This window comes from Brevibacterium sp. ACRRH, from assembly GCF_022346365.1.
GTDB lineage: Bacteria > Actinomycetota > Actinomycetes > Actinomycetales > Brevibacteriaceae > Brevibacterium > Brevibacterium paucivorans.
Window position 1 is genome coordinate 57672 of record NZ_JAKRMN010000001.1, and the last position, 230686, is coordinate 288357.

Genomic DNA, 230686 nt, shown 5'->3' on the forward strand with positions numbered 1-230686 from the left:
CAAAGCGCCGAAAAGACCAGCAAACAATCAATGACCTGATCAAAGAGCAAACAGACGACCAAGCCATCTTGGGCAAGTCCGAGCACCTCACGGAACCACTGCGCACCTCGGCGCAATTAAATTACTCCCTGGGTGCGCTCCCCATGACGCACGGGAACTCTTTTAGCTTGTTGCCTGATAACCACAAAGCTATCCGCTTGATGGCCAAAGAGGTGGAGCGCGCTAAGAAGTTCGTACACGTGGAGTTTTATATTGCGGCCTATGACTCGACTACTGCCCCGTTCTTTGATTCGTTGAAGGAAGCTGCGGAGCGGGGGGTGCAGGTGCGTGTGCTGGTGGACCACATTGGATGCGTGGGATACCCGGGGTACAAAGAGCTGGTGAAGCTCATGGATAACTCACCTATTGACTGGCGTCGCAGCTTACCCGTGCGACCGTGGCGGTTAGAGTATCAGCGTCCCGATTTGCGGAATCACCGCAAGATCGTGGTGATCGACGGTGAAGTTGGATTTACGGGATCGCTCAACGCGATTGACAAGACGTACAACAAACGAGCGAATGTGCGAAAGGGCTTTGAGTGGAAAGACCTGGCCATCAGGTGTACGGGGCCTGTGGTCAACGAGTTGGATGCAGTGTTCGCGACTGACTGGTATTCGGAGACCGGCGACATCATTTCTGACGAGTTGCAGCTGACCATGGATCCACCTCACGAGGGCGGGATTATGGCTCAAGCGGTGCCGTCAGGGCCGGGTTTTCCGTTGGAAAACAACCTCAGGTTGTTTAACCACTTGGTGTATAACGCGAACAAGCGCATTGTGATCGTGACTCCGTACTTTGTGCCTAATGAGTCGCTGAAGCAGGCTTTGACTACGGAGGCGCACTCTGGGGTTGATGTTCGGATCTATGTGTCTGAGCAGGGAAACCACGCAATATTGCAGTACGCGCAAGAGTCGTTTTACGAGGAGCTAATGGAGAACGGGGTAAAGATTTTCCTTTACCCTAAGCCCACGATTCTGCACTCGAAGTTCATTCTGGTCGATGACGATGTCACGGTGATTGGGTCATCGAACATGGACGAGCGGTCGTTTGCTATGAACATGGAGATTAGCCTGCTCATCGTGGATGATGAGGTTACGTCGTCTCTGTATGACTTGGAAGAAGAAGCATACGTGCCGGTGGTGAAAGAGCTCAACATTGAGCAGTGGCGCAAACGCTCGCTGAAGCAGAAGTATCTAGAAAACGTGTGCCGTTTAACGTCGTCACTACTGTAAATGCAGAAGGGGCGGGTGGTCAAAAACCACCCGCCCCTTCACGAAGCACTTACTTCGTAGGTGCTGGACCTTCTTCGTCCATAGGAGTAGCTGGGTCTGACACGACGTCGTCAGGAACTTCGGACTTAGGGTCGTTTTCGACCTTCGCCTTCACGTCGCTGGTAGCTTCTTTAGCTTTAGCAACACCAGCGTCGGTTGCTTCCTTCACCTTGTCTACAACAACAGGCGCCTTGTCTTTGACAGCCTGTGCAACAGCAGGAGCCTTTTCTTCGATCTGCTCGCGAGCAGTTTCAATGCCGTCCTGGACCTTAGGGTCATTCCACAGGTTGGTTGCTTGGCGCTTGAGGTTTTCATAGCTCTGGCGTCCGGCACGCGAACCCAGTACAAATCCGATACCAATTCCGGCAAGAAGGACGAGTCGTTTCTTCATGTGAAGCTCCTAAAACTTTTGCTTGGGCGACCAGTTTCATTATGTCAGGTGACGCATGCTCGTGAACGGTTTACGACAAATTCGCACAAAAAAGTGGTGTGGCCACCAGCCGGTGACCACACCACTTTTGATCAAGCATTACTTACGCGCGTTAATCGCTTCAGTTGCCTGTGGCAGTACGTTGAACAAGTCGCCAACCACGCCGTAGTCTGCGAGCTCAAAAATAGGAGCTTCTGCATCCTTGTTGACTGCAACAATGTTCTTCGAGGTCTGCATACCAGCGCGGTGCTGGATTGCCCCGGAGATGCCAGCAGCAACGTACAGCTGAGGCGAAACGACCTTACCGGTCTGACCGACCTGGTTCGCGTGTGGATACCAGCCAGCGTCCACCGCTGCACGTGAGGCACCAACGGCAGCGCCGAGCGAGTCTGCCAGAGCTTCGACTGGGTCAAAGTCTCCACCGGTACCGCGTCCACCGGAAACAACAATCGGAGCTTCCGTGAGGTTGGGGCGACCCGAGGTGGGCTTTTCCTCAACCGAGACAATACGCGCGGTCTTTGCTACATCACTAGCAGCGAAGTTCACAGCTTCAACTGCTGCCTGCGCACCAGCTTCAACCGGTGACACTGAGTTTGGTTTCACGGCAACAATCGGGGTGCCCTTGGTGACCTTACCGGTGACCGTGTACGCACCAGCGAACACCGACTGGGTAGCAGTGAAGTCAGCTTCCACCTCAACAGCGTCAGTGATGACACCGGAGCCGGACTTAATTGCGGCACGACCAGCGATTTCCTTGCCTTCGGCGGTCGAGGACACCAGAACACCAGCTGGCTGACGCTCGGAAATGAGCTGCGCGAGCAGTTCAGCCTTAGGAGCAACCAGATAGTCGTTCAGAGCTGGGTCGTTAGCGACAAGAACCTTGGTTGCACCGTACTGGCCCAGCGACGCTACAGCGTTCTGCGCCTGGTCGTCAGACCCTACGAACACTGCTACTGGTTCGCCGGCCTGCTGAGCAACGGCGAGGAGTTCAAATGTGGACTTTTGTACGTTGCCGTCCACGTGGTCTACAAGAACGAGAACTTCAGACATGTTTCGATTCCCTTTGTGTTAGTTGGACGGATTGATTAGACGAGCTTCTTGGAAGCGAGCCACTCAACGAGCTGGTTTCCACCTTCACCTTCATCGGTGACGATTTCACCGGCGGTGCGTGGAGGACGTTCGGCGACGTTGACCACCTGGGTGGTCGCACCGTCAAACCCAACTTCAGCTTCATCGAGCTCAAGGTCTTCAAGGTCGTAGTAGTCAATGGGCTTCTTCTTAGCCGCCATGATGCCCTTGAACGATGGGTAGCGAGGTTCGTTGATCTGGTCAGTCACGCTCACAACTGCAGGCAGGTTCACTTCGATGAACTGGCTGGAAGTGTCACCATCGCGGCGGACGCGAACGGTGCTACCTTCAACAGTCACTTCCGAAGCCTGAGTTGCCGCAGGGCGTCCCAGCAGTTCAGCAACCATGGCTGGCATGACGCTCATGCCACCGTCGGTGGAGGCAAGGCCCGTGAGGATGAGGTCAACCTGTTCCTCTTCTTCCTCTTCGTATGCCTTGATCGCAGCGGCGAGAACCTTTGCGGTTCCCACTGCACATGTACCTTCGAGGTCTTCGTCGTCGACGTGAACACCGGCGTCGGCACCCATCTGGAGTGCCTTGCGAACAGCGTCTTCTGCATCTTCGGGTCCAACTGTCAGCGCGATAACTTCAGCATCGCCTACAGCTTCCTTAATTTTCAGGGCTTCTTCTACCGCGTATTCGTCAAGCTCGGAAAGAATTCCGTCGCTTTCGCGGTCTACCGTGTTGTCGTCGTCGAAAGTCCGGTCGCCAGCTGCGTCCGGAACGTACTTAACAAAAGTGACAATCCGCATATCAGCAGTCATCCTTCCTGGCCCAGTGGCCGTGTGGTCGTATCCTCACTGTAACAACAGTTCAGTTAGTCAGTGCTAACTGAACGTTTTACTGGGTGAACTGACAGTTTCCGGGCGGAAAGAAAGCGTCTTACACGATGCGTTCGAAGATAGCTGCAAGCCCCTGGCCACCACCGACGCACATAGTTTCCAAGCCATAGCGAGCTTCCCTTCGATGCATTTCGTACGCCAAGGTGGTGAGGATGCGCGCCCCGGTCGCTCCGATCGGATGGCCTAAGGAAATGCCAGAACCGTTGACGTTGAGGCGGTCAAACGCCGAGGTCGTTTCTGAGAACGCGGGATAGCCCCACTCGCGAGTAACAGCCAAAACTTGAGCTGCGAACGCTTCGTTGAGTTCGATGAGATCCATGTCTGGCAGTGCAAGGTTTGCGCGGTTGAGCGCATACTCGGTTGCCGGAATTGGACCAAGCCCCATGGTTTCTGGTGCCACTCCACTCACACCCCAACTCACCAGACGCATAAGAGGTGTGAGCCCGTTGCGTTCAGCTTCTCGCATGGTTGTCACAATGCACATGGCGGCGCCGTCATTCTGGCCGGAAGCATTGCCCGCCGTCACGGTGGACTCCGGATCGGTGCTCTTTAAAATAGGGGAGAGTTTCGCAAGCTTTTCTAGCGTGGAATCGGGGCGAATATGTTCGTCAGTGTGTATCTGATGTTCAGCGACCTTGCGGGTGCCAGGTACTGTAACGGGCGCGATCTCTTCCATGAAATGCCCAGCCTTTTGCGCCCGCGTCGCGCGCCTGTGCGACTCAACCGCTAGTTGATCTTGTTCCTCGCGAGAAATCGCGTATTCGCGACGAAGATTCTCAGCAGTTTCGATCATTCCACCTGGAATGACATGATTCTTGCCACCTGCCGTGACCCGGCCAAGTTGAAGGGAATCTTTCATGTCGACGGTTCCGTTGACCGAACCCCACCTGATGCCGTCCACAAAGAATCCGGCACCAGACATCGACTCAACTCCACCCGCAACCACCAGCGAAGCACCTCCCGTTGCGATTTGCCCGGCAGCGTCCAGGATTGCTTGCAGGCCAGAAGCGCACCGTCGATCGACCTGTCTTCCGGCTACGCGAATCGGCAAGCCAGCGTCGAGTGCGACAACGCGTCCAATAGCTGGAGCTTCCATGGTGGGATAACCGTGCCCAAGAATCACATCGTCGATGCGTTCAGGGTCCAAGGCGCTTTTTGCCAACAGTGCTTCGAGCAACTGGGTTGCTAGCTGAGGTGCCGTGAGCGAAGCAAACTGGCCACCGAACCCGCCCACTGGCGTGCGTAGAGGAGAGCAAATAACAACGTCGTTAATCATAAGGACAGTCTAATTTCATGGGAGATTCCTCGAACGCGGCCTCGCATTCTGGAATGACCGTATGAACCTCGTACAATATTCGTTAGGTCTTTTTACGACAGTGCGGAGCTTCAGTGTCACACTCAGATATTTTCGATGACAGTCCCGAGACCAGCGAGGAGTCTCAGCTGCGACGACCTCGGGCAAAAAAGAAGAAAATGACCGCTGGGAAGTGGGTCATTTCTGGTCTAGTTGTTTTGGTTCTCCTTGGGATTGCGGCTATTGGCGGGTACTTTCTGTACGTCAAATCACTGTGGGACAAGGGGTCACAGAAGATTGAGGCAAGCAAGATTTTCGGTGACAACCCGCCACCAGACGCCAGCAAAGATGGAAAAGGCACAAACATCTTGTTGCTGGGATCCGACGCAAGGAAAAAAGACGTTGACTACACGAGCGCTCGTGGATTCCGGTCAGACACGATCTTGATCGCGCACATCCCAGCTGATAACTCAGGTATTTACGTGATGTCGGTTCCACGTGACTCGTGGGTGGACGTCGAAGGTCATGGAAAGGCAAAGATTAACGCCGCGATGTCGTACGGTGGATTGCCATTGGCTACTAAGACTTTCAGCGAGTTCATTGGTGCGCCTATCCACCACGTCGCAATTATCGACTTTGAAGGTTTCCAAGGACTGAGCACTGCGCTCGGTGGCGTTGACGTGAAGTCTGAAGAAGCGTTTTCGTCGAACGGGTCGAACTTTGAAGCTGGTGTAAACAACGTCGAGGGCAAGCGCGCACTGGACTTTGTGCGTGCGCGTAAGAACTTCGCGGACGGTGACTACACGCGTATGCGTCACCAGCAGGAATTCCTGAAGGGTGTTATGCGTAAAACTTTGTCAGGGAACACGCTTTCAGACCCCGGGAAGATCTCCAACATCGTCAAGGAGTTTTCGCCGTACGTGACGGTCGACGACGGTCTTTCGTCCGACAAGATGGTGAAGATGGGGCTTGGAATGCGTGGGCTTAGGGCCAGCGATATGCACTTCTTTACGGCACCTAATAAGGGGCCGGGCCGTGCTGGTAAAGCTTCGATCATTGTGGTTGATGAGAAGGAACAGAAACGGATGCAAGAGGCGTACGCCAACGGCGAAGTCGCACAGTTTGCTGAAACCGCTAAGAACGGTGCTTGGTAGTTAAACAAAAATGCCGGGGCTAGTTCATGTTGAACTAGCCCCGGCATTCTGTTTAAAAGCGGTTACTTGGTGCGCCACGCTCCGCGGGTGTCGTAGACGAACCCAGCGTTGACCGTTGATGGGTCAACTGCCTTGATCTCATCGTGATCAACAAGCAAGAGCACGATGTCGGCGTCGCGGATTGCATCGTTGAGCTCGGTCAGCTGCACATTTTCGAACTCTGCAAGCTTGGCAGGGAGTTCCTTGATGTTCGGTTCGACAGCCAGAATCTGACCCTGCGGAAGACGCTGGGCAAGCTGTTCAGTAATGAGCATTGCCGGGCTTTCGCGCAGGTCGTCAATGTTGGGCTTAAACGCAAGACCCAAGACAGCGACCTTGGGGGCGGTGAACTTTTCTGCCTGCGGAATGATCTGGTTGAGAACGAACTCTGGTTTCGCGTCGTTGATCTCACGTGCGGCGCGAACAATGCGGGCAGTTTCAGGTGCAGACGACACGATAAACCATGGGTCAACAGCAATGCAGTGGCCGCCAACACCTGGGCCAGGCTGCAGAATGTTGACGCGAGGGTGGTGGTTGGCCAGTTCGATGAGCTCCCAGACGTCGATTCCGAGGTCTGAAGAAATGACCGACAATTCGTTTGCGAATGCGATGTTTACGTCGCGGAATGAGTTCTCCACGAGCTTGGACAATTCTGCGGTTTTGGCGTCAGTCATCAGGAATTCGCCGTCGCAGAAAAGCTTGTAGAGGTCGCGTGCGCGTTCACCAGCGTCGCCGTTGAGTGAACCGACAATGCGGTCGTTCGTGCGCAGTTCTTCTACGATTCGGCCGGGAAGGACGCGTTCTGGGCAGTGAGCGAAATAGACTGAGTTGTCCTGGCCCGGTTCCATGGTCAGGTCAGGGCGAGCGTCCAGGATGACCTGAGCCATGCGCTCAGTGGCACCGGGAGGAGAGGTTGATTCAAGGATGACCAGTTCATCGCCCTTGAGCTGAGGCGCGATTTTAGTCGCGGCGTCCTCAATGTAGGCCAGGTTAGGTTCGTGGTCACCCTTAAAAGGGGTGGGTACAGCCACGATGTAGTTTTGTGCAACTGGTGTTTCGAGGCTGGCGGTGAGGTTTCCGCTCGTGACTGCCTTTGTCAAAACCTCCTGCATTCCTTCTTCCACGAAAGGAAGCTCAGCGCGATTCACCGCGTCAACGGTAGACTCTTTTACATCGACGCCGATTACTTTTGCGCCACCGTTAGCAAGAGCAGCGGCGGTCGGTAGGCCAATGTAACCTAGGCCAATCACTGCAACGGTTGGCTGGGATGTCTCCACACCCTGTGTCATGGCTTTTCCTCACTCATCTAGTTTGGTTCTAGAAAAAACAATGGTTGCTAGGTAAACCGTAGCTGTGAATGACTCCGTTTCCTAGGAGCTCGGCTGAAGTGACGCTCCATGTGTGAGCGTGAGATTCCTTACGCATTTGGACGAAATTGAATCGGTCCATCGAATAGATCTTTCCACCCTCGTCTAAAACCCGAGCCTGAAAATCAGTATCTTCCCCTGTGCTACGAGTTGCAAATCGTACGGTTTCAAAAGTTTCTCGAGGTCCCACCATCGTTGGTCCCATGACCAGGTTGGTGAACTTGTGCTCGCGTTCCGGGAACCGGAGCACGGTAACGTTTTCTGCTTCTAAATGCATGTAATGCGCGTTCTTTCCAACGAGGTCAGCGCCGGAATACGTGAGCGCGTGCAAGGCATCCTCGAGGTAGCGTTCGCCGTACAAATCATCGTCGTCCATTTTGGCGAGGACAGTGCCTGAGGCCAGACCAACAGCCATATTCAAACATTCGCCCAGGGTGAGGTCTGTGTCTGCAACCCGGTGGACAACCTCGGCGATTCCGTTGGACTGTCCTAATTCGTCGATTTTTTCTGGGGATGGTGTGAAGCCGTGCGTAATTAGAACTAGCTCAGGGTTCACGCTCTGTTTTCCGACCTGCGAGAAAAGGTGCGCCAACTGCTGAGGACGATTTGTTGAAGCCAATACAGACACCTTGTGTCGCGCTGTATCGGAGATTGAGAGTCCCGCAGCATGGGCTACCTTCTCGGCTCGGTGAGCATATGTGTGGTTTTCCCACACGCGCCGCTGAGCAAGGTGGACGGAACGGTCACGAAGCTCGTGGGATCGCAAAAGAGCCCGAGTGGTGTGAAAGGCTTCGTCTTCACTAACAGGTTGGAAGATCTCGTTCGGGGGAAACGCCTGTCGTGTCGCTTCGCTTGGAGCTGTGACCACGGACGTTCCACAAGCGGTGAGTTCAAAGATTCTCCTGGCGCACATGCTGGGCGAATCCACAACAGAGTTGACGTTTAGGAACACCTTGAAGTCTTTATATGCTGTGAGCATCTCGTCATAGGGCAGTGAACCCACCACCGAAGTATCGAGTGGCGGTGGAAACTGGTACCTGGGGTCTTTACCCAGTTGGCGTGAGAAAATTGCGAATCGCTCACGAGTTTTCTCTGCAGCAGACTTAGCCGCAGGGAGGAGCCACTCCATCTGTTCGCGCCGCTCAGGAAACTTATGCGCAAAGTACATTCCTCCGAACGCCACTCCGTCTGCTATTCGTTCTCCAACCGCGCGAACAGGGTTGTGGACGGAGGGCTGAGCAGCAAACATGAGCGCGCTGACTCGCTCGTGGCCCAGGCGTTTCGTGTATTCAGGAATGAGACGGGAATCACTTGTGAAAACGTAGTCGAAAAGCGAGGCAGCTTCGATGAAATCCTCAAAATGCGGGGGGTCTTCCTTATTCCAGAAAACGGTAGGGATTCCTTGGTTTCGACAATCTGCGAGCAGGTTTTTGAAGTCATCCTTGACGCCATTTTCGCCCGTGAGTTGGTACTGCCATTTCCCGTGGTTTCCGTTCCACGCAGATTCGATGAAAACGAGGTCGAGGTTGTCTAACTGGCCATTCCAGTTTCGCGCAAGCTCAATCTGATTCCATTCTGGGGCGAAGGCTTGGAGCGAAAAGTCGTCAAGAATAACGCCAACGTTGAGATCGGGGAATCGTTTTGGTCGCTCAAGCGGTTCAGCTGGGTAATACTCGAATTTATCTCTGTTACGGAATCCAGCTCGATTTAACTGCTCAGTCTTAGACCGTCTAGACCATTCTTTGAGTTGGCCGACTCCGCCCATGCGCAGGTGCCACAGTGCTTTTCGAAGCATGTGGATCTTGGACACGACTTCCTCCTAACGGCCTACTTTCCCCTATTTTCACACATCGATGTGCCATAAGAGGCTATTGTGTGACCAAGTGAAGAACGATGACTGTGCGAGATGGTGGTATGAGTTCAAACGAGGAGAATCACGTAGCTGTGGGGATCTTCGGATCGTGCGTTTCTCGGGATACGTGTGAATACTGGGCGGAATGCGATCCCCGCGTCTACGTAGCACGACAGTCCTCAATAACTCGGTTGAACCCAATGCGTGACCACGCCCCAGCGAGTACCGCGCTCGAATCTGAGTTCCAGCGAAAGTCGTATCTAGGAGATGCACGCGCAGATGCTGTGAAGAGATTGAAAGGGGACGACCTCAATCTTATTTTGATCGATTTAGTTGACGAACGCCGCGGTGTGTGGGCTGACCAGGAGGGACGTTACCTCACAAACTCGATCGAAGCCTTCAAACTTGGAATCGACGCGATAGCCCGTCAAAAGAACTACCGCTTCATCGAATTTGGGTCGGATGAACATTTCGATCTATGGAAGAAGGGGTTCGCCTTAAACATGGCCGAGCTTAAGGCCGTCGACGCACCAACGGTGCTCATGGATGTCGCCTGGGCGGATACGTTCGATGATGAACGTTGGTCATCGCACAATCGAAGAAAAGCGGGCCGACTCGCTCGGACATTCAAGCGAAACTGGTCGAATGCACGAACCGGCATAGTTTCAGGCCGTGCGATTTGGAGTGTAACCAATGATCTATTCGACTCGACACTGCCTGATGCTGACGCCCGTCACCAGCGTGTAGCCGAAGCCAACGACACTTTTGCGCGCTACTTCGAGTTTGCGAGCACGCTTACGGACTCTGTAATTCGCAGGGGGGCCCAAGACGTGAGAAGTGCGCGCGACCATAAGTGGGGGGTTGCTCCCTACCACTACGATGCGCAGACCTACGAGTCTCTCGTGGACGAGCTTCGACGAATAGCTAGGGATTGAGAACTATACTGGTTTCGCAAGTTTCATTTTTGTGTGAGTAAGGACCAAGCCATAGCTTCCCCTAGTCAGCCAAAGCCAACTGCGACAAATTTCCCTGCGAGGTCTCTTCGTACGACCAAGCAGGCATTTGTCCGAGCGCTTCGTGACGGCTTCGTGTATGCGGTGGCGGTGTGGGTTGCCGCGATGGTCCGCTATGACTTCAGCGTTACCACCCCCAACTACACGCACATTCTTATTGCGGCGTTGTGCGGGTTCCTCTTTTTCGTCGTGCTTGGCCCGCTGACCGTTTACCGGGGGCGCTTTTGGAAGGCTTCTGGCGATGAATTGATGGCGATCGGTTCGCTAACCGCGATCGCAACAGGTCTGCTCTATTTAGCCTTCTTGTTGCCGTGGTTAACCCTTGAAATTCCGATCAGCGTTCCGCTGACAGCAGGGGCGCTCACGATCGTTGCAATCGGTACGCTGTCATGGCTCGATACGGCGTGGACTCAGCGACGACGCATCCAGAATAACCGCGCAAAAAAGGCGCTTATTATCGGTGCGGGTGTACACGGTCGCACTGCTTATCGGATGATTGCCGAGGACCCTCGCGAAGAGTTTGTCGTTGTGGGTTTCCTTGACGACGACAAGGCAAAACGCCACTTGCGTATTGAAGGTGTGCGCGTCCTAGGGGCCCTTACTGCGCTACCCGAATTGCTCGACGAAATGAAACCCGATCTGGTTGTTTTAGCGTCGAACTCTTTGCCCTCGGACAAAGTCGACAGCATTGTTAAAGAGACAAGTGCTCGGGAACTTGATCTTCGTGTGTTACCGCATTTGCGAGCAGAAGATCAACGGCGACAGACCATGAACCAGATCGCCCCAATCATGTCGCGTCCTGGCTTTTTCCGCAGTATTGAGTTCGATGACCTGGTAGGACGTCAGCCGATCAACACCAACGTCGACGAAATCGCCGACTATCTGACCGGAAAGACCATCCTCGTCACAGGAGCTGGCGGATCAATCGGATCAGTTTTGTGCAAACAGTTGGTCAAGTACGCGCCAAAACGAGTGGTAATGACCGACCGTGACGAAAGTGGTCTTCATTCGACACAACTCATTCTTGAGGGATCGGCACTTTTGACGAGTGATGACCTGATACTTGGCGATCTACGCGACGGGCGATTTGTCCGATCAATGGTGGCAGACGTCAAACCAGACATTATCTTCCACGCGGCGGCTTTGAAACACTTGACGTTTCTTGAACGCTTTCCCGACGAGGCTGTTAAGACGAACGTCGGCGCAAGTTTGTCGCTACTCGATGCCGCTGTCGAAAACGACGTCGAAAGTTTCGTTCATATTTCTACTGACAAGGCTGCCGACCCGTCCTCAGTGCTTGGTGCTTCGAAATACCTAACTGAAAGAGCTGTCGCCGAGGTGGCCCGTCAGACCGGTCGTAGGTACATGTCGGTGCGGTTTGGAAATGTTCTTGGGTCACGTGGGTCGGTCCTGGGCACATTTGTTGCTCAAGTGCAAGCAGGTGGGCCAGTCACGGTGACAGCTCCTGGCGTCAAACGCTACTTCATGGCAGCCACCGAAGCGTGTGATTTGGTGTTGCAAGCCGGCGCCCTGGGTAACCCCGGCGAAACCCTCGTTCTGGATATGGGCGAACCTGTGCTCATTGAAGACCTAGCTAAACGTGTCATCGCGTTATCTGGACGTGATGACATCGAAATCGTCTACACAGGCTTGCGCGACGGGGAGAAGCCCGAGGAAGTGAGGCTGGCGGCAGGAGAGTCGGATAACCGACCTGGTCACCCGTTAATTTCACAGGTATCGATTTCTCCAATCTCGCTAGAGCACGTGCGGTCTATTGTCGCTGCTGGACGGTTGGCAGGTCACCGGCGCGATGCCGAGTTGCGCACTCAACTCTTGTCGCTGATACATCAAAGCGACTGCATGACTGACGCACAAGAAAACGCCCTGAACCCAGCGCAACCTTCAACATCACCACTGTCTCTAGTGGAACTGATTGCTCAACAGAGTGGAGAAGAACAGTGACACTCATACTGGGATTTGGGGTCGCGTTAGTTCTGGGCTATGCGGTCAATCGGTTTCTTGTAATTCCTGGTTTGCAACGCCACGCAGTTCTTGATCACCCCACTGCACGGTCGTCTCACGACACCCCTGTGGTCCGCGGTGGCGGAATTGGAGTGATAGCTGGGTACTTGGTTGGCGGTGTTACTTCTGTTGTGGTGCATACCTTTTTCGACGAACCGCTTGGGCACGGATGGGTAGTTGCAAGCATGGCACTTGCGGCTGCTGTTGTATGTGGTGCGGTTGGGCTAGCTGATGATTTGGATTCATTTTCGGCAACGACGCGTTTGTTCTTTCAAATCGTATTGGGCCTAGTTTTTGGTTTCCTGGTGTTCCTCCTTTCACCATGGGGATGGTCTGTTGTATTCGCAATAGCCGCGTCCGTCGTGCTTTCCGTCAATGCAATTAACTTCATGGACGGCGTGAATACGCTCATCACGGGATGGGCGGCGCTGATTGGGCTGTGGTATGCAGTCATTGCGGTTAGTGCAGGTCAAACTTTGCTTGCGGGGGTCGCAACATCACTAGCTGGAGCTGCCGTAGCTTTCCTCCCTATCAATAAGTCCCCTGCGCGCGCGTTTCTAGGCGATGTAGGCAGTTACGCAATTGGTGGCATAGCAATCGCGCTGTTTTGGCTTTTATGGATCAGTGGTGCCTCTCGCATGATGATTGCTGCTCCATTTGTCATACCGTTGTTTGATGTTCTGGTCACGATTGTGAAAAGGGTCTACGCCGGCGAGAATATTTTTCAACCCCACCGTAAGCATTACTACCAGCGACTCAACCAAGCTGGCGTGAGCCACGAAGCGGTAGGCGCAATTTTTGCCGTTTCGGTCATAGCTTGTTGTGTGGTGACATTCACTGCCAGTAGGTTGCTTGTAGTTATGGTCTGGGGATTGGTATCAGTCGGGTACGCAGCGCTCCCGCACATTGTGAACACCGCGCGACAGAAGCGAGTGCAGCCTTGAGAGTGCTATTGATGACGCACTACTACCAGCCCGAGGTAGGAGCCCCACAAAAACGCTGGAACTACCTGGTCGACTTCCTAATCAAACGTGGACATGAAGTCGCGGTGTGTGCTCCTGTTCCTCACTATCCCTTGGGACGTCGGTTTACCCAGGACAAGGTGTGGGTGTGGGAACCAGGCAAGCATGGTGAACGAGTTTTGCGCGTACCATACGTCCCGTACTCTGGCTCGATGGCAGTGCAGATGCTGGACCAAGCAATCTCTAGCCTAGTAGAGGTATTCGCGACAACGTATATGTGCAGACGCAAACCCGATGTTGTCATATCGACGACCCCCGGGTTGCCTATGCTCTTTGCAGGGGAGCTGGCATCACGAATTCTAGGCGTGCCACACATCGCGGAAGTGCGTGACGCATGGCCAGATCTCATATGGCAAACCCAGTTGGTCGAGGGCGCGACCAAGAGTTTGTTGCCCAAACGAATATCGAGTGCTTTGGAACGAAAATTTATCCCCGAGCTTTTGATCCGCGCGCAAAAACAAGCGGATGCAGTAATCGTTACCACAAAGGCATTCAAACGGGTATCCGAGGAACGTGGAATGAGCAACGTTCACCTCATTCGTAACGTGGCTGAACCACACCCTTCACCTTCACGTCCAAAAAAGAAAGGCACTCTGAACCTTTTGTACGTGGGGACGGTGGGGAGGTCGCAAGGGCTTGAACACGTCGTCGACGCGGTGCGAGACACTCCGCATGTGACGTTGCGTGTCGTGGGTGACGGGGCTGCGAAGGAGCAGTTGAAGCTACAAGCTGCAGGAATCAACAACGTTCATTTTTACCCGCAAACAGTGGAGGAGCAGTTAGAAGAACATTGGAACTGGGCCGACTCGGGTCTCGTTACCCTTGCGCCATTGCAGGCCTTTGAGATGACCGTTCCTTCAAAACTGTACGGAGTGATGGCGCGAGGGAAGCATGTCACTGGGGTATTGGGTGGCGAGGCAGCTTCAATTGTTGCGAACTCCCAAGCAGGTGACATTTCAACGCCCGGTAATTCGCAAGTGCTAAAAGCGTTGCTCAATGCCTTAGCTGAAAAGCAGGAACTGGGTAACAACATTGGCCACACCCAGAAGTGGGTTTCAGAGAACGCGTCGCCGGAGAGTGCAGGGAGACGTCTGGAACGTGTACTGTTCGAGGTGACACAATGAGTATCACGTTCGGGTTGAAACAGGTTATTGGTCTGTCTTTAGTCGTGGCAGACCACGTTGCCACTGACCCAGTCTTTTTTGGGATGCAGGTGGTCCGCAGGTTTCCTGGGCGTACTGTGCGGATTGTTGGAGCTACTATGAGTAAGCTTCCGGCTCACACGGCGCGGGCTATTGGCGCCTGGTGCTTGGGAAAGAACCGCGAAGCAATCAACATCATTGAGGAGTCAAGCCCAAGAGGGATATCGGCAGGTGTGCTTGGTGAACTTGCTCTCCACCTGGGGCAACCAGAATCTGCAATACGACTAGCAGCAAGCGTGCGAAACACGTCACGTCGACACAAAATCGAGGCGAGAGCTCTGTGGTACTCCGGGCACATGACAAGAGCTGTCGAGCGTGCTCCACGAGGAAGTCAGCTAAAACGACGTCTTGCCTCTGAATTGCGACTGTACTCGGGAGAATGGGCGCCAACTGTTGGTAAATCTGTAAGTGTAGCCACCGGCGCGGACCTTAACGTCGATGTTGCTTATATGGTCAACAATTCCCTCCCTTATACGCAGTCGGGTTACACAATTCGTACCCACGAAGTACTTAAAGGTGTTCAAAACTCCGGTTTATCAGTTGCCGCTTTGACCCGAACCGGGTATCCCACGTTGGTAGGGAAGTGGTGCCCTGGTCCCGTGCAAACCGTTGACGGGGTCGATTATGTTCGTCACCTCCCGACGCGACTGGAACGGACACCGTCAGCCAGGCTGGACCAACAGCTGACGTACCTTTTGGAGTTTCTCCGAGCAACTGACGCGAAGATTCTGCACACAACAACGCACTTCGTGAATGGTCTAGTGGCACGCCAGGCAGCGGAAACACTTGGTATTCCTTGGGTTTATGAAGTACGCGGAATGCTTGAAGATACATGGGCTTCGGCTCATCCAGAAGGTTTTGGCACGGCAATTAAGTCAGAGAAGTACATTCGGTTTCGGCAAATAGAATCAGATGTTGCCAAATCTGCGGACCGAGTCGTCACCCTTGGTGCGACTATGGCAGAGTCATTGGTAGCCCGAGGTGTGCCCAGCGAACGTATAAGCGTCGTTCCCAACGGTGTTGGTGAAGGTATATTGAACGCTCAAACGTCGCGGTCGCCTCATGAAGTGAGAGAAACGCTCGGCATTCCTCAGCAGGGATTTTGGGTAGGCGCTGCCGCATCTATCGTTGATTATGAAGGTTTCGACACACTCATCGATGCAATCTCTCTTCTGCGCGCAAAAGGAGAAGATGTACGTCTGCTTTTAGTGGGAGACGGAGTTGCCTTGCCTGCGCTCAAGGAGATGGCGCGTCTCTACGACGTTCCGGCAGTGTTTCCAGGACGAGTACCTCAAACGTTAGCGCATGAGTTTGTCCAAGCACTCGATTTGTACTGTATTCCTCGTAGAGACGACCCTGTATGTCGCTTAGTTACGCCTTTGAAACCTGTTGAAGCCGCCGGACTCGGCCGGCCTGTACTATTGTCGGAAGTTCCTGGTTTAGTAGAGGCGTTGCCATCAGAAGCAAGAATGACAGCTAATCCCGGAGACGCTAAGGCATGGGCAGATGCGATCACGGAATTGCAACATGACGGTAATTTGCGGTGCGCGCTTTCTGCGCGCGGTCGGGAATGGGTAGAACAAGCGGCGAGTTGGTCAAAGCGCGTTGAACATATTGTGGCAACGTACCAAGGGTTGTCGTCCGAACTGGAACTGGACAAGTTGAAATGAAGTCGAAATCAAGTGAATTAGAAACAATAGAGGTTCCAGCCTGGTCGCTTGGACAGGTGAACGCTCGCGTCCCGCTCAATGCCTACTTTCGTCAGATATGGCATAGACGCCACTTCATCATTGCGGAATCGCGCGCCAAAGTTATAGGCGGAAATCAGCGAAACTATCTAGGAATCGCTTGGATGGTCATCCAGCCGATTCTGAACGCGCTGGCTTTCTTTGTCATTTTCGGAGTTATCCTACAAACTTCGCGTGGTATCGAGAATTTTCTGGGCTACTTGCTCATTGGGGTTTTCTTTTTTGGATTTACAACGCGAGTGTTGACAACATGCGCTGGCAGTGTGAAAGCTAATCAAGCCATGATTAAGGCGTTCACATTTCCTCGCGCGTCAATTCCGATTTCGGTCGTAGTCAGAGAAATCATGAACTTCGTGCCGTCCGTCGTCGTCATGATGCTAATGATTCTGGCTCTTCCGCCATCAGAGAACCTGACTTGGCGCGTGATTTACATAATCCCCGCCTTCATGCTCCAGGTCATGTTTTCACTGGGGATCGGATTCGCGGCTGCTCGGCTGTGTCATATCATCCCTGATTTGTCCCACTTAATATCGATCTTGACTCGATTTTGGCTCTACGCCTCAGGAGTGTTTTTTTCGATTGACCGATTCGTCACACACGAGGTGATGTCGTCAGTCATGAAAGCCAATCCCATGTATGGCTATCTAATGCTGGTGCGTAATAGCCTTCTCTACGGTGTTGACACTCCAGTATGGATGTGGCTGAACTGCGCGGGCTGGGCTCTGTTGTTTTTTGTATTCGGATTCCTGTTTTTCTACCAGGGGGAAAGTACGTATGGGCTCACAAGAGATTGACGACGCAGTACTTTCTGACCGGACTGCATGGAACGATACGGGTAAGCTCGCTGCTCATACGGGCGACATTACGGTAGCTGTTGCAAACATCAGCATGAGCTACAGTGTGCGGGCTACGTCTCAGCGTCCTGGTTTCGCTGGGGCTCTTACCGCAGCGTTCAGACGCGAAAAGGTCCAAGCGCTCAGAAACATTAATTTTGTCGCAAGATCAGGAGAGTTTGTAGGCGTTGTTGGCTCAAACGGGTCAGGCAAATCAACACTTTTGCGACTCATCGCAGGTGTCGAACAACCGGACTCAGGTCGAATCCTGGCCAGTAAACAACCGATGCTATTGGGTGTGAGCGCTGCGCTTCACCCTCACCTTTCTGGCCTGGCAAACATCCGGCTTGGCTGTCTTGCAATGGGTATGACTCCTGAGGAAGCTGAATCGCGAGTCGACGAGATTGTGGAACTTTCGGCCCTGGGTGAAGCTATTCGGCGACCAATGGGTACATACTCATCCGGTATGGGCGCGCGTTTGCGTTTTGCAATTGCGGTCGCAGCGAGACCTTCGATCATGCTTATTGACGAAGCCCTATCGACAGGTGACGCAACCTTCTATGAACGAAGCAAAGAAGCTACCAAGAGTATGCTCGACGATGCGGGAACGGTTTTCCTCGTAAGTCACGCTGCGAAAACGATTCAGGAGATGTGTACCCGTGCGATTTGGTTGCATAAGGGTGATTTCATTCGCGACGGCTCTGCTGAAGAAGTCGCAGAGGCGTATCGATGGTGGGCATGGAACGAAGCCAAAGGAAAGGCGGAAATCGCAAAAAAATTGCTTGCGGACGCGCGCGAACAGGGTCGAGAACAATTGGTGGAGATTACCGAAGACTTGTCGAAACTACGCAAGATGGCCCCAAGGCACGCTAATCGCGTTATTGCGCCCCCAAGGCATTCAAATTTTCAAACCTAATGGCTGTTAAACTTTGAATGAAATTCCGTATTCGTAAGGAGTCTACTTCCCGATGAGCTCGTCACCTCGCATTTTGTCCATTTATGGAACTCGCCCTGAAGCAATCAAGATGGCCCCCTTGATCAAAGAGATCGAAGCAGACTCGGCACTGGAATCGGTGGTGCTAGTTACAGCGCAGCACCGGGAAATGCTGGATCAAGTAAACGAGCTTTTTGGTATCCAGCCAGACCGTGACTTGAACATCATGGCTAAAGGACAGTCGCTCAACCAGATTACGGCGCGGGTGATCCAAGGAGTCGATAAAGAGCTGGTCGACTTGGCTCCCGACGCAATTGTGGTTCAAGGGGACACGACCACGGTGATGGCATCTGCAATTGCCGCTTTTAACCGTTCAATCCCGGTCATCCATCTTGAAGCGGGTTTGCGCTCAGGAAATCTGTTCAACCCGTTTCCCGAAGAAGCGAACCGAAAACTGACGGGTCAAATCGCTTCATTGCATTTGGCGCCCACTGGAAGGTCGCGCGCAAACCTTGAAAATGACGGAATAGACTCAAACGCAATTGCTGTAACCGGAAACACTGTGATTGACGCATTGCAAATGGCAGTGGATCTTCAGGTCGAACCTGAGGACCAAGCAACTCGCGACTATCTCGCAGCAACCGGGCCAAAAGTGTTAGTTACAACGCACCGTCGTGAAAACTTGGGTCGCTCAATGGAGAACATCGGGGATGCGCTCAATGAACTGGCAACAAATAGGCCAGACGTCACCTATTTGCTACCGGCTCACAAGAATCCGCTTGTAAGGGAAGCCGTGCTTCCACGAGTCATGCATTGCTCAAACGTCTTGGTCACGGAACCGGTTTCGTATGGCGCGTTTACAACTGTGATGAATGCGTCTGACATAGTTCTGACAGACTCGGGCGGAATCCAAGAAGAAGCGCCGAGCCTGGCGAAACCTGTTCTCGTAATGCGCGAAAACACCGAACGGCCGGAAGCAGTGGACGCAGGAACGGTTGAGCTTGTTGGGACGGAACGTGAACAGATTGTCAATGCAGTGACTAAATTGCTTGACGACGAAGCGCATTACGCCAGCATGGCGCAGGCTGTGAACCCTTATGGTGACGGTAAAGCGGCGCAACGGTCAGTGGCGGCAATCAAGCACATGTTTAATATTGGTTCGCGCATGCCCGATTTTGCATGAAGAGTATGGAGAACTTTGCTGTGACCCCAGGAACTCAAACATCAGAGACTCATGCAAGCGACGAGCAGTTGCAGGTGTGTCTTGAAAACTCTCGTAAAGTTATTGCACATTTGGCGAAAGAGCACGACTCGTTAGCGTCGTCGTATGTCAGCCAGCTCGAGCGTGAAAAGCTGTTGATGAAGTCCTTGCTGCGCAGAGAACAGCAAATCGAGCGTCTCAAGCGTACGAATGCAAACTTGCAAAAACGGTATAACAATCTTGCCAGTTCAAAGCTTGCTTCGGCCCAAGTTAAATATTGGAAGCTTCGAACGCAGATCAAAGAGAAGTTTAAAAAGAGGAAATAGCTGATGGCTTTTGACGCTAAGACCGTAGAAGCAAGAACGAAAGACCTGAATCAGCGGATCGCTGATGTGAAGGCACGACGTTCCGTCGTTAACGCGTATTCCAAGAGTGTGCAGGAAAGCGTATACTACGAGAACGCGTTGCTGGGGAAGCACCCGTTTCTGTTCCCAGTCGAATCGGCTGATGAATACCTTGAACGGTACGAGTACTTTCGCACGTCGAACGAAGATCGCATACGAGAGTTAATTGCGACGGCTGATTCGCTTCCTAACGTTTCGAAGCAGTCGTGGTTCGAACCACTGGAGTTTCGGATTGGGATTATCGCTGACACATTTCTTTTCAAGAGTTTCGAGGGTGCGGCGCATTTCATTCCGATCACACCGGAAAACTACGAAGAGGCAATTCCTGAGCTTGACTTGTTGCTAGTGACGTCTGCTTGGAGAGGTTTGGACCATGAGTGGTTTGGGCTTTCAATTGCGTCGAGCGGAAAGCGATGGTTAGTTACCCAGAAGATTGTTCCGTTAGCGAAGCAGAACGGTGTCCCTGTCGCTTTCTACTCGAAAGAAGATCCCCCCAATTTTGATGTCTTTGCTGGTCTCGCTAAATCAGTTGACTTCATCTTCACATCTGCGATTGAGGTAGTTCATAAGTACCAAAAACTGACAAATGATGCTACGCCTGTGACGGCTTTACCGTTCAGCGTTAATTTCGCTCATCACAACCCTTTGGGGTCAATGCGAAGTGACTTGACGGAATTTGTCTTTGGCGGTTCGTGGCATCGGAAGAAATATCAAGCTCGACGGCGAGCCGGTGAGTTGATTTTCGATGGAATTCTCAAGGCCGGATATCCGCTGTGGATTGTGGACCGAAACTTGGAAATAGGCGCCGAGAAGTACCTGTATCCGGAGAAGTATCTCGAACACTTGCACGGTCCGCTTGCACACGCTGAGCTTTTGTCTATTCAGCGGCTTCTGCCTGTTTCAATAAACCTGAACTCGGTGCATGCCAGCCAGACGATGTTTGCGAATCGTGTGATCGAGTTACAGGCTATGGGGACTTGCATCGTCTCAAACTATAGCGCTGGTGTTAACACGCAATTTCCAAATGTGTTTATGCCTGACCGTGAAATTGACATGGTTCAGTGGTTAGAGAGCCTATCGCTTGAAGACATACGCAAAGCACAGGTTGATGGAGTGCGAAACGCGTTTACTGACAACACGAATTTCGACCGTGTTCGTGCAATGCTCGAATTCTGCGGTTTTGACGTGCCAGTAAATGAGCCCCAGGTGTTCGTAGCAGGTTTGAATAGTGATGAGTACGCCAACTTTGTTGCTGAACAGAAGACCCGACTGACGTTGAAACAAAGCGCTGAGATGACATCTCACGAAGCTGACGGTCGTTATGTGACGCTTCATGTTGACGCGAGTAAAGAACATGACCCTCATTTCGTCGATGACTTGGTCAATGGGTTTAAGTACTCATCTGCTAAAACGGTTGTGACTGAGGACAAATATGAAGGTACCTTCGAGATGGTGCCTGAAGGGGAGCGCCGTGTTAAAGCGGGCGAATACGCTGAAGTTCACGGGGTGTCCACAAACGATCCCGGTGTCCTAACGGTCCCTGCGAATCAGCTTGTTGCTTCTCGTGATCGTTCTGTGCAGCCGAAGATTGCAGTAAGTGAGTACGATCTCACAGTGGTTGTGCCCATTTACAACAATGGTCGCCATTTGTATTACAAGTGCTTTGACTCTTTGCGTCGCTCCAGCATCTTTAACAAGATGAAAGTTCTCTTGGTCGATGACGGTTCAACAGACTTTGAGACCCGGCAGATCGTTCAGGGGTTAGTAGCAGGCTATCCGAATGTCGAAGCGTTCTATCACGAAATCGGTGGTTCAGGTAGCGCTTCACGGCCACGAAATACGGGACTGGAACTTTGCGACACAAAGTTTATTACGTATTTGGATCCAGACAATGAAGCCATTTCCGATGGCTTCGCAGAATTGCTTAAAATGATTGAAGAGACAGGCGTGAACTTTGCTATTGGAAATATGGTGAAGCTCAAGCACCGTCGTCTTATCATCAATAACTCAGGAATTCTTCGAAAAGCGCTCGGTTCAAGAGCATATGACGGTGCCGATGTTCCCGAGGGTATTCTTACTAAGATCAAGTTCCAGCCAATGTCCATTCAAGCTCTCGTTGCTGACGCGGAGTGGCTAAAGTCGCTGAACCTGGTGCAACCGGTTGGTGCGGTTGGGCAAGACTCGTACTTTTTCCAACAAATGTTGTTCTACGCAGAGAGAATTGCGGTTACAGAAACGCCAATCCACACGTATTATGCGGCAGTTTCCAACTCCACGGTCAATCAAGTTGGGCCAAAGTTCTACAAGAAGTACATTGCTCTGGAGCAGGACCGTGCCACATGGCTAAGTGAAGTTGGCCTCTTGGACTCCTATAACTCGGTAAGGCTCATGCCATTCGTCAAAGGATGGTACGTCGATAAACTGCGGAATGTCGCGATGGATGAGCGTGACGAGTGTAAATCGACGATTCGCCAGCTGGTTGGCTTTTACGGCAATCACCCGGAGCTGGACGACCTCCTACAAGAAACGTGAGACTCAAGCAAAAAAGGGTTCGCGGGTCGCGCGGGAGACGGTAACAACCGACGATTTGTGCGGTTCAGTAGCGTCCTATGTTGTTGATCTAGTGCTGTTTTTGTATCGGTGCTCGGCAAGGTGTCCGTGTTCATACCGAAACTGCAGTACTGTATCCGCTAAGTGGCGCGTTTTGAGGAGGCCGTTATGAACCAATTCCCAATAGAAGGCAAACGATGAACGATTTCAGGGACATTGCGTACTCAAAGGGGTTCATGTTGACCCGTGGTGACGTGTCGTCAGTTGCGCACTTCGTAGAAACCCCTTTGTGGGATGGATGGACTCTTTGGTGCGATGACTTCACGCCGACAAGCCGTGCGACTGCCGGCGCTGACGTGATGATACTCATCCGCGGGCAGTTTTTTGACGGTGCAGGTGTTTCCAACAACGATGTCGCGTCAAAACTTGCTGAGAGTCTAGCGATTAGTTATGAAAAATTCGAACGATCGCTAGGTACGTTGCTCGGTCGCTACATGGTGATTGCGAGGAGGGAAGGTGAAACGTGGCTCTACCACGACGCGTTAGGTTTACGGAGTGTTTACTTCGACCGTGATGCAGGGCTAGTTGGGTCGCACGCACGTTTGGTAGCCCAGAAGGCTAAGCGTGAGGCGATACATGCTGCGAAAGAAACGCGCTATCGGTTGGATTACACGATCTTTGATCGAGTATGGCAGTTACTGCCTAACTTTCGTCTGAACCTCAACACGTTTAAAGCTGAGCGCTATTTCCCACGGACAACAAATCGCTACCTGGACTGGTCATCGGACGAAAAACTTGCACGAATTGAAGAGTTATGGCGCAACGCGCACCGTGCTTTGTTTGAGCGCTGGGACAATGTAGTTCTATCCATTACTGCAGGTTTAGATAGTCGCTTTGTGCTGGCGATGCTTAGAGACAACCGTCATGACATTTCAACAATTACATACGGAAATCCACGACCGGGAGGGTCTGCATACGCCCGTTCGATGCATATGGATTACAGCCGAGTTACTGAGATGTTGCCATACATCGCCTCCAAGGAACATTGGTTTGTTGATTTAACGGACAAAACCCAGAACGATCCGCGACTTATAGAGCTCGCAGAGACTAATTCGTTTAAGAGTCATGGGCGCAAGCTACTTGCGCGCATGCGTAACCTGTTCGAAGAACCCGATTGGATTCATCTGCGAGGCAATGGTGTTGAGATCGTGCGTCGCTACTGGAAGGAATCGCACGCCAATTTTGCGGCACTGAAAAAATACATGGGCCTTACTACCACCAGTGATGTCGCGCAGGCGAAAGAGATGGGTTATGGGGCCGTGTTGCACGGTTTCATGCCAGATGACCTCGCATATTGGGAATTGCGCATGGGTAAATGGCACAGCGAGATCATGAACGAGCAAGACATCCTTTATGAAACGATAGTGCCATTAGGAATGAGGGACATAATTGAGCTTCTACTTTCCTTCCCGATTTATGAACGCGAAGAAGCGTTAGCGATTTATGATCTTATCGACCGGAACATGCCAGAATTGGAACTCTTTCCTGTGAATGAGGATGACTCAGTTTTCAAACAGCGTCGCAAGAGCGTCGCTCTTAAAGGGCGAGAACTGCTAAAGAATGTGTCGTACGCATCGCGCGAGATGAAAGAAACGACGAACGTAGTCACGCCGGTTTTGTCGTTTGAGAATTTCGCGATGGAAAAGAATGCCATGGTGACTGCAGAACTCTACGTCGCCGAACGTACTGGAGGAGTGTCCTTTGCCGTTCACAGTAGCTACCAGAACCCCAACGCGTTGGGATATGTAAAGTGGCAAGTGCTGTTGAATGACACGGTTGTGTGTGAGGACGACTGCGCTAGGACTGCTGCGCCGGTTGCGCTTCGCTTCTTGGGGCTGTCAAAAGGTGACGTAATATCAGTTCGTCTGGAGTCGTTGCGGGACCTTGCCGGTCACCAATCATGGCTCTTGGCTAGCCGTGTTTCATGTAAGGATTTGACGCTGTTTAAAGACGCCCATAGTGGTAACGAAGTCGAAGTATCCGCGATCGATCGTGCAGTGACGGTTTTCGACTACTCGCGTGATGACGCACCGAAAGCGTGAGTGACCGTTGGAGAAACAAATGACTCTGAGTATGAGTGGCTACGTGCCAGACGATTTGCAGCCTCAGCATAATGACCGCGAAGTTGCAGATGCCCTTACAGCGGGTGTTTTACGAATACAGAACGTTGCTACGCGACTTCCTGCAGATTTAGATTGGGAGTCAGCTGAAAAGAAGGTCGGGCCCAAGCGGCTGGCGCGTCTACACAGTCTAGAGTGGCTAGACGTCCTCAGGCGAGTGTCTTCGGAAAACCCGAACTCAAATGAACGCCGTCTTTGGGGGGAGCTCCTAGCATCTTGGGCTGCGCGCGGGGGTTTCAAACTAAAAGGTGGCCCAGTCTGGTATGCCGCGGTAGTGGCCAAACGATTGCGTGTGATTGCGCTCGGTCTGCACGATGACGGTCCCGCTTGGGTTAAAGCGGTAGTTGATGCTCACATTTATTCTGCTTTAAAGTGGCTACGCATCGATACTGCGTCTCCGTACTGGGAACACTTTGTCGAAAGCATTTTTTTGCTTCACCAACGAGGCTATGTGGCAACTGAACATTTTCGTGAAGTGATCCACACTTGGGTGATAAACCTGGTTGATGATTCTGGTTGGATCCGTGCCGATTCGATACCCGCTATGGAAACGACTCGAGCTCGCGTCGCAAAATGGTTAGAGAACGTGTCGAGTGATGCGTTTGATCTTTCGAACTATATCTCTCGAACAAAGAATCGCGAGTTTGCTCGATATCTCGTTAAACCAAACGGCGATTTCTTAAATTTTGGAAGCGACGCCATTGACAAGAATTTCGCTTCCGATGATCCCCAAGTGCGCCACCTACAGACGCTTGGCCTCGAAGGTGAGCCTCCCTCGCAACGTGCTTTCATTGCAACGAACGGTTATGTATCCCACCGAAGCGGTTATGGCGAGTTCGAACGTGAATGTAATGCGGAAACCATGATGACAGTCCTGTTCGGCGCCGGTCTTCGTGGCGTAGAACACAAGGACCTTGGGCGGATTACATATTCCTCAGACGGTGTCGATTGGCTTGTTGACCCCATTGGTGACGACGCTAAGTCGCTTGCGTGGCACTCGGCAGTGACATTAAACCTCCCGGAGCGTCCGATGGGCGGCGTGACGCTCAAAAAGCGTCACCTGTCGGATCAAACGGCCTCATATGTTTTTGAAGATACACAGTTCGCAAACGCCACCCACACTCGTCGTCTTTCGTGGTCTGACGTTGGTGAGTACTTTTTGGTCGAGGATAGTGTCGACCGTGCTGATGTAACCCTGCGACAGCACTGGATAGTGCCACCAAGTGTTGAAATCACTATTGAAGATGAGGGGAATCTATTAAACATCTGGCTGCGGGTCGATGACGCAAACTTTGTTTTGCATGTGTCTGGAAGTGACCGCGACCATGTGACCGTCGATCAATCTGCGGAATCTGCGCAACGACTCACCATCCTGAAGAGCAAAGATTCCCGGAGCATCGTGACATGGGGTGGCCGGGTCGTCAAACCACTCGAGCACCACGTGTCAATTGATGTGCTTGATTGGGGAGTCGTTGCGCGCATCCGAGAAAGTTCATATAGAGAGGCTCTTGCTGTTCGCGACGGGTTTGGGTTGCTTGCTTCTCATGATGCGAGTTCTAGTGATCTAAATGACGAGCTGACAAACGTGAGAGTGGCGTCGGTTAGAGACTGGCGTGAAACACGCCACGACGCCATGGAGCTTGTCCGCGAAGTTAAAGCTCGCGTGTGGGAAGCTTCCGGAGCGCTCGACGCACGGCGTGACGGAATTGATGCGCTAAAACGTTTTACTGAAGAGTACGGACTACTTTACTCGCAACACTTCGGTGTCGGTGCAGCACTGGTCGATCTTGCGATGGACGACTTTGTTAATCAATTGTATTCCGGCGTTCCCGCAGGGCTGAGCCGACGCACACCAATGATAAATTGGGGTGGTGGCTTGGTCCACCCATTCTATAACGTGCCAATTTACACCACCCGCCGAAGTGATGTAGACGCCGCATACGAACTCCCAACCAGTGCCGAGAACTCGTACATCCACACGGTAGATTATGGTGATCTTGTGTTGCCGGTGTATGTTCACGGTTCCGGACGTAATGTTGTTGCCTTTTTTCACGGTGCGGTCGATCGTACAAAAATGAGACTCCCGATTTTTAGCTTGCTTCGGACGTTGAAAGGGATAGAGGACAGTGCGTTGTTGCTGTTTTCAGACCCAACCTTGGACCTACACGCAGGAATGCGATTGTCGTGGTATCTAGGCACAGATCGCGTAAATGTACACCATGAGATGGCTCGCCTAATCGAACTTCATAGTAAGCGTGTGGATTCAAACCGGGTCATTTTAGCAGGGACCTCTGGTGGTGGCTTCGCGGCTTTGCAAACGAGTAGATATTTGCCAGATAGTCGCGTTGTAACTGGAAGCCCGCAGACTAATCTTGATAATTATCTTCCCGACGTGATTGAGAGAGCCTATAGCGTCGCCGCCGGCACGCCAACTCCAGGTGAAGGGTGGGAGCTTCGCACTAGTGCCGTTGCAAGTTTTAAGTCGATAGACTTTGCGCGCGATGTGTACTACATACAAAACAAGGGCGACGAATACCACGTGCTACGCCACTACAAGCCATTTGTAGAGGCGTTTAAGAAGTCAGGTAATGCCGAGCGTCTGCGCGTAATCACCACTAATCAAGGAGCTGGTCACCGTGCGGCAAGGCCAGAAGATATCCGCAGGTATGTTGAGCAGGCAATAGCTGATTCTTCAGAGTGAAAGCCAAAAGTCAGCAACCACAATGCTAGCGAAGAGAAACACCAGCAAACCCCGTGCAGTACTTGCCGTGCTTATGACGTGCGTGCTGGTTGTGCTCTCGGCGTGCTCGGGCGAAGACGCACCTGTCACCGACGAATCGCAGTCGTCATCACCCTCGCCAACACCTCCTCCTAAGTTTTCGCAGGAGTTCGCGAAGCCAGCCGACGGCAAACCTGCCACCATCACCGTCAGCGACAAACCCAACAAACGAAAGATGGGCGCCGACAACCTCGGCATCTCCTTCGAATCCACCGAACTTGCCGACCCTCGCTGGGACCCTGACCACAGCAACCTCGACGAACTTCTCAAGAACCTCGGCGAACCCGGACTACGGTTTGGCGGCAACAGGCTCGACCGCTCACTTTTCTGGACCTCCTCAGACGAAGAAGCGCCCAAAGGCAAAATCAAAGTCACACCAGACGACCTCAAGCGCCTCAAGAAAATGGCCGATACAACCAAGTCTCGTGTGACTATCGGCATCCCACTGGGCGACTACGACCCCAAGCGCGGCGCAGACATGGCCCACCACGCCATCACCATCCTTGGCCCACACCTGGTAGGCATCAGCGTGGGTAACGAACCGAACGGGTACACCGTCGACTCCGGCGACCTGAAAATCCGCGACGACAACTGGAACACCGACGCCTACAAAAAACAACTACGCGCATACGTCGACGCAATCACAGAGAAACACCCAGACGCCCCCATCATCGGGCCAGCTGCATACGACACACAATGGATGGACGCGTTCACACAAGCGATGGACGACTCAAACCACAAAGACAACATCGCCGCCATCTCTCAGCACTGGTACGCACTCTTCGACTGCTCCTCAACCAAAGTCCCCGGTCGCGGACCACAAGCCGAAAACTTCACAACCAAAGAAACCCACGACTCAGCCGCCAAACTCCTCGGGCTGGGACTTGACCGTGCCAAAAAAGCCAAAGTCCCACTTTGGGTAGAAGAAACCGGACCCACCAGCTGCGCGGGCACGAACGACACGTCCAAGAAATTCTCCAAATCCCTATGGACCGCCGATTACACACTCCACGCAGCAACCCTGGGCGTGGAACGCCTCAACATGCACTCCATGCTGGGCTCATGCGACAAAGGCGCACCCATGAGCACCGTGTGCGACCCATCGAAAGAAGCCAAATCAGGAGCCGGAGCAGGTGCAGGACTGGACCCACAAGCCTGGTCCGACACAAACGATGGCCAATACCAATTCCGGGCACGTGACAACTTCCTCGCCATGCAAACCATCAGCCCCACCGTGGGCGGCGACTTCGTCGACACAAAAATCTCTGGTGGCGACAACATGCGTGCTTACACAACCACAAAAGGCGACACCACAGTCACGGTCATCATCAACAACAATGACGCTGCATCAAGTGGCGGAAACCCCGTAACCATCAAGATGCCTAAAGAGTTCACTCCCGTTTCGGCAGGGCAACTCGCAGGAAAAGAAAACAACACTCAAGACCGCGCCCGCCACACACCACAACGGAAGCTACCGAAAGCGCTTCCGTACTCAGGTCCAGATAGCGGTAACGCGTCTGAAGGCGAAGAACCCACGCCGGCCACTCCCGGCGCAAGTGACGCCCCCACCGCAGAGGTCAACGGGAACACTCTGCACTTTGACGTGGCAGCCAGCTCCATCACCACTGTGGTCTGGAAGAAGAAGCCAGAACCCAGCGCTCAGCCAAGCGCCACCGCGTCGTCAAACTAATTCACTACTCGCCACCCAGGCTGCGCCCACCATCAAGCGTGAGCACCTGGCCGGTGATCCAACTCGCCTCATCGGACAGGAGGAAAGCAGCGGCAGCGGCGACGTCCTCGGGCTCACCCAAACGCTTCATAGGGTAATCCGCGGACACCTGGGCCTCACGCCCCTCATACAACTTCTCCGCAAACTTGGTCTTCACCACAGCCGGTGCAACCGCGTTCACGCGAACCTGTGGCCCCAACTCCATCGCCAACTGGCGCGTGATGTGCTCCACCATCGCCTTCGACGACCCGTAGAAACCAATCCCAACCGGTTGACGCGCGGCCGCAACCGACGACAGGTTTAGGACGGAACCACCTCGGTCCTTCATCCCCGACTCATACGCCGCCTGCGCCCACGCCAACGCGCCCAGCGCATTCACCTCGAAAATCTTGCGTGCAGCATCCAAATCCATCTCAATCATGGGGCCGTACACCGGGTTGATCCCCACGTTGTTCACCAGAACATCCACCGGCCCGAACTTATCGCGCGCAACCGCGAACACCTGTTCGCGGTGCTCTGGGTCATCGGCCTTCCCGGCCACACCCACCACTTGCAGTGGGCCACCAATCGTGGACGTCGCTTCAGCCAGCGTATCCGCGTTACGCCCCGTGATGATCACCTTGGCGCCTTCGCGCGCCAACCGCTGGGCAACCCCCAGGCCGATGCCACGCGACGCACCCGTCACCACAGCAACCTTGCCAGTGAAACGCTGCGGGTAGAACTTCCTGCGCGACTGGGGCGACTCCGAGCGGCTCACATTCGCGTTCGACGCAACAACGGCCAGCGCCTGTGTATCTGTTGACTGTGGCACGACACACTCCTTTGGGCTAGGTGAAGATTCCACCCTCAGCGTACCCCTCGCACCTCACAAACTCATGAGACCGCCGAGGTGTCCCGCCACTTCCGCTGTTACGTAGGCTTCTGAAGCCTTCGCCACTGCCGCTGTTACTTCAGCTCAAACTGTGCGTGGGGGAGTGCCTCTTCTGCAACCCGCAAGACTTCACGAAGTGCAGGTGACGTGTTTTCTTCGTGGTAGACCAAGGCGAGTGGGGTGGGTTCGTGCCCGGTTTCCAAGGGTGTGGCGACCAGCGAAGTGTTCGGCACCTCAGCCAGAGTTGGAGTTGTGTTAACTGCAATGCCCACTTCGGCGTTGACGCAGTACGCCATGGTTATGGAGTCGGGGACCGTTTGTGCAACGCGCGGCTTAAATCCGGCTTCACTGCACCAATGTATGAACTTCTCGCGCGCGAAATCCCCAGCTTGAGTCGCCAGCATGACGAACTCGTAGTCCTTGAGATCCTCGATCGTTACCTTGTCCAGCCGGGTGAGCGGGTGGTCTTTAGGGGTGGCGACAACGTACTGGTCCAGGCTGATGACGCGACCAGCGAGTCGTGGTGGCAGTGAGTCGGTATAGACCAGTGCTAGGTCCAGCTTGCCGGACAAAACCTTGGAGATGCCTTCCACACTGAACATATTGCCGTGGAGTTCCACCTTGATCCCCGATGCCTGTTGCTGCATAGCTCTAACGAGGCGAGATATGTGTGCGTGCCCGGAAGACAATGTAAAGCCAAGGTTGACGGAGCCGATGTCTCCTTCTTCCGCCAGGCGAACCATGTGCTCAGCCTTTTCGACGCTCCGCAGAATCTCACGGGCCGGCTCGACCAGCGCTGACCCTGCCGCGGTGAGCGACACAAAACGCGTGGTGCGGTTAAACAGCTGGACGCCCAGACGATCCTCTAGCTGCTTAATTGTGCGACTGAGTGGCGGTTGCGCAATCCCGAGGCGCTCAGCGGCGCGACCGAAGTGCAATTCTTCGGCCACAGCGAGGAACGCGCGGGTCTGGTGCAGGTCGATGGCAACCTTCTTTCTACGAGGCGGTGTGACTCATGCGCTCAAGCGCGCGGGCGACACAGTGTTGTGGAGCCGTGCGAGTTTGTGGGCTCAGCCGTTGGGGTGGAGCCTTATGCATAGTACTGCATGTGCATGCACGGCTCTCCGACGCCTCGATTCTATGCCAAGGCACCTTGTTGAATCAAGGGGTGTGGAGAATGTTACTCGCGAGTCACTTACGAGAGGATAGCACCAATTGGCCTCGGTTTTTACCTTGTGGGCAAGCGAAGGTGCGTGAACAGTGAGAGTATGGGTGTCAATATGTAACCGAGCACAACTACGAATGAACGAAGAGGTTGATTGTGTCAACGTCACGCCCCGCTTTTGGTCGCACTCCCACCGGGCCTCTCGCAGGTGTTCTCGTCGCTGATTTCTCCCGCGTACTAGCCGGCCCGTACGCCACAATGCTCCTGGCTGACCTGGGTGCGACCGTCATCAAGGTTGAAGGTCCCACTGGTGATGAGACGCGCGGATGGCGCCCGCCAGTCCACGAAGGTGAAGCCACCTATTTCTTGGGTGCGAACCGCAACAAACACGATGTAGTCCTGGACTTCAAGGACGAAGACGACTGCACTCTTGCCCAAGAACTCGCCGCCCGTGCCGATGTCGTTGTCGAAAACTTCAAAGCCGGAGGTCTGAAGAAGTTCGGCCTCGACTACGACTCGGTTGCGAAAACCAACCCCTCCGTGGTGTACGCATCGATCACCGGATTTGGCGGAAATAACCCGCAACCCGGCTACGACCTCCTCATCCAAGGACTTTCAGGCTTCATGAGCATCACCGGCGCTCCTGAGTCCGCCGGTGGTGAGCCCACGAAAGCCGGTTTCGCCGTTTTCGACATCATCACCGGCCTGCACACCGCGTTGGGAATCGTGTCTGCACTGCACCACCGGCAAGAAACCGGCGAAGGCCAACACGTTGAAACGAACCTGCTCAGTTCCGCGCTGTCCGGCTTGGCGAACCAGTCCGCGGCGTTTGTCACTGGGGGAGTGGTGCCTACCAGGATGGGCAATGAGCACCCCAGTCTGTATCCATACCTGCCGCTACCTACCGGCGAAGGGGACCTCCTGTTGGCTGTTGGCAACGACCGTCAGTTCGCGTCCCTGTGCAGAGTTTTGGATATTCCCGAGGTCGTTTCCGACGAACGTTTCGCAACCAACGCCGGGCGTACTGGCAACCGCACCGACTTAGCACCCATCCTCATTGACGCGCTTTCTCGCAAGTCCGCGCAAGAATGGTACGACCTGCTCACTGCTGCCGGGGTGCCGTGTGCGCCCATCAACGACATTTCGCAGGGCGTGGCCTTGGCGGAAAAACTGGGTCTTAACCCCGTAGCCACTCCGGAAACAACGCCGACGGTGGCCAACCCCATCACACTGTCAGCCACACCTGTGAGCTACGATATGGACCCGCCGGGGCTGGGCAAGGACTCCGAAGAGATCAAGCAGTGGCTCCGCGAGTAGAATTTAGTCGCTAAGCGAATACGTCGACTCACAGAGGAAAACTCCATGACAGTAATGGTCACCGGTGGCGCCGGGTACATCGGATCCCACGTTGTGCGACTGCTACACGAACGAGGTGACTCCGTGGTGGTTGTGGACGACATGTCCAACGGAATCGCCTCACGAATCGAGGGGTTGCCACTTGAACGGATCGACGTATCGTCCCACACGGCACCTGAACAGTTGGGCGAGGTCATCAAGCGCTACAACGTTGACTCTGTTGTGCATTTCGCTGCTAAAAAAATGGCTGGGGAGTCAGTCGAAAAGCCGATCAAGTACTACCGCAACAACGTGGCTGGACTGGCCAACCTGCTCGAAGCGCTTGTGGCTCATAACGTCAATAGGTTGGTTTTCTCCTCATCTGCACTGGTGTACGGAATGCAGGACCGGCTCCTGCTGGCAGAAGAAAACGTGGGGCAACACCCGTCCAACCCATACGGTGAAACCAAACTCATTGGCGAATGGATGATCGACGATGTTGCCGCGGTGTCAGACCTGCGGGCGATCAAACTCCGCTACTTCAATGTGGCTGGGGCAGGCTGGCCGGAACTCGCCGACACTGCCGTTCAAAACCTCATCCCCATTGTTCTCAACCAAGTTGAAAACGGGGAACAGTCCGTGATCTTTGGGGACGACTACCCCACAGACGACGGAACATGCATCCGCGACTACATCCACGTCAAAGACCTGGCTGAAGCCCACGTGGTCGCGCTCGATGCGCTCGAAGCTGGGTCCAACCCGCAATCGGTCTACAACGTAGGAACCGGAAACGGGTCCAGCGTGCGCGAAGTCATCGCGGCGCTTTCTGATGCGCTGGGACGTCCCATCGACGCGGTGGTTGGCGACCGTCGCCAAGGCGACCCCGCACGCCTGGTGGCAGATGTCACCGCAGCTAGGCAAGACCTCGGCTGGAAAGCAGAATACGGACTGAAAGAAATCGCCCAAAGTTCTGTTGAAGCCCGCGGCCAGTAACGCGCCCGTTGGCGTGCATTGGAGGCGCGTAGTGTAGGCGCAATGTGTGGGGCTGGCGGTCTTTGCTTAGACTAGGCCCATGGGAAAAAAGTCCAAGAAGTCAACAGCTGATGTCATTGCCAAGCGCCTGGCGCGTCAACAGGCCGCTGCGTTCGTTCCACGCCCGTTCGAAGGCCTGCCGTTTGAAACCGACCTGGTGAGCCTGCGCGAACTGGTCCCAGCTGCAACCGCAACCGCCAAACTGACAGAAGAATATGGTGGTGACGACGTCACCTTCGCCACCCTTCTGCCCGCCGCATGGCAAGCCATGAACCGCCAAGACGGCGTGCTCATGGCCGGACTGCAAACCCCACACAGTTCCCCCGACCCATCGCGCGACCTCGCCGCAGCGATCCTCAAAGTGAAGGAACAAGGTCCGGGCGCATACGCCGAACCCAACTCCAACCCAGGTGAGGGGCCGCGCCTGCAAGACATTCTTGACACCTCGGTGCCGTTCAAAGTCACGGTTAAAGAAACGTTCGACTACTGGTTGCCAGAAGAAGTGGACCTGCCAGAAGACTCCGCGTTCAGCGAAGAGCAGCTGCGCGAGGGCCTTGAGCAGGCCAACCAGCGCATCAGCCCCACCGAAAAACTCGTGGCTGCGGAAGGCTGCTACTGGACCGAAATGGCCGGCCGCTGCTACGTGCGGTGGGCGTTCACCGAACCAGAAGACACCGTCATGGACGGACTGGCGCGCCTGCACGCAGCAGGGGAGAACAACCTGGGTGGGCTGGGCAAATACCTGGGGTGCTTCCGCGCCCACGGCATCGTGATCCCTGTGTGGGAACTGAACGAGAACCAGACTCCTGACGACGTCGACGCGGTGCTGGGTGACTTCGCGAAGAAGCTCCACGCGGCCATGGAAGAAACCGGGTCGCTGACTCCAGAGCAGCGTCGCGCGAAGTCCGGTGTGGTGTCGCGCCAGCTGACCATCCGCTAATGAAGGTTGCTTATCTGGGCCCGGCCGCAACGTTTACCGAGGCCGCCCTGCTGCAGTTGATCGAATCGGGGGATGTGTGGGCCGGTGGCAGCGCTGGCGGTTCTGAGCGCGGGCAGATTGAGCGCGTGCCCGTCATCAGCGCAAACGTGGCGCTCGGTGGAATAGCCAGCGGCGCGTACGACGCGGCCGTCATGCCCATTGAGAACTCGCTCGAAGGTGGCGTGCCTGCCACCCTTGATGCGCTGATGCGTGTGGGGCATGCGCGTATCGTGGCTGAAACCGTGGTGCCCGTGCGGTTCGTGCTGGCGGTGCGTCCGGGGACTGCGCTTGCCGACGTGCAAACGTTTGGCACGCACCCGCACGCCGAGGCGCAGACCCGCGAATGGATGGGAGCGCACCTGCCGGATGCCCAGTTCATGCCTGCGCCGTCGACCGCTGCTGCGGCTAAGCAGTTGGAGGCGGGTGAAGCGCCGTTCCACGCTGCGGTGTGCCCTGATCTGGCAGCTCAGACGTATGGCTTGGAGGTTCTGGCGGAGGATATCGGGACAGCGAAGAACGCAGTGACCCGGTTCATCCTGGTGAAACCGAACCCGCAGTTGCCTACCCCCACGGGGGCAGACAAAACCACGATCGTAGCCACGTTGGCGACCGATAAAGCGGGTTCGCTGCTGGGGTTGCTAGAGCAGTTTTCGGCGCGGCGTGTGAACTTGTCGCGCATTGAGTCGCGGCCAACTGGTGACGGGCTTGGGCTGTACAAGTTCTCGATCGATATATCAGGTCACGTGCAGGAGCCGCGAGTTGCCGAGTCCTTGGCTGGCGTTCACCGGATGGTGCGCAAGCTGCAGTTCTTGGGTTCGTACCCGGCAGCCGACGGTATCCCGGTTGAGGTCGACTCAACGAGCACCGCGTCGAGTTTTGATGACTCGACCGCGTGGGTGCGTTCAATCATGGGGTGAAACGGCGCAAAGCGAGCGAAACTGCGCAATATAACGCGCTGTTTCGCTCACTTTCCGCCGTTTGGCGCCGTGGCCGTACGAGCTTCTTGGGCTCCGTCAGTTTGAACGTTGACAGTAATGTCTTCGTATGCGGGACCGTCCTCTGTCCACGCCTCGATGATGCCTCGAGCCTCGTCTATAACAGCTGAGAGGCTGGTCGCCTGTCCTGTAGCGCTGAGGGACGGAATCGTAAAAACCCATCGGTCGCCTTCACGGTGGGTGACCACGTCGTAGTCCGTTTTCATGCTCATCAGATCCACTCCTTCGTGATGACTATGAGTGTACGCGTGTAGAGCACACGCGTCAGGCCCAGCGCTACCCCCGCTCCGCTACTCGTGGTCTTCGGGCAACTCGCCCGTGCGAGGCGCCAAACCCTGCACCGGGTGTACACCCAGCAACGTGTTCAAACGTGACAGGTTCAAGGTGCGGTCATGCACCAACTGCCGCACTGCAAACCGGGTCAGCAACGGCCGAGCCTTCGCGCGCGCCTTCTTCAACACCTCAGGATTCTGACGCGCCATCGCTTTCTCAATCTTCTTAGCACCGCCAGCCATTTTGGCCTTGCGCTCCCACCACCAGGCCTTGAGCTTGCTCAGGTCAGCAGGCATTTCCTCGAACTTCACAATGTTGTGCGACTCAGAGCGTGCCAGGATCGTGTTGATGGCCTTCTGTAGCACATACGGTTCGGGGTCGCCCACGTTGATGGGTCCGTTGATGTGCGGGTTCTTGATTGCCGCCTCAACGGCGGCAACCGCGTTGTCGATGTGGCACAGCGTAATCCGCTTCTTACCTCCGGCCGGCAAAGGCAGCACCCCATTTTCGACCCGCTTCAGGATGTACGGCATGGTGTTCCTGTCGCCAGCGCCGTAAATGGGGCCGGGGCGCAAAATGACAGCGTCGGGGCGCACGCGGTGAACCACCCGCTCGGCCTCCACCAGCGACCGCTCCAACTCCGAGGTGTACCGCCCCACCGTTACCAACGCGGACTCCTCGTACGCGCCGTCCAGATCCACCTGCGGGTCATAAACAAGAGCGCACGAAAAGTGGATGAAGTGAGTGTTGGGGAACGCGTCAAGCACATTGCGGGTGCCCGTCACGTTCACGGCGTGGGCATAACTCGAGGTCATCCAGTCGTTCATGCAACCGGCAGTGTGGACGACCGCCTGGGCGGCTTCCGCGCGTTCTTTAACGACCTCGGGCGCGGAGTAACGAATATCCCAATCAAGGTGCCATACGCCGGGACGCTGGCGAGTGTTAGGCAGTCCAATGTCGCCAGTCAGCGGTTCAGCGAAGTCCGGGCACGTGCGACTCAGGCTAATAACTTGGTGTCCGCTTTCTGCTAGCGAACGAGCAACCGCGCCACCCACAAAACCCGAAGCGCCGGTGACCACAATGGACATGAAACCTCTTTCTCGTGTACTCGCTCTTTAGGTTATCGCCTTCATTCGCTGACGCTGTACGCACACACAGCCGCAGGCAAAACGAACGCGATTTTCTCTCACAACTTCACGCACTTTTTCATGCCATTTTCAAAGTTGAGCGGAATAGACTCAACCCTGAGAGTGTTGAAGATTTCAGAAGCTCAAAGTCTGAAGCTTAGAAGTGTGAAAGGAATCTGATGGACGCTAAATTTACCTCGCGTTCGCAGGAGGCTCTGTCTGCTGCCATTAAGGATGCGGTCAACCGTGGCAACAACCAGGTTGAACCGTCGCACCTGGTCAGCGCCCTCCTCGAACAGAATGACAGTATCGCGGGTGCGCTCGTCACCGCTCTTGGTGCCGACCCAGCTGAAATCGCCCGCGAAGCCACCGCCTTGTCAGCGGCACTGCCGTCGCTGTCAGGCTCGACCGTGAGCCAACCGCAGCTCAGCCGCCAGGGCCTGCAGCTCATCAACAACGCTGAGCGCGAAATGCAGGGCCTGGGCGACCAGTTCGTCTCCACGGAACACCTGTTGCTGGCGGCAACCCAAGACACCGGTGAAATGGGTCGTGTTTTAACCGGCCGAGGTGTCACCCGCCAAGCGCTGTTGGACGCGCTTCCCAGCGTGCGTGGGGGCAAGAAAGTGACAAGTGAAAATCCGGAGGACACGTTCCAGTCGCTGGAGAAGTTCGGCGTGGACTTAACCGCGGCGGCGCGTGAAGGCAAGCTAGACCCGGTGATCGGGCGTGACTCAGAGATCCGGCGCGTGGTGCAGGTGCTTTCGCGGAGGACCAAGAACAACCCGGTGCTCATTGGTGAACCCGGCGTGGGTAAGACCGCGGTGGTTGAAGGCCTGGCCCAGCGCATTGTGGCCGGTGACGTGCCTGAGTCGCTGCGCAACAAAACGCTCATCAGCCTTGACCTGTCAGCGATGGTTGCAGGCGCTAAGTACCGAGGCGAGTTCGAGGAACGCCTCAAGGCTGTCCTGGAAGAGATCAAGGCTTCCGACGGGCAGATCGTGACGTTCATCGACGAGATCCACACGGTCGTAGGTGCGGGTGCTACGGGCGATTCAGCGATGGATGCGGGCAACATGCTCAAGCCCATGTTGGCGCGCGGTGAGTTGCGCCTGGTGGGTGCGACCACGCTGGATGAGTACCGCGAAAACATCGAAAAGGACCCAGCTCTTGAGCGCAGGTTCCAGCAGGTGTTCGTGGGCGAGCCAAGTGTCGAAGACACCGTAGCGATTCTACGCGGACTCAAGGAGCGTTACGAAGCGCACCACAAGGTGACCATTTCAGACGGTGCCCTGGTGGCCGCTGCCGCTTTGTCCAACCGCTACATCACGGGGCGTCAGCTCCCTGACAAAGCGATTGACCTGGTGGATGAGGCTGCGAGCCGTCTACGCATGGAAATCGACTCGGCCCCGATTGAGATCGACGAGCTCCAGCGAGCGGTCGACCGGTTGAAGATGGAAGAGATGGCCCTGGTCAACGAGTCCGACGACGCATCGAAGGAACGCCTGGAAGCCCTGCGTGAGGACCTGGCGGACAAGCAGGAGAAACTTGCTGGGCTCAACGCCACGTGGGAGGCGCAGCGTGCTGGCCTCAACCGCGTGGGTGAGTTGAAAAAGAAGCTGGATAACCTGCGTAGCCAGGCTGAGATCGCCCGCCGAGACACCGACCTGGAAACCGCCTCGCGCCTGCTATACGGCGAGATTCCTTTGGTAGAAAAGGAGATCGCTGAGGCTGAGGCTCAGGAAGCTAAGCAGGCGGCCAGTAACGACGCCGCTGGCGTTGGCAAGCGGATGGTGAATGAGCAGGTGGGTTCGGATGACATCGCCGAGGTGGTTTCCGCCTGGACGGGTATCCCCGCCGGACGTCTGTTGCAGGGCGAGCGAGAGAAGTTGCTGCACGCCGAGGACGTGATTGGCAAGCGTCTCATTGGGCAGAAGAAGGCTGTTGAGGCTGTGTCCGATGCGATCCGCCGTTCCCGTGCTGGTGTGTCAGACCCCGACAGGCCCACGGGTTCGTTCCTGTTCTTGGGACCCACGGGTGTGGGTAAGACGGAGCTTGCCAAGTCGCTGGCTGACTTCCTGTTCGATGACGAGCGTGCGCTGGTGCGTATCGACATGAGTGAGTACGGCGAGAAGCACAGTGTGTCGCGCCTTGTGGGTGCGCCTCCAGGGTACGTGGGTTACGAAACCGGTGGCCAGCTGACCGAGGCGGTGCGTCGCCGGCCGTATTCGGTGGTCCTGCTTGACGAGGTGGAGAAGGCTCACCCCGATGTGTTCGACATTCTGTTGCAGGTGCTCGACGACGGGCGTTTGACTGACGGTCAGGGACGGACTGTGGACTTCCGCAATACGATCTTGATTTTGACGTCGAACTTGGGTTCGCAGTTCCTTGTAGATCAGAATTTGGATGACAAGCAGAAGCGTGACTCTGTCATGGGTGTAGTGAACGCGGCGTTTAAGCCGGAGTTCCTCAACCGCTTGGACGACATCGTCATGTTCGATGCTCTGAGCACCGAGGACCTCACGCACATCGTGGACCTGCAGATCGCGTCGATGCAGAACCGCTTGAGTGAACGTCGCCTGACGCTTGTGGTCACGCCGGCTGCCAGTGAATGGTTGGCGCTCGAAGGCTACGACCCAGCGTACGGTGCAAGGCCGCTACGTCGCTTGGTGCAGCGTGAGATCGGGGACAAGCTGGCTAAGGAGATCCTGGCCGGACACATCCACGACGGCGACACCGTTACCGTGGACCGCGGGGATGAGTTCGCAGGCGAAGGCCTGCTCATCTCTTCCGCAGGCGAACGGTAGGGGAGTGTTACGGTAGCGCTGGTCCGCCGAGGAGGCAGACGGCTGGTCGGGTCACCTCGGCCGAGGTCGGCTGGCTCCAGTGCCTGAGTGTGCCGTGTGAGGGCTTCTTCGGCTGGGGGGCGATTGCTGTGACCATCAACCCCCTCTACTGTGAGTCGGAGTTCTCCGTCGATGCTTTGCGGTATCTGTTGGCGAACCCGCTCTACGCTGGCGCAACTAGCGTATCGGAGCTGGCTCGTGCTCAGTCCGAAGAATGCTCGATCAACTGCGCGATGAACTCGTCAGCCGCGTCAAGTTGCTTGGCGAGCTTCACGCGGCGCTTCTCCGCGTCAGCCCGGAAGTCGTGCAGCTCCCTGCGGGCGCTCTCGGCGGCTGCGTTGTCTCCGTCGGCACCGTCCAGAGCGCGGAGGAGATTGCCCATCTGCTCCAGCGAGTACCCCAGGGGCTTCATCCGGCGGATGAGCATGAGCCTGTCACAGTCTCCCTCTGTGTAGAGGCGGAAACCACCTTCAGAGCGCCCGGAAGGCGTCAACAGCCCGATCTCGTCGTAGTGGCGGATCGTGCGCAACGACAGCCCGGTCCGCTCAGCAAGCTCTCCGATGTGCATCGTCCCGGTCCTGGACATGGTGCAACTCCCTCTCGATTCGCTCCCAACCCTCACGTTACGTTAGAGTTGACTTCGTGCCCGCGCCTTGTGCCGGGCATCCTCCCGACTGCCGGACCCCGAGCTGGGCGGCGACGGGCGCGCGCACACACTTCAATGTGTGTCACATCCGACCCACCCAGAGCCTTGGAGGCCTGCCCCCATGACGACAGCGGCCATGACGACCGATGACCGGAGCCGGTACCAGCCCGAACCCTCAGTGCTAACCGCGCTGAAGACGCCAAGGATCCTCGCTCGTGAGGTCCTGGGCGGCCTTGTGGTCGCGCTTGCACTGATCCCCGAGGCAATCAGCTTCTCGATCATTGCAGGAGTCGATCCCAAGGTCGGATTGTTCTCCTCCTTCGTTATGGCTGTAACCATCGCATTCGTCGGTGGACGTCCCGCGATGATCAGCGCGGCGACAGGAGCGATCGCCCTAGTCATTGCTCCTGTGGTTCGTGAGTACGGGCTGGACTACCTCATCGCCACCGTGTTGCTCGCGGGCGTACTACAAATCGTACTAGCGGTGTTCGGGGTGGCGAAGTTGATGCGGTTCATCCCCCGCAGTGTCATGGTCGGCTTCGTCAACGCCCTGGCGATCCTGATCTTCATGGCCCAGGTACCCGAGCTCGTCGACGTGCCTTGGGCAGTCTATCCACTCGTTGCCGTGGGGCTCGTGATCATGATCTTCATGCCGAAGATCACCAAAGTGATCCCCGCCCCACTGGTGTCGATCGTGCTAGTCACCGCTGCCGTGGTGGTCTTCGCCATCAACGTGCCCGCCGTGGGAGACAAAGGAGAGCTGCCACGCAGCCTGCCCGAGCTGTTCATCCCGGACGTGCCGCTCACGTGGGAGACACTGACGATCATCGCTCCCTACGCGCTTGCTATGGCGCTCGTTGGACTGATGGAGTCACTGATGACAGCCAAGCTGGTTGACGATATCACCGATACGCACTCGAACAAGACCCGTGAATCCTGGGGGCAGGGTGTGGCCAACCTCGTCTCCGGCTTCTTCGGCGGCATGGGTGGCTGCGCGATGATCGGGCAAACATTGATCAACGTAAAGGCCTCCGGAGCCCGCACCCGCATTTCTACGTTCTTCGCCGGTGTATTCCTGCTTGTACTCATCGTGGTTCTCGGAGATGTCGTGGCGATCATCCCCATGGCGGCACTGGTCGCAGTGATGATTATGGTCTCGGTCGGCACATTCGACTGGCACTCGATCAAGCCCTCCACATTGAAGCGGATACCTAAGTCCGAGACGACCGTCATGGTCATTACGGTGGCAGTGGTCGTTGCGACCCATAACCTTGCGATTGGTGTCGTCGTCGGGGTGTTCGTCGCGTCGGTGATGTTTGTGCGCCGTGTCGCCCATCTCATCGACGTGCGTCGCGAGGTCACCGAGCAGGGCGACGCACCTGTTGCGCACTACACGGTCGAGGGGCAGCTGCTGTTCGCCTCCAGCAACGATCTCACCACAATGTTCGAGTATGCCGACGACCCCGAACGCGTGGTCATCGACCTCACGAAGTCGCACGTCTGGGACGCCTCGACTGTCGCCGCGCTCGACGCGATTGAGGCGAAGTATGAACAGCACGGCAAGAGTGTCGAGTTCGTCGGCATGAACGAGTACACGACCGCATTCCACGCGCGGCTCACGGGAGGACTTGGCAACGGGCACTGACGTCATCCGCGTTGCTCGCTGTCGCGATGGCAACTGCGGCTCAGCCGCGGGCGGCAGCCTGCTCAGCTGGTGTCATGACTCGGATATGCGCTACGGGTTGCCGGTCAGGGTGGATCCGGGTGTGCGAAAAAGACCATATTGAACCGTTTAACCACCAGGATTCCCAAAATGGTGGGTTGATTGTGGCGGAGAATTTGCATCCGTTGTGTAAGCGGTACCATCAACGAATACCAAGCAATCGGACACGAAACCGCCTACCGCACTGAAACTGAGAATGCTCAGGAGGCAGGGGAAGTGCTAAACGGTGACACCCGCCCAGGCAACCCAGCGAAGAACCACCACCATTCTGATCAGACTCGCTCTAGACCAAAAACCGGAGCAAGCGCCTACAGTTGGTAATCCACCCACACCGGGGCGTGGTCGGAAGCCCCCTTGCCTTTGCGCTCATCCCGGTCGATGAACGCGTCCGTCGCACGTTCGGCAAGCTCAGTCGACGCCAGCTGGAAGTCAATGCGCATCCCTTGCTTCTTGGGAAAACGCAGCTGCTGATAATCCCAGAACGTGTACACGCCAGGGCCAGGCGTGAACTGGCGGGTCACCTCGGTCAGACCGGCAGAAATCAAACCATTGAACGCATCGCGTTCAGGCTGAGACACGTGCGTGGCGCCCTCAAACGCGGCCATATCCCACACGTCCTCATCCAACGGCGCCACGTTGAAATCCCCACACAATACAAACGGCACGTCCTGCTCCATCCGTGCCAAGGCTTCGTTACGCAACTGCGCCAACCACTCCAACTTGTACGCATAATGCGGGTGGTCCAGCTCGCGCCCATTGGGCACATACAGCGAATACGTGCGCACGTCGCCGGTTACGGCCGAAATCGCTCGCGCCTCTACCTGGTCGTCATCCCCGAAACCGGGTATGCCCTCAAACCCGACCTCAACATCGTCGAGCCCCACGCGGCTGGCCACAGCCACCCCATTCCACTGATTGAGCCCATGGAACGCCACCTGGTACCCACGATCCTCAAAAATATGAGCCGGGAACTGTGCATCCTTACACTTCAGCTCCTGGATCGCCAACACATCCACATCCGACCGGTCCAAAAACGCGCCAATCCGCTCGGCCCGAGCCCTGACAGAGTTCACATTCCACGTAACAATTCGCACCCACTCACCATATCGTTGAAGGACCACCCCACAACCACCTCGGAGGTCTAAACCGTGGACACGCCTTCCCAAGGACCCAAATTGCGCACCGCCCCACCCCGCACTGACACCCCACCCCGCGCCCTCATCACCGGCGCCACCAGCGGAATCGGGCACGCGTTCGTCCACCAGCTCGCCGCCGAAGGGTATGACGTCATCGCGGTCGCCCGCACGCAAAACGACCTCGAACAACTGGACGCTGAACCCCTGCCCGCCGATCTCTCCACCCACCTTGGCATCACCACCGTCGTCCGCGAACTGGAAACCCGCCAGGTTGACGTTCTCATCAACTGCGCCGGGTTCGGCGTGCGCACCTCCACCCTGGACACCCCGGCCCACCAACTCACCGCCCAGTCGATGGTCATGAACGAAGCGGTGCGCACGCTCAGCTGGCACGCGGCAAAGAAAATGGTCGCCCGAGGTCGTGGCGGCATTGTCAACGTCACTTCTCTGGCCGCGGTGACCACGCAAGGAACCTACGCAGCCGAAAAATCCGCGGCCACCATCTTTACCGAATCACTCGCTCACGACCTGCGTGGCACCCCCGTCACGTGCACCGCCGTGCTTCCTGGATTCGTCTCAACCGAGTTTCATCAACGCATGGGCGTAGGCCGTGAATTCCCTGACTGTGTGTGGATGGAGCCGGCAGAAGTCGCCCGGATTGCACTACGGGATGCTCGCGCCGGTAAGACCATAAGTGTGCCCGGACTGGGATACCAGGTCTTATATGGGCTTTCGCAGGTCACACCTCGGCCACTCATGCGGGCGCTCAGCGGCGGTTTTCAATGGAAACGCACCCGGTGACGCAGGTCCGCGCCAGGGGAATTTTGGCGGCTCAGACAGTCCCTGCGACCGGCATTCGCGCAGGTGAGTATCCGTACGACGCAACTTTTATCTAGACCGTCAAAAAAGTAGGGTCAAGATCACTAAAAATGATCGAGAAAAATTTGTTGAGACCTGAATTATCTAATACAATTTTGGTACGTAGTTCCGGTGGGGATCGGAGCTACGCAACGGACGTATGGGGATGCGTCCGGGTACTCGAGGGGAGTATGACAAAACCCCGGGCTTGATGATGAACGTCGCCCGGGGTTTTGCAATTCATTGGAACGCTTCACCCATACGCACCACCCTCACGCATGTCAGTAGACTGGAACCATGACGTCACGTACACCTGAACAGATCGCTCAGACCAAGTCACAGCTCCTTGCCCTCATTGACGAACTCGCCGTTGTGCGCGGCAAAGTCACACTGTCATCCGGCAAAGAAGCTGACTACTACCTCGACCTCCGTCGCATCACCCTGGACCACCGCTCTGCTCCACTGGTCGGCGACGTCATGCTGGACCTTTTCGAAGAACACGGACTCCTCAACGACCTGGACGCTGCCGGTGGCCTCACCATGGGCGCAGACCCAGTCGGTACCGCCATCATGCACGCGTCCGTTCAACGGAACACCCCCGTTGACGCGTTCGTTGTCCGCAAACAAGCCAAAGAACACGGCATGGGGCGCCGGGTCGAAGGCCCAGACGTCAAAGGCAAGCGCGTCATCGCAGTAGAAGACACCTCCACCACCGGCGGATCAGTCCTCACCGCAGTCGAAGCGCTACGTGAAGCCGGCGCAAACGTCGTCGCCGTCGCCGTCGTCATGGACCGTGGCACCGGCGCAAAAGAACGCGTCGAAGCTGAAGGACTCCCGTACCTCATCGCACTGTCAAGCGCAGATCTGGGCCCCGAGTAAAGGCCCAGCGCCACGGTCACAGCCACCGCCCGGCGCAACTGTATGTGTCTCCCTGAGAGATGACACATAACGCCAACACGCTCAGGGCGCTACAGTGGGTTCTCGGACGAAACGTGCACTGTGCTGCTAGAGACTCCCAGAGACACTCTTAGCTACGCCTAGATACACAACGCAAAGGACTACCCAGTGCTGGAACTTTCAGACATAACAGTGAAAACGGAGCGCAAAACGTGGCTCCGTGACATCAGCCTCAGCGTCGAACCAGGACTGATCACTGGCGTGATCGGCGCCCGCGGCTCAGGGAAGACCGAACTGGTCCGGGCAATCATGGGCCTCATCGAAACCGACTCGGGCACCATCACCCTCGAAGGCCGCGAACTGGGCTACGGGGACCGCCAGAACTTTGGTTACTTGCCAGCCGAACGTGGCGGGTACCCTCACATGAAGGTCATGGAGCAGATCGTGTACTTTGCACGCCTGCACGGCATGACGCTGGGAGCCGCCGAACGCAACGCTGTCACGCTTCTGGCTCGCCTGGATCTGTCCGACCGCGCCTACGCACCCCTCCACAACCTCTCCGGTTCCGAAGTCGCGTGCGTGGAAATCGCCTCGGTCATTGCGGCCGACCCGGACGTAGTCGTCCTCGACGAACCCTTCACCGGGCTCGACATGAAGTCGGCAGACCTGGTCCTCTCCCTCCTCCGCGACCACGCAGAATCTGGCGTGCCGGTGATCTTCACCTCCGACGACTGGGACGAAACCCAGCGGTACGCTGACCAGATCGTGGTCCTAAGCCACGGCGAAATCGTGGAACATGACGACGTTGAAGCGCTGCGCAAGAAGGGCAAGCCCACCTACCGCGCTGAGTTTGTGAACGAAAAGGGTGCTAAGGACGCCGAGGCGGCCCTCGCCGAAATCGTCAGCGGCGACTTTGTACGCAAAGGCTCCATCGTCGAATTCCAGACGAGCGACATCAACCGTGCGCTCAACGCCGTGAACGGACTGAGCGGACTGCGTAACTTCACCACGCAGCCGGCAAACCTCGAAGAACTTTTCAAGGAGCGTGTATGAGCCAGGACAAAAGTTCAAAGAAGCCAAAGATCGACATCTCGACAACCTCTGGCAAATCTTCTAAGGACAGCGCGAACCTCAGTGGCAATGGGAGCACCCCGGTAGACCCGCACAACATGGCGCTTGAACTTCCCGCCGACGACGGTTCCATGACAGAGGCGACGGTTGTCACCTCGGACGACCTTCCTGAGGAACTCCGCGACACCCGCCCCACCGACGACGGACCCAAAACCGGACTGGTGTCAGAGTTTCGCGACCTGACCTTTGGGCAGAGCGCGTTCCTCGTGTCCAACCGTGAAACCTCGGCAGTGTCGCGTAGCCCCATCTTCTACCTGACCACGTTGATCATCGGTCTTGTCGTGATCGCGGGGCTGATCTTTGGTGTGCAACGCGCCAACCAGCAGTCTGGCGAAGCTGGCGGAGGCACCATCGCCACCGTGGGCATGGGCCAACAAGCCGCCCAGATTGAGCAGCAGACTGGGCTGAAAATCCACGACACTAATTCGCCACAAGAGGCAGAACAAGCGGTGCGTGACGGCAAAGCCGACGCCGCCTTCATCGCGGACCCCACCGGTATGGGCGCTCCTAAGATCATCGCGTTGGACAAGAAGCCAACCCGCGTTCTCTCCGCACTGCAGCCAGAACCAGAAGTCACATACCTGGAACAGCCAGCAGTGAACTACCAGGTCGCTCAGCCTGTTGCGATCGGCTTGGCGGGACTGTTGATCGCCGGAGCCCTCACGCTCGCGTTCGCCATGTATACCAACCTGCGCGTGGAAAAGCGCCACCGGATCGGCGAGGTCCTAGCAGCCACCATCCCACCAAAGTCCTCAGCAGTAGGACGTGTTCAGGGCTTGACCACGCTCAGCGTCGTGTACGTGCTGGTCGCAGTGGCAATCCTGTTCATGGGCATGTCCGTGACCTCGTTTACTGGTCAAGCAATCGCCATGCTTCCGGCAATTGGCTGGTTCGCCGCGCTGTACCTAGTCACCGTGTGCGCAACCCTGGGTCTCTTCCTGTGGGCTTCCAACATTGTGGGGCGGCGCGCTCGCCAAATCACGATTGGTGTGGTGTGTGCCCTGGTGATCGTGGGTGCGTTCCTTCCGCTGATCTTCGCGACCAACCCCGCTGTGATGAAGGTCCTGGTCTACGTGCCGTTCACCGCGCCAGTCGCCAACGTGCTTCACTTCCTGGGTGCTAACGCCGAATGGTGGCACGGCCTGCTCGCAGTGGGCATCAGCCTGCTGTTCGCGCTGATCGTTGTGGCCATTGCGGCCGCTTCGTACCAGGCCAACCTGTTGCGCGGAACCGGCCGCGAGACCTTGTCCGCCAGCCAGAAGAAGCGCCTCAAAGAGCGCTCGAATGACTCTGGTTCTGACAAGGATGACAAGGACTCTAAGGACGACAAGGCCTCCAAGGGCGACAAGGCCTCGAAGAAGGAAGAAAAGAAATCCGCCGAGGTGGATTCGAAGTCTGACTCGAAAAAGAAGGTTGGTGCTAAGGCCGGAACGAAAGCCAGCGCGAAAGCCAGCAAGAAGCCTTCAGCAGGCGACGACAAATGACGGAACACCAGATCGGGGTGGGGCCCTGGGAGGGGCCTCTTCCTGATCACGACCGCTACGACCCGGAACTGCTAGAACAAGGCGACCGGCGGAATGTGATCGACAAGTACCGGTACTGGACACTTGAAGCGATCGTCGCCGACCTTGACCGCACACGACACGGGTTTCACGTGGCAGTAGAAAACTGGCAACATGACCTGAACATCGGCTCCGTCGTGCGCACCGCCAACGCATTCAACGCCGCCGCGGTACATATCGTGGGGAAGAAGCGATGGAACAGGCGTGGAGCCATGGTCACCGACCGTTACCAGCACATCTACCACCACGAAACGGCTGAGGTCCTTGCACAGTGGTGCAAGGACCGTGAACTCCCGCTCATTGGGATCGACAACTTCCCCGACTCGGTTGCTCTGGAAACTTATGACCTGCCACGCGATTGCGTGTTCCTCTTTGGTCAAGAAGGACCTGGGCTCACCGAGGAAGCGCACCTAGCGTGCGAGGCAGTTCTTTCGATCGAACAGTACGGTTCAACCCGATCCATGAACGCCGCCGCGGCCGCAGCAATCGCAATGCACGCGTGGATTCGGCGTTGGGAATTCGGCCAGGCTGTAACCTAGATAACGACACACGCTCACGTTGGAAAGCAGGCAACCTTGGGTGCAACATTGACAGCAACATCACGTCACCGTTCCGGCCCCACACGTATCAAGAAAGCAATCGCATGCCTCCTGGCTGTGGTGTGCGCATTTGCGTTGAGCGCGTGCGTCAAACTCAACAGTGACCTCAAGATCTCCAAAGATCTGCTGATCAGCGGTTCGATTCTGTTCCAGGTCGACTCCACCGCATTTGAAAGTCAGCTCGGGCAAGCTCCCAATGTCCAAGACGAGATTCAAGAGATACAGTCGAAGCTTCCGCCCGAAGTGACTGTGAAAGAAGCGTCCGACGACGTCTATAAGGGCTATGAACTCACGTTCACCAAAATGAAGCCCGAAGACTTCACTGCATTCTGCGAAGAACAGTTGAACGGGGCCTTTGGGCGCGACATGTCGATTGAGAAAACCGACAACGGGACCATCAAGTTCTCGATGGCGAACCCGCTGACCATGGATCTCGGGGGCGCGTATGGGTCAGGTAACCCGTTTTCCAACCCGTATTTGGGAACCGGGAGCACTCCTTCTGCCAAAGGAATGATGGATGAGTCGATCATCAAGTTCACCTTCCCCGGCAAAGTCATTTCAGCAGACGGCGCCGATGTCCAAGGCAAAACAGTCACCTGGAATCTCAAGACCTATGACGGAGAAACGCTGACCGCTGAAGCTAAGGCAAGCGGATTCCCGTGGCTCGTGGTCATCATCGTCGCGGTCGTTCTGGTGATCCTCTTGATCGTTGGTGGCATCATCCTGCTGGTCGTGATGTCCAAGAAGAAAAAATCCAAGCAACCGCAACAGCCCGGGTTCCCAGGGGCTTTTCCACCCGCCGGTGGACAACCTGGCGGCGGATACCCGGCCGGTGGAAGCCAGTTTGGTAGCCAGCCGGGCGGACAACCTGGCGGATACGGCTCTGCACCGCAAGGAGGCTTCCCACCTGCCGGCGGGCAACCCGGTGGTCAACCCGGTGGTGGCCAGTACGGAAGCCAGCCGGGAGGGTTCGGTTCTGCCCCACAGGGTGGATACGGTTCAGCTCCACAACCGTATAACCCGTCACAGGGCAACCCTGGCAACTCTGACGGTCGGTTCCAGCCACCCCCACCCGGAGCGTACTGACAACCACTGACAGGAAAAGCCCCGGAGCACACGGCACGTGCTCCGGGGCTTTTCCTGCCAGCACAACCGCTAGTCAGCGAACTTCACAATGGTTTTACCGAAGTTCTTGCCCTCCAACATGCCCACAAAAGCATCGACCGTGTTCTCAAACCCGTTCGTGATGTCCTCCAGGTACTTCACCTTGCCGGACGCAACCCATTCAGTCATGTCTTTCAAGAACTGTGGCTCAAGGTCACGAACGAACTCAGACTGAATGAACCCACGGATCGTGAGCGACTTAGCCAGTGAGAGCATCATGAGTTTCTCCATGCCACCGGCAGGCGACGGGTCGGTTGTCCCGTTGTAATTGGCCACAAGACCGCACACCGGCACACGAGCAAACGTGTTCAGCAACGGCATGACCGCCTGCCACACCGTGCCACCGACGTTCTCAAAGTACACGTCGATACCTGACGGTGCAGATTCCTCGCCAGCACCTCGGCGGCTTACGACCGCGCCACCGCGCTCAACCCACGAACCCTTACCAACCGCATCACGCAGGTTCTGTTTGAAGTCCGGGTCACGGTGGTCTGCGCACACGTCGAACCCAAACTCACGCAACTGCTCAACTTTCTGAGGGCCACCAGCGATACCCACCGCGCGGGCACCCTTGATCTTCGCAATCTGGCCCACAGCGGAACCAACCGGGCCGGTAGCTGCGGCAACCGCGACGGTCTCACCCGGCTGCGGCTTCCCGATCTCCAACAGGCCCGCATACGCAGTGAACCCAGGCATTCCCAAAACACCCAAGGCCGTGGTTACCGGAACAACATCCGGGTCCAACTTACGCACGTACTTGGCACGCTCCACCGAGTACGTCTGCCAACCGCCGTACCCCAGCACAATGTCACCGTTACTGAAGCCGTCAGCGTTGGAGTCAACGACCTCGGCGACGGTGGCACCCACCATCACCTCACCCAACTCAACGGGCTTGGCGTACGACTTCGCCTCCGACAAACGACCCCGCATGTACGGGTCCAGCGACAAGTACAACGTGCGCAACAACAGCTCACCCTCACCGGGCGCGCGCACCGGGATCTCCTTGACCGCAAACGTGTTCGCATCAGGCGCGCCGGCTGGGCGCTCATTCAAAACATACGCTTTCGAAACCGTCATTTTCTCTCCTTTGAGTGTCCACCTGTTCTGGATAAAAATCTAAAGATAAAGGGCTCCAGCGCACAACAGCACCGGAGCCCTTCCATGCAGACTACTTGAGGTCTGCAGCTTCTGGCTTGATGAGGCCACCCAGAGCGGAGAGCTCGCGCGTGACTTCTTCCTTCGAGTCAAACGTCCGCGGAATCACCGTCAGGCGCTTGGCGTAGTGACCAATAGGGTATTCCATGGTCATACCGATTCCACCGTGCATCTGGATTGCTTCTTGCGAGATCAGGCGGGCCGTGTCGTCGATGACGTACTTGGCGGCCAGGACATCGCGGTGGCGGGTCTCCGAGGTGCCGTCCGGGTCCTGCGTGATTGCCAACTTGGCGTACAGGGCCATCGACTTGGCGAACTCGAGTGCCGCGTACAGGTCAGACGCGCGGTGCTGCAGCACCTGGTTGACACCAATCGGCGCACCGAACTGCTCACGGGTCTTCAGGTACTCCGCCGTCATCTTCAGGGACACTTCCATGGCACCCACGGCCTCGGAAGCCAAGGCAGCGTTAGCGATGTCCAGCACGCGCTGCACGGCGTCCTGTGCGTCCTGTCCCACGACCGTGCCCAGCTGGGTGGCTGGGGCGCTGTCAAAGGTCACGTGCGCTGTGCTCAGGCCGTCAGCCTGCGTGCGCTGGTCCACGGTGACACCCTGCGCGTCAGCCTGCACCAGGTACAGGGCCAGACCCTGCTCCGACTGTGCCGTGACCACGAACGTGTGCGCCTGCGCGCCACCTACAACGTTGCTCTTTTCACCACTGATCTGCACCTGACCAGAGCCCACGGCCTTGGTCTGTGGCGCGGTCACGTCGTAGAACGAACCAGGTTCCTGAGCAGCGAACGCCATACGCGTTTCACCAGCTGCGACACCAGGCAGGATCTTCGACTTCTGTTCGTCGGTTCCAGCGATGTCCACGAGCCCACCACCCAGGATCACGGTTGGCAGGTATGGTTCAAGCACAAGTGCGCGGCCAAATGCTTCCATGACCACGGCAACTTCAGCGAACGTCATGCCCGCGCCGCCGTGCTCTTCTGCAAATGGCAGGCTCATGAGGCCCAGTTCAGCGAACTGGTTCCACATGTCTTCGCTCCACCCGGCGTCCGAGGTGCGGATCGCTTCGCGGGATTCGGCGTCGTACTTTCCTTTCAGCAGGCGACCCAGGGTTGCACCCAGCTCCTGCTGTACATCTGTGAGTTCGAGATCCATTTTTGTCCTCTGTTCTAAACTCGTCGCTTCGTATTTCTACGCGGCTGTTCTAGCTGTTTGAGCTGGCTGGTTACAGGCCCAGGATGGCCTTGGAGATGATGGAGCGCTGAACTTCGGAGCTACCACCGTAGATGGAGACCTTGCGGTAGTTGAAGTAGTGCGGCATTGCGTCGCCGGCCCCGTGGGGCAGAGTCTTGCGAACTTCATCGGAGTCCACGAAGTCCAGTCCCTGTGGGCCAACCACGTCGAACAGAAGCTCGGTGATGTCCTGCTGGATCTGGGATCCGCGCAGCTTGAGCACCGAGGAGCGTGGGTCTGGGCGGTCCATGCCCTTTTCCTGCGTGGAAAGGACCCGCAGCTGGGTGAATTCGAGTGCCGTGAGTTCCGCTTCGATCTTGGTGATGCGTGCTGCGAACAGTGGGTCGTCAAGCAGGGTTCCCGCCGAGGTCTTTGTCGCCTGTGCGTAGGCCTTCGCCCGGGCGAGGGCCACCTTGGATTGACCGATGCGGGCGATTCCGGTGCGTTCGTTGCCCAGGAGGAACTTGGCGTAGGTCCAGCCCTTGTTCTCTTCACCCACCAGGTTTTCGACAGGCACTTCAACGTTGTCGAAGAACACTTCGTTGACTTCAACGCCACCGTCGATGAGCTGGATAGGACGAACCGTCACACCAGGGGTCTTCATATCGATGAGCAGGAACGAAATACCGGCCTGCTTCTTCACGTTGGGGTCGGTGCGGACCAGGTTGAAGATCCAGTCACCGTACTGACCCAGGGTGGTCCAGGTCTTCTGACCGTTCACAATGTAGGTGTCGCCCTTCTTGACCGCCGAGGTCTTGAGGCTTGCCAGGTCAGATCCGGCGTTTGGTTCCGAGAATCCCTGTGACCACCAAATGTCGAGGTTCGCGGTAGCCGGGAGGAAGCGCTCCTTGATTTCCTGTGAACCGAACGTGTCAATGACAGGCCCCACCATGGAAGCGTTGAACGGCAGTGGGGTGGGGACGCTGGCCAGCTGCATTTCTTCGAGCCAAATGTGGTGCTGGACAGGAGTCCAGTCCTGACCGCCGAATTCTTGCGACCAGTTAGGAACCGCGTATCCGTGCTTGTTGAGGATCCGCTGCGTGGTCACGATGTCGTCCTTGGTCATCTCTTGACCGATAGCGTTACGGAAACGAATGTCCTCAGGGATTTCCGTGCGGTAGAAGTGGCGCATCTTCTCGGCAAATTCGAGTTCTTCTGCGCTCAGAAGGTTGTCCATGCCTATCCTTTCGAACGGGGACTTACATAAGTCGTTCGGTAGCGGTGAACTTGACTAAACAGTCGTTCAGTTAATGCCTCATTCTATGGTGTGGGACACACTTTGGCGAAATCCGTGCGCGCCGCTGGCACCCTAAGCATCAGTACCAGGCCCAGCGCCAAAACAATCATGATCCCCAGGCCACCGGCACGCTGGAAACCAAAAATCGTGACGCACAGCGCGAACAGGGCTGGCCCTAAGAAACTCACCGCACGGCCGGTTGTTGCGTAGAGCCCGAAGTTCTCACCCGCCCGTTCAGGTGCGGTGATACGCGACAAGAACGACCTCGAGCTCGCCTGCACGGGCCCCACAAACAAACACAGCCACATGGCCGTCACCCAAAACACGGTCTTGTTCTCACTGACCAAAATGGGCACGCACCCGGCAATCAAACAGATCAGGCCGGTCACAATCACGGCCTTGGGCCCCAACCAGTCATCGAACTTGCCCGCAATCAGACACCCCACACCCGCGACAACGTTGGCGGCGATACCCAAATAAATCACCTCGGAACCGGAGAACTCATATGCTCCTGCCGCGATCACCCCGGCCATCGCAAAAATCGTGGCCAGTCCGTCGCGGAAGATCGCGGAGGCCACAAAGAACACAAACGTCGACCTCTCCACCTTGAACAGCTCCACCAAGCGGCGGATCACCCGCGCATAGTCGGCCTTCCACGCGGCGAACCCTCGCAGTTCGCGCGAGGTCGGGCGCGCAAGGGCAGCGTCTCCGGGGTCACCGCCGCCAGGGCCAGCAACACCGGGACCAGTATCCCCTGGGGCGGGCCGGGCCGACGTCCGTTTCGAAAACATGAGCGGCAAACTAAAAACGAGAAACCACACTGCAGCCAACACGGCAACTAGGCGGAAACGTAAGCCACCTTCGTCGGTTGCGCCAAAGAGCCCTACCTCGGGCTTAATCAGCGTGAACAACGCAATGAACAACAGGGCCAGTCCGCCCAAATACCCCATGGCCCAGCCAACATTCGACACCGTGCCGGCGTTTGCTGGAGTAGAAATATGGGGCAACATGCCGTTGTACGACACCTGCGCGATCTCGAAAACCACCTGCGCAATACACAGGATCACCAGGCCAGGCACAAAGTACTCGGGCGAATCCTTCACAAAGAACAAGGCCCCCATCAATGCCACCACAATCATGGTGAACGACGTGACGGCCCTGTGGTGATTAGCCTTCGAATCCGCCCGAACTCCGGCGGCCGGGGCAATCACGGCCACCAATAGACCCGCAAGCGCGGTGACAAAACCAAGCGCGGCCGTCCCCGAATCATGGTCTCCTGCCACCTTGGATGTGAGATACGGGGTGAACACGAACGTGATGATGACCGCGTTGAACGCCGCCGAACCCCAGTCCCACAGCGCCCACGCCACAATCGTGGACCGGGTAGCGGGGGCGGGTGCCTGTTCCGGAGCCATTGCCGGGTTCGCATGCGTGGCAGAGTTGCCGCCGTGCGGGGATGCCGAGGTGTCCGAAGGTTCCATACTCAGAACTGTATGCGATCAAAGTAGGTCCACGACCGTGTTCCGTGGGTCGTGTACCACTGCGGTGGCTGGCTCATGTTTTCAGAACCTAAAGTTCGGACTGTGTTAAACAGACCGTGACATACTGACAGCAAGCATCCATTTGGTACCACGAAGGAGCGTACATGCCAATCGCAACTCCCGATGCGTATGCAAACATGATCGACCGCGCAAAAGCAGAAGGTTTCGCATACCCAGCCATCAACGTAACGTCCTCACAGACAGTGATCGCGGCTCTTCGCGGATTCGCTGAAGCACAGAGTGACGGTATTTTGCAGATGTCGTTCGGTGGCGCCGAATACGCATCCGGTTCGACAGTGAAGGACAAGGTCACCGGGTCAATTGCGCTCGCAGAGTTTGCCCGCGTTGTTGCCAAGAACTACGACGTTACAGTGGCGCTCCACACCGACCACTGCCAAAAGGACAAGATCGACACCTGGGTCAAGCCGCTCATCGCTGTCAGCCAGGAACGTGTCGACCGCGGTGAAGACCCACTGTTCAACTCGCACATGTGGGACGGTTCGGCCATTGAAGTGCCAGAGAACCTGGACCTGGCCGCTGAACTGCTCGAACTCACTCACAACGCCAAGCAGATTCTGGAAATCGAAGTCGGCGCTGTTGGCGGTGAAGAAGACGGTGTCACCGGCGAAATCAACGACAAGCTCTACACCACGGTCGAAGACGGTCTGGCCACCGTTGAAAAGCTGGGGCTGGGTGAAAAAGGCCGCTACATCACTGCTCTGACCTTTGGTAACGTTCACGGTTCGTACAAGCCAGGACACGTGAAACTGCGCCCTGAAATCCTCAAGGACATTCAGGAACAGGTGGGTGCCAAGTACGGCAAGGACAAGCCGTTCGACCTGGTGTTCCACGGTGGCTCAGGCTCCACCGCGCAGGAAATCGCTGACGCTGTGAGCTACGGCGTCATCAAGATGAACATCGACACCGACACCCAGTACGCGTTCAGCCGCCCGGTCGTCGACCACATGCTGAAGAACTACGACGGCATGCTCAAGATTGACGGCGAAGTGGGTAACAAGAAGATGTATGACCCGCGTGCATGGGGCAAGCTCGCCGAGGCGGGAATGGCCGCCCGCATTGTTGAAGCCGCCCAGCAGTTGGGTTCAGCTGGTAAGTCACAGGGCTAGGCTCTCCAACGCAGAGCTAGTTTTCTCAGACCCTAGCTAAAGCACTGGGGGCACCTTCGAAAGAAGGTGCCCCCAGTGCTTTTGGACTTGGCTTTATGCCCAGGAGCGCTTCACTTGGACTGTTCCACCAAGTAGATGTGACACACCAGGCAGGCATGACCCACCAAGCAGGTGCCACGTCGCCACGCGCACAAAACCCGTTTACCCACCACCCCTCGAACAAGGTTGGTGGGTAAACACCCTTTTTGTTCATTTTGTTCACGTTTTCGGCCCAAAATCGGCCAGTTACCCACCACCCCTATGCGCAAACATCTCACTTGTGGTGGGTAACTGAGGGGCTATAGGCCCAAACAAGGGGAACGGAGACCCGACACGCCACCACACAAAAAGTCTCGGGACATCGAGTGAACGATGTCCCGAGACTTCACAGGCTATTTATTTTGCGTCGGGAGCCTTTTCGTCTGCCACCGATGAGCCCGCACCGGACTCTTGTTCAGCGATTTCTTCCCAGAGGTCAGCGTTGGCGATTCCCGCCTCGGACGGACGGAAAACCGGGTCCTTGCCCAACTTGCGCTGACGCTCGAAGTCACGCAGAACCTTGAAGGCAGGCTGCTGCAAAATCAGGATCGCAATAATGTTGAGCCACGCCATGAGCCCCACACCCACGTCACCCAGAGCCCATGCGGAACCTGAGTCGGTGGTGGCACCCACAACGCACGCAACCAGAATGAACAGCTGCAAGAAACGGAAGCCTACCTGGCGAACACGCACGTTTTCGATCTTTCGGAGGAAGAACGCCAAGTTCGTTTCGGCCATGTAGTAGTAAGCCACGATCGTGGTGAACGCGAAGAATGCGAGCGAAACCGCGATGAACGACGAACCAAGCCCCGGAATCACGGTGTCGAAACCGTTCTGCGCGAAGGCAGGTCCCACCTCGGTATCAACAGGCAGGTTTCCGTGGCCGGCGTGGAACAGCTGAGTTCCCGCCGCGTCAGAGAACACGTTGTACATTCCGGTGGACAGGATCATGAACGCGGTCGCTGAACACACGAACAACGTGTCGATGTACACCGAACCAGCCTGGACAAGACCCTGCTTGGCCGGGTGTGAAACTTCGGCCGCCGAAGCTGCGTGAGGACCGGTTCCCTGACCGGCCTCGTTGGAGTAAATACCACGCTTCACACCCCACGAAACCGCAACACCCAACATGGCACCAAACGTGGAGTCCACCCCAAATGCTGACTGCACAATCAGCGAGAAAACCGCAGGAATTTGGTCAGCGTTGACGAACACAACCACGATCGCACCCAGGATGTAGATCACTGCCATGAACGGAACAACCAGGGATGCGAACGTCGCGATGCGCTTGATTCCACCAACAATAATGAAGGCCAGAAGGATCGTGATGATGACGGCTGGAACCCACTTAGGCCAGTTCCATGCCTCTGCGGCCGCTGAAGAAATACCGTTTGCCTGCACTCCTGGAAGGAGGAAGCTCGTTGCCACAACGGTGACAAATGCGAAGACCATGGCGTACACGCTAAACAGGCCCGAAGCCTTGGTGTGACGGTAGGCGCGTTCGATGAAGAACGCGGGGCCACCTCGGTACTCGCCAGTGTCCCGGTCACGTTCCTTATAAATCTGGCCCAGAGTCGATTCGACGAAAGACGTGGACGCACCAAAGAACGCAACGATCCACATCCAGAACACAGCGCCGGGGCCACCGAAAGCGATAGCGGTAGCAACACCTGCGATGTTTCCCGTTCCCACACGTCCAGCTAGCGACATGGCGAGGGCCTGGAAACTGGAAACTCCAGCGTCGCTGCCCTTTCCAGTGAACATGTACGTGAAAATCGAGCCGATCTTGCGAAGCTGCACAACCCGTGAGCGGATTGTGAAGTACAGGCCGGCAATCAGGCACAAGTAGACGAGTGCGGGTGACCACACTACGTCGTTAATCGCGGTAACGACCGCATCCATACAAACTCCTTGGACAGGTACAAGAAAAGTGAACATTTCAAGATGTGAAATGTGTGAGACGTCACTATCCAACCCCCAAAGTGTGATATACGTCAAATTTTGCAGGCGCTTTCTGTGTTGAGGGAGCATATGCCCTGGTGTAAGCATGAAGTATGCGTGTCGTGATCATTGGAGGCGGAGCTGCAGGTACGGCCTGTGCCCACTCATTCGTCCAGACCATTTCTCAGGCTGAAAGCGGCATGGTTGACGAGTGTGGTGTCACGGTGGTGGACCGGCTCGAACAGCCGGTGGAGCTACCGCCGTTGTCGAAATCCTTAGCGGCCCAAGAACTGTCTCTGGTGCCTCACGTGCTGGGTGAGAATGTGGTTCGCGTGCAGGGGACCGTCAGCAAAGTGCGTCCGGCAGAACCCAGCGACCGCGCTCGCTACATCGTGGAAACCACGGTCGGAGAACTTCCCGCTGACGCGGTCGTCTACGCCACCGGATTGACCCCTCGCACACCTGCCTTTGACGCGCTCACCGTGTACGACCGCGCATCCACCACCCGCGCCCACCAGGCCATTCGCGCTTTAGAGCCGGGCACCTCGGTGGGGGTCCTGGGGTCAGGGTTCCTTGCCTTGGAGATTGCCCGCGGACTGGCCGACGCCGGTCACCACCCGCACGTCTACCTGCGTGGCGACCGGCCGTTGCCCAAGGTCAGCGCCCATCTGGCCCATGCGGTCGTGGCCCTGCATGAACACGTCACATTCGTGCCTCTCACCCCTGAACCCGACCCCTCGCAACACCCGCTGTGGTTCGCGGCGGTGGGGGCGACCTCGGCCGGGCCCGCACTGCCCAGCACAGAGACCAACCCAAACTCCAACCCAGAGCCCTCACCCGCGGGCTACCCCGTTAGCCCTGACCTGCAGGTTGCGGGACTCCCCGGCGTGTACGCAATAGGGGACTGCGCGCGCGTTGAGGAGGGTCCCATGAAGGGGAGTGAACCCGCCGAGGCGGCCGCCACTTCCATGGGACGCTGGCTGGGCGCGGTGTTGGGTGAGCAGGCTGCAGGCAAAAAGGCCACCGGCCAGCAACCCACTGGCCAGCAACCCACTGGCCAGCACCCCGCCAAAGAAGAACCCACCTGGACCGACGTCCCATGGCACTGGTCCTTCCAAGGCCCCGTGCGGATCTTCACTGCGGGTAAAAACCTCAGCGCAACAAACGGTGAACCGGTGCAACTGGGTGACTCAACCCGCCGAGCACAATGGCTGTTCTTTGCCCCCGACGGCACGCTTGCGCGCGTCGAAACCCTCAACAACCCCGGCGCACACAATGCGGCAAAACGCGTTTTAGCCAGCCACGACCTGCCACACAGAAGTGATGTGGATCAGACTTTTGACATGCGGGCTTGGGCAAGCCGTTAAACTGGGCTGTTCCTTTAGAATCGGGTTGTCGTTATTCGCATATGAAAGTTAATCGTCAATGAATGCTGCTGAGCTGGCCTCTGCTCACGGGCTCGAACGAGTCGGAGCAAGGCCGTCACTGTGGGAATATCTCCGGGAAGTGTGGCGCCGACGCGATTTCACATTTTCATTGGCGTTCTACCGTATCCGCTCGGAGAACCAGAGAAACCGTTTGGGCATGCTGTGGGTGCTTCTGCGCCCCACCTTTTCAGCCCTGATCTACGGTCTGGTATTCGGATTCATCATGGCGGGCTCACGCCCCCACAACTTCGTCCCATACCTGGTGATTGGGGTGTTCATCATGGAGTTTTTCAACTCCTCGATGAACGTGGGTGGAAAATCCATCATTCAAAACATGCCACTGGTGCAATCTCTGCCGTTCCCACGTGCAGTGCTACCCATTGCCACGGTGATGCAGAACCTCATCAACTTCATCCCCACGCTGGCGCTGATGATTATCATCGCGATCTTCGGAGGAGCCCGGCCACACGTGACGTGGCTCTTGTTGATCCCAATGGTCGGGATCTTCTGGGTTTTCAACCAGGGGGTCGCATTCATTTTCGCGCGTCTTACCGTCCACTTCCGGGACTTAAGCCAGATCACCCCATACATTTCACGCATGATCTTCTACACCTCGGGCGTGTTCTTTGACCCACAACCACTACTCGAGGGACGCCCCGTACTCAGCGCACTGTTCGACTGGCACCCCATGTACGAAGTGCTTTCACTTACCCGCGGCATCATCATGGAGGAATACTCCATCCCGTGGGACTACTGGTGGAGGTTCAGCATCTGGGCGGTTGTCGTGGTGTCGGTTGCCACGTGGTTCTTCTGGAAGGCGGAGGAGCGTTATGGACGAGAAGACTAATCCGGAAACTACCCCGGAAAGCGTCCTCGCAGAAAACAACACGGGGTCGCTCGAAGCCGACAACCCGGTGGTGATCGTCGACGATCTGCACATCGAGTTCAAAACCCTGGCCACTGGTAAACGCATCACCAGCGGTGGGACCAAGGGGTTCCTGCAACGCAACCGCAAGTTCAAAACGGTTCACGCGCTCAAGGGTGTGTCCTTTGTGGCCAACGCCAACGAATCGATTGGGATTATTGGTTCCAACGGTTCGGGTAAGTCCACGCTCATGCGTGCGATCACCGGTCTGATTCCACCTACCCGAGGTGCCGTGTACGCCAAGAGCCGTCCCAACCTGCTGGGTGTGGGTGCGGCACTCATTCCAGACCTGTCCGGTGGGCAGAACATCATGCTGGGTGGGCTGGCCATGGGGCTTACGCGCGAAGAAATTGAAGAGAAGTATGACGAAATCGTCGATTTCACCGGCATCCGCGACTTCATGGATATGCCCATGCGCACGTACTCATCCGGTATGTCCGCACGTTTGAAATTCGCGATCGCCACCGCAAAAGACTACGAAATCCTCATCGTGGACGAAGCGCTGTCCGTGGGTGACCGCAAGTTCCAAAAGAAGTCAGAAGACCGGATCCGCGCCATTCGCGAAAACGCCGGTACGGTGTTCCTTGTTTCGCACTCGATGCGTTCGATCCGCGACACCTGCACCCGCACCATTTGGATTGAAAAAGGCGACTTGCGCGCCGACGGCGACACCGACTCCGTAGTCCGCGAATACGAAGCGCACAAGTGAGGTCTCGCCAGTGAGGTCAGTGAAGTCGCACAAACACTCGCTCAGCCCAGAGGCTCTCCCGCCGCTGGAACCGACCCCGGGCATCACGTACATCATGCCCGTGCTCAACGAGGAAGACAGCCTGCGTGGGGCCGTCGCCGCGGTCCTGGATCAGGACTACCCGGGGCCCAAAGAGCTGATCGTCGCCATGGGGCCGTGTACGGACAACACCGCCGAGGTCGCCACCAGCATTCGTGACCCTCGCCTAACCGTGGTGGACAACCCGTCCGGTGACACGCCAACCGGTCTTAACCTCGCGGTAGCTCAAGCCCAGTATCCGGTAATCATCCGGGTCGATGCGCACTCGCAGCTAAGCGCCACGTACACGCGTGAAGCAGTTGAAACCCTACGGACAACCGGGGCGGCAAACTGTGGGGGACTCATGCACGCGCAGGGGAAGACGGCCTTCCAGAAGGCGGTGGCCCGCGCCTACATGTCCCGTTTGGGGCTGGGTGGTCCCGCATATCATTCGGGGGATGAGGCGCAGGAGTCTGAGTCGGCGTATTTGGGTGCGTTCCGGGCCGAGGTGTTCGACACCTTGGGTGGTTTTGATGCCACTCTGCGCAGGGGGCAGGACTGGGAGCTGAACCTGCGGATCCGGGAAGCAGGCGGAAAAGTCTGGTTCAACCCGCGCATGGAGGTCACATACTGGCCACGCACCACGTGGAAGAAGCTGGCACAACAGTTTTACGCAACGGGTATTTGGCGAGCCGAGATCGTGCGCCGTCACGGCTCCAAGAACGGCATCCGATACTTCGTGCCACCCGTCCTGGTTATTGGGTTGAGCGCTGCTGTGTTGGAGACGATCGCGCAACTAACTGGGGCCACTAAACGCTGGCCCAAATGGTTGGCCCGTTTCACGTCCCTGGTGCATATCCCCAGTTGTGCGTATGTGAGCGCCATCGTTGCAAATACTCTGCGCCAAAAGGGCGCAGGTGTACGCGAAAAAGCATGGTTTGCAGTAGTCTTGCCCACCATGCACATCGCGTGGGGATCGGGATTTTTGCGGGGCCTCGTCACCGGAGCAAACAAAGACAACGTTGACCGTAGCCGGTAGGGTGTTTGGCTTCAGTGTGCCACCCAATACCATGGGTAGAGCAGAGAAAGGACCAGTGTGCCAAGCTCACCTGAAAGCAAATCTGAACGACGAACAATCGCACCGCTCATTGCCGGTGCAATTGTTGTTGTTGCAGTACTCGCCGTTGTGGTTTTCAACTGGCTCAAACCCACCCCACAGCTCACGGTGGACATGTTGAAGTCTCCGGTCGTAGGCGGGTACGCCGCCGGGGGAGATCTCTATCCACCCACCTCGGAGTTTGCAGTGGGAGAAATGGCAAAGTTTGGGTACCTACCTGAACTGCCTGTGGATCGCACATCCGACGGAGTTTTGGTCGCTGCCACGGATTCGCTTTTGTCTGAACGCATGGGCATGAACAAACCCATCAGCGAAGTTACGTCAGAAGAGTTCTTGAACACACAGATCACCCCACCCGGCGAAAACGGGAAACCCAGCTCCCCGCTCACCATTGAAAAGGCGTTGACAGAGTACGGAAAATCAACCGTTTTTGTTTTCACGATTGAGGCAGAAAACGACGCCCGCGACGTGGCCGAACTGGTCGCTCAGCACTCACAAGTCGAATCCGTGATCTTCCGTTCACAAGACCCCGGAGTCCTCAAGGTGGCACACGACGAAAACATCACATCAATCGTGCCCGACCCGCAAGGTTCCCCCAAAGAACTTAAACAAGCCGGCGTAGACATGGTCGACGTTGGCGCAGACACCGATCCGCAACCGTACGTGGATGCCGGTTTGAAAGTGTGGGCGCACGGGGTGAAAGACCCTAACCACCTATCTGATCTAGCTACCAAAGGTTTCTACGGCGCATTCTCTGGCAACCCATTCAGTATCCAACCGTCGTCGGTCAAAACCGACTGAGGAGGCACAATGAACCAGCCCATTGGAAAACCCGTACGCATTGGCAACCTAGACGCACAGCAACTGGGCCCGCAGCCCACCTACCTCCCAGAAGACCACCCAGACACAGAAGTGGCTGGGCTGGTAGAAGCCGGGCACGAACCTCTGGACATTGCTAAAGACCACCCGGCGAGCTGCCTTGCGTGGGCGCTCTTGGCTAATGAAGCCTTCGACGAAGGACGACTCGTGGACTCCTACGCTTACGCTCGAGTGGGCTACCACCGCGGACTCGACGCCCTCCGCGCAGCCGGTTGGCGCGGTGCGGGACCCATCCCGTGGAGCCACGAAACCAACCGTGGATTCCTGCGTTCGCTCTACGCTCTGGGGCGTGCGGCAGCTGGGATCGGTGAGGCGGAAGAAGCACAGCGCGTAGAGAAATTCCTGCGCGAATCAGACTCTGAAGCCCTGGCTGAGATCGAGGCCGGAAACTAGGTTTTCACCCGGGTCGATACACTTAACCTGGACGTATTTTCTCGTGTGGAGGAACACTCATGCCAGCACTCGTGGTCGTAGGCGCTCAATGGGGCGACGAAGGAAAAGGGAAGACCACAGACATTCTGGGAACCCGCGTTGACTACGTGGTGAAACCAAACGGAGGAAACAACGCGGGCCACACGGTGGTTGTCGGGGGCGAAAAGTACGAACTCAAGCTCTTGCCCGCAGGGATCCTCTCACCAAACGTCGTGCCCGTGATTGGTAACGGGGTGGTCGTGAACTTGGAAGCACTGTTCCAAGAAATCGACATGCTCGAAAGCCGTGGAGCGGACACGTCGAAGCTGAAAATCTCGTCCAACGCCCACCTGGTAGCGCCCTACCACCAGGTGCTTGACCGGGTGACCGAACGCTTCTTAGGAAAGCGCGCAATTGGTACCACGGGACGCGGAATCGGGCCCACGTACTCCGACAAAGTCGCCCGCTTAGGTATTCGCGTTCAAGACATTTTCGACGAATCGATTCTGCGCCAAAAGATCGAAGGTGCACTTGACCAGAAGAACGAACTTTTGGTCAAGGTGTACAACCGCCGTGCAGTCGAAGTTGAAGAAATAGTTGAATACTTCCTCAGCTACGCAGAACGCCTACGCCCCTACGTATGCGACACGTCGCTTCTGCTCAACCAGGCACTCGACGAAGGCAACGTGGTCGTGATGGAAGGTGGCCAAGCCACCATGCTCGACGTCGACCACGGAACCTACCCGTTTGTCACCTCCTCCAACCCCAGTGCCGGAGGTGCTGTCGTCGGCGCTGGCGTGGGGCCCACCCGTATCTCTCGCGTGATCGGAATCGTGAAGGCGTACACCACCCGCGTGGGTGCTGGGCCGTTTCCCACGGAACTTTTCGACAACATGGGGATCTACCTCCAAAAAACGGGAGGCGAGTTCGGTGTCAACACGGGACGACCTCGGCGGTGTGGGTGGTACGACGCCGTCATTGCCCGCTACGCAGCGCGTGTCAACGGATTCACCGACTACGTACTCACCAAACTGGACGTGCTCGACGGGTTGGACGAAATCCCGGTGTGCGTCGCTTACGACGTGGACGGCGAACGCTTTGACGAAATGCCAGACAACCAGTCCGACTTCCACCACGCAAAGCCCATTTTTGAAACCTTCCCCGGCTGGAAGGAAGACATATCGGGTGTGCGCAACTTCGAGGACCTGCCTGAAAATGCGCAGAACTACGTGCTTGCGTTGGAAAAGATGTCGGGTTGCCGCATCAGCGTGATTGGTGTGGGTCCGGATCGCGAACAATCGATCGTTCGACACGAACTTCTCGACTAGGATCGCTGTACCGTTGCCGGTGTGACGCGCCCCACATGAAGGTGCTCGCCGGTGGCTCCACACTGGCGTGACTGTGAAGGGAACACGATGGCACTGTCTGAAATGGACGCGTTTGAAGCACTTGAAGCACTGAAAAAGGTCAAACGCGATCCTGAGCAAGTGGCAGCGTGGTCGGACATGATCCATGAGTTCGTGCGCACGCAGGACCTCATTGCACGTGCGAATCCGCCCGTGGACCAGATTCGCCAGATCACCGAACACCTTCGCGCCATCAACCAAAGCGCAGAACAATACGAAGCCGACGAACTGCGTCGTCTGTGGCGTGTGAGCCGGTCGGACAAACAGCGCGGCCAGGCGCTACTCCCAAAGTTCACGCAGGCACACAAAGATGACGACGGTGTATTTAGCGTTCACTTGAGATTTGGCGCGTTCTACCTGGGCGCGAACCGTGTGGTTCACGGAGGTGCGCAGGCTTTGGCATTCGACGAAGGGCTGGGCTACATGATTATGGCCAGTGACCAGCCCTATTCACGTACCGCCTACATCAAAACCGGGTTCCGTGCCCCAACACCTGTCGATGTGGATCTCACCATGCGCGGATGGATCGAAAAAGTGGACGGTCGCAAAATCTACGTGCGAGGCGAACTCGTATGGGAAGACACCGTGTGTACCACGGTTGAGGGTCTGTGGGTGGCGCTCAAACCCGGACACCGATAAAACCAGTCAACGCTAAAACCATGTTTCACTTCACAGAGGCGGTGACGCGGGTAGTCTGGTTCCATGACCTCGGAAATGACACCGCCCGTAGCGAAAAAAGTCCCCTTTGAACGCACCCACCACGGCGACACGTTCGTCGACTCGTACGAATGGATGCGCGACAAAGACAACCCAGACGTCATCGCCCACATCGAAGCCGAAAACGCGTACACCCAAGCACGTACCGCGCACCTGGATGGCCTGCGCGACGACATCTTTAACGAAATCAAAACGCGCACCAAAGAATCCGACATGTCGGTGCCCGTGCGCCGGGGCAACTTCTGGATGCTCACCCGCACATTTGAAGGCAAAGACTACCCAGTCATGAGCCGGGTGCCCGCCCTGCCTCTGGACCACCCGGACGCGTGGGTACCACCTCGGGTTGATGACGAACCGGGCGAAAACGAAGAAGTCATTCTGGACCTCAACGCTGAGGCCGACGGTCACGAATTCTTCTCCCTGGGCGCGTTCAGCCTGGACGAAGCGGGGAAGCTGCTGGTGTGGTCGGCCGACTACACCGGAGACGAACGCTACACCGTGAAAGTCCGCGACGTACACACCGGTGAAGACCTGGACGACACGATCGAGAACACGTTTGCCGGCGCGTTCATTGACCCCACCGGAAACTACATCTTCTACACCACGGTCGACGAAGCGTGGCGACCCGACACCGTGTGGCGCTACGAGATCGGCGCTGAGGCCGAACCGCAGAAAATCTTCCACGAACCCGACGAACGCTTCTTTGTAGGCGCAGGTTTCACCCGCTCGCACGAATACTTGATGATCGTTGCCGGTTCGAAACTCACGTCTAGCGCGTGGGTGATCCCCGTGTCCAACCTGCAGGCCCAGCCACGCTCCGTGTGGGACCGCGAAGACGGCGTGTCCTACGCGGTCGACCACGCGGTGATCGCAGGCAAGGACCGGTTCGTCATTGTGCACGACCGCAACACTCCGGACTCGGAAGCCATCGTGGTGCCTGTGGACCTGGGCGCCTCGGACACGCAAACGGTGCTCGCCGCCTCGGAACTCCTCATCCCACCCACGGACGGCATGCGGGTCGAACACGTGGAGGCGTTTGAAGACTTCCTGGCGGTGACGTACAGGTCCGGCGGGTTCGCGCGGGTGGGGGTCATGGAAATCGCCGAGGTCGCAGACGCCAGGCAGGGACCCATCCCAGGCGTAGGTCCGCTGAAAGAAGTCGAAGCGGACGAACCCATTGGGACCATGGAAACCGCGGCCAACCCCGAATTCGCGCAACCGACCTTGCGCTTGTGCTACGAATCGTTCATCACCCCACCCACCCTGTTCCAGTTAGACACCCGAACAGGTGAGAAAACCGTTCTGAAGCAACAGGAAGTGCTGGGCGGTATCGACTTCAGCGAGTACCGCCAGGCACTCGTGTGGGCAACGGCCGAAGACGGCGAAAAGATCCCGGTATCTCTCGCGTGGAACGCAATGAAGGTGCCCACAGGGTGGGCCCCGGGGACGGACGGGGTGGGGACGACCTCGGCCCCCATGGTGATCTACGGATACGGAAGCTACGAAGTTTCAGCTGACCCGAACTTCTTTGTCAGCCGCCTCAGCGTGATGGAACGCGGGGTTGTGTGGGCAGTTGCCCACGTGCGCGGTGGCGGCGAAATGGGCCGCCACTGGTACGACAACGGCAAAATGCTTACCAAGAAAAACACGTTTAGCGACTTCATCGCGGCAACCAAGCACCTGCACGCAACAGGTGTGAGCGCACCGGAAACAACCGTGGCGTTGGGTGGCTCTGCCGGAGGACTGCTCATGGGAGTCATTGCGAACGATGCCCCGGAACAGTACGCCGGGATTTGTGCGCTGGTGCCGTTCGTAGATCCGCTCACCTCGGTTCTGATGCCGGAACTGCCGCTGACGGTGGTCGAGTGGGAAGAATGGGGCGACCCACTGCACGACCCCGAGGTGTACGCGTACATGAAGTCATACGCGCCATACGAAAACGTGGGGGAGCACCCGTACCCCAAGATCCTGGCCATCACCAGCTTGAACGACACGCGTGTGCTCTATGTCGAACCGGCTAAATGGGTTGCGCGCCTGCGTGAAGTGGGGGCCGACGTCATCATGAAGACTGAAATGGTGGCCGGTCACGGTGGCGCATCTGGCCGGTACAGCACGTGGAAAGACCGGGCCTTCGAGTATGCGTGGGTGCTAGACACGCTGGGCTTAGCGCAGGACACGGGGGCGAAGTGATGCGAAAGCGTGAGCCGTCCGTGGTCCCGTACCTACTATTTGTCGCAAGTTTCGTGGTGAAGTCGGTAGCGTCGACGCTTGCGGTTGTAGGTGTTGTTCCACGTCAGAACGCGTTTGAAGTCTCCGTGCCAGTGAATGTCGTGGCCACCCTAGTATCGCTCATTCCTGGAGTCGCGGCGCTCATCGTTCTGGCCTGGGGCAAACCAGTGCGACAAGTCGTATCTATAGTTCTGGCTGTTGTTGCGCAGGCCGTTTCGTTGTTAGTTCCTTTTGTTCTTACTGATGATTCGCTTGACACTAACTCCACACTGCTTATGATGCTCTTACCCGTTGCTGGAGTCATGTCCTTAGTCCTGCCCTTCTTCTTGATGATGAGCGCGTGGGTCGTTGCGGCGTCCTATGCTCCGTGGATGTTCGCAGTGGCACTCGTAGCCTCGATTGTCGAACCAGTGCTGTCTGGTCTGGCAGGGTTCGCGGGAGCTCTGGTGGCCGTAGTAACTCGATCGTCAGCCGGTATGATTGTGAGTCCCGTGCTAGCGCTCGTTCTCACCGTCGTGGTTTTCACCGGCGTGGTTCTGGTTGGGCGCCATATGACAGTGGGAATGCCCACCACAGACAGCGATCGTGGATTTTCGATATCTGACAGAATTGGATGGTAGTGACGGTAAGTGAGCTAGCCCGGTGGCTAGCTCACTCTGTTCTAGTCGAAGAGGAGTGGCAGAGTCCCGCCGTGCGCACTGGCCAGTTCATCCAGCGGCAAGGAGAAGTGGTCAACTAGCTCCAGCGAAGCTGAGTCGGACGGGCCTGCGTCGGTCATCCCGATACGTGCGAACGCGAAACCGCGTGCGGTGCACATGTCCTTGAAACGGACCTCTTCGGAGCGTGGAACCGCTACGATAGCGCGTGCGGTCGACTCCGAGAAGAGCGCGGTGAACAGGTCGATTCCGTCGCGTTCACACACTTCGTCAAGCCACACGCGAGCCCCCATGCCAAAGCGCACACATGCTTCGACAAGCGCCTGTGACAGGCCACCTTCCGAAAGGTCGTGAGCGGTGTCGATCATGCCGTCGCGTGAGGCGTTGATGAGGATCTGAGCCAGTTCCTTCTCTTGCTCTGGGCGGTACTCCGGTGGGACACCACCCAAGTGGTTGTGCATGACATCGGCCCACGCGGAACCGTCAAGTTCGTCATACGTAGTACCCAGCAAGTAGATGGTCTGGCCAGCTTCGCGGAAACCAGACGGGGTGCGTCGTGAAACGTCGTCGAACACACCCAAAACACCCACAACGGGCGTTGGGTGAATCGCTACCGCGCCAGTCTGGTTGTACAAGCTGACGTTACCGCCGGTCACCGGGATACCCAGGTCTTTACACGCGGCCGCAAGCCCGTCCACGGCCTGTACGAACTGCCACATGATCTCAGGGTCCTCAGGTGATCCGAAGTTCAAACAGTCAGTCACGGCCAGAGGCTGGGCACCTGCCGTCGCCACGTTACGGTGCGCTTCCGCGAGAGCCAGGGCGGCACCTCGGGCGGGGTCAAGGAAGCAGTACCGGCCGTTGGCGTCCGTTGCCAGGGCAATGCCCAAGCCGGTTTCTTCATTCACGCGAATCACGCCAGCGTCGTCGGGGAAGGCCATGGCCGTGTTCCCCTGCACGTACTTGTCGTACTGCTTGGTGATCCAATCGCGGCTGGACAGGTTAGGCGACTTGGCCATCTCGATGACCGTGTTGCCCAGTTCGGAGCCACCCGTTGGGTACGACAAGCCGGCGGAACGTACGGAATCCGCGCGCACCTCGGCGGTCCATGAAGGCTCCTCATACGGACGCTCATACACCGGCCCGTCGTGAGCGACAGAGCGCGGTGGCACATCCACAATCACGTCGCCGTGCCATTCGATGACCAGGCGACCGGTGTCCGTGACCTCGCCCAGGATCGAATACTCGACTTCCCACTTCTGCGCGATTTCTTCGAAGCGCTGCAGGTTTTCTGGCGTGACAACCGCCATCATGCGTTCCTGCGATTCGCTCATGAGGATTTCTTCAGGGGTGAGCGTGGGGTCGCGCAACAGAACGTCGTCCAGGGCAATGTGCATTCCACCGTCACCGTTAGACGCAAGCTCCGAGGTGGCACACGAAATACCGGCCGCGCCAAGGTCCTGAATGCCTTCGACAACCTGGGCCTGGAACAGTTCCAGACAGCATTCGATGAGGACCTTTTCGGCAAACGGGTCACCCACTTGAACGGCGGGCCGCTTGGACGGCTTGGTGTCGTCAAAGGACTCAGACGCCAGGATTGAAGCACCACCGATTCCGTCGCCACCCGTACGGGCACCAAACAGCACGACCTTGTTACCTGTACCGGAAGCGTTGGCCAGGCGAATGTCCTCGTGCTTCATGACACCCACGGCAAGCGCGTTGACCAGTGGGTTGCCCTGATAGACCGGGTCAAAGATGGTTTCGCCACCAACATTGGGCAGACCTAAGCAGTTGCCGTAACCGCCGATTCCGCTGACTACGCCGTGGACCATGCGTGCCGTGTCCGGGTGGTCGATCTGGCCAAAGCGCAGCTGGTCCATGACGGCAACCGGGCGGGCGCCCATCGATATGATGTCGCGCACGATACCGCCCACGCCGGTGGCGGCACCCTGGTATGGCTCCACGTAGGACGGGTGGTTGTGGGATTCGACCTTGAACGTCACGGCCCAGCCTTCACCGATGTCCACGACACCGGCGTTTTCACCCATGCCCACGAGCAGGTTCTTCTTCATTTCGTCAGTGACCTGCTCGCCGAACTTGCGCAGGTGTACCTTCGACGACTTGTACGAGCAGTGCTCTGACCACATGACCGAGTACATGGCCAGCTCCGCGCTAGTAGGGCGGCGGCCCAGGATCTTCTTGATCTCTTCGTACTCGTTTTCTTTCAGTCCAAGTTCCGCGTATGGTTGCTCGACCTCGGGGTGTGCAGCGGCGTATTCAACTGTTTCTTTCACACGCTTGTCGGCAGCGCTTGCCATAGGGATCCCTTTCTGATGGCACGTCCATACGTCTTACTGCGAAGTCTACCTGTTGCAGGAGGTGAGGGGCGCTTTGAGTGACCACGGCCGAGGTGGTTGCGGGCGTGGTTGTGTAACGGCACCTTGCGAGTGTGGTTGTGTAAGGGGATTACGGCCGGACGGTTAGGCACTGCGTAACGGCGGCGAACGGGCCGTGTTGGTCGTGGACCCACGTGTGGGTGAGGCCCAGCCCTCCGTCGCCAAAGCTCACGGTCACGTCGTAGCCTTGCCAGTCCGACGGCTGACCGGGCTGGTGGCTGAAATCTGGGACGCGGAAGTAGTGGATGTCCAGGTCCACGTTGGGGAAAGCGACCTGGGTTGGGTCTTCGCGTACGGACAGGCCGTTGGCGACGTCGAGCATCCCGGCTGAGCGGGCGAGGGCACTGTAGGGTTCGTCGACGAGGTCGGTGTGGGTGCGCTGCCACACCTGTGCCCGGCCTGGTTCTTGTTGGGTGCGGAAACCTTCGAAGGTTTTGAGGTAGTCGCCCTGCCAGTCGATTTGTGGGGAGTATGGTTCCATGTGCTCCCGAGGTGGTAGATGGCTGAGTGCTGTCCCGGCCACGGAGGAGGAGTCGCCTGGTTTCATGAGCCAGGCGCGGGCGATCACGATGGTGCGCTCGCCGTGGTTGAGGGTGGCTTCGACGAGTTCGATTGTGCGTCCCGGGCGGATCACTCGGACGTCGAAGTCGTATGGGCCAATGGGCACGACGCCCAAGATGTCGAACTTGAGGCTGCCGATCACCAGGTCGTCATCGCGCCTGGCGTCGCGGTCGGATTCGATGATGTGGGTGGCCAGACCCAGGGTGGGGGAGATGTGTTGTTCTTCGACATTCCACGCGCCCGATGTGAGCTGGGTGGCCGTGTACTGGTGCGCGCCGGTGCGCATGAAGTATGAGTCCATGGCTTCACTGTAACGGTGTCTGGTCCGGTTCAGACAGGTTCCTCTATATGCTCCGACCCGCCGTAAATCAAATGAACTACCAAAAAGACAAGCCCACCAGCTATGGCGGCAGTTAAAGCGTTGGCAACGACCATGTAAGCCATCTGCCATAGCGGGTACTCTATCCCATTCACAACGCCCATGATGATTGTAAAACAGGCCATGAGCGCGGAGGGCAAAGCCACAGCAAGCCAGGTGCTGGTGCGTGATTCCAGGTCAGTCCAGAATGCCACAAACGCAGCGACCGCTCCGGATAGCACCGGAGGAACCGCAAACCACCAGCTTTCAACTAGCTTGAAAACAATCATCAAGGCGAGGTTGGAAACGATGAAGGCGAGGAGTCCGCCGAGAAAGGATTTGGCAAAGGACAGCATCTTTACTTACTCGGGTCGAACTCGATTGAATCGATGATGGCGTTGATCTCATCATTTGACAAGGTGAGTGCCATGATTTCAACCCCGGCCACCGCGTTATCTTTCTCGGTAGAAACGAACACCCACGCACCTTGTACAGTGCGACCTGTCTTCTCGTTTGTTGTCCAAGTGGTCAGTTTTGCTTGGGAAGCATTCTCGATATCGAGGTCTTTGGATTCCCCTAGTTTGAACTCGCGTCCATAAGTCGACCGAAACTGCGCATTAGTTTCGAAGTATCCCATTGTTGCTTCAGCTGTTGGGCCTTTTCCATGATCGGAGCTCATACGAACAAGGTCGGTTGGTTCTTCGAGCGAGTTGGCCCATGATCCGGTGAACCCAGTGAGTGTAGGTTTGAAATCGGGATTCTTGGACCATTGTTTGGGGACGACAACTGAAATTCGTCCCTCAGATATCCGCTGTTCATTGGAGTCGGGTTCATCTGTCACACCCGCATTACCTATTCCGCATGAGCTGAGTAGGGCGACGATGGTGGATAGAGCTATAAGCTTGAACACCTGAGTCTTCATTTGTTCTCTTTCCTAAGTGCGGTGAAAGTCTGACAATCCATTGACATGTTACCCACCAGCGATGCATTCAGGCATGTCTACCCAGTTACCATTGTCATCCATGACCTGGAAGCCAGTAGTCGACGCGTCTGTTGTGGATTCAGATTGACCGAACACTTCTTGCTTAGCGAAGGTATTTGTGAGGAAGTTTGTACCTTCGCGGAACCAATCCATTTCCTGTTCGGCTTCTTCAGATGTTATTCGGCGTTCCTGCTTAGTGAGTTCTCCATGGTCATAGAAAAGGTCAGACATGGTGTATTTGCTTGGGTTTTCGTCCTTGCCACCGTTGTGATAGCGGTTCATTGGGTTATCGAGGTTTTTGATGGCTTCCAGCGCTTGCTTGCGCTTTTCAGGGGTGTCGGTGTCAATTGACGCGGTGACAACTGACTGGTTTACGATATCCTCCGCGCCATTCACACCAGCATCGGCGTTGTAAGCCGTTCGCGATGTCACGTTGACAATGTCGTTTGTTTCTTCGTCATATGTAACTGCAAGTAGCGTAGCTCCGTTTGCGTTGGCTCCCGCAGTGCCTAGAAAATCCTGGTTCGCGTTACCTTCGAGGCCCCCGTCAACTTGAACATAAACTGTTTTAGTGCCGTCGTCATGGTTTGTTGCGACTGCGCCCTCTGCCCCTAAGGTCGCGTTACCGTTTAGCCCCGCGTCGAGCTCTTCCAGAATCTTCTTGCTATTTTCATCAGATTCTGCGTCTGAGCCACTCGAAGCTTCACCGCCATCAGTTGATGAAGCTTCACCGCCGTCAGTTGGGGATTCGCCACCGTCCATCGTGACGCCGAAATCTAAGTTTGCATTTATTTGGCCCTCGACGCGAACTTTGTGTATATCTTGAGATGGGTTCTCGAGGCTTTCAAAAGGCTTTGTGGGTTTGAACGGGTTGAGAGCGTCTCCGTGGTCAACGTTCTTCTTGGCTCTTTCGAAAGCTTCCCGAGCGCCTGCTTCGTCATCCTTATCAAACTTGTAAACCTTGCTGTAGGAGTAGTCAACGTTTATCTCACCTTCGGCATTAACCTCAGGCTTAATTTCGACGCCACCGTCTTTGTCGTCACCATTGTCTGAACTGTCTCCGCCCTTGTCTTTACCTTTGTCCTTACCGAGTCCTCTTCCTCCGCTGGCTCCGTAATCCGAACTGACCACGACTTCCCAGCCGTCGTTAGTTTCGACAAGTTCAACAGATGCCCCCTTTCGTGCACCGCCCTTGCCAACCTTGGCGTCGACGCTGACGTCGGCAACGCGACCATATTCGTGTGTTGATACTTCACACACGACTTTGTCTTCAGGGGCTTCACCACATGTTGCTTCGTTCCACGGTGTAGCGCTAAAGACTGTGCAGATGGCTTTGTCAATGGTCTCCGCCATCTTAGGCGCCAGGGGTGTTGCGATAAGCCCGGCGATGACGATCGCGGCTACTACTGCGATGCCAATGTACTCGATTGTTCCTTGACCGCGTTGGCGCAGGGTTTTTAGTCTCATGGCAACTACAACTCCAGGGGTGGGGACTCATTCAGATTCTCAAGGGGATATCGTCACTCTACTTTGCACGCAGGCCTTGCGATGGGGTCCATGGGTTCAAAATAGGGCCCAAAGATTCTGTGCGCATCGTTTCACCCACAGGCGATAAAATTGGTGGCATGTCCGTCACGAAGATTGTTCTATTTTATGTTTTTACTCCGCTAGCCGACCCCGAAGCGGTCAAACTGTGGCAACTTGCCTTGGCTGAAAACTGCAACCTCAAGGGTCGCGTGATCATTTCACCAGACGGCATCAATGCGACTCTGGGCGGAGACATCGACGATGTGAAGCGGTACGTGCGGACCACCAAAAGCTACGCGCCATTTAAAAAGGCCGACATCAAGTGGTCGAACGGCCAGGGTGACGACTTCCCGCGCCTGTCAGTGAAAGTGCGCCCAGAACTGGTGACGTTCACCCGTCCCGAAGAAATCAAGGTCACAGACAAAGGTGTCGAGGGTGGGGGAGTACACCTCAAGCCTGGCGAGCTCCACAAACTTGTCGAAGAACGCGGAGACGACGTGGTGTTCTTCGACGGGCGTAACGCGATGGAAGCACAGATCGGGAAGTTCAAGAACGCGATTGTGCCAGACACAGAAACCACGCGTGACTTCATTGCCGAAATCGAATCCGGCAAATACGACGACCTCAAGAATAAGCCAGTCGTCACGTACTGCACCGGCGGAATCCGTTGCGAAGTACTCAGCGTGCTCATGAAAAACCGCGGCTTTGAAGAGGTGTACCAGCTCGACGGCGGTATCGTGCGCTACGGTGAGACCTACGGCAACTCCGGCTTGTGGGATGGTTCGCTGTACGTGTTCGACAAGCGCATGCACATGGAGTTTGGTGACGGTGCAGAATCGCTGGGCACATGCGTTGCATGTGGCACCCACACGCCCATCTTTGTTAACTGTGCAAACTTGAGTTGCCGTAAACAATTCTTGCGGTGCGAAGACTGCACGGAACGCAATGAGCACCCGTACTGCGATGACTGTGTAGAAGCGGGATTGGATACTGTAGCCGCCAAGTAGCCAAACCGGACCCACAGTTACGCCAACAACTCCTGACTGCCCCTCAAGGCATGGCCACAATCCTTGAACGCAACTTCACGGCGTGGAACCAAAACGAATTCGCAGAAGGCCAGATTCACCCGGTGAAATTCTTGCCACACGACACGAGCCGAGTGTGGTTCGTCGAAAAGCTGGGGTAGGACTGTAGGACTAACGGCCGAACGAGCCCATTTTCCTTAACTGCGCAAATCAAAGTTGTCGCAAACAGTTCCATCGGTGCGAAAAGTGTACGAAACTTGATACGAGCCCGTTCTGTGACTCATGCGCACAGACCGGTCAAGTCACCTCGATCACGCAGTAGGAATTTATGTAGGAGTCCACCGTGAGTATGTCGTTCCCTATATTCCTGATCCTGGCACTCGGGATTGTTTTTGGGCTAGCAGTCATTATCGTCGTTGCCATTGTGGTGATTGTGACGTCCAACAAGAAGCGCAATGCTAACTCTCCACAACAACAGCACGTTCACCCACCGCAGGTGCAACAGCACGGCAGTGCTCCCCAGCACCAGGCGAATCAGCCACAGGTTCACCCGTCAAACCCCGCACAGCCACAGATGAATCAGCCACACGTGAACGGCACCAACACCCAACCCCCGAGCTTCAACAAGGGCGGACAAGGTAACAACCCTCAATAAAAGCAAACGCTATTAAGAGGGCCGGGCATGCCCACCACAGTGGCATCCCCGGCCCCTCATCACGCGACTTTAGCGACCAAACAGCCGGCCAAAGAAGCCCTTCTTTTTCTTCTTCGGCTTCTCTGGCTCAGGCGCAGGCTCTTCTTGAACCGCAGGTTCTTCTGCGGGCTCGGCCTCGCGCTGAGTGACAGGTTCGGGCTCTGCCTGAGTGGTGGCCGGTTCTTCGACGACCTCGGGCTCTGCCTGAGTGGCAGCCGGCTCTTCGACGACCTCGGGCTCTGCCGGAGCGGCAGGCTCCGGGACGGGGACGTCCCCGACGGGTTCGTCTTCCACGGCAGCTGTCTGTGGGAGTACCTGGTCTGCGGAGTCTTCCGCGCCCGAGGTGACACTCGGCTCTGGCTGGGGAACCACCTCGGCGGTGGGGGCCTGCGACTCCTCAACCGGAGGTGCGTCCTCAACCTCAACACGGACCAACTGGGGTTCAGCAACACCGGCGGTGCTGAGTTGCTCCGCGGCCTCATCACTGAGCGGCTGGGTCACTTGGCAATTGGTAAGACGGTTGAGAGAGTCGAACGTGAGGTCAGCTGAACCGTCTTTCAACAGCATACGCAAGCCTTCGCCGTGCTCAATGACGTGGAAGCCACGCAGGCGTCCGTACTCTTCGATAGCCGTGCGGTGGTTGGGGATATCGGTGACAGACAAGCCCGCGGCCAAAGCCTTGACAACCGGCCGGATTTCAGGCTCACCCAACTGCAGCTGCGGGGCATCTACAATGAGCCACGCGGTCGCTGGTCCCACAGGAAGCGGGACGTGGAACAGGTGGCCGGTAATGACCTTTGCGGCGATGATCATGCGCAGGGCTTGGTCGTCGTGCGTGTCGAATTCGGGGTCGGTGAGTTCTGGGATCTGGTGTTCAGCCCCGTATTCGCGCACTTTGCGAGAAAGTGCGATCGCGGGTTCTTTCCAGTCGTTATCTGGCGACCAACCCCAACGGAAGGAGCCGTAGTTGGAGTCGGTGGACCCAATCATGTGGGGGCGACCGGTAAACCCATGCTCACCGGACAGCTCGATGAGAGGAGCGTCTGAAAAGTCCACATTCCAGTCGTAAACGGAGTTGGCGGTGGTGCGTTCAAAAACCCACTGAGCTTCCGTTGAGATGAACACGCCTGAGACAACAAGGTCTGTGAGTGCTGGACTTTCTTTCATGGTGTCCTTCCTGGTTGACGCTCGGGTGAAGTGTGTCGTTCGAGGTCCGGGTTAGGTGCGCGGGTTTACGCCCGGGTCAGGTGTGCAATGACCGAGGTGAAGAACCCCTGTCCGTCAACACCTGCGCCCATGTCGCGTCCAACGGCCGAACCGAACCCAGCTTCGACAGCGTGTTCGGGGTGCGGCATGAGGCCAACGACACTACCTTGAGCGTTCGTGATACCGGCGATGTCGCGTTGGGAACCGTTGGGGTTGAAGCCCTCGTAGCGGAACACAACCCGGCCTTCAGCTTCAAGTTCGTCAAGCGTGCGCTGGTCAGCCTGGTAGCTTCCCTCACCGTTCTTGAGTGGAACAGTGATGACCTGGCCCTGCTCAAATGAACTGGTCCACGCAGTGTTCGCGTTTTCTACCCGCAGTTTCTGGTCACGGCAAATGAACTGCTGGTGGTCATTACGCACCAGCGCACCGGGGAGCAAGCCCGATTCGCACAAGATCTGGAACCCGTTGCAAATACCCAGAACCGGCAGGCCGTCTTTAGCCGCGTCGACGATCGCTTCCATGATGGGCGAACGTGCAGCGATTGCCCCGCAACGCAGATAGTCGCCATAAGAAAACCCGCCGGGCAAAACAACCGCGTCGACCGCTGCCAAAGCGGTGTCAGCGTGCCAAAGCGGGACGACCTCGGGACCGGAAAGCGCCACAGCGCGCGCAGCGTCACGGTCATCTAGCGAGCCAGGGAAAGTCACAACGCCCACGCGGAGGCCCTGGGCTTCAGGTGCCGAGGTCGTTGAGACCGGCGCGCCAATGAGCTGATCGGTGGTCACTGGGCATCACCGGTGACTTCGTAAACGCCCACCACGTCTTCGATAACTGGGTTGGAAAGCAGGTCCTGAGCGACCTGCTTGACCTGCTCCAACACCTGTGGGGTGATTTCTTCATGGATAGTGAGTTCGAAGCGCTTTCCCTGACGAACCTCGAAACCGCTCACGCCTGAACGTTCCAGGTTCTGCGAAATTGCTTTGCCCTGTGGGTCAAGAATTTCAGGCTTTGGCATGACCTCGACGACTACACGTCCCATGGTGCTCCTTGGATGCAGGTGGGAGGCGGAAGACCCGCCACAGTTCATGTGAAGTCTATCAACCGGCGGTACTCGGTGGCAGCAGTGAGCGCGGGCGCCCCCTATAGTTGAGAATGCATACCCCCTATATCCCTAAGGAGTCATAATGGCGAGCCCGTTGTATGTTGCAAAAAAAGGAACCTTTGACGAGTTCCGTGAAGTCTTTAACGCTGAGGAACAAGATGCCACCGACATGCTCATGGCGGCCCTGACAAATCGTGATCCTGAGGCACGTGCAAGCATTTGCAATTACACCCTTGATAAAGGTGCTGATGCGGGTGCAGAAGACGAGGACCAAAACACCTTGACGGTTCTTTTGGGACGGCACCGCCACCTTGGAGAAGGCGACGGTGATCTGGTCAAGCGCCTGGTCGACGGTGGCGCGGATGTGAACTTTCGTGCGCGACTAGGGTACTTGCCTTTGCGACTGGCGGTCGAAATCCGTGTGGACGATGATGAAAAGCGTCGCCCAGTGTATGAGGCGTTGTTTGGTGCAGAAACGCTAGACCTAGAACTGCCGTCAGATAAGGGTGACCAAGAAGAGACGCTCGCACAGTGGTTGCGGATGATCGTTGACGACCAGCCGGATGATTTTAAAGTGCTTGACGAATTCGTGAAGGCCAAAGGCTACTGAGCGCTGTAAGCGAATACACGTTTAAAAATGTGGGAGGGTGCGCACTGCATGTGCGCACCCTCCCACCTTTACTGCTCATGGCTATTGGTCGGATTTGTCTTCGTCTCTACCGGAGCGGTTTCGTTTGTCGTCTTCGACTTTATAGTTGTTCGGATCGCGGTAGATCTCCAAAAACTCTTCGCGACTGATTTTGCCCGACAAGTAGTCACGGTGCGTCTTACGGTATTCTTCGCCTGGGAGATGCCCCATGTCCCATTTGCCCTGACGGCTTTCTCCCGGTTTCCATTTCACCGACCTCCAATTTCCTTGAAGGTCGAGGACGTAGATTTCGTCTTTCTCGAGTTTCTTGGGGACAAACCCGTTGTGGTCCTTTTTTAGCTTCCCGTCCTTGATGTCTTCCAATTGCTGGTCACGTGACTGCTTCCAGACGGTTTCAACTTGGCCAGATCCATAACTTGGCCTGTCGTTTGGTTTTGAGTTCGGAACCTTATTTCCATCCTTGTCATAGATGGTTCCGTCCTCTCCTTTCACAAAAGGGCCCTCAAAGCCTTGCGGACTCACGTCAACGGGCTCACCCTTGACCGGGCCTTTCTTTTTGCCTGACTTGGAGCTGTCTTTGCTGTCCTTCTTCGAGTCGCCCTTGGACCCGCTCTTCTTGCCGGAGTCCTTGCCCTTGCCCGAGCTGTTGCCGGATTTCTTTCCTGAACTCTTGTCAGATTTTTTGGAGTCCGAGCTCTTGCCCTTTGCACTCTTGGCTTCCGGTTTGGATTTGCCGTCAGTTTTGCCTGACACCAATGGGCATTCTCCCGCAAGAACAGTGGCTGAGCCAGGTGCTGACACTGTAGCTACAAGCGGGGGAGTAGGTGAGGCGCTTTCCGCAGAGTAATGGTCGGCTCCATGGGTGACCTGGCAAATTACCTTGGCCATCCCGTCTGAAATGAGGCCCTTAATCGGCGTAGAAATAATGCCGGCTATAACAATGGCTGCAATGACTGCGATGCCTATGTATTCAATGCTTCCTTGGCCCTTTTGGGCCAGTTTTTTGGTGCGCAAAAGTAGCGATCTCATGGTGGGGATCCTTGAGTACTCGAGGGTTGATGTTTACTTACTGGGGGGGGTAAGTCTTTGGTGCGGGGTTACAACCCGTTCTTGCGATATGGGTGGTATGAGTTGTCGCCGGCGTAAGGGTATGGGACAGTTCGTGCGATTGCGCCGGTTCCTCCGGCCTGTTCAAGGACGTAGTAAGAAGTGTGCGACTCGTCCGCCCACCCGTTAAAGATGACCACGTGACCGTTGGCGCCCTCAGTGCCCGGGCCGCCCTTGAGCAGAATGTCGCCTGGCTGAAGCTCATCTTTAGGAATCGGGTGTGCTACCTGCGGGAGTGTCACCGTGCTGTAGCTGTTATCCAGCCCCCATGCCATTGAGACGAAACCTGAGCAATCTGTACGGTACGGTTTTCCGTCGGGGCCGTTTGTGTAGGCCTCCATCGAGTATGGAACACCGCGTTCTACCCACGAATTGGCGCGCTTGATGATTTCCTGACGATCTTTTGTACCTGCTGCATCAGGTTTAGGCTGATCATCGGGCAGTGGTTGGGCGTCGCTGGCCTGGACAAATGTCTTGTTGTCCTTTACGCACGTGCCGTCAGCGTGGTGAGCGCTATTCCCGGTTGTCACTTTACAAACGGATGCCCGTGTTCCAGGAACGAGTTCTTTTGCCCATGGGAAAGCGAATATGCCGGCGATAATGATAGCTACGACGACAGTAATACCAATGAATTCAACTGTTCCGAAACCGTTTTCGCTTATGTCTTGACGCTTGCGCGCCGTTGTGGCAGTCTGCATCGTGTTTTCACCTGTGGTGTACGTGGGGATAGCGAGGGAAACCGTTTTTAATGGTAGTGGTCGCTAACGTAAATGTCTTGGGTACAGGGGCCCAAGAATTGCCCAAAGCGCGTGAGAATCAGCAGACGAATGAACAGGAGAAGACATGGACTCCATACTCGACTGGTGGAAAGTTGCACTGCCCGCCGTGGCCGCAATCTACTTTGGGTGGAGATTCTTTGGTCACCGAATTCGCAACCTGTGGGACAAGAAAGCGTGGAAAGAAGACGGACACATCGTTGCCGTCGATATCAGCGTCACCAACCACGCGCGGATTAAGGGCGATTTCGCACCTCTGAACACACGCGTAGTTGCGCGGTTGAAGTCAGGCGAAATAATTGTCGATGGTTGGGCTGAAGACACCCGCTGGGTGCCCCGTGAAGTTCGGGCGCAAGTCTTCGCAAACGGAGGCCGTGTGATCAATCAATTTGAACCCAAAATCAACAGCGCAGATCCCCGCGAGCAACAGGACGCTATCCGGCAAATGAAGGAAAACTACTACAGGTACTGGTTACGTGAACCAGTGCCTGCAACGGTTTGTATGAGCAAAAGTGGGCGATGCTCAATCACCACGTGACAGTGTTAGCCTTGGCGCGAAGATGTTTTGTTTTGGCACTGGGACTACATGTCAGTAAGTCGGCTAAAGAGGTACGACCGTGAAGAAGATGAAGACGTTTACTACGCTGGTTGCTTCCGTTTTGGTTGCCACTCTGATGTCCTTGAGTGTCGCCGGATGTTCGAGTGAAGACCCCGGCGCTGTTGATAACCCGCAAGACAAAACAGACGTCTTAGAGGTGAGCTCGGGGCCACTCACCGTTACGGTGCCAAAAGACTGGGTGAAATTCGACAAAACTAGCGATCCTGAAAGCATCAAGGACCCTTGGGTTGTGGGTGCACGTGATAGTGAAACAGGGATGACCACCCAGCTCCGTCTCACCAAGAATACAGGCGAGAGTCCACATGTAGACGCTACAAATCAGGCTGTGCTGTACGGCAATGTGCTAGGAAATTCCGCCGATATTAGTCCAAAAGGGGTGGACAAGGTAGACGTCAAAGGTGCGGATGAGGCTCAGGTTGCCTATTTCGAAGTTAAAGATGCCGACGGTGACTACTGGAACGGACTTTTCATGTCCGCCGGTAACCGTGAAACTGGAAACGTTTCTACGATGGAGCTGATCAGCTTCCGTGGAGAAGGCTTTTCGCAGGATGATGCAAAAGACCTCATCGCAAACGCCACATACGACAAGAGCAAAGAGTAAACCCTAGAGGTACTTAACTCGTGCCCCTGCGTAGTGACTCCTGTGGCAGGTTTCTCCTGGGACTACCCAGGGCTCTGCAGGCTTACCCAGGGAACTTTCGCCCCGTCAGCCTCTCGAACGCCTCGATATAACGGGCACGAGTAGCCTCGACTACCTGGGTAGGAAGCTGAGGTGGTGCCACACCAGAATCTTTATCCCACCCGGACTCTTCACTGGTCAGCCAGTCCCGCACGAACTGTTTGTCAAAGCTGGGCTGCGACTGTCCTTCCACGAAACCTTCCGCATCCCAAAAACGTGACGAGTCAGGCGTCAGAACTTCGTCACCCAGCACAATTTGTCCCGTGAAGTCACGACCGAACTCAAACTTAGTGTCAGCCAAAACAATTCCGCGCTCCGCCGCAATCGACCGGGCACGCTCAAACAAGGCCAGCGTCAGCGACTTCAACGCCTCCGCATCGCTGTCGCCAAGCAGCTCAACCGTTTGGTCGAACGTGATGTTTTCATCGTGGTCACCCAATTCGGCTTTAGTCGCCGGGGTAAAGATCGCGGGCTCTAACTTAGACGCCTCGCCCAAGCCTTCGGGCAACTCGTTGCCACACACGGCCCCAGTCTTGTGGTAGTCCTTGAGCCCAGACCCGGTGAGGTGGCCACGTGCCACGCACTCAACCGGGAACATACGCAAGGGCTTGACGATCATTCCACGGCCGGCGACCTCGGCCGGAACATCAACCGTCAACACGTGGTTACCAACCAGATCAGACACCTGATCAAACCACCACGCGGTCAGGCCAGTGAGCACCTTTCCCTTATCCGGAATAGGCGTGGGAATCACGTGGTCGTATGCAGAAATCCGGTCAGACGCAACCATGAGCAAGCGGTCGGCGTCATCCATGTCCTTAGCTTCAACAGGAATGTACAGATCGCGCACCTTGCCGGAATACACGTGCGTCCACCCTGGAACCTGCGGTGCTTGCGACGCCCACCACGCCACCGTGCTGCGGGGAGCGCGCGCACCTTCCGCTGTGTTCTCAGCAACGCTTTCAACCTCGCTGGAACCTGCCACGACTGGCACCCGAATAGCACCCTGCACGGCAGCGGATGCAATGTCATTGCGGTACGATTTGCCTTCCCACGTGATCAGGTCACCAGCGCGGTACGCCAATTCGCGTGCCTCCTGCAACGAAGGCGCGTTAGCCACGACTGACAGGACACGACCACCGTTGGTCACTACCTCGCCCTGCTCGTTCACCGCGGTTCCAGCGTGCAAAACCATGACGCCGTCAACAGCGCCGGCTTCTTCCAAACCGGCAATCGGGTCACCCTTACGTGGCGACGCGGGGTAGCCCTCCGCAGCAAGAACCAAGGTGACAGAAGCGTCCCCACTCCACTCCAGATGCGAGTACTCACTCAACCGCCCCTGCGCTGCTGCAAGCAAAAGCGCGCCCAGGGGAGTCTCTAAACGCGACAGCACCGACTGTGTCTCCGGATCTCCAAACCGCACATTGAACTCAACGACCTCAACGCCGTTCTTGGTCAGCGCCAACCCGCAGTACAGCAATCCCACGAACGGAGTCCCGCGCCGAGCCATCTCATCGACAACCGGCTGCGCCACCTGCTCCACAATCTCGTCAACCAGGTGATCGGGCGCCCACGGCAGTGGCGAGTACGCGCCCATGCCACCCGTGTTGGGACCTTGGTCGCCGTCCAATGCCCGCTTGAAGTCCTGCGCGGGAGCCAGTGGCACGGCCGTGGTGCCGTCACAGACCACGAAGAGCGACACCTCGGGACCGTCCAAAAAGTCTTCGATCACCACACGGTCAGACTCTTCCAAACACGCAACCGCGTGGTTGAGGGCCTCGTCGAAGTCCCGGGTGACAACGACGCCCTTCCCGGCTGCCAAGCCGTCGGCCTTCACCACGTGTGGGGCACCAAAACGGGTGAGGGCTTCGCGGGCTTCCTGCGCCGAGGTCGCCGCCACCGACGCTGCCGTTGGCACCTTGGCGGCGTCCATGACTTCTTTAGCGAAGGCTTTCGAGCCTTCTAACGCAGCCGCTGCCTGAGACGGGCCAAACACGGCGATTCCGGCGTCCCGCAAAGCATCGGACACTCCAGCAACCAGCGGGGCCTCTGGCCCAATGACCACGAGCGACGCGTCGCATTCCTGAGCAAGAGTGGTCACCGCTTGGGGATCGGTCGCGTCAACAGGGCGGGTTTCGCACATCACGTCGATTCCCGGGTTCCCCGGGGCGGCGATCACGGTATGCACCATGGGGTCGCGCGACAAAGCGGCCACTAGAGCGTGTTCACGGGCACCAGAACCAATAACTAAAACCTTCACGCTCATAGCCTATCGTCTGGCCCCACACGTGAGAACGGGTCCGCGGTGCTGGTTCGTTAGGGTAGAAGCGTGACTACACACTCCGATTCTCAACCGTCATCTGCACGCGCGACGCTGACACTGGACCACGCGGCCGAACTCGCAATTGTTGAACGCAGTGGCTTCGTCGAGTCACGTCACGCGGGAGTCGCCGTGGTCGTGGACCCAGACGGGACGGAAGTTGTGAGCTTGGGCGATCCCACCGCCCCGGTGCTCACCCGCAGTTGCCTCAAACCGCTCCAAGCGATTGCAGTGTTGGAAACAGGTGTTGCTCTCAACGGTCCTGAACTTGTGTTGGCAAGCGCCTCCCACCGGGCCGAATCGCGCCACATCGACGTGGTTGAGCGGATGCTTCGCGAGGCCGGTCTCAGCGCTGCTGACCTGCAGTGCCCCAGTGTTCTCCCCGCCGATCCGACCAATCGCCGTCGTGTGGGGGACAATCCGTCGCCGGTGTTCTTCAACTGTTCTGGAAAACACGCCGCGTTCTTGGCAGCACAGGTCCACGCGGGCGAACCAACCGATGCGTACCTGGACCCGGACTCCTTCATCCAACAGCGAGTCCGCGAAACGGTCACCGAATACTGCGGTGAAGCCCCCGCCTTCACTGGTATAGATGGGTGCGGGGCTCCCGTCCACGCGGTGTCCCTGACCGCCCTTGCCCGAGGTGTTTCCCACGTCACCGCCGGCCGCACCCTTCCGGGTAAAAAGTTGGTGCAAGCCGTTTTGGACAATCCGTGGGCGATACAAGGTCAGGGCAAAGCCAACACGGTTGCGATTGAACAGCTGGGCGTGTTCGCTAAGTTCGGCGCCGAAGGTGTGCTGGTCATGGGAACCCGCGAAGGCTACTGCGTGGCAGTCAAAGCACTCGACGGTTCAGGCCGCGCGACAACCTTTGTGGCACTGGAACTTCTGGCACACATTGGCGCACTGGACGCCCGTGACGTGCTCAAGGTCTTACCGCACGTCACGCCAGCAATCACGGGTGGGACAAACCCCGACGGCACCACAAGAACCGTGGGAAGCATCAGCGCTGGTGCCGATCTTTACGCGGTGTTGCAAGGACACGCATGAGTATCCGTAGGCGCATCAAGGTGGAAGCTGGACGCCAAGCCTTACACGACTGGCAAGCAACCGACACCCCTGACCGCACCACTCGCGCCACGGCCGTGCGCTACAGCCTGGAGGAACTCGCAACGCGGGCGCCCGGCAACACTGTCGAAGTGCGCGTCCCGCCCTTTGGCGTCACCCAGTGCATCGCAGGCCCAACCCACACACGGGGCACGCCACCCAATGTCGTCGAAACCGACGCCGACACCTGGCTTGCACTTGTGACTGGTTCACTGACCTGGTCCCAAGCCGTGGACCAAGCTCGGGTGAGTGCCACGGGCACCCGCTCCGACCTCGGCGAATACCTACCCTTGTGGCCGTAACATGGCCGTAAACACACTGTGAAACACGCGAGCACCCGCCACACGCGGGTGCCACAATGGGCAGTATGACCCATCACACAACATCGTTCATTGCTGGTCGGCACGTCCCCTCAATCAATACGTACGCCAACATCGATCCCGCAACGGGGCGGGAGCTAGGAGAAGTCGGACGCGGTACCGCGGACGAGGTTGACCAGGCCGTCGAAGCCGCCGCGCGGGCACAGAAGGAATGGAAGACCAGCTCGCCGGAACAGCGCGCGAAACTGCTTGTCGCAGTTGGGCGGTTAATCCAGGAAAACCGCGAAAAACTGGCACGCATCGAAAGTGAAGACACCGGTAAGCCGCTCACACAGGCGTATGCGGACGTCGACGTGTGCGCTCGCTATTTCGAGTTCTACGCCCGCGCGATCGAATCCTATTACGGTCACACGATTCCGCTGGGTGACGGAATGCACGCGTACACCCGACGCGAACCTTACGGGGTAACCGGGCACATCGTCGCGTGGAACTACCCGTTGCAGCTGGTGGGCCGTGCGGTTGCCACCAGCTTGGCGACCGGGAACTGTGCTGTTGCTAAACCTGCTGATGAGACCCCGCGTACTACCGTGTTGCTCGCTGAGTTGGTTGCTCAGGCGGGGTTCCCGGTGGGTGCCTTTAATGCGGTGACAGGTTTAGGGGCCGAGGCGGGTGCGGCTTTGGCGGCCCACCCCGGTGTTGCGCACCTAGGGTTTGTTGGCTCCACCCAGACAGGGTCGCTGATTGCACATGCGGCGGCCGATCGCGTCATTCCCACTGTTTTGGAACTGGGTGGGAAGAGTGCCAACATCGTGTTCGCGGACGCTGACATTGACGCAGCAGTTCCCAGCTTGGTGCGCTCGATTGTGCAGAACGCGGGGCAGACATGCTCAGCGGGATCACGGCTCTTAGTACACCGCGGCGTACACGACCAGGTTGTAGACGCCATGGCCCAGACCATGAGCACCGTGACCGTGGGGCGCGGAACCGAAGACCCGGACTTGGGGCCACTGATTTCTGCCCAACAGTTTGAACGCGTCAACGGGTTCCTCAACCGGCTCGAAGGTGGAAGCGTGGTCTGTGGAGGGGCTGCGCCTGAAGGGCTCAGCGACGATGTGAAAGGTGGCGCGTTCTTCGCACCCACGATCGTCGACGGAGTCGACCCGGCAAGTGAAATCGCGCAGGAAGAAGTCTTCGGTCCAGTTGTAGCGGTCATGTCCTTTGACAGCGACGAAGAAGCACTGGCGCTCGCCAACGGATCCGAGTTCGGCCTAGTGAGCGCCGTGTGGACACAGAACCTTTCGCGCGCACACCACATGGTGAACAACATTGAGGCCGGCCAAGTCTTTGTGAACACCTACGGTGCCGGTGGGGGAGTGGAACTGCCTTTCGGCGGGTTCAAGAAGTCCGGTTACGGACGCGAAAAGTCCATCGAAGCACTAGACGAGTACACCCAAACAAAAACCGTTGTGATGAAGGTGTAATTGGCCAGGCGGAACGGGGCGTTCTCACCGATGATTCGTGAGTTTTTCACTCCAGGTAGACTTGTGTGGTCATCTCAGTGAGGAAGTGAATGAAGGACACAGTAGACGTCACCGTTCGCCGTAGCCCCCGCTACTCGGTATTCGTAGCGCTTGGGGTCATCGTCGGTTTCATCATCGCCGGAATCCTGGCGTTCTTGCCCGTCGACACTAGTTCGCTCACGCAGGAATACTCGCGGGCCGCAGTGCTGGGAATCCTCATGGCGTTCTTGGGTATCGTAGGCGGATTCTTAGGCGCTTTCGTCGCCCTCATCATCGATCGCTCATCCGTCAAGAACGCAAAAACCTACACCGTGAATGCCAAGTACGAAAAGGTCGCCGAAGCAAAGGGCACCTCGGCCGAACAGGACGCCCCTAACGCACCTGAAACCGAAGCCGGCACGACAGACGGAGTCTCTGACACCTCGGGCGCCAAACCTGACACCCCACCTGTGGAACAATAGTCACGTGGCACGCGCAGATGGACTCCTCACAGATCAGATAGACCCGTCCGAAAAAGCCCAAGACGAATGTGGCGTCTTTGGAGTGTTCGCACCCGGTGAAGAAGTCGCCAAACTTGTGTACTTTGGCCTCTACGCCTTGCAACACCGCGGGCAAGAATCCGCCGGCATCGCGGCAAGCAACGGATCGCAAATTCTGGTGTACCGCGACATGGGTTTGGTGTCCCAGGTATTCAGCGAAAGCGACTTAGAAACCCTGCCCGGGCACCTGGCAGTGGGGCACACCCGCTACTCGACAACCGGTTCATCCACGTGGGCGAACGCGCAACCAACGCTGGGACCAACCCCGTTTGGAACCGTGGCGCTGGCACACAACGGAAACCTCACCAACTTTGCCGAGCTGGAAGCCATGGCCGACGAGCGTCGCCACATGCACCAAGAAACCGTGCGCGAAGCAACCCGCAAAGAAAAACGCACGCGCCAGTTCCGCGACTCCTCGAACGACACCTCGCTGGTAACCGAACTCCTCGCATCGACTGAAGGTGAGAACCTCACCGACGCGGCTCTTGAACTCTTTCCTCAACTGACCGGGGCGTTCAGCCTGGTGTTCATGGAAGAAGACCGGCTGTACGCGGCCCGCGACCCGTGGGGAGTGCGGCCACTGTCCTTGGGTCGTCTTGAACACGGTTGGGTCGTCGCTTCGGAAACCGCGGCACTGGACATTGTGGGTGCGTCGTTTGTACGCGATGTCGAACCCGGTGAGCTCATCGTCATCGACGAAGAAGGCTTACGGTCGCACCGTTTCGCAGAACCAACACCCGCCCGTTGCGTGTTTGAGCACGTGTACCTGTCACGTCCCGACAGCGTGTTGGACGGTAAAACCGTTCACGCAGCACGCACCGAGATGGGGCGCGAGCTTGCCCGCGAATACCCGGTTGATGCCGATCTGGTGATCGCTACTCCAGAATCTGGGACTCCTGCAGCAGTGGGGTACGCCGAAGAATCCGGAATCCCGTATGGCCAGGGTCTTATGAAGAACGCGTACGTGGGTCGTACGTTCATCCAGCCCACCCAGACCATTCGACAGTTGGGTATCCGACTCAAACTCAACCCGTTGCGCGAAAACATCGAAGGCAAGCGTCTGGTGGTTGTGGACGATTCGATTGTGCGTGGGAACACCCAACGCGCCCTGGTGCGCATGTTGCGCGAAGCCGGGGCCAAAGAGATCCACATCCGGATTTCATCTCCGCCGGTCAAATGGCCGTGTTTCTACGGCATCGACTTCGCGTCACGAGCCGAACTCATTGCAAACGGGCTCAACACCGACGAAATTTGCCAGTCCCTGGGTGCCGACTCACTGGGGTACATCAGCCTGGACGGCATGATCAAAGCCACTCAGCAGGACCCAGCTGAATTGTGTACCGCGTGTTTCTCTGGCACCTACCCAATCCCGCTCCCAGACAACACATAAAAGGAGTGCTGACATGACTCAGAAGCAGACCACCTACGCAACAGCCGGTGTCGACGTCGAAGCCGGCGACCGGGCCGTTGAACTCATGAAATCAGCGGTTGCCGCAACGCACAACGAGCACGTGTTTGGTCAAGTGGGTGGCTTTGCTGGCATGTTTGACGTCAGCTTCCTCAAAGACTACACGCGTCCCCTGTTGGCCACGTCCACCGACGGCGTGGGCACCAAGGTTGCGATTGCGCAAGCCTTGGACATTCACCACACGATTGGCTATGACCTGGTGGGTATGGTCGTTGATGACATCGTGGTGTCCGGTGCAAAGCCTCTGTTTATGACTGACTACATCGCGTGCGGAAAAGTCATTCCCGAACGCATTGCCGGGATCGTGCGCGGTATTGCCGAAGCCTGCAAAGAAGCGGACGTTGCTCTGGTGGGTGGCGAAACCGCTGAGCACCCAGGCCTCTTGGGTCCAGATGAGTACGATGTGGCAGGTGCTGCCACCGGTGCTATTGAAGCAGATGACCTGTTGGGTGCCCACAAGGTTTCGGCAGGCGATGTCATTATTGGTCTGCCATCGTCTGGCATCCACTCCAACGGATATTCGCTGGTGCGACGCATCATCGCAGATGCCGGTTGGGATCTGAACCGTGATGTTGCCGACTTTGGCCGTACTCTGGGCGAAGAGCTTCTGGAGCCGACCAAGGTGTACACCGGTGAGCTCTTGAGCTTGTACGAACGCGTGCCCGGTGCGGTCCACTCGGTGTCCCACGTGACTGGGGGAGGGCTGTCTGCAAACGTTGCGCGTGTTCTGCCGGCCGGAACAGTGGCGGTCATGAAGCGTGACAGCTGGGACATTCCTGCCGTGTTTAATGTGCTGGGTGATGTGGGGAACGTGCCGCGTGCTGACCGTGAACGCACGTGGAACTTGGGTGTTGGCATGGTTCTGGTGGTGGATAGCTCCCGTGCCGCCGAGGTCGTTGCCGCCTACCCGGGAGCATGGCACCTGGGTGAGGTGCTCACCGACGCTGGTGAGTACCGTGACAACCCCGACTACGTGCAGGGGGCTAAAGGAGTAGACGGCGGAGCGGCCGTTCTCATTGACTGAGATTGTTGCCTATAAACGTGTGAGGGCCCAGCCGTTTTGGCTGGGCCCTCATACGTGATGCGTCATGTTTAACGCCGGTCGTTGAACTCGGAATCTTCCTCTTCTTCGTCGTAGTACGCGTACTTGTCTGCGTACTCGGCGTAATCCGGGTCCTCGTCGTACTCGTCGTAGTCGTTGTCTGAGCTTACAGATCCTCCACCGAGTTCACGCTGGAGTGCGTTCAAGTCAGTTTCCGGACTGTAGTATTTGAGCTTCCGGGCTACCTTGATCTGTTTTGCCTTTGCGCGGCCGCGACCCACAGACGTCGACCCCCTTATCTTTGTGTTCCAGGGCTTTGAGGTGGCTATACCCTGGCAGATCTCTTGTTAGTATTCGACAAAAGTCTAGCGTCAAGCAACGATAAAGGCCATTTGGCAAAGAGCATTCCGAGGAAAAACTGAGACACGGCAACGTGGCCCTCGATGTGCAAAAACACGACTTGTCGATAGCATGCACGTATGCCCTATCAGCGTGACTACCTTATTCATTTGCGCGTGTTTGAACCCGTTGAAGTCTACTCACACGCGCATCGCGGAGCCGTTCCTCACAGGGCAGGTTTAGAAGAGCTGGTCTGCGCTGATGCAGATCGCCGGCTGATCTCTATGCCACCCGATCCCGTGCCTTCCAGATTTCGAGACGCCCCGCTGTTTCTCACTGGAGAGGAAACAGGGGACAACCGTGACCGGGTGTGCCCAGTGCAGGACGACGTCCGTGGGTGGCAGTCGCTCGACATTCTTACTGAAACAACACCTCGGGATGAACTCGATGTGTTGGTGCCAAAGGTGGCGCGGAGGCGGGCGCATGCCCGCCGTGTCGACTGGATGAACTCCGAGGTGGACGACCGGGTCTATACCCGCACCTCGGCGTGGGAAGTGCCACCGATTTGGTGGCTGGCCGTGGACCCGGACACCGACACGGTCGTTGAAGAAGACCAACCTGACGGCGCCGTGCGGGTGAGGATCCGTACGGAACTGTTGACCGCCTCGGCGAGGACGGAATGGGCGCTGGACATTCTGCGCAACAAGTCCCAGGCGGAGTTCTTTACCGAATCAGTGTCTGACTTCCTGGAATGGCTGGACAGCTTTGACATGGGATCCATTCTGGAGCTGGACCTGGGCGGAATGAGTGACGTGCAGTGGCCGGAAACTGGGGCGCAACTGGTGCTTGACTGGCTGGACGCGCTGGATTCTGACGACATGGAGTCGGCGAGGATCGCGTTCGATACGTTCACCGACGAATGGGAACGGCGTACCCTGTACGCGCACAGTAGTTAGGGCACGGGTAGAATCAGAGGCGTGAAATCCCCTCAAATTCCTCCAAAACCCGTTGCCCCACCCAAACCTCAAAAGCCACCAGTGGCCAAGAGTAGCGACGCAGGCGGGTCTGCTGATGCGCAGACGACCCAGAAGACTGGGGGTGCTCAGGGTTCTGAAAACCCGTGGCTGAACCCGCAGCCTAGTCGAACGCCTGAGGGTGGTGGCACTGGTAAGACGTCGAAGCGTGTAGGTGCGAAGCGGCGACGTACTAAGCGCAAGAAGAAGCGCGAACGGAAGCCGGTAAATGTGCCCAAAATGGGGTGGTACCTGTTTGCCATCACTATGCTGGGCGCTGTGTTTGTAACCCTTGCTGTTGGGTAGACACAAAAACAAGTGCGGGACGGCTTGAACCGTCCCACACTTGGCGCGTTTCGATGATTACTTTTCTAGTCGGACTTCAAAAAGACGTCGCCATTCGTCCATACGCGAATCGATGTCATTCATCGCAGTCAATGCTGTAAAATAATTGACTCGTGCTGAATGGCCATTTCCAGTGCAAACCATCGACCAGGAAATAACAATTCCTGTCTTTGGGTCGCGCTTAATATTAGTCGAATGGCAGTGTACAGTGTCAGTTTTGATTTTTGCTACCGCATCACCGGGTGCACTTATTTTCTGACGAGCCTTCGAGCCAACAGGGGAGTGAACCTCCTTTTGGTTCGACTGGACATCCGCGAAAAAACGGTTTCCCTTCGCCTTGTAGCGCGAAAGTTGCGATTCGTTCTTGTTCGCAAACTGGTATGCGCCGTGCCGTCCGAATTCGCCCAAAGGAGCGAGCACAATGAGTGGGTTTGCAGGAATCGCAGGACCAACTTTGGGTGGAGGCGGAGTGTGCGCTAACGCAAATGCCGGAATGAACTTTTCACGAACGTCACGGGCCGCTGCCAGGGAGGCGGCGTCGGCTGCTTTTTGCGCCCGTCCTCGAGAGTCGTTAGCTTCTCCAAAAATGAAGACCCCGACTGCGGTAGCAATGATTGCTATGGACAACAGGATGACGGCCAGTGATACCTGACCGTCATCCCGTCTAAACCTTGAGTGAAGCATAGGCCTGATCTCTAGCTTCCGTGGTTCAGTTTATTATTCTCCTGGGGTGTATTTTTCGTTACCCTGGAAGATACCCTTGATGACGTTTTCAAGGCCGTTCTTGATCTGATCGGTACCCGTGTGGTTGAAGAAGTAGATGATACCAGCGATAACGATTGCTGCGATAACGGCGATACCGATGTATTCGATGGAGCCCTGACCAGCTTCGCGACGTTCCTGAAGTTCTGCGAAGAATGCGCGAGCATTAACGTCTACCTTGTGGGCCATGAGTTCAAGCTTGTTCATGATTAACCTTTCGAGATGTGTCCGGGTTGAGGGTGTGCCTGACGTTCTGTCTGACGTGTTTAACTATTCCGTGTTTGAGGCCGTGTTGCGAGGGCACAGAGGCCTAATCCTGGGCCCAAAAAACAATTGGGTCTTGGGGACTAGGTTCTTTTGAGCCACATGCTGACGGCCTCGGCCCTGGAGGATACGTTCATTTTGCTGAAGATTCTGTTGATGTGGTTCTTCACGGTCTTCTCGCTTAAAAAGAAGGCGTCCGCAATTTGGCGATTGTTCATTCCATCAGCAACTAAGCTCATGACTTCGACTTCGCGTTTGCTTAAGCCAAAGTTGTCATTAGCTTGAGGGGTGACCGAGGTTTCGGAATGGGAGGGCGCTGATTGACTCGAATTGTGTTCACCGTGCTGAGGCAGGAGGGCACTCGAGGCTGAGGGAGACACAATCATTGCTCCGGCCATGACGGAACGAAGTGTGTGCTGAAGGTGCTCCGTTTCTAGCTCATCATAGATGACGTAGCCGCTTGCGCCACCGGCCATTGCAGCCGTGACGTTCTCAGCGTCTTCGCTGTGAGTCAGCATGAGAACCTTACACACTTGAGAAATCTCACGCGCAGCTTCAATACCGTTCATGACAGGCATGCGTACATCAAGCAGACACAGGTCTGGTTTTTGAGCATTGGCGACTTCAACTGCCAGGGCACCGTTCTCTACCGACGCGATGATTTCGACAAAGTCGACTGTGCTCAATAGATGCTCGAGTCCCATCCGCACAATACTGTTGTCGTCAGCGATCAGTAAACGAATTTGATCATTCATATGCGCCCCTTCCCTTCCCGGGAACATGGACCGTTACGGTCGTGCCCCTATTCACAATGGAGGAGACTGTGAGAGTTCCTCCCATTTCTTCTGCGCGTTCGCGCATGCTGGCAAGGCCGATATGACCGCTAGCGCCCGAACGGTGTCGAAACCCGCACCCGTAATCAGTGACGCGCGCGATAACATCCTCATTAGCAGTGTGAACTGCCACATCTATCCTGTCCGTTCCAGAATGTACTGCAGCATTTGTTACTGCTTCCTCAAGAATCTTCCGCACGTTAAAGTGGTGTTCCGGTGACACACCGTCGCCCTCAAATGTGAGTGTCACAGGAACGTTGTGAACAACTTCTAGCTCGTTCATTGACTTCTTGAGAACAGTTTCGAAGTCGCCAGTGTTCCCCTGTCTTAGCGAGCTCAGGATCGTTCGAGATTCGTCGATCGCTGTTGTGGCCGCTTGCTCAATGAGTTCCGCTGTTCTTAGGGCTGATTCGGGCTTTTGTTTGATCGATGCGCTGAGAAGGTTAATCCCGACAAGAGACTTGACGGTTGAATCATGAAGTTCGCGCGCGATTCGTGAACGCTCCTCACCGAGTGCACCTTCTCGCGCGTTTTGAGAAGCGAGTGTGATCGCGGTATCGACGCGACCTTGCAGTGCGTTCAGCCGGCCACCTAAATGCACAAGCACTACAAGGACTAAAGATGAAGCAATCATTTCAACCACTGAAGTGAGCGGATCCGAACGGTTGTTGCGTGATTGGAGAATCAGGGGCACCAAAACGAAAGCCCCCAGCAAAATGAACGTCAGTAACATTCGATTTTTACCTGCATACAGGAGGCCAATGAGAACCGCGGTCGCACCCAAATAGAGGAAATAGGGCGAGGACCCACGTGATGAGCCCATGACTAATACAGACAACAGGATATCGAGGGAAGGTACTAGTGGGTGCCGTGATACAAACCCCTGAATCTGTTCCCAGTACCTGAGAGCAACAAGTGATTCGGTGGCCAACAAGACTAGAACGCCTGGTTCGAGTACACTAATGCCATTATTTGCCCATGAGGCGATGACTGGATAAACGAACAGCATCCGCATGATGATGACGGTCTTTGCGAGGGGTGCTACTACGCTCTTGTTTGACGTCGCGGACTTGTTTCTAGAGCGCTTGGCCCACACATCTTTAGTTGCCGGCATTTCCAAGATCGATCTGGTCAAGGTCGGCGACGAAGAACATGCTGACGAGGATAAGTACCATTGTTCCAGGTACCATGATCATGGTCACGACCGCAGCGATTTTTGGAGAAGCTTTTGCTGCTGTTTGTCGAGCTTTTTGAGCTGTTGTCTGGCGCATATCGAGCGAAATCGTTTCCAATGTCTCGGCAAGTGGTGCACCGAGTTCTTCAGCTTGAAGCAACGAAGTGACAAAAGATTCGAGAGGTTCAGATGTTGTGCGCTTGCGGAGTGCATCGAATGCCTCATAAACAGTCTCACCCATATCGAGCTGGTGTAGTACAGTTCGCATTTCTTGCGCTAATGGGCCGTCGGTGCGCTCGGTAACTTTCGAAAGTGCTGAACGGAAAGAAAGCCCTGCCGTAACAGTGATGGCCAAAGTATCTAAGAAATCAGGGAGCTGATCGTCGATCTGTTCTTGTCTTTTCTTAGCGGCCGAATACAGCTGAAGGTCGGGTAAGACTAGTCCCATCAAGAAGAGTAGAAGGAAGAAAAACGGCATCTTAAGGAAGATTAATAGTGCCACACCACCCAGTGTGCACAAAAGCAAGACAGAACCCTTGAAAGCGAGGAAAGTCGCGTAACTACTGTATTGGTTTCGCCCTTCATAAGTAATTTGGCTCTCAACCCAGCCACGATAGTTCCCACCGAATAGGCGTCCAAGCGAGGGGCCAATTCGTTCACCGGCCTTTGTCACAAAGCCACTGCGCCGTTTACGTAGTCGGGATTCAGCTTTGATGAGCGCGCGGTCTTCAGCTGTGAGTACATCGAGAGGATCGGCGCGCAAGCTTTTTACACCTACAAACATCAGCACAATGACTGATACAGCTAAGAGTCCAAACAGGAGTGCGACGATCATAGCTTGATTCTCACCAGCCTCTGGATCGCGAAAATGCCGATCGCATAGAGTACTCCTGATACTACGAGTGCGACCTGACCAATAAACGTCGACGTAAGATCGTACAGAAGTCCGTCAGTCATTGAAGAGAGCAGAAGCACGAACCCTACACCGAAGGCGGCCACAAGATAACCGGTGTAGCTCGACTGGGATACGAGTGTTTTAACTTCTCGCTTCGTTTCCTTGCGAAATTCTAGCGTGTCGCTCATTCCTCTTAGAGAGGAGATCAATGAACCTCCTGAGCGTTGCGCAATGACTAATGTGCTCACCAATACGTCCAGGTCGCGACCAGGGATGCGCGCTGACATCCGTTCAAGGGCAAGGTCTAAGGGCGTACCGATTTCAAGTTCACGCTTGAGAGCTTCAAATTCTCGTCCGGCTGGGTCCGGTAATTCAGACGCGGCGACACCAAGTGCGGTCTGAATGGACAGGCCCGCGCCGGTAGAGTTGGCCATAATACGAGCAAATTCTGGAAGCTGCTGAATGAACTTCTCACGCTGGCGTTCTTTGAGAGTTTCAACGAGCCGCCAGGAAAAAAATAGAACTAAAGCGCCAAGCGCGAACGCATAGAATATAGCGATGAATTGGCTGGTGAACACAATTGCGAGGATGCATAGGGCCGTTGTGATCGCGAGGTATTCAACCGAATAAATGTTTCGTAAATTCGCTTGAACCAGGGCAGTTGACAGGTACCTTCCAAGCCGTGTCTTTTGGAAAGCTCGGTCGACCGGACGGACGTACTCTTGCCTAAACGGTATATTGCCCCGGCCACGCTCTGTTCTTACCAAGTCAGACTGTTCTGCTGTCCCCATGGCGAACACGACAGTACCAATGGTGGCGAGAGCGAGAACAACAAGTGTCCCTAATAGAATGCCCAGAATCATGCGTTGGCCTTAACGCACATTGCATCCGGGTGGATCTGGAATCGATCAGAAAGCCCGTGACCACTAATCCACAGCCTGTCGGCAATATTTGGCGGAATCTGACGCATGATGTGGTTACCTCGCACAACGCGATCCGCTGTAAGTGGCTCTGCTTCGAACTTCATAAGCGTGGTGAGTTCGAACTCTTCGCGACTTTCGGATGTCACCGCGGCGACTTCTGTCATGCGTCGGGAGCCGTCAGCGCCACGGCCCAACTGCACAATCAAATCGACAGCACTATTGATTTGGTCTTTAAGTGCCTCAAACGGAATTCGTACCTCACTCATGCTCGCCAGCGTTTCCAAACGTGATACCGCATCCAACGGGTTGTTTGCGTGAACGGTCACCAAAGATCCATCGTGACCGGTGTTCATCGCTTGAAGCATGTCGAGGGTTTCACCACCGCGGACCTCACCAACAATAATGCGGTCGGGGCGCATGCGAAGAGAGTTCTTAACCAAGTCACGGATCGTGACCTGACCCTTGCCTTCAACGTTTGGCGGGCGTGATTCAAGGCGAATAACGTGTGGCTGCTGGAGCTGCAGTTCCGCCGAGTCCTCAATGGTCACAATTCGGTCGCCGTCTGGAATCATGCCGGATAGCGCGTTGAGCATGGTGGTTTTACCTGTACCCGTACCACCCGAAACGACGATATTGAAACGTGCCTTCACGCATGCCATAAGAAACTCGCGAGTGAACTCGTCAAAGCTCCCTTTTGCTTGTAAGTCCTCCAGCGAAAATGGCTTTGGAAATCGTCGAATGGTGAGTGTTGGGCCATCCATGGCGAGAGGAGGAACGATCACGTTCACACGTTCGCCGGTGAGAAGGCGCGCGTCTACCATCGGGGACGATTCGTCAACACGACGGTTAACTTCGGCGACGATTCGGTCAATAACCTGCATCAGCTGCTCATTGTTGGCAAACTGGAGATCGAGCTTTTCCAGACGTCCAGCACGTTCGACGAAGATGGTTTTAGGGCCGTTGACCATGATTTCCGTAACGGACTCATCGGCCAATAGGGGTTCAAGAATGCCGAGGCCAAGCGCTTCATCAACTACGCGCTGAACCAGCTTTGATCGGTCTTTTGAAGAAAGAACCGGGCCCTGTTGCGAGAGGATATGACTGAGGATTCGTTCCAGCCGTACCCTACGCTGAGACCGCTCTAGTTTCGAAAGCTCTTCAAGATCAACTTCTTCAAGCAACAGACGGCGGTACGTCTGGACCTGATCGTTGAAGGACTGACTCTTGCGTGATTCTGGCGATGCGTCGGCTTCATTTCCACGCAACAATCGCTGTTGCTCAGCTCGTTTGAGGAGGGACATTCTCTAGTTTGCTTCCGTCATAGGTTGAGTGTTCGAGCGTGATACCCGCAGCTGAGGTGCCCAGTCGGGAGCATCTTTGAAATTGAAAATCGGCATTCCAAGAGACACCTCACACTTGATCTCACCCTCAGGGTTGCGAGAACCACTACATGAGGTATTCACACCGGTTTTTCTGAGGCCGGGGGATACAGCTTGGTAAGCGGCGTGTTTCCCAGCGCCGGCCTGTATTACCTCGGCCCGTGCGGCGTTGCGGGCAGCAATGTTCGCTTGTGAGACTGAGAACATAGCCAGCATGGCCTGGAACGCGAGTGCTACTAAGAACAGGTAAATAGCAAATGTACCAACGAATTCGAGAGTAATGGAGCCCTTGTCGCGAGACTTCTTAAACAGTTTCATGTTACTTCTCACTCACAATTCCAGCGCTTGTATTGATGGTGTACTGAAAAATCTTTGCTTGTGGAACTACCGTGGGTGATTTAATGGATACTTTTACTTCGGTGGGAGTTGTGACGACGTGCATGTTCTTGCGCCAGGTAACTGGCGTGTGCTCATTGGCGGCAGCGGTTGCCGAATGTCCTACGGAAGCTGCTCGAGCTCCTTCATTGGCGGCTCCTGATGCGTAGATCCAGGTCATGCCCAACATGACGGCTTGAAATCCAAGAACAGCGATAAAGCAAAAGAAGATTGTTACTCCCAGGAACTCAATAGCGCTAGATCCTTTTTCTGCTTTTCTTCTTTTTCGTGACCTAGGTGAACGTTTAACCTTCGACTTTTCGGGCATACTGAGTGATGTTTGGCGCGCAATACCCATTTCAACTCCCAATCGCATGATGCGGGCTGACCAAGCTGGTGTTACTTGCGATGGGTCGCGCTGGTTCATCGCAAGTTCGATCGATCGAATGGACTCTGGAATATATTCAGGGACAATCGGCATGCCAACAATCTTTTTTGAAGACTCAGGTTGCAGGTCTTGTTTCTTGTCCACCTTATTGAGGATGACTTTTGAGTTTTCGGTGGGTCTGATTCCAAGTCGTTTCCACAGCTGGCCTAATCGTCTGGCGCCACGAAGACTGAGGACGTCGCTTGTTGCCACGATATAGGCTTCATCCGCCATTTCGATTGCTACGGAGTTTGCCTCACCAATTGTCGATCCGGTATCTACGATCACCATATCGAAGCGGGACCTCAGCATTCCCATTATTCGTTTGGCGATTGGTTCGGTGATTAACTCCGAGTCCTCGCCATTTATTGGCCCGAATAGTACAGAGAAGCCCGCAGCTGACTTGAAAAGCACCTCATCGAGTTGCCGTGGGTTAAGTTCGTCGACTACAGCCAGCAAATCGGTGATTGTCCGGTACTGCGGAGTGTTCAAGACGATTGATAGATCCGGTTTTTGAACATCCAAATCAACTAACACGATCGACATATCGGGTGCTGATTTTTGAGCTTCAATTGCGAGGTGTGTGGCAATCGTGGTTGTACCAACCCCACCTTTTGATCCGCTAATTGTGACCATCTTTCCTTGGTTGCCCGTGGAGGAGTCTACTGATGAACGGTTACCTACTACAGAACGAACGGTGGCGACCCAAGAAAGGGCCGATTTAACTTTTTGGCTAACGTCTTCGTACTGAAGGGGGTAGGAAACGATGCTCCGCACATTGGATTCCATGGCACTTGAGTAATCCTCAGGCTGTGGCGAATTGATCACGGCGATCGTTGCCAGGGCGGGGTAGCGTGCCGAAATCTCACGTGTCAAATCCCAGACGTTCATCGGCTCAACTACTTGGTCGACGACGATCAAGTCGACATCAGCATTCACCGTCGGGAGCGCAGCCAAAAGGGCCGACGACGACGAGTACTGACGGTAAACATCGAGTCCAGTGTCAATGATGGAGGAGCGAATCTCGGAACCTCGAGTTTCGTCTGCACTGATGAGAATTGCTGATTTCACTTTACTTGTCCTTGCCCGAAGAAAGCGTTTCTTGAAGATCGCGGTCGTCGAACGAACGGTCTTCGTCTCGAACTTTCGTGTCGGTCTCGTTATTACCGATCCGCATGAGTCGCATGCTGATAGCAAAGGACTCAGCATATGACAAACGCCCGGCCTCCTCGACGGTGACGGCAAATGTTACTGGTACAGATCCAGCTTGTGCACCTGTTTCATCGGCGGCTCCAACCACTGCGTTCGGGTCAACGGGCTGTCCAACCGAAACGACGTGGGCGTTGCGCACGATTGTGCCAGAAATGTTGTAAGGAATATCTGCGCGCTTGTACGCCGTCTCACCTTGGTCATTTTCTCGTTGTTTGGCAAAAGAGGCGACTACATCTACAACATCACCGGGTGCTACTCGTCCGCTTACACCTGCTGTTGCATCAAAGCTGACAGAGATTTCACGCTGCCCGTCTGCGATCGAGGAAGTCGGTTCAATCAGATCGGTTTGGATGAAGGAACCGGCTGAGATGCTGGTCGCAGCCTTCTGTCCCGATACTTGTTCGGCGCTAGTGACCATCTGAGGGGTAATGTAGCGGTTTGGTACCCGTTGGGTTTCAAGCTTGTCTTGCTCAATTGGTTCAAACGCCTTTATGTCCTCTTTGGCTACAAACACTTCTGTGCTTGGCCCAACCTGTGAGTTCACGTTCTGCACGTACGCAATGACACCAATAAACACCAGGACTGCTAGCAGTGTTGCGGCAATCAAAAAGATTAGTCCACGTCGTTGTTTTGGGTTCATGCTTGATCTCCGTTAGGGGTGAATGAGCTACATACTGGGCAAACTGGCGGTACAAAGTCTTCATTGCACCACCTACAACGTTCGGAAGTGCGTTCAATGGGGCCTGTGAGGGTATCCAAATTTGCAGGAGCGAAACACCACTGAAGTTCTGGTGAGTTTCCCCAGTACTCAGTGTCTGCGAGTGAGCGATAAATGACCGTAGATGGTTGTGCGACGTCAATCAGATCGCTCAGAAACTGTTGACTTGACTCGGGGGGATCTTCTTGTATAACCAAAACTTGTGGCTCATCAAACGCGAATATGTCATTATCGACCTGCATCTTCGCCGCAGACACGACCGGTCCGTGCGCCTCAGCAATGAACTTAGTAGATGGCCACCAACCCATAAAGTGCTGAATCAAACTTGGGGTTGCAGCCTGTAGTTTTGACACCGACTTCAAAAGAGCTTGGCAACGAATGTGTTCCTCTAGGTCATGTGCTAAGGCGAACAGCTGAGCGCTCGACAAGGAGGTTTTGAGGGAGTCGAGTATTTCGACGAGAGTGGAAAGTCCTAGCGGAGATAGTCGTGAAACGTGGATGAGGACTTCGTTTGCCAACGTAGATGCACGCGCGTGGCTGATAACGCGAATTGAATCTAGCGAATGTTTTTTGTCGACAACAAAGATCGCGCGACCGTCGTTGCTTACGCGCTGGAGCGCAAAATCGATCTCTGCGTTCCCGGCGAAAACACGGGACGTCTTTGGGGATTGAATCATGTGTTCAGTTCTTCGAAGGGGAGTGCAAGGGGGATGTTGCTATCAACGACAATAATAATTATTCGTGTAGGTGTCTAGGTGGGGATGGTTATCATTCTGAGAGTTCACTCAACGTACACCTACCGGGTGAACCGTGGGTCCGCCCCTTCCCACCAGCACCTATAGTATGGGAAGCATGACTTCATCCCCCCACTTTCCCCATTTCTTTACATCCCTTGTTCGCAAGATTGCGGTGTCGGCTTTTGCGCTCTTTCTGTGCGTGGTCTTAGCCGCCTGTAATCCGGTCGCGCCTAAAGGCGGTTCAGGTGGCAATGATGGCAAAAGTAGCCAGAAACCGCCCACACCCGAGGTGGTAGAAAGCGATGGCTTTTGGCGTCCAAATACATTCCCGGACCCTGTGGCGGAAACGGTTGTGACGCGTCCCGGTGAAGACGGTGAAGCTTTAGCGAAACTGCAAGTGCTCTCGGTGGACACCGATGGCACGTCGGCTCGTATGTTTGCGACTTGGTTGCCACCTGTTGATCGGCCGTATCTCGATCCGCGCGAACTACAGAATGCCTTGGGGTCACCAGGAACCATCCCATGGACCCGCTTAGTGGACTTTGAAACCGGTGAATTATTAGAGCCATACGAAACTAAAACGGGAACTGGTGTGGAGCACCCCACTGGTCATCCTCAGGTAGAGGCAGGGGAGGTGAAAACTGACTCATCGCGCGAGACGTACTGTGTATGTTCGGACGGACCACCATCAGATGTGGACACCAGCAATGCCCCTGAAAACGTGAGGGTTTTCTATGCTGATTTTCCGGCGCCAGAATCTACTTCTGTGGGTATGAGTTTCGGAGACAATGCCGCATTCTTTGAAGATATTCCGGTTACTCAGGGTGAGAAGTTTTCGATTCCTGAGTTAGCTGAGCTCAAACTCAAGTCGACATTCCAGGAACAGCTACATGACATCTACGGACAAGGTGCAATCAAGGAACGTCGAATTCCCCTGGATATCAATACGGAATCCGTGACAGAAGCCTCGGTGTCCGATCGAGGTGAAACCTCGGCGCTGAACGTGAGTTCAGACGTGTTGTTTGAGTTCGACTCGGACAAACTCAACAAGGACGCGGAAAAAGCGATTGACTCTGTTGTTGAAGAGCTGAAGAAATCAGCGAAAGGCCAGAAGGTTGTAGTCGAAGGTCACACTGATGACGAAGGCGATGAAGGCTACAACCAGGGCTTATCCGAGCGTCGTGCAAAATCGGTCAAAAAGGCAGTTGAGCCCAAGCTTTCTGGGGTGGGTATCCAGCTTGAAACAAAGGGTTTTGGCGAAACGAAACCGCTTGTGCCGAACCGTGATGGTAGCGGAAACTCCATTAAGAAGAATCAGGCAAAGAACCGTCGGGTTTCGTTTAACTACAAGCCTCAGGCCCAGATCGATGCAAACGTTGACACAGGAAAAAAAGTCAAAGACCTTCCTGAAATGAAGGCAGGGCATGTGACTACGGGACTGGTTGCCGGGATCTTGCCAGCACGTAAAGGTGGCAAAGCGCCCGATCTTAATTTCGAGATACTTTCACTTGATGAGTACAAAGAATTTCTCAAGCTAAAGGTGGCAGTAAGCACAACGACCGGAGATAGTGTGGAGTCTGCTTTTGCGGAAGTGATCGCCAAGCCCGAAACAATGCAGTTTGGTCCCAACGCGGCAACTGGTGTGGCGCACATACCCACCCTTGCAAACGTTCAAATCTGGGATAAAAAAACTAACCTCATGGCCACGACGGTGACCGCCGGTGAACCTCACTGCATTTGCTCGCAGGCTTTGTCGACGAAAGGCTCCGTAGATGCTCCTGGCGAGCCGATCGAGATGTACGCCTACTTACCCAAGAAGGGTATTGAATCGGACTCCCTTACTCTTCGGGTAGCCGATACGGCTCAGATCACGTTCGATCGAAACACGTCAGCGCCACGGTCAACGCCGGGAACGTCGAATCACGCGACGGCAAAGCCCTCGTGATGAGAATGGCATTGTTCTAAACGCTCAGATTTAACGATGTGTACACGTATAGTTTGCGCATTTCACGCCATTTTCTCCCCTCTTCAGGCAATCGTTGACAGTGCAGTTGGGGCAGCCATAGTTGTTGTCCTCTTCCGCAGTTACTGGTTCGGATCGGCGGAAAGCGAACTTGCGTAACAGAAGGGCTTCATGGATGCCCGCATGGCGCTCGCGAAAACGATAGTAAAGTACACATGATCTAATCCCCCTCAGTCCCCTCAATGAAAGGCATACGATGAAACGGCTTTTTGGCTTTAGTGCTTTCGTGTCAACGCTCCTTCTTGTCTCGGCGTGCGGTTTTGGTGGAGACAATGGCCAGCGTGAGGATGACGATAGTTCTAATCGTGCTGGTGGGTCCACGATTACGTTTGAACTCCCAGATGGGGTGAGTGAGGTGACTGACTATGAACCGACCGATGGTTGGACGAAGTCGTTCACGGACAACCCGTCTGACCCTACGGTTGTTATTCGCGTGAGCGACGATCTTGGCCGTACTGCGGAAGCTGACTCGACACTGGGCGTTATCCAAACTGAAGCGATGTTTGGTGGACCGTATGGTGAAGACTTTTCTTCTGAAAAGGTGTCAAAGCTTGAGGTCAAGAACGCCGATGTTGGGGTAGAAGCCTCCTTTACAACCACGCAGGAGGAAGCGACAGTCAATGGTACGTGGATGTTTGTGTCGAATCGTAAGTCTGAGAAGGTTGCAGGCGTCGAAATTATTGGCACGAGCGTAGCACCGGCAATGATTGATGGTATTCGTGATTCTCTCGAATACACGCCCTGACTTTGTGAAACGCGGTAAGGGTGGACTAGGCACAGATTTAACTTTGTTGACATGTGCGGTTTGCGCACTCGTCGCAACTTCGTCGCTATAGTTTGCCTGTATGAAACCCCTCAAAGTCCCCTCTTTGTATCGTCCCCGCCTGAATGTTCTAGCCACAGTGATCCTTGCCACTGTGGTTCTTTCTGGTTGCATCCCTGGCATAGGGAGAAATGGTGACGGTGGCGGTGGTGGTCAGCAACCTCCCTCTCCCGAGGTGGTGGAGAGTGATGGTTTTTGGCGTCCGAATACTTTGGGTGAGCCTCTGGCTAAGAAGGTGATTGAGCGTCCTACTGATGATGGTCCTGCTAAGGCCCGGCTTGAAGTGGTGTCGCTGGACTCGGACGGTAAATCGGTACGCATGGTTGCGGCTTGGCTACCCCCAGTAGACGGAAAACACCTTAAAGGGTCTGAGTTGCAGACCGCATATGGAAACGGGTTAGAGATGCCACATATTCGACTCGCGGACTTTGGCGATGAGAAATTGCTTATTCCGTACGAAACTAGTGACGACTTGTTTTCAGATGAATTTAAACATGATCCAAACCCTAAAGAAGGGGGAGACGATGAGTTTCAAAAATATTCGGCAAAATGCGCGTGTTCAAACATTCCCTCGGTCACCGAAGATGTAACCCAGAAACCCGAAGAAATCTCGCTGTTTTATGCAGATTTTCCAGCTCCAAAGACTGAATCAGTTGGCATCTCATTTGGCGACAATGCGACATTTCTGGACAACGTGCCCGTGAGTCACGGAAAGCACTTCAAAGTCCCTGAACTAGCGAAAGTGAACTTCCGCTGGTTCAACCAACAAGACCTATCTAACCCATATGGTGGGGGAGCGATTCTTGAGCAGCGACTTCCCATGAGTCTCGTCACTGAGTCAGTTACCGACACTTCGGTGTCTGACCGCGGTGACTCGTCGGCTTTGAACGTGAGTGCCGATGTTTTGTTTGATTTTGACTCAGACAAAGTTAAAGACTCCGACTCGAAACTGATCGACGGTATCGCTGATGAGCTGAAAAAATCAGCGGCGGGGCAGAAGGTGACCATTGAAGGTCACACTGATGATGAAGGCGATGAAAAATACAATGTCGACCTGTCGAACCGTCGAGCTGAATCAGTCAAGAAAGTTCTAGAACCAAAGGTGGGTGGTTCGGGAATAACCTTTGAGACGAAGGGCTTTGGAGAATCGCAACCGATTCTTCCTAACCGTACTGCCGGCGGTGACGCTATTAAGAAAAACCAGGCGAAGAACCGAAGGGTGTCGTTCAGTTATAAGCCCCAAGGCGACATCGATCCGAATGTAGAGACGGGTAAGAAGATCTCTGACTTGGAAAAGATGAAGCCGGGAGATTCCACTGATGCTCTAGCCAGCGGTATCGTTCCAACGCCCAAAGGGAGCAACACTCCAGAAATGCAACTGGATATTAAAGAAATCCAGGAGCATGGCGAATTCTTGAAAGTGACGTTTGCCGTCAAAACTGCATCTGGTCAAGACATTGACAACGCGTTTTCGCATGTCTCTTCTGATGAAAAAGTCGTTCCGTTTGGTTTGAACCTAGTGAATCTCCGTCGTGATACGCCATCGTTTGCCCACACTCAACTTTGGGACAAATCAAACAACCTTTTAGCCCGATCTGTCACGGCCGGATCATTTGACTGCTTGTGCTCGCAGTCAGTCCGTCCTACAGATGAAAGCAAAGCTCGTGGCGAAGCTGTAGAAATGTACGCGTACTTCCCTAAAAAGGGCATCACGTCTGACACGCTCACTTTACGTGTAGGCGATAAGTCTCAAATGGAGTTTAACCGCACCCAGTCCGCGGGAACTCCCAGCTCCTCAACACCTCGGCCGTCAACTACCGCACAAGGCTAGAAACACGTATGAAAAATCTGAATAAAAAAGCTCGCGAAGTTTGCCTCACAACTCCCCACGGCACTGACTTCAGGGTCAAACTCGCTGGGACCGCACTCCGTCGTCTGCGCGGCTTGTTCTTCAGCGACGCCCCAGCGCTCATGATCGTCCCGTGTAGCTCCGTCCACTCGATCGGGTTCAACCGCCCACTCGAAGTGGCGTATATCGACAAGGACGGTCAGGTGCTGACAGTGAAAGACCTCAAACCGTGGAACATGCACATGCCCGTTCGCAACGCTCACGCTGTTCTAGAAGCTAACCCCGGGCTTTTGGGCCAGTGGGGCATCGACCAGGGTGCTCGTATTATCCTGGCAGAAGAAACATAGCCCCCCGTACCCCAAAATCCCCACATAAAGTGCGAAAGCCATGAAACTGAAACTGCCCACAACGCGCCAACGGAATCGCAAAGCCAAAGCGCGTGACCCGCGTCGCCTACGCAAACAACGAACCATCATGTTGTCGATTCTCGCGGGCCTTGCAATTATCGCCACACCCGTAGCCCGCCCTTTGGGATACTCGCTGGCTGACGGCCTTTGTTCCGGCGAAGGATGCTCGACCAGCGTGGGAAAAATGCCACAGTGCTCAGGTGTGGGACGCGACAAAGCCATCTCATCGAGCCTCACATCGTTCGCCACCACCGCACCGGCAAAGCACCCCATGCACCTGGCCGGTGTGGTCAGCGGGGCCGTGAAAATCGCCACCCCCGCCCAACACGGGGGAGTGGACATTTACTCGTTCTCTGACCAAGAACAAGCCAAACGATTCGTGTACGACGAATCCGCCTCGCTGCCCCGCGCAATCGACGCCGGGGTTGGCCCCACCACGGACGGGACCTATAAAGGCTTCACCAAACTCATGGCCAAAATTGGTCTCGTTTCAAAAGAGTCAGCCGAACCATGGGCAGAAGGCACCAGGTTTGCCGCCGGCGAAAACTCCGAAGGAATCATCAGCCGAAACGTGCGAGACCAGCACACCACCCAAACTTTAGTCACTGAGCTCCCCACCGATGACACCCCGTCGTTGAACCGCTTAGCGGCCACTTTGGGTATCACCGGTGCTTTACGAACGGACGTGCGGAAAGCCCCCGACGGCTCGCCGTATTCGCTCACCTTTTCCGGCCCCGCCTCAGAGGCGTGGAACCTGAGCGTCATCAAAGCCTCAGAATTCAAACGAGCCACGGTTGATACCGAGGTGAAAACCGACGGTGACGGTTTTGTCGTCCGGTCCTACACATTGGATCTCAAACAAACCACGAACCGGGAGGCCTATCAAGATCTGGTGGATCAAAAAATCGTTCAAGGCGCAAAAGTCGACACCTTAAAAACCGGCCTGTTCGACAAAGACGTGGCGGAAGGCAAGGCCGACCGCAACCCGTACCTGGCAATGCGCGAACGCGCCCGCGACACTGGCGTGGTCACAGAAACCACCTTTGCCACCTCGGCGGACCTGGACGTAGAAACCCTGTCCGAAACGTTCACCAAGCACGCCCTCATGCAGGAATCCACGGCCGGTCTGGAAGCCCGCGAAGTCAACGCCGCTGACCTGGCCCTCCCACACGCCCAGTTCGAACCGTTCGTCAGCTGTGAAAAGGAATCCTGATGTTTTACGCAAAAGGATTCTACGCATCCCTGCTCATGAACGCGGCGGTGAGCGTTATCGCGTTCGTCGCGGCCGTGATCCTCGGCCCCATGTTCGCGCTCAACCTGGGAACAGGATTCACACGCCTGCTGTTCGTCGCACTGGTGTTGCTGTTGCGTTTTGCTCTCACCAAAATGACAGCTGAACGCATGTGGGAACTCGACGCGCCGCTGCGCCGTATCCTCTTCAACCTGGTGCCCGCCGGCATGCTGGGTGCGGTCGTACCGCTCATCCCGTTTGCCCTGGTGGCCACGCTGTCCAGTGACTCACTCGCGATCGTTGAACTACTCATCGACGCTATTTTCGTGGGGGCCGTCATCACGGCCGCCTCCATGATCAGCAAACCCAAGAAAGAGACGGTGACACCGTGAGCGCGCCGCAGAACGACCTCGGGCATGAAGACCTACCCCAGAACCCCGCCGAGGTGGAACCCACCGACCGTGGTTACCGACTGTTAGAGACGTGGAACCCGCCGAGGTGGGTGCTAGTGACGCTGTTCGGTGCCGGTGGCGTACTGGCCGTTGTCACCCTGGTTGCGTACGGATGGAACCACCCGAGTGCTTATGTTGCAGCCGTGTTTGTGGCGGTTGCGCCGATCCTGACTGCGATTGATTTTGCTGAACGTAGGTTGCCCGACGTGGTGACGCTACCGGCGGCGGGCGCGAGTGTAGTCGCGCTAATCGCGGGTGCGTTGCTGTCTGGTGACTGGGGGCCAGCTCTGCGCGGTGGCGCTGGGATGCTCATCCTGTTCGCCGCGTTCTTCGTTATGTTCATCATTGCTGGTGGAGCTTTCGGATTTGGTGATGTGAAGCTCGGCTTGTCGATGGGTGCAGTGTTGGGAACCTACAGTTGGTTCGCGCTGTTACTGGGCCCGTTTATTGGCATGCTCTTAGGCTTTGCGGTGGGAGTCGTGCTTATGATCATGCGCAAGGCAACAATGAAAACCGCGATCGCACTTGGGCCATACCTCATCATCGGAACGCTGGTGATCATTGTGCTGGGGGCATTAAGCTGACGAAAGTCAGTTCGTGCGAGGTGTCATCGCAAGATCCCCGCAAGAAGGACCCCTGTTAGAAGGACCTTTGTTAAAAGGAGCGCCGTCAATGTTTGATTCACACTTCTTTCCACCGGGCGGACCTCCATATGGGTTCTTCTTTGTCATGCTGGCAATACTGGCAGTTGGCTTTCTGGGAATGTTCATGATCACCCGAATGCGCAAGGGCACAAAGAGAGTGTTCCGCACTGGTGGTCTCCCCGGCCGCATCACCGGGGCAACCGTGACAGCTAAGCGTGTTGCCACCTCGGACACCATGGGGAAAGAACCCTACCTTGCCCTCCATATTGAGTACTTCGAGGACGGGCGGACGCACTCAATTACACAACCACCGGCATACAACCTGACGATGGTAGACAAAGTGCGCAAGCAGTTTGTTGATCACGGTCGCTACAATCTGGGCCACAATCCCAAAAACGGTGTAGCGCCCCTCAAAATCTCTGACCCAACGCAAAAAGACCGGGCTGAAAAGACGATCGCGAATGGCGGATCGTATGAGTTCACGCTCGAACACCCCATTCCCATCTCCGTGTTTAAACACGGCAACGACGTGGATTGGCAAGTGGCGTAGAACGATCACACGTGGACCGCTCACGCCACACCCCAGCCCACATAAACTTAACGATTGATCAGTCATTGGTCTCCCTTTAGAGTGCGTACAAGCCCCTAGAAACGGAGGCGGAAGCACACTCAACGAGGAGTATCATGACCGTTTACACTCAGCCAGGAACCGATGGAGCGAAAGTCGAATTCCGCTCTCGCTATGACAACTACATTGGTGGCGAATGGGTCGCCCCCAAATCTGGAAAATACTTCGAAAACGTCACTCCCGTCACCGGAAAAGTCTTTTGCGAAGCCGCCCAATCAAACGCCGACGACGTTGAGCTCGCCCTCGACGCAGCTCACAAAGCAGCGCCCGCGTGGGGCAAAACCAGCCCGGCAGAACGCGCGGCAATCTTGCATGCAATGGCCGACCGCATCGACGAGAACCTCGAGAAGATCGCCGTTGCTGAAACCTGGGACAACGGCAAGCCAATCCGCGAAACCCTCGCCGCCGACATCCCTCTGGCCGCTGACCACCTGCGTTACTTCGCCTCGGCGATCCGCACGCAAGAAGGCCACCTATCCCAGCTCGACGAAGACACCGTCGCCTACCACTTCCACGAACCCTTGGGCGTTGTAGGCCAGATCATCCCGTGGAACTTCCCGATCCTCATGGCCATCTGGAAACTCGCCCCAGCGTTGGCCGCCGGCAACGCAGTTGTGCTCAAGCCAGCTGAGCAAACTCCGGCCTCCATCATGGTGCTCATGGAAATCGTGGGCGACCTTCTGCCACCCGGCGTGGTCAACGTGGTCAACGGATTCGGCGTCGAATGCGGTAAGCCACTGGCCTCCAACCCGCGCATCGCCAAGGTCGCGTTCACTGGTGAAACCACCACGGGGCGCCTCATCATGCAGTACGCCTCCCAAAACCTCATCCCTATCACTCTGGAGCTGGGTGGCAAGAGCCCCAACATCTTCTTCGAAGACGTGGCCCAGCACAAAGACGACTTCTACAACAAGGCAGTTGAAGGTCTTGCCATGTTCGGGCTCAACCAGGGCGAAGTCTGCACGTGCCCGTCGCGCGCCCTGGTGCAGGAGAGCATTTTCGACGAATTCGTGGAAGCCGGTATCGAGCGCGTCAAGAAGTTCGTGCAAGGCAACCCACTCGACACGAACACCATGGTGGGTGCGCAAGCGTCCAACGACCAACTTGAGAAGATCCTGTCGTATCTGGCTATTGGTAAGGAAGAAGGGGCCGAGGTGCTAGTGGGTGGCGAACAAGCTCACCTTGACGGCGATCTGGCCGGTGGCTTCTACGTTCAACCCACCGTGTTCCGTGGAACCAACGCCATGCGCATCTTCCAAGAGGAGATCTTTGGTCCCGTCCTCGCACTGACTTCGTTCAAGGACTACGCCCAGGCGATGTCGATTGCGAATGACACGCTGTACGGGCTCGGGGCCGGTGTGTGGAGCCGTGACACGAACACTGCCTACCGAGCTGGTCGTGAAATTCAAGCTGGGCGTGTGTGGGTAAACAACTATCACACGTATCCGGCGCACGCCGCGTTCGGCGGGTACAAGAACTCGGGCATCGGACGTGAGAACCACCTCATGATGCTCAGCCACTACCAGCAGACCAAGAACATGCTGGTGAGCTACTCCGAACAGCCCACTGGTCTGTTCTAATGAGTGACATGCAAGCGGGGGCGCCGGTACTAGAGGCGCCGGCGCCTCCGGGTGAAGGTCACTCCAGGGTGGCGCTCACCCAGGAAGCGGTGGACCTGCTCGTTGAACTGGTGGGCGTTCACGGGCCACTGATGTTTCACCAGTCCGGCGGATGTTGTGACGGTTCGGCTCCCATGTGCTACCCGGCAGGGGAGTTCATTACCGGGACCAGCGATGTGCTGTTGGGTGTTTTCATCTTGCCTGGTGTTGCGGATTCTGTGGCGCAATGCGAATTCTGGATGTCTAAAGCGCAGTTCGAGTACTGGAAGCACACTCACATCACCGTGGACGTGGTGACAGGACGCGGTTCTGGTTTTTCAGTTGAGTCGCCTACTGGAAAGCGCTTCCTCATTCGTTCTCGGCTCATGGAGTGGTAGGTATCTGAGGTGTGATGTAGAACAAGTCGGCTTGCAGATTGATAGTACTTCAGATTTCGTATTACCGCAGGTGGGGAGCTTAACGGACGTTTAGACGTAACGGCGAGTTTTCTGTGTGTTAACTTTTATATGGTCTACTCAGTTTTGGCCAATAAAGGCACATACCCCCTCAGGAGAATACTCGTGCGGATGTTACGCAGTCCGCGAGTGCCCGGCGCAATCCCCACAGTAGCGGCCGCGGTACTTGCACTAGTCATCATGCCTGGACACTTTGTCGAGGCGGCGCCCACGATCGTTTCTAACGAACGGTCGGACGCGCAACCGGCGGCCAGTGCAAAGGACCGCAAGCTCCTCGACCGGCCCTCATTGAGGGTCGGCGAGGACGGCCTTACTATCGATGACCCGCGTGGCCAGGACAAGGTCTTGCCCACAAATGACGTCATTATTGGCGCTGAGGATGGGACGTTTAACTCCGTTATTCGCCCCCACGACCTCACACCCCAGGACCAGCCAGTGAGCGTGTCCGTCACAGGCGCCAAAGTCGTGAAGCCTAACGGTGAGAAGAAGGCCGGTGTGCGTGTGGACATCACCTCGAGTGCAACCGAGCGTAAGGTGTCTACCTACTCGCCCATCAGCTCAAATGCCTCCCGCGCCTTCGACGTCGACCATGAATACCCACTCTCGTGGGAACTCACACAGGTAGACGACCTCACGGAAACTCCTGAAACCACACCAACGCCAACGACCTCGGCCACACCTGAACAAACCCCCACCCAAAGTGAGCAACCCAGCGCAAACGCCTCCGCAACTCCCTCACAACACCCCGTGCCAGGCGGAACCGTTGCTCCCACCGAAGAACAAGCCACGCCGACCGAAACGCCAACCGGTCCGGTGAGCAACGACCCCACGCCAAGCGAAACCCCCGCGCCAGGCGAACAGGAAACGCCTAATGATGCGGAAACGCCTGGTACTGAAACAGCCCCAGAATCACAAGATCTAGATGACCTTGACGTTTCAGTGTTTTGCGTGGCTGTGACGGTTTCGCATGTACGTGAAACATTCCAGTTGGGTAACTCGTTCCCCGCCACGGCCCCCACCCTGACCCAGAAAACGAGCAATTTGACTATTGCGGTTGGGAAAGATTGGAAGAAGGCAGCCCAGGAGATCACTGTCGACTGCGACGCCACGAACACCCCACGTCCAAGTGAAGCTGGTGCCCACATGTTGCCACTGGACCCAGCGGACAAAGCCGATTCCACGACCGAAGAACGGTACTACGAGGTCGAAAAGGACACGAGCGACTTGGGCTTCTCCTTCAGTGGAGACGCGGCGATGCAACAGTTCCAGTTCAACCTCATCGACGCGCCTGAAGGTGCAACAGCTCACTACCGCAACGGTACGGTCAACCCTCACACCAAGAAGCCAGTCAAAGACGAACCCAAACGTAGCGATAAGCCGGGCAACAAGCCCGCTGAACCTAAAGAATGGGCCGGGTCGCTCGAACTTCGGCGCAACACGGTCAGCAAGGTGCGCCACCGCACCAACGCATCACGTGACCTATTCGCAACCTGGAAGTTCAGCAAACCTGGCGTGTACTGCGTAGGGTACGGAACCCGTTCCATGACCAAAGAAGGCGCCTCAGACGAATGGACGGACTTTCACGACATCCTTAAGTTCGTAGTAGGTGGAGCCGACCCAGCGACGGTCAACTGCAAACAGTCCGCACTGTTTAATAACTCGGGACTTCGATTCCCCATCACAGCACCGTTCGTGAAGGAAGAGAAGCCCACGCCTAAGGCAACGGAAACTCCGACGACCTCGGCGACTCCAACTGCGACATCCACGCCAACCAAGGCGAAAGAAACGCCAGAACCAACGGAGTCCGCAACGGTCGAGTCTGGAGACGAAGCAACAGACGAAGCGACGGATGGAGCCACGGACGGCGCAACCGATGGCGCCACAAACGGGGCCTCGGCAACACCCACAGCGGACCCCAACGTCAAGATCGTGCGCGCGCCATCCGGCGTGAAAATGTGCCCGGCTGATATCAAGGGCCAGCAGCAGCTCCGCTCTGGAAACTTCATCTTCCATGTTGCAGATGACATCAAGGTGAGCAACCGCAAGGGTAACCGGTCGGTCCCAGCTGATTCGACCTCGGTGGTCTCCCAATCCGCAACCCGTACCGCACAGGCCGGAATTGCCGACTTCGTGGACCCGCAGGGAACCTACTGGGCAACCGGTGGGGCTGGTGCCAGCGCCCCGTCCTTCGAGTGGAACACCTCGGCAAGTAAGGACGAAGTCGAAATCAGCATGCACCAGATCAGCGGACCGGGTGACGCGATTGTGTTCGGACCCGAGAGTGACGGGCCTGGACTCAGTGACGGCGACACCGGAAAACTGGCTCCAGGTGAAAGCGGTGCGCTCACGTTTGGTTTCAACAAGGTGGGCGAATATGAGCTTGAAATCAAGGTGGGCTCAAAGGGCTACAAAATGAAGTTCGCCGTGGGTGACACGGTAGACACTGCCCGGTCGCTGGTCACCTCAAACATCTTGAGCTCGTGTGCCGGAAGTGCTGTGCAGCAGAACCTGCTCCAGCCATCTGACGATGAGACTGAACAGACCGAGGCAAAGCCTCACGAGAAGAACATTGACCAGGTGAAAGGGCAACTGGGCGACGAGTGGTGGACCATTTCCATCGCAGGAATCGTTCTTGCCGCCATTCTGATTGGCTTCATCGTCATGGTCGTACTGAACAGCAGGAGGTACTGATGGGCACCGGCTCGAAAGTGTTCGTTGCGTTAGCGGGACTCCTGGCTCTGGGCCTCCTGGTGGGATCCGGTGTTGTGATCACCAAGCTGTCCCTCCAGCCCGAGAGCAGTCAGGCTGCGTCACCGCAAGCCCCAGACCCTGCGCCTGTGCCAACTGCGGATTCGCTGGGCGAATCCGGTGATGACCCAACTGCGACACCAACAGCGGACCCCGCAGCTGTTGCTAAAGCAAACCTGTCGCTGGACTGGCTCGACGAAACATCGAAGAAAACCAACATCCCGCGTCGCGTTCTGCAGGCCTATGTTGGGGCTTCTCTGTGGGGTAAGCGCCAGTATCCTTCGTGTAACCTCAACTGGAACACGCTGGCCGCGATCGGTGCGGTTGAGTCCAACCACGGTCGCTTGGGCGGAGCCAAGATTAAAGATGACGGCAACGCCGACAAGGACATTTTGGGCCCCCAGCTGAACGGTCAGGGATTCAAGCGGATCGAGGACACGGACAACGGGAGCCTCGACGGTGACACCGAATTCGACCGCGCTGTTGGGCCTATGCAGTTCTTGCCACAGACCTGGCGCAGCATGGCCAAGGACGGAAATGGTGACAAGCGCGCCGACCCCAACAACATCGACGACGCTACCGTGACCGCAGTGGCATACCTGTGTAAATCAGGGAACATGGGCACGTCGGTCGGCTGGGACAAGACAATTCGCTCATACAACAACTCAGACGACTACGTGCAAAAAGTGTTCAACACCGCGAACAACATTGCGCGTGTGGCAGCCCCCGCACCGGCACCTGCGCCAGCGACGGTGCCCGCTAACAACGGGCAGCGCCGCTAACCCGCCCGGGGTGTCGTTGCGCTGCTAACCCACCCGGGGCGCCCTGGCCAATCCCAAGGCGCCGCCGAGCGTTACTTACCCTCAATGAGTTGCGCGCCCTCGGCGCGCAACTCCACTTTGCGGATCTTGCCGGACACCGTCATGGGGAAGTCTGTGCGCACTTCCACATACCGCGGAATCTTGTAGTGCGCGAGTTTCCCTTGAGCGAAAGCCTTAACGTCCTCGGCGGTCAGAGTGCCATTGGGGTCTCGCAAGATCACCCATGCAAGAAGCTCCTCGCCGTACGTGGAGTCGGGCACACCCACCACCTGCACGTCCCGAATAGCGGGGTGCGTGTAGAGGAACTCCTCGATCTCACGCGGGTAAATGTTTTCGCCACCGCGAATCACCATGTCCTTAATGCGGCCGGAGATGTCCAGGTAGCCGTCTGCGTCCATGATGGCGAGGTCGCCCGTGTGCATCCAGCCTGCGTCGTCAATCGCTTCAGCAGTCTTGTCTGGTTCGTTCCAGTAACCGCGCATCACCGAGTACCCGCGCGTACACAGTTCGCCTTTCTGCCCACGTGGCAACGGCAGTCCGGTGACAGGGTCAGCGACCTTCACCTCGACTTGAGGCATGACCCGGCCCACCGTCTGCGTGCGACGCTCAATCGAATCGTCTGCACGCGTCATGGTGGACACAGGGGAAGTTTCGGTCATTCCGTAACAGATTGCCACCTCGGCCATATTCATCCGATCAATGACCTTGTTCATGACCTCCACTGGGCACGTGGAGCCGGCCATGACGCCCGTGCGCAGAGTGCCGAGGTCGTACTGGCCAAAGTTCTCCAACTCCAGTTCCGCGATGAACATGGTCGGCACGCCGTACAGCGAAGTTGCCTTGTGGGCGGTGACGGCCTCCAGGGTCTTCTGCGGGTTGAAACCGGGGTTGGGGATGATTGCGGTGGAGCCGTGCGAGTAGGCCGCGAGGATCCCAATCACCATGCCAAAGCAGTGGAAGAACGGCACGGGGAGGCACACGCGGTCGGCCGGCGTGTAGCTGAGTAGCTCGCCAATGAAGTACCCGTTGTTCAGCAGGTTGTGGTGGGTCAGAGTCACGCCTTTGGGGAACCCGGTAGTTCCCGAGGCGTACTGCAGGTTGATGGGGTCGTCGGCGTTGAGTTCGTGGGAGATCGCTTCGAGGCGCTGGGCCATTTTGGCGCCCGAGGTCTGCGCGAGTTCATTGCCTCGCGTCAGCAGGGTGGAAAGGAGTTCTGTGGGGTTGAGGGTGTGTTCGGTGTGGGTGTGTGGGGTGGGTTCCGAGGTGGCTTCCGGGTTGTGGTTGGGGTTTGGCGTGTCGATGTAGACGAGTTGGAGGTTGGGCACCTGGGTGTTGACTTCCCGGGCAATGGCCACGAAGTCGGAGTGTGGGGGTGCCGAGATTTGGCTGATGAGCATGGTCATGCCGGACTGTTTGACCACGTATTCAAGTTCGTGGGCACGGTATGCCGGGTTGATGTTGACCAGGATTGCGCCCAGTTTGGCGCATGCATACATGACGATGACCCATTCGGGGAGGTTCTGGGCCCAGATTCCTACGCGGTCGCCCTTCTTGATGCCACGCTCGATCAGCCCGTATGCCAAGAAGTTGGCTTGTTCGTTGAGCTGCTCGTATGTGTATGTGCGCCCCGTTGGGTGGTCGATCAGGGCAATGGCCTGTGGGTTTGAGGCGACCAGTTTTTGGAAGTGCCCGTCGATCGTGTCACCCAAGAGGGGTGCTGATGAAGGTCCGGAGGAGTAGGAGAGTTGGGCCGACGTCATTGGCGCTCCTTTGCGTGCAACGCGTGAGTGTTGTTTCAGTTAGTCACTGTTTACTGACCTGTTTGTAATATAAGTCACACGCTGGAGTGATGCAATAGTGTGTCGCAGTGAGAAACGCGTACGGCCGGGGGAGTGGTCTGGCAGCGTTGTGGGCCTATTGTTTGCGCGAAACATCGGGCAGTTTGGCCCCGGTAAAGACGCCCACCAACCCCATAACCGCGAGGAAACCTAGCGCATAGAACACGTGGATTGTGGCTAGTGCGGAACTGATTCCACCCACGATCAGCAGCATGAATCCCATGGCCGAGTTGGACACCGCCACGTAAGTTGTGCGCATGTCGCCTTCAGCTATATCCACCACATATGTTTTACGTCCCACACGGATGCCTGTGTGCATGAGGGTGATGAGGAAATATGCCACCACGAACACCACGCTGATGAGCGTGTGCTGATCTTTCAGGACAGGGATGGACGCGATGAGGATCGTGGCCACGATGATGGTGGACGCGACTGCCGCGCCTATGTTCATGAGCCGTTTGCTTGATGCGTCGGCAAATCGGCCGAAAAACCGGCCGCCCACAAGCGAAGCCAGTCCAGACGCGATGACGAACCCGCCTAGACCAGTAAGGCCCGATGCGCCCGATTGGACAGAAAGCATGACGACGAACGGTGGGCTCAGGGAGGAAACAAGGAGCAGTGAGCGTACCGTGACGAAATGGCGAAACAGCCGGTCGGTTCGTAACAGGTCGATCGTTTCTTTGAGCCAGTTTGGTTTGTCGGCGCTCTGTGTTGACTTTGCGGAAGCGGGCTTTGATGACTCTGCATCGCTTGGTTCATCGATGGTGATGTACACGGCGGCTACTGCCACCCACAGGGCCGCCCCTAAGCCCAGAATCCACGCAAGTGTTTGCGGTGTGAGCTCGTCGCCACCCCACACACGAATCGCTAGCCCCAAGGTGATCGCCACGAACCCGGCGACAGTGGTGGCTAAACCGTTGATCTGGCCGCGCTCGCCTTTGGGGATCGTGCGACCTTGCACGTCCTTAGATGCGATCGAGCACAAGCACCGGCCACCGGCAAAAACGGCCAGTGCGGCAATGATGGTGAGCCCGGCTGCAAGCCCAGATGCGAAAACGGTAACACCCGTCATCACCGCCACCGAGGCAGCCTGCGTGAGCGCTCCGGCAATGAACACGTGTTTGCGGTAGCGCGCCTTCACCACCAGGGGAGTGAGTGCTGCTTGCGGAAGCATCGAGCCGGACTCGCGAATCGGGACCAGAAGCCCCGCCAGCGCCGGTGGCACGCCCAAGGCTGAGAATAGCCACGGGAGCACCGTGGAGGCGTTGACCGTTTGGTCGCCGGAGGACTGCAGGGCGTTGGCCGTGATGAGCTTGAGCCCGTTCGATGCGACCTGTGAGCGTTCACGTGCAGGCATGTCCGCTTCAGCGTCACGTTTCATGAGTGCTGAATACAGTTTGTCGGTTGTGCTCACAGTCGTTGTCCTCGTCTGGCGGGTGGTGGCAGAAAACATGCCCGAGGTCGTTCCCTCCTTGACAGCGCAAGGTGGGAACGACCTCGGCGGGTTAGAAACCGGTTACCTGGGTGTCAGGCGTAACTCAGTGTTCGTGGGCTTCAGCTTCTTCTGCTTCTGCTTGCGTCTTGTGCACCGTGCCGTGCGGGTGGTGGGCAGGCGCGTAGATGCTGTACAGCTTCATGGGCTCGTCGCCGATGTTGACGATGTTGTGCCACACACCCTTAGGGACGATGACGGCCCAGTCGGCTGACACTTCCTGTTCAAACGTGAAGTTGTCCTTGGCGGGGCCCATCTTTGCGAGTCCCTTGCCCTGTTCGAGGCGCAGGAACTGGTCGTTTTCGGTGTGGACTTCCAGTCCTACGTCGCCACCGACGGGAATTTCCATGAGCGTGACCTGGAATTCTTCGCCGGTCCACAGGGCAGTGCGGAAGTTTTCGTTTTCTAGGGTGACTTCTTCAATGTTGACTGCGTACGGGTTAGGCCCGTTGTCCTTGATCTCTGCCATATGCCCACTGTATGCGCCCGAGGTGTGGGTGTTCTAGCGAGGAAAGGCTTGGCTATGTTCTGTGGGAGGGTCCCGTTGAGGTGGGGTCTGTTACTTTGAGCGGGCTTCGAGGTCTTTCAGGTCGATGTCCCACTTTCCGGAGTCGCCAATACGGAGTGTGACCTTTCCTTCGTCGAGCAGTTTTTTGGGGAAGTATCCGTACATGGGCGCTGGCGTGGAGTAACCGGTGCGGTCGGTGCCGGTCGCTTCAGTACACAGGCATCCGCGCCCGGCAACTTGCGGTGAGAAGTGCATGATGTTGTTGGAATCGATGAGGGAGACGTATCCGCTGGACGGGGCGAGATCGCCGGTGAAGTCGTTGAGCCCGAACTGGAACTCGGTATTTCCGGGCACTCCGTTGAAGTAGGAAAAGTTGGGTGTGTTGCCGGTGACCGAGAAGCCATAGTCGATGCGGACATAGCCGTCCTTTTCGGCGACTTTGTTGATGTCGATACGGATGGGGTTGTCGTGGCTCTCGGGTAGGAGGAATTCTGCTGAAGCAAGTGCCCCGTCGGGTGGAGTGATGCTTTTGACCTTGGGTACGTCCTTAGTGCGTTGCCCGGTGTCGACTTGAAGGTCGTTAGTATCGGTGGGTTTAAACTCGAAGCTGACGCGCCGGTTTTTGGCCTGGTTGGCTTTGAGGTCGTGTCCTTGACTGTCGAAGTTCTTTGCGATGGGTTGTGTTTCGCCACGACCTTCGGTTTCGAGCTGTACGTTCGTGAGCTGAGGCTGGAGCTCTTTTTGAACTGCTTGTGCGCGGTCTTCGGAAAGCTTCTTGTTGTAGTTTTCGTCGCCTTTTGCGTCGGTGTGCCCGACGATCTTTACAGTCTGGCCGGTGGCCTGTTGGTTGAGAGTCTTGGCCACGTTGCCAAGGACTTTATGACCCTTGTCGTTAATGTCGGATTTGTCGAAGTCAAAGAGGACGTCGGCGGTGATGTTCAGTGCGGTAGTTGCATCGGCTGTGCTTGTCGATGAACCTAGTAAAGATTCTGTTTTGTCCTGGAGTTTGTCGATGTATCGCTTGGCTTCTGGTGAGCCGTATTCGTCGGCAGGGTCCTCATTGTCAGCAAATGTGGCAATGTCTGGGGCCGGGTTGGTAAACGGTTGGTTGTCGGTGATGGTGACGGGTTGGTCGATGGGGCCACTCCACTCACTGGGGATAACCCGGACTTCTTTGTTTGCTGGTGCTGGGAAGTCGACCCAGAAGAGTTCGACGCGTTCCTTTGTGGTGGGAACATCGCTGGAACGAGAGTGAATGCCTGAACAGTGGCACTTGTCCCTGTTCGATTCATCGTTGAGCTGAAGCGGGGAGATGATCTCGTTGGTCTGAGGGTCCCAAAGCTTGGTGGTGGGCGAATAGTTAAGAGCGTCCATGCCACTTGCCAGAGCACGGGAACCCATGAATGGGCCCGACTCTGGTTCGAGCCATGCCGCGACCATACGCACGTTGTCGCCCTTACGGTCTAGGGAGAGGACCTGGAAGCGTCCTTTCGTGATGTACTCGGGCCCTCCGTTTGACCAGGGTAGTTGAAGGTCGAAGTGAGCCAGCCCGTCTCCCAAACGCGCGTCCGTCTTATACCCGTCGATGTTCTGGATGCCCGGTGTTGCGTCCGGGTTCGGAGCGCCAGGAGCTGGCTGTTCGTTGTTACCGCTGGAGTTGGATCCGGCGTCCTTGCTGGTGCAAGCGGAAACACTCAATACAGCGCACAGAGCGACAGCGATAGCAGCGAACAGTTTTCGCATGGGGACTCCTGAGGGGGATGGGCATCCACTTTGTTGTAAGTCACACTATCAAGGGGTGGGGCTCGGAGCCGTGGCAAAAGTTAAGAGGCCTCGTTTTCCCAGGTCATGCTGGGTAACAAGGCCTCTTCATGTTGTGGCTCCGACCGGCGTCGATCCGGTGACCTTTCGATTTTCAGTCGAACGCTCTACCAACTGAGCTACAGAGCCATGGTCGCTTAGCTAACCATAGAACAAAGGCTCTTCTTTTCAGAAGAGCCAAGTTGCTCCGCGACCCTGACGGGACTCGAACCCGCGACCTCCGCCGTGACAGGGCGGCGCGCTAACCAACTGCGCCACAGGGCCTGATATGCATGGAGTGTTTCCACTGCGTACCCCCAACGGGATTTGAACCCGTGCCGCCGCCGTGAAAGGGCGGTGTCCTAGGCCGCTAGACGATGGGGGCCTGCCGATTCGACCTCGCGCAACCGTGATTGCGACCTGGTGTCTTTCGGACCTTGGATAGCTTAGCCTGAAAGTGGTGCACAATGCAAAACGAGCAGGGAGTGATCTGAAACACCCCGCATAAAACAGCGACGCGAGCACAACAAAACCGGCCTTTTCGACCGTGAAACTCCGTAGGATTCAAGCGTGGAACAGATCAGTGATGAGGACTTCGACGCGCTCGTAGAGGAAGCGCTTGAACTCATGCCTCAAGAGTTGAAGGCGCACATGGACAATGTGGTCATCTTTGTTGAGGATACATCCCCAGAAGGGGAACCGCCCATGTTGGGCGTCTACGACGGAATCGCGCTCACGGAGCGTGGTACTGACTATGGGTTCGTTCCACCGGATACCGTCACACTGTTTAAGGAACAACTCGTTGACTTCGCGCTTGACGAAGAAGATCTGCGCGAACAGATCTACATCACGATCGTCCACGAAATCGCGCACCACTACGGAATCGACGACGAACGCCTGCACGAACTGGGGTGGGGTTAAAGCCACCACGCGCTCTCAGGCTCCCTGAAGATAAATCCGCCTAGTCTGCAAAAATACGTGATCCGGGCTTTACAATTGGCTCCTTGCCGACTCGTTCGTTTATGGTTGCTTGGATAGCTTTAATCACGAACTTCGCGTTCGAACCGGTGAGCAGGGAGGCGTACCAGCGCACATGTCGATTGCATCTCGATCGCACACGACCGCCACTCCAGCACTTCGGGTTCTCAACCTCGCTGGAGTTGAGTACCAAGTGCACGAATTTGAACACGACCCACATGTGCGACGCTACGGTACTGAAGCGGCACAAAAACTGGGTGTGGAATCCGGGCGCGTTTTCAAAACCCTCATCATCATGGTCGATGGCGAACCGTTTTCAGCTTTGGTCCCAGTCTCAGGCCAGCTGGATCTGAAACTTCTCGCGCAGGCTACCGGAGGCAAAAAAGCTCAGCTCGCTGGAATCGCAACCAGCGAGCGTCGCACCGGATACCCCACAGGCGGTATCAGTCCATTTGGACAACGGAATTCGTGCCCAGTTGTTATCGACCACTCGGCGCATGACCACGAAACAATTTTCGTGTCCGCAGGCAAGCGTGGTTTGGAAATCGAAATCCGCCCCACCGACCTCATCATGATCACCGACGCCCGCGTCGACCGGATCGCAGCCCTCGACTAACCAGCCACGCAGCTAAGAATCCCCGCTTACGCGTACGTCGGTTCGCCGGCCACCGCATGCGCCTGACCGGCAGAAATGTCGGCTAACACCGCGCCCATCTCATCAATATGGGCAGGCGCAACCCCTAACGTCAGCGTCACTGCTTGCGCATATTGCGCGTCGATCACCGCCCATCCGTGCTGTTCGCACTTTGCCTTTGCCACCTCGGCCTGGGCGTAATCCAAGGTCACCGTGACCGGGACGACCAACGTGCGGGTCACCCGGGTAAGCCCCTCCAACGCCGCCGAGGTGGCCGCCCCGTACGCGCGCACCAAACCTCCCGCTCCCAGCAGGGTGCCACCGAAATACCTGGTCACCACCGCAACCACGTAAGTGAGCTGGTTTCCGGTAAGCACGTCGAGCATGGGAGTTCCCGCCGTTCCTGACGGTTCCCCGTCGTCGTTGCACCGTTGCGTGCGCGCGTCCGGGTCCAGGACAAACGCGGTACACCAGTGCCGAGCTTTCGGGTGCTTCGACTTCTCCTGATCAATGATGTCGCGGGCGGCGGGTTCGCTTTCAACGTGGGCGACGCGACCAATGAAGCGTGACTTCTTAATCTCGATTTCTGCGGTCGCATCACCTTTCACGGTGGTATATGACGTGACGGGGAATCCGTCTAACAGGTCAACGTCGAAGTCCATACGTGCCAGTTTCGCACAGTGTGGTCAAAGTGTGGGCGCGGCCGAGGTGCGCGCCGGCCGTCCCGTAACCTGGCTCCAATCCTGTAAAAGGGTGCAACGGATGAAAGGAAACTCCATGAACTTCAATGATGAAGATCTCACGGCGTTAAAAGCGGAGTCGGCACGTGCATATGAGCTGGATCGCGCGCATGTTTTCCACAGTTGGTCAGCCCAGCAGACCCTTACGCCCATGGTGATTTCACGCGCTTCTGGTTCGCGCGTGTGGGACGGGGAAGGCAACAGCTTCCTGGACTTTTCTTCCCAGCTGGTCAACACGAACATTGGTCATCAACACCCTGCTGTTGTGCAGGCAATCAAGGATCAAGCAGACCTGCTCACCACCATCAACCCCGCGCACGTCAACGCGGCCCGTTCGGAAGCCGCACGGTTGATTTCGGAACTGCTTCCAGATTCCCTCAACCACGTGTTCTTCACCAACGGAGGTGCGGACGCCAATGAACACGCGATCCGCATGGCCCGGCTGCACACGGGTAAGCACAAGGTGCTTTCGCGGTATCGCAGCTACCACGGTGGCACAAACCTTGCGATCAACGTCACTGGTGACCCTAGGCGTGTTCCGAACGATGCGCCTGCCCAGGGCACAATCCACTTCTTTGGACCGTTCCTGTACCGCTCCGAATTTCACGCTCAGACTGAAGAAGAGGAAACGAGCCGAGCTCTCCAGCACCTGCGTCGCACGATTGAGCTGGAAGGGCCGTCGACCATTGCCGCGATCATTCTGGAATCCATCCCAGGTACTGCCGGCATCATGGTCCCATCTGTGGAGTACATGCAGGGTGTGCGTGCGCTGTGCGATGAGTTCGGCATCATGTACATCGCGGACGAGGTGATGGCCGGGTTCGGACGTGCAGGCGAATGGTTCGCCTTTAACCGTTACGGCATCACGCCTGACCTAGTGACCTTCGCTAAAGGAGTGAACTCCGGGTATGTGCCACTGGGTGGCGTGGCCATGAGTGACGACATTTACGCAACCTTTGGTAAACGCGCGTATCCGGGTGGGCTCACGTACTCCGGGCACCCGCTCGCATGTGCTGCCGCCGTTGCCACCATCAACGCTATGCGTGATGAGCAGATGCTGGAACACGCACGTGCCATGGGTGAAGAGGTTGTGCGTCCGCGTCTAGAAAAGATCATGGCGAATTCCGCTCACGTAGGAGATGTGCGTGGAGCGGGTATGTTCTGGGCCATCGAGTTGGTCAAGGACCAAGAGACGCGCGAACCGTTGGCGCCATATGGCGGGTCATCACCGGAGATGAACCAGATCGTGGGCGGTATTAAGGCTGGAGGCGTGTTGCCTTTCGTTAACTTCAACCGGATTCACGTTGTTCCACCGATCAACATTAGTGAGGACGAACTTAACCAGGGGCTCGACGTTCTTGAGGACGTCATCACGAACGCGCGGTTCTAAAGGGAAGGCGTGCCCAACGCGCCTTCAATCAGCTTGTCCAGGACCCCGGTGAGCATGGTGACACCGGCAACCATGTCCTCTGGTTTTGTGTACTCGCCTTCGTTGTGGCTGATCCCGTCAACACTGGGCACGAACAGCATCACGGTGGGCACCATGTCTTTCATGTTCGTGGAGTCGTGGCCGGCAACCGTCATGATGTTGCGGTGACTCAACCCCATTTCTTCTGCGACACCTCGGGCCAATTCCACTCCGCGTTCGTCATACGGCAACAGTTCCCATGAGTGCGCGGTGTCCTTCTCGATTTTGACGTGCGCTAGCTCTTCGATCTGTGCGATCTTCTGGTGCAGTTTTTCGTCGGCGCGCTTCACAAGATCGGAGTCGGGCGAACGCATGTCCATGTGCAGTCGAACTTCACGGGGAACCACAACGGGGGAGTTGGGGAGAACATTCAGCTGGCCCACGGACGTGTGGATGCCGAACTCGTCAGCGATTTCTCGGGCGGTCACCACGAGGTGTGCTGCACCCAAGAGCGCGTCCTGCCGGTCAGCGATGACGGTTGAGCCGGTGTGCGCCTGTTCGCCGTGCACAATGAAGTGGTACTTCTGGGCCGCCCACGTGGCATCGACCAAGCCAATGTTGATGCCCTCCTCGTCGAGGATGCGACCCTGTTCAATGTGGATTTCCGCGTACGCGGCAGGGGCAGGCCCTTCACCATTTCCCAGGTAACCGCCGGCTTCAAGAGCCTCATGTACGGATACGCCTTCACTGTCGGTGACCTTTAGCGCGGTGTCGGCGTCCATCTTTCCGGTGAAAACCGAGGAACCCATCATGGAGGGCTGGAACCGTGAACCTTCTTCGTTAAACCAGTTGACGACGCCCAGGTTGAACTTAGGGGTGCGTCCGCTCTTCTCAACTTCCTTTTGGATCCGCCACACGGCGTGTGCGCCTGCCAGAACCCCGTACGCCCCGTCGAACTTTCCACCTAGGGGCTGTGAGTCCATGTGCGAACCCACCAGGACATAAGGTGCGCCTGGCGTCCATTCGACCAGTCCAAACTGGTTGCCAATTCGGTCGGTGGTCACCGTGAAACCACGCTCACGCATCCACGTGCCCAACCAGTTGCGTTGCTCAACATCGGGGCCGGTCATCGCTTCACGGTCCACACCTCCGGCAGGGGTCTGGCCGAACGACGACATGGTGTCGAAGTCATCAAGAAACTGCTGGTCCATAGTGGGCTCCTTAGTGTGGGTTGTGCGGGCGAGTGGATCGGGGACGAACGGTGAAGGCAAGGGGCGGTAGTGGCCGGTCATCGCTTACAGCTCCCGGTGGGTGAACTCCCCACCCACCATGGTGGCTCGCACCGGAATCTGCGCGATGGTCGTGGGGTCAACGGCTGTGGGGTCCGTGTCGAGGAACACCAGGTCGGCGAGTTTGCCAGGTGTGACCGTGCCTTTGATGTCCCCGTGTCCGGAGGCTTCTGCCGCGACCGAGGTGTACGCCTCGAGCGCTTGCTGTGGCGTGATGCATTCGTCTTCAGATCCGAACACGTCACCTGATCTGGTGCGACGGTCGACGAACGACTGGATTCCGCGCATCGCGTTTCCGTCTGCGCACGGCCGGTCGGAGGTTCCCGCGACGAGGACGCCGGCGTCGATGAAGGATTTGGCGCGGTAGAGCAAGCGCACGCGTTCATCTCCCAGGGACGTGTTCATCGAGTCTCCGATGGCATCTGCGAACGCCGCCTGCGGGGTGACCGCGATGTTGTATTTCGCAAGGGTGGGGATGAGTTCGTCGGCAACCATGCCGGCGTGTTCGATTCGGTTGGGGATGCCCGAGGCGGGTGCCCCAAACTTGTCGACGGCCTCGGTGATAAAGCGGGTGGCTTCATTGCATGCCAGGTCGCCAATCGCGTGGACGGCCAGTGACCACCCGGATTGGTATGCGGTGAGGATCTGTTGCCGTAACACCTCGGGGTCTTCTTGCAGGTAACCAGGGTGGTCCTTGCCGTGGTAGTTCTTGGTCAGTGCCGCGGTCTCACCGCTCATTGCACCGTCCATGAACACTTTGGTGGGTCCAATGTTGATCCAGTCGTCACCAAAGCCGGTGACCACGCCGAGGTCGAGTCCAACACCGTAGTCGTCTGATGGGTGCGCGTTGATGGTGTGAAGTGCCTCGATCATGGGCATGAGTTGGGCGCGGGCCCGTAGCTTTCCTTCACGGCGGGCGCGCATGTACGCGGTGACTTCGACGGGGGAGTGGCCAATCCATCCGGCGGCAATGCCAGCTTCGCCGAAACTTGTGATGCCTTCTTTTGCGTACTGTGCGGTGGCCAGGTCCAAGGCTTCAACGATCGCGTCTTGGCTGTACGGGCGGATGAGGTCCTGGATGAGCGACTGAGCTGTTTCCTCCACCAAACCAGTGGGGTTGCCGTTGTCGTCACGAACCACCTTTCCGCCGGCAGGCACTTGAAAGTCTGGGTCAAGAATCCCGGCCAGCTCAAGAGCGCGCGTGTTGGCGATCGCTGCGTGGCCGGATACCTTGCGCATGAAGAGGGGGCGGCCGTGGGTGATGCGGTCGAGTACCTCAAGGCTGGGGTATTCGTCGTTGTAGTCCTGTTGGGCGAACCCGGTTGCGTTAATCCATTCGCCTTCGGGAGTGTTCTTCGCGGCCTGCTCGACCTTTGCATAGAGATCTTCCATGCTGCCCAGTTTCTCGACGTTCACGCTGGCCAGAGTCAGACCAAACCACGTGGTGTGACAGTGGGCGTCGTTGAAACCGGGGGTGACGCATGCGCCCTGCGCATCGACGTTTTCATGGGCGGTGAGCCCCGCAATCTCGTCGTCAAGACCCACGATTTTTCCGTCGTAAATCCCAATGGTCGAAGCCTGCGGGCGACTGGGGTCCAGGGTCTTCACGGATGCGTTCGTGATCAGGGCGTCAAGTTTCATTTTTCACCTCTGGCGTCATTGCAAGTTGGTCAAAACCTAGCCTACGCTTTGTAGCCTTCGACTGCGATCGACAGACGCGGGGCTAGCAGTGATGCCAACGTCGTTACTCCCGCAATCACCATAAGCATGCACGGTGCTGGCCACCATGCATTTCCGGAGAACTTGAGAAGAGCAGTTGCAAGCGTCGGAATAAAACCGGCGAAAATCGCCGAAATGTTGGCACATAGGCTCACTCCAGACAGTCGAAACTGGGGTGGAAAGAGCGCAGTGAGAAGCGCGCCATTGACAGCGTAAGGAATGCTGAGGGCCCCTACGCCAAGTGTCATCCCCGCAATAACAAGAAGCGGGGCTTTCGTTTCCACCATAAAGAAAACGGGGAACGCCACAATGACCGTGAGAATACCGCCGAACGCAGAAACCCGGGCCGCACCCCAGCGTTCACCTAAGCGCCCAAATAGAACGATCACGACAATTTCAAATGCAGCCGCCAGGAGAGTCGCTCCCAGCATCAGATTGGACGACAAGTTCAGGAAGTTCTTTCCGTACGAAACAACAAATGTCGTGACAAGAAAGAAGCCCGCAACACCAAGAAAGTTGGTTCCGAATCCTACGAGCACTTGCGGCAGGGAGCTCTTGAATACCTGCAAAATGGGAGCTTCTTGCTTTTGTGCGTTTTCTTCCAGTTCACGGAAAACAGGTGTTTCGTCTAACTGTTTCCGAATGTAAAGAGCAACCACCAAAAGTGGGATAGCTAAGAGGAATGGAATACGCCAACCCCAAGCTTCGAAAGCTTCTTTTGGAACCAGTACGCCCACGATAAAGAAACCACCAGACGACAAGAGGGTTCCAATAGGAGAACCGATCTGTGGATATGAAGCGTAGCGAGCACGTCGATGTGCAGGAGCTGATTCTACTGCAGCTGTTACCGCTGAACCCCATTCACCGCCTACTGCCAAACCCTGACAAATGCGAAGAACCACCAACAAGATTGGGGCCCAGATTCCGATCTGGAAGTATGTGGGGAGCATGCCGATCATGCCGGTAGTGACACCGATTCCCACGATCGTCATCATGAGAACAGTCTTGCGTCCAAGTTTGTCTCCCAAGTGACCAAAAATAAGGCCACCTACTGGCCTGGCAACGAACCCGACTGCCATCGTGGCAAAAGACGCGAGAAGTGCGACCGCTTTGTCGTCGGAATGGAAAAACTGGACATTGAACACGATCGCGGCTGCAGTCGTGAAAAGAAAGAAGTCGTACCACTCCATAGCGGTCCCAACCAAAGCGGCCCGGGCAGCAACCCTTGCGGTTTCTTCGTTAGCTGAGTCGGGAATCTTTGCAGGAATCGACATGGAAACTCCTTATCGTTCGGTTGTGACTCTGGACACTCTAAAGTATTGAGCTCCATGCGTGAACATCATCCTGCAAGTGAGTTCACTTTTCTTTTTTACCGAACCTCACCCAGTGTGGATACCTCCGTGCAACGAGCTGGATCGCAGTGAAGATCAGCAGCAGTGAGAAGGCGTAGTTCGACTGTTTGGGCGTGATGAACTCTGCGATCCAAATGCCCAGCGGTGACACGACTGACGCTGTGATTCCCAGAATCGCAGCCGCCCTCAGATCCACATTCTTGTTCTGGTAGTTCACGATCGTGGCAGAAATTGACCCCGGAATCATCATGAGTAGGGAGGTTCCTTTCGCCACCAGGTCATTCGCCCCAAACAGCAGCACGAGTACTGGCACCATGACGATCCCGCCGCCCACGCCCAAAAGGGCCGAAAGGATCCCCACGATCACCCCGGTGATCACCAGAAGAATCCCCACAATAACCGTGATGTCAATGTGCGCGTCACGTGAAGGAACGATCAGGAACAAGCTTGGAATTATGAGCAGGAGGGCTACCAAGAACATCCAGAACAGGACAGACTCAGGCAGAATCTGCAGGAGTCGCCCACCGATCTGCGTCCCCACAATCATGCCCACGGCCAGCAAGATCGCTGCCGCCCAGTCGACCTGTCCCAGCGTCAGATACCCAATCGCGCCCACGATGGCCGTGGGAAGAATCGCAATGACCGAGGTCCCTGCCGCCAGTTTCTGCTTCATGCCCAGTAACAGCAGAAGAGGGACGATGATGAAACCGCCACCGACGCCAAAGAGGCCAGACATCAAGCCGGTGAAAGCGCCAATGAGCAGGAGAGACATGGGGGACAAGCGGGGAACGGTCGCATCAGCCATGAGGGTCCTTCCAGTCATCACTCGGACGAAACAACCTTACTCCCACACGCGACGCAAAGCGGCCCCCTCCCATACGGGCGAGGGCCACAACAGTCACACCGGTAACCTGCTCAGTCGTTGTCGATTTCCCCGTGGTCGGAAACGCGAGCCAAGAACGACTTGGTGCGTTCGTGCTGGGGGTTGGCCAACACCTCGGACGGGGGCCCTTGCTCAACCACAACCCCACCGTCCATGAAGACCACCTTGTCAGCGACCTCGCGCGCAAACTCCATTTCGTGTGTGACCACAACCATGGTCATGCCTGCCGCGGCCAGTTCGCGCATCACTCGCAAAACGCCACCCACGGTTTCCGGGTCCAGCGCCGAGGTGGGCTCGTCAAACAGGATCAGGTCCGGATCCATGGAGAGCGACCGGGCAATGGCCACGCGCTGTTGCTGACCGCCCGACAGTTGGTCAGGGTGGCGGTCGGCAAGGTGGTCGAGGCGCACGTGTTTGAGGTTGCGCATTGCGACTTCCTTGGCCCGTGCTGGGTCGCGTTTGAGGACTTTCACCTGCCCAACTACGCAGTTTTCAAGCGCTGTCATCTGCGGGAACAGGTTAAACCCTTGGAACACCATGCCCACGTGGCGACGCATTTTGTTGAGGTCAGTTTCGGGGTCAGTGGCGACGAATCCGGCCACTTCGATGGTCCCTGAATTAGATGTCTCTAGCACGTTGATGCAACGCAACAGGGTCGACTTACCGGATCCAGACGGGCCGATCAGGCACACAACTTCGCCGGGTTTGACCTCGAAGTTGATTCCTTTGAGCACCTCCACGTTTCCGTAGCTCTTGTGAAGGTCAGTGATCTTCACGCCCTTGACGTTACTGGCAGTGTCAGCGACGTCAGTCGCGGCCGTGCTGCCAGAGGTGCTGGGGGCTGTGGAGTCTGCGTCAGTCATGCTTTCCTCTCCTTTGCCTGGCGCGATTCAAACCGGCGTGCGAGCCATCCCAGTGGCAGGGTGATCACTAGGTAACAAGCACCGGCCACAACAAGTGGCGTGAGGCCAGCTTCGGGTGCAGTAATTGCGTTCTTTCCGAACAGTGCGAGTTCGTATTGAGACGCGGACAAGCCCAACAGGTAAATCAGGGACGAGTCCTTGGTCATGATGATGATTTCGTTGGTCAGCGGGGGCAAGATGATGCGCATGGCCTGCGGAACCACGATTGTGAACATGGCCCGTGAGTGGCTCATGCCCAGTGACCGAGCAGCCTCGTACTGGCCCTTTGGAACTGCCTGCAGGCCCGCACGCAAGGTTTCGGCAATGTAGGCCGACTCCACGATTCCTAACGCCAGCATCACCGTGACGTACGTGTTGAGGTTGATCGAAAACGCGGCGGGGATTCCAAAACCGAAGGCGACAAAAACCAGAAGTGCGGGGACACCTCGGAAGAACTCAATGTAAGCGGTGGCAATCCACCGGTACGGTGCCACGGACGAAATCTTCATGAGCGCCAGGATGTTACCCAGGAACATCGCAAAGACGAACCCTAGCGCCGTATAGATGATGGTGTTTTTCAGTGCCGTGGTGATAACGAGGGGAAACTGCTGCGCGATGATCTTGGGGTTGAAGAATTTATCCGCGATATTTGCCCAGTCGATTGCGATTGCCAGAATGATGACTGCTACAACGAGTATTGCGTACTGGATCCCCAGTGACATCTTGGCGCGCTGTTGCATAGTGAGGGCCATGAAAGAGCTCCTGAGCGTTGGTTGTTGTGTGTGTAGGTGACACCGAACTCAAGGCGACCGCGTCACATTGCTGTGACGCGGTCGCGCTTTAGTATTTACTTGCTTGATTTGGCTTTTTCTGGATCAACGCGTGCTGCGTCGGCGACAGTTCCGAACCACTCATCAACCAGCTTGTCGTATGAGCCATCCTCGAACATCTCTTCAAGCATGCCGTTGAACTCATCAAGCATCTTGGTGTTGCCCTTCTTGACCGCTGCACCGAGAACTTCGCCAGTTTCGTACTCCTCAACCATTGCTAGCGAGTCATCGGCTTTGGTTGCCGCGTAAATGATGGAGACGTTTGCAACAGCGGCATCGATCTTACGAGCCTGCATGGCTTGGGTGAGCATTCCGCCAGTCTCAAACTGAACGGTGGAAAGCCCGTGCTCCTTTGCGTAGGACTCTCCAGTGGTTGCTGCCTGTGCACCGACCTTCTTGTCTTTCACGTCATCGAGCGACTTGATGCCGGAGTCCTTGGCTGCCAAGAGTGCGAGATTGTCTTTGAGGTACATCATGGAGAAGTCCATCTTGGTCTTGCGCTCTTCTGTGATCGAAAGACCAGAGAGGACGATGTCGCACTGTCCTGTATCAAGTGCGGTACCCGTCTGGATGCCCTCGAATTGCGAGGTAATCACGTCAAGTTCAACGTCAAGGCGTTCCGCGAGCTTCTTTGACAAGTCGATGTCAAAACCAACAGTTTCGCCGTCTTTGACGTACTCAAAAGGTTCGTAGGGGATGTCCGAACACAGCGTGAGCTTGCCGTCCTTCACGAGTTCGACTCCGCTTTCGGTGGTACCGCCTCCGCCACCTGAACAAGCGGAAAGTGCGAGTACTGATGACGCAATAAGAGCGACCGTACTAAAGAAACGTTTCACAGATCCTCCTGGGGGTGAGGCGCACGTACACTGCGCTTTTCAGCAATGTGATCGCAATCACATTGCTGAAAAGCATACAGTGCTCTGTGTCACATTTTTGTGGTCGTTATAGATTTTTTATGAAGAACGTGCTCGCTAGTCTTCGAGGAATACCACGTTCAGTGTGCGCGGTCCGTGGACACCCTTGACGCGTTCAAGCTCAATATCCACCGTGGCCGACGGCCCCGAAACCCACGTCTGCACAGCCGTGTCGAGGTCACGTTCAACCAGAACTTCAACAGCCTGCGGCACACTTTCGACAATGTCCGAAATCTTGACGACAACCACGTGGTGGTCCGGAACGAGCGTGATAGCCCGGCGCCCTGTGGCAGCTCCGGCCAGGCAGATGGTGCCGGTCTCCGCGATCGAAACGGTCGACCCGGTCACCACCGCATCAACGGTGTCCAGCTGGTCCACGCTTAGTGGTTCTTCCACCGAGTCCGCGTGGAACTGTGCCGTCGAGGCAGCCGTCCAGTCTTCTGGGAGGTCGTGCGGGATGACCACTGTTTGCGCGTCGCCCAACAGCTCCGCCACAACCTTGCCAACCGTGCCTGGGTTTGCGTTTGTGACGGTGGCGTCGTAGTCCACCAGGCGGTCGGTGAGAAGGTCCACCAACGCCGAGGTCGTCTCCGCCTTCAGCGGATCCGCCGGCTTCGCTGAAGGCAACGTAGGAGAGGCCGGGGGTGCCGTCTGAGGTGAGCGACCCAAGGCGTCGTAGATCCGGTTGAGAATTAGTTCGCGACTCATGCGTCACCTCGGTTCTTGCGCCACCACGAACGGAACGATTCGCGTGGGGGAGCGGGAATAGTGCGGGTGTTTGTCCAGGCCCCTGCAATTCCAGGGAGTGACTTAAAGCCGTCACGCCCCACGAGCGCGGCCAGTGGAAGGGCTGATTCGGCGGCGCTCATGCGACGACCGTCAGACATGACCCAGGACGCCACTTTAAGCGCCGCGTTGAGCTGGGACGGTGAGGAGTTCTTCTCAGAATCCTGCGCGCGCAAACGCACAAGCATTTCTGGGATGTTGATCTTGACGGGGCACGCGTCATAGCACGCGCCACACAAACTGGAAGCATACGGAAGGGAACCGTTTTCGCCTTCTTCCACGCCGGTCAGAAGCGGGGACAAGATCGCGCCAATTGGGCCGGGGTACACCGAACCATAAGCGTGCCCACCAGTACGTTCATACACCGGGCACACGTTCATGCACGCAGAACAGCGAATGCAGTGAAGCGCCTGCTTGCCGTGTTCGTCGGCAAGTGCGCGGGTACGGCCGTTGTCCAGGAGTACCACGTGGAAGTTTTGTGGCCCGTCACCTTCTGTGACACCGGTCCAGAACGACGAGTACGGGTTCATGCGCTCGCCCGACGATGAGCGCGGGAGAAGCTGCATGAACGTACCCAAGTCAGAGAAACGAGGCAGAATTTTCTCGATTCCCATGACGGAAATGAGAGTTTCGGGCAAGGTCACGCACATGCGACCGTTACCTTCAGATTCGATGATCGACAGCGTTCCCGTTTCAGCGATACCGAAGTTTGCGCCAGAAATGGCGACCTTGGTGCTAAGGAATTTTTCACGCAAGTGAACGCGTGCTGCACGTGTCAGGTCTTTAGGATCGTTGGTGAGGCTTTCGTCTGCCGATTCCATGCCGCGAATGAAAATGTCGCGGATCTCGTTGCGGTTGCGGTGGATAGCGGGAACAAGAATGTGGCTTGGGCGGTCATTACCCAACTGCACAATCAGTTCTGCCAAGTCAGTTTCCAGCGCGTCGATTCCGCGCGATTCCAGGTGCTCATTCAGCCCGATTTCCTGAGTGGCCATGGACTTCACCTTGATGACCTCACGCCTACCGGACGGAAGAACGGGGGCGTGTTCGCGGGCGAGTTTCTCAACGATCGCATTGGCTTCGCCAGCATCAGCGGCCCAGTGGACGTGGCCACCACGCTGCTTCACCGCTTCTTCGAACTGAACGAGCAGTTCCGGCAGGTGCTCCATGACATACGTCTTGACGTCGTGGCCCTGGGTTCGCAGGTCCTCCCAGTGAGGCATCTCTGCAACGCGTTCCGCACGCTTGGTGCGGATCGTCGTGGTGGCTTTAGACAGGTTCGACCGAAGCTGAACGTTACTCATTTCGTGTTCAGCCAGTGTGGGGAACGGGGTTTTCTCCACAATGTTTCCCGTTCCGGGCACAGCGCGCGATAGACGCGGGTTAGTGGTTCGACGGCGTGGAATTCCTAGAAACGTGCTCATCGGACTGATCCTCCCGTCAGCGTGAGGGGTCGTTCTTTTGTCGATGCCAAAATACGAGCCAAGTGAACAGTAGGCGGGATGTGCGCATCTTGCGGTTTAAGTTCGCGTGTGCGGGACAATCCACCACCGATGTGCATGAGGCAACTGGCGTCACCACCGGTACACACGTCGGCGCCCGTGTTGATGAGCGCATCGACCTTGTCGCCCAACATTGCTGAGCTGACCTGCGGGTTCTTTACTGAGAAGGTTCCGCCAAACCCGCAGCATGTATCCCAGTTAGAAGGCGAAACGACTGTGGTGCCTTCTACAGTCTCCAGCAGTTTTTTCTGGCGGTCGCCCAGCCGCAAAAGACGCATTCCGTGGCACGACGGGTGGTACGCAACGGTGTGCGGGAAGTAGCTCCCCAGTTGTTCGGCCGCGTTGTCGATCTTGGCAATGTCCGTTAAGAACTGAGCCAGCTCAAAGGTGCGCGAAGCAACCTGGGCGGCGCGCTCTTCTAGATCGTGGTCTCCAACGTGCTGAGCGATCATGCCGTGCTGGTGCGACAGTGAAGCCACACACGAACCTGACGGGGCTACGGCGTAGTCAAAACTCGCGTCTTCAAAAGCGTTGACGTGATTGCGTACAACCGGTGCTGCTTGGTCAAATTTTCCAGAGTTGATGTGCATCTGACCGCAACACACCTGCCCCTGCGGGAACGTGACCGTGTGGCCCAAACGCTCCAGGATCTCGACGGTGTCGCGCGCGACTTCGGGGTACATCGCGTCGACAATACACGTGGCAAACAGTGCAATGCGCATGCCTCCACTTTATATGTACACGGGCCAGTTCCCGTATGGATCAGGAACCTTTCTTGGAGTGTTGCGCACGTGTGCTCACTCTGTGAGAAGATCGATCGCGGAGGTAGCGGTGGCAGAATCAGTGGCACAGAACGAAGCAGAAAAACTTAAGCTCAAGCACTCGTGGGCCGAAGACCTCATGGGGCTCATCACGGGATGTTTTGTCGCATCCATGGGGCTCTTCTTCCTGAAAACCGCGGGAGCTGTAACAGGTGGGACCGCAGGGTTATCGCTGTTGGTCAGCTACCTGGTGCCCCTTCCTGTCGCCTGGCTGTTCCCGTTGGTCAACGTTCCCTTCTTCATCTTGGCGATTTGGAAAAAGGGGTGGAACTTCACGATCCGCACCATCTTGTGCGTGGTTGCCGTAGGTGTCCTCACCGACTTCCACCTGCTGGTGATGAACGTACACGTTCACCCCGTTTACGGCGTAATCTGCGGAAACCTGCTAGCAGGTGTGGGGCTGCTCATTCTGTTTAGGCACAAAGCCAGCCTGGGCGGCGTCAACATCCTGGCGCTCATTGTGCAAGAACGCGCCGGCATCAGTGCAGGGTATTTCCAAATGTCCTTTGACGTACTCATTGTGTTGGCGTCGCTCTTCGTGACCCCGTGGTACATCGTTTTGCTGTCAGCTGGTGGCGCGGTCATCCTCAACCTGGTCCTGGCGTTTAACCACCGACCAGGGCGCTACATGGGTTTCTGAGCTACGTCAGCATGAGGAGAGGCAGCGTGAACAACGCAGCCACACACGAAGCCGCTGGAATGCCCAAAATCCAGGCCGCTAACACCTTCAGTAACGGGCGCACGCGAATGTCCTGACGTCTCCGCGCGGTTCCTAAGTTAGAAGCGACGACCACAAAACTCATCGACGCAGGAATACGGAAAACGAAAGCTGCCAAACCAAGGAAAATAGCGGACGTCGCGTTCGAAATAACCGACGTCACCGGATCCAACCGCACCATCGACACTGACACCGTGCGAGCTACCCGCCAGCCAGAAAACCACGTGCCTGAGGCCAAAGCCACAGCCGTCAACACGATGAGGACCCATGGACGACCGCCCATAACGACCTCGGCGCCGGGATGCACACCCGACACCCACACAAGCCCCATGACAGCGCCAACCTTTTGCGCATCCTGGGACCCGTGAGCCAACGACAGCCCAGCCACCATGACACTATTCATCTGGCGGCAACGCTTGAACAACGGCTTGGGCGGATAACTGGCCACCACGCGCAGGACAATGCGGGTGAGGACGATCGAGGCGAAAAGAGCCGCGATTGGCATGATGAAGATTGAAGCGATGGTTTCGTCGAACATGATGGACGGGCGGTCGTCCCACCCGACAACCAGCCACGCGCCAACCAAACCACCCATGAGAACGTGAGTCGAAGCGATCGGAACGGCCATGAAATACGTGGCGACGTTCACTAACAGGGCTCCTGCCAGACCCCCGCCCAAAACTGCTAACAGCTGGGTGCTGGAGTGGTGGAAGTTTGCGACCTCGGTGGCAATTACGGTGGCGATTCCTTGGCCCAAAAGCGCGCCAACAAAGTTGAAGCCCGTTGCCATGGCCAGTGCAACACGTGGATTTAAACCGTGCGTGGCCACGACGTTTCCCACGGTGATACCGGCGTCATGGAAACCGTTAAAAAACGCGAACGAAATGCCCAAGAGCAGGACGCACAGAGTTGCTAGATCCATGGGGCCTCGCTGATGGGTGGTGCTGACAAGAGTGGTGCCGACGAGAGTGGTGCGAAGGTCAAAGCTTGTGCGCCCCTAGGACTCGTCCAAAGCGATTTCCGCGACCACCGCAGCGACCGACTTATACCCGTCGGAGGCACGAATGAACGCGGCACCTAAAGAGGTGGCGGCTGCCAAGAACGTCAGGCCCACGCGCGCGCCAGGAACGACGTCGGTCACCTGCTGTTGCAACGTGACGGCCCGCAAGTGAAGCGTTTCGATGGTGTCGACGTACTCCCACTGATCGGGTTTGGCGCGTAGGCGCTGGGTCATGCGTAACGTGTTGTCAGCCTGGTTGGACAGTAGGGCCAGCATTTCGAGGACGCCCACGGGGAGTTCGTCGAAGGCAGAAGAAGTCATGGCGAAGCCGACCGCGTCCTGCCGGTGAACAACGTCGCGCAACGCTTCAGATAACCGGTAAATGAGCCGGCGGTCGAACCGTGTCAGGTAGTTTTCGCGGAGCTGACGCTTGACGGCGCCGGCGTGGTCGTCTGCCGCCTGGGTGAGTTCGTTCATGCGGCTCAGAGCCTCACGCCGCTTGCCCGCGGGAATGCCGGACAGTTCAGCCAGCGCTAGATTTCCGTCGCGTACAGTGACCGCTATCTTGTGTAGCAGCTCGTAAATAGCATCATCATTTGATAAACGACGAAGACTCATGGCGACCTCTGGCTTATATCGATACGACGGGTGCCGATCCGAGAGCGCCTCTCGGCGAAAGGCCGCTCGTAGCGGCAAAAGTTGGAGCCCGGGGCTTCAGCGGACCGGCACCCGCGACCATTGTAACGAACCCGAGGCGGGGGCTGGCTTTGGTGGGGTGGGGCGGCTCTGGCCGGACAGGCCGCGCCCGCTATGCCAGGTTGCCCTCGCGATACAGGCGAGCGGACGCACGCAGGTCCTCACCCATGCGGTGGAACTCGGCAAGGCCGGGGCCGTCTTCGGTGGCACGACCTCGGGCAGCGACAAACACAAACGCGGCGGCCCGGTCGCATGCGTGGGAAAAGTCACCGTGGAATGCACCGGAGAGGATCTCCCTAGCCATCGTCGCAACCTCACGCGGACCCGGCGGGTCAGCGACACCGGCGACGACCTCGGCGGGGGACGTTGACCGACCAGCAGAAAACCAGCCGGATGCCTCGTCCGGCCGGCGCGTGATCCAACTGTGCAGCGCGTACAGGCGATACAGCGCGCCGGGGAGAGACACGGCAGGGGCGCTGCTCCACAGTTCGGCGAGCGTTTCGAGCCCGAACTCCTGCTCTAAAGCAACGAAGCGGTCGGTGGCGGCCTGATCGCGGGGGACGGACGGGTCGTGGATGAGAAGGTGCGCGAGGTTGTGCGCGGCTTCGGCTTTTTGGGCGGGGCCCGGGGCCTCAGAGTACCCGTCAAGGTCTGCGCGCATGACTGGCTTGTGAAAATCTCCCACCCGCCCAGTGTAGGACGAGGTGGGGAGCAGGTTTGGGTGGGTGTGTGGCCGGTGAGGCGGTGGGTGCTTGGTGCGATCAGTGACGGACGGCAGGGAAGGCAGTTTCGCCACCCGTGGAATAAATGTGCATGCGTGCGTGTTTTGTCATGGTTGCCTCAAGTGGTGACCTGGATGTTCAGGACACATTCACCAACGATCCGTAAGCTTCTTAACGAACACGCATTCGCGGGAAGGAATGGAATGGCAAACTCACGCGTCACTCACGGTGCAGGCAAACTTGCCGACAAACTCGTTCAAAAGGACGGAACGGTCAACCCCATGGCTGCCAAGGCCATTAGCAAACTGTTGAGCGTTCAGCGTCCCATTGTTTTGGCCTACGTCCGTAGCGTCCGTCGCCGTCACCCCCACGCGACTCCGGCTCAGATGGCCGACATTTTGGCTGACCACTACAAGAACCTGGTGACAGGTGGGGGTGCCGCCACAGGTGCAACTGCCGTGATCCCAGGGCTGGGAACAGGCGCGGCACTAGGTGTCGCGGCCATTGAAACAGGTGCGTTCTTGGAAGGTTCCGCGCTGTACGCCCAGTCGATTGCAGAGCTTCACAACCTGCCGGTCGAAGATCCAGCTCGTGCGAATGCGCTGATTATGGGCCTCATGCTGGGGAACGACGGTAAGGACATGGTCAAGAAGGTCGCTGCGCAAGCGCAGGGCGAGGACGTTCCGCGCCGGGACGCCGCGTGGGGCGCCATGATCACCAAGCAGATCCCTACGCAGATGGTGGACATGCTCACCAAGCAGATGCGGAAGGCCATGTTTAAGCGTTACGCGCGGAGGTCTGCTGGGTCGCTGATTGGGCGGATTCTGCCGTTTGGGATCGGTGCCGTGGTTGGGGCCGCGGTTAACCGGAAGATGGCGGGCATTGTGATTGAAAACGCGCAGCACGCGTTTGGGCCTGCACCTGCAGTGTTTGAACCTGAATTGGAGCCAAAAGTGAGTAGCCCAAAGCGCGACACGGACATCATGGGTGGGTTGAAGCAACTGCTGAAGGTCACCAAAAAGAAGAAGGACGGCCAGGGCGACGTTATTGAGGGCGAGGTCGTAGACGGGGCTGCTTCGTCGTCTGGTTCGTCCGCGTCTGACGATGAACCGCAGGTGCGCGATGACACTCCGCGCACGTACCGCCCGGACGCTCGGTTGTAGTCTGTGCCGTTGTCGTTGGATCGGTTGTAGTCGCCATGGTCGATAAGCCGTTGGTGCGCGCCCGCCTGGTGGCGCAGGGTATGTGCCCTGCGCCGGGCGGGCGTCGTTCGTCATTTGAGACTCCCGAGGCGGTAGCGACCGGGCTCGGGGCCCTCCAGGGGCAGGATTTGCCGGGGGCTTTGTCGTCGGTGGCGTTGCGTGTGATGCATGCGGGGTCCGGCGTTGAGGCGAGTGTGGCACTTGAGAGGACCCGCGAAGCGTTTTCACGTGGCCGGTTGGTGCGTGGGTACCCCATGAGGGGGACGGTATTCGTGACCTCTGCTGAGGACCTGTGGTGGATGACTGAGCTGTGCGCGGGCCCAGCGGTGAAGCAGGCGCGCAAGAACAGTCCGCGGTTGGGAATTGAGGACGAACACTTTTCTGTGGCGCGAGGCGTTCTTGAACGTGAGTGCGCGGGACCGGAAGGCGCGACGCGTGCGCAGGTGTTTGAGGCGTGGGCGGCTGCGGGCGTGCCTACGGAAGGCGGGTGTTCGTATCACTTGCTCAAGCATTTTCTGTCAACGATGTTCGTGACGTATGGGCCGTTAACCGAGGACGGTCCGGTGGAGAACCGTGTGGTTTTGTCGAGTGAGTGGTTGCCGGATGGTAGCCGCTTGGCTGTTGCGTTTAATGACGACCGGCAGGCTGCCACGGCTGAGCTTTTGCGTCGTTATGTGTTGTCGCGCGGGCCGGTCACATTGCGTGATTTTCAGTGGTGGACCAAGCTTCCGTTGACGCTGATTCGTGCGGCCGCGCGCGATATTGAGTCTTCTGTGGAGGAGTGGGGGACTGATGAGTCAGGGGATGCGCTTCTGTGTGCCCCGGACCTTCCCGAGGTGGTTGCCCAGGTGGGGCGTGTGACGGACCGCCCGCAGTTGTTACCGCCGTTTGACGAGATGATCTTGGGGTATCCCGACCGCACGTACATCGTTCCAGCTGAACATCACGCAACATTGGTGCCTGGAAATAACGGTGTTTTCCGGTCAGCTGTTGTGGCTGGAAGCCAGGTGGTTGGTTATTGGCGTCGCAAGGGGCAGAAGGGCAAGCGGTCGTTGGTGCTTGAGCCTTTTGGAGTCATGTCTGAAGCGCGAGAGAACAAGGTGCGCGCAGTGTTTGAGCAGTACCCGCACGCGAACGCGTAATCAACCGAAAGGTTGATGCCATGTTCAACCAGTTGGGTGCTGTATGTGGGGCCGGTTTCTGGCTGAATAGAGATAACGGAAATTATCTTTAGTGAGTGGGGAACAAAATGAGGAAGTTGTATTACGCGGCTCTGACGTACTTGATTCTTGGACTGGCTTCCGGTGTGTTTTATCGCGAGTACACCAAGATTGTTGGGTTTGAGCAGGGGCAGTACACCCAGTTGAGTACTCTGCACACTCACTTGTTGGCGCTTGGTTTCCTTTTCATGCTGATTGTTCTGGTGTTGGACAAGGTGTTTGACCTGTCGTCATCGACGACGTTTTCTACCTTCTTCTGGACGTACAACGCGGGCATGGCGGTGACCATCACCATGATGGTGGTACACGGCATCATGGCTTTGGGTGGTTCAAGCAGCAATGGCATGACGGCTGGAATAGCTGGGCTGGGTCACATCTTGTTGACGTTCGGCCTGGTGAGCTTGATGATGTCGCTGGGCGGACGTGTGAAGGAAGTCGCAGCGCGTAAATAAGTTGGCTTTTGCGTGATGGGAAGTCACGCTGTTGTTTGCCCGGTGGTGCTGGTTTAGTGTCGCCGGGCGAACGTTTTGGTGCGGGTGTGGCACGAGTTTTGGCAAGAGCTTTTGGCAAGGAGAGGCAAAACCCGTACACTATAGGAGCGTTTAAAACGCGTGGGCCTCTAGCTCAGTTGGTAGAGCAACGGACTTTTAATCCGTGGGTCGTGGGTTCGATCCCCACGGGGCCCACTTTTGTGATCAGTCGGGACATAGTTGACACTTTACGCCGCAGGGTTAGAGCGTTGTTCTAGCTTTGTGGCGTTTGTGTTTGGGTGGGTGTTCTTGATCAGGTTGGGTTGGTAACGACGGCCTGTGTCGATGTTGTGTTCGGCGATGATTTCTCCGGTTTCTGTGTTGGTTGTTAGTGCGTGGTTGCCGGTGATGACGGTGAGTGTGCGTGTGCCTGTGTGGGCGCGGCCGATGCCGAGGTATTTCATTTGTCCGGCGAATCGAAGTGTGATGCGGGCTGCTTGGCTGACGCTCATGTGTTGTTCGGTCACGGCTTTGACGATTGCGAGGTTGGGGTTGTTGTAGCTCATGGCTCATTGTCGCTGGCCGTGTGTGTCAACGATGTCGCGACTGATGTGTCAACTATCACCACTGGTGCGGGAGTGGGGTGGAAGTGTCAACGATGTCCTGACTGATGTGTCAACTGTCTTGGACAAAACTGCTGGGTGTTGGTGTCAACTATGTCCTGACGCAGGACACCACGGGGCCCACTTTTTTCATGCCGTAAAACACTTCGTTGTCTAGGTGTGTCACCGCGGTATTCTTGATCACGACTATGCTTGACAACCCTAAAACGAACCATGCGGACCAGCGCTGTGTGGCCCCTCGGCACGGCGACCGCTACGAGAAGTGGTGCGCCATATCGGAGTGGCCCATGGCCGCGTGCTCGGCTCTCTTTCTTGCCGCGTATGCGTACGTGGTGATCGCGAATCTGCGCGAAAGTGAAATTTCGTGGCCGTTCGCAGTCATGTTCGTAGTGTGGGCGGTGTACGTTGTGGATTACGTCGTGAGTCTCGCGCTTGTAAAACATCGAGCTTCGTGGTTCTTCAGGCACCTACATCTGCTACTCATCGCGGTGTTCCCGTTTCTACGTCCGCTCTACTTGCTGCGCCTCATTCCGTTTCTTAAGTTTTTCCACCGGAAGGTTGGCGTACGCCTCCGCAGTCAGGCAACCGTCTATATTTTTGCAGGGTTTGTCTTCCTCATTTTTGTGGGTGCGCTAGCAATCCTTGATGCTGAACAGAACCAGCCTGGCGCAAACATCACCGATTTCTCTGACGCATTGTGGTGGTCCATTGTCACTATCACAACAGTGGGTTACGGCGATTTTTACCCCGTGACGGGGCTGGGACGTTTCATTGCCGCGTTGCTCATGATCGCCGGTATCGCACTGATCGGTTCAGTAACCGCCACCCTTGCTTCGTGGATTGTGGACAGCATCTCAGAAGGCGAAGAAAATCAATCGCAACATCCCACTGCCCACACGTGTGATTGTGAATCGGGCGCCCAAACTAATCCTGAGACGTCACCGTGACGTGAAGTTCGGGAATATGGCGAGGCTGGTCCTTTTCCGGAAATGACAACACAATCTGATCAATAAGCGGTTGCAGAAACAGCTTCCCCAGTTGCCGCACCATCACATTGACTACCTGTTCCACCCGGCTGCGGTCCTGGGAGGCTTTCCCATGGTCGCGTAAGGCGTCAATGCTTTCACCTGATAGGTGCGCAAGACGCGTGATCAACGTGTGGCTGCCGCCTTCTTCAAGCAGGTCACGTCGTAAATACGCAACGATGAGTGGGTTCTCCTGCATCATCGTCGCAACCGACTCATCGCGGTTTGCCGCACTCGCCACTGAGTCGCCCGCCTGAGTGTCCGCCCGAGCAATCGCGTTCGCAAACTGCTCCACTATCCAACTTTCAACAGCCTCTTTGAGCCCCTCTTTGGACCCGAAGTGGTGAGAAATCAGACCAATGGTGACTCCCGCCTCGGCGGCAATGGCACGCATGGGCGTGCCCGCAAAGCCCGAGGTGGCGAACTGGTGAAGGCCAGCGTTGCGGATCCGTGCCCGGCTAGTGAGATCGCTGTTGAGGCCGTGTGAGTCTGGCGCTGTTTCCATTGTGCTGTCCTCCCGTGCAATTCAGCCACTATATCTATTGAATAGTTGTTCAGTCAGTTATACATTGAATCAAAGTTCTCTACATTGTTGAGGAGCTCGGATGAATCAGCAGCCACTCTCCGGCGTCACCGTCATCACCCTGGCCGTGAACCTGCCTGGCCCACTCGCAGCGGCGCGATTGGCAAGCCTGGGTGCGCGGGTCGTCAAAGTCGAACCACCCATTGGCGACCCCCTAAGCCTGTATGTCACCGACTACTACAAGGAACTTGCTACCGGTCAGGAGGTCGTGACAATCGACCTGAAATCCCCTGAAGGTGTGCGACAGTTCGACCAGCTCGCCAAAGAAGCCGATATTCTGCTCACAGCCATGCGTCCCAAAGCCGCACATGCGCTGGGCATCCCAGACACAGTCGACAAGTACAGGCTGGTTCATGTTGAAATCGTGGGATTCGCAGGCGACCGCGCTGACGTACCCGGCCACGACCTGACTTACCAAGCAGCCCACAAAACCTTGGTTCCCGGCACTATGCCCACCGTGCCGGTCGCCGATGTTTTGGGAGGAGAACACGCAGCCCTCCAGGCGCTTGCCGGACTGCGCGAAAAAGAAAACCGGGGAGCTGATGCGGCAGGTGGAATTGTCAAGCGAGTGGTTCTGGACGAAGCCGCTCAGTGGGCAGCCGGGCCAGCCCGTCACGGTCTGACCGGGCCCGGGACGCGACTGGGCGGAGCCTCGCCGGAATACCGCACGTACGCCACCCAGGACGGACACATTGCCGTTGCGTGCTTGGAGCCCCACTTCGCAAAAGCCCTGGCAGAACAGCTGGGGTCGGAGCACGAAGAACTCGAGGCCGCGTTTGCGTCCCAGCCCACTGCGCACTGGGTCGAATTCGCGCACTCCCACGACCTGCCCATCGAACCAATCGCCGTTTAAACACATCTGATCCGACATGGATCCAACCCGACAAAGGAGTCGACATGGCAACACTTCCACTGGCACTTCGTAGGACAGCAAACACGTACCCGGATCAGCCGGCGATTACATTTGAATCCACCACGCTGACGTACAAAGAGCTCGACGAACGCGTGGACCAGTTCGCAGCTGAGCTCATTGAGCGAGGCGTGAACAAAGGAGACCGGCTGGTCATTGTGGCGGGCAACTCAGACGTCTTCGCGTACGCGGTTCTAGGTGGGTTGCGGGCTGGCGCCATTGTCGCCCCGGTCAACCCTAAGTCCGCGGGTGCAGAGATCGAGCACTTCGTCACCGACGCGGACGTACACTCGATTATCTTCGACGCGCTGTGCGCGCCTGCGGTTAAGGCGTGGGCCGAGGCGTACCCGGAGACCGCTGCCAAGGTTAACGCGCGGTCGCTGGGGGCTACTGAGTTCGGTGACGACCTCCTCGGGGCGGCGTTACAGCGCCCTGCCGCGCCGGTGGAGCTTGGGCTGGAAGAGGACGATGACTGCCTCATCATTTACACCTCGGGAACCACCGGAAAGCCAAAAGGCGCGCTTTTCGACCACCACCGGGTGCTGTGGGTGGGCGTGAACACCATTGGTGGCGTGGGGTTGCGCATCCGCGACCGCTACCTGATCGTGGCCCCGCTGTACCACTCCGCGGCGCTGAATCTGTTGTTCTTCCCAGCGCTGATGATGGGCGCTCACCAGGTCATTCACTCTGGGTTTGACCCCGAGGCGGTGCTTAACGAGATCGACAAAACGAAGATTAACGTGTTCTTCGGGGTGCCCACGATGTTTGCGTTCATGTTGCGGTCGCCCAACCTTGCGAAGTTCGATCTGTCGAGCTTGCGGGTGGCGTTCTATGGAGCGGCACCTATGCCTGGAAGTGTGGCGGAGCGCCTGTTTGAGGTGATGCCTCAGACCGAGATTATCCAGCTGTGCGGCCAGACCGAAGGTGGCCCCGGAGGCATCATCCTGCTGCATGAGGAGGTCAAGGCCAAGCCATCAGCGTCTGGCCGGTATGCGACTTTGAACACGGAAGTCCGGGTGGTCGACGCTGAAGGCAAGGACGTTCGCCCTGGTGAGGTGGGTGAAATGATCATGCGGGGCGAGTCCATGATGAAGGAATACTGGCGCAGGCCCGACGCAACCGCGCAGACGGTTATCGACGGGTGGGTACACACCGGCGACTTGGCTCACGTTGATGAGGAAGGGTACATCACGCTGGTTGACCGCCTGAAAGACATGATTATCACCGGTGGGCACAATGTGTATTCCGCCGAGGTGGAAAATGCGTTGGCAGCGTACCCGGAGATTACCGACATTGCGGTGGTGTCCCGTCCGCACCCGGACTACGGTGAAACGGTCGTGGCGGTTGTGACCCCGGCTGAAGGTGGGAACCCCACGCTTGAAGGGTTGCGCGCGTTTGCGGAACCGTTGCTGACGCACTACAAGATTCCGCGTGAACTCATCATTGAGGACATTCCGCGCAACCCGTCCGGAAAGATCCAAAAGCACAAGCTGAGGGAGAAGATTGCCCGTAAATGACCATCGCCTGGCGACTTTCGCCCTTCGAAATAGACTTTCGCCCTCACAAATAAAGGAGTACAAAAGTGATTCTTGACGGATACCGCGGTGCGTGGGAAACCGAAGAAACCGATGACCTGCGTGACCTCACGCGGACCTTCTTGGAGAAGGAAGCGAAGCCCAACTTGGCGCGTTGGGCCGAAGAGCACAAGATCGACCGCGAGTTCTGGAACAAAGCCGGTGAGCTGGGACTTCTGTGTGTGTCCATTCCGGAAGAGTACGGCGGCGGTGGCGGAACGTTTGCCCACGAAGCTGTTGTATTGCAGGAGCAGGGGTACATTGGCGACGCGGCGTGGGGTTACGCCGTTCACTCCACGATTGTGGCGCACTACATCAACGCGATTGGAACGGAAGAGCAGAAGAAGCGCTGGCTACCGGGCCTGGCGTCCGGTGAGCTGGTTGGTGCTATTGCCATGACTGAGCCGGGCACTGGTTCTGACCTCCAAGCGGTTAAGACCAAGGCTGTTTTGGACGGCGACGAGTACGTCATCAACGGTGCGAAGACGTTCATTTCGAACGGTACGCACGCGGATATCGTCATTATTGTGGCGCGTACTAACGACCAGCCGGGTGGTAAGGGGCTGTCGCTCATTGTCGCCGAGGTGAATGACCTTCCCGGGTTCTCGCGCGGTCGCGTTCTGGACAAGGTTGGGCAGCGCGGACAGGACACTCGCGAGTTGTTCTTTGAGGACATGCGGGTGCCGGCCCAGAACCTGTTGGGTGGTGTTGAAGGTAAGGGGTTCATCCACCTGATGCAGCAGTTGCCGCAGGAGCGGTTGGCGCTGGCCGTCACCGGTGTGACCACGGCTGAGTATGCGGTGCGTTTGACCATTGACTACGCGAAGGAACGTGAAGCTTTTGGGCGCCCGATTCTGGGATTCCAGAACACCAAGTTTGTTCTGGCGGAATGCGCCACCGACACGTTCGCGGCACGCACCTTCGTGGACCACCTCATTGCTCAGCACATCGATGGGAAGCTGACCACCGAGCAGGCGTCCGCAGGTAAGTACTGGGCGACCGACATTCAGAACAACGTGATCGACCGGTGTGTACAGATTTTCGGTGGATATGGGTACATGCTCGAATACCCGATTGCGCGGATGTACGCCGATGCGCGCGTCCAGAAGATCTACGGCGGTACCAACGAAATCATGAAGGACCTCATTTCGCGTGGGCTGTAGGGCGTAGGGAATACGTCAGCAGGCGAGCAGATTCCAACAGCCAAAAAAGTTTACGAAAGGAAACCACTGTGCAGTTTGCTAACAAGACTCTCATTGTGACAGGAGGCGGGTCTGGTCTGGGCGCTGCCACGACTGAGGCGCTGATTGAGCGAGGCGCTCGCGTGTTCATCGCCGACCTCAAGGGCGAAGCGCCGACTGGTGCTGAGTTCGTCGAAACTGATGTGACGAGCCCTGACAGTGTTTCAGCGCTGGTGGACAAGGCCAATGCCGACGGAAACCTGGCAGGGCTGGTCAACTGTGCTGGGATCGGAACCGCGCAGAAAACCGTGAGCTCCAAGGGGCCGCACGACCTCGAATCGTTCGCCAAGGTTGTGAACGTCAACCTCATTGGTACGTTTAACGCAATTCGCTTGGCGTCCTGGGCGATGTCGCAGAATGAGCCGGGCGAAGATGGTGAGCGTGGCGTGATTGTGAACACTGCGTCGGTTGCGGCGTTCGAGGGCCAGATTGGTCAGGCTGCGTACTCTGCTTCTAAGGGAGGCGTTGCCGGGATTACGTTGCCTATTGCCCGTGACTTGGCGAGTGTGGGGATCCGCGTCGTCACGATTGCGCCTGGGTTGTTCCTCACTCCAATGTTGGCGGGACTGCCTGAAGCGGCACAGGAGTCGCTGGGCAAGCAGGTTCCGTTCCCGCAGCGCCTGGGCCGGCCGAGCGAATACGCCAACCTGGTGACGCACATCGTGGAGAACCGCATGCTTAACGGTGAAGTGATTCGCCTTGACGGTGCTATCCGCATGGCGCCACGCTAAACCGACAGCGTATATGGGCAGGTGACCGCAAGGTTGCCTGCCCTCTTTTTTATGTGCGCCGAGGTGGCACCTGGGTTTCCGTTTTTCTTCACCTGCCGCCTGATAAACCTGCCCAGGAATTTCATGTCCAGACAACACAAGGTGAGTGATGCAGCGCATTATATTGCGCAGTTTTGCTCGTTTTGCGCCGTCATGCTTGGGGCTATGCGCGTGTGTTCCCGGGATTTTCGTAGCAGGTGCCGGGTCTGTGGGAAGTTGATCGCGATATGGTGCGCGGCATAGTTGGTGGAGCATGTATAACCGCCTGTTGCCCTACGGATTGCTGGGCAACAGGTCCCTGCTGTACACACTTTTTGAGTATTAAACTCGGCTCGCGACTGTGCACATCCTTTGACTTACATGAGGGTGTTGCTGGCGAAGCGCGATCGGCTGTAAGAGTCGAGTGTCCTGCGCGCTGGCATATGTCTTGTAGCGCTGATCTATCGTGACCGTCACCTACACAAGCGAGCGTCGTCTGCGGTGTCCATAGCTGAATGCGTTTCACTGAACGCTTTTCGCGCCCGCAACTGGGCGTTCGTCGTGCCCATGCCTGTTCGCTTGTCGTCACCACAACTCAGCGCCGTTCGTCGCCACGGCAGAGCGCTTGTGGTGTCTTCAGCTGAATGCTTTTGGATACCCAACTGAACGCGTGTGGCTTCTTTGACTGAACACTCGTTCGAAAATAAATCGAAACAAAACGAACAAAACCCTTGACTCACACATTCGAACACAAATAGAATAGAAACACGCAAGGAGGTGAAACCACATGACCACAACAATCCACGACCAGCACAACGACATGTACGACGGGCCGGCTGTTGAGCTATTCGAAACAGTCAAAACCACCACACGACTCATGGACGAAGCACGCGTGAAACAAGCCGAAGCAGTCGCTGCGTTGATCAGCGCCCACGTAACGCCGGTGGATGATTTCACTGACGGCATGCACGCAGTATTCACCTCCAACCCGGGAGCAGGCCCACTGGTCACTAACGGGAAAGCAGGACAAAACTTCAACGCGGGTAAGGTTTCACACTCAGCTTCGGGTTCGTCTTCTGCTTTCGGGCCGGTGACTGTTGCTTCTCATGCGGGCGCTGGGGTTGTTTCTGCGGATGGTCCGCGCGCCACTGTTGGTATTGACGATGTGGTGGCGTGTGTGGCCCTGCCTTCGGGTGAAGTGTGCACGGTTGCCAGTGTCGAACGCGTACCAGAGGAACTACCGACTCCGACAGAAGGGGTGTTGGCGAAAATCTTGGATTGTACGCGTGCCCAGGTGGTGACCCAGGTGCGGAAGATCATGACGGCTGTGGTGCTCATGCCCAAACTCTGGTCGTTAGCGAAACAGGGTGTGATCGGGTTTGACCGGCTTCTTTATACGGCTGGCAGGGCCGGTCGTGCTGGGGTGTGTATCCCGGTGTTTGATGAACTGCTCACCAGTAAGCGTGTGGACGTGTCATGGAAAACCTTTAAACGGCATGTCACTGAAGTGCTCGCCATGCTCACCACCCCTGAAACCAGGGCTGCGAACGCTCACCGTAACCGGTCAGTGTCGTATTGGGTCAATGATGACGGGACAGCCACGTTGAGTCTTACCGGTCCTGTGTTGGAGATGGAAGCGTTTTACCAGCGTGTACGCGGGACTGCCAGAGCAATCATGGCGAACCACATAGAACCGTTCACTGCCACGTTGACGGATGAACAACAAGCCCTGTTCATCACTGAAGACAACGGGGACGTTTCTGAAGTACGTGTGGGTGACCTGGGCAGGGTTGAGGTTGATGATGACCGGCTCATGGACCAACTCACCCTGGACCTAATCACCGGCGCCAAACCCTCAACGACACTTCGTGTCCGAGTGACCCGGACAGGCAAACAGGCGCCGATTAGAGTCATCCACACCAGGCCAGATAGCCCGGGTGCGGATGATGCTGAAGTGATCCTCGAAAACGGCACCCCAATCCAAACCGAAAACGCTCCAGGCGCGCATGCCCAGGGCGGGAACGCCACTGGCAAGGACGCAAACGTTGCTGATGCAAACGGCGGTTCCGCAACTGACGGGTTTGGCGCTGGTGCTTCTGGTCCGGGAGATTCTGGTTCTGTGTGGGCTGAGAAGTGTGAAGCCCGTCAGGCTGAGGACGTGTATGAGCTTGAGTTGTGCGTGTCCATGCCTGAAAAAGAAGAATGGCTCAAATCCCAAGCCAGCATTAACCTCACAGTCCCGGTACTGCACTTCCTCATGAACAACCCACCACCAAACCAAGAACAAAACCCCGACCAAAACGAACAACACAGACCCGGAACTGGCCAAGAGGTCCACAGGCACAGGGTTAAAGAACAGAGACCTGAAGAACAAATACCTGTGCGACAAAACTCTGGAACACCGGTAAACAGCGAACAAGCATTCACATACCAGGGGAGTAGTGCGCCACCAGGAGTTGGGGTCTCGCCGGGTTATGACGAGCCGATGTCCGGGAACCAGGGGACAGGTGTGCCACCGGGTAGTGAAGAAACCCTAAACTCCGAAAAGTTCTTGAACACTGAGGAACCCGTGAGTGCCAGCGAGCCTGTGGGTGCTGGTAGTGAGCTTGATTATGGGCTGCCAGTCAAGGTGGACCCAGATGTGCGGGTTCCGGTGATGATGAATAACCGGGTGCCATTAGACACGAAGACTGCTGATCGGGTGATTACGCGGGCGAAGTGGGTGTACCGGATGTTCACCGACCCCCAAACCGGGGTAGTCCTGGAATCTGCGCCGACGAAGTATTACATACCCGCGGCTTTGAAGCGCATGGTTGAGGCTAGGCATCCTGATTGCAGTGCTCCGTGGTGTGCGGTCCCTGCCAGGGTGTGTGAGAAGGACCATATCGAACCGTTCAACCACAAGGATCCCGAGAATGGTGGGTTGACGGTGATGGAGAATTTGCATCCGCTGTGTAAGCGGCATCATCAAGAGAAAACTCAGAAACGATTACGTGTCGACAGGATGGATGATGGTTCCTTGGCGTGGGTGCTGCCCAGGATTGGTGCGATGCTGGTCTACCCGCCAGAATCCCGGATCAACCAACTTCAGTATGAGCGGTTAATCGAGTACTTCGATACCGGTGACCAAGACATCAGCCACACCATCAACAACTACCTAGCAACAGAACACCAAACTGCACGCCGCTCTGAACCTGAGACGGCACGCACCCCTGCCACGGCCACAAACGACCCTGAACCCCGGACTGCTCCAATTTCAGGGCGGGCCAACGAACACACTGGCAAGACCTACCCCCGTGAGGTTGCTGACGAGTACGCGCTAGCAGGGGAGGTGATCAACAGTGACACCCGACCATGGCAGCCCAGCGAAGAACCACCACCGTTCTGAGTTGCCACCACGATTCTGATTCGAGCCCTTTTAGTTAGCTGTACTGACGTACTGTTGAACCATCCACCAAGCCCGTACCTACGGCAGGAGCGCAATGACACTTAACTACTGCACCCACCCAACACCTCTGGGCGAGCTACTACTCGTCACGCGCAACGGTGCGCTCGTCAACGTAGGGCTGCCCGGGCAAAACATCGAACCGCCCCGCCCGGCAACAGTCGGGACGCACGACACTGGCGAACACCTCGGCGCCATCACCCAGCAATTCGACGAGTACTTCAGCGGCCAGCGAACCACGTTCGACATGAACATAGACATCAGCGAAACCACCGATTTCAGGCGGGCCGTGCTGGAACACCTCGTGACAATCCCGTACGGGGAAACGCGCACGTACACTCAAGTCGCCGAGGCGGTAGGCCGGCCCCGCGCGGTGCGCGCCGTGGGCTCGGCGTGTGCCACAAACCCGGTGCCCATCGTCATTCCGTGCCACCGGGTACTCCGGTCGGACGGGTCACTCGGCGGCTACGCGGGCGGCCTGGACATGAAACGTACGCTATTGGAACTCGAACAGTGACCGACAGCGCCACCTCACTCAGCCGCGCCGCCGCCACCGCCCGTGGCCTCATAGTAGGTACAGACGGACTGGCACGCCCGCCATGGGCCGCGCATGACCCGCTTCTTCGTGACTACTACGACCACGAATGGGGCGTGCCCGTCACCGATGAAACCGGCATCTTCGAACGGCTGTCCCTTGAAGCTTTCCAGGCGGGACTCTCGTGGGAGACGATCCTGAAGAAGCGGCCCGCGTTCCGGGAGGCGTTCGCCGGTTTCACCCCCGAGGTCGTTGCCAGTTTCGACGACACCGACCGAGCTCGCCTAATGGCAGATACTCGAATCGTGCGCAACCGGGCAAAAATCGACGCCACAATCAACAACGCGCGCGCAACTCTGCAACTTCGCGACAGCGGGGGACTGGCTGACCTTGTGTGGTCGTTCCGGCCGGACTCGTGGACACCCCCGCAGACAGTGAGCGAAATCCCGACCACCTCACCGGAGTCCCACGCACTCGCGAAAGCACTGCGCAAACGAGGCTTCCGATTCGTGGGCCCCACCACCATGTTCGCTCTCATGGAAGCCGTGGGAATTGTGGACACACACGTGCCAGGAGCATATAAACCGGACTGCTCATAAACCAACAGCAGTTAGGAGCAACAACACTCTGGAACAACACACGGCATCCAGAAACACGAAGGGCCGCACCCGTCACAGGTGCGGCCCTCGTTCGTGCATCCGGGATTATCCGAAGCGACCAGAAATGTAGTTCTGGGTCTCCTCGTGCGAGGGGTTCGAGAAGATGACCGAGGTGTCATCGTATTCAATGAGGTGACCTGGCTTACCGGTTCCCGCAATGTTGAAGAACGCGGTCTTGTCAGCCACACGTGCAGCCTGCTGCATGTTGTGGGTCACGATCACAACCGTGAACTGTTCCTTGAGGTCGTTAATCAGATCCTCAACAGCCAAGGTCGAAATCGGGTCAAGAGCTGAACAAGGCTCGTCCATGAGGATCACATCTGGCTCAACAGCAATCGTGCGAGCAATGCACAGACGCTGCTGCTGACCACCAGAGAGACCAGAACCTGGGCGGTCCAGACGGTCCTTCACTTCGTTCCACAGGTTTGCACCAGTGAGCGAACGCTCAACGATTTCGTTCGCACGCTGCGAGCTCAGACGAGTTCCATTGAGCTTGTAACCTGCCAGCACGTTTTCACGAATCGACATCGTAGGGAATGGGTTAGGGCGCTGGAACACCATACCCACCATGGTGCGAACCACAACAGGGTCCACGCCAGGTCCGTAAATGTCTTCGTTGTCCAGCAGAATCTGACCCTCTGCACGAGCACCAGGAAGCACTTCGTGCATACGGTTGATTGTGCGGAGGAACGTGGTCTTACCGCAACCGGAAGGACCGATGAATGCGGTGACGCTACGAGGTGCAATGTCGATGTTGACCTTCTCTACCGCAAGGAAGTTGCCGTAGTAGACGTCTAGGTCAATGGCTTGGATGCGCTTTGACATAAGTGTTTCCTTCTTCTTTGCGGCCTTAGCGACCGGTCTTCTTAGGGGCGAACGCCTTGGCGATAATACGAGCGACCAGGTTCAAGAGCATCACGATGACGATCAGGACCAAAGCCGCTGCCCATGCACGTGCGATCGATGGGTCCGGTGCTGCTGGTGCAGTTGGGTTGACGAGCTGACGGTAAATGTACACAGGAAGGGCAGTCATCCATCCGTTGAACACATTCCAGTTGGTTGCTGCAATGTAACCTGCGGTCACCAGGATCGGTGCGGTTTCACCGGTAACACGGGCAATTGCCAGCGTCACACCAGAAGCGATACCCGAGATTGAGGTAGGAAGAACAACCTTCACAATGGTGCGCCACTTACGAACACCCAGTGCATAGGACGCTTCGCGCAATTCGTTCGGAACAACGCGCAACATTTCTTCCGTCGAACGCACTACAACCGGGATCATGAGGATCGACAGCGCGATCGCCGCCGTGAAGCCCATCTTGACCAGCTGCAGCTTAGCCGGGCTCGTTCCAATGAACGTCGTGATGAACAGCTGGAACACAGCGAACGCGAACAGACCCGCAACAATCGACGGAATACCGGTCATAACGTCCACGAAGAACGTGATCGCACGCGAGAACAGCTTTCCTTTACCGTACTCAACCAGGTAGATCGAGGTCATGAGCCCCACAGGCACCGAAATAATGGTGGCAAGCAGGGTAATCATGAGCGTACCTACCAGACCGTGTGCGAAACCACCCATGAGTGGTCCACCCTGAGCGGTCTGCTGGTCAGTCGCACCCGTGACCCCATCCATGTCTTGGAAGAGCATCGCTGGGTTGCGGAGCAGGCTTGGTAGACCGTTTGCTACCACGGTCCACAGCACGGAAACCAGTGGGAGGAGCGCAATGATGAACGTCGCCCACACGAGGTTTTTCCAGAGCCCGTCTGCTGCGCGACGACGGTTCTCCATCGCGAACGTCACGATGTACATTCCGATGATGTACGCAATCGCGGTGATAATTGCGAAGCCAACAATGGAGAACGTGTGCTGGACCAAGAACGTCCATGCAAGCCCCACAACCGCAGCGCCAGCCAGAACAGCAAGCCAGATCCATGACGGCTTCTGACCAGCGGTCAAAGAGTTCTTCTGCTTACCCTTGCGCGCAAGAGTCTTAGGCGCCTCGGTCTTGGTGTCAGTGTTTGTCTCAGTGTTTTTCGACATTAGTTAGCCCCCGAGAATTCTTTGTGGCGGCTGACGATCCAGCGCGCAAGCATGTTGACGACCAGGGTGATGATGAACAGCATCAAACCAGCTGCAATCAGTTCGTTCTGGCGCATTCCGAACGCTTCTGGGAAGTTCAGAGCAATTTCTGACGGGATAGTTGCGTTGTGTCCGGACGAAATGAGGCTGAGCGAGAAGATACCGGGCGAAAGCACCAGGGTCACAGCCATGGTTTCACCGAGCGCACGCCCAAGCCCAAGCATGATGGACGAAATGATACCGGCGCGCGCGAATGGGAACACCGTCATACGGATCATTTCCCATCGCGTAGCGCCAAGCGCCAACGCAGCTTCTTCGTGCAATTTAGGTGTCTGGACGAAGATTTCACGACACAGCGACGTAATGATGGGCAGAATCATGACCGCAAGAACGATTCCAGATGTGAGGATCGTACGACCGGTGTTCGAGGCTTCACCGCCGAACAGTGGGATCCAGCCCAAGTACTTGTTGAGCCACGCATACGCAGGGACCAGCGAAGAAGCGAGGAATGTCATACCCCACGCACCGTAGACAACAGAAGGAATCGCAGCGAGCAAGTCGATGACGTACCCAACCGGAGTTGCGATTTTACTAGGTGCGTAGTGCGAAATGAAGAGAGCGACTCCCACCGCGATCGGGGTAGCAATAAGAAGTGCAATTGCCGATGCGATGAGCGTTCCAGCCATAAGCGGCCAGACGTACTGGAAGAAGTTGTCCGCACTGACGATGCTGTCTTGGTTCGAAAAGACCTTTGGCCACAGTGCTGGAAGGGACTCGACTACCAGGAAGATTGCAACGAACGCGAGGACCAGAAGAATGATGGCACCGGCAACCAGCGCAAGGCCAGAGAAGACCTTGTCTCCAGCCGCGCCACCACGCGCCGACTTGGTGACCGAGGGAGCCTTCTTGTCCTGTGGCTCCGCAGTAGTATGGCTCACAATAAATCCCTAAATTAAACGAAAGCGGGTAAGTCCCGCTAGTGGATATGTGTGAAAAGGTGTGTGCATAGAACAGCCACCAGACCCAGACAACGGGTCCGGTGGCTGTCCTTTCAGCTCATGCTCTTAAGGCTCAAGCAATTAGCCCTGAGCAGTGATAGCGTCGATTTCCTTCATCGCAGCGTCGCGAGTGGTCTGCGAGATAGGAGCGTTACCTGCAGCAGCTTCTGCGTCCTTCTGGCCCTTTTCGGACACTACGTAGGAAGCGAATGCCTTTGCCAGGTCAGCGGTTTCCTGGTCCTGGTACTGCTTGCAGTAGATGTGGTAGGAAACCAGAACGATTGGGTAAACACCCGATTCTTCGCTCTTACGGTCGAGTTCGATAGCGCCAGCTTCGCCAGGCTTGGAAGCGTCAACCATCTTCGCAGCAGCTTCTGCTGAGTAAGGAACGTATTCTTCACCGACCTTGACGGAAACGGTTCCGAGTTCACCAACCTGTGAAGCGTCAGCGTAGGTGATCGCACCTTCCTTCTGCTGGGTCAGCGAAACAACACCGGAGGTCTGCTGTGCAGATTCGCCACCGAGTTCCTTTGGCCAGGTTTCGATTTCGCCTGGCTTCCAAGCGTCACCAGCAGCTTCGGTGAGGTAAGCGGTGAAGTTTTCAGTGGTACCGGAGTCGTCTGCACGGTGGACAGGAACGATGTCCATGTCAGGAAGTTCAACGCCTTCGTTCTGCTTTGCGATTGCGTCGTCGTTCCACTTCTTGATTTCGCCAGCGAAGATCTTAGCGATGGTTTCTGCGTCGAGCTTAACTTCGTCAACGTCAGGCAGGTTGTAAGCAACTGCAATTGGGGAGATGTAAGCAGGAACGTGGAAAGGACCACCGTCACCGCAAACCTTCTTTGCTTCTTCGAGCTCTTCGTCCTTCAGAGCTGCGTCGGAACCAGCGAAGGAGTACTGGCTACCCAGGAAACCTTTACGTCCGGAACCGGAACCAACTGGGTCGTAGTTGACGGAGAGTTCAGGGTTGTCAGCCTTAACGCCTTCGGCCCAAGCGGTCATAGCAGCTTCCTGCGAGGAAGCGCCACCACCGATCAGGGTGCCGGATACGGCCTTGTCGCCACCGTTGTCGCCGCCCTTGTCTCCGTTGTCAGAGGAGCCACCGCAAGCGGACAGGGTCAGTGCGCCAGCAGCCAGAATTGCTGCGGCAGGTGCGAAACGCTTGAGCTTCACGAGGATACCTTTCGGTCTGTTCGAGTTGGGGAAGTTCCCCACGTGCAACTCAACGTTAAAAGTCCATGGTTTACGCAAGTATCAGTTCAGGTTAACGGGGGGTTAATTCGCTTAGAAAAAGTTGAGATCTTGGTTACTTTTTCATCACAACGAGGCATTAGCGAATCTGGCAGGAGTGCTGATGAGGGTCCTGGGTGCGCACCCTAGGTGTCAATAGGCCGGTACCTCTCCACCTCAACAATCCGTGGCACGGGCCCCGGGCGGAAATAAGCAATCAGAATCTCGCCGGGGTTCATGTACGGGTCTTCACTTGGGAGCTTTTCGGCAAGCCCCGTAGGCGCAAAGGATGCGAGCGTGCGAAAAACCGTCGGCAAAACAGGCCGGTGGGTGCAAATCGCAACCGCCTGTTCTTTCGCAATGATCTTTTCTAGCGCCTGCTTTGTCTTTTCAGGCTTATTTGAATTGTTCTTTTCGCTGAGCCATTTAATGGTTTTGATATTCCGCCCCGTAGACGCGGAATACGGTTTGAGTGTGGCCACGCACCGTTTCCACGGACTGGAGATCAAACGCCTGGGCTCCCACGCGTCCAAAAGTCCAGTCAGCGCTAAAGACTGGCGCGTTCCCAGACCCAACAACGGCCGCAACTGTTCTGTCTCGTGCCACTTGGAACGGGGAAACGCCTTCCCATGACGCACGATGATCACTGGAAACCCGTACAAGCTACCCGTCTGGTGCGCCTGCTCCAGCCGGTCAAGCTGCTCGCGGTCAGAAAAACGAGTGAGCTTGTTCCGTGCATCTTCGATGGGCAACCACACAGCCTTGTCAATTTCTTTTGGATTAGCAGGCCGAGGTGGTGCTTCCGTTTCGACGTGCGCCGCCCAGTATTCGACGTGCTTGGAAAGTTTCTTTCCCACCGTGTACCGGGCTGGCGGCAAGGGGAGTCCAAGCGTCACTCGGTATCCGGTTTCTTCTTCAATTTCTCGGATCGCGCATTCGGGTAGCGTTTCGCCTTTTTCGACTTTGCCTTTTGGCCACGCCCAGTCGTCGTATTTGGGCCGGTGTACCAGAAGCACTTCAAGACGACCACCGGCTTTGCGCCACAGCACGGCACCAGCTGCCAGCACATCGGCGTTCAGCCGTGCGGATTCGCCTGCGTTGGAAACGGGGGTGGGGCTCACGTGTGTTCCTGAGGTGCGTAGCTTATGTGGCGGATTTCGTTCACAAACCCCAGCTTCCTATACACATGGAGTGCTGAGTCGTTGTCAGACTCGACGTACAACTCAATCGCGTCCACTCCACTATCTATAAGGTGTCGCATGCCCGCAATCATCAAGGCCGTACCCAGGCCACGCGAGTGGACCTGCGGGTCCACTCCAATGACGTAAACCTCACCCATGGTGAGCCCACTGGGGTGGGTAGTGTGAATCTTCGTGTGATGGAAACCCACAACCTCACCATTCTGAACCGCAAAGAAAACGGAAGCTGGATCAAAACCAGGGTCTTCCACAATCTTCGCGTAGTCCTGCGCGCTCTGGTTGCCCTGTTCGGGGTGCCAACTAAACGCAGCGTTGTTGATTTCGCGCCACCGCACTTCATCACCAGGTTGGTAGGTACGGATTTCAACGCCCTCGGGCACGCGCACGTCCGGAACAGCAAGCCCCTCTGCCACCGTCTTCGTCGACAGCTGCAACAGGACTCGTTCACGTGAGTATCCAAACGAATCGGCTAGCGTCTGGGCGGCTGGGTGGTCGCCGTGGGACCACGCCCACGTGCGCGCCAAAACACCCGCCTCACGGGCACGCGCGCGGAGATCTTCAGCAAGAAGCCGGCCGCCACCTCGGCCGCGGAACTCCTGCGCCACACACATTTCCACGGCACTACGTTCGCCCTGGTCAACAACCGCGCCAAACCCTGCCAACCGGCCCTCAAAGACAAGCCCAAGGGAGACAGGCGCGTGCGTCCCAGAGTCGCCAACCTGATCAAGCGCACCGAGGACACCGTCAGACAGCGGCGCCACGTGGTCATGAGCGGTCACTTCGCGCAGGAGTTCGCGGACGCTGTCGTCCACTTTCATCTCACGTGTGTGTGACACGCGGGTCCTTTCTCAGTCGCGATCTGACAGTTGAGCTACTGGCTCGTCTGAGCTAAACATATAGCCCACGCTTCTTACTGTACTAATCGCGTGCGCAAACTCCGGCCCGAGCTTTGCCCGCAACCTCCGCACATGCACGTCGACGGTCCGGGTTCCGCCCAAATACGCTTCGCCCCACACATGCGTGACCAACTGGGCGCGCGTGAATGCGCGGTTGGGGTGGGTGACCAGGTGATACAGCAGTTCGAACTCGCGGTAGGTGAGGCTCACGTTGCGGTTCCCCACCGTCACGGTGAAGTTGTCGTGGTTGACTGTCAGCTTGCCGTGCCGCGTGATGGGTTCCCTCGCCGAGGTATCCCTCACCGGATCAGCCACGTCCGGTTGGCGAGTTTGGGGTGCTCGCGCGTAGGCCAAACGGAGGCGCGCATCGATTTCTGCCGGTTGTGCGTTCGCGCTCACAACGTCAGTCACGTTCCATGACTCCTGTGCGACAGAAAAGCCGCCGTCGGTGAGCACGACGATCGTGGGGCCGTCAAAACCCGCCGTTTTCAACCGTGTGGAAATGATGGGGGCGATGGTGAGGTCGCTAGTCGCGTCGACGACGGCGATCTCGAACGAGCCGGGGTCTATGGTGATGAGATCAGACATTGCGGGTGAGCTCGTCGTGATGGTGTGTGGCAGTAGGCGCAGGGCTGGAAGAGCCGTGGCACCTGAGGCCTCTATCACGAGGATTCGCACTTTTCCCCTTTGCTCGTTTGGTTGATGGAAATTATATGTGTGGTCTGCGGGTTCTGATCGTGCCGTCTGTGACGTGGTACCGCTGACGTGGCAACATGGGGCGTATGGAACGGTGGATTAGCGTGCTCGTTGCCCTGGGTCTAGGTGTGACCCTGGCGGTGACGTCGTCATTGGGGTACGGCCCTATCGCTTTTGCCTCCGGAATGTTGGTGTTTGTTTTCGCATTTGGGTGGCCGCGGCTCACCGACTCACCTCAGCCGTGGACCACAAGCTTCACTTTGGGCGGGTTTGGCTTCGCAGGCATGCTTGCCACCTGGCTCGCGGTCGCGCCCCCGTACCTGGAGTGGCTCCCGGTGCTGGCGGGTCTGGGGCTGCTCTGGTCTTTTGTTCAGCACCTTGCGCGGGGCATCGAGGCATCACACGCGGTTGCGAACGTCTCGGCGCAAGTGGCTGGGATCGTCATCACGTTGTCCGCATGTACGTGGATCGCAAGCCTGCGTCTGCCAGGTAATCATTCGGCCATTTACATCGGACTCGCCGCGATCTTCTTAGCCCAGTGCGCGACTGCACTCCCGTGGCCAGCCCGATACACCTCGCCCCTGGCCGTGGCCGCCGGTGTTGCGGGTGCAGGGATCGCGCACGTGTTCCACCCGCTGCCCACTGTGAGCGTGGTGGTCTCCTTGGTGTTCGGAATGGTGTTGGGCGTGATTGTTTCGGCAACGGACCGTATTTTGGGGTTGATTGCGCGCGCTCGCTTCCAGGCGACCTCGCTCAATGAAGCCCGAGGTGTCACAAAGGCACGTACGTGGGGCGTCCAGTTGGCACTGGGGGCGGCTCCGATCGCGCTTTCCGGTGTCGCGGTTTATGCCGTGCACCGCCTGCCCGCGTGGGCCGTCATCTGGTTCGGGTGAGAGCCAGTACATGACCCGGCACATAGCTCCGATGGGAGCTGGTAGAGGCAAAGCGGTACACTATGAGCATGGATAACTTTGTGGTTCTTGAAACTGTCTTTACTGTTCTGGTCGCTCTGGCCGGACTCGGCACTCTTGGTATTGCCGTTAAGGTCATCGCGAACCTGTTCAAGTCGCGTCGCTAAGCCTCCGTATGCCAGTCGAAATTCCAACTGACCTCAAGCCCGAACTTGTCCCACTCGCGTGGCTTATCGGCTCGTGGGAAGGCGTGGGTGTCGTCGGTTACGGTGACACCCCAGACACACAGTTCGGGCAACGTATCGACTTTGTTGCTCCCACCTCGGCGCCGTACCTGCTGTACACGGCGCAGTCGTGGCTTCTGGGTGACGACGGCAAAATCGCTGACACACTCAGCGTAGAAACCGGGATCTGGCAGCTGGTGCGCGACCGCGACAACTCTGATGTGGGCCCCGGCCTCATCCCGCCTAGCGAAGACTCGAAGTACACCAACGCGGAAGCTGTTGACGCTCTGCGCAACAGCGACGGCGACTTTGATCTTGAAGTTTCGCTGGTCCATCCGCACGGTCTGACCGAGCTGTACGCGGGCCGCATCAACGGTCCACGCATCGACTTGTCCACCGACGTGGTTGCCCGCACCCGCACGTCGAAGGACTACAAGGCCTCAACCCGCATGTACGGCCTGGTCGAAGGCGACCTTTTGTGGGCATGGGACATGGCAGCTAACGGCCACGAACTCGCATCGCACGCATCAGCACGGTTGAAAAAAGTCGCCTGAACCGCGTGACAGCCCCAACCAAGGTATACAAACCTCGCAAGAAACCAGGCCCCCGTAAGAGATCGGGTCTGCGGGGTTTCGCATTCGTCATCGTCGTCATTCTGGTGGCGATCATCGCGTTCGTTGCCTTGCTAACAGCGCGCGTCAACGCGGTTACACGCCATGCCGAGGCCGCCTCGGAAGCGGGGAACGCATTCATTGAGGCGCTGTCCAATGACCCAGGCAATGCACAAGGGCACTTGGACAAGGCGCGCGACGAATTGGGGCAGGCAAAAGACAACCTGCACAGCATCCCCATCGAACAAATGCACATGATTCCGTGGGTCAAACGCAACGTGGACGCGTCCGACACACTCATCACGCACATGGAAAACGTGCTCAACCAGGCAGGCCCCGTGATGATTTCACTGTCAGGCGTGGTCGACTTCAATTCTGGGTCACTCAAAAGCAACCCAGACCTGTCCAGTTTGAACCCGTCGATGTGGGACGACGCGCGGGAAGCCGCAAAGGTGATTAAAGAAGCACGGGAAGCCATCCATGGAATTGACACGGCAGGCCTGCTGCCGGATGTGCATAACGCGGTCCACGACGCACGCGAAATGCTTGATGCGGTGTATCGCAAAATTGCTCCGCTCGAATCAATCGCGGAGGATATCAAGAAGTATCTGCCGCCTGGAATTGCCAAGCGGCTGGAAGAACTTGGCAATCTACTTGGGGGATAAGCTCAATGAGCGCGGTATACGGCACCGGCCACCGATCGTCTGAAATTGCTCACCTAGGTTCACCGCTGCGTGAACAGCGTGCGCTCGCTGACGGCAAAGCGGTCGCGGACCTGTCGTCCATGTCGATCCTGACTCTCACGGGCCCGGACTCTTTGACCTGGCTCAACTCACTGACCACGCAAAAACTCGACTCGGCTCAGCCTGGAACGTCCACCGAGACACTGGTTCTTTCACCCACCGGCCACATCGAACACTGGGCCTACGTGTACGTGGCAGACGACCGCGTGTGGCTACTCATCGACGGTGACGGCCAACCTCTGCGTGAGTTCCTCGAATCCATGAAGTTCATGATGCGGGTAGAAATTGCCGACGTCAGCGACGATTACACGGTTGTTGGCTCAAACGGTCCGACGGACAGTGCGGAACCTGTGGTTGAATGGGTCGACCCATGGCCGGAAATCACCCCTGGTGGCGCTAGCTATTCGGCCGTCACCGATCACCCTGGTAGCGCCTACGACTTTCGCATAAGCGTGTGCCGTGATCGCGAAGGCCTCACCCTTGTGGGGCGCGACGCGTGGGAAGCCCTGCGCATCGAGGCATGGCGTCCAGCGCTGTCAGACTGTGATCACAAAACACTCGTGGGTGAAATCGACATTCTGCGCACAGGAGTCCACCTAGCCAAGGGCTGCTACCGCGGACAAGAAGCCGTGGCGCGAGTACACAACCTGGGGCAAGTCCCGAGACGCGTAGTTTTCCTGCACCTGGACGGTTCGGACCACGCTGTTGTGTCCCCCGGGGACCCTATCCTGGGGCCCGCCCGAGGTGCCGAACGGCAGGTAGGGGCCGTCACCTCGGCGGCAATCCACTACGAACTAGGGCCCATTGCGCTGGGACTGGTCAAGCGGACGGTCGACCCAGAAGCAGAGCTCGCCGTTTTGACCGACGACGGGAACACACGGGTGAGCGCTGCGCAAGAGCAGATTGTGGGCACGCAGAAGGAAACGGTGACGGTGCAAAGGAATCCTCAGCTCAGGCGTTAAATTTTCCTCAACACAAGGCATGTTCGTGCGTTATCTTTGACGTATGACTTCATTGGAAAAGGGCGGCCCATCGCTGTCGCAAGAACGCAAGATTGTCACCGAAATCCCCGGACCAAAATCACAAGAGATCGAAGCCAGGCGTAACAAAGCCGTTGCGCAGGGTGTCGCTTCTGGATACCCCGCATACATCGTCGCTGCGGGTGGCGGAATCCTCAAGGACATCGACGGCAACCAGATCATCGACCTGGGTGCAGGAATCGCAGTTACCAACGTGGGTAACGCGAACGAAAACGTCGTGAAGCGCGTGACCGAACAGGTGGAAGCTTTCACCCACACATGCTTCATGGTCAACCCGTACGAAAACTACGTTGAACTCGCTGAAAAGCTCAACCAGTTGACCCCAGGGTCCTTTGACAAGCGCACAGTGCTTCTGAACTCGGGTGCCGAAGCCGTTGAGAACGCGGTGAAGATTGCTCGCACCTACACAAAGCGCAACGCCGTGGTTGTGTTCGACCACGCATACCACGGGCGCACCAACCTGACCATGGCCATGACCGCCAAGGTTGCGCCGTACAAGCACGGCTTTGGGCCGTTCGCCGGCGAGGTGTATCGCGCGCCCATGTCGTACCCGTTCCGCGACAACGACGCTGCTGGCACCAAGATTTCAGGCGAAGACGCAGCAAAACGTGTCATCACCATGATCGAAAAGCAGGTGGGTGCCGACCAGGTTGCCGCGATTGTGATCGAACCTGTTCAGGGTGAAGGCGGTTTCATCGTTCCGGCTGAAGGCTTCTTGCCAACCTTGGTGGACTACGCACGCGAAAACGGCATCGTTTTTGTGGCAGATGAAGTGCAGGCAGGGTTTGGACGCACTGGAAAGATGTTCGCCTCCGAGTGGGAGGGCATTGAGCCCGACCTGGTCACAACCGCAAAAGGTATTGCCGGTGGTCTTCCTCTGTCAGCAGTGACCGGGCGTGCAGAAATCATGGACGCCGTGGGAGCCGGTGGACTGGGTGGAACCTACGGCGGTAACCCATCAGCCGTAGCGGCGGCACTGGGCGCGATCGAGTCGTACGAAAACGACGGTTTGCTGGAACGTGCCAGCGCACTTGGTGACATCATGCGTTCCCGCATGGAAGCACTGCAGTCCAAGTTCCCTGAGGTCGCCGACGTCCGTGGACGCGGTGCGATGCAGGCGTGCGAACTGGTGCAGCGTGACTCAATCGAACCTAACGCTGACCTGGCTAAAGCAGTTGCAAAGCACTGTGCCGACAACGCGGTTCTGGTTTTGGTGACGGGTACGTTCGGAAACGTTCTGCGCTTCCTGCCACCGCTGACTATGTCAGATGAACTGCTCAACGAAGCGTTCGACGTTCTAGAAGAAGGGTTCGAAAAGGCTCTGAGCTAAGCGTTTTCTGAAACTTCCGGGGCCCTGCGGCAGTGATGTCGCAGGGCCTTTGTTGTGGCTAGAAAAGCACCCTAGGAATTAAAGTCATAGTTCCATGTTGTAATTAGGTTAGGCATGCCTTAACCTTTTTCTGTGTTGAAGACGCTGAAGAAAACAAAGGCATCTGGGCTCACGGTACAGGGCATTTGCGCGGGCTATTCCACGGAACCGGTCGTGCAAGGCGTTGACCTGCGCTTGAATGCGGGCGAAGTGACTGCGCTTGTAGGACCCAACGGGTCGGGGAAGTCTACTTTGTTGCGGGCACTCTCGGGACTGCTACCTGCGCATTCAGGGCAAGTTCGTTTTGATGACGACGCAACAGTAGACGGTTTGTCGCGCAAGCAACTAGCACGACGCCTAACAATGCTGACGCAGATGCGAACAACTCCGCATGGTATGCGTGTTCGCTCTGCTGTCGAGTTGGGCCGTCATCCTTTCACGGGATGGTGGGGCAAAGGAGACACAGTAGGTGCCCAAAAAATCCAGGCGGCCATGGAGCTCGCCGACGTTGAAGACCTGGCACACCTACCTCTTGAACAGCTTTCAGGTGGGCAGTTACAACGAGTGTGGCTGGCCAGCTGTTTGGCTCAAGATACCGAGGTTCTTCTGCTTGATGAGCCTACCAATCACCTTGACCTGAAGTACCAGGTCGAATTGCTCGAACTCCTCTTTGAACTAGCTCATGAACATGGCGTTTGCGTGGGCGTCGTTCTACACGACCTCAACCATGCAGCGACAATCGCTGACACAGTTGCAGTGATGTCGAACGGTCGCGTCGTTGCTGCTGGGCCACCACATGACGTGTTGCGCTCGGAGCTTCTCAGCGAGGTCTACGGCACTGAAATCACGTGTGAACACGACGCTGGCACGGTCCGAATAAGTACACGAAGCCCGCGAACTCGCGCGTCTCTTTCGAAAGGAACTCTATGAACGTGTGGAAGATATTGGCGATCACAGTTGCTGGTGTACTCACACTTACTGGCTGTGGCGCAAAATATGAAGCACAACAGAAAACGCCTGAAGAAGGCAATGCGTCCATCTCAATCACCGACAGTCGCGGAAAAGCGGTGAATCTCGACAAACCTGCTGAAAAGGTTGTCACCCTGGAATGGTCCGTGACCGAATACGCTGTGGCACTTGGTATCAATCCGGTGGGCGTTGCCGACCCCAAGGGGTACACCGAATGGGACACTGCCGTTCCACTCAAAAACGAGCCCAAAGACGTGGGTATCCGGACTGAGCCAAGCGTCGATGCTATCGCAGCGTTAGAGCCTGACCTCATCCTGGCCGATATGTCGTCGATCCCCGACACGCAGATGGCAACAATCGAGAAAATCGCTCCGGTCGCTGTATTTAACAGTGCAACTACCGACGGACTGATCGACCTTCTCAAGGAGAATCAGAAGAAAGTCGGCACGCTTACTGGAAAAGACGCCGAAGCGGAGAAGCTTGCTGAGGACTACGACTCCACCGTTGACGAATGCAAACGCAAAATTGCCGATGCGAACAAAGCCGGCACCCCTGTCGTCTACACATACCCCACCAAGACGGCTAACTCGATTGATTTCCGCATGCATGGGCCTGGATCTGGTCCGGGAGTCGTGGCCAAAGGCGTAGGGCTTTCCCACGGGTGGACCGACAGCGGCGACAAGGACTACGGCATTAGCAACAGCGACGTCGAAGGTCTGACCGGCATAGCGGGGGAGACCCATGTGTTCTACTACACGGAAAAGGGTAGCGAGGACCCGATTTCCGCATTGGGCTCGAACGGCATCTGGAAGGGCCTGAGCTTCGTGAAAAATAACCGGGTCCATAAAACACCTGAAAGTGTATGGCTCTACGGTGGCACCAAGTCGCTCGAACAAATGGCCAAGCTCTACGCTGACACAGTGACTGGCTGATTCTTTAACGCATTACGTCGCATAACCCATGACACATTCACTGAAAGAAACTCAGCCGCGTAACGTCGAGTCCACCGACATGCACGCCACTAGACACGGGGCACGAAAACTTTCGTCCTTTGCGATCCTGCTCCTGGCGGCATTGGGTTTGGTGGTGATTCTGTCTGTCGTCCACCTTACGCAGGGAACGTCGAATGTCACCCCCGGTGCTGTCCTCCGCTGGGCAACGGGTCGTGGATCGGACTTTGACACAACTGTGATTTTAAATTCTCGGTTCCCGAGGTTGCTCGCGGGCATCATGGTAGGAGTCGCGCTGGGTGGAGCTGGAGCGCTTATGCAGTCGCTCACCAGAAATGCCTTGGCGTCACCGGACACTCTGGCGGTCAATGCCGGAGCGTATTTGTCGTTGACTTTGGTCGCAGTGACTGGCGTGACACTGTCATTTCTTTCAGGAACAGTCGTCGCATTTGTAGGTGGGCTGATCGCTGCAGCAGTTGTTGTCACGCTATCCCGAGGATCTTCACCTGTGCGTTTGGTGCTGGCGGGCAGTGTGTTGGCCATGGGTTTGTCCGCGCTGACAACTGTGTTCCTTCTGTTCAACTCCTTTGAAACACAGAGCCTCGTGGCATGGGGATCAGGTTCATTGGGACAAATTGGAATCGACGGGGTCCTTCACCTTTCCGTAGTTGTCGTTGCGGTGATCGTCCTGGTCTTCTTGACGGGCCACAAGCTCGATGTGATGCACCTAGGAGATGATGCGGCGTCGAGCTTGGGCATCAACGTTACGGTCTGGCGTACCACCTTTGTCTTGCTGTCGGTCCTCCTCGCGGCAAGTGCTGTCACAGTGGCCGGGCCCATTGCCTTTGTTGGGCTATGTGCGCCAGCACTGGCACGTATTATGGCGCGCTGGGTCGCGGAGCTGAGCCACGCTCGCAGTATGTTCCTGATGTCCATGATTTTTGGAATGCTCCTAGTGGTGGGCTCCGATTTGATACTCAGAGCGGTGGTTTCCGGAAGCGACTCTGTATCGATCCCCACCGGCATCGTCACTTCGATCATCGGGGCGCTTTTTCTCATCGTGCTGGCGCAGGGGGTCAAATCTGGATTCGACTCCGACTCCCTGGTGGCCATGAAGAATGGCACAAAGCTGGGGTTCGCGCGACCGGGTGCCGTTGTATGTGCCATTTCTGTACTGCTAGCCCTGTGTGTGGGTGGTGCCATCCTCGTAGGCGACACCGTGCTGTTCACCGGCGACGTGGTGAACTACCTGAACAATCTTGCACCTCCACAGGTGGAGATCGTGCTGGAATCACGCATTCCGCGGGTGTTTGTCGCATGTCTTTCAGGTGCGTGCCTTGCTATTGCAGGTGGAGTCTTGCAAGGGACGACACGTAATCCGCTTGCCGATCCAGGCGTGCTGGGCGTCTCAGGCGGGGCAGGTTTGGGCGCTGTATTTGCACTTACGGTGTTCCACAAGAGTGACTTTGTGACCTTATTGGTCTGTGCAGGGCTCAGCGCACTGGCCGTAGGCCTTCTGCTTTTTGGCTTAGCGGGCCGAGGTGGTTTCGACCAAGCGCGCATGGTTGTGACTGGTATCGGAATTGCTACAGCGACCCAAGCGCTCACTACGTGTCTGATTGTCACCTCAGATCCGTGGAACCGCACAATGGCGATGACATGGCTATCCGGGTCCACGTCAGGAGTGACTTTTGTGCAAATTGTGCCCTTGGCTGTCTGTTTGATGATCGGAGCTGTGGCATGTACATACGTGGCTCGCGACTTAGACGTCATTCAGATCGACGACAGTACGCCACGAATCCTGGGGGTAAACGTCGTTCGGCACCGTGTCATTCTCGTGCTCATCGCTCTCATGTTGGTCACGGTGGCGACCGTAACCATCGGAGTCGTTGCGTTCGTTGGTCTGGTGGCTCCACATATTTCCCGGCTTATCATCGGCGCTCGCCATGTCTTTCTGCTTCCGCTTGCGTCATTGACAGGGGCCATCCTCGTCGTGTGTGCCGATGCCTTGGGTCGAACAATTGTGGCTCCCGGTCAGATCCCCGCAGGTCTGGCCACAGCGATGATCGGGTGCCCGTACTTCTTGTGGCTTCTCATTCGAATGCGAAAGGACGCTTAACAATGCCTCAGTCCTATATGCCGTTTCTCGTTCACCTGACCGCTCGCTCTCGGGTGTCAGAAAACCTCGTACGGTTGACATTTAAGGGCCCAACGCTCGATCAGTTCGGAACAACGTGCTTAGACCAGCGCATCAAGCTTGCTTTCGGTTCACGCGAGTGTGTCGAGGAGCTGGTGGAACGCGATGATTGGTTCGCCTGGGCGCGTTCGCTACCCGAACACGTGCGACCCCATTTGCGCACGTACACCGTCAAAGCAGTGCGTCCGATGCTCAAGGAACTTGACGTTGATTTCGTCGTTCACGGCACTGAAGGGCCCGCGAGTGCATTCGCAGTAAAAGCTCCTATCGGAACTCACATTGCGGTGGTGGGTCCCGTGGAAGGTGCCCCGGGTTCTTCTTCAGAGGGGGTCGCATGGGCGCCGGGGAGTGCGTCGCACATTCTGATCGCCGGAGATGAAACCGCGGTTCCAGCTATTAGCAACATCATTGAAAGCCTGAGCCCTGAGATGCGTGGAGCAGTTTTCGTGGAAGTCCCGTCGCCCGGAGACATTCAGAATTTCACAGCACCACACGGTGTCAGTGTGAAATGGCTACCACGTGTGGCGCACGCCGGTGCGACGCGCGGTGATGTGCTCCATCGCGAAGTTCAAGAGTGGTGCGACCACAACGGTCTCCCGTCCTGCGACGTTCAGACCGATGTTGACAACTCATACGACAACTCCGTGCTTTTGTGGGACGAAGCTAAGCAAGGCAATACCGACGAGCTTTATACGTGGGTTGCCGCCGATGCCGACACCGTCGCGCAACTCCGGCACGAGATGCGCAAGAAGCGGGGGCTGCCAAGAGAAAGCTCTTCGTTCATGGGGTATTGGCGAATGGGCGTGAGTCTCTAGGCCTCAGACGTAATTTCTGACTTCGTTTCGCGTGGGGTGTCTTCGACGGGCTGGCGGGCGAAGATCGCAGCCAGGATCGCACCGGACACGTTGTGCCACACGCTGAACACCGCGCCTGGCAGAGCGGCCAACGGGGAGACGTAGGTGGTAGCCAAAGTTGCTGCGAGCCCGGAGTTCTGGAGCCCCACCTCAAAGGTGAGCGCGCGACGCTGAGTCGATGACAAGCCAACTGCCACACCCGTGGCGAAACCAACGGCCAGTCCAATCGAGTTGTGCAACACAACAGCCAGCAAAACGGTCGCTCCTGCGCTTACCAGTTTGTCGGCCGAACCGCCCACAACAACTGCCACGATGAGCGCAATTGTCAAGGCTGACAACCAGGGGAGAATAGGGCTGATCTTCTGAACGAACTTATCCGCAAGAACACGGATAACAACACCTGCGATGACAGGAACAAGCACGGTCTTGACGATCGACATCATCATGGTCGCAAAGCTCACGTCCATGTACTGGCCTGCAAACATGAGCGTAAGAGCGGGTGTTGCCAACGGCGCGATCAACGTGGACAAAGTCGTGACCGACACCGACAGCGCGACGTCACCGCGAGCCAAATACGTGACCACATTCGACGCCGTACCACCCGGAGCACACCCCACCAAGATGACACCCGCAGCAAGCTCAGGAGGCAACCCCAAAAGCACCGCAACGAGCCAGCCAGCCAGCGGCATGAACAGGTACTGAGCCACCACACCCACTGCGGCAATCCACGGCTTCTTTACGATCTGGGTGAAGTCTGGAACGGTGAGCGTCAGCCCCATGAAGAACATCACCCCGCCCAGAAGCCAGGTGACGGAAGGCGCCAGCGGAGTAACGACCTCGGGCAACAGAAACCCGACGACGCCAGCCACGACAACCAGGGCCGGAAAAACCGTGACGGCAACGCGGGCACTACGCTGCTCCTGAGGATTCATGCTTGAGGTGCTCATGAATGCTTAGTAAAGCGTAGTGTCGCGTATGTCACAGAAGCGTCCGCACTGTGGGCGCTCGAGGTTCAACACGTCACAGTGACGCTTGGGCTCCCTGCACGCGGATCGCTCGGTGCATGTCATCGCCCAGTTCAGTGACGAGCCTGCGCAGAGCAGCCGGAGCAGTTCCGTGCTCGCTCAGCCACGCATCAGTACGCTGCGCTACGTGCTCGCGCCGCGTCGACCACGACGGGTACAGTCCCAGCACCAATCGCTTGGCGATTTCGTTCGACCGGGTAGTCCAGAACGATTCAAGCTGCTCAAAGTACTGGTCCACAAACGGTTCAAGAATCGGGGTGGCCACAGGGGACGTGAACCCAGCGACCGTGGCCGAAAGCGAACTGTTCGACAGCGACGTGTCAGACGTGACCGCCTCAAAGGCACGCATTTTTGCCACCGGGAGCGACCGGGCCGCACGCGCTGTCCGAGCCTGCATCACACCGGAATCAGTGCGGTCGCGGGACTCCTGGGCGGCAATATCTTCTTCATCGGCCCAACCTAAAACCACCAGCGAAATGAGCGCCTTCCACTTCAAAGCGTTGTCTACCTTCAGGCCGTAACCCTCAAGCGTGGGTCCGGACGCCAGAACGCGGGAGGCGAAGTCGCGAGCCGCGACGACCTCGGGACCGGGGGCCACGACGGTCGCCGAATGCGCAACAAAAATGAGGACGACTTCTGCCAGGTTGAGCTGGGTATCTGAGCCTGGTTCAGCGCTCTCAAGCGCGTCCAAAGCCGCACCCAGGATCGCACTTAGCGTGCCATCGACATCCGTTGTCCACAACTTCACCGCATTCAGCGCCTGGGCACGCAGACCGGCGTTGATGCCTGCGTGATCCTCACGCCCCAGCGAACGCGCGTACGCATCAACGAAGTCGCTCACACTCAGCGAGCCGTCGCGCATCGCGTTCGTCAAAGCAGACCACACGACCGCTCGATCCAGCGCGTCAGGCAACTTGGTCACGCTGTGCAGAGCATGCGCCGTCGAGGCGTCGTCCAAACGCATTTTGGCGAAATCGTCGTCACCGTGACCGGGCAGAAGAAGGTCGGGGCGTTTGGTGCCCACCAGCTGAGGAAGGTCCGCCGAGGCGGTGTCAAAGTCGACCTTCCATGTTTCCGTTGGGTGCATGGCACTGCGTTGGCGATTGAAACCGGCAAGCGTGAACGTGTGAGGGCGAACCACCTGGGGTCCGGTGTTGCTCTGTGACACGGTGGCCTTGGTGATGGTGCCCGCGTCATCGGTTTCGACGTCGACGCTGATTTCGCTCACGCCCGTTGTGGTGAGCCATGCGTCGGCCCAAGCGCGCACGTCGCGGCCTTCCGTGCGAGCTTCAAGCGCGTCGAGGAAGTCCACCAGCGTGGTGTTGCCAAACGCGTGCTTTGCGAAGTAGTCGCGGGAGCCGGCCATGAACGCGTCCAGTCCCACGAATGCGACCAGTTGCTTGAGAACCGAAGCTCCCTTGGCGTAGGTGATCCCGTCGAAGTTGAGCCGGGCGGCTTCGACATCGGGAATGTCGGCCACGATGGGGTGGGTCGTGGGGTATTGGTCTTGGCGGTACGCCCAGTCCTTGCGACGCAGAGCGAAGGTCACCCAGCCGTCGGTGAACTCGGTTGCGGTGGTCAGAGCGAGCGACGCCATGTAGTCGGCGAACGACTCCTTCAACCACAGGTCGTCCCACCACTGCATGGTGACCAAGTCGCCGAACCACATGTGCGCCATTTCGTGCAGGATCACGTTCGCGCGCGATTCGTATTCGGTGCGGGTGACGGCATCGCGGTAGATGAACGAGTCGACAAAGGTCACCAAGCCCGGGTTTTCCATGGCTCCCAGGTTGTATTCGGGCACGAAAATCTGGTCGTATTTGCCCCACGGATACGGGAATTCGAAGTTGTCGTGGTAGAAGTCCAGTCCCTGTTTGGTGACGGTGAAGATGTTGTCGGCATCCATGCTTTCGGCCAGAGATGCGCGCACGTACACGCTCAACGGGATTGTCAGGTCGCCGCGCGTGTATGTGTCGTGCGCTCCCACGTAGTGTCCCGCGCACACGCAAGTGATGTAGGTGGACATGCGTTCCGTGGTGGCAAATTCGTAGGTGACCGCCGAGGTCGTCGCGGCTTCCGCTGCCGGTGCGACTTCCGGGGTGGTTGCCTGCGATTCCGTGGGCGCGGTGTTGTTGAGGACGATGAAATCCTGAGGCGCCGTCACCGAGAACGTGAACGTCGCTTTGAGGTCAGGCTGGTCGAAGTTGGCGAATACGCGCCTAGCGTCCGTGGGTTCGTACTGTGTGTACAAGTAGATCTTGTCATCAGCCGGGTCGACGAAGCGGTGCATGCCTTCACCGCTTGTTGAGTAGATGGCTTGCCCTGTGACGGTGAGGGTGTTGGAGCCTGCCGTGACGGGGAATGTCACCCGGGCGCCGTCGAAGTTTTTTGCCGGGTCCAGAGACTGTCCGTTGATGGTGATCTCGCTGACGGAGTCTGCGATGAAGTCGATGAACGTGTCAGCGTCCTGGTGCGCGTCAAAAACGACAGTCGACGTTGATGTGAATGTCTTTTTCGCGAGGTCCGGCGCCGAAGTAATGTCGAGGTGCACCGTGTAGCTGTGAGTAGCCAGTAGTTCGGATCGGGTGGCAGCTTCACTGCGTTTCAGATTTGTGGTCATGTGTCCTCCGTTATCAGCTCTCCTCACCTTGCCACATTTTTCCAAGTGCGTGTTGAAGAGTCGACTAGACTTGAGCGAGGAAGGGATGAAAATGACGCAGGCTAGCACAAAGAAGCCCCTTTATAGGCGTCTCAGTGGGGCACTCGGAGTGCGCGTCCGATTAGGTGGGCTTCGCGCAATCGAGAACTCCAGCCAGATTTTCCAGGTGGTGATCGGAGCCACCAGCGGGTACGCATTCTGTCACCATGTTCTTGGCCACCCTGCTCCGTTCTTGGCCGCTGTTGCCGCTGTCATTGGGACGGGTGTCACGGCTGACAAACGTTTGCGCCGATCCATTGAGATTGGTTTGGGAGCTACCCTGGGCGTATTGGTGGGCGAAATTCTGGTCCACATGTTCGGTATCGGGGTCTGGCAGATCGCGGTGGTGATTTTCGCCGGGCTGGTTGTGGGGAACATCCTGAATTCGGGTGCCCTGTTCGTCAACCAAATCGCAATCCAGGCCGTGTACGTGGTGGCCGTCCCCATGTCCATTGCCACCAAACCTTTTGACCGCACGGTCGACGCGATCGTGGGGGCAGTAATTGCGATTTTGATGGCACTGATCGTTCCGTCGGATGCGCGTAAACGGCCACGAAACCGAGCCGCTAACCTTCTGTACGAAATCTCGGTCTTGCTCAAAGGAACCGCGAAAGCACTGCGCACTGCCGACTCTGATTTAGCTCAACGTGTTCTTGAGCGTGCGCGCGAAAGCCAAGCGTTCGTCGATTCGTGGAGAACGTCGATCAGCGTGTCCCAGGAAGCGACCCGAATCAACGCGCGTTCACGCCGGTACGCCGCTGAGGTTACCCGCCTGGCCAGGGCGTGCGAATACGCTGACCGTGCCATGCGTCTGGTACGTGTGGTTGCGCGCCGAGTCGTCGCGATGACCGCTACCGGCGAAAAACGTCCGGGCGTCGCCCACCCCATTGAGCAGTTGGGGGAAGGCGCTGCCATGCTGCGGATCGCGTTGCGTCGTGGAACGTCCCGGGTTCCTGCTGAAAAGTTCCTGACCGAGGTCGCCCGCACCTTGAGTCCTAAAGCTGACTTTGTGACCGACCGGCACGATGAAACGCTCGTTTTGTTGCTCCGTCCGCTTGCGAACGACTTGATGTCGGCAGCTGGTATGACGGAAGACGCGGCAAACGACGTGCTACCCGAACTCGACGAGTAACTCCACAAGTAAAAGGTAAACTGGCATCCATGCTTGAGGCACTCGGCAATCTTCAGTCGCTTATTTTTCTGCTCCTTACCGTGGCAGCGTTTGTTTTCCAGCTTTTCGCGTTCATCGACTCGCTTCGGTACTCGCAAGAGGTCTACAACGCTGCAGGTAAACGAACCCGAGTGTTCTGGTCAGGAATTTTGGGTGTTGCATCGGCCCTGGCGTTCATTGCTCTGCCACCTATGCACATTCGAATCCCCTTCGTGACACTTTTAGGTATTGTGGCGGCCGGGGTGTACTTCGCCGATGTCCGTAAAGCACTGCGCGCGGTGGATCCGCGATACCGCGGGCGCTGACGCACTGACCGATACACTTCAAACGTGCGCGTTGCTATCCTCTCTCTTCACACCTCCCCACTTGCCCAGCCCGGCCAGGGCGATGCAGGGGGACTCAACGTCTACGTGACGAACACCGCCCGAGTCCTATGTGACCTCGGCCATCAGGTCACGATTTTTACTGCCGACCCCGCATGGGACGGGCCAGATAGAGTCACACGGGACCAGTTCGAGGTGCGGCACCTGCGCGTGAGTGCAACCGGCAAGGACGACCTTCCGCAACACATGACTGAACTGGCCGCACAGCTGGCACGCACACCGGAATATCGCGACGCCGATTGGGTGTGGGCGCACTACTGGATCTCAGCGCAGACGGCCCTGATGAGCAATGACAGCAGTGCTTCACGAAAGCCGGTCGTGGTGAGCTTCCATACGATCGGGGCGGTGAAAAACCGCGACACGGGAACCAGCCTGGAACCTGCCCAACGCCTCGAGGCCGAAGCTCAGATTGCCCGCGACGCTCACCTGCTGGTGGCGAACACTCCGCTGGAAGCTCGCGCCATGCGTGAACTGTTGGACCCGAACGCACGCATTGTGGCTGCCCAACCTGGCGTGAACCACAAGATTTTCACGCCCGGTGAAACGTGTGAAACAGGGGAGCCGGGTGACGCTCGCCTGCCCAGCGCGCCTGCCAGCCCTCACACCCTGGTGTGTGTGGGCCGCATGCAATACATCAAAGGCACCGACATCATGATGCGCGCGCTCGCCGAACTGCGCCAAACCGGCATAAACGTGCGCGTGGAGTTCTTAGGGGGTGGCTCCGGAGGCCCTGACACCCAGGATTTTGAGCGCCTCGCCACTGAGCTGGGTGTGTCTGACGGTGTCGACATCACCCCGCCCGTGCCTCCCCACGAACTCGTCACGTGGTACCGCCGGGCTGATCTGGTGATTGTCCCGTCGCGCTCGGAGTCGTTTGGGTTCGTTGCCGCCGAGGCGGCAGCCAGTGGGGCGTGTGTTGTCGCCTCCCGGGTGGGTGGGTTGCCCAGTGTGGTGGTCGACGGTGAAACCGGGGTGTTGTTCGAACCTGGAGATCACGTTGGGTTGGCACGCGCAATCACGGAACTGTTCAGTGACCCGGACGAACGTGAACGCATGGGACAAGCCGGCGTGCTACACGCACAGAGCTTTACGTGGGATACGTGCGTGCGTAACGTGTTGAATCAGCTGTGAGAGGAGATCAATGCCAGCTATTGACGTGCTCCACACGTGGGCCACACAGAGTGACGTCGACATCGACACGGTGAACGACCACCACGCGGTTGTCGTTTTGCCGGGGGAGAAGAAACTCAAAACAGCGGTGTCGGTTAAAGAGAACCACCACAGCCTCGACTGCCAAGCCTTTATCATTCGTCACCCCGACGAAAACCACCTCACCTTCGCCACCTACCTCTTACGGAAGAACCTGGAACTGTCCATGACAGCGTTCGCCGTCGACCACCTCGGCGACGTGTACCTACGCGCGGCCATTCCCCGTGAAGCGGTGACCGAAGACCTTATTGACCGGCTCATGGGCGAATTTCTTACGGTCGCTGACTCATCTTTTAACGAGCTTTTGGTGCGCGGGTTCATCACCTCGATGAAGAAGGAATGGGAATGGCGGGTGTCGCGAGGCGAATCCACGCGGAACCTCGAAGCGTTCAGGAAAATCCTGGATCCGGAAGCCAAGAAGAACAACGGCTGCATGTCAGAATAGAAGTATGACGTACAATCTCGTGCTCTTGCGCCACGGCCAGAGCGAATGGAACCAGAAAAACCTCTTCACCGGATGGGTCGACGTCCCTCTCACCGAACAGGGACGCACGGAAGCGGCACGAGCAGGCGAACTGCTCATCGACGCCGGACTCCTCCCCGACGTTTTGCACACCTCGCGCCTGCGCCGTGCGATTGTGACTGCAAACCTCGCACTCGACGCAGCTGACCGCCATTGGATCGATGTGAAGCGTTCGTGGCGCCTCAACGAACGCCACTACGGTGCGTTGCAGGGCAAGAACAAGAAAGAGATTCGCGACGAATACGGCGAAGAACAGTTCATGACGTGGCGTCGATCCTTTGACACGCCACCACCTGTGCTGGATGACTCCAGCGAATGGTCGCAGACAGGCGACGCTCGTTACGCCAACTTGGGCGACTCGATTCCACGCACCGAATGCCTCAAAGACGTGATCGCGCGTCTACTCCCGTACTGGTACGACGCTGTAATCCCTGATCTGCGCGAAGGCAAGACCGTCCTGGTCACCGCGCACGGCAACTCACTGCGCGCGCTCGTAAAGCACCTCGACGGGATCAGCGACGAAGACATCGCCGGACTCAACATTCCAACGGGAATCCCACTGCACTACGAACTGGACGACAACTTTGCGCCAGTGAAGCCCGGTGGCACCTACCTTGACCCAGAAGCTGCTAAGGAAGCGGCTGCTGCGGTCGCAAACCAAGGCAAGTAAGAGCCAGGGCTGTTAGGCCGGAAAACAATGGCCCGCCAGTGTGAAACTGGCGGGCCATCGTGTTGTCATGAGTAAGCCTCTGAGCGAGGCTCGCACTGAGGCTGGGGAGTGTGGTTACTCCGCTGAGGAAGCGTCTGAGTCCAGGTTTCCGGACAGCATGTAGTCAACGCGCTGTGCCACGTTGACGGCCTGGTCACCGAAACGCTCGTAGTAGCGAGCCAGCAGGGTCACGTCAGCGATCTGGCTAGGAGTGATCTGGTCGTTGCCCAGGGAAGCGATTACGGTGAACACTTCCAGGTGCAGCGCGTCGAGTTCTTCGTCCAGAGCCGAAATCATTGGGACGGCTGCAAGACCTGGTGTCGAAAGAAGTTCGACCATGCCTTCACCAATGCGTTCAGCAACCGAACCCATGCGCTCGAAAATGCGAGTGAAGGCTTCTGGGATAGCGTGTTCTGGGTAGCGGATGCGGACCTGCGCGGAAATGTGGCGGGCAAGGTCACCCATGCGCTCAAGCGCAACGCTCATTTTCAGAGCGGCAACAACGATGCGGAGGTCGGCCGCAACAGGTGCCTGGAGTGCAAGGATTTCAACAGCGCGACGGTCAATTTCGACCTGGTTCGCGTTGACCTGGGCGTCGTCGGTGATGACCTGCTCAGCAAGCTGGAGGTCGTTGGTAGCGAGTGCCTTGTTGGACTGTTTGATAGCGTCAACGGCAAGGTTTCCGAGGTCAACGAGACCATCAGCAAGTGCTTCAAGTTCTTTGGTAAAGACTTCGCGCATTGCGGTCCTTTCAGAGTAAGTCGCGGGCATGCCAAAGGGCATGGACTGTTTTACGTTCCCACTTGTCTGTGAACGACCACTGACACCAAGGTGAATTCATGCTGACATGTGCGCACAATCTCAGTGCCGGTGTTAGACCAGGTGGCACGTACTACTAGGCTAACAACGTGGACGTGTTGATTATTTCCCTGCTGACCGGTGTAGTGGGTCTGGGGTTGGGTATTTCCGGCATTTTGGCGTTCCGCCTGTCGGAAAAGAGCCGTAATAGTGCTGATCTTCACTCCGACGAAGAACTTCCCGAAGGTATTGCTGAAGTCCTAGCTGTCTTGCCGTCTGCAGCCATCGTTGTCGACGCGGGTGACGATGTCGTCAAAGCTTCTCCCGCTGCCTACACTTACGGCCTTGTCCGTGGCCACTCGCTTTCGTCCGATGAGCTTCTAGAAGTTGTTGTGCGCGTGCGAGCGCGTGGCCTCATTGAGGAAGTGAACTTCAAGAAGGAGCGAGGAGGCGACCGCGGGTTTGTGCGTCACCTCCACGCCCGCGTGGCGCCTCTGGGTTCGGCGTATGTGGTGGTGTTGGCTGACGACCAGACGGAAGCGAAGCGGGTCCACGAAGTGCGCCGGGATTTCGTGGCGAATGTGTCCCACGAATTAAAGACTCCCGTGGGTGCGCTGTCGTTGCTGGCCGAGGCGGTCACGGACTGTGCTGACGATCCCGAGGCGGTCGCCCGGTTTGGGGGTCGCATTCAGCAGGAGTCGAAACGGCTCACGCAGCTGGTTCAGGAGATCATCGACCTTTCGCGCGTTCAGGATCACGAAGCCCCTGGGGCTACGGAAGACGTGAGTATCGCGAAGGTCATCGAAGAGGCGGTTGATCGCGCCAAAACCCGTGCCGAGGCGAAAAACATCTCAATCGACATGGTCCCTACGGGTGAGTGGACCGTTTTGGGAAGCCACGACTTGCTGGTGAATGCCGTGCGTAACCTCATTGACAACGCCATTAGCTATTCCAACGACGGAACAAAAGTGGGCGTGGGCGCAAAAGAAGACGGTGGCAATGTCTTGATTTCGGTGACTGACCAAGGGATAGGGCTGTCGACTGAAGACACTCAACGTGTTTTTGAACGCTTCTACCGGGTCGACCCTGCGCGCTCACGCATGACCGGTGGTACGGGGCTGGGCCTAAGCATTGTGAAGCACATCGTCGCTACGCACGGCGGTGAAGTTCGCGTATGGTCGAAGCTGGATCAAGGTTCTACCTTTACTATTGTTTTACCTCTTGCTCACTCTGAGGTTGATTTGTCTCAGGCTAAGCAGGAAGGAATTTTGCTCAGCGATTCCAACGGCCAACCGTTGACAGTCGCACAGACACAAATGCAGACACAAAAGGAGAAGTCGTGACGCGGATTCTGCTCGTCGAAGACGAAGAATCAATTTCGGACCCACTTGCGTACCTGTTGGGTAAAGAGGGTTATGACGTGACAGTCGCCGCGGACGGCTTGCAGGCTCTTGCGGAGTTCGACGCGCATGGTGCTGATCTGGTTCTTCTGGACCTGATGTTGCCTGGGGCGTCCGGCACCGAGGTGTGCCGTCAGTTGCGCTCTAAGTCCAAGGTGCCCATCATCATGCTGACGGCCAAAGACTCAGAGATCGACAAGGTTGTGGGTCTGGAACTAGGCGCAGACGACTACGTGACAAAGCCATATTCGTCTCGCGAGTTGTTGGCGCGTATTCGTGCAGTGATGCGTCGTAACACGGAGTCCTCAGACATCGACGACGGTGTTCTTGAAGCTGGGGGAGTGCGTATCGACGTTGAACGTCACGTGGCAAGCGTTCGTGGAGCCGAACTTGCGCTCCCGCTCAAAGAGTTCGAGCTTCTTGAAATGCTGGTACGTAACGCTGGTCGTGTGATGACACGTGGCCAGCTCATCGACCGAATCTGGGGACAGGACTACGTGGGCGACACCAAGACCCTGGATGTTCACGTCAAGCGTTTGCGTGCCAAGATCGAAGAAACTCCGTCTGAACCTAAGCTACTGGTCACTGTGCGTGGCCTGGGGTACAAGTTCGAAGCGTAAAACACCGGTGGCCTAGGTAAGCAATCTTTGCCTTACCTAGGCCACCGGAGTTTGAACCGTCTGCAGTTGTGTACTTATGTGTACTTACTGTCCTTCGGTTTCTTCGGGAGCTGGGGTGGCTTCACCTTGGGCAGGAGCTTGGGTAGCGCCTTCTTCGGGTGATGCGGTTGCGCCTTCAGCTGGAGCACCGGTTGATGAGCTTCCTTTAGGCTGGGCGTCTTCGTAGTACCAGTGTTCGGCGTTCAGCACCTGTGCGCGCACAGTCTTTTCCATGCCGTTTGCGCTGACTTCAACCTCAACCTGTTCGCCAACCTTGGCGTTGAGACCCTTGACAACCGCTTCTTCGCCATTCGAGTCAGGCGACTGCGGGTTCTGAACGATGCGTGCGCCCTTCTTGAGCTTGATCTGCTTCTGGTAGTCGCCAACCTTGAGGGTGATCTTTGCTGGGCCATTGGAGTTGTTCACAATGGTGTAGAAGAGCTGTGCTTGGGAGTTGTCTTCGTTTGCGATGAGCAGAATGCCACGGAATTCGACTCCGCCAATTGATGCCCACGCGCCGTCACCGCCATGGTAGATGTAATTGTGAGTCTGCTGGTTCGACAACAGGGCCGCGCAACCGCTGACAGGGACAACAAGGGCAATCGCTGCGGCTGCGACAGCGGCGCGGGTTAGCCGTTTCACGTTCACATACTCCTCAAAGTGGTACGCAACAAATTCTTAAGGAACACCGTGTATGTTACCTGTTTTTCATCGCGCGTAGAAACTATGGGTCACTTTCCGAGTTGCGTGCGCCGCTGATACAACCGGGCAACCTATCACAGGAGATGAGCTTTGTTGCGCATTTCGGACATCACTTCGCGGTTGTGTTGTGCGTCATGCTAAACTGAAAGTCCGCGAAAGGGGAAAAAATAAGATGAGTTTTCAGGTCGGCGACACTGTTGTTTATCCGCATCACGGAGCGGCGACAATCCAAGAAATTAAGACCCGCACGATCAAGGGCGAAGACAAACTTTACTTGAAACTGCAGGTCTCACACGGCGACCTAACGATTGAAGTCCCCGCTGAAAATTGCGACCTCGTGGGTGTCCGCGATGTTGTGGGCGAAGAAGGTTTGGAAAAAGTCTTCCAGGTCTTGCGTGCTGAAGTTACTGAAGAACCAACCAACTGGTCACGTCGCTACAAAGCGAACCTCGAAAAATTCCAGTCCGGTGACGTTATTAAGGTAGCCGAGGTCGTTCGTGACCTGTGGCGTCGCGAACAGGACCGCGGTCTTTCCACAGGTGAAAAGCGCATGCTTGCCAAGGCTCGTCAGGTGCTCGTGTCGGAGCTGGCTCTGGCAGAAGAAAAAGAAGAGACCGAAGCCGAAGCAATGCTGGAAAAGGTTCTCGCTTCATAAAAGTGAAGAAGTAAATGGGGGTGACGTGACGTCGCCCCCATTTTTGTATGTACACGTGGACTAGAGTTGCGCATATGGAGACGGTGGCGATCATTCCAGCGGCAGGGTCTGGAACTCGATTGGGGTTAGAAACCCCCAAAGCATTTGTTCCTTTAGGGGGTCGCACTCTCCTCGAACACGCTGTTGCTGGTGTATTCAACGCAGGTATCGAGCTGGTTGTCATCGCGGTGCCACGAGACCTTAAAGCCCGCGCGCTAGACATGTTCCGCACGCAGCCAAACGTTCAGACGGTGATCGGCGGAACGGAACGCACAGAGTCAGTACGGAATGCACTCGCAGCTATCGACGGCAAACCCACATACGCGCTGGTTCATGACGCCGCCAGGCCTCTGACACCTCGGCGTGTGTTTGACCGCGTGCTCACCGCGCTCTGTGCCGGACACCGGAACGTGGTCCCGGTGCTCCCGGTATCTGACACCGTGCGAATGCTAACGTCACAACAGCGTGAGGAAGTCGCGCCCTTGGGAGCTCCCGTAGAGCGCGCCCGGTTGCGGGCCGTGCAAACACCGCAAGGATTCACGTTTGATGACTTGGTGGCAGCGCACGACCGGTTTGCACGCGGCACGTCAACGCAAATGACCGACGATGCAAGCTTGCTTGAAACGATGGGGATCCCCTCGGTAGGCGTCGAGGGGTCCCATGAAGCGTTTAAAATCACCCACCCGCTGGACCTTGAACTCGCGCGTATGTTGTGCGGACGGAAGGAAGACACGTGATTGTTCCCCAGGTAGGAATCGGTGTAGACGTCCACGCTATAAGCGACAACCCCGACCGGCCCATGTGGCTGGCAGGTCTATTGTGGGAAGGTGTCGTGGGGCTGGAAGGTCACTCCGACTCCGATGCGGTAGCTCACGCGTGTTGCGACGCCATCTTTTCTGCAGCCGGCGTCGGTGACTTGGGCGCACACTTTGGCACAGACCGCCCCGAGTTTGCCGGCGCCAGCGGATGCACTCTCTTGCGCGAAGCCGCGCGAATCGTCAGGCTTGCTGATTTTGAGATTGGCAATATCAGCGTGCAGGCAGTGTGCAACCGACCCAAAATTGGTACGCGGCGGGTCGAAGCGCAACGTGTGCTCAGTGAAGCCGCAGGGGCCACCGTTCATGTTTCCGGGACAACGACTGACCGCTTGGGTTTAACCGGCCGAGGTGAGGGCGTGGCTGCCATTGCTACCGCCCTGGTCTACCGGGCTCAGTAATTCCCTATTTAAGCCCTGCGAGGTAGCGCCACCCTAAAGCGCACCTCATTAAGAGCGTGTAAAGAATTTCTGGCCAGGTGTAAAGAAAGCGTAAGGACCCGCAGTGCCCAACGTGCGGGTGCGTTTTGATATTCACTGTCACTCAACTGAGTGGCTTCGCGCCGAGGTGAATCGACGCGGATTCTGAAATGCCTCAGAAAGCTGAATCGTGTTAGACATCCTCTTCATTGCACTCACCGTGGCGTTTTTCGCTGCCGTCGGTGTGTTCGGTTGGGCGGTGAACAAACTATGAGCCTCGTAGACATCGTCTGGTTAGCGTTTTGTTCCGTCACAACGGCTTACGTTTTTTACTCTCTCATCCGTCCTGAAAGGTTCGACTGACAGTGGAACTTTTGCAACTTCCGTTGATGGTCGCCCTGCTTGCCGTTGTGCATGTACCAATGGGCAACTACATGGCGCACACATTCACGAGTGCGAAACACTTGAAGATTGAACGCTTCATTTACCGCCTTGCAGGTGTGAACCCTGAGGCACAACACACGTGGAAGATGTACCTGCGAAATATTCTGGTGCTCTCCGCACTTTCCGTTCTGGGAATGTACATTCTCCAGCGGATTCAGCAGTGGCTCCCCATGAACATGGGACTGGGGCCAGTGTCTGCGGATCAAGCGTGGAACACAGCCACGTCATTTGTGACTAACACCAACTGGCAGTCGTACGGTGGCGAAACCACCATGAGCCATCTGACCCAGATGCTGGCTCAGAACTTCCAGAACTTCATTTCGGCAGCCGTTGGAATCGTCGTGGCTATCGTGCTTATTCGTGCGATCGCATACCGCGAAACCGATAAATTGGGGAACTTCTGGGTTGACCTCGTTCGCTGTTGCCTCCGTATTCTTTTGCCCATCGCTTTTATAGGTGCAGTGCTTTTGATTCTGGGTGGGGCAATCCAGAACTTCAACGGCTCGCAAGTCGTACAGACACTGGCTGGTGGCCAACAAACCATTCCAGGTGGACCGGTCGCGAGCCAAGAAGCCATTAAAGAATTGGGCACCAACGGTGGTGGTTTCTTCAACGCGAACTCCGCCCACCCCTTTGAGAACCCTAACGGTTGGACCAACCTCCTTGAGGTGTTCCTCATTCTGTTGATCCCGTTTGCACTCCCACGCACCTACGGCGTCATGGTTGGTGACAAGCGTCAGGGCTATACGGTACTTGGTGCGATGGCGATTCTGGCCATCGGTTCACTTGTGAGCCTCACTGCCCTTCAGATGAGCTTCGCAGACAACAACCTGGCTGCAATGGAAGGAAAAGAAACCCGCTTCGGAATTCTGGGATCGACGCTTTTTGCTACAGCCACCACGCTGACGTCAACCGGCGCAGTAGACTCTATGCACTCGTCATACGAACCGCTTTCCGGTGGTCTTTTGATCTTCAACATGCTTTTGGGTGAAATTTCCCCTGGTGGCGTGGGATCGGGCCTGTATGGAATGCTTGTTGTCGCGATCATCGGAGTCTTCATCAGCGGACTCATGGTGGGCCGTAGCCCGGAATATATGGGCAAACGAATCGGGCCCACCGAAGTCAAGCTCATCAGCATGTACGCGCTCGTCGTGCCTGTTGTTGTACTGCTTGGTACGGGTCTCGCAATCGCGCTTCCATCAACCCGTGACTCATTGGCCAACTTTGGCCCACACGGCTTGAGCGAAGTTCTCTACGCGTTCACGTCGGCAGGTAACAACAATGGGTCAGCGTTTGCTGGTCTCAACGCAAACACCCCGTTCTTTAACGTTGCGCTTGGTTTCGCAATGCTCTTGGGTCGCTTCGTCCCAATTGCGCTGGTGCTTTGCCTTGCCGGACGTTTGTCTGTTCAAGCCCCAGTGGCAAAAACCAAGGGAACACTACCCACCGATACTCCTCTTTTCTCGGTTGTCATGGCCGGAACAGCTTTACTGATTACCGGCCTGTCCTTCCTTCCGACACTTGCTCTCGGACCTCTTGCTGAAAGGTTCATGTCATGACCACTCAGATTCAGGAAACTGAAACTGAAACCCGGAATACCGCCTCGGCACACTCTGGAATCAGTGGAAAGCTGATTCTGGCATCGTTGCCCCAGGCGCTCCGCAAACTCAACCCCGCGACCATGGTTCGAACCCCCGTGATGTTCATCGTGGAGGTTGGTGCGGCCATCACTCTCGTCCTCGGGTTCATTCACCCCAGCCTGTTCACGTTTACGTTGGCAATCTGGCTGTTCCTGACCGTGGTTTTTGCGAACCTGGCCGAGGCGGTTGCCGAAGGGCGGGGTAAAGCCCAAGCCGACGCGCTTCGAAAGACCCAGACGGCATCGACTGGACGTGTGCGACGCCCCAGTGGAGAGATCGAAGAAGTTCCATCTTCGTCCTTGCGACCCGGTGACGTTGTCATCGTCTCTGCAGGTGAAACAATCCCAGGCGACGGCGATGTAATCGCAGGGGCGGCAACCGTGGACGAATCGGCGGTCACGGGGGAGTCGGCGCCAGTGATTCGCGAATCCGGCGGTGACCGCTCGGCCGTTACAGGTGGTACACGCGTACTGTCCGACACCATTGAGGTGAGAATCACCTCGGAACCGGGAAACACGTTCATCGACCGCATGATTGGTTTGGTGGAAGGTGCAAGCCGTCAGAAGACGCCAAATGAACTTGCTCTGAGCGCGTTCCTGTCCGTGCTGACGCTGATTTTCGTCCTTGTTGTTCTCACCTTGGTTCCAATGGCGAACTACTCGAACGCTCAGCAACCGATCACCGTGCTGATTGCGTTGCTGGTGTGTCTGATCCCAACGACGATTGGTGCTCTTTTGTCTGCAATTGGGATTGCGGGTATGGACCGGTTGATCAAGCGCAACGTCCTTGCCACCTCGGGAAAAGCCGTGGAAGCTGCCGGCGACGTGACAACGTTGCTGTTGGACAAGACCGGAACCATCACGGTCGGTAACCGAAAAGCCACAGCCTTTGTCGCAGCAGAAGGAGTCTCGGAGATCGAGTTGGCACGCAAGGCTCAGCTGTCCTCACTTGCCGACGAAACTCCCGAAGGGCGTTCGATCGTGGTACTGGCCCAGGACGGTCTTGGGTTAAAAGAAGTTCCGGAAGCTGATTTTGCTCAAGCGGAGTTCATTCCGTTCAGTGCAGAAACTCGAATGAGTGGTGTCAAACTGTCGAAAAATCACCAAGTCGTCAAGGGTGCTGCTACTGAAATGGTCAAATGGGTCGAGCAGTCTGGCGTGAAGGTTGGTGACGATGTCAAGCAAGCGATTGACCGCATTTCGAATGACGGTGGTACAGCACTCGTCGTAGCAGAAGAAGAAAACGGGAAACGCCAAGTCCTGGGGACCATTCATCTGAAAGACATCATCAAAGAGGGTATGGTCGAACGCTTCAAAACCTTGCGCTCGATGGGTATCCGCACCGTGATGATCACAGGTGACAACGAACTGACAGCTCGAGCAATTGCACGTGAAGCTGGCGTCGACGACTTTCTGGCTCAAGCTAAACCGGAAGACAAGCTGGCACTGATCCGTCGCGAACAAAAAGGCGGAAACATGGTGGCGATGACCGGTGACGGAACGAATGACGCTCCCGCACTGGCCCAAGCTGACGTGGGTGTAGCCATGAATACCGGTACTCAGGCCGCGAAAGAAGCCGGAAACATGGTTGATCTGGACTCCGACCCTACCAAGCTCATTGAGATCGTGGAGATCGGTAAACAGCTCTTGATCACCCGCGGTGCCCTTACGACGTTCTCGATCGCGAACGACATCGCAAAATACTTTGCAATCGTGCCGGCTATGTTCGTGGTGGCATTCCCCGGCCTCGATGTTCTGAACATCATGCGCCTGTCCTCGCCAGAGTCAGCAATCACATCTGCGGTGATCTTCAACGCGATCATCATTGTGTTGCTAATTCCTCTAGCGCTCCGCGGTGTGAAATACGTTCCCGGAACATCGCACCAGCTATTACGCCGCAATCTCGTTGTGTACGGACTGGGCGGATTTGTCGTTCCCTTTATCGGCATCAAGATCATCGACATGATTGTTTCGCTTCTACCTGGTTTCTAAAGGAAAGTCTCATGGCACAGAAAACCGCAGGGGTAGTTTCGGCTACCGTTCAAGCAACCCGCACATTACTGGTCTTGCTGGTCTTTCTGGGGCTCATCTACCCCGGAGCGACCTGGCTAGTAGGGCGACTTAACGCCAACGGTGCGGACGGTTCTTTTTTGGAGTACAACGGCCAGGCTGTCGGTTCAAAACTCATTGGACAAGACACCTCGGATGACCCAAGTCTGTTTCACCCTCGTCTATCATCCGGTGACTACGACGGAATGTCCTCCGGTGGTTCCAACCTCAGCCCAGTAGGCGACGAGTTGCAGAAAACCATCGAAGAAACCAAGAAGTCGATCGCTGCAGAAAATAATGTCGATCCGGCCGAGGTTCCAGCCGACGCCGTAACAGCGAGCAGCTCAGGTCTAGATCCACATATCAGCAAGGAGTATGCTCACATTCAGATTGAACGTGTTGCGAAAAACTCGGGACTATCGGTCGACAAAGTCGAAGAACTTGTTGAGAAGAACTCATACGGGTCGATCTTCGGATTTATAGGTAGTCCACGAGTGAACGTCAACACCCTCAACCTGGACGTGGTTAAGGCAAAGGGCTGAAATGAACGGACGCCGCGGATCGCTCAAGGTTTTCTTGGGTGCCGCTCCGGGAGTGGGCAAAACCTACGCAATGTTGGAGGAAGCCCACTCCTTGTCGAAGTCTGGAACCGACGTGGTTGTTGGCGTTGTCCACACGCACGGACGCGCCGGGACAGCTGCCAAGGTTGAAGGCTTGGAACTTATCCCAACTAAAAAGGTTCTCTATCGAGGATCTGAATATGACGAGCTCGACGTTGACGCGATCCTGGAACGGCGCCCGGAAGTAGTGCTCGTCGATGAGCTTGCACACACGATCGTGGGAGCGGAAAGCTCACGCAAGCGTTGGCAGGACGTGGAAAGGATTCTCAACGCCGGAATCGACGTGATTTCGACGGTAAACATCCAGCACGTGGAATCGCTTAACGACGTTGTCGCTGACATTACGGGGCATGTCCAGAACGAAACCATTCCCGACGCGGTTTTGCGCGATGCTGACGACATCGAACTCATCGACTTAAGTCCGGACGCCCTGCGCATCCGCCTACGCCGAGGTCAGATCTACAAGCCAGCCGCTGCTGATGCTGCCCTTTCGCGGTTTTTCCGGAAAGGGAACCTCACAGCGCTTCGCGAACTCGCGCTGCTGTGGCTTGCCGATCAAGTCGATGAGGGTCTAGCGAAGTACCGGAACGAAGAAGGCATCCACTCCACCTGGCCTGCACGTGAACGCATCCTGGTCGCAGTTGCTGGAGGACCACACGTGCCCACTTTGATTCGCCGAGGTATGCGAATCGTGGGACGTATGGCTGGGCGTGAACTTGTGGTTGTTCACATCGTTCCCACGGATGGTGCGCCTCTCATGGCTGATACAGAGATTCAACAGGCGAGAGCGTTGACGGAATCCCTTGGAGGTACGTGGCACACTCTATCGGGTGAAGACTACGCGGAAACTCTTTTGGAGTTTGCCAATACCATCAACGCCACCCAGCTGGTCATCGGATCTTCGCGAACGCCGTGGTACAAGAAGCTACTATCGCGGCCAACGAGCTCACGCATCATCGACGGTGCGGGAGACATCGACGTCCATATCGTGACGAACCACGGAGCCGGTGAACCACAACCACCGCGACGACGACCTCGGCGAAACCTGTCTGTAGCACGCACGGTCAGCGCATGGATTTTGGCCGGTGTGTGTATCGCAGGCATTACAGCGATGGGAATTTCAGAGGCTCATGAAGTGGTCGCGTTTTCCACCTTGAGCATGGCTTATGTCCTGGTGGTTGTGGTTGTTGCCCTTGTCGGGGGACTGTGGCCGGCGCTCGCATCCGCTGTTGTGGGAACCGGATTACTCAACTGGTTCTTCACTGAGCCTTTGCACACCATGTCGATCGCTGAACCGGAAAACATCTTCTTGTTGTTCGTGTTCATCGTGGTTGCAGCTCTCGTGGCACGTGTTGTTGACGGGGCCGCGCGGAGGACGCAAGAAGCACGAACGGCTCGTGCTAACGCACAGCTCATGACCGAACTGGCAGGATCAGTGATTCGCGAAGGTGTTGATATCCAGGCCATTCTGGACAAGATCTCTCAAGCATTTGGCCAATACAGCGTCACCTTGGGCTACTTCGACGACAACAAGAGTCTTGTAACGGAATACCGTTCGGGGAAGGAGCTCACGTCAGCAAACGAAGCCGATGAGACGTTTACTCTGGATGACCACCACGTACTTCTGTTGGCAGGGCGCCCGCTCAATGCGAGTGAACAGAGAGTATTGGACGCGTACACGGGACGTCTCGTTGGTCTCATGACTCAGACGCAGCTGACTGAAGCGCGCTTGCAAGCCCGCCAGTTGGAAGCTGCGAACGCGATTCGTACAGCATTACTCAGTGCCGTTTCACACGATCTGCGGACGCCGCTGGCAACGATTAAAACCTCAGTTTCCGGTCTACTTCTCGATGATGTGGACCTGCCAAAAGATCTGCAAGCTGAGCTGTTGCGTTCGATTGAAGCATCCTCTGATCGGCTCGACAGGATCGTGGCTGACCTTTTGGACATGTCACGAGTGCAAACGAACACACTCAGTATCAACGAATCCGTTATTGGGCCCAACGAACTGGTGGCCCGCACTGTCGATCACATGGACCCCACTTTGAAACCTGAACCGCTTGAAATTGCGGTTCCCCACGACCTGCCGCTGGTCAAAACCGACGCAAGTTTGGTGGAGCGCATTCTGGAAAACCTGTTGTCGAACGCCACTAAACATACAGGAAATGGAGTGAAGATCGATGCGGCGCGAGAGGGAGACCGAGTAGCAATTCGTGTCATTGACTTTGGCCCGGGTCTCAGCGATGAAGCGAAACAACAACTGTTTACCCCGTTTACTCGGCTGGGTGACACCACCAACTCGCGTGGACTTGGGCTAGGCGCTGCCGTCGCGAAAGGGCTAGCCGAAGGAATCGGTGGCGAACTTGTCGCCGATGACACCCCTGGAGGTGGACTCACGATGGTTCTGTCTCTGCCCATCGGAAAAGTCACTCCCGCACCGTTTGTATCAGATCACATGACGACAAGGAGTACGCTGTGATTCTCATTGTTGAGGACGACCCGACCCTGTCTCGTGCAATGGCAGTAAATCTCATTGCGCGTGGCTACAAGGTGCTTACTGCTAACACGGGGGAGCAGGCGCTTACCTTGGCGTCAGATCACCCGATCGAAGCTATTTTGCTTGACCTTGGACTTCCGAACATGAGCGGTTTAGACGTCATTGACGGAATCCGAGGTTGGTCACAAGTTCCGATCATCGTGGTGACAGCGCGACATGAAACGCAATCAAAAATCGAGGCTTTAGACCGCGGTGCTGACGACTACGTCACTAAGCCATTCGCGTTAGGTGAGTTGTTGGCCAGACTGCGAGCAAACTTGCGTCGTGTTCCGCAAGAAACGGCCGAACCGGTCGTCGTCACCTCCGACGGCCGGTTGTCGATTGACCTGGCCCGCAACATCGTGGCGGTGTCAGGAGAACAGGTGAGTCTGACCCCACACGAGTGGAAGATCGTCGGCTACTTGGCACGCCACCCTAATCGTTTGGTCCGCCGGGAAGAACTACTGACACACGTATGGGGAAAGGGCTATGAAAAGGAAAGCAACTACGCGCGCGTCTACATGTCACAAATTAGGCAGAAGCTCGAAGTTGATTCTGCAACGCCAAAGTACTTCATTACGGAACCGGGCATGGGGTACCGCTTTGTTCAAGGCGACGACTGACCAGGTATAACCGGGACCAATGACGTGAAGGCGGGGCTGATCTCTGATCAGCCCCGCCTATGCTATTCAGTTTTTCGTGGTTGCTTAGTTCTTGCGACGAGTAGCTACCGAGATCACGGCACCTGCTGCAAGGAGGGCAACACCGACGCCCAACGCAACACCGATCTGCGCACCTGTACGTGGCAGCGGGTTCGAGGAATCATTGCCAGCTTCGTTGTCAGAGCCGTCAGAATCGTTGGAGTCGTCACCCGGCTTCTGCGAAGGAGCGTCCTCGGAAGGCTTGTCAGTTGGTGAGCCTTCAGTTGGGTCCTCGCTTGGCTTGTCTTCACCAGGCTTGTCCTCACCTGGTTTTTCTTCGCCAGGCTTTTCCTCACCTGGTTTTTCTTCGCCAGGTTCGTCTTCAACTGGGCGGGTCGACGAGGTCAGCCACCAGCTTTCGACAAAGAAGTCCTTGGGGTCGATGGTCTTGTTCTTCACAGTCCAGTCGACGATCGCCTCGCGGATCGCAATCTGGTCGTTGTACACCTCGGGCAGGTCACTTACCGGGTAACCCGAACCACCGGACGCGCGGTAATTGTTGATCGCCATGATGAACTCGTCGGAGTCCTTGAGCTCAGAGCCATCTTCCAAACGCAGGTTCTCGATGCGCTCGCCAACCGGCTTGGAAATGTTGATGTCGTACTTCAAACCGGTGACAGCGTCGTATGAGTAGTCTGGAATGTCACGTCCGCGTTCCGTGTCTGGCGCGTTGGTGACTTCTTCAGGGTTGAACTCGGCGCCTTCGTCGACCTGCTTGAAGTAGCGCGCCGACCATTCGAGGTATTCACGCAGCTGCTTACCGTTGATCTTCACACCCGACAGCGTGTTGTCGTACACGTACAGGCCGGCAACGTCGCGGATCGTGACATCGCCCTTCTTGAACTCTGCGGTACGGCTAAATGGTGACGCCTGCGAAATCACCGGCAAGTCCTTGTATTCGCTGTCCTTGAGGGCATTGCGAACAGTGTCGGCCTGCACGTGGGAAATGAAGTCCACGATTGCGGTGTCTTCGTAACGCGAGGTCTTTGCGCTCATGGTTTCGGTCGCCTGACCAACCACTTTGTTCACGTGCTTGATGGTCTTTTCGTGTGGAACCTTCAGCGCGTCCTTGAGTTCCTGGTCCTCAGGCGCTTCTCCCGAGTAGTGCGGGGTGACTTTGGGCTTGTTGTCTTCCGACCAGTCAACCTCGAAGCCTCCCTTGTCGTTTGGCACCAGGGAGAGGCCCACCTCGGAGACGGAACGAGCCCAGAACTTAGGCTGCGTCACCAGTGCCTGAGTGCCGTCTACCTGCTTGACGTACTCTTCAGGCTCATCCTGGTGAGAGTGACCTGCGATCACAATGTCAATGTCGGGTACCTCGCGGGCGACCGAGGTGGCAAGGTCGTCCGTCTTTGCCTTGGGGTTCCATGTGGAACCTTCCGGGTCCTTACCGGAGTGGGCGAGGGCGACCACGACGTCAGCGCCGGCTTCTTTCGCCTTAGGAGCCCACTTCTTCGCAGAGGACACGATGTCATCGAAGTGCGCCTTGCCGTCTAGGTGCTGCTTGTCCCACACTGCAGAGCCGGGAGGCGTCACACCAACGACACCCACCTTGACGGTCTTCCCGTCAATTTCACGTTCAACGATGGTGTACGGGTCAAACATCGGTTCGCCGGTCGCGTCGTCAATGACGTTTGCGCCCACAAGTGGGAAGTCGACCTGACTCTGGTAACGCTCAAGGAACTCGAGCCCGTAGTTAAATTCGTGGTTACCGACAACCTGAGCGTCATAGCCGATCATGTTGTTCGCGGTAGCCATGGGGTGCTCTTTGCCAGTCTTCAGGATGTTTTCCTGGTTGGCGTAGTAGCTGGTGAGCGGGCTGCCCTGGATGCTGTCACCGTTGTCGAAGACGAAAACCTTGTCGGCTCCACGGTCAGCGCGGACCTTCTTCACGATTGAGTTCACGTGGGTCAGGCCAAGTGAGTCGTCGGAAGGGTACGGCTGGTCTGTGAAGTAGTCGAAGTCGTAAATGTGTCCGTGCACGTCGGTTGTTGCAAGGAAACTCAGGTCAAGGTTTTCCGGTGCCGGCTGCGCCAGTGCAACTACCGGGCTTCCAGTGATCGCGCACGCTGTAACAGCGGCGGCAAGGGTGCGAATTCGCATCTCAGAGGCTCTTTTCGTAGAGATTTTGAGGACTCTATGAGTCTAAAATGTGAAAACGGTGATTCTGGTTACACGTTGTTTAATCCGTGGTTAAGGATCGTTACCGACGCCTCTCACACAGACTCGCTCACAAAAGTCGAGCGCGAAAAACCTTGACCTCTTTATTACCCTTGCCGCACGTTGCAGGACGCGCGGGTAAGTCGCTCACTGTCTGCACAACCTCAACCGAGTGGGCGTTTCCATCTGCGCACACGACCCGGAACACCGACTCGCTCGTGTTCTCCACCGCAACCACATCGGCAACCCCGGTGAGGTGAAAGCGAGACCGCACTGCCACCTCGGCGGCCTGCCCCGGCTTCGAAAACGCACTGCGCCCACGCAGCAGATCCAACTCAACCTGACCATCAACCGCCAGATCCCAGATCTGGCGTGCCGCTTGCGCGCTCGCCCGCCCGTACGTGAATCCCCAAGGGAGGACGATCATGGCAGGTGCGAACCGGTGCCCGCCCGTGTGGCTGGTTTCCCATACCCGGGCCGAGGTGGTTTCCGGCGCGTCTGCACCGTCCGTTGACCCGCTGGCGTGCTGCGAAAGGAGCGCTGCAACCGGGCGACCTTTGAGTGCACAGCACACGTCGCGCTTGCCATGCGTGCAGATCAGGGCGACGGGGGAGGCGAGGGCAGTTGCGCCCGGAATCGATTCCGGATGGGACAGGTTCAAGGATAAAAGGTCCTCGACGCTGCCGATAGTGGTGGAGTACAGAGCTTCCCGGCCCGGAGCCGACTCGGCGATGAGGACGCGGTGACCGCCTGAGTCTTGACCGCCAGCGCCAGGTTCGCGAATGAACTGGAACCGCGCGTTGTGCGCGTTCATGTGGGCTTTGATTCGGGAAGCAAGTTCCTCGCCCAAGGCATGGCCGTCCAAAGCATCATGCCCCCAGCCGTGGCTGAACTCCACACATACCCACCGGGTCGCCTCAAGGGCAGTCCCAGGAAGAGGCTCATCAAAAAAGTCAGAGCACGCTGTCATGCACTAGTCCTTTACGTGAAACTATGCTTCGCTCGCTTCGGAGGCCATAGGTTCTTCATCAAGTTCGAAGCCGTGAATCTTTTCCAAACGCGTCCATCGCCACACACCAGCTAGGATCAGGCCGGTGAGAACCACAAGCGTGACGATCATACCTACCCACACCTGGTGCGTGAGCGCTACGGAGACATAACCCAGAAGAGCGGCCACTGCCGTTGCCAGGGCGTATGGAAGCTGCGTTTGCACGTGAGTGACCACTTCACAGCCGGCACCCGTGGACGACAAAATGGTGGTGTCAGAAATAGGTGAGCAGTGGTCACCCATGACCGCACCGGCAAGAACGGCGCCCAGGGCAGGGATCACCATGTCGGTTGCCCCCACTGCCAGCAGGATGTCACCGGCAAGTGGAATCAGCAGACCAAACGAACCCCAGGACGTTCCAGTAGCAAACGCCATCGCTGCCGCAATGACAAACATGAGCGGAACCAGCCACTGGGTGGGGATTCCCGCATTCTCAACGAGCCCGCCCAGGTACTCACCGGTTCCCAAAGCTTCGACCACAGTTCCCAACATCCACGCGAGGATCAAGATGTAGATTGCCGGAAGCATGGACTTGGTGCCCTCGGCTATTCCTTGGAACAGCGTTCCAGCGTTGAACTTGTCGTGGTTACGTGTGTAGCGGAAGTAGTAGAACACGGCAGCGATCAGACCCGCAATGCCTCCGTAGAGAAGCGAGTTAGGCACCAGGGTTGAGGCAAGCATGTCCATGGGGTTGGCGCTTCCGCTTTCCATGTACCCGGTCACGAACATGGCGCCGATTACACCAACAACCAAGAACACAAACGGAACAATCAAAGAACGGAGCGCCCCGGGGCGGTAGACCGGGAGATCTTCGGAAAGTTCACCGGGGATCTCGGCGTCTTTTGCGAACATTTCACCCTTGGCCAGTGCCCTGCGCTCTTCACGTCGCATGGGTCCGGCTTCCAGGCTGAACAGGATGACCAGGAACACCGCCACAATCGCGCCTATCGCGTAATAGTTAGCGGCCGCGGCTCCCAAGAAGCCCATGACACCGTTGGGCGCTACCGCGGCCGCCGCGATGATGGGGGCCATGAGTCCAATAATCGACGCGCCCCAACTGGAAAACGGCGCAAGGACCGAAACAGGCGCAGCAGTCGAGTCGATGATGTACGCGAGTTTCGCGCGCGAAACCTTGAACCGGTCAGATACCGGGCGGGCGACCTGTCCCACGGCCAACGCGTTGAAATAGTCATCGATGAAGATGGCGATTCCTAAGAACGCGGCGAGCAGTTTGGCTCCACGGCGCGATTTGATGTGTTTAACTGCCCAGTCCGAAAACGCCTCGGTACCCCCGGCCATGAGCACCAAAGCCGTGATGACGCCTAAGACCACCAAGAAGATCAGGTTGAATACCTGGTCGGTGTTCACACGACCCGCTTCTGAGTCCCAAAAGATAACGGCGAATGCTGACCAAATTTGTGACAGCGTGCCAAGCGGATTGAAGTTCTCGACGAGAAGAGCAGCGAGAACCACACCCAACCCGAGACTTACAAGGACCCGCCGAGTGATGATCGCACTGAGAATTGCGATGACGGGCGGAAGGATGGTGAGGATTGGATATTGGTCAACCACGGACGCTAACTCCCTTGTTCATGAAAGTCGATATAGACAGTTTAGTGGGGTTAGTGCCCGCGGGCGATCCATTCGCTCAGGTGAGGGCGTTCAGCACCGATTGTGGTGGCGTCGCCGTGACCTGTCAGAACCACCGTTGAGTCCGGGAGCTCAAACAGTGTGGAACGGATCGAATCAATGATGGTTTCAAAGGACGAATACGACCGTCCCGTGGCTCCCGGGCCGCCAGCGAACAGCGTGTCGCCGGACAGTAGAACCGGAGCGCTGGCGTTCTCACCTAGCTCCTCGCGAAGTTGGTCTACAGCCTGCCCGAGGTCGTTTGGCAACTGGGCGAGCGTGAGTCCGTTTTCGATGAAGAAGCACGTGGATCCGGGGGAGTGGCCCGGAGTGTGCAGGGCTTGTAACTCGAGCCCGGCGATGCTGAACGTGTTGCCGCTGGAGATGTTTTCATCGGGCTCAACGTCGGGGAAAACAGCGTCCCACAACATGGAGTCTTCCGAGTTCAGACATACGGGGATTCCACCCAACGCGTCCTTTGTCTCAAGCGCGTAGCGGATATGGTCGTCGTGGCCGTGCGTGAGCAGAATACGTTCACAAAAACGCGTTCCCACCTGGTCAGACACGCGCTCAGGGTCGTGGGCAGGATCGACGACAACGACCTCGGCATCATCCCCCACAACCCACACATTGTTGTCCACGTCCCACGTTCCGCCGTCAAGCGAAAACGTGCCGGACGTGATGAGGCGTTCAATTCGTGCTGTCATTGATAACCACCGATCGTAGGACTTCTCCGCGTCCCATTTTGGCAAATGCGTCTTCTACTTGGTCAATGGTGATGCGTTCAGAGACGAATTTGTCCAGTGGCAGGCGTCCTTGTTTGAAAAGGTCGATGTACATGGGGAAGTCGCGTTCAGGAAGGCAGTCGCCATACCAGCTGGACTTCAGCGAACCACCTCGGCCAAAGACGTCGAGCAGTGGCACGGTGAGTTCCATTTCAGGGGTAGGAACACCCACGAGAACCACAGTTCCCGCGAGGTCACGGGCATAGAATGCCTGGCGCCACGTGTCTGGCACACCGACCGCGTCGATGACGACGTCGGCACCAAAGCCACCGGTGAGTTCTTGGACGGCTTTGACTATGTCATCCTCGCCGAGGTCGCTCGAGTTGATCGTGTGAGTGGCGCCCAGGTCTTTTGCCCACTGGAGTTTCCGGTCGTCAAAGTCGAGCGCGATGATGGGGGAAGCGCCGGCTAGACGTGCTCCTGCAACAGCGGCTGCTCCCACGCCTCCGCAACCGATCACTGCGACCGATTTGCCGCGGGTGACTCCGCCGGTGTTAATGGCCGCTCCCAGGCCGGCCATGACGCCGCAGCCCAGGAGACCCGCGACTGCCGGATCGGTTTCTTCGACTTTGGTGCATTGGCCAGCGGCGACCAAGGTCTTGTCTGCGAAACTGCCGATCCCCAGAGCGGCTTCGAGTTCGGTTCCGTCAGTGAGAGTCATCTTCTGCGTTGCGTTGTGGGTGTCGAAGCAATACCACGGTTCGCCTCGCTTGCACGCGCGACACTCACCACAGATCGCACGCCAGTTGAGAACAACGAAGTCGCCGGGCTTCACATTTGTGACACCTTCGCCTACCTGGGCTACGACTCCTGCGGATTCGTGGCCCAACAGGTACGGGTAGTTGTCACCGATCCCGCCTTCGCGATAGTGGAAGTCTGTGTGGCACACACCGCACGACTTCACGTCGACTACGACTTCGCCTGGTCCAGGGTCCGGAATCACAATGTCAACGAGTTCGACCGGCTGTCCTTTGGCTTTAGCAACAACGCCTTTAACTGTCGTGGGCACGTCATCTCCTATGCGTGATCGACTATGTGTCTAAAGCCAGTCTATGTAGGAATCGCGTTCAGCTTCCAGAAGCGTCTGGATGTCTCATCAAATGTACGATCGCAGCTCCCAAGCCACCCCACAGCGTAGCGATGGCCAGAACCATCATGATGATTGCAGGTGTGCTCATGCGGGGTCTCCTTGATTGTCTGCGCTACTGATTTCTTTTTGAGCTTCATCGTGGTGCGCACGTGCTGCCTCAACCGTTCCCTTTCGCCATGGGATCAGCGACAGGACGACTGCGAAAACCACGAGCCCGGCGACCATGCCCCAGCCGAATACGCCCACGAACCATCCGGGGTATTCGCCGTAGCCGTTAGTGGCCATGTCATATGTGGACGAAATGAACATGTAACCCAATACCAGCGGGGTGACAACACCTAGCAAGGCCATCCAGGTCCAGCCCACTTTGAAGCTGCTGACTTTGTTGAGGTGATCGCGCAACATGGGCAGGGTGCGGATCACCCATGCCAGGCAAATGAGAACAACCAAAGCAATTCCCACGATGCCCAAGTTGTTGATGAACGCATCAACCACGTCCAACACACTCATACCCGTGACTGTGGGGTAGAGGACGCATGACGCCACTGCCATCACACCACCAAAAACAATGGTTGAGGTTTTGGGTGAAATGCCAAGTTTGTCTGCAACCGCCGCTGTGACGACCTGAACCAGCGAGATCAGGGATGTCAGGCCGGCGAACACCAAGGACAAGAAGAACAGGATTCCGAAGATAGATCCGCCGGGCATTTGCGAAATGAGGGATGGGAAGGCAACAAACGCAAGTCCCGGCCCACCTGCAACCGCGTCGCTGACAGGAGTTCCCGTCTGGTGGGCCATGAAGCCCAGAGCCGCGAAAACCCCAATTCCTGCCAAGATCTCGAAGCTGGAGTTAGCGAATCCAACGACCATCCCAGAGCCGGTTAGGTTCGTGCGCGGTTTGAGGTACGACGCGTAGGTGATCATGATCCCAAACGCCACTGATAGTGAAAAGAAGATCTGACCGTACGCGGCAATCCACACATGAGGGTCCGTCAGCGCGCTGAAGTTAGGGGTAAAGAACGCGTCGAGCCCTTCAGCTGCCCCCGGCAGCATGAGTGAACGAACGACCAATGCTAAAAACAGCACCATCAGGACGGGCAAGAAAATCTTGCTCACACGCGCAATTCCGTTTTGCACACCACCCACAAGGATGAGAAGCGTGATGACCCACACCGCAATAAGCGGGAGCAAAACTCCCAGCACCGGTTGCAGACTGAACGTGGACTCCGTCGACTGTTGAAGGAATGTGGAGCCAAAGAACGTTTCCGCGTCGTCACCCCAGGTCTGATTGATAGAGAAGAAGGTGTAGCAAATAGCCCACGCAATAATGACCGCGTAATAAACGGCAATCACAAAAGCGATTCCCACATGAACCCAGCCGATCGGCTCGGTTCCGCGATTCAAAAGACGAAAGTTCAGAGGCGAGGACGAACGGAACTTGTGACCGATCGAATAGTCCAAGAACAAAAACGGGATTCCCACGGTGAGGAGCGCGATCAAATAAGGCAGAATAAACGCGCCGCCACCGTTTTCATATGCGACGTATGGGAAGCGCCAAATGTTTCCCAACCCTACGGCCGATCCAATCGCAGCCATGATGAACGCCGACTGTGAGTTAAACACCTGGCGCGGCTGAGAGGAAGTTTCTTGTTTCATCGACTGTCCTTTTAAACCTGTGTTGTCCGTAAAACTGCACAGAAATGTGCAATGCACGTGATTAAACCCCGCGAACTTCGCGGGGCCAACAGAACGTGAAATATATAGTGTGAATCACGTCCTTGTAATTCAATCCCACATCGTAGACAAGTTCAGTGTTTAAGTACACTTGATGCGTGACGATTCAGCTGTATAACTCGAAGACCCGCAAGCTAGAGCCTTTCGCTCCCGTGAACCCAGGGCGTGCCAGCCTCTACGTATGTGGTGCCACTGTTCAGGGGGCTCCTCACATTGGGCACATGCGTTCAGCAGTTGTTTTCGATCAGTTGCGTCGCTGGATGACCTTCCGGAATTTTGACGTCACCCTGGTTCGGAACGTCACCGATATTGACGACAAGATCCTCTCCAAGTCCGTTGATGAGGGTCGCCCGTGGTGGGCCCACGCGTTCCTTTACGAACAAGTGTTTACGGATGCATACGCTCGAATCGGAGTCGCACCACCTACCTACGAACCACGCGCAACCGGGCACATTCCCGAGATGATTGCCCTGATCGCCCGCCTCATCGAAGCAGGCCATGCGTATCCCGCGCAAGACGGCTCTGGGGATGTGTACTTCGACACCGCCTCGTGGCCCGAATACGGATCGCTGACCCGCCAAGACCGAGACAGCATGGAAGATGCAGCTGACGCGCCCGTGCGTGGCAAGCGCGACCCGCGTGACTTCGCGGTCTGGAAGGGCCACAAGGATTCGGACCCCGTGACAGCGTCATGGGAAACGCCATGGGGCCGAGGTCGTCCCGGCTGGCATATTGAATGCTCGGCAATGAGCACCAAATACTTGGGTGCGCAGTTCGATATCCACGGAGGCGGACGCGATCTGCGTTTCCCCCACCACGAAAACGAAATGGCACAGTCCAACGCGGCGGGAGACCCGTTCGCAAACCTGTGGATGCACTCCGGGTTGGTGAGCGTCGATGGCAACAAGATGTCCAAGTCCTTGGGCAACTCAATTTTTGCCCACGACCTGTTTGACGAATACTCGCCACTACTCGTGCGCTTCTTTCTCACCTCGGGCCACTACCGATCTCAACTGGAGTTCACCCGGGAGAACGTGGCACAACAACAGGCGGCGGTCACACGCATCTCAAACTTCCTCACGCGGGCCCGAACCGAACTTGGGGACGCGGCACCTGCCGTCGTGTCCTTCGAGACCGGCTACGAATCCGGCCACGTGGCACCAGAGTTCGCTCAGGCCATGGACGATGACTTGAGTACACCTCGGGCGCTCGCGGTGGTTTTTGAGTATGTCAGCCAGGGATACAAACTTTTGGAAGCCGGCGCGTCAGCCAACCGCGAAGAACTTTCGCACACACTGGTGGCGGTCGAAACGATGCTCGACACGTTGGGAATCAACCCCACCGGGCCAGCGTGGGCAGAAACCGGTGACAGTGCAGACGCCGCCGCCCAGGCGCTGGACGTGCTTGTATCCGAACTCGCCACACGCAGGCTCGAAGCCAAAAAGGAAAAAGACTTCGCAACCGCTGACGCGATTCGCGATCAGCTCACGCAAGCAGGCATTGTCATCGAAGACACCGCGGATGGATTCCGCTACCACTTAAAGGACTAGTCATGTCGAAACCAGGATCACGCGCTCGCAAAGGAACCGGAGGGCACGGACGCCGTGCGCTCGCCGGTAAGGGCCCCACGCCCAAGGCCGAAGACCGCGTCTACCACAAGGCGTACAAGGCAAAGCAAGAACGACTCAAGCGGGCGGCACAGCAGCAAGCACGCAAAAAGAAGAAGGAGCACGGCTCCGATATGGTGGCCGGGCGTAACTCCGTTCTCGAGGCCCTACGTGAAGGAATTCCCGCTACCACCCTGTACGTGGCTCGCCGGATTGACGCCGACGAGCGGGTCCGCGCCATCATCGAAGCCGCGTCAGACCGGGGTATCCCCATGCTTGAAGCCGGGAAACCCGACCTCGATCGGATCACTGACGGCGCCATCCACCAGGGTGTCGCCCTTCACATTCCACCGTACGAGTACTCGCACCCGGACGACCTGCTGGCCCTTGCCCGCGACCGTGCGGAACACCCGATCGTCGTAGCGTTGGACGGAATCACCGACCCTCGCAACCTCGGAGCCATCGTCCGTTCCACGGCAGCGTTTGGCGGACACGGCGTCATCATCACAGAACGCCGCGCAGCCGCCATGACAGCGGCAGCGTGGAAGACCTCGGCGGGGGCAGCTTCCCGAATCCCGGTAGCGCAGGTTGTGAACTTGTCCCGGGCTATTGACGACCTCAAGAAGAACGGCGTGTTCGTTCTTGGCCTGGACATGGGCGGGGACGTACAACTGCCCAAACTGGAGCTCGCTCGCGAACCTGTGTGTCTGGTCGTGGGGTCAGAAGGTAAAGGCCTTTCGCGTCTGGTGCGTGAAAAGTGCGACCAGATTGTGTCGATCCCCATCAGCGCAAGCACCGAATCGCTCAACGCGGGAGTTGCGGCAGGAGTCGCCCTGTACGAGGTGGCGCGAACGCGCATGCTCTGAGGTGCGCCTGTGCGCTGAGGTCAGACGCGCGGCGAAAAACGCCCGTCGTGGGCCATCCAGCCACCGTCTACCAGCAGGGGCGTACCAGTGACATACGTCGACGCGTCAGACGCCAAGAACAAAACGGGGCCTGCCATTTCGTGCAAGTGACCCCATCGGCCCACTGCAGTCTTGTTGGCATACGCGTCCCACCATTCGGTGTCGGATTTGATCTGGGCGGTCAACGGTGTGTCGAACGGGCCGGGCAGAATCGTATTCACGCGGACCCCCGAACCACCGAGTTCGCTCGCAAGCGTCTTGGTCAACTGAACAACCCCTGCCTTCGCCGCGGCGTACAGACCCTGCCCAGGTTCAACGACCTCGGCACGGAACGACGCAAAGGTGACGATCGAACCCCGGCCGCGTTCGCGCATGTTGTCACCGAACGCGCGCATCAGACGATAGGTTCCTTTGAGGTTGATGTCGATCACGCGATCGAACTCGTCATCCGTGGTGTCCAGCAGGCGCTTACGGACGTTTGCCCCTGGCGTGATCACCAATGCGTGAGCATCGGCAAACGACTGGGCGAGCGCGTCGACACTGCTCGTATCGGTGATGTCCACGGTAAACGATTCAGCCGAACCTCCGCGCTCTGCAATGATCTGAGCGGTGGCCTGGGCGGCTTCAGTGTTGAGGTCCGCGCAGATAACGTGCGCACCGGCATCGGCTAGGCCCAGCGCTGAAACCTGTCCCAGACCGGAACCACTGCCCACGACAACGGCCGTGCGGTCGCTCATACTGAATAGGTTCGGAATGTTGGGGACGTGTGTCATGACTGGGGCCTTTCGCATGTGATCGGTGCTATCGATGAAACAACACTACGTTTAGTGACTAGGCTCACGGAAGAGTGTCCACATGCCGTTCCGTGCATCCGTGTCATAGGCAGTGCGGTTACATGACCATGCAAACGGCGATCTCGTAGACTACGCGTATGACAGTGCGCATCCAGGACGTGGCCCACGCTGCCGGTGTTTCTGTCACGACCGTTTCTCGCGTGCTGTCTGACCGTGGCACTGTCGCCGAATCAACACGCCAAAAGGTTCTCGACGCTGCGCACAAAGTGGGATACTCGCGTTCCACGTTCCTCCCGCGCAATGACGCACGCTTCATCGCTGTGGCCACCCCACAGGGCCCCGAACACTGGCAGCTCGAAGTCAGCCGACTGGTCAACGCGGAACTGCAGTCGCACGGGATCCTCACCATGACTCCGCTCATCGACACCCACCTGGGATCCTTGGAAACTTCGATTCGCGCTGGTGCCGGACTCGTCGTTACCCCCACGTTCACACACCTCGATGTAGGTGTGCCCGTGGTCCGGTTCGATGAAACGTCGTTTGCCAGCCCCAGTACGTCTGCTAACGAAACCATTGCCGCCAAACTCGATCTGGCTACCGGCCTGAGCTTGGCTTTTGAACACTTAACCGACCTGGGGCACCGCAAGATCGGCCTGGTGTGTAAAGACACGGGCGAACTCGCGGACCTGCTCGCAGCACGGTTCCTCGCCGAACACCCCATGCGCCACTTAGGTGATGCCAACGACTGGATCGTCCGAGTATCCAAGTCATACTCCGGCGGAATCCACGCGGCTCTGCGCCTCAAAGACGCGGGCGGAACAGCCGTTATTGTGCAAGGACAGCTACAACTTTTTGGTGTTCTGGATGCAATCCGCAAGCGCGGGCTCACCGTGCCACGTGACCTTTCCGTGGTGGGGATCGGCGACAGCCTGACGACCCAGTACACGGGCCCACCTGCAACTGTCCTTTCGCTGGATACTGTAGCCATGGCACAAGCGCTCGCGGCAGCCACACGCACCGTTTTACATATTCCCGGCGAACACATGATGTCAGTACCCCCCAATTTCCGCCCCAAACTCATTGCCCGCGGATCAACCTCGGCAGGTCGCTCATGAGCCGACCCACTCTCAAACACATCGCTGAACTTTCCGGTCTTTCCGTCGCTACAGTGAGCCGCGTCCTTCGTGGGAAGTCGTCGGTGAGTGAGTCTGCTGTTCGGGCGGTGGAAACCGCTGTTCGCACGCTGGGCTATGGAACAACGCCCGAGTCGTCTTCTGCAATTGCGGTGGTACAAGCAGTTCCTGTGGGAAGCGACATCGACCCGTACGAAACCCTGTTTCTTCACGTCTCGGAACGCTTGTTTGACGTGGGTCGGGCAGCGGTCAGGGTTCTCGCCGGCCCTGGAATTCCCTCGGCTACTCCTTTGCTGACCCGGTCTGGGATCCAAGGCGCTCTGGTGTTGGGTGGTAGCTCTGCCGGGCCCGAGGCGGTCCGCATGCAAGAAGAGGGCATCCGGGTTTTGCGCATTGCCCAGTCCACCTACGCTGAAACCGCGCAGATTGTTTTGGACCCCACGACGTCCTTGGACACGGCACTGAGCCATTTAGTGAACTTGGGGCACACCAGGATTGGGCTGGCGGTTCCACGAAACAGCGCGGCGGCTGCCCGTATTTCGACATTCCGTAAACGCCTCGCTGAACTCCTGCACATTTCGGCGACCCGCGACCAAGCCCCGGTCGCCATGGCTGAACCTGGCCTCCCCGCGGGTATTCATGCGGCACAAAAACTGCTGACGGCCAACTGCACCGCAGTGATCGCGACATCGCCGTCGTTGACCTTTGGGCTCCTCGAAGCTGCCCGGCGTGAACGTCTGAGCGTCCCCGAACACGTGTCGCTCTTGACGGTGGGAGACATCCGTGACGCCGATGTTCTGGACCCACCCATCTCCCAAGTCACCTACGACTGGCAGGCTGTCGCCGAAACAGCTGTAGGCATGCTCGAAACCATGCTCAGCCGCCCCGGTTACATGCCGGCCTACTCCATGTCGCCTGAGCTTGTTTTGCGCAGTTCAGAAAAACCGATCCGCAAGCGCTAAGGCTACTGAGCTTGATGTTGTGCGCGGGCTACTCGCAGGTGGAACAACAGGTCGGTGACATCGGCCGGTGAACTCACGCGGTAGGTAGCGCGCGTTTCCCCGTCGCCTACCTTGACCGTGACCGCGTTGGGGTTCTGCGCAAGTGCGGCGAACGCGTCTTCGTCCGTGACGTCGTCACCAACGTACAGGATTTCCGGCGACGAGGTGGTTAATTCGTTGACAGCGTCCCCTTTGGTGACGTGGCGGACAGTGAGCTCCAGAATGTCGTGACCACTGACTTGCCGCACGTGGCTGAAGCGTTCTTGGGCCTCTTGGACGTGGGCCAGAACGTTTTCGCGGAACTCGGGTTGTACGGTTCGCCAGTGGAATGTGCGACCAAACGGTTTGCGTTCGATCCACGCGCCAGAGTCAGCGAACTTCTCTTCAAACTCCTTCACGTAGTTTTCCAAGTCGGTGAGCGTCGCTTCTTCAGCGTCCGTAAGGTTCACCTGTGTGGCTTCCATTCCACGCTTACCAGGCAGAACGTGGGCAGTTTCGGACCCGTGAGAACCGTACATGAGCGTTCCGGTGGGTGGTTCGTACACGTTGAACAGGTTCTCCAAATTCCGCCCCGACACCAGTGCCACCCGGGTTCCGTTCATGGCAGACAGGGCCCTCACCTCGGCGGCGGAACCCGGCAGGGGAGCGGACGTGTAGGGGTCGTCGACAAGCGGGGCCAGAACCCCGTCAAAATCCAACGCAACGGTCAACTGCGGCGCTTGGGCCAGCCGGTTCAGGGCGTCTTGCAGGTCGTGGGGGAGCCCGTGGGCGCGGTGGGCGGCCGCGTCGTCGAGCGCGTCGAGGAAACTACGCGACCACACATGCACGGTGTCCTTTTCTAAGCGCTTACGCATGAGGCGCATGCGGTGGCGCTGTTCCTTGGCCGACAGTTCGCACGCGCGCATGATGGTGTTTTTCATGTTGTCGATGTCGTGCGGATTCACCTTGAGAGCTTGGGTCAGTTGGTCGGCAGCACCCGTGAACTCGCTTAAGACGAGCGCACCCGTGTCGTCGAGCCTGCACGCGACATATTCTTTTGCGACCAGGTTCATGCCGTCGCGCAGGGCTGTCACCAGGCACACGTCGGCGGCGAGGAACAGGGCAACCATTTGGTCGCGCGGATACGAGTGGTGCAGGTAGTGGACCACTTGGTTGTTGAGGTCGGAAAATTCTCCGTTGATTCGGCCCACGGCCAATTCGACGTCGTGGCGAATCTGCTTGTACTGCTCTACGCGTTCACGACTGGGCGTGGCAACTTGAACCAGTGTCACGGACTCCGGGTTGAGGCGTTTGTCGCGAAGGAGTTCTTCGAACGCTTTAATGCGGTGTCTGATTCCCTTTGTGTAATCGAGCCGGTCCACTCCGAGCATGAGAATTTCCGGGTTGCCCAGGTCACGTCTGATTTGGGCAGCACGCTCAATGATGTGGGGATCCGCCGCAAGTTCTTGGAGGGACTCCGTGTCGACAGAGATAGGGAAGTGTCGGGCAATCGACGTGTGTCCTGGAACGCCGAGGTCGTCCTGAGCTGGCACGGTGAGTCGCTCCGCGCGCGTGGAAGTACCGCAGAGAATGCGTACAGCGGAGCGGAAGTTCGCGGCATCGGAGGGACGCTGGAACCCGATCAGGTCAGCACCTTGGAGACCGGTCAGAATTTCTACACGCCACGGTAACTGTGAAAAAAGTTCCCATGCAGGAAACGGTATGTGGTTGAAGAACCCGATCTTGAGGTCCGGGCGCTTAGCTCTCAAGAGAAGAGGGACTAAGAGTAACTGGTAGTCGTTGACCCATACGGTGGCTCCTTCGGCTGCGACCTCAGCTGCGCGGTGGGCGAACCGTTCGTTGACTTCGCGGTACGCGTCCCACCATGTGCGGTGGTATTCAGGAGGCACAATCACGTCGTGAAACAGGGGCCACAGTGTGGCGTTAGAGAAACCTTCGTAATAACGGCGGACTTCAGTTGCTGAAAGAGTGACGGGCACGATGTGGATACCGTCTTTATCAAAAGGTTCGAGTTCTTCATCTGGCTGACCTGTCCAACCGACCCACGCGCCGTCCGTGCGTGACATGACGGGGTCAAGGGCTGTGACGAGACCGCCGGGGGAGGTACGCCAAGCAGGTGGGTCGACCGAGGTGTCCCGGTCAACCGGAAGACGGTTGGCAATGACGACAAAATCGGGGCCCGACTGTGGCGGATCGATCCGCTTCGATTGATACTTACCCTCAGCTAACCGTTTCATGTGTCCCTTTCGGAAAGTACGCTCAAAACATATTTTAAGGTGTTGGCATAGGCTGGTACGGATGGCTGTTGAACAGTTGGGCAATTATCGCCTCATAGAAGAACTTGGTTCAGGCGGCATGGGTGTGGTCTACCTGGCGGTGGACCCGAACAACAAACCCGTAGCCGTCAAGGTGTTGCACCCTTCTATCGCCAATGATCAAACAGCGCGGATGCGCCTAGCGCGTGAGGTGCGAACCCTTCGACGCATTCAACACCCACGCATTGCCGCAGTCCTCGATGCGGAACTCGAAACCGATACCCCGTATGTGGTGACCGAATTCGTCGATGGCCTCACGCTTTCCGATGACGTACGTGAAAACGGCCCGTTTGCAGAAGACGAACTCGTCCACTTTGGCCACGCACTTTTGGACGCGCTGACAGCAGTTCACAACGCCGGTGTTGTTCACCGTGACCTCAAACCAGCAAACGTGATGATCATGGACGGCGAGCCCATGGTGATCGACTTTGGTATTGCGCAGGCAGCCGACGAAGTCAAGGTCACAGTTACCGGCCTGGTCATGGGAACTCCGGGATACTTGAGCCCTGAAATTGTGGACGGAAAACAGTCCAACGAAAAGACTGACTGGTGGGGATGGGCCGCCACCATGGCGTTTGCGGCAACGGGGCACAACCCGTATGGGGCGGGCGGAATCGAAGCTGTAATTGCTCGTGTCGCCTCAGGGCGAGCCAATCTGCAAGGTGTTCCCGAACGCTTCGTTCCCCTTCTGAGGGCATGCCTGGACCCTAAACCGGAACGCCGTCCTTCTGGTCAAATGATTTTGGAAGCACTCGTTGAGATCGAGTCTGGCCAGATGCCAAGTCTGGGCGGTGCCGTTCCAGCGCCACCACCTGCTCCCAACCTCGGCGACACCATGGTGGGTGGGCCCGCAATTCCAGCGCCACCGGACGCAAACGCGGGTTTTGCCGGACAACCAGCGTTCGACAACGGGCCCGCGTTGCCAAACAACGACCTCGGCGCACACAGCCAGGACCGTCATTCTGCCATGGGACTCATGGGGAGCCCACGGCCGGGAGGCCACCCGGTTCAGCAACACGTACCGCCGGCCAACATTCAGCCACCCCCGCAGGATTTCACTCAGCAACCGGCCTACGCGTCTGCGCCTGTTGGGACCCCGCACCCCCAATACAGTTCGCAAAACCACTACGAACAGCCGGCGGTGCTGGGACCCCCTGCCTGGGCGTCGAAGCTGTCGGCCTTGACTGTGCTTGCGCTCGTATTGTTGTCGATCGCGCTCACCGCACTGGCACCGATGATCACTTTGGGTGTGGTAATTGTGTGGCAAGTTCTTGCGCGGACGGTAGGAACCATGGTGAAAAGTCACCGCGATCGAATCATGGCAACCGGAAAGGCGAGCGCATCCGGCACTGTGGCACGCACGCCTGTTGCACTTCTGACTGCGGGGCTTTTGACGGCCGTGGGGCTCATTTTGCCGCTCATTGCGGCATGCGCCGTGGCGCTCATGATGTGGTTGGACGTCGCCGGGATCGTGCCACGAGGGTACGCCGAGGAGACCGCGCTGATCGCTGCCGCGAGCGCTGGCGCGGTTGTCATGTGGTTTGGCCCCACTTCGTCGAATCTGCGCCGAGGTTCGCGCCAGATTGCGGCAGTGGCAGTTGGTAAGTCGGCAGTGGGGCATTGGTGTGCAATCGGCTTGGCGAGCGTGCTCGCGATACTGGCGTTGCTGACGGTTGCCAGTGGGGTCGGAGTGACCTGGTGGCCGGTGCAAGACAGCCCGTTTGAGCTTTTGCCGGTAAATGACGCATAGGGAAGTTGTGTCTTCAACCGTTGTGATAATGTGCCCACGAGCAAGCGAGTGCTCTTGGGTGAAACCGTAGAAGAGGAAAAATGGCCAAAGACCAAGTTGAACGCAGGCAAGCTGCGCGTGAAAAAGCTCGTCAGATTGCGCAAGCTCAGGCCAACAGAGAAAAGCGTGCCAAGACCATCCTGTGGTCGGGGATCGGCATCGTCGTTATCGCTGTTATTGCAGTGATTGTTGTGCTGATCGTTCAGTCATCGCGTCCTGCGGTTGGTCCGGTCTCCATGGTCAATGGTGGAATTACTTTGGCGAAGGGCGACAACGGCGACGTCGCCGTTGCTCACCCGTCGGATAAAGAAAACGTCCCCGAGGGACTGCCGGCATATGACACCGGTAAACAGAAGGACGACGCTGCACACGTAGACGTGTATTTGGACTTCCAGTGCCCTGCGTGCAAGAACTTTGAAGGCGCCAACGGTGCCAGCCTCGCGAAACTCATGGAAAGTGGCGACATCACTGTTACGTACCACCCGGTTTCGATCCTCGACGGAGCTTCGGGCGGAAACAAGTTCTCGACCCGCGCTGCCAACGCGTTCATGTGCGCTGCGGATGCGAAGAACGACGACAAACTGGTAGGTGTTCTGCAAGGATTCTTCGCGCAGCAGCCCGAAGAAGGCGGAAACGGCATGGAAGACGACCAGATTCTCGACATTCTCAAGAAAGCCGAAGTCGATCTGGACGCTAAGACTACCGCGCTTGACGAACAGCCAAGTGTGCGCGACTGCGTGACGAACACATCGTTTGAAAAGTACGTTCAGCAGTCCACCAAGGTGGCACAGGACAAAGACCTGAGCGGTACCCCACGCATCCAGGTCAACGGCAAGGACATCGAGCCTAAAGTGTGGGCGAACCCGCAAGCGTTTGGACGGACCTTGCTTGAAGCGACCGGTCAGATCGGTGGCGAAAAGAAGAACTAAGCCGGGTAGGCAACCAAATGTGACTTTGGTGCCGGAATTCGGCTAAACTGAACTGGCTTCAGATCAGCTAGGTCTGAAGCAACGCCTCCTTAGCTCAGTTGGCCAGAGCATCCGCCTTGTAAGCGGAGGGTCGTCGGTTCGAATCCGACAGGGGGCTCACATGGCCCTTCACCAGACAACCCTCACTGGTGAAGGGCCTTTGCATTCCGTGAAATGAGGGCGTCAGAAAGCGAACCGTTACAGAACCGGCACACGTTTATTCCCAGGTCACAGGGCGAAATCGGTAGGATAGAAACTGAACTCATTCGCTCATGAAAGGCCCGAATCACATGGAGTGGCTCGCAGGATTGGGAACGGTATTCGTCGTCTTCCTTTTTATCGTTATCGTTATCGTGGCGCTTCTTTTTGGCGGTCTACGCACCAGCATTTTCTTTACCGTGCGAACCCAGGAAGCCGTCATCGTTGAACGCTTTGGGCGGTTCAAGAAGGTGTGCAACGCAGGTCTGAACACCAAGATGCCGTTCATTGAAACCACAACAAAACCCGTTTCATTGCGCGTCCAGCAGCTGGAAGTCAACATTGAAACGAAGACCCAAGACAACGTGTTCGTCATGGTGCCAGTAGCTGTGCAATACGTGGTGAGCCCCGAATCAGTACGCGATGCCTACTACAGCCTGGCCAACCCAGAAGAGCAGATCCGGTCGTACGTGTTCGACACCGTGCGCTCAGCGCTTTCAACTCTGACCCTGGACTCCGCATTCGAATCCAAAGACGACATTGCCTACAGCGTCGAACAGCGTCTGTCCGAATCCATGGCCCGTTACGGATTCCGCATCGTGAACACGCTGGTCACGGACATCTCGCCAGACTCCCGTGTGCGTGACTCGATGAACTCCATTAACGCGGCACAGCGTGACCGCGAAGCAGCCCAGGCCCTCGCCGAAGCTGACAAGATCAAGCTCGTCACACAGGCAGAAGCCGAAGCTGAGTCCAAGCGCCTCCAAGGTGTGGGTATCGCAGCTCAGCGTAAAGCGATTGCAACTGGTATTGCTGAACAGTACGAACTTCTGCGCGAGGTGGGTATTGAAGAGACTGCAGAACAACTTCTGCTCATGACCCAGTACTTCGACACCATGCAGGACGTGGCACGCAACGGGCGCTCCAACGTGCTCCTCCTCCCTAACAACCCAGGGCAGTTGGGCAACCTGAGCGAAGAAATCCGCACCACGCTTCTGCAGGTCAACGCAGTACGCGAAGCCAACGAAAATGCAGAGAAGCAAAAACCTCGGACGCGGAAGGAAGCCCGCCAGAAGTGGGACAACTACTCTGAGGACCTTCCAGACATCCCTCCCTACAAACCAGGGTCATAGATCACATTAGACTGATCCAGTGACTATTCCACTGGACTCTGGGAGGGACGTTGGCCCGCGACACGATTGACCGATTCTTTGAGATCTCAGCTCGCGGGTCAACGGTAGGCCGCGAAGTGCGCGGAGGGCTCTCCACGTTCTTCGCAATGAGCTACATCGTAGTGCTCAACCCACTCATCATCGGAGCAGCCGCCGACTCCACCGGCAAGTTCCTAGGCGGGGGAACCGAACCCAATTTCGCAGCAATCGCAGCTGCCACATCGCTCATATCCGGTATTTTGACCATCCTCATGGGGCTCATTGGTAACTTCCCCATGGCAGTGTCGTCATCACTGGGTATGAGCGCTTTTATTACCTTCGGAATCGTCGTGATTCCCGGCATGACATGGGCCGATGCGATGGGGCTCGTTGTCATCGAGGGGATCATTCTTCTGATCTTAGTTCTCACCGGTTTCCGACAAGCCATCTTCAACGCCGTTCCCGATCAACTGAAGACCGCTATTTCGGTGGGTATCGGAATGTTCATCGCGCTGATCGGAATGATCAACGCAGGGTTTATCGCTAACGCAGGCGGAAACGCTCTAGAGCTTGGTAACAACGGTTACCTGGTGGGATGGCCCATGCTGGTGTTCATCGCCACCCTTTTAGTGCTGTTCGTTCTGCACAGCAAGAAGGTACGTTCAGCGATCCTGGTGTCGATTCTGGGAGCCACCGCGCTCGCCCTCATCGTCGAAGCCATCTTCAAGCCCGGACCCAAAGTATCCGGCGGCGAGGTGGTTAACCCCAACGGCTGGCAGCTCACCGTTCCCACGCTCAATCAAGAGTGGCTGAGCCTTCCCGACCTTTCGACTTTGGGTAACTTCAACCTGCTTGGTTCCTTCAGCTCCGTGGGCATTATTACAGGCGTGCTCATCGTGTTCACGTTGCTTCTTACCAACTTCTTTGACCTGCTGGGCACCATGATGGCCGTGGCAAACACCAGCGGGCTCGCTGACAAACACGGGCAGATTCCACACTCCAAGCGCATCATGATTGCCGACGCGGCAGGCGCGATCGGAGGTGGACTGGGTGCCACCTCGGCGAACTCCGGGTTTATCGAGTCAACTGTGGGTGCCGGGGACGGCGCCCGCACCGGGCTGGCAAACGTGGTGACCGGGGTGCTGTTTCTGGCCACGATCGTGCTCTCGCCACTGGCCTCAGTGATCCCGTCCGAAGCCGCTGCGCCCACCTTGATCCTCGTGGGATTCCTCATGATGCAACAGGTGGTCAAGATCGACTGGGCCAACCCCGAGATCGCGATTCCAGCATTCCTCACGATCGTTCTCATGCCGTTTTCGTACTCGATCACCAACGGGATCGGGGCCGGATTCGTGACGTACGTGGTGCTGAAAATGGCGCGCGGAAAGTTCCAAGACATTCACCCGCTCATGTATCTAACTGCCGGGATGTTTGTTCTGTACTTCGTTTCCGGACCCCTGCAAAACGCACTAGGTGGTGCGTAGGGTCGACCAAAGCGCGTCGCCTCCGCGCTTACCTGATCTGCGAGACCGGAATGTAGTCAGGGTATTTAGGATTGATCGAATCCCCAGAGCTCACCCCTTGGATGCGCCTACCCACCCACGGCACAAAGTGTTCCCGAACCCACAAAGCTTCGTGGGCAAGCTTTTCACGTACGGGCTTCGCCGGTTGCTTGAGGATCTTGAAACCGCTCTTTTCGGCTGACCGGTTCAGCAGGGTGGACAATGCCTTCTCAGCGACAACATCGTGCCCCTCGCTACTCAAATGGATACGGTCTTGGGCCCACATCTGCGGGCGGTAGAGTCGGCGCGTTCCCCACAGATCCAGCATGTAGCACCCGTGGCGTTGCGAAATGGTCCACAAGTGTGAGTTGTAGATGGCGACGCGTGACCGCAGCGCGCGTAACAGAGGTGAAAACGCCGAGGTGTCGTACCCGTTGCCCATGAGAACCTGGATGCCTTCCCTGCGAAGGGCGATGATCGAGTTCTCAATCACCGACGCGAGGTGGTCAACCTTAGCTCCCGGCCGCATGCAGTCGTTTCCACCTGCGACGAATGACACCAGGTCGGGCTTGGTGTCGAGGGCAAACGCCAGTTGTTCGTCGATGACCTGGTGAAGGACCTTTCCGCGCACCGCCAGATTCGCGTACTCCAACTCTGGAGTAGAAAGCGGAGTCTCGCTCAGTGCGATTGCGAACCGGTCGGCCCACCCTTTGAACGTGTCGCCTTGACCGTCCATGAGGCCTTCGGTAAACGAATCGCCTAAGGCCGCGTAGCGATGGATGCGTTCGGCTTGTGGTTCGAGTTCCTGTTGCTCAGCGTCATGGGTGGAATCTGACATTTTTCCTTCGACCTGATCGGGTGCGTACTGTGACCTCATAATACGACTTTTCAGGCGTAATCGGCCCCCTTCAGACCTCCTCACATTCGACCTTCACGCTATGCCCACCGTGCGTGTAGAAGTCGCCCAGAATGCGGGTAACGTAGGAGTGTACGATTCTGACGCGAAGACGCTCACACACCCCACACGTCCACGAAAGGAGCACAGTGAACGTTTACCGTCCGCGCACAATGGGACACCTACATTCATTGAGCTTCAACGGTGCAGAAGGTTTGATGTCAGCGTGAGCGAGCAGAAGCCAACAACGCAACCAACAACCCGCGGTGCGGCCCTTCCTCAGTCGGCGCTGAAAACCGAACCTGCGCCGCAACCCAAGCGTCAGTCGCGGGCCAGGAAACTCCTGGCGACCACCTCGGCACCTTTACGCAAGTCCACGCGCAAACGCGCAGAAGACATTGCCCGCCGCACGGTAGAGAAGATCGTCTCTGACCCTTCGCCGCCCACTCAGCCGGTTCCTATTGTGGCGATGCTCAAAGGAACCCCTTTTCAGGAGCCTGTCGAAGCCCGTGCAAAAACCGAGTCCGAAGCCCGCCTCATCTTGGACCTTTCTGTGGACCTGGGGGCGATCATGTTGCGCGCGGGTGCCTCGAGTGCCGAAACTGAACTCGCTGTTATCGCCACGTGTTCAGCCATGGGACTTCCTAATGCCGAAGTCGACCTGACGTCTACGTCGCTCACCGTTCACTACTCCGACCCCGACGGCAAACTCCTCACGGTTGTGCGTGTGGTGCGCGCACTGTCTCTTCACTTCGCCAAACTGTCTTCCGTTCATTCGCTCGTCGCTGACATGGTCGACGGCAAGATCGACTACGACGAAGCACGCTCCAGGCTCGACGCGATTCGCCGGCAGAAACGGCCGTACGCTGAATGGGTCGTCACCCTGGCGTGGGGTGTTCTTGTCATGTGCTTCATCAACCTGGTCGGTGGAAACGGCGTAGCTTCGATTCTGGGTTTTGTGATCGCAATTGCGTCCGACTGGTTCGGCAAGGTCCTCTACCGCGTCAGCGTGCCGCCATTCTTCGTGATCATGGCGCAGACGGTCGTGGTGACGTTGGTCGCGATGGTCACGTACTCGTTCGGACTGATCGCCAGTCCGCAATACATGATTGCCGGGGGAATCGTGCTCCTGCTCCCCACGGTGACATTGGTGTCTGCGGTACAGGATGCGCTCACGGACTTCCCGCTCACGGCGGCGGGCAGGTCGATCACGCTGTTTATGTCCTTTGCCGGGATTGTGTCCGGCATTGCGTTTGGCTTGTACGTTGGGCGCCTTATGCACCTGCGCGAAATTGACGTGATTGTCCGCTCGAGCGGGATTGACGCCCTGACCACAATCGTTGCCTTGTTCGCCGCGTTCTTGGTGGCGGCCTGTGGCGCTATTGGGTATCAAGCCGCCAAACGAACCGTGATGATCGCTGGGGTCATTGGGCTGATCGGTTTTGTGGTTCTCGTTGGGCTCATGGTGCTGGGTGTAGGAAACGTTCTGGCGTGTTTCGTTTCGTCGACCGTGGTGGGTTTCTTGTGTCGCCCCGCGGCTTTTAAACGTGGCACGCCGGTCATCGTGCTCATGATCCCCACCATTTTCCCGCTCCTCCAAGGTCTGTCGATCTTCTCGTCGGTGTACAAAATCGTTGAACCGGAAGAATTCGTGAGCCTTGCAAACGGTCTGTCTGCCCTGTTCGCAGCCCTGACTGCTAACGCTGCTATTGGTGTGGGAGCAATCCTGGGTGACTTTATTGTGCGCCCGTTTATGAAGCGTCGGGTAAACGCCAAACAACAGGCTCAGAACCCTGATCCTGAAGAATCTGATTCGCTCGACTGAACGGCCGCGACCCAAAGAACCCGCGGGAAGCCGACAAAGGTGACGGGTGCGCCGACTCGATGGTGGGCACGTCCCCTAATTCGCGAGCCAGAGACTGCGCCTGCCGGCCCCACAAGATCGCAACCAGCGGACCACCTCGGCGAGCCAATACCCGGATTGCGTGATCAGTGATGTCCTCCCAGCCCGCGCCCCTGTGCGACCCTGGGGCTCCTGGCGAAACGGTGAGAACCCGGTTGAGGAGCATAACGCCTTGGCGCTGCCACGCTTGCAGGTCTCCGTGTTGGGCAGGTTCAACGCCGAGGTCGTCGTACAGTTCGCGGTAAATGTTGGCGAGGGAGCGGGGGAGAGGGCGGACGTGCGGGTCGACGGCGAACGACAGTCCAATGGGGTGGCCAACTGTGGGGTAGGGGTCTTGTCCCACAATGAGAACCTTGACGTTGGCCAGGGGCTCTTCAAAGGCACGGAAAACCGCGTTCCCGGCGGGCAGATAGCCACGGTCTTGGGCGATCTCAGTGCGCAAGAAGTCGCCCATGCGGGCGATCTTGTCTGCTACAGGTTCCATTGCGTGGGCCCAGTCGGGGGCCATGATGTCAGTCAGAGCCATATTCTCGAGCCTAATGCAGGGCGCACAGCCCGTGTGCAAATTTTGCGTGTGTGAAGATCGCGGGCTGATGTGTCGCGCGTCACTCAGTGTCGCTATGCTGGCTGGGAGGTTTATCCAACGAAAGGATCGACATGGCTGATTTCCCTCAGGCACAAGACTGGCAGATGTTCATTGGTGGCGAATGGGTTGAAGCGGTTGACGGAAGCCGTTCAAACGTCATCACCCCCATTGACCGCAACCAGGTCATTGCAACCGTTCCTAGCGGAAAAGCTGAAGACGCTGATGTGGCGGTCAAAGCAGCCCGCGCCGCGTTCCCCGCATGGTCACAGTTGCACTTCAAGGAACGCCAGAAGTTGCTCACCCAGTGTGCCGATGCACTGGAAGAAGCGTCGGAGGACCTTGCTCAGCTCACTGCCCTGGACACCGGTAATGCGGTTCGCACGCAGGCCCGCCCGGAAACCAACATCCTCGTGGACCTGTTCCGCTACTTTGGTGGAGTTGCAGGCGAAGTGAAAGGCAACACCCTGCCAACGGGGCCAGACCAGTTACAGTTCACCAAGCGTGTGCCACTCGGTGTTGTTGCCGGTATTCTTCCGTGGAACTCGCCACTCATGATCGCCGCGTTCAAAACCCCCGCAGCTTTGGCTGCTGGAAACACGATTGTTCTTAAGTGTGCAGAAGACGCCCCACTGACTATTCTGCGGATGGCTCAGGTGATCGGCGACATCCTCCCAGCTGGTGTTCTCAACGTTGTTACGGGTAAGGGGTCGGTCATTGGTGAAGCGCTCACGCAACACCCTGACGTCGACAAGGTGTCCTTCACCGGTTCCACTGGTGTGGGTCGCCATGTTGCCGAGGTGGCAGGCTCCCGGCTCGCTCACTCGTCTATGGAGTTGGGCGGTAAGAGCCCCAACATCGTGTTCCCCGACGCACTGTCGGACGAGGTTCTGGATCAGGTATTGCTGTCGACACGTTTTGCACGTCAGGGGCAGTCTTGCACCATGGGCTCGCGTCTGTTCATCCACGCAGACATCTACGACGAATTCTTGGGCAAGCTCGTTGAACGCATCAAGGGCATGAAGGTCGGTGACCCACGTGACGAGTCGTCCGACATCGGATGTGTGATCAACGAAAAGCAGTATGACCAGATCGCGCAGTACATTGAAATCGGTCGCTCTATGGAGGGTGTGGACGTCGCATATGACGGCAGCGACTCTTTGGAGGCTGGTGAGCCTGGTTTCTACCACGCACCTGTTGTGTTCGCGAACGCCAAGAACGACTGGCAGACCAGCCGCGAAGAGATTTTTGGCCCGGTTCTTTCGGTCATCCGATTCGAAACCGAAGAAGAAGTCATTGCTATGGCAAACGACTCCGACTACGGACTTGCAGCATACGTGTTCACCAAGGACATCGACCGTGCGTTGCGCGTAGCTAACGCAATTGAATCCGGTTGGGTCCAGGTCAACCAGGGTGGTGGCCAGCAGGTCGGTCAGTCCTACGGTGGTATGAAGACCTCTGGATTTGGACGCGAGGCTTCGCTAGAGGGAATGCTTGAAGGCTTCACCCAGATCAAGCAGATCAACGTAGCGATTCGCTGAACTTCACCCGCGGACACTCACTGTGCCAATGGTGGGTGAGAACGACCTCGGCGAGACAGAAACGGGAGTGCATAGCACTCCCGTTTCTTCTTCCCTCGAAGTGTCTGAAATGCGTGCCGGTCAATGGTGGGTAGAATAGCGCGCAGTGAAGGAAGGTGACATGGAGTCTGAGAAGCTTAGTGAGCTCGAGCAGAAGGTGCTCGAATTCGAGCGGCAGTGGCACACTCTGGGTGGTGTTAAGGAGCACGCGATCCGAGAACAGTTCAACATGAGCTCTACCGGATACTTCCAGATTCTGAACTCACTTTTGGATAACCCGCACGCGTATGAGCAAGACCCTATTTTGATCAAACGTCTCCGTCGAATCCGCGACGGACGCCAGCGTGATCGAGCACAGAGGATGGCCCGTTAGAACATGACAAAGTACCCACGAGACGAATTCGACTCCATCGTTCCTTCGGGGCGAAAGGGAGCGCACCGTCGCCAATCGAGTGGTATGAGTCAGACGGCGGCGATTTCGCTTATTGCCGTTCTGGCGGTCGTCGCTCTTGTACTCGTGATCGGCGCTGTTCGGATTATCGGTTCTTCTGCGGTTGATCCGGAGGAGCAGACGGCTGAGCCTGCAAACAGTGAAACCGAAACACCGGCACCTACCGAAACTACGGTCGATGTCAAGGAGCACTCGGGTACTGTGCAGGTGCTCAACGCATCTGGTGTGACTGGTGCTGAAAAAGAGATCGCAAAGAAGATCGAAGACGCCGGGTGGAAGGATGTCAAGACGGAGCCTGGACGGTCAGCTTCGTCGACGTCGGTGGTGTACTACGCGGACGATTTTGAGGAAGAAGCCAAAGAGCTGGCCGAACTCATCGGAGTAGAAGAAGTCGAGTCCAGCTCCGAATACAGCACGGACATCACGCTGTTGCTGAACTCGGATATTGCCAAGAACGCGGGTTCGGAAGAGCCCTCTGACGAGGCTAGTAGTGGATCTGGCGAGGGCGCCGGTGAAGACACTGATGGGGTGGCCAATAGTCGCACAGGTGGCGGGTCGGGAAGTGGATCCAGCGGTCGTTCTGGCGACAGGTCCGGTGGGGCTGGTCGCGACTCTGGTGATCGCTCTGGCGGCAAATCCCGTAGCGGGTCTGGTCGCGACTCCGGTGGTCGTACTGGCGACAGGTCCGGTGGGGCTGGTCGTGAGTCCGGTGGTGGAGGAAGCGACCAATCTGACGGCTCTGACGGTGGAGCTGGTGACCAGTCCGGTGGTGGATCCGACGGTGGTGGCGGTGATGGGAGCGACGCTGGCGATGGGTCTGATGGTGGATCCGACGGCGGCGCTGGTGACCCGTCTGGTGAAGAAGTCGGCGTTAGCGAATAAACAAGTGGAGCATGTTCGGTTATTGCACACGCCGTGTTGAAAAATTTTTTCTGTGCATTTTCCTACGAGGATCGACGCTACGTGTCGCATCTGCGTAAAAAATTAGGGCCTTTGTGTTGTTTTGCGTTTTTGTCGATATTTCCTTTGGATATATGGGTGCGAATGTGTGGAGCTAACAGGGCATACATACGCTGCGACCTGCAAAAACATTGGTTAAACCTCTGTAGTATCGGGAGTGCTACACGTACGTAACGAAGCAATACACAGTTGGAGATGACAATGACGCAGGGAACGGTCAAGTGGTTCAACGCTGAAAAGGGCTACGGGTTTATCACCGTTGACGACAGCGACCAAGACATCTTCGTGCACTACTCGGAGATCCAGATGGATGGATACCGTTCACTGCAAGAAGGGCAGCAGGTTGAGTTCAATGTAGGACAGGGTGACAAGGGCCCGCAGGCTGAAGCTGTTACGCCCCTCTAAACGCGATTTTCATAGACTTTCGGGCGCCTCAGGCGTTCTGCATTTGCACTCGATGGTGGAGAGTGCTAAATCTAGACGTGGCAAGCACTGAGTGCAGATGAGGGTTTGTTAAACCGAAGAAGGGAATCGGTTAGATAAACCCCGCCGTCGCGGGCTCTGTATGACGTGAACATAAGCCACCCGCACAGGGAGGATGCTCGCCACTATGGCAAAGCTCATTGCATTTGACGAAGAAGCTCGTCGTGGCCTCGAGACTGGTTTGAACACCCTGGCTGATGCAGTCAAGGTGACGCTGGGACCTCGCGGTCGCAACGTTGTGCTGGAAAAGAAGTGGGGCGCACCGACGATTACCAACGACGGTGTCTCCATTGCTAAGGAAATCGAGCTCGAAGACGCTTACGAAAAGATCGGCGCCGAGCTGGTTAAGGAAGTAGCGAAGAAGACTGACGACATCGCTGGTGACGGTACGACTACCGCTACGGTTCTCGCTCAGGCTCTGGTGCGTGAAGGTCTGCGTAACGTTGCAGCCGGTGCTGACCCACTGAGCCTCAAGCGCGGAATCGAAAAGGCTGTCGAAGCAGTCACCAAGGTTCTTCTCGAAACCGCTAAGGACGTCGAAACCAAGGAGCAGATCGCTGCTACCGCTGGTATTTCGGCTGGTGACCCTGCAATTGGTGAACTGATCGCCGAAGCTATCGACAAGGTCGGTAAAGAAGGCGTTGTCACCGTTGAAGAATCCAACACCTTTGGTCTTGAGCTTGAGCTCACTGAAGGTATGCGCTTCGACAAGGGCTACATCTCCGGATACTTCGTCACCGACGCCGAGCGTCAGGAAACGGTTCTCGAAGACCCATACATCCTGATCGTCAACTCCAAGATCTCGAACGTGAAGGACCTTCTGCCGGTTCTGGAGAAGATCCAGCAGTCCGGTAAGCCTCTTCTGATCATCGCAGAAGACGTTGAAGGTGAAGCACTCGCAGTTCTGGTTGTCAACAAGATCCGCGGAACCTTCAAATCGGTTGCTGTTAAGGCTCCTGGCTTTGGTGACCGCCGTAAGGCTCAGCTGGCTGACATCGCGATCCTCACCGGTGGTCAGGTCATCGCGGAAGAAGTTGGCCTCAAGCTCGAGAACGCGACCCTGGACCTTCTGGGTACCGCACGCAAGGTTGTTGTCACCAAGGACGAAACCACGATCGTGGAAGGTGCTGGAGACTCCGACGAGATTGCGGGTCGCGTAGCTCAGATCCGCCAGGAGATCGAAAACTCCGACTCCGACTACGACCGCGAGAAGCTCCAGGAGCGTCTGGCGAAGCTCGCTGGTGGTGTCGCAGTCATCAAGGCTGGTGCTGCTACCGAGGTTGAGCTCAAGGAACGGAAGCACCGTATTGAGGACGCTGTCCGCAACGCTAAGGCAGCCGTTGACGAAGGTATCGTCGCCGGTGGTGGTGTTGCTCTGATCCAGGCAGGCAAGAAGGCATTCGACACCCTCTCGCTTGAAGGTGACGAAGCAACCGGTGCCAACATTGTGAAGGTCGCGATCGACGCGCCTCTCAAGCAGATCGCAACGAACGCAGGTCTGGAGCCTGGCGTCGTAGCTGAAAAGGTCCGCGGTCTGGAAGACGGCCACGGCCTGAACGCAGCAACCGGCGAATACGTCGACCTGCTTGCTGAAGGAATTAACGACCCTGTTAAGGTGACGCGTTCAGCACTGCAGAACGCTGCATCGATTGCAGGTTTGTTCCTCACCACCGAAGCAGTTGTGGCTGACAAGCCTGAGCCTGCACCTGCGGCTCCTGCTGACCCAACTGGTGGTATGGGTGGCATGGACTTCTAGTCCGTAACCGCTCGTCTCAGATGTGGCCCTCTACCGTTCGGTAGAGGGCCACATTGGGTTACAGTGGGCGAATGACTCTTGCCGTTCTTGTGATCTGTAGCACCGCCTTTGTGGGCGCGCTCTTACAGCGGATGGCAGGCATGGGGTTTGCGTTGGTTTCGGGGCCATTCATTGTTCTTGTTCTCGCCCCAATTCCGGGCGTTGTGCTGGTGAATATCTTGGGCGCGTTGTCGTCCGTCATTGTGTTCGCTCGAACGTGGCGAAATGTCCACTGGAAGCAGTCGGGTGTGCTCATAGCGGGCGCTCTTGCTGGTACGTTCCCGGGTGCCTTGCTCGCAAACAGTATGCCCAGCTCCTGGCTCCACGTGTTCATCGGTGTGTTGATTGTGGGCTCACTTGCGACGTCGCTGTATCTGAGCCGAATCTTCGACCCCATCAAGTTTTGTTCGCGAAACGCCTTCCTGTTTGGTGCCGGTGCGGGTGTGATGAACGCGTCGGCCGGCATGGGCGGGCCGTTCTTGAGTTCCTACGCGGTGCTTACACGGTGGCAACAGATCGCTTTTGCTGCGTCCATCCAGCCGGTCTTCATCACGATTGGGATGGCGTCGGTTGCGAGCAAAATGGTTTTGGAGGAGTCGGCGTGGCCGCAGTTGGCTCCCGAGGTGTGGCTCGCCGTGGTTGCCGCGTTGTTAGTTGGCCAGGTGGTCGGTGATTTCGGTTCGCGTAAGGTTCCGGTGCAGTTTTCCCGTGTGGTCATGTTGTCTTTAGCAATGCTGGGTGGCGTTCTCACCATCATCAAGGGCTGCGCTGAACTCACAAGTTAGAAAGTACGCGCGGGCAAAGGCGTCGCTCGCATACCTCTTGCCCGCTCAAATAGTGGTGAAACACCTGGTAGAACTCAGCTTGTGCTCAGAGTGATTCGCGATAATAGTGGCACTCAATTAAGGTCTCATCCCCTGAAAGGGTTTGAATGCTTTACGTGTTTCTTGTTTTGCTCGCGGTGACGTTCGTGGGCGCGTTTATGATTCACCGATCAAATAAACAACAGGAACAGGCTCGTGCGCAGGCAGCCTTGGAAGCAGTGAAGAAAACCGCTCACGAAGATGTGACTGAGTTTGGCGAGGAAGTCGCGTACTTGGACACCATTACTGCAGGTGTTGAGCTGAACGAAGGTGGTCGTCAGGACTACCAGCGTGCTCTGAATGCGTATGAAACGGCAAAGGAAACCTTGGAGCGGGTCAAAGACCCGGAAGCCATTAAACATGTCACGGAGGCCCTGGAGGACGGCCGGTATGCGGCCAGTTGTGTCCGGGCTCGCGTTGACGGGAAGCCCCTACCCACTCGAACCCCGCCGTGCTTTTTTAACCCGCAACACGGCCCCAGTGTCGAAAACGTCGATTGGGCGCCCGTGGGAGGGCAACCTCGGCCGATTCCGGTGTGCGCAGCGGATGCGGAACGTGTTGCCGTGGGTGCAGAACCCGCCGCCCGCAAGGTCACTACAGTGGACGGCTACACGCGCCGGAACTACTGGGAAGCCGGACCTTCGTACGCCGCGTATAACCGGGGGTACTTCAATTCTTACGCAGGTTCCGGGTTGCTTCCGGGCATGCTCATGGGTGCCATGATGTTTGGTGGCGCGCACAATTTTGACGGCTCGTACGCGGACGGACACCACGACGCTTTGAACGGGGACGCCGGTGGCGACTTCGGCGGGGGAGACTTCGGTGGTGACTTTGGTGGCGGAGACTTTGGTGGGTTCGACTTCTGATGGAAAAACTCGAAATTCGCGACGAAACAATCAAGCTTGGCCAAGCTCTCAAACTTCACGGTGTAGCCGAAGACGGCTTCATGGCTAAAGAGATGATCCAGGGTGGGGAAGTGACCGTGAATGGTCAGGTTGATACCCGCCGAGGTGCCACCCTGCGGATCGGCGATGTGGTGAGTGTCGCTGGGGTTGAGTTCGAAATTTCAGGTCGCGGCTAACGGTCCGTCATGCCGGGGGCGTCCCACAGGGGTGACCACTTGGACGTGTCATCTTCCATGGGGAGGTCGGCGCCGATAGCGGCTTTGAGGTTGAACTCCACTGACGTGTCGCGTGTGTTCTTCCCCGTTTGAACGAACGGGTAGAAGGTCCCGCGCTTATACAGGTACACGATGGCGGCATTTTGCCCTTTTGAGTCACGGAAGTACGTGGCAGAGCACAAGAGCATGGGCCCGAAGCCCTGGTTTTCGAGCGCCGAGTTAATCGCGTGTACGTTTGTCATGAGCCGTGACATGTCTTTGTCTTGGTCGCGGATGACTTGCCACGTATATCCGAACTCGTCGGATTCTTGTCGAACACTGGTTGCGTCGTCCATCTTGATGAGATCGACACTTTCGCGCTCGGCCTGAGCAATCGCGGCACCCTCCATGGCGCGGAAGGCAACCGCGGCAACTCCCGTGGGCGTGAAATCAGTTGCCACCTCGAGCGTGAGGGTTGCGCCGGGAACTGCAAAAAGGTTGTCGAGTTTTGGTTTCTTGGGCTTGCTACGACCCATGAGCGCGTCAAAGAATCCCATTCTGTGCCTTCGTCATCGTTGCCATTGAGTGTGTGTCAGGTCTACTGCGGACGCGACAGTTGCGTCGAAATCTTGCTCAACTGTTCGAGGCGCTTTTCCAACGACGGGTGGGTTGAGAACAGTTGTTTGACTGACTTTCCGTTGACCGCGGGCAGGAATGCCAAGTGGTTTGCGGCCCCCTGCGCACGCAGGTCTTGCGTGGGAACGTTGGTCATTTGTCCGCTGAGTTTTGTCAGGGCCGAGGCGAGAGTCGAGGGGGCGCCGGTGAGAAGAGCGGCCGCGCGGTCGGCTGCGAGCTCACGATAGCGGGAAAGAACGCGAATCAAGAAGAAGCTGAGCACGTATACGATGGCGCCTACCGCCATGAGTCCAAGCAACACCAAGGCGCCGTTGTTGTTATTGCTTGAACCGCGGTAGCGCGTGTAGTAGCCCATGCGAACCATGAGCCCCGCAACGACACCGGAAACACCTGCGATTGTCATGACTGTGACGTCTCGGTGCGCAACGTGGGAGAGTTCGTGGGCGAGGACAACTTCGACTTCTTTGGGTTCAAGTGTTTGCAATAACCCTTGCGTCACACAGACCACGGAACGGTGCGGGGAACGTCCTGTCGCGAAGGCGTTTGGTACAGGTGAAGTCGAATATGCCACACGTGGTTTGGGGGAGTCTGCAAGTTGGCACAAGCGGTCGACGATTGCGTGAAGCTCCGGTGCTTCCTGCTCGGAGACCACCCGTGCGCGCATAGCGCGGAGCGCGAGAGAGTCGGAGAAGTACCACTGGAAAAAGAAAGCTCCCACGCTAATCACGAGGGCGATTGCAACACCTGCTGGGCTACGCCCCAGCACGAACCAGATACCCAAAATCAGAATGACGTAAATCAGCCCGTTGAGGAACAGGGCCATGCTCATTCGGAAGTTCAGGCCATGGTCTTTGACAAAGCGCCCACGCGCAGACACGGGAGCCTCCTTTTATGTGGTTTTATGAGAGGTCTGGGATGAACCCTTCGCCAGTCAGCAGTTCATCGATCTCTTCAAGGTTTGAGTCAGCGAAAGGAATCACGATATCTGACGGTCCCAGGTAGTCTTCGTCTACTGGTGTGGCGTGTTCCAGAACGAAGTCACGCAGGCGCGTAAGTGCATCCTGGACGTGTTCGAGGTCCTTGTCGGCGACTGCTTTCTCTACTTCGTTGTCATATGTTTGAAGCTGGTCTTCATCGACGTCGGCCACATTGAACTGGCCTTCGCCCATTACACGAATGATCACTTCTGTTCTCCCTCGACCTGTGCGTCCTGTGCTTCTTCCAACTGTGGGCGTGCCGCGTTGTTGGAAGCGGGCAGTGAGTCACGCATGCGAGCGAGCTCAGTTTCAACATCGGAGTCGCTCGACAACTGAGCGAGCTGGCGGTCGATGTCGTCGTTGGGCCCTGCGGAGACGTCTTCGAGAGCACCACTGGCGATCAGTTCGTCAACGGCTCCAGCACGAGCCTGCAAGGCAGCAGTCTTGTCTTCGGCGCGCTGAACTGCCAGTCCCACATCGCCGAACTCTTCGGAGATGCCACTGAACGCCTCACCGATCTTGCTCTGAGCCTCGGCAGCGTTGTAGTTCGCCTTGATGGTTTCTTTGCGAGTGCGGAAGGACTCAACCTTGCTCTGCAGACGCTGCGACGCGTTGACGAGCTTCTGTTCTTCAGCCTGCAGGTTCTGGTGCTGAGCCTGCAGGTCTGCGATTTGCTGGTTGAGGCCCGACTTGCGCGTCAAAGCTTCACGAGCAAGGTCTTCACGACCCATTTCCATTGCCTTCTGCGCCTGACCCTGCAGTTTGTCCTGCTGCTGTTCGAGCTGGCCAATCTGGAGTTCCAAACGTTTACGGCTTGTCGCCACATCAGCTACACCGCGACGAACCTTCTGAAGCAGTTCGAGCTGTTTTTGGTACGAGTAGTCGAGGGTTTCGTTGGGGTTTTCGGCCTTGTCCAAAGCCTTGTTGGCTTTTGCGCCGAAAAGCATGGCGATGCGCTTAAAGATGCTCATGAGCGGATGTCTCCTTGGTCACCTACTTGACCGTTCATTTGGTCGATACGTCCACACCTAACACTACTGTGTTCCGCTGTGAATTTCTTTAGTGAGACGACCACAGAGACATGCCACTCGCGGACATATGCGGGCTACGCGCTGAACATTCTCATGTTGGAGTTCTCAACATCTGAGTACTGGGTTCCTGCTGTCTGCAATGCGTCGCGGATCTTTCCAAGAGATTCGTGAACGCGCCGCTGGACGCCTTCCCATTCGTTTGCAACCGTTTGGAAGTTCTGCGCTGCGCCACCTTTCCAGCTGTCGGCAAGGGAGTTTAGCTGGGACATCAACGCGTCAGTTTCTGTACTGAGAGTTTCGACGCTCTTGTTGGCCATGCTGGCCGCGGAGATGACGCGCTCTGAATCGACTTCGAAGTATGACATTGCGTTCCTTTCTGGAGATATCACATCGTTTGAGTTGATGTGTTCTCACAGTGCATGCCTACGGGCGCAAATGAAACAGGCAAAACAGCGCTTGTGGAAAACTGTCCCACGTCCACAGGACGGAAGCCACGCAGTGGCTACCGTCATCCACAGAGTTCCTCCACCTATTTGGCGGCCAGGGTGACGTTCAGGTCGGTGGGTTGACCACCTCGGACGACTGTGAGTTTGACCGTGTCACCCTCCTTCTTTGAACGCGTGAGAGCTTGGAGGCTCACAGCTCCATTCACGGGGGTGTCGTTAAACGCCACGATGTGATCGCCCTTGTTGAGACCACCTTGGTCAGCTGGCGAACCGTTTTCCACATCGTCAACGACAGCTGAACCAACCGTCACACCACTTCTGGAGACGTCTCCAGAGACGATCTTCACGCCCAGATACGCGTGCTTTGCCTGCCCAGTATCAATGAGCTGGTCGGCAATCCATGTCGCCTGCGCAATCGGAATGGCGAACCCGATACCGATCGAACCAGCCTGACCGCTCTCGGCAGTGCCTGGCAGCGCGGCCGCAGAGCTGTTGACCCCAATCACTTTCCCGGCCCCGTTCACCAGCGGGCCACCGGAGTTACCGGGGTTGATCGCCGCGTCGGTTTGGATCGCGTTGGTGATCGTAGCGACTTCCGGCTGGTCGCTCTTGCCTGGGTTTGACGTGGCAACAGGGCGGTTCAGCGCGGAAACGATCCCTGTTGTCACGGTGTCGGCCAATCCCAGCGGGTTACCCAATGCCATGACGGGCTCGCCCACTTTAAGAGCATCCGAGTTACCCACGGGAAGAGCGTCGACACCTCGGGGGACATCCTTCATTTTCAAAACGGCGACGTCAGTTTCCGGGTCGCGGCCAACAATTTCGGTAGCCACGGTGGCGCCACTTCGGAAGACAGCTTTGACCTCGCCGCCGGCGGAATCCCCGCTTGCAACCACGTGGTTGTTGGTGACGATAAACAGGCTGTCGCTGTCCTTGTTCTTGTACACGAACCCGGACCCAAGTTCGCCTACTTTTCCGTCGCGCCCCACCTGGATGGCGACCACGCTCTTGGCCGCGTCGGAGGCGATGGTGGCCCAGTCGGGGACGTCGGCGGTCTTGATCTTCTCGTCTGCAGTCGAGGTCTCTTGTGCAGAAGAAGAGTTCTGTAGCGACTGCAGGGCAAAGGTGGCGCCGGCTCCTATTCCGCCGGCGAGAAGGGCCGCGACCGTTGCGATCGCAATGACGCCGCCCCATGATGGCCCCTTGCGTTCTTTGGGTGCCGAGGTGGCCCCAGGTTGGGGTGTCACGGCCGTTGGCGTGTGGTCGGGTGCGGGGGCTGAGCCAAATGAGTTTTGGTAGCCGTTGTTCCCGTATCCCGAATTCTGCTGAGGTGCCATGGGCTGCTGGGGTTGGGCGGGTTGCTGTGGTTGTTGTTCCGCCGGTGGAAACGTGCGAGGGAACGATTGATCGTCAGGGCCTGACCCTGGACCGAACGGGTTGTTACTCACTGTTGTTCCTTTCTGGGTTCTTCCGGCGGGATGGGCAGGTCGACGCGGAACGTTGCGCCACCTCCTGGTGTGGGCTGTACGGAAATTTTTCCGTGGTGCGACTCGACAATTGCTTTGACAATCGAGAGCCCTAGGCCGGAGCCTCCCGTGTCACGTGTTCGCGACGCGTCGAGGCGGTAGAAGCGTTCAAAAATGCGTGGGACGTCCTCAGGGTCGATTCCGTCACCGTGGTCGCGGACCTCAAACCTAACCCGGCCTGCGGGGAAGCCCTTGTAACTGTCCGACACCTGTACGCCCATGGTGTTGACGTCAGGGGTAATTGCGTGGTTGGACTGTTCGGTGAGAGGTTCGCGCTTGAGAATGCGACTGGTGAGCGACTTTGTGCGGGCGAGCTGGGTAGGTTTGTCCTTCCCACCTTTGTCTTTGCCAGCTTTGTCCTTGCCAACTTTTTCCTTGCCAACCCTGTCGTTCTCGGAGCCAGTGTCGCGAACGGGGACACCCACGGTGCCCACGGCAAACTCGATTGCGGTACCTGCTGGCGTGTGGCGGACAGCGTTGCCTGCGAGGTTGACGATGACCTGGCGGATTTTCGACTCCGCTCCGTAGATTCTTGGAACGGGTTTAGCATCAGTGCCGTCCAGGGCGATGAAACTGATGTCGCGGTCGGGTGCTTGTGCGGCTGCGTCGGCAGCCGCGTCGCGGACAACGGCGCCGAGGTCGATCCAACCGGTCTCGACCTGTCGCCTTTCGTCGAGGCGGGCCAAAGTGACCAAGTCTTCAACGAGGACTCCCATGCGTTTGGCTTCGGCTTCGATTCGGCTCATTGCCTGGCCAACCATTTCGGGGTCCTTAACTGCGCCTTGCCGGTACAGTTCGGCGTACCCGCGAATGGTGACAAGTGGAGTCCGCAGTTCGTGGGAGGCATCTGACACGAACTGACGAATCCGGTTTTCGCTTCGACGTCGACTGTCGAACGAATCCTCAATGTGCCCCAGCATGGTGTTCAGGGCAGCGGAAAGGCGCCCCACCTCGGTGTTGCGAGGGTACTCAGGAACACGTTGCGAGAGATCCCCGTCAGCGATCCGAGAGGCCGTTTCTTCAATCTCTTTCAGGGGACGGAACGTGTTGGTGATGGCGAAATAACCCACGCCCGCCACGATCGCCAGCGCCAGCATTCCGATGCCCACAATCGTGTTCTGGGTGTACTCGCTAATGCCGTCAATATCGCGGTCGAACGGCACGCCAATTGCGACCACAATGTCGGAGTCCTGGACATGCAGAGCTAGGACTCGCCACTGTGATTTGGTGCCCGGCACGCTAAACGGCTGCCCCTGCATATCGCTGACTTTTTGCTCATCGATTGTGGGCAAGATTGGCACATTGGTTTCAGAAGGTGCCAGAGGCGAGCCGATTTCCTGGCCGCCTTGGGTAAAGAACTGCACATAGTAGCTACCGGGCAAAAGTTTGCGAACGGATTCGCTCGTTTCTGACCGAGGCTTAATAGGAGAGGGCGTCAACACCTGTTCAGCCGCTTGAATAGCGAGTGCCTGCGAGGCGTTGACGAGCCTCTCATCTGTGCGTTCAATCAGGCTGGCGCGCAGGTTTTCTAGGGTCCACGCCCCGGTTCCGGTCAGAACCAGAGTCATGAGGGTCATCATGATGGTGAGCAGTTTGGTGGTGAGAGACCAACTGTCCCAGAGAGGCGCTTTGCCCGAGTTGCTGTGGCGTGCCGTGAGAGACGGAACCACGTTTACTTAGATTCGGGTGTCCGAAGCATGTAGCCGACCCCGCGCTTGGTTTGGATCATGGGGGTCCATTCCATCTCAATGGGGTTGCCAGCTTCGTCCGTTTCTGGAGCAACGTCGATTTTGCGACGCAGGTACGAAATGTAGGACTCGACGATACCGGTGTCTCCGCCGAAGTCGTATTCCCACACGTGGTCCAGGATCTGTGACTTGGACAGTACGCGGTTGGCGTTGAGCATGAGGTAACGCAACAGCTTGAATTCGGTGGGGGAGAGGTCGATGTAGATGCCTGCGCGACGTACTTCGTGCGTGTCGTCGTCGAGTTCGAGGTCTCCAGCGTTGAGAACAGCGTCGTCTTCTTCGTCGAGTGCGTGCGTGCGGCGAAGAACAGCACGGATACGCGCAACGACCTCTTCAAGGCTGAAAGGTTTGGTGACGTAGTCATCGCCACCAACCGTGAGGCCAGTGATCTTGTCCGAGGTGTCGTCGCGAGCGGTCAGGAACACTACAGGCATGTGCTTGCCTGCTTGGCGCAAACGGCGTGTGACAGTGAACCCGTCCATGTCGGGGAGCATGACGTCGAGGACCAAAAGGTCCGGGTCGTTCTGCTCGGCCAGGCGCAAGGCGTCGGCGCCGTTGGCGGCTGAGACAACGTCAAAGCCTGCAAAGCGCAGGCTGGTGGAAAGAAGTTCGCGAATGTTTGGTTCGTCGTCAACGACGAGCAGGGTAGCTT

At 56.9% G+C, this 230686-nt stretch carries 209 protein-coding genes and 5 tRNA genes (2 of these 214 only partly in view); 122 read left to right on the forward strand and 92 right to left on the reverse strand.

What is annotated here, in order from left to right:
- On the forward strand, positions 1-1271 hold the 3' portion of the coding sequence (cls, locus tag MHX53_RS00265; RefSeq protein ID WP_275433411.1) for a cardiolipin synthase. The gene continues 220 nt to the left of window position 1, outside the view; the window shows 1271 of its 1491 coding nt (coding positions 221-1491); the start codon falls outside the window, past its left edge; its stop codon occupies positions 1269-1271.
- Positions 1272-1320: 49 nt separating this feature from the next.
- Here the strand turns inward: cls and MHX53_RS00270 are convergent, their stop codons facing one another.
- The 4 genes from MHX53_RS00270 to MHX53_RS00285 all read right to left on the reverse strand — a co-directional run bounded on the left by MHX53_RS00270 (position 1321) and on the right by MHX53_RS00285 (position 4986).
- Positions 1321-1701 (reverse strand): hypothetical protein, encoded by a 381-nt coding sequence (locus MHX53_RS00270; protein ID WP_239270834.1) that lies wholly within the window; start codon positions 1699-1701, stop codon positions 1321-1323.
- Positions 1702-1839: 138 nt separating this feature from the next.
- Positions 1840-2790, reverse strand: a complete 951-nt coding sequence (locus MHX53_RS00275; protein WP_239270835.1) for an electron transfer flavoprotein subunit alpha/FixB family protein — start codon at positions 2788-2790, stop codon at positions 1840-1842.
- A gap of 35 nt (positions 2791-2825) precedes the next feature.
- A complete protein-coding gene (locus tag MHX53_RS00280) occupies positions 2826-3620 on the reverse strand; it encodes an electron transfer flavoprotein subunit beta/FixA family protein (RefSeq protein WP_239270836.1) in 795 nt (264 codons plus the stop codon).
- Positions 3621-3750: 130 nt separating this feature from the next.
- A complete protein-coding gene (locus MHX53_RS00285; RefSeq protein WP_239270837.1) occupies positions 3751-4986 on the reverse strand; it encodes an acetyl-CoA C-acetyltransferase in 1236 nt (411 codons plus the stop codon).
- A 113-nt stretch (positions 4987-5099) separates the two neighbouring features.
- On the opposite strand from MHX53_RS00285, the gene MHX53_RS00290 reads away from it, so the two are divergent.
- Positions 5100-6158, forward strand: coding sequence for an LCP family protein (locus MHX53_RS00290; RefSeq protein ID WP_239270838.1), 1059 nt, complete (start codon positions 5100-5102; stop codon positions 6156-6158).
- A 62-nt stretch (positions 6159-6220) separates the two neighbouring features.
- On the opposite strand, the gene wecC is transcribed toward MHX53_RS00290, so the two are convergent.
- Together wecC and MHX53_RS00300 are read right to left on the reverse strand one after the other, a co-directional pair.
- Complete coding sequence (wecC, locus tag MHX53_RS00295; RefSeq protein WP_239270839.1) at positions 6221-7486, reverse strand: UDP-N-acetyl-D-mannosamine dehydrogenase; 1266 nt, start codon at positions 7484-7486, stop codon at positions 6221-6223.
- Positions 7487-7514: 28 nt separating this feature from the next.
- Positions 7515-9374, reverse strand: a complete 1860-nt coding sequence (locus tag MHX53_RS00300) for a glycosyltransferase (protein ID WP_239270840.1) — start codon at positions 9372-9374, stop codon at positions 7515-7517.
- Positions 9375-9478: 104 nt separating this feature from the next.
- Here MHX53_RS00300 and MHX53_RS00305 point away from each other — a divergent pair, with 104 nt between their 5' ends.
- The 13 genes from MHX53_RS00305 to MHX53_RS00365 all read left to right on the forward strand — a co-directional run bounded on the left by MHX53_RS00305 (position 9479) and on the right by MHX53_RS00365 (position 28994).
- A complete protein-coding gene (locus MHX53_RS00305; protein ID WP_239270841.1) occupies positions 9479-10351 on the forward strand; it encodes a DUF6270 domain-containing protein in 873 nt (290 codons plus the stop codon).
- A 33-nt stretch (positions 10352-10384) separates the two neighbouring features.
- Complete coding sequence (locus MHX53_RS00310) at positions 10385-12391, forward strand: polysaccharide biosynthesis protein (protein WP_239270842.1); 2007 nt, start codon at positions 10385-10387, stop codon at positions 12389-12391.
- A 245-nt stretch (positions 12392-12636) separates the two neighbouring features.
- Positions 12637-13395, forward strand: coding sequence for a hypothetical protein (locus MHX53_RS00315; protein ID WP_239270843.1), 759 nt, complete (start codon positions 12637-12639; stop codon positions 13393-13395).
- An 11-nt stretch (positions 13396-13406) separates the two neighbouring features.
- A complete protein-coding gene (locus MHX53_RS00320; protein ID WP_239270844.1) occupies positions 13407-14597 on the forward strand; it encodes a glycosyltransferase family 4 protein in 1191 nt (396 codons plus the stop codon).
- A 374-nt stretch (positions 14598-14971) separates the two neighbouring features.
- Entirely contained in the window at positions 14972-16345 is a 1374-nt protein-coding gene (locus tag MHX53_RS00325) for a glycosyltransferase family 4 protein (RefSeq protein ID WP_239270845.1), read from the forward strand.
- Positions 16342-17217: an ABC transporter permease gene (locus tag MHX53_RS00330; protein ID WP_204515064.1), complete on the forward strand. Its 876-nt coding sequence runs from the start codon at positions 16342-16344 to the stop codon at positions 17215-17217. The genes MHX53_RS00325 and MHX53_RS00330 overlap by 4 nt, the downstream gene beginning before the upstream one ends.
- Positions 17198-18172, forward strand: a complete 975-nt coding sequence (locus tag MHX53_RS00335) for an ABC transporter ATP-binding protein (RefSeq protein WP_239270846.1) — start codon at positions 17198-17200, stop codon at positions 18170-18172. Before MHX53_RS00330 ends, MHX53_RS00335 begins: the two co-directional genes overlap by 20 nt.
- A 52-nt stretch (positions 18173-18224) precedes the next feature.
- Positions 18225-19373, forward strand: a complete 1149-nt coding sequence (wecB, locus tag MHX53_RS00340; protein WP_239270847.1) for a UDP-N-acetylglucosamine 2-epimerase (non-hydrolyzing) — start codon at positions 18225-18227, stop codon at positions 19371-19373.
- Positions 19374-19378: 5 nt separating this feature from the next.
- Positions 19379-19717, forward strand: coding sequence for a hypothetical protein (locus tag MHX53_RS00345; protein WP_239270848.1), 339 nt, complete (start codon positions 19379-19381; stop codon positions 19715-19717).
- 3 nt (positions 19718-19720) lie between these two features.
- Positions 19721-22327 carry a glycosyltransferase gene (locus MHX53_RS00350; RefSeq protein WP_239270849.1) on the forward strand — a complete coding sequence of 869 codons (2607 nt, stop codon included), beginning with the start codon at positions 19721-19723 and terminating at the stop codon, positions 22325-22327.
- A 215-nt stretch (positions 22328-22542) separates the two neighbouring features.
- Positions 22543-24447, forward strand: coding sequence for a hypothetical protein (locus tag MHX53_RS00355; RefSeq protein WP_239270850.1), 1905 nt, complete (start codon positions 22543-22545; stop codon positions 24445-24447).
- 352 nt (positions 24448-24799) lie between these two features.
- The gene (locus tag MHX53_RS00360) at positions 24800-27226 is read left to right on the forward strand and encodes a hypothetical protein (RefSeq protein WP_239270851.1); all 2427 of its coding nucleotides are present in this window, start codon (positions 24800-24802) and stop codon (positions 27224-27226) included.
- A 73-nt stretch (positions 27227-27299) separates the two neighbouring features.
- The gene (locus MHX53_RS00365; RefSeq protein WP_239271117.1) at positions 27300-28994 is read left to right on the forward strand and encodes a hypothetical protein; all 1695 of its coding nucleotides are present in this window, start codon (positions 27300-27302) and stop codon (positions 28992-28994) included.
- Positions 28995-28998: 4 nt separating this feature from the next.
- Here MHX53_RS00365 and MHX53_RS00370 read toward each other — a convergent pair whose 3' ends face one another.
- Positions 28999-29844, reverse strand: coding sequence for an SDR family oxidoreductase (locus MHX53_RS00370; RefSeq protein ID WP_239270852.1), 846 nt, complete (start codon positions 29842-29844; stop codon positions 28999-29001).
- 134 nt (positions 29845-29978) lie between these two features.
- Positions 29979-30887 (reverse strand): LysR family transcriptional regulator, encoded by a 909-nt coding sequence (locus tag MHX53_RS00375; protein WP_343212344.1) that lies wholly within the window; start codon positions 30885-30887, stop codon positions 29979-29981.
- A 338-nt stretch (positions 30888-31225) separates the two neighbouring features.
- On the opposite strand from MHX53_RS00375, the gene MHX53_RS00380 reads away from it, so the two are divergent.
- The 4 genes from MHX53_RS00380 (at position 31226) to pheA (ending at position 35332) form a co-directional block, all read left to right on the forward strand.
- The gene (locus MHX53_RS00380) at positions 31226-32386 is read left to right on the forward strand and encodes a CoA transferase (protein WP_239270854.1); all 1161 of its coding nucleotides are present in this window, start codon (positions 31226-31228) and stop codon (positions 32384-32386) included.
- 45 nt (positions 32387-32431) lie between these two features.
- Entirely contained in the window at positions 32432-33397 is a 966-nt protein-coding gene (gene galE / locus MHX53_RS00385) for a UDP-glucose 4-epimerase GalE (protein WP_239270855.1), read from the forward strand.
- Positions 33398-33476: 79 nt separating this feature from the next.
- Entirely contained in the window at positions 33477-34376 is a 900-nt protein-coding gene (locus MHX53_RS00390) for a DUF5926 family protein (RefSeq protein WP_204515054.1), read from the forward strand.
- The gene (gene pheA, locus MHX53_RS00395; protein WP_239270856.1) at positions 34376-35332 is read left to right on the forward strand and encodes a prephenate dehydratase; all 957 of its coding nucleotides are present in this window, start codon (positions 34376-34378) and stop codon (positions 35330-35332) included. The genes MHX53_RS00390 and pheA overlap by 1 nt, the downstream gene beginning before the upstream one ends.
- A gap of 47 nt (positions 35333-35379) precedes the next feature.
- Here the strand turns inward: pheA and MHX53_RS00400 are convergent, their stop codons facing one another.
- Entirely contained in the window at positions 35380-35622 is a 243-nt protein-coding gene (locus MHX53_RS00400; protein WP_239270857.1) for a hypothetical protein, read from the reverse strand.
- A gap of 78 nt (positions 35623-35700) precedes the next feature.
- Positions 35701-36771 (reverse strand): NAD(P)-dependent oxidoreductase, encoded by a 1071-nt coding sequence (locus tag MHX53_RS00405; protein WP_239270858.1) that lies wholly within the window; start codon positions 36769-36771, stop codon positions 35701-35703.
- A 218-nt stretch (positions 36772-36989) separates the two neighbouring features.
- Between MHX53_RS00405 and clpB the strand changes: the two genes are divergently transcribed.
- Complete coding sequence (gene clpB, locus MHX53_RS00410; protein WP_239270859.1) at positions 36990-39614, forward strand: ATP-dependent chaperone ClpB; 2625 nt, start codon at positions 36990-36992, stop codon at positions 39612-39614.
- Positions 39615-39855: 241 nt separating this feature from the next.
- On the opposite strand, the gene MHX53_RS00415 is transcribed toward clpB, so the two are convergent.
- Positions 39856-40239: a MerR family transcriptional regulator gene (locus MHX53_RS00415; RefSeq protein WP_239270860.1), complete on the reverse strand. Its 384-nt coding sequence runs from the start codon at positions 40237-40239 to the stop codon at positions 39856-39858.
- Positions 40240-40420: 181 nt separating this feature from the next.
- Between MHX53_RS00415 and MHX53_RS00420 the strand changes: the two genes are divergently transcribed.
- A complete protein-coding gene (locus MHX53_RS00420) occupies positions 40421-41944 on the forward strand; it encodes a SulP family inorganic anion transporter (protein ID WP_239270861.1) in 1524 nt (507 codons plus the stop codon).
- A gap of 386 nt (positions 41945-42330) precedes the next feature.
- Here the strand turns inward: MHX53_RS00420 and MHX53_RS00425 are convergent, their stop codons facing one another.
- On the reverse strand, positions 42331-43116 hold the full coding sequence (locus MHX53_RS00425; protein WP_239270862.1) for an exodeoxyribonuclease III: 786 nt from the start codon (positions 43114-43116) through the stop codon (positions 42331-42333).
- A gap of 54 nt (positions 43117-43170) precedes the next feature.
- On the opposite strand from MHX53_RS00425, the gene MHX53_RS00430 reads away from it, so the two are divergent.
- From MHX53_RS00430 to MHX53_RS00455, 6 genes are all read left to right on the forward strand, one after another.
- A complete protein-coding gene (locus tag MHX53_RS00430) occupies positions 43171-43959 on the forward strand; it encodes an SDR family NAD(P)-dependent oxidoreductase (protein ID WP_239270863.1) in 789 nt (262 codons plus the stop codon).
- 354 nt (positions 43960-44313) lie between these two features.
- Positions 44314-44895, forward strand: a complete 582-nt coding sequence (gene pyrE / locus MHX53_RS00435) for an orotate phosphoribosyltransferase (RefSeq protein WP_239270864.1) — start codon at positions 44314-44316, stop codon at positions 44893-44895.
- A gap of 186 nt (positions 44896-45081) precedes the next feature.
- Entirely contained in the window at positions 45082-45966 is an 885-nt protein-coding gene (locus MHX53_RS00440) for an ATP-binding cassette domain-containing protein (RefSeq protein WP_239270865.1), read from the forward strand.
- Positions 45963-47528: an ABC transporter permease gene (locus tag MHX53_RS00445; protein ID WP_239270866.1), complete on the forward strand. Its 1566-nt coding sequence runs from the start codon at positions 45963-45965 to the stop codon at positions 47526-47528. The genes MHX53_RS00440 and MHX53_RS00445 overlap by 4 nt, the downstream gene beginning before the upstream one ends.
- Positions 47525-48145 carry a TrmH family RNA methyltransferase gene (locus MHX53_RS00450; protein WP_239270867.1) on the forward strand — a complete coding sequence of 207 codons (621 nt, stop codon included), beginning with the start codon at positions 47525-47527 and terminating at the stop codon, positions 48143-48145. Before MHX53_RS00445 ends, MHX53_RS00450 begins: the two co-directional genes overlap by 4 nt.
- A 48-nt stretch (positions 48146-48193) precedes the next feature.
- On the forward strand, positions 48194-49291 hold the full coding sequence (locus MHX53_RS00455; RefSeq protein ID WP_239270868.1) for a hypothetical protein: 1098 nt from the start codon (positions 48194-48196) through the stop codon (positions 49289-49291).
- 69 nt (positions 49292-49360) lie between these two features.
- Here the strand turns inward: MHX53_RS00455 and MHX53_RS00460 are convergent, their stop codons facing one another.
- The 4 genes from MHX53_RS00460 to MHX53_RS00475 form a co-directional block, all read right to left on the reverse strand.
- On the reverse strand, positions 49361-50446 hold the full coding sequence (locus MHX53_RS00460) for an NADP-dependent oxidoreductase (RefSeq protein WP_239270869.1): 1086 nt from the start codon (positions 50444-50446) through the stop codon (positions 49361-49363).
- 91 nt (positions 50447-50537) lie between these two features.
- Positions 50538-51689, reverse strand: coding sequence for an acyl-CoA dehydrogenase family protein (locus MHX53_RS00465; RefSeq protein ID WP_239270870.1), 1152 nt, complete (start codon positions 51687-51689; stop codon positions 50538-50540).
- Positions 51690-51759: 70 nt separating this feature from the next.
- Positions 51760-52944: an acyl-CoA dehydrogenase family protein gene (locus MHX53_RS00470; protein WP_102238926.1), complete on the reverse strand. Its 1185-nt coding sequence runs from the start codon at positions 52942-52944 to the stop codon at positions 51760-51762.
- 83 nt (positions 52945-53027) lie between these two features.
- The gene (locus tag MHX53_RS00475; protein WP_239270871.1) at positions 53028-54485 is read right to left on the reverse strand and encodes an MFS transporter; all 1458 of its coding nucleotides are present in this window, start codon (positions 54483-54485) and stop codon (positions 53028-53030) included.
- Positions 54486-54649: 164 nt separating this feature from the next.
- On the opposite strand from MHX53_RS00475, the gene fbaA reads away from it, so the two are divergent.
- Complete coding sequence (fbaA, locus tag MHX53_RS00480; protein WP_239270872.1) at positions 54650-55672, forward strand: class II fructose-bisphosphate aldolase; 1023 nt, start codon at positions 54650-54652, stop codon at positions 55670-55672.
- Positions 55673-56107: 435 nt separating this feature from the next.
- Here the strand turns inward: fbaA and MHX53_RS00485 are convergent, their stop codons facing one another.
- Positions 56108-57652, reverse strand: coding sequence for an alanine/glycine:cation symporter family protein (locus MHX53_RS00485; protein ID WP_239270873.1), 1545 nt, complete (start codon positions 57650-57652; stop codon positions 56108-56110).
- A 152-nt stretch (positions 57653-57804) separates the two neighbouring features.
- On the opposite strand from MHX53_RS00485, the gene MHX53_RS00490 reads away from it, so the two are divergent.
- The 10 genes from MHX53_RS00490 to MHX53_RS00535 all read left to right on the forward strand — a co-directional run bounded on the left by MHX53_RS00490 (position 57805) and on the right by MHX53_RS00535 (position 68188).
- Positions 57805-59058: an FAD/NAD(P)-binding oxidoreductase gene (locus MHX53_RS00490; RefSeq protein WP_239270874.1), complete on the forward strand. Its 1254-nt coding sequence runs from the start codon at positions 57805-57807 to the stop codon at positions 59056-59058.
- 58 nt (positions 59059-59116) lie between these two features.
- Positions 59117-59965, forward strand: a complete 849-nt coding sequence (locus MHX53_RS00495; protein ID WP_204515034.1) for an ABC transporter permease — start codon at positions 59117-59119, stop codon at positions 59963-59965.
- Positions 59949-60752: an ABC transporter ATP-binding protein gene (locus MHX53_RS00500; RefSeq protein ID WP_239270875.1), complete on the forward strand. Its 804-nt coding sequence runs from the start codon at positions 59949-59951 to the stop codon at positions 60750-60752. The genes MHX53_RS00495 and MHX53_RS00500 overlap by 17 nt, the downstream gene beginning before the upstream one ends.
- A 19-nt stretch (positions 60753-60771) precedes the next feature.
- Complete coding sequence (locus tag MHX53_RS00505; RefSeq protein ID WP_239270876.1) at positions 60772-61848, forward strand: glycosyltransferase family 2 protein; 1077 nt, start codon at positions 60772-60774, stop codon at positions 61846-61848.
- Between the two features lie 57 nt (positions 61849-61905).
- The gene (locus MHX53_RS00510; RefSeq protein WP_239270877.1) at positions 61906-62727 is read left to right on the forward strand and encodes a hypothetical protein; all 822 of its coding nucleotides are present in this window, start codon (positions 61906-61908) and stop codon (positions 62725-62727) included.
- A 9-nt stretch (positions 62728-62736) separates the two neighbouring features.
- Positions 62737-63198: a DUF3151 domain-containing protein gene (locus tag MHX53_RS00515; protein ID WP_102238935.1), complete on the forward strand. Its 462-nt coding sequence runs from the start codon at positions 62737-62739 to the stop codon at positions 63196-63198.
- 59 nt (positions 63199-63257) lie between these two features.
- A complete protein-coding gene (locus tag MHX53_RS00520) occupies positions 63258-64544 on the forward strand; it encodes an adenylosuccinate synthase (RefSeq protein WP_239270878.1) in 1287 nt (428 codons plus the stop codon).
- Positions 64545-64631: 87 nt separating this feature from the next.
- The gene (locus MHX53_RS00525; protein ID WP_239270879.1) at positions 64632-65261 is read left to right on the forward strand and encodes a PaaI family thioesterase; all 630 of its coding nucleotides are present in this window, start codon (positions 64632-64634) and stop codon (positions 65259-65261) included.
- Between the two features lie 63 nt (positions 65262-65324).
- The gene (locus MHX53_RS00530) at positions 65325-67529 is read left to right on the forward strand and encodes a S9 family peptidase (protein ID WP_239270880.1); all 2205 of its coding nucleotides are present in this window, start codon (positions 65325-65327) and stop codon (positions 67527-67529) included.
- Positions 67526-68188, forward strand: coding sequence for a hypothetical protein (locus MHX53_RS00535; protein ID WP_239270881.1), 663 nt, complete (start codon positions 67526-67528; stop codon positions 68186-68188). The genes MHX53_RS00530 and MHX53_RS00535 overlap by 4 nt, the downstream gene beginning before the upstream one ends.
- A 41-nt stretch (positions 68189-68229) precedes the next feature.
- Here MHX53_RS00535 and purL read toward each other — a convergent pair whose 3' ends face one another.
- The 5 genes from purL to MHX53_RS00560 all read right to left on the reverse strand — a co-directional run bounded on the left by purL (position 68230) and on the right by MHX53_RS00560 (position 73988).
- Complete coding sequence (purL, locus tag MHX53_RS00540; RefSeq protein WP_102238940.1) at positions 68230-70542, reverse strand: phosphoribosylformylglycinamidine synthase subunit PurL; 2313 nt, start codon at positions 70540-70542, stop codon at positions 68230-68232.
- 148 nt (positions 70543-70690) lie between these two features.
- Entirely contained in the window at positions 70691-71482 is a 792-nt protein-coding gene (locus tag MHX53_RS00545; protein ID WP_102238941.1) for a thioesterase family protein, read from the reverse strand.
- A 29-nt stretch (positions 71483-71511) separates the two neighbouring features.
- A complete protein-coding gene (locus tag MHX53_RS00550) occupies positions 71512-71895 on the reverse strand; it encodes a hypothetical protein (RefSeq protein ID WP_102238942.1) in 384 nt (127 codons plus the stop codon).
- Between the two features lie 2 nt (positions 71896-71897).
- A complete protein-coding gene (locus MHX53_RS00555) occupies positions 71898-72461 on the reverse strand; it encodes a hypothetical protein (protein ID WP_102238943.1) in 564 nt (187 codons plus the stop codon).
- 48 nt (positions 72462-72509) lie between these two features.
- On the reverse strand, positions 72510-73988 hold the full coding sequence (locus MHX53_RS00560) for a hypothetical protein (protein ID WP_102238944.1): 1479 nt from the start codon (positions 73986-73988) through the stop codon (positions 72510-72512).
- Positions 73989-74146: 158 nt separating this feature from the next.
- On the opposite strand from MHX53_RS00560, the gene MHX53_RS00565 reads away from it, so the two are divergent.
- The 3 genes from MHX53_RS00565 to MHX53_RS00570 all read left to right on the forward strand — a co-directional run bounded on the left by MHX53_RS00565 (position 74147) and on the right by MHX53_RS00570 (position 75728).
- Entirely contained in the window at positions 74147-75055 is a 909-nt protein-coding gene (locus tag MHX53_RS00565) for a rhodanese-related sulfurtransferase (RefSeq protein ID WP_102239255.1), read from the forward strand.
- Positions 75056-75105: 50 nt separating this feature from the next.
- Positions 75106-75234, forward strand: coding sequence for a hypothetical protein (locus MHX53_RS11495; RefSeq protein WP_257994557.1), 129 nt, complete (start codon positions 75106-75108; stop codon positions 75232-75234).
- A gap of 182 nt (positions 75235-75416) precedes the next feature.
- Positions 75417-75728: a hypothetical protein gene (locus MHX53_RS00570; RefSeq protein ID WP_239270882.1), complete on the forward strand. Its 312-nt coding sequence runs from the start codon at positions 75417-75419 to the stop codon at positions 75726-75728.
- A 69-nt stretch (positions 75729-75797) separates the two neighbouring features.
- Here MHX53_RS00570 and MHX53_RS00575 read toward each other — a convergent pair whose 3' ends face one another.
- The 3 genes from MHX53_RS00575 to purS form a co-directional block, all read right to left on the reverse strand.
- Positions 75798-76934 (reverse strand): DUF6882 domain-containing protein, encoded by a 1137-nt coding sequence (locus MHX53_RS00575; RefSeq protein ID WP_239270883.1) that lies wholly within the window; start codon positions 76932-76934, stop codon positions 75798-75800.
- Positions 76935-76999: 65 nt separating this feature from the next.
- Entirely contained in the window at positions 77000-77758 is a 759-nt protein-coding gene (purQ, locus tag MHX53_RS00580; protein WP_102238947.1) for a phosphoribosylformylglycinamidine synthase subunit PurQ, read from the reverse strand.
- Positions 77755-78012 carry a phosphoribosylformylglycinamidine synthase subunit PurS gene (gene purS, locus MHX53_RS00585; protein WP_102238948.1) on the reverse strand — a complete coding sequence of 86 codons (258 nt, stop codon included), beginning with the start codon at positions 78010-78012 and terminating at the stop codon, positions 77755-77757. The genes purQ and purS overlap by 4 nt, the downstream gene beginning before the upstream one ends.
- 145 nt (positions 78013-78157) lie before the next feature.
- On the opposite strand from purS, the gene MHX53_RS00590 reads away from it, so the two are divergent.
- A complete protein-coding gene (locus MHX53_RS00590; RefSeq protein WP_102238949.1) occupies positions 78158-78685 on the forward strand; it encodes an ankyrin repeat domain-containing protein in 528 nt (175 codons plus the stop codon).
- Between the two features lie 81 nt (positions 78686-78766).
- Here MHX53_RS00590 and MHX53_RS00595 read toward each other — a convergent pair whose 3' ends face one another.
- Both MHX53_RS00595 and MHX53_RS00600 read right to left on the reverse strand, forming a co-directional pair.
- Positions 78767-79753, reverse strand: a complete 987-nt coding sequence (locus MHX53_RS00595) for an HNH/ENDO VII family nuclease (RefSeq protein ID WP_102238950.1) — start codon at positions 79751-79753, stop codon at positions 78767-78769.
- 68 nt (positions 79754-79821) lie between these two features.
- The gene (locus MHX53_RS00600) at positions 79822-80529 is read right to left on the reverse strand and encodes a cell wall-associated hydrolase (RefSeq protein ID WP_102238952.1); all 708 of its coding nucleotides are present in this window, start codon (positions 80527-80529) and stop codon (positions 79822-79824) included.
- A gap of 145 nt (positions 80530-80674) precedes the next feature.
- Between MHX53_RS00600 and MHX53_RS00605 the strand changes: the two genes are divergently transcribed.
- Both MHX53_RS00605 and MHX53_RS00610 read left to right on the forward strand, forming a co-directional pair.
- Positions 80675-81145: a hypothetical protein gene (locus tag MHX53_RS00605; RefSeq protein ID WP_102238953.1), complete on the forward strand. Its 471-nt coding sequence runs from the start codon at positions 80675-80677 to the stop codon at positions 81143-81145.
- Positions 81146-81224: 79 nt separating this feature from the next.
- Positions 81225-81827: a hypothetical protein gene (locus MHX53_RS00610; RefSeq protein ID WP_102238954.1), complete on the forward strand. Its 603-nt coding sequence runs from the start codon at positions 81225-81227 to the stop codon at positions 81825-81827.
- An 82-nt stretch (positions 81828-81909) separates the two neighbouring features.
- On the opposite strand, the gene purD is transcribed toward MHX53_RS00610, so the two are convergent.
- Positions 81910-84165, reverse strand: a complete 2256-nt coding sequence (gene purD / locus MHX53_RS00615) for a phosphoribosylamine--glycine ligase (RefSeq protein ID WP_239270884.1) — start codon at positions 84163-84165, stop codon at positions 81910-81912.
- 69 nt (positions 84166-84234) lie between these two features.
- Here purD and MHX53_RS00620 point away from each other — a divergent pair, with 69 nt between their 5' ends.
- From MHX53_RS00620 to purM, 6 genes are all read left to right on the forward strand, one after another.
- A complete protein-coding gene (locus MHX53_RS00620) occupies positions 84235-85275 on the forward strand; it encodes an asparaginase (protein ID WP_239270885.1) in 1041 nt (346 codons plus the stop codon).
- Entirely contained in the window at positions 85272-85634 is a 363-nt protein-coding gene (locus MHX53_RS00625; RefSeq protein ID WP_239270886.1) for a sterol carrier family protein, read from the forward strand. Before MHX53_RS00620 ends, MHX53_RS00625 begins: the two co-directional genes overlap by 4 nt.
- 56 nt (positions 85635-85690) lie before the next feature.
- Positions 85691-87133, forward strand: a complete 1443-nt coding sequence (locus MHX53_RS00630) for an aldehyde dehydrogenase family protein (protein ID WP_239270887.1) — start codon at positions 85691-85693, stop codon at positions 87131-87133.
- Positions 87134-87222: 89 nt separating this feature from the next.
- Positions 87223-87633 carry a hypothetical protein gene (locus MHX53_RS00635; RefSeq protein ID WP_239270888.1) on the forward strand — a complete coding sequence of 137 codons (411 nt, stop codon included), beginning with the start codon at positions 87223-87225 and terminating at the stop codon, positions 87631-87633.
- 4 nt (positions 87634-87637) lie between these two features.
- Positions 87638-89101: an amidophosphoribosyltransferase gene (purF, locus tag MHX53_RS00640; protein WP_239270889.1), complete on the forward strand. Its 1464-nt coding sequence runs from the start codon at positions 87638-87640 to the stop codon at positions 89099-89101.
- A gap of 13 nt (positions 89102-89114) precedes the next feature.
- A complete protein-coding gene (gene purM, locus MHX53_RS00645; RefSeq protein ID WP_239270890.1) occupies positions 89115-90203 on the forward strand; it encodes a phosphoribosylformylglycinamidine cyclo-ligase in 1089 nt (362 codons plus the stop codon).
- 68 nt (positions 90204-90271) lie between these two features.
- On the opposite strand, the gene MHX53_RS00650 is transcribed toward purM, so the two are convergent.
- Positions 90272-90502: a DUF3073 domain-containing protein gene (locus MHX53_RS00650; protein ID WP_102238962.1), complete on the reverse strand. Its 231-nt coding sequence runs from the start codon at positions 90500-90502 to the stop codon at positions 90272-90274.
- Between the two features lie 198 nt (positions 90503-90700).
- On the opposite strand from MHX53_RS00650, the gene MHX53_RS00655 reads away from it, so the two are divergent.
- Together MHX53_RS00655 and MHX53_RS00660 are read left to right on the forward strand one after the other, a co-directional pair.
- Entirely contained in the window at positions 90701-91516 is an 816-nt protein-coding gene (locus MHX53_RS00655) for a hypothetical protein (protein ID WP_239270891.1), read from the forward strand.
- 21 nt (positions 91517-91537) lie between these two features.
- A complete protein-coding gene (locus tag MHX53_RS00660) occupies positions 91538-91879 on the forward strand; it encodes a hypothetical protein (protein WP_102238964.1) in 342 nt (113 codons plus the stop codon).
- 57 nt (positions 91880-91936) lie between these two features.
- Here the strand turns inward: MHX53_RS00660 and MHX53_RS00665 are convergent, their stop codons facing one another.
- The 10 genes from MHX53_RS00665 to cpaB all read right to left on the reverse strand — a co-directional run bounded on the left by MHX53_RS00665 (position 91937) and on the right by cpaB (position 100769).
- Positions 91937-92602 carry a pilus assembly protein TadG-related protein gene (locus MHX53_RS00665; protein ID WP_102238965.1) on the reverse strand — a complete coding sequence of 222 codons (666 nt, stop codon included), beginning with the start codon at positions 92600-92602 and terminating at the stop codon, positions 91937-91939.
- Positions 92603-92635: 33 nt separating this feature from the next.
- Positions 92636-92887, reverse strand: coding sequence for a hypothetical protein (locus MHX53_RS00670; RefSeq protein ID WP_102238966.1), 252 nt, complete (start codon positions 92885-92887; stop codon positions 92636-92638).
- Positions 92888-93027: 140 nt separating this feature from the next.
- On the reverse strand, positions 93028-93699 hold the full coding sequence (locus MHX53_RS00675) for a response regulator transcription factor (RefSeq protein ID WP_180965346.1): 672 nt from the start codon (positions 93697-93699) through the stop codon (positions 93028-93030).
- Positions 93692-94600, reverse strand: coding sequence for an ATP-binding protein (locus MHX53_RS00680; RefSeq protein WP_239270892.1), 909 nt, complete (start codon positions 94598-94600; stop codon positions 93692-93694). Before MHX53_RS00680 ends, MHX53_RS00675 begins: the two co-directional genes overlap by 8 nt.
- A 277-nt stretch (positions 94601-94877) precedes the next feature.
- Positions 94878-95786 (reverse strand): type II secretion system F family protein, encoded by a 909-nt coding sequence (locus tag MHX53_RS00685; RefSeq protein WP_102238969.1) that lies wholly within the window; start codon positions 95784-95786, stop codon positions 94878-94880.
- Positions 95783-96709: a type II secretion system F family protein gene (locus tag MHX53_RS00690; RefSeq protein WP_102238970.1), complete on the reverse strand. Its 927-nt coding sequence runs from the start codon at positions 96707-96709 to the stop codon at positions 95783-95785. The genes MHX53_RS00685 and MHX53_RS00690 overlap by 4 nt, the downstream gene beginning before the upstream one ends.
- Positions 96706-98070: a CpaF family protein gene (locus tag MHX53_RS00695; protein WP_102238971.1), complete on the reverse strand. Its 1365-nt coding sequence runs from the start codon at positions 98068-98070 to the stop codon at positions 96706-96708. The genes MHX53_RS00690 and MHX53_RS00695 overlap by 4 nt, the downstream gene beginning before the upstream one ends.
- 3 nt (positions 98071-98073) lie before the next feature.
- The gene (locus tag MHX53_RS00700; protein WP_102238972.1) at positions 98074-98466 is read right to left on the reverse strand and encodes a hypothetical protein; all 393 of its coding nucleotides are present in this window, start codon (positions 98464-98466) and stop codon (positions 98074-98076) included.
- A gap of 1 nt (position 98467) precedes the next feature.
- Complete coding sequence (locus MHX53_RS00705; protein WP_102238973.1) at positions 98468-100021, reverse strand: AAA family ATPase; 1554 nt, start codon at positions 100019-100021, stop codon at positions 98468-98470.
- A gap of 1 nt (position 100022) precedes the next feature.
- Positions 100023-100769, reverse strand: coding sequence for a Flp pilus assembly protein CpaB (gene cpaB / locus MHX53_RS00710; protein WP_239270893.1), 747 nt, complete (start codon positions 100767-100769; stop codon positions 100023-100025).
- Positions 100770-101732: 963 nt separating this feature from the next.
- Here cpaB and MHX53_RS00715 point away from each other — a divergent pair.
- From MHX53_RS00715 to MHX53_RS00770, 12 genes are all read left to right on the forward strand, one after another.
- A complete protein-coding gene (locus MHX53_RS00715; RefSeq protein WP_102238976.1) occupies positions 101733-103562 on the forward strand; it encodes an OmpA family protein in 1830 nt (609 codons plus the stop codon).
- Positions 103563-103866: 304 nt separating this feature from the next.
- On the forward strand, positions 103867-104385 hold the full coding sequence (locus MHX53_RS00720; protein ID WP_239270894.1) for a hypothetical protein: 519 nt from the start codon (positions 103867-103869) through the stop codon (positions 104383-104385).
- A 100-nt stretch (positions 104386-104485) separates the two neighbouring features.
- On the forward strand, positions 104486-106294 hold the full coding sequence (locus tag MHX53_RS00725; RefSeq protein ID WP_102238978.1) for an OmpA family protein: 1809 nt from the start codon (positions 104486-104488) through the stop codon (positions 106292-106294).
- An 8-nt stretch (positions 106295-106302) separates the two neighbouring features.
- The gene (locus tag MHX53_RS00730) at positions 106303-106659 is read left to right on the forward strand and encodes a DUF192 domain-containing protein (protein WP_102238979.1); all 357 of its coding nucleotides are present in this window, start codon (positions 106303-106305) and stop codon (positions 106657-106659) included.
- 40 nt (positions 106660-106699) lie between these two features.
- Positions 106700-107932 carry a hypothetical protein gene (locus tag MHX53_RS00735; protein WP_102238980.1) on the forward strand — a complete coding sequence of 411 codons (1233 nt, stop codon included), beginning with the start codon at positions 106700-106702 and terminating at the stop codon, positions 107930-107932.
- The gene (locus MHX53_RS00740) at positions 107932-108342 is read left to right on the forward strand and encodes a hypothetical protein (RefSeq protein WP_102238981.1); all 411 of its coding nucleotides are present in this window, start codon (positions 107932-107934) and stop codon (positions 108340-108342) included. Before MHX53_RS00735 ends, MHX53_RS00740 begins: the two co-directional genes overlap by 1 nt.
- Complete coding sequence (locus MHX53_RS00745) at positions 108339-108986, forward strand: A24 family peptidase (protein WP_102238982.1); 648 nt, start codon at positions 108339-108341, stop codon at positions 108984-108986. The genes MHX53_RS00740 and MHX53_RS00745 overlap by 4 nt, the downstream gene beginning before the upstream one ends.
- Before the next feature lie 88 nt (positions 108987-109074).
- Positions 109075-109596: a hypothetical protein gene (locus tag MHX53_RS00750; RefSeq protein ID WP_102238983.1), complete on the forward strand. Its 522-nt coding sequence runs from the start codon at positions 109075-109077 to the stop codon at positions 109594-109596.
- Between the two features lie 134 nt (positions 109597-109730).
- Positions 109731-111254, forward strand: coding sequence for an aldehyde dehydrogenase family protein (locus MHX53_RS00755; protein WP_102238984.1), 1524 nt, complete (start codon positions 109731-109733; stop codon positions 111252-111254).
- Complete coding sequence (locus MHX53_RS00760) at positions 111254-111670, forward strand: DUF779 domain-containing protein (protein WP_239270895.1); 417 nt, start codon at positions 111254-111256, stop codon at positions 111668-111670. The genes MHX53_RS00755 and MHX53_RS00760 overlap by 1 nt, the downstream gene beginning before the upstream one ends.
- A gap of 183 nt (positions 111671-111853) precedes the next feature.
- Positions 111854-114439, forward strand: coding sequence for a hypothetical protein (locus tag MHX53_RS00765; RefSeq protein ID WP_239270896.1), 2586 nt, complete (start codon positions 111854-111856; stop codon positions 114437-114439).
- Positions 114439-115278 (forward strand): lytic murein transglycosylase, encoded by an 840-nt coding sequence (locus MHX53_RS00770; RefSeq protein WP_239270897.1) that lies wholly within the window; start codon positions 114439-114441, stop codon positions 115276-115278. The genes MHX53_RS00765 and MHX53_RS00770 overlap by 1 nt, the downstream gene beginning before the upstream one ends.
- A 71-nt stretch (positions 115279-115349) precedes the next feature.
- Here the strand turns inward: MHX53_RS00770 and MHX53_RS00775 are convergent, their stop codons facing one another.
- The 7 genes from MHX53_RS00775 to MHX53_RS00805 form a co-directional block, all read right to left on the reverse strand.
- Positions 115350-117077, reverse strand: coding sequence for an AMP-binding protein (locus MHX53_RS00775; RefSeq protein ID WP_239270898.1), 1728 nt, complete (start codon positions 117075-117077; stop codon positions 115350-115352).
- Positions 117078-117231: 154 nt separating this feature from the next.
- Positions 117232-118569, reverse strand: a complete 1338-nt coding sequence (locus tag MHX53_RS00780) for an MFS transporter (RefSeq protein ID WP_239270899.1) — start codon at positions 118567-118569, stop codon at positions 117232-117234.
- Between the two features lie 124 nt (positions 118570-118693).
- On the reverse strand, positions 118694-119116 hold the full coding sequence (locus tag MHX53_RS00785) for a cupin domain-containing protein (RefSeq protein ID WP_204514977.1): 423 nt from the start codon (positions 119114-119116) through the stop codon (positions 118694-118696).
- A 90-nt stretch (positions 119117-119206) separates the two neighbouring features.
- Positions 119207-120898, reverse strand: a complete 1692-nt coding sequence (locus MHX53_RS00790; protein WP_239270900.1) for an OmpA family protein — start codon at positions 120896-120898, stop codon at positions 119207-119209.
- A gap of 134 nt (positions 120899-121032) precedes the next feature.
- A tRNA-Phe gene (locus tag MHX53_RS00795) sits at positions 121033-121105 on the reverse strand.
- A gap of 61 nt (positions 121106-121166) precedes the next feature.
- Positions 121167-121240: transfer RNA gene (locus tag MHX53_RS00800), tRNA-Asp, on the reverse strand.
- Between the two features lie 27 nt (positions 121241-121267).
- Positions 121268-121340 (reverse strand) — tRNA-Glu (locus tag MHX53_RS00805).
- Positions 121341-121525: 185 nt separating this feature from the next.
- On the opposite strand from MHX53_RS00805, the gene MHX53_RS00810 reads away from it, so the two are divergent.
- Positions 121526-121876: a metallopeptidase family protein gene (locus tag MHX53_RS00810; protein WP_239270901.1), complete on the forward strand. Its 351-nt coding sequence runs from the start codon at positions 121526-121528 to the stop codon at positions 121874-121876.
- 172 nt (positions 121877-122048) lie between these two features.
- A complete protein-coding gene (gene ybaK / locus MHX53_RS00815; protein ID WP_102238992.1) occupies positions 122049-122549 on the forward strand; it encodes a Cys-tRNA(Pro) deacylase in 501 nt (166 codons plus the stop codon).
- Between the two features lie 26 nt (positions 122550-122575).
- Here the strand turns inward: ybaK and MHX53_RS00820 are convergent, their stop codons facing one another.
- The gene (locus MHX53_RS00820; RefSeq protein ID WP_239270902.1) at positions 122576-123229 is read right to left on the reverse strand and encodes a YigZ family protein; all 654 of its coding nucleotides are present in this window, start codon (positions 123227-123229) and stop codon (positions 122576-122578) included.
- Between the two features lie 115 nt (positions 123230-123344).
- On the opposite strand from MHX53_RS00820, the gene MHX53_RS00825 reads away from it, so the two are divergent.
- Entirely contained in the window at positions 123345-124697 is a 1353-nt protein-coding gene (locus tag MHX53_RS00825; RefSeq protein ID WP_239270903.1) for an aspartate aminotransferase family protein, read from the forward strand.
- On the opposite strand, the gene MHX53_RS00830 is transcribed toward MHX53_RS00825, so the two are convergent.
- The 10 genes from MHX53_RS00830 to MHX53_RS00875 form a co-directional block, all read right to left on the reverse strand.
- Positions 124694-125926 carry a M20 family metallo-hydrolase gene (locus MHX53_RS00830; protein ID WP_239270904.1) on the reverse strand — a complete coding sequence of 411 codons (1233 nt, stop codon included), beginning with the start codon at positions 125924-125926 and terminating at the stop codon, positions 124694-124696. The two genes, MHX53_RS00825 and MHX53_RS00830, sit on opposite strands and share 4 nt — an antisense overlap.
- A gap of 84 nt (positions 125927-126010) precedes the next feature.
- Positions 126011-127645, reverse strand: a complete 1635-nt coding sequence (locus MHX53_RS00835; protein WP_239270905.1) for an amidohydrolase — start codon at positions 127643-127645, stop codon at positions 126011-126013.
- A gap of 41 nt (positions 127646-127686) precedes the next feature.
- Positions 127687-128997: an MFS transporter gene (locus MHX53_RS00840; protein ID WP_102238997.1), complete on the reverse strand. Its 1311-nt coding sequence runs from the start codon at positions 128995-128997 to the stop codon at positions 127687-127689.
- Positions 128998-129079: 82 nt separating this feature from the next.
- Positions 129080-129880: a sulfite exporter TauE/SafE family protein gene (locus tag MHX53_RS00845; RefSeq protein WP_102238998.1), complete on the reverse strand. Its 801-nt coding sequence runs from the start codon at positions 129878-129880 to the stop codon at positions 129080-129082.
- A gap of 110 nt (positions 129881-129990) precedes the next feature.
- Entirely contained in the window at positions 129991-130821 is an 831-nt protein-coding gene (locus tag MHX53_RS00850; RefSeq protein WP_239270906.1) for an amino acid ABC transporter ATP-binding protein, read from the reverse strand.
- A complete protein-coding gene (locus MHX53_RS00855) occupies positions 130818-131612 on the reverse strand; it encodes an amino acid ABC transporter permease (protein WP_102238999.1) in 795 nt (264 codons plus the stop codon). Before MHX53_RS00855 ends, MHX53_RS00850 begins: the two co-directional genes overlap by 4 nt.
- A 95-nt stretch (positions 131613-131707) precedes the next feature.
- Positions 131708-132526 carry an ABC transporter substrate-binding protein gene (locus tag MHX53_RS00860; RefSeq protein ID WP_204514971.1) on the reverse strand — a complete coding sequence of 273 codons (819 nt, stop codon included), beginning with the start codon at positions 132524-132526 and terminating at the stop codon, positions 131708-131710.
- Positions 132527-132661: 135 nt separating this feature from the next.
- Positions 132662-133312: an LUD domain-containing protein gene (locus MHX53_RS00865; protein ID WP_239270907.1), complete on the reverse strand. Its 651-nt coding sequence runs from the start codon at positions 133310-133312 to the stop codon at positions 132662-132664.
- Positions 133309-134814 carry a LutB/LldF family L-lactate oxidation iron-sulfur protein gene (locus MHX53_RS00870; protein WP_239270908.1) on the reverse strand — a complete coding sequence of 502 codons (1506 nt, stop codon included), beginning with the start codon at positions 134812-134814 and terminating at the stop codon, positions 133309-133311. The genes MHX53_RS00865 and MHX53_RS00870 overlap by 4 nt, the downstream gene beginning before the upstream one ends.
- Complete coding sequence (locus MHX53_RS00875; RefSeq protein WP_204514968.1) at positions 134811-135614, reverse strand: (Fe-S)-binding protein; 804 nt, start codon at positions 135612-135614, stop codon at positions 134811-134813. The genes MHX53_RS00870 and MHX53_RS00875 overlap by 4 nt, the downstream gene beginning before the upstream one ends.
- 109 nt (positions 135615-135723) lie before the next feature.
- Between MHX53_RS00875 and MHX53_RS00880 the strand changes: the two genes are divergently transcribed.
- On the forward strand, positions 135724-136353 hold the full coding sequence (locus MHX53_RS00880; protein WP_338028620.1) for a YitT family protein: 630 nt from the start codon (positions 135724-135726) through the stop codon (positions 136351-136353).
- A 1-nt stretch (position 136354) separates the two neighbouring features.
- Here MHX53_RS00880 and MHX53_RS00885 read toward each other — a convergent pair whose 3' ends face one another.
- The 3 genes from MHX53_RS00885 to MHX53_RS00895 all read right to left on the reverse strand — a co-directional run bounded on the left by MHX53_RS00885 (position 136355) and on the right by MHX53_RS00895 (position 138812).
- On the reverse strand, positions 136355-137353 hold the full coding sequence (locus MHX53_RS00885) for an inorganic phosphate transporter (protein ID WP_239270909.1): 999 nt from the start codon (positions 137351-137353) through the stop codon (positions 136355-136357).
- 75 nt (positions 137354-137428) lie between these two features.
- Complete coding sequence (locus MHX53_RS00890) at positions 137429-138049, reverse strand: DUF47 domain-containing protein (protein WP_102239005.1); 621 nt, start codon at positions 138047-138049, stop codon at positions 137429-137431.
- Between the two features lie 190 nt (positions 138050-138239).
- On the reverse strand, positions 138240-138812 hold the full coding sequence (locus tag MHX53_RS00895; protein WP_239270910.1) for a hypothetical protein: 573 nt from the start codon (positions 138810-138812) through the stop codon (positions 138240-138242).
- Positions 138813-139052: 240 nt separating this feature from the next.
- On the opposite strand from MHX53_RS00895, the gene MHX53_RS00900 reads away from it, so the two are divergent.
- The 4 genes from MHX53_RS00900 (at position 139053) to MHX53_RS00915 (ending at position 141957) form a co-directional block, all read left to right on the forward strand.
- A complete protein-coding gene (locus tag MHX53_RS00900; RefSeq protein WP_204514964.1) occupies positions 139053-140012 on the forward strand; it encodes a hypothetical protein in 960 nt (319 codons plus the stop codon).
- Positions 140013-140047: 35 nt separating this feature from the next.
- Positions 140048-141193: a winged helix DNA-binding domain-containing protein gene (locus MHX53_RS00905; RefSeq protein ID WP_239270911.1), complete on the forward strand. Its 1146-nt coding sequence runs from the start codon at positions 140048-140050 to the stop codon at positions 141191-141193.
- A 107-nt stretch (positions 141194-141300) separates the two neighbouring features.
- Positions 141301-141723: a DUF2871 domain-containing protein gene (locus MHX53_RS00910; RefSeq protein WP_204514962.1), complete on the forward strand. Its 423-nt coding sequence runs from the start codon at positions 141301-141303 to the stop codon at positions 141721-141723.
- A 161-nt stretch (positions 141724-141884) separates the two neighbouring features.
- Positions 141885-141957: transfer RNA gene (locus tag MHX53_RS00915), tRNA-Lys, on the forward strand.
- A 32-nt stretch (positions 141958-141989) separates the two neighbouring features.
- Here the strand turns inward: MHX53_RS00915 and MHX53_RS00920 are convergent.
- Positions 141990-142307, reverse strand: coding sequence for a hypothetical protein (locus MHX53_RS00920; protein WP_239270912.1), 318 nt, complete (start codon positions 142305-142307; stop codon positions 141990-141992).
- A gap of 344 nt (positions 142308-142651) precedes the next feature.
- Between MHX53_RS00920 and MHX53_RS00925 the strand changes: the two genes are divergently transcribed.
- Entirely contained in the window at positions 142652-143311 is a 660-nt protein-coding gene (locus MHX53_RS00925) for a potassium channel family protein (RefSeq protein ID WP_180965348.1), read from the forward strand.
- On the opposite strand, the gene MHX53_RS00930 is transcribed toward MHX53_RS00925, so the two are convergent.
- On the reverse strand, positions 143289-143894 hold the full coding sequence (locus MHX53_RS00930; RefSeq protein WP_239270913.1) for a TetR/AcrR family transcriptional regulator: 606 nt from the start codon (positions 143892-143894) through the stop codon (positions 143289-143291). The genes MHX53_RS00925 and MHX53_RS00930 overlap by 23 nt on opposite strands.
- A gap of 100 nt (positions 143895-143994) precedes the next feature.
- Here MHX53_RS00930 and MHX53_RS00935 point away from each other — a divergent pair, with 100 nt between their 5' ends.
- The 7 genes from MHX53_RS00935 to MHX53_RS00965 all read left to right on the forward strand — a co-directional run bounded on the left by MHX53_RS00935 (position 143995) and on the right by MHX53_RS00965 (position 153025).
- Positions 143995-144825 carry a CoA transferase gene (locus MHX53_RS00935; protein WP_239270914.1) on the forward strand — a complete coding sequence of 277 codons (831 nt, stop codon included), beginning with the start codon at positions 143995-143997 and terminating at the stop codon, positions 144823-144825.
- 44 nt (positions 144826-144869) lie between these two features.
- On the forward strand, positions 144870-146399 hold the full coding sequence (locus MHX53_RS00940) for an AMP-binding protein (protein ID WP_239270915.1): 1530 nt from the start codon (positions 144870-144872) through the stop codon (positions 146397-146399).
- A gap of 65 nt (positions 146400-146464) precedes the next feature.
- On the forward strand, positions 146465-147619 hold the full coding sequence (locus MHX53_RS00945; RefSeq protein ID WP_239270916.1) for an acyl-CoA dehydrogenase family protein: 1155 nt from the start codon (positions 146465-146467) through the stop codon (positions 147617-147619).
- A 68-nt stretch (positions 147620-147687) separates the two neighbouring features.
- Complete coding sequence (locus MHX53_RS00950; RefSeq protein WP_239270917.1) at positions 147688-148428, forward strand: 3-hydroxyacyl-CoA dehydrogenase; 741 nt, start codon at positions 147688-147690, stop codon at positions 148426-148428.
- An 805-nt stretch (positions 148429-149233) separates the two neighbouring features.
- Positions 149234-151834, forward strand: a complete 2601-nt coding sequence (locus MHX53_RS00955; protein WP_239270918.1) for an HNH endonuclease signature motif containing protein — start codon at positions 149234-149236, stop codon at positions 151832-151834.
- Between the two features lie 94 nt (positions 151835-151928).
- Entirely contained in the window at positions 151929-152408 is a 480-nt protein-coding gene (locus MHX53_RS00960) for a methylated-DNA--[protein]-cysteine S-methyltransferase (RefSeq protein ID WP_239270919.1), read from the forward strand.
- Complete coding sequence (locus MHX53_RS00965; RefSeq protein WP_239270920.1) at positions 152405-153025, forward strand: DNA-3-methyladenine glycosylase I; 621 nt, start codon at positions 152405-152407, stop codon at positions 153023-153025. The genes MHX53_RS00960 and MHX53_RS00965 overlap by 4 nt, the downstream gene beginning before the upstream one ends.
- Positions 153026-153130: 105 nt before the next feature.
- On the opposite strand, the gene pstB is transcribed toward MHX53_RS00965, so the two are convergent.
- The 7 genes from pstB to MHX53_RS01000 form a co-directional block, all read right to left on the reverse strand.
- Positions 153131-153910: a phosphate ABC transporter ATP-binding protein PstB gene (pstB, locus tag MHX53_RS00970; RefSeq protein ID WP_239270921.1), complete on the reverse strand. Its 780-nt coding sequence runs from the start codon at positions 153908-153910 to the stop codon at positions 153131-153133.
- 25 nt (positions 153911-153935) lie between these two features.
- Positions 153936-155129 carry a phosphate ABC transporter permease PstA gene (pstA, locus tag MHX53_RS00975; protein ID WP_239270922.1) on the reverse strand — a complete coding sequence of 398 codons (1194 nt, stop codon included), beginning with the start codon at positions 155127-155129 and terminating at the stop codon, positions 153936-153938.
- On the reverse strand, positions 155129-156106 hold the full coding sequence (gene pstC / locus MHX53_RS00980; RefSeq protein WP_239270923.1) for a phosphate ABC transporter permease subunit PstC: 978 nt from the start codon (positions 156104-156106) through the stop codon (positions 155129-155131). Before pstC ends, pstA begins: the two co-directional genes overlap by 1 nt.
- Positions 156107-156247: 141 nt before the next feature.
- Positions 156248-157339 (reverse strand): phosphate ABC transporter substrate-binding protein PstS, encoded by a 1092-nt coding sequence (locus tag MHX53_RS00985; protein ID WP_102239021.1) that lies wholly within the window; start codon positions 157337-157339, stop codon positions 156248-156250.
- A 203-nt stretch (positions 157340-157542) separates the two neighbouring features.
- A complete protein-coding gene (locus MHX53_RS00990; protein WP_102239022.1) occupies positions 157543-158517 on the reverse strand; it encodes an NUDIX domain-containing protein in 975 nt (324 codons plus the stop codon).
- On the reverse strand, positions 158514-159431 hold the full coding sequence (mshD, locus tag MHX53_RS00995; protein WP_204514950.1) for a mycothiol synthase: 918 nt from the start codon (positions 159429-159431) through the stop codon (positions 158514-158516). The genes MHX53_RS00990 and mshD overlap by 4 nt, the downstream gene beginning before the upstream one ends.
- 12 nt (positions 159432-159443) lie before the next feature.
- Entirely contained in the window at positions 159444-160169 is a 726-nt protein-coding gene (locus MHX53_RS01000; protein WP_239270924.1) for a winged-helix domain-containing protein, read from the reverse strand.
- 104 nt (positions 160170-160273) lie between these two features.
- Here MHX53_RS01000 and MHX53_RS01005 point away from each other — a divergent pair, with 104 nt between their 5' ends.
- From MHX53_RS01005 to MHX53_RS01045, 9 genes are all read left to right on the forward strand, one after another.
- A complete protein-coding gene (locus MHX53_RS01005) occupies positions 160274-161080 on the forward strand; it encodes an ammonia permease (protein WP_102239025.1) in 807 nt (268 codons plus the stop codon).
- Between the two features lie 193 nt (positions 161081-161273).
- Complete coding sequence (locus tag MHX53_RS01010) at positions 161274-161876, forward strand: FABP family protein (RefSeq protein ID WP_102239026.1); 603 nt, start codon at positions 161274-161276, stop codon at positions 161874-161876.
- A 5-nt stretch (positions 161877-161881) separates the two neighbouring features.
- Positions 161882-162598 carry a hypothetical protein gene (locus tag MHX53_RS01015; RefSeq protein ID WP_239270925.1) on the forward strand — a complete coding sequence of 239 codons (717 nt, stop codon included), beginning with the start codon at positions 161882-161884 and terminating at the stop codon, positions 162596-162598.
- 5 nt (positions 162599-162603) lie between these two features.
- Positions 162604-163638, forward strand: a complete 1035-nt coding sequence (locus MHX53_RS01020) for a folate-binding protein (RefSeq protein WP_239270926.1) — start codon at positions 162604-162606, stop codon at positions 163636-163638.
- Between the two features lie 43 nt (positions 163639-163681).
- The gene (gene gabT, locus MHX53_RS01025; RefSeq protein ID WP_239270927.1) at positions 163682-165046 is read left to right on the forward strand and encodes a 4-aminobutyrate--2-oxoglutarate transaminase; all 1365 of its coding nucleotides are present in this window, start codon (positions 163682-163684) and stop codon (positions 165044-165046) included.
- 132 nt (positions 165047-165178) lie between these two features.
- Positions 165179-166015, forward strand: a complete 837-nt coding sequence (locus tag MHX53_RS01030; RefSeq protein ID WP_239270928.1) for an ABC transporter ATP-binding protein — start codon at positions 165179-165181, stop codon at positions 166013-166015.
- A complete protein-coding gene (locus MHX53_RS01035) occupies positions 166012-166986 on the forward strand; it encodes an iron-siderophore ABC transporter substrate-binding protein (RefSeq protein WP_239270929.1) in 975 nt (324 codons plus the stop codon). The genes MHX53_RS01030 and MHX53_RS01035 overlap by 4 nt, the downstream gene beginning before the upstream one ends.
- Before the next feature lie 28 nt (positions 166987-167014).
- Positions 167015-169123 (forward strand): iron ABC transporter permease, encoded by a 2109-nt coding sequence (locus tag MHX53_RS01040; protein WP_239270930.1) that lies wholly within the window; start codon positions 167015-167017, stop codon positions 169121-169123.
- Positions 169124-169125: 2 nt separating this feature from the next.
- Positions 169126-170016, forward strand: a complete 891-nt coding sequence (locus tag MHX53_RS01045) for a siderophore-interacting protein (RefSeq protein WP_239270931.1) — start codon at positions 169126-169128, stop codon at positions 170014-170016.
- Here the strand turns inward: MHX53_RS01045 and MHX53_RS01050 are convergent.
- Together MHX53_RS01050 and pepN are read right to left on the reverse strand one after the other, a co-directional pair.
- A complete protein-coding gene (locus MHX53_RS01050) occupies positions 170013-171002 on the reverse strand; it encodes a bile acid:sodium symporter family protein (protein ID WP_239270932.1) in 990 nt (329 codons plus the stop codon). The genes MHX53_RS01045 and MHX53_RS01050 overlap by 4 nt on opposite strands.
- Positions 171003-171075: 73 nt before the next feature.
- Entirely contained in the window at positions 171076-173700 is a 2625-nt protein-coding gene (gene pepN, locus MHX53_RS01055) for an aminopeptidase N (protein ID WP_239270933.1), read from the reverse strand.
- A gap of 91 nt (positions 173701-173791) precedes the next feature.
- Here pepN and MHX53_RS01060 point away from each other — a divergent pair, with 91 nt between their 5' ends.
- The 5 genes from MHX53_RS01060 to MHX53_RS01080 are packed head-to-tail and all read left to right on the forward strand — an operon-like array spanning position 173792 to position 177734.
- On the forward strand, positions 173792-174910 hold the full coding sequence (locus tag MHX53_RS01060; protein WP_239270934.1) for an FUSC family protein: 1119 nt from the start codon (positions 173792-173794) through the stop codon (positions 174908-174910).
- A 29-nt stretch (positions 174911-174939) separates the two neighbouring features.
- Entirely contained in the window at positions 174940-175254 is a 315-nt protein-coding gene (locus tag MHX53_RS01065) for a DUF2516 family protein (protein WP_102239035.1), read from the forward strand.
- Positions 175255-175278: 24 nt separating this feature from the next.
- The gene (locus MHX53_RS11710; protein WP_239270935.1) at positions 175279-176463 is read left to right on the forward strand and encodes a glycosyltransferase; all 1185 of its coding nucleotides are present in this window, start codon (positions 175279-175281) and stop codon (positions 176461-176463) included.
- 10 nt (positions 176464-176473) lie between these two features.
- Positions 176474-176986: a YbjN domain-containing protein gene (locus tag MHX53_RS01075; protein WP_239270936.1), complete on the forward strand. Its 513-nt coding sequence runs from the start codon at positions 176474-176476 to the stop codon at positions 176984-176986.
- 4 nt (positions 176987-176990) lie between these two features.
- Entirely contained in the window at positions 176991-177734 is a 744-nt protein-coding gene (locus tag MHX53_RS01080) for a phosphoglyceromutase (RefSeq protein ID WP_239270937.1), read from the forward strand.
- 114 nt (positions 177735-177848) lie between these two features.
- Here MHX53_RS01080 and phoU read toward each other — a convergent pair whose 3' ends face one another.
- Complete coding sequence (gene phoU, locus MHX53_RS01085) at positions 177849-178514, reverse strand: phosphate signaling complex protein PhoU (RefSeq protein WP_239270938.1); 666 nt, start codon at positions 178512-178514, stop codon at positions 177849-177851.
- A 167-nt stretch (positions 178515-178681) separates the two neighbouring features.
- Between phoU and MHX53_RS01090 the strand changes: the two genes are divergently transcribed.
- Positions 178682-179914 (forward strand): ATP-binding protein, encoded by a 1233-nt coding sequence (locus MHX53_RS01090; protein WP_239270939.1) that lies wholly within the window; start codon positions 178682-178684, stop codon positions 179912-179914.
- Positions 179911-180591: a response regulator transcription factor gene (locus tag MHX53_RS01095; RefSeq protein WP_239270940.1), complete on the forward strand. Its 681-nt coding sequence runs from the start codon at positions 179911-179913 to the stop codon at positions 180589-180591. The genes MHX53_RS01090 and MHX53_RS01095 overlap by 4 nt, the downstream gene beginning before the upstream one ends.
- Positions 180592-180675: 84 nt before the next feature.
- Here the strand turns inward: MHX53_RS01095 and MHX53_RS01100 are convergent, their stop codons facing one another.
- Positions 180676-181272, reverse strand: a complete 597-nt coding sequence (locus MHX53_RS01100; RefSeq protein ID WP_239270941.1) for a hypothetical protein — start codon at positions 181270-181272, stop codon at positions 180676-180678.
- Positions 181273-181504: 232 nt separating this feature from the next.
- Between MHX53_RS01100 and MHX53_RS01105 the strand changes: the two genes are divergently transcribed.
- From MHX53_RS01105 to MHX53_RS01140, 8 genes are all read left to right on the forward strand, one after another.
- A complete protein-coding gene (locus MHX53_RS01105) occupies positions 181505-181987 on the forward strand; it encodes a CarD family transcriptional regulator (RefSeq protein WP_102239043.1) in 483 nt (160 codons plus the stop codon).
- A gap of 74 nt (positions 181988-182061) precedes the next feature.
- Positions 182062-182763 carry a 2-C-methyl-D-erythritol 4-phosphate cytidylyltransferase gene (gene ispD / locus MHX53_RS01110; RefSeq protein WP_239270942.1) on the forward strand — a complete coding sequence of 234 codons (702 nt, stop codon included), beginning with the start codon at positions 182062-182064 and terminating at the stop codon, positions 182761-182763.
- A complete protein-coding gene (gene ispF, locus MHX53_RS01115) occupies positions 182760-183242 on the forward strand; it encodes a 2-C-methyl-D-erythritol 2,4-cyclodiphosphate synthase (RefSeq protein WP_239270943.1) in 483 nt (160 codons plus the stop codon). Before ispD ends, ispF begins: the two co-directional genes overlap by 4 nt.
- A 383-nt stretch (positions 183243-183625) precedes the next feature.
- Entirely contained in the window at positions 183626-185263 is a 1638-nt protein-coding gene (gene kdpA / locus MHX53_RS01120) for a potassium-transporting ATPase subunit KdpA (protein ID WP_343212332.1), read from the forward strand.
- A complete protein-coding gene (gene kdpB / locus MHX53_RS01125; RefSeq protein WP_239270944.1) occupies positions 185260-187335 on the forward strand; it encodes a potassium-transporting ATPase subunit KdpB in 2076 nt (691 codons plus the stop codon). Before kdpA ends, kdpB begins: the two co-directional genes overlap by 4 nt.
- A gap of 11 nt (positions 187336-187346) precedes the next feature.
- Complete coding sequence (locus tag MHX53_RS01130) at positions 187347-187934, forward strand: potassium-transporting ATPase subunit C (protein WP_239270945.1); 588 nt, start codon at positions 187347-187349, stop codon at positions 187932-187934.
- A 1-nt stretch (position 187935) separates the two neighbouring features.
- The gene (locus tag MHX53_RS01135) at positions 187936-190491 is read left to right on the forward strand and encodes a DUF4118 domain-containing protein (RefSeq protein ID WP_239270946.1); all 2556 of its coding nucleotides are present in this window, start codon (positions 187936-187938) and stop codon (positions 190489-190491) included.
- A complete protein-coding gene (locus MHX53_RS01140) occupies positions 190488-191171 on the forward strand; it encodes a response regulator transcription factor (RefSeq protein ID WP_005881804.1) in 684 nt (227 codons plus the stop codon). The genes MHX53_RS01135 and MHX53_RS01140 overlap by 4 nt, the downstream gene beginning before the upstream one ends.
- Before the next feature lie 84 nt (positions 191172-191255).
- On the opposite strand, the gene MHX53_RS01145 is transcribed toward MHX53_RS01140, so the two are convergent.
- The 7 genes from MHX53_RS01145 to MHX53_RS01175 all read right to left on the reverse strand — a co-directional run bounded on the left by MHX53_RS01145 (position 191256) and on the right by MHX53_RS01175 (position 199617).
- Complete coding sequence (locus MHX53_RS01145) at positions 191256-193352, reverse strand: 5'-nucleotidase C-terminal domain-containing protein (RefSeq protein ID WP_239270947.1); 2097 nt, start codon at positions 193350-193352, stop codon at positions 191256-191258.
- A gap of 127 nt (positions 193353-193479) precedes the next feature.
- Entirely contained in the window at positions 193480-194379 is a 900-nt protein-coding gene (locus MHX53_RS01150) for a sucrase ferredoxin (RefSeq protein WP_239270948.1), read from the reverse strand.
- A gap of 21 nt (positions 194380-194400) precedes the next feature.
- Entirely contained in the window at positions 194401-196029 is a 1629-nt protein-coding gene (locus MHX53_RS01155; RefSeq protein WP_239270949.1) for a Na+/H+ antiporter NhaC family protein, read from the reverse strand.
- 50 nt (positions 196030-196079) lie between these two features.
- On the reverse strand, positions 196080-196793 hold the full coding sequence (locus tag MHX53_RS01160; protein WP_239270950.1) for an MBL fold metallo-hydrolase: 714 nt from the start codon (positions 196791-196793) through the stop codon (positions 196080-196082).
- Positions 196777-197880: an S-(hydroxymethyl)mycothiol dehydrogenase gene (locus tag MHX53_RS01165; protein ID WP_239270951.1), complete on the reverse strand. Its 1104-nt coding sequence runs from the start codon at positions 197878-197880 to the stop codon at positions 196777-196779. Before MHX53_RS01165 ends, MHX53_RS01160 begins: the two co-directional genes overlap by 17 nt.
- A gap of 58 nt (positions 197881-197938) precedes the next feature.
- Positions 197939-198049, reverse strand: coding sequence for a methionine/alanine import family NSS transporter small subunit (locus tag MHX53_RS01170; RefSeq protein ID WP_102239056.1), 111 nt, complete (start codon positions 198047-198049; stop codon positions 197939-197941).
- Positions 198046-199617, reverse strand: coding sequence for a sodium-dependent transporter (locus tag MHX53_RS01175; protein WP_239270952.1), 1572 nt, complete (start codon positions 199615-199617; stop codon positions 198046-198048). Before MHX53_RS01175 ends, MHX53_RS01170 begins: the two co-directional genes overlap by 4 nt.
- 176 nt (positions 199618-199793) lie before the next feature.
- On the opposite strand from MHX53_RS01175, the gene cysS reads away from it, so the two are divergent.
- Positions 199794-201245: a cysteine--tRNA ligase gene (gene cysS / locus MHX53_RS01180; protein ID WP_239270953.1), complete on the forward strand. Its 1452-nt coding sequence runs from the start codon at positions 199794-199796 to the stop codon at positions 201243-201245.
- 2 nt (positions 201246-201247) lie between these two features.
- Positions 201248-202168: a 23S rRNA (guanosine(2251)-2'-O)-methyltransferase RlmB gene (gene rlmB / locus MHX53_RS01185; RefSeq protein ID WP_239270954.1), complete on the forward strand. Its 921-nt coding sequence runs from the start codon at positions 201248-201250 to the stop codon at positions 202166-202168.
- A gap of 20 nt (positions 202169-202188) precedes the next feature.
- On the opposite strand, the gene MHX53_RS01190 is transcribed toward rlmB, so the two are convergent.
- Positions 202189-202980 (reverse strand): SDR family NAD(P)-dependent oxidoreductase, encoded by a 792-nt coding sequence (locus MHX53_RS01190; protein WP_239270955.1) that lies wholly within the window; start codon positions 202978-202980, stop codon positions 202189-202191.
- Positions 202981-203138: 158 nt separating this feature from the next.
- On the opposite strand from MHX53_RS01190, the gene MHX53_RS01195 reads away from it, so the two are divergent.
- Positions 203139-204116 (forward strand): LacI family DNA-binding transcriptional regulator, encoded by a 978-nt coding sequence (locus MHX53_RS01195; protein WP_239270956.1) that lies wholly within the window; start codon positions 203139-203141, stop codon positions 204114-204116.
- Complete coding sequence (locus MHX53_RS01200; protein WP_102239061.1) at positions 204113-205096, forward strand: LacI family DNA-binding transcriptional regulator; 984 nt, start codon at positions 204113-204115, stop codon at positions 205094-205096. The genes MHX53_RS01195 and MHX53_RS01200 overlap by 4 nt, the downstream gene beginning before the upstream one ends.
- A 2-nt stretch (positions 205097-205098) precedes the next feature.
- Here MHX53_RS01200 and MHX53_RS01205 read toward each other — a convergent pair whose 3' ends face one another.
- On the reverse strand, positions 205099-207372 hold the full coding sequence (locus MHX53_RS01205; RefSeq protein WP_239270957.1) for a bifunctional alpha,alpha-trehalose-phosphate synthase (UDP-forming)/trehalose-phosphatase: 2274 nt from the start codon (positions 207370-207372) through the stop codon (positions 205099-205101).
- A gap of 61 nt (positions 207373-207433) precedes the next feature.
- On the opposite strand from MHX53_RS01205, the gene MHX53_RS01210 reads away from it, so the two are divergent.
- From MHX53_RS01210 to MHX53_RS01230, 5 genes are all read left to right on the forward strand, one after another.
- The gene (locus tag MHX53_RS01210) at positions 207434-209200 is read left to right on the forward strand and encodes a serine/threonine-protein kinase (RefSeq protein WP_239270958.1); all 1767 of its coding nucleotides are present in this window, start codon (positions 207434-207436) and stop codon (positions 209198-209200) included.
- A gap of 80 nt (positions 209201-209280) precedes the next feature.
- On the forward strand, positions 209281-210168 hold the full coding sequence (locus MHX53_RS01215; RefSeq protein WP_239270959.1) for a thioredoxin domain-containing protein: 888 nt from the start codon (positions 209281-209283) through the stop codon (positions 210166-210168).
- Between the two features lie 83 nt (positions 210169-210251).
- A tRNA-Thr gene (locus MHX53_RS01220) sits at positions 210252-210325 on the forward strand.
- Positions 210326-210497: 172 nt separating this feature from the next.
- Positions 210498-211538: an SPFH domain-containing protein gene (locus MHX53_RS01225; RefSeq protein WP_239271119.1), complete on the forward strand. Its 1041-nt coding sequence runs from the start codon at positions 210498-210500 to the stop codon at positions 211536-211538.
- A gap of 50 nt (positions 211539-211588) precedes the next feature.
- Positions 211589-213040: an NCS2 family permease gene (locus MHX53_RS01230; RefSeq protein ID WP_239270960.1), complete on the forward strand. Its 1452-nt coding sequence runs from the start codon at positions 211589-211591 to the stop codon at positions 213038-213040.
- 28 nt (positions 213041-213068) lie between these two features.
- Here the strand turns inward: MHX53_RS01230 and MHX53_RS01235 are convergent, their stop codons facing one another.
- Entirely contained in the window at positions 213069-213935 is an 867-nt protein-coding gene (locus tag MHX53_RS01235) for an SGNH/GDSL hydrolase family protein (RefSeq protein ID WP_239270961.1), read from the reverse strand.
- A gap of 244 nt (positions 213936-214179) precedes the next feature.
- On the opposite strand from MHX53_RS01235, the gene MHX53_RS01240 reads away from it, so the two are divergent.
- On the forward strand, positions 214180-215778 hold the full coding sequence (locus MHX53_RS01240; RefSeq protein ID WP_239270962.1) for a threonine/serine exporter family protein: 1599 nt from the start codon (positions 214180-214182) through the stop codon (positions 215776-215778).
- On the opposite strand, the gene MHX53_RS01245 is transcribed toward MHX53_RS01240, so the two are convergent.
- A complete protein-coding gene (locus MHX53_RS01245; RefSeq protein ID WP_239270963.1) occupies positions 215705-216382 on the reverse strand; it encodes a uracil-DNA glycosylase in 678 nt (225 codons plus the stop codon). The two genes, MHX53_RS01240 and MHX53_RS01245, sit on opposite strands and share 74 nt — an antisense overlap.
- Before the next feature lie 131 nt (positions 216383-216513).
- Here MHX53_RS01245 and MHX53_RS01250 point away from each other — a divergent pair, with 131 nt between their 5' ends.
- The 8 genes from MHX53_RS01250 (at position 216514) to MHX53_RS01285 (ending at position 223652) form a co-directional block, all read left to right on the forward strand.
- On the forward strand, positions 216514-217980 hold the full coding sequence (locus tag MHX53_RS01250) for an aldehyde dehydrogenase family protein (RefSeq protein WP_239270964.1): 1467 nt from the start codon (positions 216514-216516) through the stop codon (positions 217978-217980).
- 160 nt (positions 217981-218140) lie between these two features.
- Complete coding sequence (locus MHX53_RS01255) at positions 218141-218392, forward strand: DUF3263 domain-containing protein (protein ID WP_102239070.1); 252 nt, start codon at positions 218141-218143, stop codon at positions 218390-218392.
- A gap of 84 nt (positions 218393-218476) precedes the next feature.
- Positions 218477-219352, forward strand: coding sequence for a LytR C-terminal domain-containing protein (locus MHX53_RS01260; RefSeq protein ID WP_239270965.1), 876 nt, complete (start codon positions 218477-218479; stop codon positions 219350-219352).
- A gap of 279 nt (positions 219353-219631) precedes the next feature.
- Entirely contained in the window at positions 219632-219835 is a 204-nt protein-coding gene (locus MHX53_RS01265; RefSeq protein WP_204516058.1) for a cold shock domain-containing protein, read from the forward strand.
- Between the two features lie 205 nt (positions 219836-220040).
- Positions 220041-221669, forward strand: coding sequence for a chaperonin GroEL (gene groL, locus MHX53_RS01270; protein ID WP_204514903.1), 1629 nt, complete (start codon positions 220041-220043; stop codon positions 221667-221669).
- 71 nt (positions 221670-221740) lie between these two features.
- Positions 221741-222493 carry a sulfite exporter TauE/SafE family protein gene (locus tag MHX53_RS01275; protein ID WP_239270966.1) on the forward strand — a complete coding sequence of 251 codons (753 nt, stop codon included), beginning with the start codon at positions 221741-221743 and terminating at the stop codon, positions 222491-222493.
- A 146-nt stretch (positions 222494-222639) separates the two neighbouring features.
- Positions 222640-223437: a hypothetical protein gene (locus MHX53_RS01280; protein ID WP_239270967.1), complete on the forward strand. Its 798-nt coding sequence runs from the start codon at positions 222640-222642 to the stop codon at positions 223435-223437.
- Positions 223437-223652: an RNA-binding S4 domain-containing protein gene (locus MHX53_RS01285; protein ID WP_102239076.1), complete on the forward strand. Its 216-nt coding sequence runs from the start codon at positions 223437-223439 to the stop codon at positions 223650-223652. The genes MHX53_RS01280 and MHX53_RS01285 overlap by 1 nt, the downstream gene beginning before the upstream one ends.
- Here the strand turns inward: MHX53_RS01285 and MHX53_RS01290 are convergent.
- From MHX53_RS01290 to MHX53_RS01325, 8 genes are all read right to left on the reverse strand, one after another.
- A complete protein-coding gene (locus MHX53_RS01290) occupies positions 223649-224227 on the reverse strand; it encodes a hypothetical protein (RefSeq protein WP_102239077.1) in 579 nt (192 codons plus the stop codon). The genes MHX53_RS01285 and MHX53_RS01290 overlap by 4 nt on opposite strands.
- Positions 224228-224268: 41 nt before the next feature.
- Complete coding sequence (gene htpX / locus MHX53_RS01295) at positions 224269-225183, reverse strand: zinc metalloprotease HtpX (protein ID WP_239270968.1); 915 nt, start codon at positions 225181-225183, stop codon at positions 224269-224271.
- A 22-nt stretch (positions 225184-225205) separates the two neighbouring features.
- Positions 225206-225490, reverse strand: a complete 285-nt coding sequence (locus MHX53_RS01300) for a hypothetical protein (RefSeq protein ID WP_204514899.1) — start codon at positions 225488-225490, stop codon at positions 225206-225208.
- Positions 225487-226254 carry a PspA/IM30 family protein gene (locus MHX53_RS01305; RefSeq protein WP_102239080.1) on the reverse strand — a complete coding sequence of 256 codons (768 nt, stop codon included), beginning with the start codon at positions 226252-226254 and terminating at the stop codon, positions 225487-225489. Before MHX53_RS01305 ends, MHX53_RS01300 begins: the two co-directional genes overlap by 4 nt.
- A 134-nt stretch (positions 226255-226388) precedes the next feature.
- Positions 226389-226679: a WXG100 family type VII secretion target gene (locus MHX53_RS01310; RefSeq protein ID WP_239270969.1), complete on the reverse strand. Its 291-nt coding sequence runs from the start codon at positions 226677-226679 to the stop codon at positions 226389-226391.
- Between the two features lie 164 nt (positions 226680-226843).
- On the reverse strand, positions 226844-228208 hold the full coding sequence (locus tag MHX53_RS01315; RefSeq protein ID WP_239270970.1) for a trypsin-like peptidase domain-containing protein: 1365 nt from the start codon (positions 228206-228208) through the stop codon (positions 226844-226846).
- Positions 228205-229863: a HAMP domain-containing sensor histidine kinase gene (locus tag MHX53_RS01320; protein ID WP_239271120.1), complete on the reverse strand. Its 1659-nt coding sequence runs from the start codon at positions 229861-229863 to the stop codon at positions 228205-228207. The genes MHX53_RS01315 and MHX53_RS01320 overlap by 4 nt, the downstream gene beginning before the upstream one ends.
- 95 nt (positions 229864-229958) lie before the next feature.
- Positions 229959-230686, reverse strand: the 3' portion of a protein-coding gene (locus MHX53_RS01325) for a response regulator transcription factor (RefSeq protein WP_239270971.1). Its footprint extends 31 nt past the window's final position; 728 of the gene's 759 nt are visible here — the last part of the coding sequence; its start codon lies beyond the right edge, outside the window; its stop codon occupies positions 229959-229961.

Excerpts from the sequence above, each read along its gene's own strand:
- MHX53_RS00560 (WP_102238944.1), bottom strand. The coding sequence starts at position 73,988 with ATGAGACTAAAAACCCTGCGCCAACGCGGTCAAGGAACAATCGAGTAC.
- MHX53_RS00275 (WP_239270835.1), bottom strand. The coding sequence starts at position 2,790 with ATGTCTGAAGTTCTCGTTCTTGTAGACCACGTGGACGGCAACGTACAA.
- MHX53_RS01255 (WP_102239070.1), top strand. The coding sequence starts at position 218,141 with ATGGAGTCTGAGAAGCTTAGTGAGCTCGAGCAGAAGGTGCTCGAATTC.
- MHX53_RS00605 (WP_102238953.1), top strand. The coding sequence starts at position 80,675 with ATGGACTCCATACTCGACTGGTGGAAAGTTGCACTGCCCGCCGTGGCC.
- MHX53_RS00840 (WP_102238997.1), bottom strand. The coding sequence starts at position 128,997 with ATGTCGATTCCTGCAAAGATTCCCGACTCAGCTAACGAAGAAACCGCA.
- MHX53_RS01175 (WP_239270952.1), bottom strand. The coding sequence starts at position 199,617 with ATGAAACAAGAAACTTCCTCTCAGCCGCGCCAGGTGTTTAACTCACAG.
- MHX53_RS01200 (WP_102239061.1), top strand. The coding sequence starts at position 204,113 with ATGAGCCGACCCACTCTCAAACACATCGCTGAACTTTCCGGTCTTTCC.
- MHX53_RS01285 (WP_102239076.1), top strand. The coding sequence starts at position 223,437 with ATGGAAAAACTCGAAATTCGCGACGAAACAATCAAGCTTGGCCAAGCT.
- pheA (WP_239270856.1), top strand. The coding sequence starts at position 34,376 with ATGAAGGTTGCTTATCTGGGCCCGGCCGCAACGTTTACCGAGGCCGCC.
- MHX53_RS00285 (WP_239270837.1), bottom strand. The coding sequence starts at position 4,986 with ATGATTAACGACGTTGTTATTTGCTCTCCTCTACGCACGCCAGTGGGC.
- MHX53_RS01205 (WP_239270957.1), bottom strand. The coding sequence starts at position 207,372 with ATGAAACGGTTAGCTGAGGGTAAGTATCAATCGAAGCGGATCGATCCG.
- MHX53_RS00785 (WP_204514977.1), bottom strand. The coding sequence starts at position 119,116 with ATGGCAGAGATCAAGGACAACGGGCCTAACCCGTACGCAGTCAACATT.
- MHX53_RS01190 (WP_239270955.1), bottom strand. The coding sequence starts at position 202,980 with ATGACACACGTCCCCAACATTCCGAACCTATTCAGTATGAGCGACCGC.
- MHX53_RS00495 (WP_204515034.1), top strand. The coding sequence starts at position 59,117 with ATGAATGCTGCTGAGCTGGCCTCTGCTCACGGGCTCGAACGAGTCGGA.
- MHX53_RS00775 (WP_239270898.1), bottom strand. The coding sequence starts at position 117,077 with ATGACGTCGGCCCAACTCTCCTACTCCTCCGGACCTTCATCAGCACCC.
- MHX53_RS00460 (WP_239270869.1), bottom strand. The coding sequence starts at position 50,446 with ATGACGGTTTCGAAAGCGTATGTTTTGAATGAGCGCCCAGCCGGCGCG.
- MHX53_RS00530 (WP_239270880.1), top strand. The coding sequence starts at position 65,325 with ATGACCTCGGAAATGACACCGCCCGTAGCGAAAAAAGTCCCCTTTGAA.
- MHX53_RS00490 (WP_239270874.1), top strand. The coding sequence starts at position 57,805 with ATGCGTGTCGTGATCATTGGAGGCGGAGCTGCAGGTACGGCCTGTGCC.
- MHX53_RS00320 (WP_239270844.1), top strand. The coding sequence starts at position 13,407 with ATGACGCACTACTACCAGCCCGAGGTAGGAGCCCCACAAAAACGCTGG.
- MHX53_RS01215 (WP_239270959.1), top strand. The coding sequence starts at position 209,281 with ATGGCCAAAGACCAAGTTGAACGCAGGCAAGCTGCGCGTGAAAAAGCT.
- MHX53_RS00515 (WP_102238935.1), top strand. The coding sequence starts at position 62,737 with ATGAACCAGCCCATTGGAAAACCCGTACGCATTGGCAACCTAGACGCA.
- MHX53_RS00920 (WP_239270912.1), bottom strand. The coding sequence starts at position 142,307 with ATGAGCTACAACAACCCCAACCTCGCAATCGTCAAAGCCGTGACCGAA.
- MHX53_RS00345 (WP_239270848.1), top strand. The coding sequence starts at position 19,379 with ATGGAGAACTTTGCTGTGACCCCAGGAACTCAAACATCAGAGACTCAT.
- MHX53_RS01210 (WP_239270958.1), top strand. The coding sequence starts at position 207,434 with ATGGCTGTTGAACAGTTGGGCAATTATCGCCTCATAGAAGAACTTGGT.
- gabT (WP_239270927.1), top strand. The coding sequence starts at position 163,682 with ATGACTTCATTGGAAAAGGGCGGCCCATCGCTGTCGCAAGAACGCAAG.
- MHX53_RS00685 (WP_102238969.1), bottom strand. The coding sequence starts at position 95,786 with ATGATCGTCGCACTCCTGTTTGGACTCTTAGCTGTATCAGTCATTGTG.
- MHX53_RS00675 (WP_180965346.1), bottom strand. The coding sequence starts at position 93,699 with ATGAATGATCAAATTCGTTTACTGATCGCTGACGACAACAGTATTGTG.
- MHX53_RS01260 (WP_239270965.1), top strand. The coding sequence starts at position 218,477 with ATGAGTCAGACGGCGGCGATTTCGCTTATTGCCGTTCTGGCGGTCGTC.
- MHX53_RS00925 (WP_180965348.1), top strand. The coding sequence starts at position 142,652 with ATGGCCGCGTGCTCGGCTCTCTTTCTTGCCGCGTATGCGTACGTGGTG.
- MHX53_RS00405 (WP_239270858.1), bottom strand. The coding sequence starts at position 36,771 with ATGTCCATTGTGGTCACCGGCGCTTCGGGTTTTGTGGGTGGCGCGGTT.
- MHX53_RS00755 (WP_102238984.1), top strand. The coding sequence starts at position 109,731 with ATGACCGTTTACACTCAGCCAGGAACCGATGGAGCGAAAGTCGAATTC.
- purS (WP_102238948.1), bottom strand. The coding sequence starts at position 78,012 with ATGGGACGTGTAGTCGTCGAGGTCATGCCAAAGCCTGAAATTCTTGAC.
- MHX53_RS00750 (WP_102238983.1), top strand. The coding sequence starts at position 109,075 with ATGTTTGATTCACACTTCTTTCCACCGGGCGGACCTCCATATGGGTTC.
- MHX53_RS00715 (WP_102238976.1), top strand. The coding sequence starts at position 101,733 with ATGACTTCATCCCCCCACTTTCCCCATTTCTTTACATCCCTTGTTCGC.
- groL (WP_204514903.1), top strand. The coding sequence starts at position 220,041 with ATGGCAAAGCTCATTGCATTTGACGAAGAAGCTCGTCGTGGCCTCGAG.
- MHX53_RS00790 (WP_239270900.1), bottom strand. The coding sequence starts at position 120,898 with ATGCGAAAACTGTTCGCTGCTATCGCTGTCGCTCTGTGCGCTGTATTG.
- MHX53_RS00735 (WP_102238980.1), top strand. The coding sequence starts at position 106,700 with ATGAAACTGAAACTGCCCACAACGCGCCAACGGAATCGCAAAGCCAAA.
- MHX53_RS00635 (WP_239270888.1), top strand. The coding sequence starts at position 87,223 with ATGAAGGACACAGTAGACGTCACCGTTCGCCGTAGCCCCCGCTACTCG.
- pepN (WP_239270933.1), bottom strand. The coding sequence starts at position 173,700 with ATGACCACAAATCTGAAACGCAGTGAAGCTGCCACCCGATCCGAACTA.
- MHX53_RS00315 (WP_239270843.1), top strand. The coding sequence starts at position 12,637 with ATGGCACTTGCGGCTGCTGTTGTATGTGGTGCGGTTGGGCTAGCTGAT.
- MHX53_RS01045 (WP_239270931.1), top strand. The coding sequence starts at position 169,126 with ATGCCTCAGTCCTATATGCCGTTTCTCGTTCACCTGACCGCTCGCTCT.
- MHX53_RS01040 (WP_239270930.1), top strand. The coding sequence starts at position 167,015 with ATGACACATTCACTGAAAGAAACTCAGCCGCGTAACGTCGAGTCCACC.
- MHX53_RS00865 (WP_239270907.1), bottom strand. The coding sequence starts at position 133,312 with ATGAGTCGCGAACTAATTCTCAACCGGATCTACGACGCCTTGGGTCGC.
- MHX53_RS01065 (WP_102239035.1), top strand. The coding sequence starts at position 174,940 with ATGCTTGAGGCACTCGGCAATCTTCAGTCGCTTATTTTTCTGCTCCTT.
- MHX53_RS00940 (WP_239270915.1), top strand. The coding sequence starts at position 144,870 with ATGGCAACACTTCCACTGGCACTTCGTAGGACAGCAAACACGTACCCG.
- MHX53_RS01050 (WP_239270932.1), bottom strand. The coding sequence starts at position 171,002 with ATGAGCACCTCAAGCATGAATCCTCAGGAGCAGCGTAGTGCCCGCGTT.
- MHX53_RS00770 (WP_239270897.1), top strand. The coding sequence starts at position 114,439 with ATGGGCACCGGCTCGAAAGTGTTCGTTGCGTTAGCGGGACTCCTGGCT.
- MHX53_RS00740 (WP_102238981.1), top strand. The coding sequence starts at position 107,932 with ATGTTTTACGCAAAAGGATTCTACGCATCCCTGCTCATGAACGCGGCG.
- MHX53_RS01245 (WP_239270963.1), bottom strand. The coding sequence starts at position 216,382 with ATGGCTCTGACTGACATCATGGCCCCCGACTGGGCCCACGCAATGGAA.
- MHX53_RS00420 (WP_239270861.1), top strand. The coding sequence starts at position 40,421 with ATGACGACAGCGGCCATGACGACCGATGACCGGAGCCGGTACCAGCCC.
- MHX53_RS01310 (WP_239270969.1), bottom strand. The coding sequence starts at position 226,679 with ATGTCATACTTCGAAGTCGATTCAGAGCGCGTCATCTCCGCGGCCAGC.
- MHX53_RS00555 (WP_102238943.1), bottom strand. The coding sequence starts at position 72,461 with ATGAAGACTCAGGTGTTCAAGCTTATAGCTCTATCCACCATCGTCGCC.
- MHX53_RS00930 (WP_239270913.1), bottom strand. The coding sequence starts at position 143,894 with ATGGAAACAGCGCCAGACTCACACGGCCTCAACAGCGATCTCACTAGC.
- MHX53_RS00525 (WP_239270879.1), top strand. The coding sequence starts at position 64,632 with ATGGCACTGTCTGAAATGGACGCGTTTGAAGCACTTGAAGCACTGAAA.
- MHX53_RS00330 (WP_204515064.1), top strand. The coding sequence starts at position 16,342 with ATGAAGTCGAAATCAAGTGAATTAGAAACAATAGAGGTTCCAGCCTGG.
- rlmB (WP_239270954.1), top strand. The coding sequence starts at position 201,248 with ATGTCGAAACCAGGATCACGCGCTCGCAAAGGAACCGGAGGGCACGGA.
- MHX53_RS00595 (WP_102238950.1), bottom strand. The coding sequence starts at position 79,753 with ATGAGATCGCTACTTTTGCGCACCAAAAAACTGGCCCAAAAGGGCCAA.
- MHX53_RS00390 (WP_204515054.1), top strand. The coding sequence starts at position 33,477 with ATGGGAAAAAAGTCCAAGAAGTCAACAGCTGATGTCATTGCCAAGCGC.
- MHX53_RS00575 (WP_239270883.1), bottom strand. The coding sequence starts at position 76,934 with ATGAAAGAAAGTCCAGCACTCACAGACCTTGTTGTCTCAGGCGTGTTC.
- MHX53_RS01075 (WP_239270936.1), top strand. The coding sequence starts at position 176,474 with ATGCCAGCTATTGACGTGCTCCACACGTGGGCCACACAGAGTGACGTC.
- MHX53_RS01320 (WP_239271120.1), bottom strand. The coding sequence starts at position 229,863 with ATGACCCTCATGACTCTGGTTCTGACCGGAACCGGGGCGTGGACCCTA.
- MHX53_RS00350 (WP_239270849.1), top strand. The coding sequence starts at position 19,721 with ATGGCTTTTGACGCTAAGACCGTAGAAGCAAGAACGAAAGACCTGAAT.
- MHX53_RS00890 (WP_102239005.1), bottom strand. The coding sequence starts at position 138,049 with ATGAGTCTTCGTCGTTTATCAAATGATGATGCTATTTACGAGCTGCTA.
- MHX53_RS01035 (WP_239270929.1), top strand. The coding sequence starts at position 166,012 with ATGAACGTGTGGAAGATATTGGCGATCACAGTTGCTGGTGTACTCACA.
- pstB (WP_239270921.1), bottom strand. The coding sequence starts at position 153,910 with ATGTCAAAGCGCATCCAAGCCATTGACCTAGACGTCTACTACGGCAAC.
- MHX53_RS01170 (WP_102239056.1), bottom strand. The coding sequence starts at position 198,049 with ATGAGCACACCTGCAATCATCATGATGGTTCTGGCCATCGCTACGCTG.
- MHX53_RS00630 (WP_239270887.1), top strand. The coding sequence starts at position 85,691 with ATGGGCAGTATGACCCATCACACAACATCGTTCATTGCTGGTCGGCAC.
- MHX53_RS00905 (WP_239270911.1), top strand. The coding sequence starts at position 140,048 with ATGGTCGATAAGCCGTTGGTGCGCGCCCGCCTGGTGGCGCAGGGTATG.
- MHX53_RS00870 (WP_239270908.1), bottom strand. The coding sequence starts at position 134,814 with ATGAGCACGTTTCTAGGAATTCCACGCCGTCGAACCACTAACCCGCGT.
- MHX53_RS01010 (WP_102239026.1), top strand. The coding sequence starts at position 161,274 with ATGCCAGTCGAAATTCCAACTGACCTCAAGCCCGAACTTGTCCCACTC.
- MHX53_RS00835 (WP_239270905.1), bottom strand. The coding sequence starts at position 127,645 with ATGAAACTTGACGCCCTGATCACGAACGCATCCGTGAAGACCCTGGAC.
- ybaK (WP_102238992.1), top strand. The coding sequence starts at position 122,049 with ATGTCGATTGCATCTCGATCGCACACGACCGCCACTCCAGCACTTCGG.
- MHX53_RS01145 (WP_239270947.1), bottom strand. The coding sequence starts at position 193,352 with ATGCGAATTCGCACCCTTGCCGCCGCTGTTACAGCGTGCGCGATCACT.
- MHX53_RS00445 (WP_239270866.1), top strand. The coding sequence starts at position 45,963 with ATGAGCCAGGACAAAAGTTCAAAGAAGCCAAAGATCGACATCTCGACA.
- MHX53_RS00935 (WP_239270914.1), top strand. The coding sequence starts at position 143,995 with ATGAATCAGCAGCCACTCTCCGGCGTCACCGTCATCACCCTGGCCGTG.
- MHX53_RS00335 (WP_239270846.1), top strand. The coding sequence starts at position 17,198 with ATGGGCTCACAAGAGATTGACGACGCAGTACTTTCTGACCGGACTGCA.
- MHX53_RS00855 (WP_102238999.1), bottom strand. The coding sequence starts at position 131,612 with ATGGCCCTCACTATGCAACAGCGCGCCAAGATGTCACTGGGGATCCAG.
- MHX53_RS00900 (WP_204514964.1), top strand. The coding sequence starts at position 139,053 with ATGGCAAACTCACGCGTCACTCACGGTGCAGGCAAACTTGCCGACAAA.
- MHX53_RS00960 (WP_239270919.1), top strand. The coding sequence starts at position 151,929 with ATGACACTTAACTACTGCACCCACCCAACACCTCTGGGCGAGCTACTA.
- wecB (WP_239270847.1), top strand. The coding sequence starts at position 18,225 with ATGAGCTCGTCACCTCGCATTTTGTCCATTTATGGAACTCGCCCTGAA.
- MHX53_RS01080 (WP_239270937.1), top strand. The coding sequence starts at position 176,991 with ATGACGTACAATCTCGTGCTCTTGCGCCACGGCCAGAGCGAATGGAAC.
- MHX53_RS01160 (WP_239270950.1), bottom strand. The coding sequence starts at position 196,793 with ATGACAGCACGAATTGAACGCCTCATCACGTCCGGCACGTTTTCGCTT.
- pstA (WP_239270922.1), bottom strand. The coding sequence starts at position 155,129 with ATGTCGAAAAACACTGAGACAAACACTGACACCAAGACCGAGGCGCCT.
- MHX53_RS01275 (WP_239270966.1), top strand. The coding sequence starts at position 221,741 with ATGACTCTTGCCGTTCTTGTGATCTGTAGCACCGCCTTTGTGGGCGCG.
- MHX53_RS00305 (WP_239270841.1), top strand. The coding sequence starts at position 9,479 with ATGAGTTCAAACGAGGAGAATCACGTAGCTGTGGGGATCTTCGGATCG.
- MHX53_RS00820 (WP_239270902.1), bottom strand. The coding sequence starts at position 123,229 with ATGGACTTCGACGTTGACCTGTTAGACGGATTCCCCGTCACGTCATAT.
- MHX53_RS00955 (WP_239270918.1), top strand. The coding sequence starts at position 149,234 with ATGACCACAACAATCCACGACCAGCACAACGACATGTACGACGGGCCG.
- MHX53_RS00365 (WP_239271117.1), top strand. The coding sequence starts at position 27,300 with ATGACGTGCGTGCTGGTTGTGCTCTCGGCGTGCTCGGGCGAAGACGCA.
- MHX53_RS00825 (WP_239270903.1), top strand. The coding sequence starts at position 123,345 with ATGAACTTCAATGATGAAGATCTCACGGCGTTAAAAGCGGAGTCGGCA.
- MHX53_RS01105 (WP_102239043.1), top strand. The coding sequence starts at position 181,505 with ATGAGTTTTCAGGTCGGCGACACTGTTGTTTATCCGCATCACGGAGCG.
- MHX53_RS00700 (WP_102238972.1), bottom strand. The coding sequence starts at position 98,466 with ATGAAACTGTTTAAGAAGTCTCGCGACAAGGGCTCCATTACTCTCGAA.
- MHX53_RS00485 (WP_239270873.1), bottom strand. The coding sequence starts at position 57,652 with ATGGATGCGGTCGTTACCGCGATTAACGACGTAGTGTGGTCACCCGCA.
- MHX53_RS00665 (WP_102238965.1), bottom strand. The coding sequence starts at position 92,602 with ATGCTTCACTCAAGGTTTAGACGGGATGACGGTCAGGTATCACTGGCC.
- purL (WP_102238940.1), bottom strand. The coding sequence starts at position 70,542 with ATGGCAAGCGCTGCCGACAAGCGTGTGAAAGAAACAGTTGAATACGCC.
- MHX53_RS00500 (WP_239270875.1), top strand. The coding sequence starts at position 59,949 with ATGGACGAGAAGACTAATCCGGAAACTACCCCGGAAAGCGTCCTCGCA.
- MHX53_RS01250 (WP_239270964.1), top strand. The coding sequence starts at position 216,514 with ATGGCTGATTTCCCTCAGGCACAAGACTGGCAGATGTTCATTGGTGGC.
- MHX53_RS00470 (WP_102238926.1), bottom strand. The coding sequence starts at position 52,944 with ATGGACAACCTTCTGAGCGCAGAAGAACTCGAATTTGCCGAGAAGATG.
- purM (WP_239270890.1), top strand. The coding sequence starts at position 89,115 with ATGACTCAGAAGCAGACCACCTACGCAACAGCCGGTGTCGACGTCGAA.
- wecC (WP_239270839.1), bottom strand. The coding sequence starts at position 7,486 with ATGACACAGGGTGTGGAGACATCCCAGCCAACCGTTGCAGTGATTGGC.
- kdpB (WP_239270944.1), top strand. The coding sequence starts at position 185,260 with ATGACCACTCAGATTCAGGAAACTGAAACTGAAACCCGGAATACCGCC.
- MHX53_RS00910 (WP_204514962.1), top strand. The coding sequence starts at position 141,301 with ATGAGGAAGTTGTATTACGCGGCTCTGACGTACTTGATTCTTGGACTG.
- MHX53_RS00325 (WP_239270845.1), top strand. The coding sequence starts at position 14,972 with ATGACAAGAGCTGTCGAGCGTGCTCCACGAGGAAGTCAGCTAAAACGA.
- MHX53_RS00475 (WP_239270871.1), bottom strand. The coding sequence starts at position 54,485 with ATGGAACCTTCGGACACCTCGGCATCCCCGCACGGCGGCAACTCTGCC.
- MHX53_RS00680 (WP_239270892.1), bottom strand. The coding sequence starts at position 94,600 with ATGGGCTCATCACGTGGGTCCTCGCCCTATTTCCTCTATTTGGGTGCG.
- MHX53_RS00545 (WP_102238941.1), bottom strand. The coding sequence starts at position 71,482 with ATGGACTCATACTTCATGCGCACCGGCGCGCACCAGTACACGGCCACC.
- MHX53_RS01130 (WP_239270945.1), top strand. The coding sequence starts at position 187,347 with ATGGCACAGAAAACCGCAGGGGTAGTTTCGGCTACCGTTCAAGCAACC.
- MHX53_RS00670 (WP_102238966.1), bottom strand. The coding sequence starts at position 92,887 with ATGAACAAGCTTGAACTCATGGCCCACAAGGTAGACGTTAATGCTCGC.
- MHX53_RS00565 (WP_102239255.1), top strand. The coding sequence starts at position 74,147 with ATGTCCGTCACGAAGATTGTTCTATTTTATGTTTTTACTCCGCTAGCC.
- clpB (WP_239270859.1), top strand. The coding sequence starts at position 36,990 with ATGGACGCTAAATTTACCTCGCGTTCGCAGGAGGCTCTGTCTGCTGCC.
- MHX53_RS01020 (WP_239270926.1), top strand. The coding sequence starts at position 162,604 with ATGAGCGCGGTATACGGCACCGGCCACCGATCGTCTGAAATTGCTCAC.
- MHX53_RS11495 (WP_257994557.1), top strand. The coding sequence starts at position 75,106 with ATGGCCACAATCCTTGAACGCAACTTCACGGCGTGGAACCAAAACGAA.
- MHX53_RS00690 (WP_102238970.1), bottom strand. The coding sequence starts at position 96,709 with ATGATTCTGGGCATTCTATTAGGGACACTTGTTGTTCTCGCTCTCGCC.
- MHX53_RS00875 (WP_204514968.1), bottom strand. The coding sequence starts at position 135,614 with ATGCGCATTGCACTGTTTGCCACGTGTATTGTCGACGCGATGTACCCC.
- MHX53_RS00400 (WP_239270857.1), bottom strand. The coding sequence starts at position 35,622 with ATGAGCATGAAAACGGACTACGACGTGGTCACCCACCGTGAAGGCGAC.
- MHX53_RS01150 (WP_239270948.1), bottom strand. The coding sequence starts at position 194,379 with ATGACAGCGTGCTCTGACTTTTTTGATGAGCCTCTTCCTGGGACTGCC.
- pyrE (WP_239270864.1), top strand. The coding sequence starts at position 44,314 with ATGACGTCACGTACACCTGAACAGATCGCTCAGACCAAGTCACAGCTC.
- MHX53_RS00415 (WP_239270860.1), bottom strand. The coding sequence starts at position 40,239 with ATGTCCAGGACCGGGACGATGCACATCGGAGAGCTTGCTGAGCGGACC.
- MHX53_RS00695 (WP_102238971.1), bottom strand. The coding sequence starts at position 98,070 with ATGTCCCTCCTCAAACGAGCTGAGCAACAGCGATTGTTGCGTGGAAAT.
- MHX53_RS01265 (WP_204516058.1), top strand. The coding sequence starts at position 219,632 with ATGACGCAGGGAACGGTCAAGTGGTTCAACGCTGAAAAGGGCTACGGG.
- MHX53_RS01135 (WP_239270946.1), top strand. The coding sequence starts at position 187,936 with ATGAACGGACGCCGCGGATCGCTCAAGGTTTTCTTGGGTGCCGCTCCG.
- MHX53_RS01290 (WP_102239077.1), bottom strand. The coding sequence starts at position 224,227 with ATGGGATTCTTTGACGCGCTCATGGGTCGTAGCAAGCCCAAGAAACCA.
- MHX53_RS00725 (WP_102238978.1), top strand. The coding sequence starts at position 104,486 with ATGAAACCCCTCAAAGTCCCCTCTTTGTATCGTCCCCGCCTGAATGTT.
- MHX53_RS01305 (WP_102239080.1), bottom strand. The coding sequence starts at position 226,254 with ATGAGCATCTTTAAGCGCATCGCCATGCTTTTCGGCGCAAAAGCCAAC.
- MHX53_RS00280 (WP_239270836.1), bottom strand. The coding sequence starts at position 3,620 with ATGCGGATTGTCACTTTTGTTAAGTACGTTCCGGACGCAGCTGGCGAC.
- galE (WP_239270855.1), top strand. The coding sequence starts at position 32,432 with ATGACAGTAATGGTCACCGGTGGCGCCGGGTACATCGGATCCCACGTT.
- MHX53_RS00520 (WP_239270878.1), top strand. The coding sequence starts at position 63,258 with ATGCCAGCACTCGTGGTCGTAGGCGCTCAATGGGGCGACGAAGGAAAA.
- MHX53_RS01195 (WP_239270956.1), top strand. The coding sequence starts at position 203,139 with ATGACAGTGCGCATCCAGGACGTGGCCCACGCTGCCGGTGTTTCTGTC.
- MHX53_RS01280 (WP_239270967.1), top strand. The coding sequence starts at position 222,640 with ATGCTTTACGTGTTTCTTGTTTTGCTCGCGGTGACGTTCGTGGGCGCG.
- MHX53_RS00730 (WP_102238979.1), top strand. The coding sequence starts at position 106,303 with ATGAAAAATCTGAATAAAAAAGCTCGCGAAGTTTGCCTCACAACTCCC.
- MHX53_RS01005 (WP_102239025.1), top strand. The coding sequence starts at position 160,274 with ATGGAACGGTGGATTAGCGTGCTCGTTGCCCTGGGTCTAGGTGTGACC.
- MHX53_RS00625 (WP_239270886.1), top strand. The coding sequence starts at position 85,272 with ATGAGTATCCGTAGGCGCATCAAGGTGGAAGCTGGACGCCAAGCCTTA.
- MHX53_RS00270 (WP_239270834.1), bottom strand. The coding sequence starts at position 1,701 with ATGAAGAAACGACTCGTCCTTCTTGCCGGAATTGGTATCGGATTTGTA.
- MHX53_RS00760 (WP_239270895.1), top strand. The coding sequence starts at position 111,254 with ATGAGTGACATGCAAGCGGGGGCGCCGGTACTAGAGGCGCCGGCGCCT.
- MHX53_RS01060 (WP_239270934.1), top strand. The coding sequence starts at position 173,792 with ATGACGCAGGCTAGCACAAAGAAGCCCCTTTATAGGCGTCTCAGTGGG.
- ispD (WP_239270942.1), top strand. The coding sequence starts at position 182,062 with ATGGAGACGGTGGCGATCATTCCAGCGGCAGGGTCTGGAACTCGATTG.
- MHX53_RS00355 (WP_239270850.1), top strand. The coding sequence starts at position 22,543 with ATGAACGATTTCAGGGACATTGCGTACTCAAAGGGGTTCATGTTGACC.
- MHX53_RS00600 (WP_102238952.1), bottom strand. The coding sequence starts at position 80,529 with ATGCAGACTGCCACAACGGCGCGCAAGCGTCAAGACATAAGCGAAAAC.
- MHX53_RS00590 (WP_102238949.1), top strand. The coding sequence starts at position 78,158 with ATGGCGAGCCCGTTGTATGTTGCAAAAAAAGGAACCTTTGACGAGTTC.
- MHX53_RS00465 (WP_239270870.1), bottom strand. The coding sequence starts at position 51,689 with ATGGATCTCGAACTCACAGATGTACAGCAGGAGCTGGGTGCAACCCTG.
- phoU (WP_239270938.1), bottom strand. The coding sequence starts at position 178,514 with ATGCGCGAAGTCTTTACCAAAGAACTTGAAGCACTTGCTGATGGTCTC.
- MHX53_RS00450 (WP_239270867.1), top strand. The coding sequence starts at position 47,525 with ATGACGGAACACCAGATCGGGGTGGGGCCCTGGGAGGGGCCTCTTCCT.
- MHX53_RS01225 (WP_239271119.1), top strand. The coding sequence starts at position 210,498 with ATGGAGTGGCTCGCAGGATTGGGAACGGTATTCGTCGTCTTCCTTTTT.
- MHX53_RS00655 (WP_239270891.1), top strand. The coding sequence starts at position 90,701 with ATGCCCTATCAGCGTGACTACCTTATTCATTTGCGCGTGTTTGAACCC.
- MHX53_RS00850 (WP_239270906.1), bottom strand. The coding sequence starts at position 130,821 with ATGACTGACGCAGACTCCACAGCCCCCAGCACCTCTGGCAGCACGGCC.
- MHX53_RS01235 (WP_239270961.1), bottom strand. The coding sequence starts at position 213,935 with ATGAGGTCACAGTACGCACCCGATCAGGTCGAAGGAAAAATGTCAGAT.
- MHX53_RS00845 (WP_102238998.1), bottom strand. The coding sequence starts at position 129,880 with ATGGCTGATGCGACCGTTCCCCGCTTGTCCCCCATGTCTCTCCTGCTC.
- fbaA (WP_239270872.1), top strand. The coding sequence starts at position 54,650 with ATGCCAATCGCAACTCCCGATGCGTATGCAAACATGATCGACCGCGCA.
- MHX53_RS00885 (WP_239270909.1), bottom strand. The coding sequence starts at position 137,353 with ATGGATCTAGCAACTCTGTGCGTCCTGCTCTTGGGCATTTCGTTCGCG.
- MHX53_RS00550 (WP_102238942.1), bottom strand. The coding sequence starts at position 71,895 with ATGCTGTCCTTTGCCAAATCCTTTCTCGGCGGACTCCTCGCCTTCATC.
- MHX53_RS00830 (WP_239270904.1), bottom strand. The coding sequence starts at position 125,926 with ATGGACCAGCAGTTTCTTGATGACTTCGACACCATGTCGTCGTTCGGC.